The organism is Exiguobacterium sp. UBA3968, assembly GCF_002385115.1.
Classification (GTDB): Bacteria; Bacillota; Bacilli; order Exiguobacteriales; family Exiguobacteriaceae; genus Exiguobacterium_A.
This window is the reverse complement of sequence record NZ_DGCW01000005.1, coordinates 369,524-600,209: the sequence shown is the minus strand read 5'-3', so window position 1 is coordinate 600,209 and position 230,686 is coordinate 369,524. Positions and strand designations below refer to the sequence as shown.

The 230,686-nt window shown below is 47.1% G+C and carries 233 protein-coding genes, 1 other RNA gene, 1 pseudogene, 1 riboswitch and 1 other annotated feature; of the genes and pseudogenes, 70 read left to right on the top strand and 165 right to left on the bottom strand.

All coding sequences use genetic code 11. The features are described from left to right. Positions 1-326 precede the first annotated feature (326 nt). From B3S86_RS04720 to B3S86_RS04700, 5 genes are read left to right on the top strand one after another with little or no spacing between them, the layout of a single operon-like run. Positions 327-1,319: a siderophore ABC transporter substrate-binding protein gene (locus B3S86_RS04720; protein ID WP_056060816.1), complete on the top strand. Its 993-nt coding sequence runs from the start codon at positions 327-329 to the stop codon at positions 1,317-1,319. 20 nt (positions 1,320-1,339) lie between these two features. Further along, positions 1,340-2,335: an ABC transporter permease gene (locus B3S86_RS04715; RefSeq protein ID WP_290753189.1), complete on the top strand. Its 996-nt coding sequence runs from the start codon at positions 1,340-1,342 to the stop codon at positions 2,333-2,335. Next, a complete protein-coding gene (locus B3S86_RS04710; RefSeq protein WP_035408411.1) occupies positions 2,332-3,396 on the top strand; it encodes an iron chelate uptake ABC transporter family permease subunit in 1,065 nt (354 codons plus the stop codon). Before B3S86_RS04715 ends, B3S86_RS04710 begins: the two co-directional genes overlap by 4 nt. Continuing rightward, a complete protein-coding gene (locus tag B3S86_RS04705) occupies positions 3,393-4,145 on the top strand; it encodes an ABC transporter ATP-binding protein (RefSeq protein ID WP_290749668.1) in 753 nt (250 codons plus the stop codon). Before B3S86_RS04710 ends, B3S86_RS04705 begins: the two co-directional genes overlap by 4 nt. 26 nt (positions 4,146-4,171) lie before the next feature. After that, entirely contained in the window at positions 4,172-4,867 is a 696-nt protein-coding gene (locus tag B3S86_RS04700) for a dihydropteridine reductase (protein ID WP_290749665.1), read from the top strand. A 60-nt stretch (positions 4,868-4,927) separates the two neighbouring features. Here B3S86_RS04700 and B3S86_RS04695 read toward each other — a convergent pair whose 3' ends face one another. Further along, the gene (locus tag B3S86_RS04695) at positions 4,928-5,194 is read right to left on the bottom strand and encodes a hypothetical protein (protein ID WP_290749662.1); all 267 of its coding nucleotides are present in this window, start codon (positions 5,192-5,194) and stop codon (positions 4,928-4,930) included. 165 nt (positions 5,195-5,359) lie between these two features. On the opposite strand from B3S86_RS04695, the gene B3S86_RS04690 reads away from it, so the two are divergent. Next, positions 5,360-6,466, top strand: a complete 1,107-nt coding sequence (locus B3S86_RS04690) for a citrate synthase/methylcitrate synthase (RefSeq protein ID WP_290749659.1) — start codon at positions 5,360-5,362, stop codon at positions 6,464-6,466. 71 nt (positions 6,467-6,537) lie between these two features. On the opposite strand, the gene B3S86_RS04685 is transcribed toward B3S86_RS04690, so the two are convergent. The 7 genes from B3S86_RS04685 to B3S86_RS04655 form a co-directional block, all read right to left on the bottom strand. Then, positions 6,538-7,095 (bottom strand): DUF1349 domain-containing protein, encoded by a 558-nt coding sequence (locus B3S86_RS04685; protein WP_290749656.1) that lies wholly within the window; start codon positions 7,093-7,095, stop codon positions 6,538-6,540. Positions 7,096-7,198: 103 nt separating this feature from the next. Continuing rightward, positions 7,199-7,726 (bottom strand): general stress protein, encoded by a 528-nt coding sequence (locus B3S86_RS04680; RefSeq protein WP_290749653.1) that lies wholly within the window; start codon positions 7,724-7,726, stop codon positions 7,199-7,201. After that, the gene (locus B3S86_RS04675) at positions 7,723-8,769 is read right to left on the bottom strand and encodes a DUF871 domain-containing protein (RefSeq protein WP_290749650.1); all 1,047 of its coding nucleotides are present in this window, start codon (positions 8,767-8,769) and stop codon (positions 7,723-7,725) included. The genes B3S86_RS04680 and B3S86_RS04675 overlap by 4 nt, the downstream gene beginning before the upstream one ends. Positions 8,770-8,851: 82 nt before the next feature. Beyond that, positions 8,852-10,225 carry a PTS transporter subunit EIIC gene (locus B3S86_RS04670; protein ID WP_290749647.1) on the bottom strand — a complete coding sequence of 458 codons (1,374 nt, stop codon included), beginning with the start codon at positions 10,223-10,225 and terminating at the stop codon, positions 8,852-8,854. Positions 10,226-10,237: 12 nt separating this feature from the next. After that, the gene (murQ, locus tag B3S86_RS04665; protein ID WP_290749644.1) at positions 10,238-11,131 is read right to left on the bottom strand and encodes an N-acetylmuramic acid 6-phosphate etherase; all 894 of its coding nucleotides are present in this window, start codon (positions 11,129-11,131) and stop codon (positions 10,238-10,240) included. Between the two features lie 444 nt (positions 11,132-11,575). Next, on the bottom strand, positions 11,576-12,004 hold the full coding sequence (locus B3S86_RS04660) for a BsuPI-related putative proteinase inhibitor (protein ID WP_035408429.1): 429 nt from the start codon (positions 12,002-12,004) through the stop codon (positions 11,576-11,578). 36 nt (positions 12,005-12,040) lie between these two features. Further along, on the bottom strand, positions 12,041-12,994 hold the full coding sequence (locus B3S86_RS04655) for an SMI1/KNR4 family protein (RefSeq protein WP_290749640.1): 954 nt from the start codon (positions 12,992-12,994) through the stop codon (positions 12,041-12,043). Positions 12,995-13,149: 155 nt separating this feature from the next. Here B3S86_RS04655 and B3S86_RS04650 point away from each other — a divergent pair, with 155 nt between their 5' ends. Both B3S86_RS04650 and B3S86_RS04645 read left to right on the top strand, forming a co-directional pair. After that, a complete protein-coding gene (locus B3S86_RS04650) occupies positions 13,150-14,061 on the top strand; it encodes an EamA family transporter (RefSeq protein ID WP_290749636.1) in 912 nt (303 codons plus the stop codon). A 3-nt stretch (positions 14,062-14,064) separates the two neighbouring features. Then, on the top strand, positions 14,065-14,526 hold the full coding sequence (locus tag B3S86_RS04645; RefSeq protein ID WP_290749633.1) for a hypothetical protein: 462 nt from the start codon (positions 14,065-14,067) through the stop codon (positions 14,524-14,526). 79 nt (positions 14,527-14,605) lie between these two features. Here the strand turns inward: B3S86_RS04645 and B3S86_RS04640 are convergent, their stop codons facing one another. The 5 genes and pseudogenes from B3S86_RS04640 to B3S86_RS04620 all read right to left on the bottom strand — a co-directional run bounded on the left by B3S86_RS04640 (position 14,606) and on the right by B3S86_RS04620 (position 16,509). Beyond that, a complete protein-coding gene (locus B3S86_RS04640; protein WP_035408435.1) occupies positions 14,606-15,082 on the bottom strand; it encodes a glutathione peroxidase in 477 nt (158 codons plus the stop codon). A gap of 76 nt (positions 15,083-15,158) precedes the next feature. Beyond that, positions 15,159-15,374 (bottom strand): hypothetical protein, encoded by a 216-nt coding sequence (locus B3S86_RS04635; protein WP_290749629.1) that lies wholly within the window; start codon positions 15,372-15,374, stop codon positions 15,159-15,161. Between the two features lie 74 nt (positions 15,375-15,448). Further along, complete coding sequence (locus tag B3S86_RS04630; protein ID WP_290749627.1) at positions 15,449-15,673, bottom strand: hypothetical protein; 225 nt, start codon at positions 15,671-15,673, stop codon at positions 15,449-15,451. A 19-nt stretch (positions 15,674-15,692) separates the two neighbouring features. Continuing rightward, positions 15,693-16,193 (bottom strand): annotated as a pseudogene (locus B3S86_RS04625) (GNAT family N-acetyltransferase). Positions 16,194-16,218: 25 nt separating this feature from the next. Continuing rightward, complete coding sequence (locus tag B3S86_RS04620; protein WP_290749625.1) at positions 16,219-16,509, bottom strand: hypothetical protein; 291 nt, start codon at positions 16,507-16,509, stop codon at positions 16,219-16,221. 187 nt (positions 16,510-16,696) lie between these two features. Here B3S86_RS04620 and B3S86_RS04615 point away from each other — a divergent pair, with 187 nt between their 5' ends. Then, complete coding sequence (locus B3S86_RS04615) at positions 16,697-16,885, top strand: hypothetical protein (RefSeq protein ID WP_290749622.1); 189 nt, start codon at positions 16,697-16,699, stop codon at positions 16,883-16,885. Positions 16,886-16,941: 56 nt separating this feature from the next. Here B3S86_RS04615 and B3S86_RS04610 read toward each other — a convergent pair whose 3' ends face one another. Together B3S86_RS04610 and B3S86_RS04605 are read right to left on the bottom strand one after the other, a co-directional pair. Continuing rightward, positions 16,942-17,787, bottom strand: coding sequence for an SMI1/KNR4 family protein (locus B3S86_RS04610; RefSeq protein WP_290749619.1), 846 nt, complete (start codon positions 17,785-17,787; stop codon positions 16,942-16,944). Between the two features lie 29 nt (positions 17,788-17,816). After that, complete coding sequence (locus tag B3S86_RS04605; RefSeq protein WP_290749616.1) at positions 17,817-18,407, bottom strand: hypothetical protein; 591 nt, start codon at positions 18,405-18,407, stop codon at positions 17,817-17,819. 583 nt (positions 18,408-18,990) lie between these two features. Here B3S86_RS04605 and B3S86_RS04600 point away from each other — a divergent pair. Beyond that, a complete protein-coding gene (locus B3S86_RS04600; protein WP_290749613.1) occupies positions 18,991-20,229 on the top strand; it encodes a hypothetical protein in 1,239 nt (412 codons plus the stop codon). A gap of 25 nt (positions 20,230-20,254) precedes the next feature. Then, positions 20,255-20,734: a hypothetical protein gene (locus B3S86_RS04595; protein WP_290749610.1), complete on the top strand. Its 480-nt coding sequence runs from the start codon at positions 20,255-20,257 to the stop codon at positions 20,732-20,734. A 72-nt stretch (positions 20,735-20,806) separates the two neighbouring features. Here B3S86_RS04595 and B3S86_RS04590 read toward each other — a convergent pair whose 3' ends face one another. Continuing rightward, positions 20,807-21,952 (bottom strand): THUMP domain-containing class I SAM-dependent RNA methyltransferase, encoded by a 1,146-nt coding sequence (locus B3S86_RS04590; protein ID WP_029341397.1) that lies wholly within the window; start codon positions 21,950-21,952, stop codon positions 20,807-20,809. A 111-nt stretch (positions 21,953-22,063) separates the two neighbouring features. Beyond that, positions 22,064-22,437: RNase P RNA component class B (gene rnpB, locus B3S86_RS04585), an RNA gene on the bottom strand. A 134-nt stretch (positions 22,438-22,571) separates the two neighbouring features. On the opposite strand from rnpB, the gene B3S86_RS04580 reads away from it, so the two are divergent. Continuing rightward, the gene (locus tag B3S86_RS04580; RefSeq protein ID WP_029341396.1) at positions 22,572-23,015 is read left to right on the top strand and encodes a hypothetical protein; all 444 of its coding nucleotides are present in this window, start codon (positions 22,572-22,574) and stop codon (positions 23,013-23,015) included. A gap of 46 nt (positions 23,016-23,061) precedes the next feature. On the opposite strand, the gene B3S86_RS04575 is transcribed toward B3S86_RS04580, so the two are convergent. From B3S86_RS04575 to B3S86_RS04560, 4 genes are all read right to left on the bottom strand, one after another. After that, positions 23,062-24,405 carry a S8 family peptidase gene (locus B3S86_RS04575; protein ID WP_290749603.1) on the bottom strand — a complete coding sequence of 448 codons (1,344 nt, stop codon included), beginning with the start codon at positions 24,403-24,405 and terminating at the stop codon, positions 23,062-23,064. A gap of 49 nt (positions 24,406-24,454) precedes the next feature. Continuing rightward, a complete protein-coding gene (locus B3S86_RS04570; RefSeq protein WP_023467922.1) occupies positions 24,455-24,868 on the bottom strand; it encodes a hypothetical protein in 414 nt (137 codons plus the stop codon). A gap of 59 nt (positions 24,869-24,927) precedes the next feature. Continuing rightward, positions 24,928-25,620 (bottom strand): hypothetical protein, encoded by a 693-nt coding sequence (locus tag B3S86_RS04565; protein ID WP_035408451.1) that lies wholly within the window; start codon positions 25,618-25,620, stop codon positions 24,928-24,930. Positions 25,621-25,689: 69 nt separating this feature from the next. Beyond that, positions 25,690-26,685: a potassium channel family protein gene (locus B3S86_RS04560; protein ID WP_231496867.1), complete on the bottom strand. Its 996-nt coding sequence runs from the start codon at positions 26,683-26,685 to the stop codon at positions 25,690-25,692. A gap of 68 nt (positions 26,686-26,753) precedes the next feature. Between B3S86_RS04560 and B3S86_RS04555 the strand changes: the two genes are divergently transcribed. From B3S86_RS04555 to B3S86_RS04545, 3 genes are all read left to right on the top strand, one after another. Then, positions 26,754-26,981, top strand: a complete 228-nt coding sequence (locus B3S86_RS04555) for a hypothetical protein (protein WP_035408455.1) — start codon at positions 26,754-26,756, stop codon at positions 26,979-26,981. 35 nt (positions 26,982-27,016) lie between these two features. Continuing rightward, entirely contained in the window at positions 27,017-27,223 is a 207-nt protein-coding gene (locus B3S86_RS04550) for a DUF2922 family protein (RefSeq protein ID WP_035408457.1), read from the top strand. Positions 27,224-27,312: 89 nt separating this feature from the next. After that, positions 27,313-28,206 carry a hypothetical protein gene (locus tag B3S86_RS04545; RefSeq protein WP_035408459.1) on the top strand — a complete coding sequence of 298 codons (894 nt, stop codon included), beginning with the start codon at positions 27,313-27,315 and terminating at the stop codon, positions 28,204-28,206. Between the two features lie 94 nt (positions 28,207-28,300). On the opposite strand, the gene B3S86_RS04540 is transcribed toward B3S86_RS04545, so the two are convergent. From B3S86_RS04540 to B3S86_RS04520, 5 genes are all read right to left on the bottom strand, one after another. Next, the gene (locus B3S86_RS04540; RefSeq protein WP_035408460.1) at positions 28,301-29,371 is read right to left on the bottom strand and encodes a hypothetical protein; all 1,071 of its coding nucleotides are present in this window, start codon (positions 29,369-29,371) and stop codon (positions 28,301-28,303) included. 12 nt (positions 29,372-29,383) lie between these two features. Next, positions 29,384-30,202, bottom strand: coding sequence for a hypothetical protein (locus B3S86_RS04535; RefSeq protein ID WP_290749590.1), 819 nt, complete (start codon positions 30,200-30,202; stop codon positions 29,384-29,386). Then, positions 30,199-30,879, bottom strand: a complete 681-nt coding sequence (locus B3S86_RS04530) for an ABC transporter ATP-binding protein (RefSeq protein WP_056060756.1) — start codon at positions 30,877-30,879, stop codon at positions 30,199-30,201. The genes B3S86_RS04535 and B3S86_RS04530 overlap by 4 nt, the downstream gene beginning before the upstream one ends. A gap of 412 nt (positions 30,880-31,291) precedes the next feature. Continuing rightward, the gene (locus B3S86_RS04525) at positions 31,292-31,714 is read right to left on the bottom strand and encodes a hypothetical protein (RefSeq protein WP_035408466.1); all 423 of its coding nucleotides are present in this window, start codon (positions 31,712-31,714) and stop codon (positions 31,292-31,294) included. 147 nt (positions 31,715-31,861) lie between these two features. Continuing rightward, a complete protein-coding gene (locus B3S86_RS04520) occupies positions 31,862-32,536 on the bottom strand; it encodes a CPBP family intramembrane glutamic endopeptidase (RefSeq protein WP_290749585.1) in 675 nt (224 codons plus the stop codon). Between the two features lie 107 nt (positions 32,537-32,643). Between B3S86_RS04520 and B3S86_RS04515 the strand changes: the two genes are divergently transcribed. The 3 genes from B3S86_RS04515 (at position 32,644) to B3S86_RS04505 (ending at position 34,835) form a co-directional block, all read left to right on the top strand. Next, positions 32,644-33,327, top strand: a complete 684-nt coding sequence (locus tag B3S86_RS04515; protein ID WP_290749582.1) for a lytic transglycosylase domain-containing protein — start codon at positions 32,644-32,646, stop codon at positions 33,325-33,327. 15 nt (positions 33,328-33,342) lie between these two features. Continuing rightward, positions 33,343-33,924 (top strand): DUF1643 domain-containing protein, encoded by a 582-nt coding sequence (locus B3S86_RS04510; protein WP_035408471.1) that lies wholly within the window; start codon positions 33,343-33,345, stop codon positions 33,922-33,924. Between the two features lie 110 nt (positions 33,925-34,034). Continuing rightward, positions 34,035-34,835 (top strand): SMI1/KNR4 family protein, encoded by an 801-nt coding sequence (locus tag B3S86_RS04505; RefSeq protein ID WP_290749578.1) that lies wholly within the window; start codon positions 34,035-34,037, stop codon positions 34,833-34,835. Positions 34,836-34,909: 74 nt separating this feature from the next. Here B3S86_RS04505 and B3S86_RS04500 read toward each other — a convergent pair whose 3' ends face one another. From B3S86_RS04500 to B3S86_RS04445, 12 genes are all read right to left on the bottom strand, one after another. Further along, a complete protein-coding gene (locus B3S86_RS04500; RefSeq protein ID WP_290749575.1) occupies positions 34,910-37,285 on the bottom strand; it encodes a glycoside hydrolase family 31 protein in 2,376 nt (791 codons plus the stop codon). A 152-nt stretch (positions 37,286-37,437) separates the two neighbouring features. Further along, entirely contained in the window at positions 37,438-38,961 is a 1,524-nt protein-coding gene (locus B3S86_RS04495) for a cardiolipin synthase (RefSeq protein WP_035408477.1), read from the bottom strand. A gap of 155 nt (positions 38,962-39,116) precedes the next feature. After that, positions 39,117-40,490 carry a GntP family permease gene (locus B3S86_RS04490; protein ID WP_290749572.1) on the bottom strand — a complete coding sequence of 458 codons (1,374 nt, stop codon included), beginning with the start codon at positions 40,488-40,490 and terminating at the stop codon, positions 39,117-39,119. A 70-nt stretch (positions 40,491-40,560) separates the two neighbouring features. Then, positions 40,561-41,595 carry a 4-hydroxythreonine-4-phosphate dehydrogenase PdxA gene (gene pdxA, locus B3S86_RS04485; protein WP_290749570.1) on the bottom strand — a complete coding sequence of 345 codons (1,035 nt, stop codon included), beginning with the start codon at positions 41,593-41,595 and terminating at the stop codon, positions 40,561-40,563. A gap of 13 nt (positions 41,596-41,608) precedes the next feature. Further along, positions 41,609-42,928, bottom strand: a complete 1,320-nt coding sequence (locus B3S86_RS04480; protein ID WP_290749568.1) for a four-carbon acid sugar kinase family protein — start codon at positions 42,926-42,928, stop codon at positions 41,609-41,611. Then, the gene (locus B3S86_RS04475; protein WP_290749566.1) at positions 42,928-43,695 is read right to left on the bottom strand and encodes a DeoR/GlpR family DNA-binding transcription regulator; all 768 of its coding nucleotides are present in this window, start codon (positions 43,693-43,695) and stop codon (positions 42,928-42,930) included. Before B3S86_RS04475 ends, B3S86_RS04480 begins: the two co-directional genes overlap by 1 nt. 204 nt (positions 43,696-43,899) lie before the next feature. Beyond that, entirely contained in the window at positions 43,900-45,021 is a 1,122-nt protein-coding gene (locus B3S86_RS04470; RefSeq protein ID WP_290753186.1) for a GTP-binding protein, read from the bottom strand. 477 nt (positions 45,022-45,498) lie between these two features. Further along, positions 45,499-46,383, bottom strand: coding sequence for an alpha/beta fold hydrolase (locus tag B3S86_RS04465; RefSeq protein WP_290749564.1), 885 nt, complete (start codon positions 46,381-46,383; stop codon positions 45,499-45,501). A gap of 19 nt (positions 46,384-46,402) precedes the next feature. Further along, the gene (locus B3S86_RS04460; RefSeq protein WP_290749562.1) at positions 46,403-46,849 is read right to left on the bottom strand and encodes a DinB family protein; all 447 of its coding nucleotides are present in this window, start codon (positions 46,847-46,849) and stop codon (positions 46,403-46,405) included. Continuing rightward, positions 46,842-47,360 carry a GrpB family protein gene (locus B3S86_RS04455; RefSeq protein ID WP_290749560.1) on the bottom strand — a complete coding sequence of 173 codons (519 nt, stop codon included), beginning with the start codon at positions 47,358-47,360 and terminating at the stop codon, positions 46,842-46,844. The genes B3S86_RS04460 and B3S86_RS04455 overlap by 8 nt, the downstream gene beginning before the upstream one ends. 101 nt (positions 47,361-47,461) lie before the next feature. Continuing rightward, positions 47,462-48,199: an acetoacetate decarboxylase gene (locus B3S86_RS04450; protein WP_290749558.1), complete on the bottom strand. Its 738-nt coding sequence runs from the start codon at positions 48,197-48,199 to the stop codon at positions 47,462-47,464. A 13-nt stretch (positions 48,200-48,212) separates the two neighbouring features. Continuing rightward, the gene (locus tag B3S86_RS04445; RefSeq protein WP_290749554.1) at positions 48,213-49,232 is read right to left on the bottom strand and encodes a ketopantoate reductase family protein; all 1,020 of its coding nucleotides are present in this window, start codon (positions 49,230-49,232) and stop codon (positions 48,213-48,215) included. Positions 49,233-49,333: 101 nt separating this feature from the next. Here B3S86_RS04445 and B3S86_RS04440 point away from each other — a divergent pair, with 101 nt between their 5' ends. Further along, positions 49,334-50,215: a LysR family transcriptional regulator gene (locus B3S86_RS04440; RefSeq protein WP_290749551.1), complete on the top strand. Its 882-nt coding sequence runs from the start codon at positions 49,334-49,336 to the stop codon at positions 50,213-50,215. 38 nt (positions 50,216-50,253) lie between these two features. On the opposite strand, the gene B3S86_RS04435 is transcribed toward B3S86_RS04440, so the two are convergent. From B3S86_RS04435 to adhE, 3 genes are all read right to left on the bottom strand, one after another. After that, the gene (locus B3S86_RS04435) at positions 50,254-52,977 is read right to left on the bottom strand and encodes a bifunctional 2',3'-cyclic-nucleotide 2'-phosphodiesterase/3'-nucleotidase (RefSeq protein WP_290749548.1); all 2,724 of its coding nucleotides are present in this window, start codon (positions 52,975-52,977) and stop codon (positions 50,254-50,256) included. A gap of 441 nt (positions 52,978-53,418) precedes the next feature. After that, a complete protein-coding gene (locus B3S86_RS04430) occupies positions 53,419-54,819 on the bottom strand; it encodes a hypothetical protein (protein WP_290749545.1) in 1,401 nt (466 codons plus the stop codon). 191 nt (positions 54,820-55,010) lie between these two features. Continuing rightward, entirely contained in the window at positions 55,011-57,605 is a 2,595-nt protein-coding gene (adhE, locus tag B3S86_RS04425; RefSeq protein WP_290749543.1) for a bifunctional acetaldehyde-CoA/alcohol dehydrogenase, read from the bottom strand. Positions 57,606-57,941: 336 nt separating this feature from the next. Here adhE and B3S86_RS04420 point away from each other — a divergent pair, with 336 nt between their 5' ends. The 5 genes from B3S86_RS04420 (at position 57,942) to B3S86_RS04400 (ending at position 63,320) form a co-directional block, all read left to right on the top strand. Beyond that, positions 57,942-58,493 (top strand): beta-class carbonic anhydrase, encoded by a 552-nt coding sequence (locus B3S86_RS04420; protein WP_023467896.1) that lies wholly within the window; start codon positions 57,942-57,944, stop codon positions 58,491-58,493. Positions 58,494-58,805: 312 nt separating this feature from the next. Further along, positions 58,806-60,125, top strand: a complete 1,320-nt coding sequence (locus tag B3S86_RS04415) for a Na+/H+ antiporter family protein (RefSeq protein ID WP_035409669.1) — start codon at positions 58,806-58,808, stop codon at positions 60,123-60,125. A gap of 124 nt (positions 60,126-60,249) precedes the next feature. Further along, entirely contained in the window at positions 60,250-60,843 is a 594-nt protein-coding gene (locus tag B3S86_RS04410) for a DedA family protein (RefSeq protein WP_035408496.1), read from the top strand. Between the two features lie 59 nt (positions 60,844-60,902). Continuing rightward, the gene (locus B3S86_RS04405) at positions 60,903-61,787 is read left to right on the top strand and encodes a hypothetical protein (protein WP_290749538.1); all 885 of its coding nucleotides are present in this window, start codon (positions 60,903-60,905) and stop codon (positions 61,785-61,787) included. A 165-nt stretch (positions 61,788-61,952) separates the two neighbouring features. Further along, positions 61,953-63,320, top strand: a complete 1,368-nt coding sequence (locus tag B3S86_RS04400; RefSeq protein WP_290749534.1) for an amino acid permease — start codon at positions 61,953-61,955, stop codon at positions 63,318-63,320. A gap of 69 nt (positions 63,321-63,389) precedes the next feature. Here the strand turns inward: B3S86_RS04400 and B3S86_RS15425 are convergent, their stop codons facing one another. From B3S86_RS15425 to B3S86_RS04380, 4 genes are all read right to left on the bottom strand, one after another. Beyond that, positions 63,390-63,665, bottom strand: coding sequence for an ATP-binding cassette domain-containing protein (locus B3S86_RS15425; RefSeq protein WP_290749531.1), 276 nt, complete (start codon positions 63,663-63,665; stop codon positions 63,390-63,392). A 111-nt stretch (positions 63,666-63,776) separates the two neighbouring features. Then, a complete protein-coding gene (locus B3S86_RS04390; protein ID WP_290749528.1) occupies positions 63,777-64,058 on the bottom strand; it encodes a hypothetical protein in 282 nt (93 codons plus the stop codon). A 103-nt stretch (positions 64,059-64,161) separates the two neighbouring features. Continuing rightward, on the bottom strand, positions 64,162-64,959 hold the full coding sequence (locus B3S86_RS04385; protein ID WP_290749525.1) for a transporter substrate-binding domain-containing protein: 798 nt from the start codon (positions 64,957-64,959) through the stop codon (positions 64,162-64,164). Continuing rightward, positions 64,952-65,782 (bottom strand): transporter substrate-binding domain-containing protein, encoded by an 831-nt coding sequence (locus B3S86_RS04380; protein WP_290749522.1) that lies wholly within the window; start codon positions 65,780-65,782, stop codon positions 64,952-64,954. The genes B3S86_RS04385 and B3S86_RS04380 overlap by 8 nt, the downstream gene beginning before the upstream one ends. Positions 65,783-66,046: 264 nt before the next feature. Between B3S86_RS04380 and B3S86_RS04375 the strand changes: the two genes are divergently transcribed. Further along, positions 66,047-66,685 carry an SDR family oxidoreductase gene (locus B3S86_RS04375; RefSeq protein ID WP_035408505.1) on the top strand — a complete coding sequence of 213 codons (639 nt, stop codon included), beginning with the start codon at positions 66,047-66,049 and terminating at the stop codon, positions 66,683-66,685. Between the two features lie 76 nt (positions 66,686-66,761). Here the strand turns inward: B3S86_RS04375 and B3S86_RS04370 are convergent, their stop codons facing one another. From B3S86_RS04370 to B3S86_RS04345, 6 genes are all read right to left on the bottom strand, one after another. Further along, positions 66,762-67,976 carry a hypothetical protein gene (locus B3S86_RS04370; protein WP_290749516.1) on the bottom strand — a complete coding sequence of 405 codons (1,215 nt, stop codon included), beginning with the start codon at positions 67,974-67,976 and terminating at the stop codon, positions 66,762-66,764. 209 nt (positions 67,977-68,185) lie between these two features. Further along, entirely contained in the window at positions 68,186-68,713 is a 528-nt protein-coding gene (locus B3S86_RS04365) for a DUF2812 domain-containing protein (protein WP_290749513.1), read from the bottom strand. After that, a complete protein-coding gene (locus tag B3S86_RS04360) occupies positions 68,703-69,035 on the bottom strand; it encodes a PadR family transcriptional regulator (protein WP_035408510.1) in 333 nt (110 codons plus the stop codon). Before B3S86_RS04360 ends, B3S86_RS04365 begins: the two co-directional genes overlap by 11 nt. Before the next feature lie 136 nt (positions 69,036-69,171). Next, positions 69,172-70,182, bottom strand: a complete 1,011-nt coding sequence (locus B3S86_RS04355) for an ABC transporter permease (RefSeq protein WP_052019052.1) — start codon at positions 70,180-70,182, stop codon at positions 69,172-69,174. Between the two features lie 68 nt (positions 70,183-70,250). Further along, positions 70,251-70,673: a MarR family winged helix-turn-helix transcriptional regulator gene (locus tag B3S86_RS04350; RefSeq protein ID WP_035408512.1), complete on the bottom strand. Its 423-nt coding sequence runs from the start codon at positions 70,671-70,673 to the stop codon at positions 70,251-70,253. Positions 70,674-70,748: 75 nt separating this feature from the next. Then, entirely contained in the window at positions 70,749-71,483 is a 735-nt protein-coding gene (locus B3S86_RS04345) for a nuclease-related domain-containing protein (protein ID WP_290749506.1), read from the bottom strand. Positions 71,484-71,613: 130 nt separating this feature from the next. Here B3S86_RS04345 and B3S86_RS04340 point away from each other — a divergent pair, with 130 nt between their 5' ends. Then, complete coding sequence (locus tag B3S86_RS04340) at positions 71,614-71,919, top strand: hypothetical protein (RefSeq protein ID WP_290753304.1); 306 nt, start codon at positions 71,614-71,616, stop codon at positions 71,917-71,919. A gap of 43 nt (positions 71,920-71,962) precedes the next feature. Here the strand turns inward: B3S86_RS04340 and B3S86_RS04335 are convergent, their stop codons facing one another. The 4 genes from B3S86_RS04335 to B3S86_RS04320 are packed head-to-tail and all read right to left on the bottom strand — an operon-like array spanning position 71,963 to position 74,133. Then, positions 71,963-72,337 carry a cupin domain-containing protein gene (locus B3S86_RS04335; RefSeq protein WP_290749501.1) on the bottom strand — a complete coding sequence of 125 codons (375 nt, stop codon included), beginning with the start codon at positions 72,335-72,337 and terminating at the stop codon, positions 71,963-71,965. Between the two features lie 15 nt (positions 72,338-72,352). Then, complete coding sequence (locus B3S86_RS04330) at positions 72,353-73,099, bottom strand: SDR family oxidoreductase (protein WP_290749498.1); 747 nt, start codon at positions 73,097-73,099, stop codon at positions 72,353-72,355. Positions 73,100-73,124: 25 nt separating this feature from the next. Next, positions 73,125-73,517: a cyclophilin-like fold protein gene (locus B3S86_RS04325; protein WP_290749495.1), complete on the bottom strand. Its 393-nt coding sequence runs from the start codon at positions 73,515-73,517 to the stop codon at positions 73,125-73,127. 49 nt (positions 73,518-73,566) lie between these two features. Continuing rightward, entirely contained in the window at positions 73,567-74,133 is a 567-nt protein-coding gene (locus B3S86_RS04320) for a DapH/DapD/GlmU-related protein (protein ID WP_056060689.1), read from the bottom strand. 117 nt (positions 74,134-74,250) lie between these two features. Here B3S86_RS04320 and B3S86_RS04315 point away from each other — a divergent pair, with 117 nt between their 5' ends. After that, positions 74,251-75,126, top strand: a complete 876-nt coding sequence (locus B3S86_RS04315; protein ID WP_290749490.1) for a LysR family transcriptional regulator — start codon at positions 74,251-74,253, stop codon at positions 75,124-75,126. A gap of 40 nt (positions 75,127-75,166) precedes the next feature. Here the strand turns inward: B3S86_RS04315 and B3S86_RS04310 are convergent, their stop codons facing one another. The 5 genes from B3S86_RS04310 to B3S86_RS04290 form a co-directional block, all read right to left on the bottom strand. Then, positions 75,167-75,712, bottom strand: a complete 546-nt coding sequence (locus B3S86_RS04310; protein WP_290749487.1) for a class I SAM-dependent methyltransferase — start codon at positions 75,710-75,712, stop codon at positions 75,167-75,169. Between the two features lie 326 nt (positions 75,713-76,038). Next, the gene (locus B3S86_RS04305) at positions 76,039-76,776 is read right to left on the bottom strand and encodes a Bax inhibitor-1/YccA family protein (RefSeq protein ID WP_214855528.1); all 738 of its coding nucleotides are present in this window, start codon (positions 76,774-76,776) and stop codon (positions 76,039-76,041) included. A 57-nt stretch (positions 76,777-76,833) separates the two neighbouring features. Next, positions 76,834-77,625 carry an aminoglycoside N(3)-acetyltransferase gene (locus B3S86_RS04300; RefSeq protein ID WP_290749484.1) on the bottom strand — a complete coding sequence of 264 codons (792 nt, stop codon included), beginning with the start codon at positions 77,623-77,625 and terminating at the stop codon, positions 76,834-76,836. A 13-nt stretch (positions 77,626-77,638) separates the two neighbouring features. After that, positions 77,639-80,644 (bottom strand): AAA family ATPase, encoded by a 3,006-nt coding sequence (locus tag B3S86_RS04295; protein WP_290749481.1) that lies wholly within the window; start codon positions 80,642-80,644, stop codon positions 77,639-77,641. After that, positions 80,626-81,747, bottom strand: a complete 1,122-nt coding sequence (locus tag B3S86_RS04290) for an exonuclease SbcCD subunit D (RefSeq protein WP_035409684.1) — start codon at positions 81,745-81,747, stop codon at positions 80,626-80,628. Before B3S86_RS04290 ends, B3S86_RS04295 begins: the two co-directional genes overlap by 19 nt. A gap of 286 nt (positions 81,748-82,033) precedes the next feature. Between B3S86_RS04290 and B3S86_RS04285 the strand changes: the two genes are divergently transcribed. Further along, a complete protein-coding gene (locus B3S86_RS04285) occupies positions 82,034-82,402 on the top strand; it encodes a hypothetical protein (RefSeq protein WP_056060683.1) in 369 nt (122 codons plus the stop codon). Between the two features lie 131 nt (positions 82,403-82,533). Here the strand turns inward: B3S86_RS04285 and B3S86_RS04280 are convergent, their stop codons facing one another. The 8 genes from B3S86_RS04280 to B3S86_RS04245 form a co-directional block, all read right to left on the bottom strand. Next, the gene (locus B3S86_RS04280; RefSeq protein WP_290749475.1) at positions 82,534-82,890 is read right to left on the bottom strand and encodes a hypothetical protein; all 357 of its coding nucleotides are present in this window, start codon (positions 82,888-82,890) and stop codon (positions 82,534-82,536) included. Positions 82,891-83,012: 122 nt separating this feature from the next. Next, positions 83,013-84,020: a ThiF family adenylyltransferase gene (locus B3S86_RS04275; RefSeq protein ID WP_290749472.1), complete on the bottom strand. Its 1,008-nt coding sequence runs from the start codon at positions 84,018-84,020 to the stop codon at positions 83,013-83,015. Then, entirely contained in the window at positions 84,017-84,781 is a 765-nt protein-coding gene (locus tag B3S86_RS04270) for a thiazole synthase (RefSeq protein ID WP_290749469.1), read from the bottom strand. Before B3S86_RS04270 ends, B3S86_RS04275 begins: the two co-directional genes overlap by 4 nt. 2 nt (positions 84,782-84,783) lie before the next feature. Continuing rightward, complete coding sequence (gene thiS / locus B3S86_RS04265) at positions 84,784-84,984, bottom strand: sulfur carrier protein ThiS (RefSeq protein ID WP_290749465.1); 201 nt, start codon at positions 84,982-84,984, stop codon at positions 84,784-84,786. Next, the gene (locus B3S86_RS04260) at positions 84,981-85,925 is read right to left on the bottom strand and encodes an FAD-dependent oxidoreductase (protein ID WP_056060671.1); all 945 of its coding nucleotides are present in this window, start codon (positions 85,923-85,925) and stop codon (positions 84,981-84,983) included. Before B3S86_RS04260 ends, thiS begins: the two co-directional genes overlap by 4 nt. Beyond that, positions 85,922-86,512: a thiamine phosphate synthase gene (locus B3S86_RS04255; RefSeq protein WP_290749459.1), complete on the bottom strand. Its 591-nt coding sequence runs from the start codon at positions 86,510-86,512 to the stop codon at positions 85,922-85,924. Before B3S86_RS04255 ends, B3S86_RS04260 begins: the two co-directional genes overlap by 4 nt. Before the next feature lie 85 nt (positions 86,513-86,597). Then, a riboswitch (TPP riboswitch) is annotated at positions 86,598-86,700 on the bottom strand. Between the two features lie 56 nt (positions 86,701-86,756). Continuing rightward, a complete protein-coding gene (nagZ, locus tag B3S86_RS04250; RefSeq protein WP_290749456.1) occupies positions 86,757-87,977 on the bottom strand; it encodes a beta-N-acetylhexosaminidase in 1,221 nt (406 codons plus the stop codon). Continuing rightward, positions 87,974-88,399, bottom strand: a complete 426-nt coding sequence (locus B3S86_RS04245) for an OsmC family protein (protein ID WP_290749453.1) — start codon at positions 88,397-88,399, stop codon at positions 87,974-87,976. Before B3S86_RS04245 ends, nagZ begins: the two co-directional genes overlap by 4 nt. A 190-nt stretch (positions 88,400-88,589) precedes the next feature. On the opposite strand from B3S86_RS04245, the gene B3S86_RS04240 reads away from it, so the two are divergent. Together B3S86_RS04240 and B3S86_RS04235 are read left to right on the top strand one after the other, a co-directional pair. Further along, complete coding sequence (locus B3S86_RS04240; RefSeq protein WP_290749450.1) at positions 88,590-89,774, top strand: MFS transporter; 1,185 nt, start codon at positions 88,590-88,592, stop codon at positions 89,772-89,774. Positions 89,775-89,900: 126 nt separating this feature from the next. Continuing rightward, positions 89,901-90,389, top strand: coding sequence for a DoxX family protein (locus B3S86_RS04235; protein ID WP_290749447.1), 489 nt, complete (start codon positions 89,901-89,903; stop codon positions 90,387-90,389). 28 nt (positions 90,390-90,417) lie between these two features. Here the strand turns inward: B3S86_RS04235 and B3S86_RS04230 are convergent, their stop codons facing one another. The 8 genes from B3S86_RS04230 to B3S86_RS04195 all read right to left on the bottom strand — a co-directional run bounded on the left by B3S86_RS04230 (position 90,418) and on the right by B3S86_RS04195 (position 95,530). Next, a complete protein-coding gene (locus tag B3S86_RS04230) occupies positions 90,418-90,711 on the bottom strand; it encodes a hypothetical protein (protein ID WP_056060657.1) in 294 nt (97 codons plus the stop codon). A gap of 78 nt (positions 90,712-90,789) precedes the next feature. Next, positions 90,790-91,857 carry a hypothetical protein gene (locus B3S86_RS04225; RefSeq protein WP_290749442.1) on the bottom strand — a complete coding sequence of 356 codons (1,068 nt, stop codon included), beginning with the start codon at positions 91,855-91,857 and terminating at the stop codon, positions 90,790-90,792. A gap of 10 nt (positions 91,858-91,867) precedes the next feature. After that, a complete protein-coding gene (locus B3S86_RS04220; protein WP_290749439.1) occupies positions 91,868-92,683 on the bottom strand; it encodes a hypothetical protein in 816 nt (271 codons plus the stop codon). After that, positions 92,680-93,357 (bottom strand): ABC transporter ATP-binding protein, encoded by a 678-nt coding sequence (locus B3S86_RS04215; protein WP_035408568.1) that lies wholly within the window; start codon positions 93,355-93,357, stop codon positions 92,680-92,682. Before B3S86_RS04215 ends, B3S86_RS04220 begins: the two co-directional genes overlap by 4 nt. After that, complete coding sequence (locus B3S86_RS04210) at positions 93,350-93,730, bottom strand: GntR family transcriptional regulator (RefSeq protein ID WP_023467846.1); 381 nt, start codon at positions 93,728-93,730, stop codon at positions 93,350-93,352. The genes B3S86_RS04215 and B3S86_RS04210 overlap by 8 nt, the downstream gene beginning before the upstream one ends. A gap of 155 nt (positions 93,731-93,885) precedes the next feature. After that, positions 93,886-94,077, bottom strand: a complete 192-nt coding sequence (locus B3S86_RS04205; protein ID WP_231496870.1) for a hypothetical protein — start codon at positions 94,075-94,077, stop codon at positions 93,886-93,888. 10 nt (positions 94,078-94,087) lie between these two features. Continuing rightward, entirely contained in the window at positions 94,088-94,963 is an 876-nt protein-coding gene (locus tag B3S86_RS04200; RefSeq protein WP_035408573.1) for an SDR family oxidoreductase, read from the bottom strand. Positions 94,964-95,050: 87 nt separating this feature from the next. Continuing rightward, entirely contained in the window at positions 95,051-95,530 is a 480-nt protein-coding gene (locus B3S86_RS04195) for an NUDIX hydrolase (RefSeq protein WP_290749430.1), read from the bottom strand. A gap of 316 nt (positions 95,531-95,846) precedes the next feature. On the opposite strand from B3S86_RS04195, the gene B3S86_RS04190 reads away from it, so the two are divergent. Further along, positions 95,847-96,587, top strand: a complete 741-nt coding sequence (locus B3S86_RS04190; protein WP_035408577.1) for a peptidoglycan DD-metalloendopeptidase family protein — start codon at positions 95,847-95,849, stop codon at positions 96,585-96,587. Between the two features lie 256 nt (positions 96,588-96,843). Further along, a complete protein-coding gene (locus B3S86_RS04185; RefSeq protein WP_035408580.1) occupies positions 96,844-97,788 on the top strand; it encodes a peptidoglycan DD-metalloendopeptidase family protein in 945 nt (314 codons plus the stop codon). 42 nt (positions 97,789-97,830) lie between these two features. Here the strand turns inward: B3S86_RS04185 and B3S86_RS04180 are convergent, their stop codons facing one another. Then, a complete protein-coding gene (locus B3S86_RS04180) occupies positions 97,831-98,940 on the bottom strand; it encodes a glycerol dehydrogenase (protein ID WP_214855490.1) in 1,110 nt (369 codons plus the stop codon). Positions 98,941-99,094: 154 nt separating this feature from the next. Continuing rightward, a complete protein-coding gene (brnQ, locus tag B3S86_RS04175) occupies positions 99,095-100,435 on the bottom strand; it encodes a branched-chain amino acid transport system II carrier protein (RefSeq protein ID WP_290749423.1) in 1,341 nt (446 codons plus the stop codon). A 279-nt stretch (positions 100,436-100,714) separates the two neighbouring features. Here brnQ and B3S86_RS04170 point away from each other — a divergent pair, with 279 nt between their 5' ends. Beyond that, positions 100,715-101,647: a DUF2268 domain-containing protein gene (locus B3S86_RS04170; protein ID WP_290749421.1), complete on the top strand. Its 933-nt coding sequence runs from the start codon at positions 100,715-100,717 to the stop codon at positions 101,645-101,647. 58 nt (positions 101,648-101,705) lie between these two features. Here B3S86_RS04170 and B3S86_RS04165 read toward each other — a convergent pair whose 3' ends face one another. Genes B3S86_RS04165 through B3S86_RS04145 form a run of 5 tightly spaced genes read right to left on the bottom strand, consistent with a single transcriptional unit; the run spans position 101,706 to position 106,302 of the window. Further along, a complete protein-coding gene (locus B3S86_RS04165; protein WP_290749418.1) occupies positions 101,706-102,896 on the bottom strand; it encodes an acetyl-CoA C-acetyltransferase in 1,191 nt (396 codons plus the stop codon). A 13-nt stretch (positions 102,897-102,909) separates the two neighbouring features. Then, positions 102,910-103,686 (bottom strand): 3-hydroxybutyrate dehydrogenase, encoded by a 777-nt coding sequence (locus B3S86_RS04160; protein WP_290749415.1) that lies wholly within the window; start codon positions 103,684-103,686, stop codon positions 102,910-102,912. A 5-nt stretch (positions 103,687-103,691) separates the two neighbouring features. After that, positions 103,692-104,354 carry a 3-oxoacid CoA-transferase subunit B gene (locus B3S86_RS04155; RefSeq protein ID WP_056060629.1) on the bottom strand — a complete coding sequence of 221 codons (663 nt, stop codon included), beginning with the start codon at positions 104,352-104,354 and terminating at the stop codon, positions 103,692-103,694. 13 nt (positions 104,355-104,367) lie between these two features. Beyond that, positions 104,368-105,069, bottom strand: a complete 702-nt coding sequence (locus tag B3S86_RS04150; protein WP_029341303.1) for a CoA transferase subunit A — start codon at positions 105,067-105,069, stop codon at positions 104,368-104,370. A 24-nt stretch (positions 105,070-105,093) separates the two neighbouring features. Continuing rightward, complete coding sequence (locus B3S86_RS04145; RefSeq protein ID WP_369814198.1) at positions 105,094-106,302, bottom strand: GntP family permease; 1,209 nt, start codon at positions 106,300-106,302, stop codon at positions 105,094-105,096. 470 nt (positions 106,303-106,772) lie between these two features. Between B3S86_RS04145 and B3S86_RS04140 the strand changes: the two genes are divergently transcribed. The 4 genes from B3S86_RS04140 (at position 106,773) to B3S86_RS15385 (ending at position 109,689) form a co-directional block, all read left to right on the top strand. Beyond that, positions 106,773-107,888, top strand: a complete 1,116-nt coding sequence (locus B3S86_RS04140) for a GGDEF domain-containing protein (protein ID WP_290749411.1) — start codon at positions 106,773-106,775, stop codon at positions 107,886-107,888. Between the two features lie 55 nt (positions 107,889-107,943). Continuing rightward, positions 107,944-108,111 (top strand): hypothetical protein, encoded by a 168-nt coding sequence (locus B3S86_RS04135; RefSeq protein WP_197026221.1) that lies wholly within the window; start codon positions 107,944-107,946, stop codon positions 108,109-108,111. A 13-nt stretch (positions 108,112-108,124) separates the two neighbouring features. Next, positions 108,125-108,529: a DUF350 domain-containing protein gene (locus B3S86_RS04130; RefSeq protein ID WP_214729562.1), complete on the top strand. Its 405-nt coding sequence runs from the start codon at positions 108,125-108,127 to the stop codon at positions 108,527-108,529. A gap of 1,034 nt (positions 108,530-109,563) precedes the next feature. After that, positions 109,564-109,689: a helix-turn-helix domain-containing protein gene (locus tag B3S86_RS15385; RefSeq protein WP_414651162.1), complete on the top strand. Its 126-nt coding sequence runs from the start codon at positions 109,564-109,566 to the stop codon at positions 109,687-109,689. Positions 109,690-110,030: 341 nt separating this feature from the next. Here the strand turns inward: B3S86_RS15385 and B3S86_RS04125 are convergent, their stop codons facing one another. From B3S86_RS04125 to trhA, 7 genes are all read right to left on the bottom strand, one after another. Then, entirely contained in the window at positions 110,031-111,173 is a 1,143-nt protein-coding gene (locus B3S86_RS04125; RefSeq protein WP_290749406.1) for a hypothetical protein, read from the bottom strand. A 7-nt stretch (positions 111,174-111,180) separates the two neighbouring features. Further along, positions 111,181-113,382, bottom strand: a complete 2,202-nt coding sequence (locus B3S86_RS04120; RefSeq protein ID WP_290749403.1) for a sensor histidine kinase — start codon at positions 113,380-113,382, stop codon at positions 111,181-111,183. Then, positions 113,354-114,823 carry a DNA cytosine methyltransferase gene (locus tag B3S86_RS04115; RefSeq protein WP_290749401.1) on the bottom strand — a complete coding sequence of 490 codons (1,470 nt, stop codon included), beginning with the start codon at positions 114,821-114,823 and terminating at the stop codon, positions 113,354-113,356. The genes B3S86_RS04120 and B3S86_RS04115 overlap by 29 nt, the downstream gene beginning before the upstream one ends. Positions 114,824-115,214: 391 nt before the next feature. Then, positions 115,215-115,475 (bottom strand): hypothetical protein, encoded by a 261-nt coding sequence (locus B3S86_RS04110; protein ID WP_029341295.1) that lies wholly within the window; start codon positions 115,473-115,475, stop codon positions 115,215-115,217. A 21-nt stretch (positions 115,476-115,496) separates the two neighbouring features. Further along, entirely contained in the window at positions 115,497-116,195 is a 699-nt protein-coding gene (gene rpiA / locus B3S86_RS04105) for a ribose-5-phosphate isomerase RpiA (RefSeq protein WP_290749398.1), read from the bottom strand. A gap of 42 nt (positions 116,196-116,237) precedes the next feature. Then, complete coding sequence (locus tag B3S86_RS04100; RefSeq protein WP_290749395.1) at positions 116,238-117,962, bottom strand: M3 family oligoendopeptidase; 1,725 nt, start codon at positions 117,960-117,962, stop codon at positions 116,238-116,240. Positions 117,963-118,082: 120 nt separating this feature from the next. Further along, complete coding sequence (trhA, locus tag B3S86_RS04095; RefSeq protein WP_053453003.1) at positions 118,083-118,730, bottom strand: PAQR family membrane homeostasis protein TrhA; 648 nt, start codon at positions 118,728-118,730, stop codon at positions 118,083-118,085. A 112-nt stretch (positions 118,731-118,842) separates the two neighbouring features. Between trhA and B3S86_RS04090 the strand changes: the two genes are divergently transcribed. Together B3S86_RS04090 and B3S86_RS04085 are read left to right on the top strand one after the other, a co-directional pair. Continuing rightward, positions 118,843-119,358: a DUF1836 domain-containing protein gene (locus B3S86_RS04090; protein WP_035408615.1), complete on the top strand. Its 516-nt coding sequence runs from the start codon at positions 118,843-118,845 to the stop codon at positions 119,356-119,358. Between the two features lie 54 nt (positions 119,359-119,412). After that, positions 119,413-120,390 (top strand): DUF4003 family protein, encoded by a 978-nt coding sequence (locus tag B3S86_RS04085; RefSeq protein WP_290749389.1) that lies wholly within the window; start codon positions 119,413-119,415, stop codon positions 120,388-120,390. 83 nt (positions 120,391-120,473) lie between these two features. On the opposite strand, the gene B3S86_RS04080 is transcribed toward B3S86_RS04085, so the two are convergent. The 4 genes from B3S86_RS04080 to B3S86_RS04065 all read right to left on the bottom strand — a co-directional run bounded on the left by B3S86_RS04080 (position 120,474) and on the right by B3S86_RS04065 (position 124,741). After that, positions 120,474-120,743: a hypothetical protein gene (locus tag B3S86_RS04080; protein WP_035408622.1), complete on the bottom strand. Its 270-nt coding sequence runs from the start codon at positions 120,741-120,743 to the stop codon at positions 120,474-120,476. 61 nt (positions 120,744-120,804) lie between these two features. Then, positions 120,805-122,559 carry an EAL domain-containing protein gene (locus tag B3S86_RS04075; RefSeq protein ID WP_290749385.1) on the bottom strand — a complete coding sequence of 585 codons (1,755 nt, stop codon included), beginning with the start codon at positions 122,557-122,559 and terminating at the stop codon, positions 120,805-120,807. A 32-nt stretch (positions 122,560-122,591) separates the two neighbouring features. Then, entirely contained in the window at positions 122,592-124,226 is a 1,635-nt protein-coding gene (locus B3S86_RS04070) for a sensor histidine kinase (protein ID WP_231496873.1), read from the bottom strand. Between the two features lie 83 nt (positions 124,227-124,309). Beyond that, positions 124,310-124,741 (bottom strand): YaiI/YqxD family protein, encoded by a 432-nt coding sequence (locus B3S86_RS04065; protein ID WP_290749380.1) that lies wholly within the window; start codon positions 124,739-124,741, stop codon positions 124,310-124,312. A 124-nt stretch (positions 124,742-124,865) separates the two neighbouring features. Here B3S86_RS04065 and B3S86_RS04060 point away from each other — a divergent pair, with 124 nt between their 5' ends. Further along, entirely contained in the window at positions 124,866-126,611 is a 1,746-nt protein-coding gene (locus tag B3S86_RS04060; protein WP_290749377.1) for an ABC transporter ATP-binding protein, read from the top strand. Beyond that, positions 126,608-127,489 carry an NAD(P)-dependent oxidoreductase gene (locus B3S86_RS04055; RefSeq protein ID WP_214857215.1) on the top strand — a complete coding sequence of 294 codons (882 nt, stop codon included), beginning with the start codon at positions 126,608-126,610 and terminating at the stop codon, positions 127,487-127,489. The genes B3S86_RS04060 and B3S86_RS04055 overlap by 4 nt, the downstream gene beginning before the upstream one ends. Before the next feature lie 52 nt (positions 127,490-127,541). Here B3S86_RS04055 and B3S86_RS04050 read toward each other — a convergent pair whose 3' ends face one another. From B3S86_RS04050 to acnA, 10 genes are all read right to left on the bottom strand, one after another. Continuing rightward, positions 127,542-128,171, bottom strand: a complete 630-nt coding sequence (locus B3S86_RS04050) for a DUF975 family protein (protein WP_035408632.1) — start codon at positions 128,169-128,171, stop codon at positions 127,542-127,544. A gap of 185 nt (positions 128,172-128,356) precedes the next feature. Beyond that, the gene (locus B3S86_RS04045) at positions 128,357-129,019 is read right to left on the bottom strand and encodes a copper homeostasis protein CutC (protein ID WP_290749373.1); all 663 of its coding nucleotides are present in this window, start codon (positions 129,017-129,019) and stop codon (positions 128,357-128,359) included. A gap of 25 nt (positions 129,020-129,044) precedes the next feature. Next, positions 129,045-129,809, bottom strand: a complete 765-nt coding sequence (locus B3S86_RS04040; protein ID WP_056060593.1) for a DeoR/GlpR family DNA-binding transcription regulator — start codon at positions 129,807-129,809, stop codon at positions 129,045-129,047. 192 nt (positions 129,810-130,001) lie between these two features. Beyond that, entirely contained in the window at positions 130,002-130,616 is a 615-nt protein-coding gene (gene plsY / locus B3S86_RS04035) for a glycerol-3-phosphate 1-O-acyltransferase PlsY (protein WP_035408639.1), read from the bottom strand. Between the two features lie 17 nt (positions 130,617-130,633). After that, positions 130,634-131,692, bottom strand: a complete 1,059-nt coding sequence (locus tag B3S86_RS04030) for a D-alanyl-D-alanine carboxypeptidase family protein (protein ID WP_290749366.1) — start codon at positions 131,690-131,692, stop codon at positions 130,634-130,636. Between the two features lie 237 nt (positions 131,693-131,929). Continuing rightward, positions 131,930-132,367 (bottom strand): acyl-CoA thioesterase, encoded by a 438-nt coding sequence (locus B3S86_RS04025; protein WP_035408645.1) that lies wholly within the window; start codon positions 132,365-132,367, stop codon positions 131,930-131,932. 12 nt (positions 132,368-132,379) lie between these two features. Then, positions 132,380-134,623 carry an AAA family ATPase gene (locus B3S86_RS04020; protein ID WP_035408647.1) on the bottom strand — a complete coding sequence of 748 codons (2,244 nt, stop codon included), beginning with the start codon at positions 134,621-134,623 and terminating at the stop codon, positions 132,380-132,382. Between the two features lie 76 nt (positions 134,624-134,699). Then, positions 134,700-135,407 (bottom strand): hypothetical protein, encoded by a 708-nt coding sequence (locus B3S86_RS04015; protein WP_035408650.1) that lies wholly within the window; start codon positions 135,405-135,407, stop codon positions 134,700-134,702. 190 nt (positions 135,408-135,597) lie between these two features. Further along, positions 135,598-136,062: a DUF3939 domain-containing protein gene (locus B3S86_RS04010; protein WP_290749328.1), complete on the bottom strand. Its 465-nt coding sequence runs from the start codon at positions 136,060-136,062 to the stop codon at positions 135,598-135,600. Positions 136,063-136,119: 57 nt separating this feature from the next. Beyond that, entirely contained in the window at positions 136,120-138,846 is a 2,727-nt protein-coding gene (gene acnA, locus B3S86_RS04005) for an aconitate hydratase AcnA (protein WP_035408655.1), read from the bottom strand. A 257-nt stretch (positions 138,847-139,103) separates the two neighbouring features. Between acnA and B3S86_RS04000 the strand changes: the two genes are divergently transcribed. Then, the gene (locus B3S86_RS04000; protein ID WP_035408657.1) at positions 139,104-139,598 is read left to right on the top strand and encodes a hypothetical protein; all 495 of its coding nucleotides are present in this window, start codon (positions 139,104-139,106) and stop codon (positions 139,596-139,598) included. 33 nt (positions 139,599-139,631) lie between these two features. Here B3S86_RS04000 and B3S86_RS03995 read toward each other — a convergent pair whose 3' ends face one another. From B3S86_RS03995 to B3S86_RS03985, 3 genes are read right to left on the bottom strand one after another with little or no spacing between them, the layout of a single operon-like run. Then, on the bottom strand, positions 139,632-140,234 hold the full coding sequence (locus tag B3S86_RS03995; RefSeq protein ID WP_035408660.1) for a hypothetical protein: 603 nt from the start codon (positions 140,232-140,234) through the stop codon (positions 139,632-139,634). A 33-nt stretch (positions 140,235-140,267) separates the two neighbouring features. Beyond that, positions 140,268-141,452, bottom strand: a complete 1,185-nt coding sequence (locus B3S86_RS03990; protein ID WP_035408663.1) for an RtcB family protein — start codon at positions 141,450-141,452, stop codon at positions 140,268-140,270. Between the two features lie 27 nt (positions 141,453-141,479). Beyond that, positions 141,480-142,301, bottom strand: coding sequence for a LysR family transcriptional regulator (locus B3S86_RS03985; RefSeq protein WP_290749320.1), 822 nt, complete (start codon positions 142,299-142,301; stop codon positions 141,480-141,482). A gap of 107 nt (positions 142,302-142,408) precedes the next feature. Here B3S86_RS03985 and B3S86_RS03980 point away from each other — a divergent pair, with 107 nt between their 5' ends. Continuing rightward, a complete protein-coding gene (locus B3S86_RS03980; RefSeq protein WP_290749317.1) occupies positions 142,409-143,647 on the top strand; it encodes a purine/pyrimidine permease in 1,239 nt (412 codons plus the stop codon). A 246-nt stretch (positions 143,648-143,893) separates the two neighbouring features. Here the strand turns inward: B3S86_RS03980 and B3S86_RS03975 are convergent, their stop codons facing one another. The 4 genes from B3S86_RS03975 to B3S86_RS03960 form a co-directional block, all read right to left on the bottom strand. Continuing rightward, the gene (locus tag B3S86_RS03975) at positions 143,894-144,547 is read right to left on the bottom strand and encodes a hypothetical protein (protein ID WP_290749314.1); all 654 of its coding nucleotides are present in this window, start codon (positions 144,545-144,547) and stop codon (positions 143,894-143,896) included. A 93-nt stretch (positions 144,548-144,640) separates the two neighbouring features. Beyond that, the gene (locus B3S86_RS03970) at positions 144,641-145,729 is read right to left on the bottom strand and encodes an MBL fold metallo-hydrolase (protein ID WP_290749312.1); all 1,089 of its coding nucleotides are present in this window, start codon (positions 145,727-145,729) and stop codon (positions 144,641-144,643) included. 120 nt (positions 145,730-145,849) lie between these two features. Next, positions 145,850-146,317, bottom strand: coding sequence for a general stress protein (locus tag B3S86_RS03965; protein ID WP_290749309.1), 468 nt, complete (start codon positions 146,315-146,317; stop codon positions 145,850-145,852). Between the two features lie 125 nt (positions 146,318-146,442). Then, entirely contained in the window at positions 146,443-148,023 is a 1,581-nt protein-coding gene (locus tag B3S86_RS03960) for a peptide chain release factor 3 (RefSeq protein WP_035408673.1), read from the bottom strand. Between the two features lie 402 nt (positions 148,024-148,425). Here B3S86_RS03960 and B3S86_RS03955 point away from each other — a divergent pair, with 402 nt between their 5' ends. Further along, positions 148,426-149,670 (top strand): MDR family MFS transporter, encoded by a 1,245-nt coding sequence (locus B3S86_RS03955; protein ID WP_023467788.1) that lies wholly within the window; start codon positions 148,426-148,428, stop codon positions 149,668-149,670. A gap of 57 nt (positions 149,671-149,727) precedes the next feature. Here B3S86_RS03955 and B3S86_RS03950 read toward each other — a convergent pair whose 3' ends face one another. Then, complete coding sequence (locus B3S86_RS03950) at positions 149,728-150,525, bottom strand: hypothetical protein (protein ID WP_056060567.1); 798 nt, start codon at positions 150,523-150,525, stop codon at positions 149,728-149,730. Between the two features lie 140 nt (positions 150,526-150,665). Here B3S86_RS03950 and B3S86_RS03945 point away from each other — a divergent pair, with 140 nt between their 5' ends. From B3S86_RS03945 to B3S86_RS03935, 3 genes are all read left to right on the top strand, one after another. Continuing rightward, on the top strand, positions 150,666-151,106 hold the full coding sequence (locus B3S86_RS03945) for an RrF2 family transcriptional regulator (protein WP_056060564.1): 441 nt from the start codon (positions 150,666-150,668) through the stop codon (positions 151,104-151,106). 91 nt (positions 151,107-151,197) lie between these two features. Continuing rightward, on the top strand, positions 151,198-152,211 hold the full coding sequence (locus B3S86_RS03940) for a hypothetical protein (protein WP_056060561.1): 1,014 nt from the start codon (positions 151,198-151,200) through the stop codon (positions 152,209-152,211). A gap of 26 nt (positions 152,212-152,237) precedes the next feature. After that, complete coding sequence (locus B3S86_RS03935) at positions 152,238-153,542, top strand: LD-carboxypeptidase (protein WP_290749299.1); 1,305 nt, start codon at positions 152,238-152,240, stop codon at positions 153,540-153,542. A 43-nt stretch (positions 153,543-153,585) separates the two neighbouring features. Here B3S86_RS03935 and B3S86_RS03930 read toward each other — a convergent pair whose 3' ends face one another. Beyond that, positions 153,586-153,909 (bottom strand): hypothetical protein, encoded by a 324-nt coding sequence (locus B3S86_RS03930; RefSeq protein ID WP_023467783.1) that lies wholly within the window; start codon positions 153,907-153,909, stop codon positions 153,586-153,588. A 91-nt stretch (positions 153,910-154,000) separates the two neighbouring features. On the opposite strand from B3S86_RS03930, the gene B3S86_RS03925 reads away from it, so the two are divergent. Continuing rightward, positions 154,001-154,426 (top strand): DUF2621 family protein, encoded by a 426-nt coding sequence (locus B3S86_RS03925; RefSeq protein ID WP_035408684.1) that lies wholly within the window; start codon positions 154,001-154,003, stop codon positions 154,424-154,426. Positions 154,427-154,468: 42 nt separating this feature from the next. Here B3S86_RS03925 and B3S86_RS03920 read toward each other — a convergent pair whose 3' ends face one another. After that, complete coding sequence (locus B3S86_RS03920) at positions 154,469-154,948, bottom strand: CcdC family protein (RefSeq protein WP_035408686.1); 480 nt, start codon at positions 154,946-154,948, stop codon at positions 154,469-154,471. A 16-nt stretch (positions 154,949-154,964) separates the two neighbouring features. Beyond that, complete coding sequence (locus B3S86_RS03915; RefSeq protein ID WP_035408688.1) at positions 154,965-155,663, bottom strand: cytochrome c biogenesis CcdA family protein; 699 nt, start codon at positions 155,661-155,663, stop codon at positions 154,965-154,967. 220 nt (positions 155,664-155,883) lie between these two features. Here B3S86_RS03915 and B3S86_RS03910 point away from each other — a divergent pair, with 220 nt between their 5' ends. The 3 genes from B3S86_RS03910 (at position 155,884) to B3S86_RS03900 (ending at position 157,778) form a co-directional block, all read left to right on the top strand. Next, positions 155,884-156,078: an aspartyl-phosphate phosphatase Spo0E family protein gene (locus tag B3S86_RS03910; protein ID WP_023467779.1), complete on the top strand. Its 195-nt coding sequence runs from the start codon at positions 155,884-155,886 to the stop codon at positions 156,076-156,078. Positions 156,079-156,151: 73 nt separating this feature from the next. After that, complete coding sequence (locus tag B3S86_RS03905) at positions 156,152-156,571, top strand: hypothetical protein (RefSeq protein WP_035408690.1); 420 nt, start codon at positions 156,152-156,154, stop codon at positions 156,569-156,571. A gap of 304 nt (positions 156,572-156,875) precedes the next feature. Next, the gene (locus B3S86_RS03900) at positions 156,876-157,778 is read left to right on the top strand and encodes an SH3 domain-containing protein (protein ID WP_035408692.1); all 903 of its coding nucleotides are present in this window, start codon (positions 156,876-156,878) and stop codon (positions 157,776-157,778) included. A gap of 59 nt (positions 157,779-157,837) precedes the next feature. Here the strand turns inward: B3S86_RS03900 and B3S86_RS03895 are convergent, their stop codons facing one another. The 7 genes from B3S86_RS03895 to yneA form a co-directional block, all read right to left on the bottom strand. Next, positions 157,838-159,601: an ABC transporter ATP-binding protein gene (locus tag B3S86_RS03895; RefSeq protein ID WP_035408695.1), complete on the bottom strand. Its 1,764-nt coding sequence runs from the start codon at positions 159,599-159,601 to the stop codon at positions 157,838-157,840. Further along, positions 159,598-161,349: an ABC transporter transmembrane domain-containing protein gene (locus B3S86_RS03890; RefSeq protein ID WP_035408699.1), complete on the bottom strand. Its 1,752-nt coding sequence runs from the start codon at positions 161,347-161,349 to the stop codon at positions 159,598-159,600. Before B3S86_RS03890 ends, B3S86_RS03895 begins: the two co-directional genes overlap by 4 nt. Before the next feature lie 121 nt (positions 161,350-161,470). Further along, positions 161,471-161,701, bottom strand: coding sequence for a YneF family protein (locus B3S86_RS03885; protein ID WP_012370001.1), 231 nt, complete (start codon positions 161,699-161,701; stop codon positions 161,471-161,473). 123 nt (positions 161,702-161,824) lie between these two features. Further along, positions 161,825-163,813: a transketolase gene (gene tkt, locus B3S86_RS03880; RefSeq protein WP_214855376.1), complete on the bottom strand. Its 1,989-nt coding sequence runs from the start codon at positions 163,811-163,813 to the stop codon at positions 161,825-161,827. A gap of 278 nt (positions 163,814-164,091) precedes the next feature. Then, positions 164,092-164,328, bottom strand: a complete 237-nt coding sequence (locus tag B3S86_RS03875; protein ID WP_035398122.1) for a DUF896 domain-containing protein — start codon at positions 164,326-164,328, stop codon at positions 164,092-164,094. A 113-nt stretch (positions 164,329-164,441) separates the two neighbouring features. Further along, positions 164,442-165,095, bottom strand: coding sequence for a YneB family resolvase-like protein (locus tag B3S86_RS03870; protein WP_035408704.1), 654 nt, complete (start codon positions 165,093-165,095; stop codon positions 164,442-164,444). 45 nt (positions 165,096-165,140) lie between these two features. Continuing rightward, positions 165,141-165,428, bottom strand: coding sequence for a cell division suppressor protein YneA (gene yneA / locus B3S86_RS03865; RefSeq protein WP_023467771.1), 288 nt, complete (start codon positions 165,426-165,428; stop codon positions 165,141-165,143). Positions 165,429-165,639: 211 nt separating this feature from the next. Between yneA and lexA the strand changes: the two genes are divergently transcribed. From lexA to B3S86_RS03840, 5 genes are all read left to right on the top strand, one after another. Further along, positions 165,640-166,254, top strand: a complete 615-nt coding sequence (gene lexA / locus B3S86_RS03860; RefSeq protein ID WP_023467770.1) for a transcriptional repressor LexA — start codon at positions 165,640-165,642, stop codon at positions 166,252-166,254. Between the two features lie 31 nt (positions 166,255-166,285). Continuing rightward, positions 166,286-166,756 (top strand): metal-binding protein, encoded by a 471-nt coding sequence (locus tag B3S86_RS03855; protein ID WP_035408706.1) that lies wholly within the window; start codon positions 166,286-166,288, stop codon positions 166,754-166,756. A 186-nt stretch (positions 166,757-166,942) separates the two neighbouring features. Further along, complete coding sequence (locus B3S86_RS03850) at positions 166,943-167,644, top strand: MIP/aquaporin family protein (RefSeq protein WP_035408708.1); 702 nt, start codon at positions 166,943-166,945, stop codon at positions 167,642-167,644. Positions 167,645-167,687: 43 nt separating this feature from the next. Beyond that, positions 167,688-169,190, top strand: a complete 1,503-nt coding sequence (glpK, locus tag B3S86_RS03845) for a glycerol kinase GlpK (protein ID WP_035408709.1) — start codon at positions 167,688-167,690, stop codon at positions 169,188-169,190. Between the two features lie 78 nt (positions 169,191-169,268). Then, positions 169,269-169,589 carry a hypothetical protein gene (locus B3S86_RS03840; RefSeq protein WP_290749282.1) on the top strand — a complete coding sequence of 107 codons (321 nt, stop codon included), beginning with the start codon at positions 169,269-169,271 and terminating at the stop codon, positions 169,587-169,589. 87 nt (positions 169,590-169,676) lie between these two features. On the opposite strand, the gene dhaM is transcribed toward B3S86_RS03840, so the two are convergent. Genes dhaM through dhaK form a run of 3 tightly spaced genes read right to left on the bottom strand, consistent with a single transcriptional unit; the run spans position 169,677 to position 171,633 of the window. Further along, positions 169,677-170,045 (bottom strand): dihydroxyacetone kinase phosphoryl donor subunit DhaM, encoded by a 369-nt coding sequence (gene dhaM, locus B3S86_RS03835; RefSeq protein ID WP_035408716.1) that lies wholly within the window; start codon positions 170,043-170,045, stop codon positions 169,677-169,679. After that, positions 170,038-170,640 carry a dihydroxyacetone kinase subunit DhaL gene (gene dhaL, locus B3S86_RS03830; RefSeq protein ID WP_290749278.1) on the bottom strand — a complete coding sequence of 201 codons (603 nt, stop codon included), beginning with the start codon at positions 170,638-170,640 and terminating at the stop codon, positions 170,038-170,040. The genes dhaM and dhaL overlap by 8 nt, the downstream gene beginning before the upstream one ends. 24 nt (positions 170,641-170,664) lie before the next feature. Further along, positions 170,665-171,633, bottom strand: coding sequence for a dihydroxyacetone kinase subunit DhaK (gene dhaK / locus B3S86_RS03825; RefSeq protein ID WP_290749275.1), 969 nt, complete (start codon positions 171,631-171,633; stop codon positions 170,665-170,667). A 154-nt stretch (positions 171,634-171,787) separates the two neighbouring features. Here dhaK and B3S86_RS03820 point away from each other — a divergent pair, with 154 nt between their 5' ends. Continuing rightward, entirely contained in the window at positions 171,788-172,489 is a 702-nt protein-coding gene (locus B3S86_RS03820; RefSeq protein WP_035408725.1) for an AzlC family ABC transporter permease, read from the top strand. Next, on the top strand, positions 172,468-172,794 hold the full coding sequence (locus B3S86_RS03815; protein WP_035408727.1) for an AzlD domain-containing protein: 327 nt from the start codon (positions 172,468-172,470) through the stop codon (positions 172,792-172,794). Before B3S86_RS03820 ends, B3S86_RS03815 begins: the two co-directional genes overlap by 22 nt. A gap of 313 nt (positions 172,795-173,107) precedes the next feature. On the opposite strand, the gene B3S86_RS03810 is transcribed toward B3S86_RS03815, so the two are convergent. The 6 genes from B3S86_RS03810 to hflX form a co-directional block, all read right to left on the bottom strand. Beyond that, positions 173,108-173,383 carry a GNAT family N-acetyltransferase gene (locus tag B3S86_RS03810; protein WP_035398130.1) on the bottom strand — a complete coding sequence of 92 codons (276 nt, stop codon included), beginning with the start codon at positions 173,381-173,383 and terminating at the stop codon, positions 173,108-173,110. After that, complete coding sequence (locus B3S86_RS03805; protein ID WP_050678346.1) at positions 173,358-173,594, bottom strand: (4Fe-4S)-binding protein; 237 nt, start codon at positions 173,592-173,594, stop codon at positions 173,358-173,360. Before B3S86_RS03805 ends, B3S86_RS03810 begins: the two co-directional genes overlap by 26 nt. Positions 173,595-173,710: 116 nt before the next feature. Further along, positions 173,711-175,057 (bottom strand): type I glutamate--ammonia ligase, encoded by a 1,347-nt coding sequence (glnA, locus tag B3S86_RS03800; protein WP_056060529.1) that lies wholly within the window; start codon positions 175,055-175,057, stop codon positions 173,711-173,713. 45 nt (positions 175,058-175,102) lie between these two features. Next, positions 175,103-175,501 (bottom strand): MerR family transcriptional regulator, encoded by a 399-nt coding sequence (locus tag B3S86_RS03795; protein WP_023467758.1) that lies wholly within the window; start codon positions 175,499-175,501, stop codon positions 175,103-175,105. 141 nt (positions 175,502-175,642) lie between these two features. Continuing rightward, positions 175,643-176,920 (bottom strand): aminotransferase class I/II-fold pyridoxal phosphate-dependent enzyme, encoded by a 1,278-nt coding sequence (locus tag B3S86_RS03790; RefSeq protein WP_035408732.1) that lies wholly within the window; start codon positions 176,918-176,920, stop codon positions 175,643-175,645. A gap of 2 nt (positions 176,921-176,922) precedes the next feature. Further along, complete coding sequence (hflX, locus tag B3S86_RS03785) at positions 176,923-178,164, bottom strand: GTPase HflX (RefSeq protein ID WP_034785946.1); 1,242 nt, start codon at positions 178,162-178,164, stop codon at positions 176,923-176,925. Between the two features lie 139 nt (positions 178,165-178,303). Here hflX and B3S86_RS03780 point away from each other — a divergent pair, with 139 nt between their 5' ends. After that, positions 178,304-179,275: a tyrosine-type recombinase/integrase gene (locus B3S86_RS03780; RefSeq protein ID WP_290749263.1), complete on the top strand. Its 972-nt coding sequence runs from the start codon at positions 178,304-178,306 to the stop codon at positions 179,273-179,275. Between the two features lie 149 nt (positions 179,276-179,424). On the opposite strand, the gene hfq is transcribed toward B3S86_RS03780, so the two are convergent. Both hfq and miaA read right to left on the bottom strand, forming a co-directional pair. Continuing rightward, positions 179,425-179,673: an RNA chaperone Hfq gene (hfq, locus tag B3S86_RS03775; RefSeq protein ID WP_023467753.1), complete on the bottom strand. Its 249-nt coding sequence runs from the start codon at positions 179,671-179,673 to the stop codon at positions 179,425-179,427. A gap of 48 nt (positions 179,674-179,721) precedes the next feature. Continuing rightward, on the bottom strand, positions 179,722-180,648 hold the full coding sequence (miaA, locus tag B3S86_RS03770) for a tRNA (adenosine(37)-N6)-dimethylallyltransferase MiaA (RefSeq protein WP_290749260.1): 927 nt from the start codon (positions 180,646-180,648) through the stop codon (positions 179,722-179,724). 509 nt (positions 180,649-181,157) lie between these two features. Here miaA and B3S86_RS03765 point away from each other — a divergent pair. Next, positions 181,158-181,685, top strand: a complete 528-nt coding sequence (locus B3S86_RS03765) for a hypothetical protein (RefSeq protein WP_290749257.1) — start codon at positions 181,158-181,160, stop codon at positions 181,683-181,685. A 36-nt stretch (positions 181,686-181,721) separates the two neighbouring features. Here B3S86_RS03765 and B3S86_RS03760 read toward each other — a convergent pair whose 3' ends face one another. Both B3S86_RS03760 and B3S86_RS03755 read right to left on the bottom strand, forming a co-directional pair. Continuing rightward, entirely contained in the window at positions 181,722-182,720 is a 999-nt protein-coding gene (locus tag B3S86_RS03760) for an ABC transporter permease (protein WP_035408742.1), read from the bottom strand. Next, entirely contained in the window at positions 182,713-183,633 is a 921-nt protein-coding gene (locus B3S86_RS03755; RefSeq protein WP_290749254.1) for an ABC transporter ATP-binding protein, read from the bottom strand. The genes B3S86_RS03760 and B3S86_RS03755 overlap by 8 nt, the downstream gene beginning before the upstream one ends. A 126-nt stretch (positions 183,634-183,759) precedes the next feature. Between B3S86_RS03755 and B3S86_RS03750 the strand changes: the two genes are divergently transcribed. Continuing rightward, on the top strand, positions 183,760-184,524 hold the full coding sequence (locus B3S86_RS03750) for an SGNH/GDSL hydrolase family protein (protein WP_056060514.1): 765 nt from the start codon (positions 183,760-183,762) through the stop codon (positions 184,522-184,524). A gap of 38 nt (positions 184,525-184,562) precedes the next feature. On the opposite strand, the gene B3S86_RS03745 is transcribed toward B3S86_RS03750, so the two are convergent. Beyond that, the gene (locus B3S86_RS03745) at positions 184,563-184,913 is read right to left on the bottom strand and encodes a DoxX family protein (RefSeq protein ID WP_035408747.1); all 351 of its coding nucleotides are present in this window, start codon (positions 184,911-184,913) and stop codon (positions 184,563-184,565) included. Positions 184,914-185,118: 205 nt separating this feature from the next. Here B3S86_RS03745 and B3S86_RS03740 point away from each other — a divergent pair, with 205 nt between their 5' ends. Both B3S86_RS03740 and B3S86_RS03735 read left to right on the top strand, forming a co-directional pair. Then, positions 185,119-186,249, top strand: coding sequence for a S1C family serine protease (locus B3S86_RS03740; RefSeq protein ID WP_035408750.1), 1,131 nt, complete (start codon positions 185,119-185,121; stop codon positions 186,247-186,249). A 75-nt stretch (positions 186,250-186,324) separates the two neighbouring features. Continuing rightward, positions 186,325-187,572 (top strand): lysine N(6)-hydroxylase/L-ornithine N(5)-oxygenase family protein, encoded by a 1,248-nt coding sequence (locus tag B3S86_RS03735; RefSeq protein ID WP_035408754.1) that lies wholly within the window; start codon positions 186,325-186,327, stop codon positions 187,570-187,572. Between the two features lie 80 nt (positions 187,573-187,652). On the opposite strand, the gene B3S86_RS03730 is transcribed toward B3S86_RS03735, so the two are convergent. Both B3S86_RS03730 and B3S86_RS03725 read right to left on the bottom strand, forming a co-directional pair. Next, the gene (locus B3S86_RS03730) at positions 187,653-188,513 is read right to left on the bottom strand and encodes a DUF4003 family protein (RefSeq protein WP_035408756.1); all 861 of its coding nucleotides are present in this window, start codon (positions 188,511-188,513) and stop codon (positions 187,653-187,655) included. Between the two features lie 124 nt (positions 188,514-188,637). After that, positions 188,638-190,350, bottom strand: a complete 1,713-nt coding sequence (locus tag B3S86_RS03725) for an ABC transporter ATP-binding protein (protein WP_290749244.1) — start codon at positions 190,348-190,350, stop codon at positions 188,638-188,640. Between the two features lie 197 nt (positions 190,351-190,547). Here B3S86_RS03725 and B3S86_RS03720 point away from each other — a divergent pair, with 197 nt between their 5' ends. After that, the gene (locus B3S86_RS03720; RefSeq protein ID WP_056060501.1) at positions 190,548-191,981 is read left to right on the top strand and encodes a C40 family peptidase; all 1,434 of its coding nucleotides are present in this window, start codon (positions 190,548-190,550) and stop codon (positions 191,979-191,981) included. An 88-nt stretch (positions 191,982-192,069) separates the two neighbouring features. After that, positions 192,070-192,249, top strand: coding sequence for a hypothetical protein (locus B3S86_RS03715; protein WP_035408763.1), 180 nt, complete (start codon positions 192,070-192,072; stop codon positions 192,247-192,249). Between the two features lie 29 nt (positions 192,250-192,278). Here the strand turns inward: B3S86_RS03715 and B3S86_RS03710 are convergent, their stop codons facing one another. After that, positions 192,279-193,469 carry a helix-turn-helix domain-containing protein gene (locus B3S86_RS03710; protein ID WP_290749235.1) on the bottom strand — a complete coding sequence of 397 codons (1,191 nt, stop codon included), beginning with the start codon at positions 193,467-193,469 and terminating at the stop codon, positions 192,279-192,281. Positions 193,470-193,589: 120 nt separating this feature from the next. Between B3S86_RS03710 and B3S86_RS03705 the strand changes: the two genes are divergently transcribed. Beyond that, positions 193,590-194,858, top strand: coding sequence for an MFS transporter (locus tag B3S86_RS03705; protein WP_290749233.1), 1,269 nt, complete (start codon positions 193,590-193,592; stop codon positions 194,856-194,858). A gap of 19 nt (positions 194,859-194,877) precedes the next feature. Here the strand turns inward: B3S86_RS03705 and B3S86_RS03700 are convergent, their stop codons facing one another. Beyond that, on the bottom strand, positions 194,878-195,888 hold the full coding sequence (locus B3S86_RS03700) for an LLM class flavin-dependent oxidoreductase (RefSeq protein WP_023467737.1): 1,011 nt from the start codon (positions 195,886-195,888) through the stop codon (positions 194,878-194,880). A gap of 163 nt (positions 195,889-196,051) precedes the next feature. On the opposite strand from B3S86_RS03700, the gene B3S86_RS03695 reads away from it, so the two are divergent. The 3 genes from B3S86_RS03695 (at position 196,052) to B3S86_RS03685 (ending at position 197,916) form a co-directional block, all read left to right on the top strand. Beyond that, positions 196,052-196,537, top strand: coding sequence for a pyridoxamine 5'-phosphate oxidase family protein (locus tag B3S86_RS03695; RefSeq protein ID WP_214855324.1), 486 nt, complete (start codon positions 196,052-196,054; stop codon positions 196,535-196,537). 117 nt (positions 196,538-196,654) lie between these two features. Then, on the top strand, positions 196,655-197,623 hold the full coding sequence (locus B3S86_RS03690) for a cation diffusion facilitator family transporter (protein ID WP_290749228.1): 969 nt from the start codon (positions 196,655-196,657) through the stop codon (positions 197,621-197,623). Next, the gene (locus tag B3S86_RS03685; RefSeq protein ID WP_035408778.1) at positions 197,620-197,916 is read left to right on the top strand and encodes an MGMT family protein; all 297 of its coding nucleotides are present in this window, start codon (positions 197,620-197,622) and stop codon (positions 197,914-197,916) included. The genes B3S86_RS03690 and B3S86_RS03685 overlap by 4 nt, the downstream gene beginning before the upstream one ends. Before the next feature lie 60 nt (positions 197,917-197,976). On the opposite strand, the gene B3S86_RS03680 is transcribed toward B3S86_RS03685, so the two are convergent. The 9 genes from B3S86_RS03680 to B3S86_RS03640 all read right to left on the bottom strand — a co-directional run bounded on the left by B3S86_RS03680 (position 197,977) and on the right by B3S86_RS03640 (position 209,084). Then, positions 197,977-198,498 carry a hypothetical protein gene (locus B3S86_RS03680; protein ID WP_290749224.1) on the bottom strand — a complete coding sequence of 174 codons (522 nt, stop codon included), beginning with the start codon at positions 198,496-198,498 and terminating at the stop codon, positions 197,977-197,979. A gap of 61 nt (positions 198,499-198,559) precedes the next feature. Continuing rightward, positions 198,560-200,209, bottom strand: coding sequence for an aromatic amino acid hydroxylase (locus tag B3S86_RS03675; RefSeq protein WP_290749221.1), 1,650 nt, complete (start codon positions 200,207-200,209; stop codon positions 198,560-198,562). Between the two features lie 60 nt (positions 200,210-200,269). Then, positions 200,270-200,474, bottom strand: a binding site (T-box leader). A gap of 70 nt (positions 200,475-200,544) precedes the next feature. Beyond that, positions 200,545-201,690, bottom strand: a complete 1,146-nt coding sequence (locus B3S86_RS03670; protein WP_035408788.1) for an FUSC family protein — start codon at positions 201,688-201,690, stop codon at positions 200,545-200,547. A 107-nt stretch (positions 201,691-201,797) separates the two neighbouring features. Then, the gene (locus B3S86_RS03665) at positions 201,798-203,732 is read right to left on the bottom strand and encodes a PTS fructose transporter subunit IIABC (protein ID WP_035408791.1); all 1,935 of its coding nucleotides are present in this window, start codon (positions 203,730-203,732) and stop codon (positions 201,798-201,800) included. A 17-nt stretch (positions 203,733-203,749) separates the two neighbouring features. Continuing rightward, entirely contained in the window at positions 203,750-204,670 is a 921-nt protein-coding gene (gene pfkB / locus B3S86_RS03660) for a 1-phosphofructokinase (RefSeq protein WP_035408794.1), read from the bottom strand. Further along, positions 204,667-205,413 (bottom strand): DeoR/GlpR family DNA-binding transcription regulator, encoded by a 747-nt coding sequence (locus B3S86_RS03655; protein WP_290749216.1) that lies wholly within the window; start codon positions 205,411-205,413, stop codon positions 204,667-204,669. The genes pfkB and B3S86_RS03655 overlap by 4 nt, the downstream gene beginning before the upstream one ends. Before the next feature lie 287 nt (positions 205,414-205,700). Further along, positions 205,701-206,525 carry a fumarylacetoacetate hydrolase family protein gene (locus B3S86_RS03650; RefSeq protein ID WP_035408799.1) on the bottom strand — a complete coding sequence of 275 codons (825 nt, stop codon included), beginning with the start codon at positions 206,523-206,525 and terminating at the stop codon, positions 205,701-205,703. Positions 206,526-206,660: 135 nt separating this feature from the next. Beyond that, positions 206,661-208,103, bottom strand: a complete 1,443-nt coding sequence (locus tag B3S86_RS03645) for a SulP family inorganic anion transporter (protein ID WP_290749213.1) — start codon at positions 208,101-208,103, stop codon at positions 206,661-206,663. A 72-nt stretch (positions 208,104-208,175) separates the two neighbouring features. Beyond that, complete coding sequence (locus tag B3S86_RS03640; RefSeq protein ID WP_035408809.1) at positions 208,176-209,084, bottom strand: TetR/AcrR family transcriptional regulator; 909 nt, start codon at positions 209,082-209,084, stop codon at positions 208,176-208,178. Positions 209,085-209,246: 162 nt separating this feature from the next. Here B3S86_RS03640 and B3S86_RS03635 point away from each other — a divergent pair, with 162 nt between their 5' ends. After that, entirely contained in the window at positions 209,247-210,719 is a 1,473-nt protein-coding gene (locus tag B3S86_RS03635; protein ID WP_035408812.1) for a DHA2 family efflux MFS transporter permease subunit, read from the top strand. A 40-nt stretch (positions 210,720-210,759) separates the two neighbouring features. On the opposite strand, the gene B3S86_RS03630 is transcribed toward B3S86_RS03635, so the two are convergent. The 16 genes from B3S86_RS03630 to tdh all read right to left on the bottom strand — a co-directional run bounded on the left by B3S86_RS03630 (position 210,760) and on the right by tdh (position 230,625). After that, on the bottom strand, positions 210,760-211,224 hold the full coding sequence (locus B3S86_RS03630; protein ID WP_035408815.1) for a 4Fe-4S single cluster domain-containing protein: 465 nt from the start codon (positions 211,222-211,224) through the stop codon (positions 210,760-210,762). Continuing rightward, a complete protein-coding gene (locus B3S86_RS03625) occupies positions 211,196-213,025 on the bottom strand; it encodes an anaerobic ribonucleoside triphosphate reductase (protein ID WP_035408818.1) in 1,830 nt (609 codons plus the stop codon). The genes B3S86_RS03630 and B3S86_RS03625 overlap by 29 nt, the downstream gene beginning before the upstream one ends. Positions 213,026-213,265: 240 nt before the next feature. Beyond that, on the bottom strand, positions 213,266-215,305 hold the full coding sequence (locus tag B3S86_RS03620) for an ATP-binding protein (RefSeq protein ID WP_035408821.1): 2,040 nt from the start codon (positions 215,303-215,305) through the stop codon (positions 213,266-213,268). Between the two features lie 101 nt (positions 215,306-215,406). Further along, on the bottom strand, positions 215,407-215,931 hold the full coding sequence (locus tag B3S86_RS03615; RefSeq protein WP_290749204.1) for an AAA family ATPase: 525 nt from the start codon (positions 215,929-215,931) through the stop codon (positions 215,407-215,409). 99 nt (positions 215,932-216,030) lie between these two features. Beyond that, complete coding sequence (locus B3S86_RS03610; protein WP_035408827.1) at positions 216,031-216,714, bottom strand: LrgB family protein; 684 nt, start codon at positions 216,712-216,714, stop codon at positions 216,031-216,033. Continuing rightward, complete coding sequence (locus B3S86_RS03605) at positions 216,707-217,096, bottom strand: CidA/LrgA family protein (protein ID WP_290749199.1); 390 nt, start codon at positions 217,094-217,096, stop codon at positions 216,707-216,709. Before B3S86_RS03605 ends, B3S86_RS03610 begins: the two co-directional genes overlap by 8 nt. Positions 217,097-217,527: 431 nt before the next feature. Beyond that, positions 217,528-219,360 (bottom strand): DNA mismatch repair endonuclease MutL, encoded by a 1,833-nt coding sequence (gene mutL, locus B3S86_RS03600; RefSeq protein WP_056060460.1) that lies wholly within the window; start codon positions 219,358-219,360, stop codon positions 217,528-217,530. A gap of 10 nt (positions 219,361-219,370) precedes the next feature. Continuing rightward, the gene (mutS, locus tag B3S86_RS03595) at positions 219,371-221,926 is read right to left on the bottom strand and encodes a DNA mismatch repair protein MutS (protein WP_290749194.1); all 2,556 of its coding nucleotides are present in this window, start codon (positions 221,924-221,926) and stop codon (positions 219,371-219,373) included. Positions 221,927-221,988: 62 nt separating this feature from the next. After that, positions 221,989-222,426, bottom strand: a complete 438-nt coding sequence (locus tag B3S86_RS03590; protein ID WP_023467714.1) for a RicAFT regulatory complex protein RicA family protein — start codon at positions 222,424-222,426, stop codon at positions 221,989-221,991. A gap of 112 nt (positions 222,427-222,538) precedes the next feature. Further along, entirely contained in the window at positions 222,539-223,366 is an 828-nt protein-coding gene (locus B3S86_RS03585; protein ID WP_290749191.1) for a DNA-3-methyladenine glycosylase family protein, read from the bottom strand. Continuing rightward, complete coding sequence (locus tag B3S86_RS03580; RefSeq protein ID WP_035408840.1) at positions 223,363-224,631, bottom strand: DUF445 domain-containing protein; 1,269 nt, start codon at positions 224,629-224,631, stop codon at positions 223,363-223,365. The genes B3S86_RS03585 and B3S86_RS03580 overlap by 4 nt, the downstream gene beginning before the upstream one ends. Before the next feature lie 105 nt (positions 224,632-224,736). Beyond that, entirely contained in the window at positions 224,737-225,024 is a 288-nt protein-coding gene (locus B3S86_RS03575) for a hypothetical protein (RefSeq protein ID WP_029341204.1), read from the bottom strand. A gap of 124 nt (positions 225,025-225,148) precedes the next feature. Beyond that, the gene (locus B3S86_RS03570; RefSeq protein ID WP_056060451.1) at positions 225,149-226,603 is read right to left on the bottom strand and encodes a phytoene desaturase family protein; all 1,455 of its coding nucleotides are present in this window, start codon (positions 226,601-226,603) and stop codon (positions 225,149-225,151) included. Further along, on the bottom strand, positions 226,600-228,216 hold the full coding sequence (locus B3S86_RS03565) for an alpha/beta hydrolase (RefSeq protein WP_035409713.1): 1,617 nt from the start codon (positions 228,214-228,216) through the stop codon (positions 226,600-226,602). Before B3S86_RS03565 ends, B3S86_RS03570 begins: the two co-directional genes overlap by 4 nt. Positions 228,217-228,361: 145 nt before the next feature. Beyond that, a complete protein-coding gene (locus B3S86_RS03560; protein WP_290749183.1) occupies positions 228,362-229,537 on the bottom strand; it encodes a glycine C-acetyltransferase in 1,176 nt (391 codons plus the stop codon). After that, the gene (gene tdh, locus B3S86_RS03555; RefSeq protein WP_035408847.1) at positions 229,537-230,625 is read right to left on the bottom strand and encodes an L-threonine 3-dehydrogenase; all 1,089 of its coding nucleotides are present in this window, start codon (positions 230,623-230,625) and stop codon (positions 229,537-229,539) included. Before tdh ends, B3S86_RS03560 begins: the two co-directional genes overlap by 1 nt. Between the last annotated feature and the right edge of the window lie 61 nt (positions 230,626-230,686).

Here is a 230,686-nt window from a genome sequence, read left to right as displayed (position 1 = left end):
CATATATTACCACTTTCTCTTTTTGAAGTCGTCTAAACCTCTGTCGCTCAAAAGCGTCCGATGGTCCTATTTCTACATTCAAATGAGAAGGATTATCATTTTTTTATTTTTGTATAGTTTATAGAAGTAAAAAACCGTTCCAGGTAATTCCTTGGAAAATGGCGTTGCGTCTTCCAAATTCGTTTGCTATGATTCTCAGTGAACATGACAATGATAATCATTATCACTTATTGAGAACAGATTAATCACGTAGACATACATAATCCATCTGCTGCTCAATCCGTGATTTATGTGTTATCAAATCAAATATGAGGAGCTGAGTCATCATGGGGAAATGGAAAACACCACTCGTCGTGAGTTCGCTTGCTGTTTTACTCGCAGCATGCGGGAACGCAGGAGAAGCAGACACGAAGAAGGACGCAGAGGCACCAAAGACGATCAAAATCAAAGACGCACATGGAACGGTCAACGTTCCGGTTGATCCGAAGAAAGTCGTCGCACTCGATAACCGGACATTTGAGACGCTTGCCGCATGGGACGTCGAACTTGTTGCAGCACCAGTCGGACTGCTCCCGGCTGAGTCACCTTATGCAAAAGATAAGGATATCGTCGATGTCGGCATGCACTTCGAACCGAACCTCGAAGCGATCGCTGGTGTCAATCCGGACGTCGTCATCGTCGGGCAGCGTTTCGCTGATCATTATGAAGACATCAAAAAACTCGTTCCAAACGCCGCTGTCATCGATCTTGATATCGCATTGCCGGAAGACTCTGGTACGCCAGGTGAGTTACTCGTCAAAGGACTTGAAGATACGACAGAGACACTCGGACAGATCTTCGATAAAAAACAAGAAGCGGATCAGCTCGTGACGACACTCGAGCAATCGATCAAAGACGTCAAAAAATCGTATAACGGACAGGACAGCGTCATGTCGGTCATCGTCTCGGGTGGCGATATTGGATTCTCAGCGCCGATGAGTGGACGTGTTTTCGGACCGATGTATGATTTGTTCGACTGGAAACCAGCGCTCGAAGTTAAACAAAAATCAGGGAACGATCAAGGTGATGAAGTCTCGGTCGAAGCGATCGCTCAAAGTAACCCGGACTGGCTACTCGTCCTTGACCGTGACGCGCCACTCGGAAACGCAGAAGGTGCCGTACCGGCGCAAGATGTCATCGACCGTGCGCCTGCTCTGCAAAAAACGAAAGCAATCAAAGACGACAACATCGTCTATGCACCAAAAGATACGTACTTAAATGAATCGATCCAGACGTACTCGGAATTCTTCACTGACATCGCGAAAGCGCTCAAGAAGTAATGGCACATGCACAGCAACAAATGAATGGAAGAGTTGAGCCACCCGCTCGACCTTCCTTTTCTGTCGTTTGGACGAAGCCGTTCGTCTTGACCTTATGTCTCGTCTTAGCGCTCGCTACGGCGTCCCTCTTCACGGGCGTCTACGAACTACGGAGTGCCGCGAACGATTTCGATATGTTCTGGATCACGCGCGTTCCGCGGACGCTCGCCTTGATGCTGACCGGTGCTGCGATGGCGATGGCAGGACTTGTCATGCAACTGATCACCCAAAACCGGCTCGTTGAACCAACGACGACGGGAACGATCGAATGGGCAGGACTCGGACTGTTAGCCGTTTACTTACTCGTTCCGGCACCGTCGCTAATGATGCGGATGACCGGTGCTATTCTTTTTGCATTCATCGGGACGATGGTCTTCTTCTGGTTTCTCCGTTCGGTCCGACTGCGGTCATCATTAATCGTCCCAATCATCGGTCTCATGCTCGGAGCCGTCATCTCTGCGATTTCGACGTTCCTCGGCTTGTTCTTCCGTGCCAGTCAGGCAATCGAAGGCTGGTTCGTCGGTTCGTTCGCGTCCGTTCAGATCGGTCGCTACGAGTATCTCTGGATCATCATCGGAGTCACGGTCTGTATCTTCTTCCTTGCGAGTCGCTTGACGCTCGTTGGGCTTGGCGAAGACATCGCGACGAGTCTCGGAGTCAACTACAACCGGCTGATGCTGATTGCGACCGGACTAATTGCCCTATCCGTCGGTGTCGTCGCGACTGTCATTGGCAATTTGCCCTTCCTCGGCTTGATCGTTCCGAACATCGTCTCGATGTTTCGCGGTGACGATCTTCGTAGTAATTTGCCGTGGGTCTGTCTGATTGGCATGGCAACGATTCTAATTAGTGATCTGATTTCACGCACGATCATCCGCCCGTTTGAACTGCCGGTCTCCTTGATTCTCGGAACGGTCGGAGCAGCAGTCTTCATCATCATTCTGTTACGTCGGCGGAAGACTGGAGGTGTCAGATGAGTACCGCGATTAGACAACAAGAACATACAAGAAATCAACCGAGCGTTACACGTGAAACCAATCGCCGGGCGTCTGCCTTTCAGTCGAAACGACTCGAGCGCCGCTACTGGATTCTCCTCATCCTGTTCCTTAGCGGCGGAGTGTTCAGTACGATTGGTCTCTTGCTCTACAATAATCCGGTTCCGGTTGATTCTCCGTCCTTTTGGCCGGTCGTCGAACGCCGGATCACGGCAGTCATCACGATGGCGATTGCAGCAATTTGCCAAAGTCTCGCGACCGTCGCCTTTCATTCGATCACAAGCAACCGGATCATCACACCGTCCCTGCTTGGTTTTGATGCCCTTTACTCAACGATCCAAACATCGATGATCTTTTTCTTCGGTGCGGGAGCACTCGTTGGCTTTACCGGCACGAGCGCCTTTTTGACACAGGTCGCGATCATGCTCGCGATGAGCCTCTTGTTATACGGATGGTTATTGTCTGGTAAGTACGCGAACTTGCAATTGATGTTACTCGTCGGAATCATTCTCGGTACTGGTCTCAACTCGCTGTCGTCATTCATGCGAAAGATGCTCGCGCCGTCCGAGTTCGATATCTTACAAGCGCGCCTGTTCGGTTCGGTCACGAATGCCGACGCAGCTTACTTCCCGATCGTCATTCCGGTCGTCCTCGTCGTTGGTCTGTTGCTCTACTTTTCGTCCGGACGACTCAACGTCGTCGCACTCGGAAAAGAGGTCGCGACATCGTTCGGTGTCAATCATCGCGGCAGTGTCATCTACTTCTTGATTTTGATTTCACTCCTGATGTCGATGTCGACGGCTCTAATCGGACCATTGACGTTCTTTGGTTTCTTAGTGGCGACGCTCAGTTATCAAGTCGCTGCGACATACGATCATAAATATGTTTTCCCGATGGCATTCGCAATCGGCTTCTTCGTTTTAACGACTGCCTATTTCTTCATGTATCACATTTTCAACACGCCAAGCGTCGTCTCCGTCATCATCGAACTGTTTGGCGGGCTGATTTTCCTTATCGTGTTGCTTAGAAAGAGGTCCCTATGATATCACTCGAACAAGTTAAAAAATCGTATACAGACGATGTCAGAATCGGTCCAATCGACTTAACGATTCCAAAAGGCGGTTTCACGGCTTTGATTGGTCCAAACGGCGCTGGCAAGTCGACGACGTTGATGATGATCGGCCGTTTGCTTGATCTCGATGCCGGACAGATCGAAGTCGCCGGGATGGACGTGACAAGTAGCAAATCGAAAGACTTAGCAAAGATCATCACCATCCTGCGACAGGAAAATCATTTCGTGACCCGGCTGACAGTCCGGCAGCTCGTCGGCTTCGGACGGTTCCCTTACTCGAATGGTCGCTTGACGGCTGACGACGAAACGATCATCTCGAAATACATCGATTTTCTCGAGCTGACGTCGCTTGAGAACCGCTACCTCGACGAATTATCGGGCGGACAGCGACAACGGGCCTATGTCGCGATGGTACTTTGCCAGGAAACGGAATACATTCTACTCGACGAACCCCTCAATAATCTCGATATCGCCCGTTCGGTCCAGATGATGGGGTACCTGCGACACGTCGCTGATACGTTTGGACGGACGATCATCACCGTCTTGCACGATATCAATTTTGCTGCGAAATACGCTGATCACATCTGTGCGATGAAGGACGGACAAATTGCTGCATTCGGAACAGTCGCCGAAGTCATGAATGAAGCGCTATTATCCGAGATTTTCGAGACACGGCTTGAGATCATCGAAGGTCCGTATGGTCCAATTGCTGTATATTGATACTTAATAGAAATGAGGAATGAACGATGCAGATCGATTGGCTACCACTAGAACAAGTGACGCAAGAGGGCGAACATACCTATACGTTTCATTTGAAACGCCCGGATGATTTCGTTTGGGAGGAAGGCGCACACACGCATATGGCACTGGAAGGTTTTAATGCAGACGAAAAGCCGAACCGCAGTCTGATCCGGCATATGTCGATTTCGACGCTCCCTCATGAAGGAACGATCGGGATCACGACACGGATCAAACCGGAATGTTCCGTCTTTAAGCAGACACTTCAGCAACTAAAAATGGGTGAGAAGATTGCTTTGTTTAAGACGCATTCGAATATTCCACTGCGTCGGGAAGGTCGTACAGTGTACTTACTCTCAGCAGGCGTTGGTTTGGCAACGTTTCGTCCAATCATCTTGCAATATCAGACTGACAAAAATGGCATTCCGCACATGCACTCGTTGAACGTTGATTCTACGCGAACTGAACTATTCAAGACTCAGCTTCTTTCACATGAGCAGTTTAGCCCTGCTTATGTCGAAAATCGCTCTGCTTACTACGATGCTATCAAAGCGATGACAGCGGACAAGGAAGGTTTGTTCTACATCGTTGGTAGTGATGAATTTCTCCGAGATACGATTAACGTGTTACAAGGTGCTAACATTCCAAAGGCTCAGATTATGATTGATAAACGCCAAGACCAATTGGATACGTTTTTGGCATGAAGAAGACCGGGACATTCACACTGTCCCGGTTTCTTTTTGTTCTGATAGATAAAGGATCACTTATCCGAAAATAAATACAATGGGTAAGAATAATCCGCTCATCAAGAGCATCCCTACTATGACAGCGATACTCGATTTGAAAACCGACAACGTTTCGTCCTCTAAAGGCTGAAGCCGTTTTATAGGAATGAGCATGGTCAATGAAGCAACGACTAATGCAAGTGGCTCAAGAATCGTTCGGCTCATCGATAAGAACAAATCGATCATTAAAAAGACATTCAATACAAAGAAAAATCCTAATAAGCGAATAATCATGGCTTTATTCATATGTACTCCTTCATAGCTACTATCTATTTGATTTGTTTCATGAAACAGAATGCACTCTAATCATAGCGCTTCAAAGAATAATTTTGGAAACGCATTCAAATAACTGGTGATTTGATATCGTTGTAAGTCATACTGACAGTAGGTATTAGAAAAGGAGTGTTGAAGATGGAATACAAAAAAGGACTCGAAGGCGTCATTGCCGCTGAAACACAAATCGGTTTAGTCGATGGAACATTAGGTCATCTTATCTATCGTGGACACTGGGCAAAGGAACTCGCATTATCTTATTCATTCGAAGAAGTGGCGTATTTCATCTGGAACGGTGCATTCCCGACTGAATCGGAACTTTTGACATTCAAGGAACAGATGACAAGCTATCGTGAACTTCCTTCTTACGTAAAGACGATTCTCGATACATTGCCGAACGAGATGGATGTCATGAGCACGATGCGCACGGCAATCTCTGCGCTTGGTACACCCGCTTTCGCTTGGCCACCAACAATCGATCAAGCGATGCACTTAACGGCACTCTTACCAACGATCATCGCCTATAAGTATCAAAAAAATCAAGGCGCTGACTTCATTGAACCGAATCCGGAACTTGATCACGTCGCGAATTATATCTATATGATCAAGGGACACTTACCAAGTGACGTTGAGATCAAAGCACTGACAGCGTATCTGATCTTAACAATCGAACACGGCATGAATGCTTCGACGTTCGCTTCTCGTGTCGTCGTCTCGACGGAATCGGAAATGATTTCCGGTGTCTGTGCCGCGATCGGATCCATGAAAGGGCCACTTCATGGTGGTGCCCCTTCAGAAGTCATTGAGATGATTGATGAAATTGGAACGATCGACAACATCGAACCATGGATCCGGAACAAATTAGAAAAAGGCGAAAAACTGATGGGCTTTGGTCACCGCGTCTATAAAACACGTGATCCGCGTTCAGAAGCTTTAAAAGTCGTCTCAAAAGATCTCGCACAAGAAAGCGATTGGTTCAATCTGATTACACAAATGGAGCAAACAGCAATTGATTTACTCGAAGAGTACAAACCGGGCAGAAAACTCTATACGAACGTCGAGTTCTTTGCGGCAGCCGTCTTAAAAGGACTCGATATTCCGAAAGAACTGTTCACACCGACGTTCACATCTAGCCGCATCATCGGTTGGACGGCACACATCCTTGAACAAGCAGGAGACAACCGAATCTTTAGACCACAATCGTTGTATACGGGTCCGATGCCAGAAAAAGCGGCTAAGTTTTAATCCGCCTTCTTTTTAACAATTTCTTAAAAAAAGTGGAGCGATGTATAGCATCGCCCCACTTTTTTTATGTTTTATTCAACGACTTTCTCTAATGTTAAATTCAATATCTCTACTTCACATCCTGCCGCTTCTACATCCGGGCTACAGGCGTACGGTCCGATCTTCAAATCGGTCACGTCATGTAAGTGTGCGATCCGGAGCTGCTCTTTGTACGTTCCTGTTATGTGATAAAGTGTGACGTCTTGATTGAGATAATGAAGTTCAAAGACAAGCGGCGCATCAAATAGTGTATTGTCGACATCTCGACACGACCAGTCCGAGTACCCAAAACTCGTCACGACGGCACCGAGATGTGATGGACCATCCGGAATGAATTCAGCCGAGACTTTCACCCAGTGATCGTCATTCACATATAGCAAAATCCCCGCTTGATCATATGTAGCATTCGGTTTTAATTTCACTTCAATCCGGCATTTGAATTCTCCACTTGGAGCATCCTGTAACAGCGCATGCCCCGTCAGACGGTTGAACTGATAATGGGTATTGCGCCAAAAATCCGTATCCGGATCCGTCATGAAGCGTAACGGTGTCTCCTCTTTAATACGCGACGGTTGATTGAGCCAATTCATCAACATATCCTCCTTTTTCTCAACGCCCTCTTAACTTCCGTAACTTTCGATAGCCACGAATGAGCATATCGAGCATACAATCCCTCCTATTTTCTATGAACCCTCAGACTACTTTACGAAGTCGTTGCATATCCTTATATAAAGCCGATCGTTTCAAACGTCTATTCCGTATTAAGTATTGCACATCTGACCGGTTATCGTACATCAGTTGGATATGGAAATAATTGATATATTCAAGAATCGCAAAAATATATAAAAACAAGGTGATTCGTAATCCATACACCGGAAGCTCAGATTGAAAACGCATCCAATCGATTCCGAACGTGCACGTCGTCAGAACGAATAGAATAATATTGATGACACGACAGTGGCGTAATCGTCGGACGACCGGTTCTCGGGTAATTGACGTTCCTTCTTTCTTCAGACGTCTCCACTTGCTATACCAATACCAAGCTCCCTGAATCAACAACAGTTCGAACAAAAACAGTGACATCCAAAATTCACTGAGTTCAAATAATTGAAGTTGCGGAAAGACACGATTACCAAACCAGCTGAGTGGTAAAATCGTGATGACCGTGAACAATTCCCCTCGGTATAGATAGGCGAAGCGCTCGGCAACGATCTGCCTCATGGCGCCACCCAGTCAATCCGGAATTTACTTCCTGGACCAAGTAACGCAATCAAAGGACGATCTTCTGCAATCACGCGTCCGAGGACGTTGATTCGCTCATCCGCCGGCAGATCACGTTTCGTGATTTGAACCTCGCCCGCATAGCGTCCGTATCTTTCATTATCGATCGTGATCGTCCCAAGCGGACGGGCAGACGGATCTTGCGGTGTTAGATCGATTGTCGACTTATTCATCCGCGACTCGACGGACCGAATGACATCCCGCGCCGGATCAAATCGATTCGTTTCCGTATCCCGTTGTTCTTGTCGTCCGTTCGCGAATGCCCGAAGTACGATGACTCCGTCTTGCTCTGCTTCAAATTGCCGAATCGTCGCTTCCGTCAACCGTGGATCGCCGACAAGGATTCGGTCGACAGTCGCTATTAAGTCCAGATAACTTGCGAACGGTGCCACTCCCCGATGGTCTTCAAGTGTCGTTAACGTCTCGAATAACGGTCCGCGAAGTGTTCCGTCGCCCGGTATGAATGCTTGGACGCGTAATCCTTGCGCCTGCAACCAGGCATTTTTTTCGTCAAACCACGTCCGGTCGAGTCCGGTTTCCGGTCGCGGATAAAAGTTATGCCACGCTTCCGTACGTTCGAGTTGCAGACCATGTGCCTTCATCTCAGTTAATTCGTCTGCCGTTAAGGTACTGGCATTGAGTGCGACCATCATCTGGTTCGATAATGTCGCGATTTGTTGCGGGTTGATTCCGTAATCAAGACGCAGTCCCGTCACGCCCCAGTCCGTTAAAGTCGCTGCCGTCTCCCACGTCTTACCGAGCGTCGCGAGCGACGCCGGTGCGATATCCGCCACGAGCTCATATCCGAGTGTCTTTGCTAGGCGTCCGAGCGCTTGCAACCGTTCGACGTAAAGAGAGGAATCGTCCTCCGGAATATGCAGTGATGTAAAGAGCGACGTGAAGCCAACAGCGCGCATCCGCTGTAGCCACTCGCTCGTCTCGTTTGTGATCGGTTCACTTAAATAGATTGATAATCCTTTCATCGACTCACTCCTTCTCTTCTCTACTTAGAGAAAAAGCAGCTGATTCCTTCTTTTGGGAAGGATTCAACTGCTGGTCAACACCTTAAATACCGTCTGCCATCTCTTCTTTGAAACCGAACCAGTACGTGAACAGGAATCCTGCCGCGTACGAGATGACGAGACCACCGATGTACGTCAAGTACATCCCGTTGTCGATCAACGGTGTCAATGATAACCCGGATACGCCGACGCCAAGCGCCGTCGTCTTCATCGTTGCTTGGAAGGCACCACCGACTGCTGCGCCGAGACATGCCGTCACGAACGGACGACCGAGCGGCAACGTGACCCCGTATAACAATGGTTCACCAATTCCGAGGAAGCCGACCGGAATCGCACCTTTGATGATGTTACGAAGGCGCGGATTGCGCGTCTTGACGAAAATCGCCATCGCTGCCCCGACTTGACCCGCTCCTGCCATCGCAAGAATCGGTAAGAGTGGTGTGTTGCCAATCGTGTTCAAGAACTCGAGATGGATTGGTGTCAATCCATGGTGGAGACCGACCATGACGAGTGGTAGGAAGAAGCCGGCAAGCACGGCTCCGGCGAGTGGTCCACCGACCTCAAGTACGGCATTGATTGCTTTCATGATGCCGTCTGATAACAGTCCAGCAACCGGCATGATCGCATAGAGCGAGGCAAATCCGACAATCAGCACCGTAAACAGTGGCGTAAAGATGATATCGATCGATGCGAACATGAAACGACGGATATGCTTCTCAAGATATGTCATCAGCCACGCGGCAAAGATGACACCAAACAAGCCACCCCTGCCCGGAACAAGCGGTTCCCCGTAAATCGTAATGTCCGCAAGCACTGGGTTGAACAAAATTCCGCCCGCGATTGCGCCGAGTACCGGCGTCCCACCGAACTCCTTCGCCGTGTTCCAGCCGACAAGGATCGCAAGATATGCAAAGACCGTCCCACCGATCAATAATAATATTTGCATCCAGGTCTGTGTTGCATCGACACCCGCGTTCTTCGCGAAGTTGGCTCCCCCGTTGATGATACCGGAAGCAACAAGACCCGGAATGAGCGGGATGAAGATGTTCCCGATTCGGCGCAAGAAGCGCTTGAACGGTGACTGTTGTTTCGCTTTTACTTTTTGCCGTTCGACGGCAGCCCGTTCTTCTGGCGTCAAATTCGGATCAACAGACTCTTCCCCGATTGCGAGTCCCGTCTCGCGACTTAAGTGATCTGCCACCCGATTGACCGTTCCCGGACCGACGACGATTTGTAACGTTTCGTCATCGATGACCCCCATGACCCCATCAATCTGTTTTAGAGCATCGATATTTGCTTGCGTCGGGTCCTTTAACGATAAGCGAACTCGCGTCATGCAGTGCGCAAGCTGTCGAAGATTATCTTTTCCACCGACGTGCTCAAGGATCGCCTGTGCCAGCACTTCTTCCTTCTTCATCGTGTTTCCCCCTTAGAGTGCGTCTCGGACGAATCCGTTCGCTTGCTGTAATCGTTCGACGGCTTCCGTGTACGGAATGTTTGCGAGAATCATGACGATCGCCGTCTTAACGTGTCCGTGCGCTTCATGGAAGATCCGTTCCGCCGTTACGGCATCGACTCCTGTCGCCTCACTGATCATTCGCTTCGCCCGGATCTCGAGTTTTTCGTTCGTTGACTGGACGTCGACCATCAGGTTTTGATAGACCTTGCCAACACCGATCATCGCCGCCGTCGAAATCATGTTCAAGACGAGCTTTTGCGCCGTTCCAGCCTTTAGTCTTGTTGACCCCGTCAAGACTTCCGGACCTGTTTCGACTTCGATCGCATAACGCGCGTACCCACTGATGACCGCATTCGTGTTGCAAGAGATCGCTGCCGTCACCGCTCCAACTTCCTTCGCGTAATCAAGCCCACCGATGACATACGGCGTCCGTCCGCTTGCTGCGATCCCGATGACTGTATCACGTGCTTCTAACTGGAGCGCTTTCAAATCATCGACGGCAAGTGTCCGACTATCCTCAGCTCCCTCAACGGCTTTAATCAACGCGCGTTCGCCACCAGCGATCAAACCGACGACCATATCTGGTGAGACCCCGAACGTCGGTACACATTCTGCTGCATCAAGAATCCCGAGCCGCCCGCTCGTACCAGCACCGATGTAAATCAAGCGTCCTCCGGCATTAAATGACGTAATGACATGTTTGACGACTTCCCCGATGACCGGTATCTGCGTTTGAATGACCGTTGCGACCGTCTGATCCTCGGCATTCATCACGCGCAACACATCTTCGACCGACATATCGTCGAGATGCATCGTGCGCTGATTTCGACGTTCCGTTGCTAACTGATCTAACATCTGCTTCACCCTTTCTGTTATCCCTCCCTTTATTATACAATTAAGAAATTTTAATTCAATATTTTTTATTTAATTTTGAAATTAAATTTCTATATACAATAATAAAGTTCTTTTCTTCTTTTTCAGGATGGATCAGCAGATTTCCTGCGGGCTTCGCTGACCATCTCTTTTGAAAAATCGAGTAAGGAACAGACTTGGTCGCGACCGATCGTTTCAAGGAGCAATGGGATTCGTGGACCTAGGGTTGATCAATCGTCAGTTGATAGAGCAGCGTCGCATAGTATCATTAATAAACAAAAAGCTGATTTTCACCCGTTAGTTGCCTAAAGGACAAAAATCAGCTTCCTATGAAACCACTTTTTACATCTCATGTTACTAGTAGCATCATTCGTACCGGAACCTGCATGAGGCTCTAAGATATTTATTGAAGAAGTCGTTCACCAGAGGCGTAAATCATTTTAATTTCTCTTCCATATCCTCTACTGAACTAGAACTGTCGCTATTCTTTTCTTTCTCCTCAACGAGATATTCGATATCATATGTACCCGGCTCGATCGTACCGCCTTGTACCGTTTGTTTGAGAACGACGGTTTCTGATGCTTTGACGCGTTTCTTTTGTTGGCTTGTTTTACTCTGTTGCTTTCTTGAATCGAAGACGACAGTCCTTGATTTGCTCTCACGAACGATGACATTCAACAAATGCCCAGAGCGAGCTACGACATCAAATGCATGGTCTCCTGTGTTCGTCAATTTGTATTCAAAGACGAGTCCCTCTTTCGTAGTCCCTTTGAAGGATGTCTCATTCGTCTCACTCCCACTTTGCGGTTGGATCATACAACCGGTCAAATAAAGAATCATAGGGATCAACAACCATTTTTTCATCTATAAAACTCCATTCTGTATAAAGAAATTGCTGAGTTACTCCCATCCTGGAAGTGGACGCGGTGGCTCCTCGACGAAGGCACGGTATCCGTCGAAGCTCATTCCTTGCCGTTGTGGATTGTGGTTGCGAATCAAAGGATCACCCGTCTCGTCCTCGTTTTGCCAAAATCGATGTTCCGTTTGAAAGACCTTGATCGACGAATACTGGAATCGCTCTGCCATTAAATATTCTCGAACCGATTGCATCACTTTTTCAAAGCGCGCATCCGAGTCGTAGCTAGCGCCGAGACTTTCTTTATCTTGTTTCCCTTCGAAAATCTTAACCGAGAAATAAGCATTCTTCTTCGCAATCGGGTACTCGATTTCAACGCGAACCGAGTCGACGAAGCGAATCGGTCGAGGTTTGCTCATTTCCTCTACGGAATTATGGTCCTCTACATAATAATCATCCGTCGCAATCGAGAACTCCTTGAACTCCCAGAACATATCCCCTTGCGCAATGATCGCATATTCGAGGAATGTGCCGAAGTTCTGTCCGATCGGGTCAGTCTCCTCTGTCGACAACTCATGAAACATCCAGTGCATATACGGCGTCTCCTCCGTCTTCGCATCTTCCGTATGGATCAAGACGTATCCTTCGTTCATTTCGCCAATCATCAAGAAATGATCGTAGTCTTCATGGATCAGGTCGTCCTCTTTAGCCTGGATCGTCATTTCAATGACTTTTTCAAGCGGATAGAGTTCGATGCCGAGACCTTGAATCATGAACAACTCCGCTCCGTCATGTAAACGAAGGAATGTCTTATATTCACTTGGTAACGTTAGGTTGAACTGTTTTTCAAACGACTGAATCGCCTGTTCCGTCACCGAGTCATTCAAATTGAATTGAGCGACTCCAGTGTCGTATCGCCGCTGAATGAAGGTCGACCCGTGATTGATTTTTTGTGATAAGACGTCAAGTATCGCTTCGATTTGGTTCATTTGTTTCATGGGTCCCATCCTTTTCGTTTTCGCATTCGTGAATGATACGACTTCACCTTATACACCATACCATTTTTTCAATTATTTGGTGTATTCCATTTTACTCTTTCTGTGGTATTCTCGTTCTAATATCATTAAAAAAATTGCATTCGAAGAGGTGACTCATGTCTAAATCATCATCGATGTTGCTCATATTACTTGCTGCGATCTTTTGGGGTACGACGGGGACCTCACAAGCCTTTGCGCCAGAAGATGCACACCCGATTGCAATTGGTGCCGTTCGTCTGGCTGTCGGCGGACTGTTCTTACTCTGTCTCGTTCTCTTCAAAGGAACGCTGACGTTACGCGACTGGCCACTGCGGACGATTTTACTTGCTGCCGTCAGCATGGCAGCTTACCAGCCCTTGTTCTTCTCGGCTGTTTTAATGACGGGTGTCGCCGTCGGTACCGTCGTCGCGATCGGTAGCGCGCCGATTTTTTCCGGATGCATCGAGTGGCTGTTCCTAAAAAAACGTCCGGCGTTGCTGTGGTGGGCATCGACCGGATTATCGATCACCGGTTGTCTGTTGCTTCTGAACAATCAAGGAACGGTCGCAATTGATCCAATCGGAATCGTCCTCGCACTAGGTGCCGGACTATCGTTTGCCGGGTATACATTCGTCAGTCGAGACCTCGTCAAGACACACGCGCCGCTGTCGGTCGTTGCCGTCATTTTCACGACGAGCGCTGTTCTGTTGTCACCTTTACTCTTCTTATTCGATCTCTCCTGGCTGTTCACGTCACGTGGTGCCAGAATCAGCCTCCATCTCGGCGTCGTTGCGACCGGAATCGCTTACTGGTTATTCGCGAAAGGACTATCGAACGTACCATCTTCGACTGCCGTCACTCTCTCGCTCGGTGAACCATTGACGGCTGCCTTGCTCGGTGTGTTCGTCCTCGGCGAACAGTTAAGTGGCACGGCTTGGTTCGGGATCTCGTTATTGTTACTCGGTATCGTCTTATTGATCAGTTCGTCTCGCCTAGCAACGCGCCAAACCGTTTTGATAGAAGAACGACAAACTCGGACAGGAGGCTAAATCATGCAAGAAATCACGCTTGAAAAACTGCAGTTTCGCGAGGATTACAACATCGGACTCGATCAGTTCTTGATGGATGTCGCAAATGGTAACAGATTGATATTTCATTTCCGTGGGCATACGGAGGAGACGATGGTCATCGTTGGTGACTACAGTTGCAATTACTTCCGATTGACCTTCGAAGCGGATGCGATTCTGCTTCGTTCACCGGACCTCTATGAACTAAAAGAAGATGTCGAGATCAATCCGATTCCACTTCTGACGCTGACCGACTCTAAACTACTGACGTTTGCGCATGAACTGATGGGACTCGATCCTGCAAAAGACTGGGTCCATTACTGGCTCCGCGCATTCGAGCAGGATTTTCATGTCTTGTCTCCCCGTCCACCAATTCTGACGGACCTCGGACATAAACGCAGCGATGCGATCGTCACGTATTCATTTGATTCGTTCAACGCTGAATGACATAAAAAAGCCCTACCTCGCCAAAGGTAGGGTATTTCTTCGTCCCGCTGCAACGACTCGCGCTAAACGGTTCCCTTTATTATACATAAACAGGCAGCGTCTTTTCAATCGACTGGACAGAGTCGATTGGACTGAAGCGCTTGACGACCTGTCCTTTCCGGTCGACGAGGAACTTCGTGTAGTTCCATTTGATTTTCGACGACAGCAAGCCGGACTGTTCTTTCTTCAAGAACGTATAAAGCGGATGCTCGTCCGGTCCATTGACGTCGATCTTCTGAAACATCGGAAACGTCACGCCATAGTTCAGCTGACAGAACTGCATCGTCTCTTCCTGACTCCCGAACTCCTGCTGATTGAATTGATCACACGGAAATCCGAGCACTGTGACTCCTTGTTTCTCATATTTATCATAAAGCGCCTGTAGTTCGCCAAGTTGTTTGACGAGCCCACACTTACTTGCTGTGTTGACGATCACGAGGACTCGTCCAGCATAATCACTTAGCGAAACAGTTTCTCCTGCTGCATTTTGTACGATTGCATCATATACGGTTTGCATGCATTTCAACTCCTTTGTCCTGAGTATAAAATGAAACGCGCTACCTGTCGTTTTCAAGCATGTGCGTAATGCTTTACTAAATCGTCTCTTCTTTATCGCTTAGTTTGATGACGAACGGTAGAATCAAGACGAACAATAGACTGACGTATCCGAGCGATAAGTAATGTTGCGAGTCTTTTGAAATGTATTGCTTCACGCCGCAGTTCGGACACGCTTTCCCATGTTTCGCAAATCCGACAGCGAGCACTTCTTTCGTTTTGAACTTATATTGGCAATTCGTACAACGTACCATCTGACCATCTCCTTCTTCCTTATCTACTGGTGGATTCAGGAAAAAGTTTCATGAAATTGAAGGTAACCGACATTTTACTTCATCGATTCTTCCCAGTCGCTCAACCGAATCAGAAACGGCAAGAACAGGACGAACAAGAGACTGATGTTCCCGAGTGAAAGATAAAATTGTGACTTCCGGGACATGTATTGTTTCACGCCACAGTTCGGACATGGTTTGCCTTTCCCATGTATTGCAACACTGACAGCGAGTACTTCTTTTGTGTTGAACTTATACTGACAATTCGTGCAGCGTGCCATGACATCATCTCCTTTTCTGTTATCTACTTATAGATTTTGGAAAAGGTTCAGTCGAGTGGACGGGTTGTAAACGCATCTTCAAAAATTCATAGCTTCCACCGTTCGTCGCCTGTTGGAATCGTTCGACGGGAAGGAAGCCACTTTTCGTGTACAAACGAATCGCCCGCTCATTGAATGTCGCGACAGCTAATTCAATTTGTTTAGGTGCATACCGATCCATGATGAACGCAAGACCGGCTTCTAAAAATGCCGTCCCATTCCCTTGCCCCGTCTAGTCCGGTCGCATGCCAAGCCCGATGACAACGACGTCTGCGTTTGGTTCGAATACATAGTAGCCAATCAATTCATCCCTATTCAACACAGCGAAGTAATGCTCGGTCCGCTCCTCTGGATTGAGAAATTCGGCTAAGTCGTCTACGTCGTTTGGCATATCATAAAATGCAAACGGACCATCATACTACTACTCGTAGGCAATCTGTTCTGCCTGCCGTTGCGTTAGCGGTGAAAAGACATAGTTCATCGCGTTTCAGCTCCTCTTCGATTCGTCAACGCGATCGATTCTTTCGATAATCAAGCACTAGTGGCGACAAATTCAAGATGATCGAGATGAACGTCAATACCCATAGTGCCCGCTCCATGCCCGGTACGACGTCTTGTAATGCCGCCCAGTCCTCCCGTGCGACGAATTCTGCGACGAGTCGGTATTCGGCGCACAAAGTAAGTGCCGTAAAACTCAGTCCGAGCACCATCAGGAAACGATAATCCTTACCGATCAAATAAAAGATGATGTTCAGCGCGGTAAATCCAATCGCCACTAACCCAAGCATGATCCACATTGAATCGTCTCCTCCTTATTCCACCTCTTTATTTACTATATTTGGAATCTGTTAATTGGTATATCCGCCTTCAGTTGGATTTCACAACTTTTTGATAGATTTAATGACAAATGGATATCATTTGTAAACGAATCTTTCGAGCGATATACTCTTACTTTCACATCCGCTACTTAGGAGGAGATTACGAATGGAATCGCTGAAGGAGTCATATGTAAAGCTTGAAGGATACGTCGTCGTCAAAAAAGATGGTGGACATGTGCCACACGAGGAATTTCTCGTTGAATTCACTAGCTGGCTGGAGACAAAAGGTCGTGGCTGGACAGGACTTTCTACTCAAGTCGATCAAGACGGCAACGCCATCGACAACATCAAATAACTACATACCGCAAAAGACCGGACGAAGGTGCATTCCTTTGACCGGTCTTTCCATTACTACTCCATGAAATTAATCTGTACCCCGATGATTTTTTTATCTCGATTTTTCTTTACTTTCAGATCATAGATGCCGTCTCCGTATCCGGACTCGGTCATGATACCGGCTCGCAACAATTGGACGTCCTGTTGACCGAAAAAAAGTTCCTCAGCTAATTTTTCCTGACGAAACATAGTCGCATCACCAATCAGTACAAATCCCGAATCAATCGTGATTTCATGCGAGCGTGTCCATCTGCCCGTCGGCTGGTCAATCCCTTCATACACAGTAAGCAAACGGACCGTTCCATCTGAATCATATGTAACGGAAGCTGTCCATGTTCCAGACTTCACTTGTTCCAAGATAATCGATGCTGCGTCCTTTTCATTCGAATCCGTCACGAGCAGTCGACTACTAACACTAAAAGTTCCAATTGAAATCTTTTTATTTGCCCGGTCGCGTAACATCTCTGATTCCACCCATTCGTTAAGTGAGGAAGAACAATATTTTTCAAGTCCTTTTTTCGGATGCCACGTAAAGACGAGTTCTTGTAGAAAACGGCGTCGAATCCGGTAGCATAACCGTCTACCATCTAAATGTTCGCCAAAGCAAATCATATCCTCCGGTAAACCATCTGGACGATTTGCGTAATGGTGGATGATGTCTTTTACTTCAGCATGACTCGATTCGGTCGGTATCGAATAGAGTTGCCAGTCATGAAAGGCTGGACCATTTGATTCCTGCATAAGCGAAATGTAATCCGTCGGGAATTTTAAACCGAGGATTTTTTCTGCACGCTTTAGATCGATTAGTGATACACCCGGGCGTTTAGACGATGGATTGATATGTCTGATGGCTGGCTTCATATATTACCTCCGATAGTTGAAGAATGAATTTACTCTTCATCCTCAGGTTCATACAGTTCATCATTGATTTGATAAATAATTATTTCTTCCGGCATATTTTGGATGACGTTTTCTAACGAGTTCATCGATACATCGTTTGAGCATATGAAAAAACCACAACCGTCATGACCAGGCTCGATAAGTACCGATGGATGGGTTCGATCAAACGAAGCAACTGACAGATATTGTTGGAACCCCCAATGCCGCCTTTCCACAAACGTAAATTTTAAATTATCGTAATTCGAAATCACATAGAAGACATTCTCTTCTCCTAACCAGTACGTCTCGTGAACGACGCGTCTGAGTGCTTCCTTGTTCTTTAACTCGACTGTAAAATAGACAAGCGGATCCATATGATGTTTGCGATTCGGATAAACTGTTCGAATGGTGTAGTCAATATCATGTAGCTGAAATAACTGCTGACGTCTTTCTCTTAATACATATTCATCTGAAAAATACAGATACAGCGGAAAATCATTTCGATGCTCTAAAAACTCAAACAAAATTTTCTTCGTCGGTGTAATACATTCGTCTCCCTCTGACGGACTTATTAAATATGCAGTTCTAATTGAATCATCCACATCTAAAAATGACCAAATAGACGTCCTAAATCATCCGTTACTTCATACTCTTCGATCCAGATCCTAGTCATGTTTTTCTCCCTCAGTATGTATAAGTACATCATTAATGTTTATCTTTTGACTACTATTCGTATCATCCTGCTTAAAAATATACTTTGTGCTAATCAAAAACTCTTTCGAAGTTTGTACTTTTTTTAAGTATGTCATTTCAAAGGGATTTTTGATATTGCCTTAATTTAATCTAGAGTGATTCTCAAGAAATTTTTTCGAATTTTCACATCAACTATTTAATGGTTGTCCAACAACGGTCAATCGAATACCAACTGTAAATTAAGCACGTGACCTTTTTTGACGGAGACTTTTACACTTGAAAAATGATGCAATAACTACATCTCAATATTCATATACGCTAAGTATTCGATCGTTCGATTTATAACATCAGACCTTGTCGAATAATATGTACTAAATCAGCTAAATCCGCTTCGTATCATGAGTCAATTTGGGTTAGAATAAATATGGATATAAAAAACATAAATGAGACAATTAGGAATTAATGTGATGACTGATAAGGGAGGTATATATCGTGGACGAAGAAAGGAAACATACTTTCAAAAATAGTCGTTATAACAGACGAACTACTCAAATGCGATGGATCATCGGAATCCTTGCGATCGTATTAATTGGCGGTTCCTATTCGCTAGGCATGTATGCTAAATCGTCACAGGCTAAAAAAGAGGTTCCTTCAACTGAGCCGAAAGCAAAAAAATCAGAACAAGATCGTGACACACCTGAAGCATCTGATCCGAGAGATCTCGCATCTTTTGGACACGGAACGAACGTAGAGCAAACAAACAATAATTTCTCACCAGAAGATGTACAAAACGCTTTAGACACAGGAAAACCTATTGTTGAAAATGCTATTTCATCTACGACTGAATTGGTTGATCGTATTGTTGAAGAGCAAAAAGAAATGAAAAAGTCGGAGAACCTACGCATTAAGGACTTTCAAAAAACCGTTACTCAAGATGTCAGAGATCGAGTAGATACGCAGGTTGAAATACTGAACAAAGCTGCGCAAGTTGCTCACACGATGGCTTCAGGAGCATACATGGCGCAAAATAAAGGCGTTCCATTCAACAATGCGGAAAAAGTAATAGCCGAGAAACTGGAGTCTCTTTCGCAGAACTTATTGGATATGGCGTATAGCTTAGAAACATATACGGTTTCCAAAAGTTTTGAAACATGGAACGAAGCTTCGGACTATTTACCCAACCGAGAAGAAAAGTCGCTACTTGCGATTCCTCTGAACGAAGCCATCCTTAATGCTTCTACTAGCGAGACTTCTAAAAAGGCTTCTGATACCTCTGCGATAATGAGCGACGATGACGGAGCATTAATCGCGGAGTTCTTGGACGGTCAATATCAATTGACATCGATGCTAAAAGAAGCGGATGAAAAGTATTATGAAATGTCGCTCGAATATCCAATAGAAGGCGATGACTTAACGACTGGTGATTCTTTATACCTCATGGTGAATGGCATGTCGGAGAAAATCATTGGTATTCAAAAATCACCAACAGCGGACGGCAGTATAAAATCCATTGCTAATACACTATCAACTGCGATCATCGAAATGCAATCTACTGCATCTGAATTAATGAGTTCAGAAAGACTACTCAAGAGTGATGAAATGACAACGCGCCAAGACGGATACTACAGAGGACAAGAAGCAATTCAAAAATTAAACGAGTTGAACAGCAATTTAGATACATCTGGATTCTCGACTCTTGATTTACCTACGCCGGATATCAACGGCATTTAAAAAGATGTACACTAAAGGCACTCAGATGCCTTTTCTTACAGACATGAATCAAACGTATGTACGCAAGAGGAAGAAGTTACAACATGAAGATTTACAAACACCGAATGGACGTTGGAAGGTCCGCTTGAATCTCGGGTTCGATGAGACGGGCAAACGGATCCAGCGCTCGTTCTCACCTGAACGAAAGAAAGAAGTCGAATTTTGGGTCGCGGATCAGTTGCGGCAACGACGGGATGGCTACATCCGAAAGGTCATCAATACGCATCGCGTTGAGGACATACTGAAAGTTTGGCTCGAGGATCACGTACGTCTAACGAAGGCAGAAACGACCTATCACTCGTATGTGAATATCGTCAAGGTGATCCAGGAACGTCTCGGTCACGCGGATGCCACTCTGACGATGGACACGTATGCTCACGTATTGCACACCTTGCAGTCCGATACGGCGAATCAATTCGAACATTTACTGGAAAGAAAAAGAACCGCTCAACCGAGCGGCTCATGAGGAAAAAGTCTATTTTTCAGACCTACTGTGCAATGAATGTGCAATAGCGATCATATGAATATCAAGTGTCGCTTAAGCCTGCGGACGTTTCCGACGCAAACCATAATATTGATAAAACTGAACTTCGATGTTCCCGTTGTACAGCTTCCGGCGCTTCGTCGCTGGACGACCATACGCTTTTTCGAACTCAACGTACGACGTGATCATATAGACACTGTAGTATGGGAATTCTTTATATGCCGTTCCGATCTTGCGGTACAGTTGATGTACTTCACGCGCGTCTTCGAGACGTTCTCCGTACGGCGGGTTTCCGATGATGACACCAAAGTCTTCCTTCGGTTTGAAGTCTGCCGCGTCACGTTGCATGACGTTGATCGCATCGCGGACGTCTGCGAGTTCTGCGTTCGTTTTCGCAAGCTTGACCATCTCTGGATCGACATCGCTTGCGTAAATTTTCAGTGGTTTGTCCCACTCCGCTTTTTCGTTCGCTTCGTTGATCGCATCGAACCACGCTTTCTTCGGAATGCATTTCCACTCTTGTGAGACGAACTCACGGTTGATGCCTGGTGCGATATTACGCCCGATCATCGCCGCTTCGATTGCCAGGGTGCCTGAACCGGTGAAGACGTCGTAAAGCGGCATATCCGGCTTCCAGTTCGTCAGCATCAGCATCGCTGCTGCCATCGTTTCTTTCAGTGGAGCTGCTGAGTGGAATTCACGGTATCCACGTTTGTGTAATGCGTCGCCTGACGTATCGATCGTTAATGTTGCGATATCCTTTAACAAGGCGACTTCGATCGGATAGCTTGCGCCGGTCTTCGGCAACCATTCCGTTCCTTTGTTGTACTGCTCTTGCATGTGCGAGACGATCGCTTTCTCAGTGATCTTTTGACAGTCACGGATCGAGAACAGCTTCGATTTGACCGAACGACCGTTGACGATGAAGTTCGCATCCCACGGCATCAATTCGTGCCACGGTAGTGCCTTGACTTGATCGAACAATTTTTCGAATGTTGTCGCGCGGAACTCAGCAACGACAAGTTTGATCCGGTCCGCTGTCCGGAGCCACATGTTCAAACGGGGAATGTCCTCCATCTCACAATCGATGTAGACCTTTCCGTCTTCGACCGTACACTCGTATCCTAACGCACGGACTTCTTTTGCGACGAGCGCTTCGATTCCCATCGCCGCTGTCGCGATGACTAAGCGTTTTGCCATATCGCGTTCACTCCTTTATCGTTTCTTCCACAGTATCGTTTCATTGCAATAAAAAAAGAGCCCAGGGTGGACCTGGACTCTCGTTCAACTTAAAAATAACAGCCTATGTGGTCCTGTAAGCCATGTTCTGTTCCTTAGTGTTCCAAACGGTTTGACCCTCACACGCAGGCGACAATCATCTATCTCCGTATTTGCATACGCTCTCCATTGCGTTCAGTTCCGCTCCGGAAATTCCCCTACCAAATTTGGGTTTCTCGCTCGTGGGGTTTACCTCGTTCCACCTTCATGGTTTCCCATGAAGCTCCGTCACTGTGGCACCTTCAAGAAGTTTCGGCCATATCCGAAGACTTAGGCGTTCCTTCTGCCGTCAGCTTGACGCTGCCTACACTTATCTTTTAGTGTAGCACGATCACTACAGCCATCGCAGGCTGTGCGAGCATGGACTTTCCTCAAAGCATCGAAATGCCCCGCGATTGTCCGAACCAACATAGTCACTGCTTATGAGTGTAGCGTAGATGCCGCTTTCCTGCAAGAGGTAATTCTCGTTTTACAAACGAAAAAGTTGCGTCCCTGCCTCATTTCACGGTATAGTACAAGAGTTCAGAAGGAGGCATGCAGCATGAAAAAACGACGCTCTGGTACGAACCGGCGAACGGTTCGCAAGTTGACATTCCTGATCGAGATCGACGAGATCAAGGCACTTCATCTGCGAAACGGCATCTTCGCCTTCTATCGTCAAGGAGAGCTCATCCACGCGTTCGAGCCGTTCAACGTCAAGGCGCCCGATGCACTCTCAAAACGTAGCTATCATTTCGATCAACACGATATCTTGCTTATGAACGAACGGTTCCCTGAGCAAATCCCGTTGTATGATGAAGCGATGACGTTACGCTCTTGGGCCGACCAGGTCGCTTATGGTTTATACCAATTGATCGATTCCAGTCGCCTGTCGTTCGTCCATGAGGATGACACAGGATACAAGATGGAAGCGATGATCACATGGACTGGAGAGGCATTGACGCCTCCGACGCCCGTCTATAAAAAAGGAAAAGACCCGAAGTAACCTTCAGGTCTCGTACGGCGCTTCCCACTCAGTGGGAGGCGCTTTTTTATTTGACTGTCAGTAAGCGTTCGACGGTCCGCGTATGCCGTCCACCTGTCGTTGTAAAGACAAGCTTATATGACCCCTTGTCTTTCAACTTATACGTAAACTTATGCGTACCGTTCGTTAAATTCGATTGCGTGAATGTCTTAACGACCTTCCCGTCCTTATAGAGACGTGTCGTCGTCTTCGCACTCGCATACTCATCAAAATAGAATGTAAACGCCTGATTCGGCTTAACCGTTGCCGGTAACGAGATCTTCGAGATCGGTGCCGGCAGTGTCGCTAAGATTCCGGCATTCAAGCGACCTGCTCCGTAATGCAACTTCGTATCACCTGATTTTTTCGTCGCTGCAGCATATAACTTACTGCGCATCGTCGTGTTCGAGACGAATGGGTTCTTCGATTTCGCGAGCGCCAACACACCACTGACGACCGGTGTCGCCATCGATGTTCCGTCCAAGTAGCCGTACTTGTTGCCGACGATTGTCGAGTAGATCCCTTCCCCCGGTGCCATGATGTTGACTCCTTTACCGTAGTTCGAGAACGTCGAGGCACGCCCCAGCGTTCCAACGGACCCGACACCGACGACTTGACTCATCGATCCTGGGAAGAGTACTTTATTGCGCCCGTCGTTTCCGGCTGCTCCGACGACGAGTATGTTCTTCGCTTCCGCCTTTTTGACCGCTGCTTCCATGTACGGATCAAACTCATATTGTCCGAGTGAGAGATTGATGACATCTGCTCCCTGCTCGATTGCATACAAAATACCGTCGCCGATGTCGATCGATGCGGCAAAGTCTCCGTCGAAGACATCGGCCCCGATCAATTTGACACCAGATGCGACACCGACAATTCCTTGACCGTCTTCACGCGCCGCAACGATGCCGGCAACGTGTGTCCCGTGGTCGTCTGGTTTCCGGATTCCAGAAATCGTCGTCGTCTTATAGATGACGTCCTTGAACTCGCGGTGTTTCGTATCGATTGCATCATCGATGATTGCAACTCGGATGTCCGATTTTCCGCGGCTGTACTTCCAGTAAGCCGGAATGCGTGACTGATCAAGATACGTTTGTTGAAATTGAGCGGAATCCGTTGCTCTCTTGACGTCCGTGATTGGAATCAAATCGGCATCGATATCCTTTTCTTCGAGATGCGCAAGCGGCTCGACGAGCGAGAATCCTTTTTGTTTCAAGGCACGAATCTCGGTCAGCCCCTGATTCGCCAACCACTCTTGTTTTTGTTGTTCTGTAAACGTCGGATCATATTGTACGTATTGAGACTGCGCGAAAGCAGACGTTGGCATGGCGACGATTGTCGCTAGCGTGAGTAGTGCAAGTTGCTTTTTCATGGGAACCCTGCCCTTCTCTGATTACGCGCCGACCGAAGAATCGTCTGGACTAAAGCGGAACCGTGCCGTCCGGTTCTTCGCTGACTTCAAAAGGAATGATCTTTCCGATCGTCACGTAAGCATAATAGCGTGCAAGGACCGCACGCCAACGCGTTGCATCGATCCCCGTCAGATCTTCACCTAACGGGGAACCGTCGAATGTCTCGAACTGTTGGCAAAAGAAGGCTTCTTCCTCCTCGTGCCACGTCACTTCTTCGCCGATGAACCCGGTCGAAAAGCGGACAAAATCCGCAATCGAGGGTCCAATCACTTCTGCCGGCAAGCGTTCGCTCATCCGTCCGACCAGTTCATACCGGTCGCGTTGTGCTTGTTCCGCTTCTTCAATCGAATGACACAGCAGCACTTCACGATTTATTTCTACTAACACGACATAGTCACCACTCGGTAAATTGACGTGAATCATCCCTACACCCCTCGGACTGAATTCGTGCGGCTTCTAGGTGTCATTTTTTCTTCGATAATTTATAATGTCCATTTTCGATCAAATGTTAATTCAATCGGCTCGTTATCTTTCGACTTTAACATAACGACCCGCGTCGTTTCAATTTGATCGACGAGATCCGCTTGACGAAGAGACTGAATTTCCTTTGAAGAACCGGCTTCAATCCGGTCTCTGTAAGGGGCAAGCAACTCTTGTTGATTGCTTGCGAGTGCGTACCAGGCAAGACGAGCAAACGGTTCGTCCTTCGCCGTTTCAAGCGCATAACTCTCGAAGATATCTGGAAGATAACTGCTAAATTGATCAAGCGCGTCGATTCGTTCAGCGACATCTAAAATCGTCAACCAGCTCGGGAGTGAAAGCAACGATTCGCTCGACCACCAGTCGAGTAAATCGACATGCTCTTTAAGTAATTGATGAGCTTCCGGCCGGTCAATCATATGTTGTAGCGTCTGGATGAGTTCGTTCCAGGCAAGTGACCAGTACTCCTCTGATGGATTAGCTGAAAGGAAAAATTGACGATAGACCGTCAACAATTCCGAAACGTCCGTTAATGGTTCGACTTCTAACCGTTGATTGAATCGGCTAACTGCTTTTGTAAAATAATTTGGTTCAAGCGTCAGTGCCATATAGAGTAATTTTGGTGCATTTTTAATTTCGCCTTGATCGACCGTCTCAAATAATTCTTGAATCCATTCTGGTTGTGGTTGTGTCATAATCTTTTTCCTCCGTCTAGTAAATTTATTTACTATACCCGAAAAAAGATTGGTTAAATCCTTTCTTCTCTAAATCGCTCCGATTCGTTGGGCGGTTTCCTCCGAACACAAGACAATCAACGTCCCGTTTTTCGGAATCGCTTCATCGAGTCGACGGTTCAAATCGAGTCGTTTTCCATCAGATAAGATCGTGACGCCTTCTTCTAGCAAGGCATGATAGGCGTCACGGTACGTCCCCCACTCCGGTCTACTCGGAATCGAGAACATGCCCTCACCGTCCTTCGTCAACAAATCCGTCACGACCTTCGTCACACCAGGATGATGGGACGCGAGGATCGCCATCCGGGCAATCGTCTCATCACCAAGTAACACCTCATCAACCTTAACCTGTTCGAAGCTGTCGAGGTGTTCTTCAAGCATCATTTCGACGATTGTATAAATGTTCGGATTCGCCCGTTCGATGCTTGAAGCAATCAACAATGTCCGTCCGTCAGCATGGACCGGTGGAATCGAATGATCGGCGAGGACGATCGCGCGAACTGCCTTTTCGATGTGTGCCCGTTCGAGCGTCGATGTCAGTGCCGGATCACCACAGACGTAATGAAATCGTGGGTGACTGAATGGCTCGCGCTCTAAATCATCGACGAGGACGACATCCGTATGTTCGAGTAATGAATCGATGACGTGCTTCGAACGCCGACTGTAACCGAAAACGACGGTATGCCCTGTTTCTTTCACTTGTAATAACCCTCTTTCCTTTTGATTGCGAATCAACTGGACACCGTCGACCAGTTTTGAGATTAGTCCCCCGACGATCCCGATTCCAAAGATGAAGACGAAAATCGTCAGAATCCGACCGGTATCAGAATTCGGGAAGAAGTCGCCGTACCCGACCGTGACGACGGTCGTCATCGTCCAGTAGACGGCCCGGAAGTAGGATCCGAACGTCTCTGGCTCAAGAGCATACATGATGCCCGCGACACCAAAGACGAAGATCAAGGACGCATATCCGAGCGTCCGCATGCGTAAAAACGATACTTTTCGTAAAAAACGTAACCAGACCATCTTTTTTTCATTCCTTTCGAACAATCCGGTCTCTTTCCCTGTCAATAAGGGTGAAGGAGGTGATACACATGACACAAGCAGAAGAAATCAAGACGAGTCTCGTCATTGTCTTCGAGCGGAAGGACAAGGTGACAGCAAACGGTGATGCCGTCGTTGCTCGCCGCCGCTATAACGGCTTACGTTCGAATCTTCCAGCAGACGTCGTCGCTTCGATCGGTCAAGCGGTCGGCAGCTTACTCGACGGACGCTACGCGCTGACGGAAATCAGCCGTGACTACGCTCTACTCAAGGCATAACTCGTCCCTACATTTCATGAAAGGAGTGACCATTGATGGAACATACGATCGTCCTGACATTTGATACGGTGACAAAAAAACCGTATCGCTTGCGGATCGCTGGTGCGAAGGAAAATGCGACCGTGGCTGAGATCAAAGCAATCGGTGACTTGTTCGTCGCCCATGACCCGTTCATGAACGGTGTCACACGTCTCGCGTCCGCTGAATTGCAAAATAGTTCGGAATCGCCATTCGTCTTGTAAGCTTTTTCAGTCCATCGTCACGGGATTACGTGACGATGGCTTTTTTTTGGTATACTAGAAACATCAACCAGCTGAAAGGAAGTCAATTTATGGCCAAACGCCCACTCACTCCTCGCGAATGCGAACTCGTCGTCTGTAGTCTCTACGTAATGGAACTCATCCCGTTCGAAGGCATCATGGAACGTCTCGAATCCATTACGCTCCGAGACATCATCGGCCCCGTCGCACGTGGCGAATCGACGCGGGAGCAAGCTGCTGACGCGCTTGACCAGTACATCAAGGTCCGACGTCGCCGGTTCCGCAACGTCCCACCGGAACATCTGTGGTCGCTTGACGACCGGATTGAACAAGAAGCATTGCGGATGATCCGCAAGCGTTCGCCGCTCTCGGCAGGAGAAAAGCTCCAGCCGAAAGCCATTCCTCATGAAATGGGTGATACGGTCGAGTTGAAAGTGACCGAAATTCAGGATCGTAACAACAAAGTGACCTTGATCGGGAAAGTCGGAAACGTCACGGCGAAGCTCCCGGTCGCGAACCGTCAAGCCTATAAAGGCAATAAGACGATCTCTGCCTGGATCACGGGTGTCGAGAAAAAACCTGCCTTACTTCATCTGTCGACATCCGACTACGGTAAGCATCAGCCGTCAGACGACGTCAAAGCAGCGTACGCAACTGCCGTTGCCGCGTTACGTCGTTATTTCGAGACGAACGAACTCCCGACGACCGAAGAAGTCGATCTCGCGAAATCACTGTTCCAACGGATGATCCGTCGCGATCAGAATGATTGGTTCACGGTGTACGTCGCGATGGGTCGTCCGCAACTTGATCACGTCCGGCGCTGGGTCAAGGTCATTCAGATGCTCGCCCGCTCACTGCGCGGAGACGAGGAAGCGACACAACAACTCGCTTCGCAGGAAGATCGTTTCTTCAAGGATGCCTTATTGCGTGCCTGTAAAGCGGCAGAGAAAAATTTCACGTCTTGATGCTTTCGCCCTAGAACGTATCGATTCCTAGTCAAAACGAAAAAAACGCTTCGTCCCGGATAAGTTTTTCCGGGACGAAGCGTTTTTTCGTGGATCATTGAACCGCAAAATCATAGATACGCGTTCCTTTTTTACGATTCGCATCTTTGATTTCTCCTTGATACATCAGTTGCTCATTCTTCAGATCGATCACGGACACTTGGAATCCATCGTTTGTCTCGGAAGAGAGATAAAGCTGCATCTCATCCTTCGAATCCAACCAATCAATCTTTTTCAAAACGAGCGGACTGCTTACGCTATGCTCGGATAATCGTTTCGTTTCCAAGTCGAACATCGACCATTCGATTCGTTTCGTCTCCCCTTCCGGCAGGCGGAAGCCGATGAGATAACGACCGTTCGCATAGGGCGTATAACCGATTTGCTGCTGATTCAACTCCTTGATGGAACGAACGCTTTTGCCGTCATCGAGGAAATAAGATAGTTTAGTGTTCTCCTCATCGCTGTCAGACGGTTGTTCCGTGTAGACGACCTCATTTTGATGAATCGCTAAAAATTGACGAGCGTGTTTAGGCGCTACTGGCTTTTGAAGAACGATCTCTTCAACCCGGTCGCCTGTTAAATCGAGCACAAGCAGTTTCGTTTCCCTTGGCTGATCGACTCGATCGAGTTGAATGTAGACCTTCATCGCCTGTTTATCGACGACACTGGCTTGTATGTCCATCCCCGTCTCAAGTTTTGTATCATACTGAAATGTTTTCTCGAACATCTCCTCCGTCTTAAACGTAAACATCTTAAATTGCAGTTTATTATGTTTGATCTGAATCGCATACTCTGATTGTCCATCTCCACTTACATTCGTTTCCATATGCGTCGTGAATTCGTAATATTTATCTGGCAAATCCGTCATGCTATCTTCACGGAATAGTTGTCCGACGTAAGAATTTGACTGTTTTTCGATGTCTCCCTTAGCGTTGACATCATAAATCGTCGAACGCATGCCTTTCGTCTGAAGACGCAAATTAAAATTTTCGATTTGCGAAGGTTTTCCACTGACGGTCTCGAGCGAAAAGTCTGCTCCTTTGATCGACAGCGTGTAGCCGATGTAGCTTCCGATTGTTATGAGAATGATCACTCCATAGATCAGAAGTTGACGATATCGTTTCATGAGATTTCTCCTTTAGACGGATAGACGCGTCTGGACTAACCGCAGATTTTTGTACGACACATATAACGTTAAGAGAACGATGTACCCGAGATAAAATTGCATGTGCAATTGACTCAAATCGTTCGAAATAGCTGACAATGCTAAGCCCAAAATGATATAACCGCCAATCAACGCAATCCCATGTAATCCGACGAGCAAGAACGCTTTTCCCTTTCGGAACGATCGTTCAAGTAATACTGTCATGAAGACGAACGAGATGACGATGAATGTCATCAGTAAGATGAATAAAATATCACTCGGATACATCGTATAGAACAACTTCATATAGATGGAGTATTCATTGATGCTGGCTGTGACCTGTTGAGCATCTGGTAACAACCATAAGTAGAGATTACGACTAAGCAACAACAGCCCCCACTGAATTCCGATCAAACTAGTCACGACAAGTAAAAGTGCCGTCATTTTCGACCCAAAAATCGCCCGGCGTGATCCCGGTAACAATAGCAATCTGTAGATGTACTTCGTCTCACCTATCCAGTCGCGGTACCAAATCCAAAACGCAAACAGGATGATCATCCCCATTGCTAATACAATGATTGAATCGTAAAAATCCGTTGCCTGTGCGAATGTCAACGCACCACCTGCTCGCGCAATTGCGTCCATTTCTGATATCTGTTCAATCCGCATCGTTTTCTCGATCGTGCTTTGATAATCGTAAATTTGATAGAGCAGAGACGCGATTTCCGCGACGATCAAGCCTGAAATCAACAACACCAATACTTTCGTACTTCGTTTCAGTTCTTCATTCGTTAATAACAACCAGCGTTTCATCCTTGATATACCTCCCGCATCCGGTCTTGGACCGATTGATGATGATGACCTCGCAGTTCATCCGTCTCTTTGACTTCGACGATCTGACCGTCTCGTAAGAACAACACTCGGTCGATCACTTGCTCGACTTCAGCGATTTCGTGAGTCGTCATCAGGATACTCCGTCCTTCCATGAACTCACTTGAGAAAATCCAGGCAATCTGTTCCTTCATGAACAAATCGATTCCCGCGAGCGGTTCGTCGAGTAATATGTATGGACGATCGAGGGCGAATCCTAAGACGAGATTGAACTTCGCTTTGTTCCCTTTTGATAAGTTCGCCATTTTATCCGTCGTAAACAGCTGAAACGTCTGCAGTAACCGTTCCGCTGTCTCTTGATTCCAGTCCGGATAATGATCTGCCATATATGCGAGCGCTTGTCCGATTGTCATGTAGCTCGGCATCGTCTGAAGATCAGGCACGAACGCAATTTTGTCGCGCGATGTTTTACCGTCGACCGTCACCGTCCCGGCATCTACCGGAATCAGACCGAGAATTGCTTTTAGGATCGTTGACTTCCCTTCCCCGTTCAAGCCGATCAAACATGTCACTTCGTTTAGACCGACGGAAAACGTCACGTCACGTAAGACCTGTTTTTTTCGTCCATATCGCTTCTGTAACCCTTTTACCTCAAGCATCGGATTCACCCTCCTTGATTATCACCATTGTATTAAGACAATAGTACATCTGTTAACTGTATGGTACATGCCATACAGTCTAGCGTCAACCTGTTTTTTCCCTGCTATCATCCAGAAAATGAAAAAGAGCCGGACAATCCTGTCCGACTCCGCGAGTATTCGACTTCGTTTTTGCTTTTTAATTCATGAAAGAAGAGAGACGTTTTGTTCACTCGAAATCGCTTCCTAAGGAAAAACAAGCAGGAGCGACCCTGCAACGAAGTGAAGCGGCGCGATGCTTGTCCCAGGAAAACGATTCGAGATGAACAAAAAAGTGCACGCTGTTTTCACGACGTCGAATTTTCTCGATTCGTTGATTAAAAAAAGAGAGGACATCCTAACGGACGCCCCCTCTGAACACGTGACTGGTGCTTCAATAAATATCAATCGTTGACTCCAGTGCCCGGCATGTCCGACGCACGGTCGGTAAGAAGTCGGTCCGTTTTGCGACACCGCCTTCAATCTGGACATGCTGAATGCCTTTCGTCCGCTGCATCGCTGTTAAGACGGTGACCAGCTCGATGAACCAATTCGAGATCAGTTCGACGACCTGTTCGTCAAAAGCGGCAGCGCCATACACATCATACCCGTTCTCGCAGAGATGGTTCGGGAAGCGGGCTTTGAACCGATGAATCAAAGTGTCCGTCGTCGGAATCAAAAATTCGTTATAGACGACACGTTGTTCGGCATCAAGCGTTTGTTCTGTCACACCATCCATCATCAAATGTGGCTGATTGCCGATATTCAATGTCCAACTCGTCTTTTTTCGCTCGCCAGTGGAAGTGATCGTTCGCATGGTTTCATCCATCTCCTTTTGATGTGTAAGCGTTTACCTTCTCATTTTACCTGTCATTTGACCTGTTCTGCAACCGTCAACTTGACCATTTTAAACGATGACTTCGCTTGACATTCAGTCTACCAAATTCAACGCTTTTTGACGATGTCAGGAATTAACATCGTCCTTGTAAATGTAGACAGCAACGAGATCGATCAAGACATGGATGATGATCAGCGGCCAGAGCGTCTCAAGTGCTAGATACAAGTAACCGAATCCCGCCCCGATCAGTCCTGTCACGAGGATTGCGAACCACCCTTGATAACGATGCGCGACACCAAACAAGATTGCCCCGATCCAGACGAAACTGACGTTAGAAAACGGTAAAAATAATCCGAGAGCATGAAAGAGAAATCCGCGATAAATCAACTCTTCCGTCACTCCTGCCATCAGCGCGACCATCTGAAACCCGGTCCGTTCCTCTTTCGTTCGTGGCAGAATCAGTCGCTCCGCCTCACTTTGATAAAGCGGCAACAAACGTTTGCGAAACGCCGGAACGGTCGCTGTCAAAAGCAAGACGATACAGAGAATGACGATCAGTCCGATTGTCGCGTACCAGACCGGACCACTTGGGACAACAAACGTCACGCCGATTTCCGGCAACTGTGTGCCGCTGATCAGTGTTCCACCGACGAGCAACAAACATAAGATCCCGCTTGACTGGACCATCGAGGGGTAGAATTCCTTGCGAGGAACGATCGTCAAATCGACCGGACGGACCGCTGCGATGATCGAAAGGACGACGAGTAATCCGAGTAAAAACCCATTTACGAAGAGATACATGACTTCGACTCCTTTTTTGATTCCACACTCCCGTCACAGAAAGTGCTATTAGACCCTATTAAAATATGATACCATTCAGTGGAATCCTAAACAGAGGAGAGAACAATATGCGAAAAGTTTTTCGAATCAGCATCTTGTTCGTACTGTTCGCCCTCATCGTCAGTAGCTTCATCTACTGGCAAAATCGGGAACGTGTTCAAAATGAAATGTATCGTACGTATTATGGACAGCATGGCGTACCTGCCGAGAACATCGACATCTACGAACAAGCCGCGGCACGTTACGGCATCGACTGGAAGCTACTCGCCTCCATTCATCGCGTCGAGACGATCTTCTCGAACTCGTCAGCGATGCAATCGTCCGTTGGCGCCATCGGCCCGTTCCAATTCATGCCGAAAACATGGGTCGGTTGGGGATACAAAGGTGGCACGTCGCTCGGTGACATCGAGCATGACGGCATCGACGTCACGGATCCGGAAGCCATCGAGAAATATGGTGGTCTCGGAGTGGACGCGGACGGCGACGGGAAAGCCGACCCGACAAGTCTCGTCGATAGCGCCCACACGGCAGCGAAATACCTGAAGCAACACGATGTCACACAGACATCCGACCGAGACACGCTCGCGACAGCACTGTTTGAATACAATCGCAGTGAACAATATGTCTCTGACGTGCTCGCCCAATACGATCGTTACCAGCAACACGTCGAGGCGATCGATGCGAACGACCTCGACCTCAAGAAGAAGACACTCGCGTTCTTCCTTCACATCAGCTCACGTTTGACCAATTAAAAGGAGGCACCACCCATGACACCAGCCGATTCTTCCGAACTCTTGATTGAGGAATCGTCGATCCGCGTCCAGACGACGTTTGATCGAGACAAGACGAAACGCTATTTACGCAGCTATATCTTTGACGACATCGCAGAAGGAACGCACGTCGCCGCTTTAATTTACACACCACGGACGACGGATGCCTTTCTCTCTGGAACGACGACACAACGTGCGTACAATTTGATGAAGAAGTATGTCAATGACCCCGTCAAACAATATGACATCATCAGTTTGATGCCGGACCTTCTCGTCAGCGAGGATCTACCGTTCGCTCAAGCAAGCTTCGATGAGACGAACTATGAGTTCGTAGCGAAGACGCTTGCCGATGTCAAAGCGAAAAATGGCGTCGTCCTCTGTGGCTGGGGTTCTCCTGGTCGTCTGATGCACCACTTGCCGGCATATGAGGAACTGTTTGATCAATATGCTGACATCCTTTATTGCTCCGGCATCACGAACAAAGGTGAACCGAACCATCTGCGCTTGACGATGGACGATAGTCCAATGATCACGTATAACGACATGAAACAAAAAGCGAAAAAATTGCGTCGTAAATGACACAATAGACCCTTCCTTAATGGATAGGGTCTTTTTTTGAAACATTTTCCAAACATATTTCGTATAATCAAGGTCTACTTCAATCATTACATAGTAAGGAAGGTCATATGATGCCATTTTGGGATGAAGATCTACAAGAAGAAACGATCATTTCAGTCAAAGAAACAGACATCACACGAATCGAGCAAGCCGTCAGCGGTCGACTCCCCGCTCGCTACCTCAAACAGATGCGAAAGCAAAACGGTGGTGTTCCAGAAGCGAAGGTCGTGATGGTCGAGTTCGAGAATACATGGTCGGACGAAGAAACGGGCCTACATCTTCCGCTCTGCTCGATGACATCATTGACATTCGAGCGGTATCTGGACGAATTGTCGGTCCTCCGGGAATGGGACGTCGAAGGGAACGTCATGATGTTCGCTGAAGGAGAAGGTAGCTATTTTTGGTACTTCCACTTTACGGAAGATACTGAGCCGACTGTCTGGTGTCTCGACATTTCGGACGAGACGACCCATTTCGTTGCGTCAACCTACGACGAGTGGTTAACGAAGCTGAGTAGCGATGTTCCGGAAGTCGTCATGCCGGATGTCGTATTTCTGACGTTACCTGAAATCAAGGACATTCTCCGTGGAGATGATGAAAACGAAAAACTCCTCGCCTACTCCCACTGGATGATTCTCGATGAAGAACAAGAAGAACTCATCGAAGCGTTCATGACACTGATCGAACGAAACGACCAGCCTGATTTCCTTGGCTCTTATGCGTATTACCTCATAGAAGTCTTGACGAACAACCCGGATTTATTAGACCAGAAACGAGATGTCGTCACTGCCTTGATCCTCAGCAAAGGTGACGATCTCGATGCAGAGGATCTGTTGTCTTGGATGGACGAAGAGAAAGACGAAGAGTTATGACCTAAACCATAAAGCCAGTATTCCTCGTCCAAACGGATGACGAATACTGGCTTGTTGCATGCATGTAAAATCTTTTAAGACAACATCAACTCAAGCAGGCAGTCGACAAGATCCTTCTCCAGTTCAAGTGCTTGCAACTGGTGCATCATGTTGACCGGATCGAGCTTTTGTGACAATAGACGGTACAAACGGTCCTTCAGGTCATAGCTGATTTCCGCTTGATCGAGGAACGCATACAACCGGTCCATCTTGTTCTCGTTCGTCGACATCTCGACTTGGAGCGACAACGTGATCGTATCCGTCACTTCACCGAGTTCGACACGAAGTGACTGCGTCGCATGATCATAGACGCCGGTGACACTTTCCCCGTCGCGCTGGACGTAACCTTCGCGGACCCCGCGTAAAATCAATGTGATTGACCGATTTTCCGGTAGCAAGTCACGATGTCCAGTCGGTGCAGCGATCGTCAGTTCACGCGCTTCCCAGTCGAGCGCGAATGTCGTCTCAACATTGACGCCATCGCGGTGTGCAATCCCTGTGCTGTCGTCTTCAAACAACGTAAACCGGTTCGAGGCTCCTGGGAAGACGACAACTTCGAGATCGTCCGGATTATGCAATGCATTCGAATGTTCGAGATGACGACCGAGTGGGACGATCGCACCGGCTTTCGCAAGTACGCCTTGGTCTTCGAGATAGCGGAACAGACGGATCTGTTTGCCACCTCGATAACGGTGCCCATTGAAGAAATCGAACCATTCTCCTTCTGGCAACCATGCAGTCGCAGCCGTCATGTGCAGTTTCCGGTGCATCGGTGTGACCATCGGCGCGACGATCAATTCCGTTCCGAAGTAGAACTGATTCGGGACATTGTATGCTTGATCGTCTTCTGGATGCTCATAATACATTGGTGAGACGAGGGGCAAGCCGTCAAAGTGATTGCGGGCATTCATCGTGTAGATGTACGGCACGAGCTGATGCCGAAGTCGTAAATATTTCTTCATGACGTTCGCCGCATCGGTCGAATAGCGCCATGGTTCCTTCCCATTGAAGATGCTCATCGTACTATGCAGACGCATAATCGGACTGAAGACACCGTACTGGAGCCAACGTGTCGATAACTCGTCATCTTTTTCCCCGCGCTGGTGACCCCCGATATCATGACTCCACCATCCGTAACCGATGTTCGACGCCGTCGCCGTGAAATACGGCTGGAATTGGAGTGATGCCCACGAGATGATCGTATCACCCGAGAAACCGACCGGATAACGGTGACTTCCGGGTCCCGCGTAACGTGAGAAGATCAACGGTCGATTACCATCGCGGGCGATATCGAGTGCGTGGTAATGATTGAGCATCCAGAGCGGATCAAGCCCTTTCATCTTCGAGTTCGCACCCTGTTGCCAGTCGATCCACCAGAAGTCGACGCCATCCGCCTCATGCGGATGATGCAACTTCGTGAAGTAGTTCTCGATAAACGTCCGGTCCGAAAAATCAAACGGAATCCGGACATCCGATTCGGGATCAACACCCATCGCGACCGCCATCGCCTCGTATGCTTCCTCAAACCCACGCACACCGTCCGCCGGATGCAAGTTGAGCGTGACCATCCGATCGTCGTCCTTCAACCATTGCAAGAATCCGCGTGGATCCGGGAACAAATCACGGTTCCACGTATAACCCGTCCAACCGCTTCCGTATCGTTCCGGAATATCGGTAACGTGCCAGTCCATATCAATGACGCTGACCGAGAACGGAATATCTTCCGTATTGAAGCGTGTCATCAAGTCCTTATATTCTTTCTCACTATATCGCCAGTAGCGACTCCACCAGTTGCCAAGTACCTGACGCGGTAACATCGGTGTCGGTCCTGTCAGGTGGTAGAAGTCACGCAGTGCCTGTTTGTAGTCGTGACCGTATCCGAAATAATAGATGTCATGCGTACCAGAGCGACGCGGTTCGACGAAGTGGTCTTCCGTCAGTACGAAGGCGTTCGAATCGTCGATCGCCGCGTATCCTTGCCGTGAGACAATTCCTTCCTCGAGAGGAATGACACCGTCCGCGTGGTCAAGCGTCCGTGCCGTTCCTTTTAACGTCCGGAGCGGTCCGCCGAACGTATAACGGCTGTAATAGGTACTGAAGTTCCCTAAGACATCGATATAAAGTGTGTTCGCAGCGAACGGTCCCTTTGTATAATGCAGATGGACGTGCTCGGTGATGATTTGCAATTCTTCCTCGTTTTCGACGATGCGGTAAGCAGGTACCGGGAAATCACGATTGAAGACCGTTTGGGTCGGTCGATCCTCGAATTGTCCATCCGCCGCGTATTCGAGTCGGATCATCCGACTCGTCAAGACCGTGAAACGGTAGACATCTCCTTGGAGGATAGCGTCTGGTCGTGCTTGTGGTTTCATGTCGCGCGTGTAGAAATGGGATTCATCAATTGTTCGCATACGGGTTCGGGACTTCCGTCCCTTTCACTTCCTTCCAGGCTAAGTAGTGTGCAACCGATTACACATCTAGTGTATAAGAGTTCATGTTCCCACTTCAAGGAAGAATCAACCTAAAAATGTCCCGCACCTGAAAATAGATGCGGGACGTTACGTCATAATAAGGGTGAAATCAAGCGCGAAAGTGACTCGAAAATCCGGAAGCGGAGCGGGCGTTTGACGTAATCATTCGATGATAACTGAATCGAGACGTCGAAATCAGCAATGAAGTCACGCTCGAGCTGCTCGGCACTTTCCGTATCGTACAGGAACGCCATTAGTTCATAGTTGAGGACAAAACTGCGAATGTCCATGTTTGCCGTTCCGACGGCACCGATCTTGCCGTCGACGAGAAACAGTTTGGCATGGATGAAGTGACGGTTGTACGTGTAAATCTTGACCCCATCTTTCAGGAGTGGTCCAAAGTAGGAACGGGTGCCGTAGTAAGACGTAAAACTATCGCCTTTCCCCGGTGTCAGGATGCGGACGTCAAGCCCGGCACGTGCAGCAAGTCGAAGTAGCGTCATCGTCTCATTGTCCGGAATCAAATACGGTGTCGCAATCCAGATCGAGCGTTGCGCCGAGATGATGGCCGCAATCAAGGCATTGCGAATCGCGGGATCCTTCGAGGTCGGTCCGCTCGTGACGATTTGAATCGCTCCGTCGGACGCCACATCATGTTTCGGGAAGTACTGGTGGATTGTCTCTTCCCCCGCAAACGTCTCCCATGTGTCGTCCGATTCGATTTGGGCATAAATCCAGTCGTCGAGGAACGTCGCTTGTAATTCCTTAACGGCACGTCCTTCGAGCCGTAAATGCGTATCGCGCCAAAACCCGAACTTCTTACTCTTGCTGTCGTACTCATCACCGACGTTCAGTCCACCGGTGAAGCCAACCTTCCCATCAACGACGACGATTTTCCGGTGATTGCGGAAGTTCGCCGTGAAGATGAATAAGGGACTCGAGATTGGATCATAGGCTGCGATATGTGCCCCAGCGTCGCGTAACGGACGTAGGAAATTCTCACCAAGCATATAGCTTCCAAGTCCGTCATACATGAACCGCACTTCGACTCCCGCTTCGAGTCGCTCGATCAATGCTTCCCGGATTGCCTTGCCTGTCTCATCGTTTCGATAGATGTAGTACTGGATGTGGACGTGATGTTTCGCTTGACGAATTGCGTCAAGAATCGCCGGGAACGTCTCTTCCCCGTTCGTCAGAATCTCACTTGCTGTATGAACGTCCACCCCGCCACCACCGAAGTTGCGAATCGTGTTCGCAAGCTTCAAGTGATTCGGTGGCAATTCACTGACGGCAAGCGACCGGACTGGACGAATCGCTTGTTTCAGCAATTTTCGTTCGTCATGCGAACGACGATTCCGGCGGCGACGCCGTGGATTCCGACCGAACATCAACCAGATGATGACACCGAGAATCGGTAAGAAAATCAGGACGAGAAACCAAGCGATCGTTGATTCCGCTGTCCGGTTCTCGATGAAGATGATCATGATGACGGCGAGCGGCACAACCGTCGCTGAAATCGTTAAGACATAAAATAAATAGCCGAGTTGATATAGTCCCCAAATAATTCCGCCGGCGACTAAAAATACAAGCGCGAATTGTAAAATCCGGTTGCGCACAGACCTTCCTCCTTCAATTAACATACCTTCACTAGTATTCTTTCCCCATTCACTATGAAAATATAACAAAAAAGAGAAACTACATGATAGTTTCTCTTCATAAAACGGTAAATGAAATTGATAGTATATATTTTTATTTATTGTCAAAATTAATTTTATAAAAACAAATTTGCAACAAGTAAAGAAGCCAATCCTACACCCCAACAAATTGTTGTAGGTACAGACCACACCATGATTTGTTCTTTAACTTCTTTGATTCCAAGCATCCGGTTTACTACCCAAAATAAACTATCATTGAAGTAAGAAAAAATCATTGATCCCATGGCAGCAGCTTGGGCTGCTAACGCCATATTCACGTCCATCTGTGACAAAATCGGTGCAGAAATTGAGGCAGCTGTAATCATAGCAACTGTTCCACTTCCTTGAACTAAACGAACTATCGTAGCAACGAAAAATGGGATTAAAATTGCCGGGAGTGGTAAATCTGCAATTTGTTCAGCAATATAATTTCCAGCACCACTTTCGCGTAAAACATTTCCTAGCGCTCCACCCGCACCAGTTACTAACAAGATAATACCAGCTGTTTGAATCCCTTCTTCCATTCGATCTAACGATTCTGCACGACTTAGGTTTCCTGCTAAAGCATAAATTGCAGCTAACAATCCAATACTTACCGCAATGATTGGTTTTCCTAAGAATATCAAAACACTGTATATTCCAGAATCTAATTCAATCGCAGTTAACGTTGTATTTAAAAAGATTAATAATATAGGTAAAAGTATGGGTAAGAGTGAACGACCTAGAGAAGGTAATTCTTTCTCTCTTGCAGACGCTAACTCCAAAAACTCTTGATAAGCAACTTGTTGAGTCGGACGAATAAATCCATTATCTTCTTCATTCGGTACTTGATAGATTTTCTTTCCAATCCATTTAGCGTACAATACACCTGCAATCATGATTGGAACCGCAAAGGCAAGACCTAACGCAATCATTAATCCGATATCTACCCCAAAAATACCCGCTACACCTAGCGGACCGGGAGTTGGAGGAACAAGTGAATGTGTTATGACAAGACCTACTGCCAAAGCAACCCCTAGTGATACAACTGATTTTCCTGTCCGTTTAGATAACGCCTTAACTAAAGGATTTAAAATGACGAACGCTGAATCGACAAAGATAGGAATAGATACGACATATCCTGCAATCGCCATTGCCCATTCTTCTTTCTTTTTTCCGACTGCCTTTAATAGAGCGTACGCTAAAGTTTCAGCTGCTCCGGAGACTTCTAAAATCCGACCAATCATGACCCCTAATCCAATGACAATACCAATCGAGGCTAACGTACTACCAAATCCTGCTGAAATGGTATCCGCTACTAAAGTTGGTTTCATCCCGCCTACGATTCCTGCGATAGAAGCAGCGATAATTAGTGCTAAAAAAGCATGTACTTTGGTTTTTAAAACTAAAATAATTAGAATTGTAACTGCTAAAGCTAGTCCTGCTACCATTTGAACTCCGGATCCAGACATATTGACACCCCTTTTATGTAAGCGCTTTATTATTTACGAAAAAGAAGAGGGAGATATTTCTCCCACTTTTTTATAAACTGTTTGCAGTAAACTTCGGAGCATATTGTGCAGCAAGTTTAATACATTCTTCCATACTTGTACTCTCTGCAATGTTTTTTCCAGCAATATCAAATGCAGTTCCATGATCAACAGAAGTACGTAAGAAAGGAAGACCATTCGTAATTGAAATCGTGCGGTGGAAATCTGTCATTTTGGCAGCAATATGACCTTGATCATGGTACAAAGACAGAACCGCATCATACTTCCCATTCAATGCTTGGAAGAAAACAGAATCTGCCGGTACTGGTCCTACTACGTCGATCCCATCAGCTACCGCTAATTCAATACCTGGTTTAATCTCATCTACTTCTTCTAATCCAAATAGACCACCTTCACCACTATGTGGATTTAATCCAGCTACTGCCCATTTTCGATTTTCTACACCAAGTCTAGCTAACGCTCGATCACAGCGAATCAGATAATCATGAACTCGTTCTTTTGTCATTGCTGCAATAGCATCCTTTAATGATAAATGTCGTGTTAAGAAAAAGATTCTTAACCCTTTTACTTCGAACATCGTTAACGGATCCTTCGAACCAGCAAGTGCTTCTAGCATTTCTGTATGTCCAATATAGGGAACTTTTGCAGCTTTTAACGATTCTTTGTTAATTGGCGTTGTCGCAAGCGCTTTCACTTTTCCGTTTGATGTTAGCTCAACTGCTTTCTTAATGTATTCAAAAGCCCCTTGTCCACCTTGTGCTGAGACCTCACCATACTGAAGTTTTGATAAATCAATATTATTCAAGTCGATCACATCGACTGTGCCGTACTCATAAATACCTTCTTCAGGATTCTCAATGACACGAATTTGAAGATTCGCCTTCACAATTTCAATAGCTTTTTGTAATACCTTCGCATCTCCTATTACAAGAGGTCGACAAACATCGTATATCTCTTTTTTTGCTAACGATTTCATCGTGATTTCAGGACCTATCCCTGCCGGATCTCCCATTGGAATTGCGATTATCGCCCGTTCTTGTAGAGTAGTTTTAGTAGGTGTTGTCATAATAGTTTCCTCCTTAAATGGAATAAATAGTCGGCTCTTCTTTGTTCAAGCGATTTGCTTGTAGATATTTGATAATGGTATGCATTGATTTTTCATCACCCACCATCCCACCTTTTGTAGCAAGTGGAATGCCATCAAAATATCCTCCGATGAATTCCCCAAAAGCAACAAGGGGAATGATTTCACTCTTCAAATGGATACCTTCGGCTCTTCCGATAGAACACAAAGATGCTGTAACGTCTCCTCCACTTGAAAAACATCCTCCAATCGTATCTGTCGTCTGTTCGATGACTAAACGTGTAATCTTCCCTAATCCATCCGCAATACGTTTAGCTAACAAATCCTGACTAACGTTGAGTTCTGTTGCCCGTTGCTCTAAATTCATTCGTTCAGCAGAAGGATCGTGTGTTGTAATGATTAATACACTCTCATCTTGAAGCTGATTTAATGCTACATGACTTGCTCGTTGTACCTCTGCTTCCCACGATTCAGAAATACTTGCCAACTTCGTTGCATCCACATAAACGGGCTTAGATTCTGTCTTTTTCACTAAGTAAGAAAGCTGTTTAGCACTTAGTGAAGTAACGCTACCTAACGTTACAATGATTTTTTGTCCTTTTTCTTTTTTTAACTTAACTGCTTTAGCATAATAAGATGTAAGTGGTCCTGGATCTACAGGAATAAGTCGATGGGAATCGATTTTTATCATCGCAGAAGCAATATCCTCGATTTCTTCATCCGCAATTGCGTCCACCACAATAATTCGGTTACCTTCGTTAATTTTCACAACGAGCTCTTTGAAAATTGATTCCGGTCCCCTCAGTACATTCTCTAGACCGATATGACCAACTGCTAAATTACTTTCTCTCTGAATTATGCTCGGAACATGTGATTCGGTTAAAGGTAAAACTGGATCTTTAGCAACATCCGTGGATTGAACAGGTATTCCATCAACTAATAGATAACCACCTGAAGTAATTCGTTTTGATTCAGGGTAGGATGCAACGACGATTGCAATACTAGAATCACCTAGGAGATGTAACAATGACGTAATTTCACGTCCGATATGACCTCTTACAGTGCTATCAATTCTTTTACAAATTACTGTTGCTCCCCATTCGTTAAGGTGATACAAGGATCGCTTTAATCGCATCCGTGATACCTCTTCGCTAGCATATCGACTATCCGTATCAATACAGACTGCGTTAAATGATCCATTTACTAGAGGTTGATCATAATGGACCATTGTTGCTGATTGAAAACCTTGATTAATTAATTTCACCCCTGTTGCATTTGCACCAGTTAAGTCATCTGCTATCACACCAACTTTCATCAGTTACCCTCCGTTTCAGTGATTAAGACTTGAACTACCTCCGAAAGCTCCTGTCTAAGCATTGGCGCCAGTTGATGATCCGTCACAATACCTGTCAATTTATTCAATTGACATACTCTAGTAAATGCTCGTTCTTCAAATTTACTTGAATCTGCAACTAACCATGTTTCTTTCGCTGCCCTTATCATTTTTTGCTTAATTGAAGCCTTCTCGTAGGTCGGTGCCATAACACCTAAATGCGTATCCACGGCATGCGCACCTAGGAAAAAGAGATCAACGTGAATTTCTTGTAACATGTGCTCCGTTAAAGGACCAAATAGTGCGCCTACACTATTTTGTAACTCTCCACCCGTAACGATCACTCGGACATTTGTATCTAATAAAGATGCCGCAATTCGAATATCGTTTGTAATGACAGTTATATTTTTAAAGTGATTTAATGACTGTGCAATTTCAAAAGTTGTCGTACCTGAATCCAAAAGAATAGTTGTCCCATCACTGATCATTTGAATTGCTAGTTCAGCAATTTTCTTTTTTTGATTTTTAAATTTTTCATCTTTTACATAAATCGATGATTCAGAAACAAGGTTCTTTTTTAAAATTGCTCCCCCTGTCGTTCTAACGACTTTTTCTTGTTCTTCTAAAAGAGCAAGATCACGACGTATAGTCATTGCAGAAACTTGAAATTTAGAGGCTAAATCATCAATTTCAACTTTTTCATTTTTGGTTAACTCTTCTATTATTTGATTTCTCCGCAGATTTGACATAACCATCGCCCCTATTTGTTCATAAGTAACATTCATTACGTTTATTATGTTTTAAATTAACAAATAAATCAAGTAAAAACGTTAAAAACAAACAAATTGTGACTTATTAACATTTCATACTCCTAAAAATAAAAGGAAGACTCTCCATTATCTAGAAAATGAAGAGTCTTCCTTTTATTTTTCAGGTATTTTTACAATGACCTCTTATAGAAAGTTTTCTTCGTACATCTCACGACCAGGGATCGGATCGTTCAATGACGCCCAGTCTGTTTCGTCAGCTTGGACGAGACACATATCGAATAGCGCTTCGAGCTTCTCTCGCTCCAGTCCGATGCCAATCAAGACGAGCTCGGTCCGTCGGTCCTCATCTGATGCAAAACGACCAGCGTATTCCATGTTCGAAGCATATCCTGCTTGGTGGAACAATAGTGCCATCTCAGGACGTGTCGCGAGGAACAAGAATCCTTTCGCCCGGACAACTTCTTGCGGCCAATCTTCGATCAAGGCAAGCAAACGCTCAGGATGGAATGGAATGTCGCGTTTGTAGACGAATGAACTGATTCCGTATTCTTCCGTTTCCGGAATATGTGCTTCGGCATTCAACTCACGGATCCAACCGGCACTTGCTGCTGCTTGTTCGAAGTCAAATAGATCGACATCTAAGATCTCTGCCGGATCAACTTGACCATACGTCGTCTCGATCAATCGAGCCACTGGATTCAATGCCTTTAGATAGCCGATGACCGTATGCCGTTCTTCCCGTGTCAGGCGATCGACTTTATTTAAGACAATGATGTCCGCAAACTCGACTTGGTCGACGAGTAGATCGACGACTTCGCGCACGTCTGTCTCATCGACCGCTTGTTTCCGTTCAATCAACGACTCACCGGATTCGAAGTCCTTCAGAAAACGGTACCCATCGATGACCGTGACCATCGCATTGATTTTCGTGACATGTGATAAATCGATTGCGCTGTCCGAATCTTCATACGTGAAGGTCTGGGCGACCGGAATCGGTTCCGAGATCCCGCTCGATTCGATGACGATCCCGTCAATATTGCCTTGGTCGACGAGGCGTTTAACTTCAAGCAACAGATCATCACGCAATGTGCAGCAAATGCAGCCGTTCGAGAGCGTGACGAACGACTCTTCCGTCCGCGAGAATCCGCCTTGCTCAATCAATGTCGCGTCGATGTTGACCTCACTCATATCGTTGACGATGATCGCGAGGCGGCGCCCTTCGCGATTATGTAGCAAATGGTTCAATAGTGTCGTTTTACCGGATCCTAAATAACCGGATAAAACGGTGATCGATATCGGTTGCATCATCATTCATCTCCTAAAACGTAATCGTTACGTTTTATAGAGTAACCGACTTTTTAACTGACGTCAATCGTAATGATTTCGATTTATTTTGTTCCCTAAAAAAAAGCCGATAAGCATCGACTCAAGGAGTAGACCGGGCTGGCTCCAAAAAAATGACGCATCTTCTCACACCCTTTCCTCAGGCGAGACACAAGCCAGTTTTCCTGCTTCCTTCAAGCAGGAAAGCGGGTCTTGTTTGTCTCTGACAGCGCATAATGCGCTTTTTCCTGTAGGAGTGGCGTGTGACGCGTCATTCTTTGTAGATACTGGCTTTAGAGTCAGCTCCGTCAGATATTCCGAAGCACAAGAAAAAAAACTTTTTTCGCTCGTAATCGCTTCCTAGAGAAATACAGGCAGGAGCGACCCTGCAACGAAGTGAAGCGGCGCGATGCTTGTCCCAGGAAAACGATTCGAGCGAAACGAAAAAACGTAACCTTACTACTGACTTTGAATCGGTAAATCCCATGTCGTCCCGATCAAATCCGTGATCCGCTCCGCTGCCTCATGCGAAAAACCAGCAATCGTGTAATGATTCGTATCTGCAATCACATGATACATCCCGTTCGGTAAACTGTCGGCGAACGCAGCGTGAGCCGCATTGATTTGTTCGGTCAATACCGGGTTCAACCAACTTTCTGGCATACCACCCGCCCAGTTCGAAGCGGACAGGACGAGGACCGGCTGCGTCACGTCTTCGATCAACGAAAGAATCATCTGATTGTTCTCCTCTACCGTTTGCCATTCGTCGAGCGTCCCTCGCCAATGTCCAGGTGCCGCAAAATGTCGCCACATCGGTAATTGATCAGCCTCCGGTAAGACACTGAACATCTTTTTTCCCAAACGGTCAGGGATCATCCAAGCAATCGGTCGAATGTGACTAAGAAAATAGAGGAATCGATTCCACTCTTCTTGTGTTCGTTCGTACCAGTTCGGCAATGCCGCATCGACATCTGGGTGCGACGGATCAAGCAAGACGATGCCGCGTGTCTCGTCTGCAAATAATCGTCCACTCGCGAGCGAAATATAGGCTCCGAGCGAGTGACCGATGAAGACATACGGTCCTTCAACTCGAAGCATCCGTAAAACATCTGCCAACTCATCCGCTTGATGTGTAAAGAGTCGTTTGTTTTTGCCACGACTCGAACGCCCATAACCGAGACGCGAATATTCAAAGACCCGTCCCCTTTTCAATAATTCAGTTCGGAGCCAACCCCACTGATGCCGATTCGACATCATCCCGTGATCGAGGACGAATGTGACGTCCCCGCTTCCCGTCAACCGGGTATCAAATCGACCGGCTGATGTTTCGACGATATATTCCATACGCTATCCCTACTTCCATTCATTCAAATAACGAGATCTCTAATTCGTACCCAAGGATGTTCAAGTAATCAAATAACTGGGATCGATGATGATAGAGATGCACGACTGCTTCAATCGCCCAACCATGCATCGAATCGGTAACTCCCCAGTACGTCGGACGCGTCGAAAATCCGGCCGTGACTTTTTCTTGATAGACCCGAAACGCTTGATCGATTCGCTCTGATAACTGATTGCACATGACCGGTTCCGCATAAAATGCCTGCATCGCTTCTGCCGTCGCTCCTTCTGCGAGCATCAAATCGGCTTCAAGTAATACAGCGAGATGGACGGCGACTTCACCGACGGTCCGCTTCCCAGGGATCGGTTGCGTGTTCCAGTCCTTTGCTTCGATCTTCTCAAACAAGACTTTCGACGTCTTTACACCAACACTGACATGGCGAATGAGAGCACGTTCCCAGTCAGTCATGCGCGTTCCCCCAAGCAATTGCGCGGAGTTCGAGTTCCTTGACGAACGCATCCTTACCGGCGATATAGGCTTTGATATCAAGCGGATATGTTGTCGCTAACTGTTCCTTTAATGCCCCGTAAGCAGCGGCTTCTTCTGGATGTTTGCGTAAGTAATCCCGGAAGACGAGATGGCGCTTGATATCAGGATCTCCCGTCGCATAGAGATGGATGTGATGCGTCCGTTCGTCTCCACCTTTTCGGTAATAGCGACGTCCCGGCATCCCGAATTCACCCTTCGCTTCGTAACCGAGTGCTTCCATCGGTTCATCAAACTGCTCGATTCCCTCGAGCGCATCGACGACAGGCAGGATATCGATGATCGGTTTTGCTGCGAGTCCCGGAACTGATGTACTTCCCATATGATGGATTTGCTTAAGACGTACTCCGAACACCTCCCGTAATCGGTCCGCTTCTCGCTCGTATTCACTCGCCCATTCTGATTGATAAGGTAACACAATGACTTGTCGCATGATCGTCTCCCCCTCTCATCTCAGTATGCCAGTTTTTAGGGTAAAACAAAACGACCATCCGTTTTGGAGGTCGTTTTGCAACATATGATGTTAGAGAAGTGTTAGTCCTTTAGATAATCAAACAGTTTCGCAGGTCCACCGAGTCGGAGATCAGCGATGATATGCTGAGCATCGACGACCTTTCGAACAGGGAAGTCAGCGAGTGGTGCCATGACATGTTCAAACAATTGAAGCCGAGCCGGTCCACGGTATGCTTCTTTAATCTCAAGATCCGTGATTTGACTGCGTGTCAGTTCAGAGATGATCAACTCGCCTTGATAGCCACGATGTTGTTTGAGCATGAACTGCGGCGCACCGACAATTGACTGTGCCTCTTCGACTGCCATCGGAACGTATTTATATCCCATTGTCGCTTGTGCAACGCGGAGCGAATGATAGTCAAGCGTTCCAACGAGTACATCATTGTCGAGATACAATCGGGGTGAACCATACTTCTTCGGAAAAGCAGCTACTTCTCGACCAGAGGCGATCGCCGGCTGATTGTTGACATACATCGATAGGTAGAACTCACCGATTTCCCCTTGATACCGAACCGGAATCACTTGCCCGCACTCGAGATAACTCCCAAGACCGGTGCTATCTGGCATATTGATGACCTCAAACTTGATCTGATTGCTCAGCACCTCAAGCGGTTCCGGAACGACTGCTTGTAACGCTTCGATGTCCGTCTCATAGATGATGTTCAAGTATTCCCGATTCCGAAAGAAGATATCGACTGCCGGAAAAACCGGCGCATTGATCGGCGTCGCGACGACGTTCTTTACATCGCTCTGTTTCATTTGAATTCCTCCTTTATGCATTCAATAATGTTTCAAAGCGTGCGACACTTGTTTCAAAATCAGGAACTGTCTTCGCTGCTTGCGCTTCTTCGACGATTTCTTGAATGAGCGAGTTGAACGGCGTTTTGATATCGTACGTGTTGCCGTACATCGTGACGATCCCATTAATGAAACGAATTTCGGTCGGTTGACCTTTTTGTAAGTCCTGCAACATGCTTGCTTCTAAGTCACGCGACCCGTGCATCAATTGTGGTACGGTGATCAGTTTTTCATCGATATCGTCTAGTGTTGCGTAAGCTGCCGGCTCAAACGTACTCATCATTGCAAATGTGATGCCGTGGGCGTGACCGACCTCAACAACTTCCTTCATTGTATGGATTGCTGCCCGTAACAAGACAGGATGATCGAGAACGTCGCCGTACGTACCGTTACACGCAGCGGATAACCCGCTGAACGTACTATTGATGACGAGTTTTGACCATTTCGTTCCCGGTAGATTATCAGAGATTTCTGTCCCACCGATGTGATCAAGGATTTCCTTTAGTTGGACGATCCGATCCGTCTTCTTCCCGTCCAGTTCACCGATTTGCATCGCATACGTCTTGAAATGTTCGTAATCTGATGTCAGGCGTGACTCACCTGGTCCGACGTATGTCGCTCCGAACTCGACAGATCCCGCAATGATACGTTCGCTTGGAATCTGTTGTTGAATGAACTCTTCCGGTACACCGTTTTGCAAGGAGACGAGAATGCCGTCTTCCTTCAAGATCGTCCGCACTTTCGCGAGGACCGGTTCATTGTAGACCTGCTTCGTCAGCAATAATATGATATCGTACGTCTCTGTGATGTCATCCGGATGAATTGCATGAACAGCTTGCGTTAAATCCGGACCAATGACGTGTGCCCCTGTTGTGTTCAGTGCCTCGATATGGGCACGGTTCGTATCAATCAAATCGACACCCGCATACTGTTGACTTAGATAAGCTCCCATGATGGTTCCAAGGGATCCTGCTCCGTAAATTCCGATTTTCATTTCTATCACCTCTGGTATATACGGTATACTAGTTTCATCATAAACAGAAATATATATAATTATATATTTTAATAACCTATAGGTTATGTCAGGAGGATATCATGGAACTCTTACACTTAAATTATTTTCGTCACGTTGCAGAGGAATTGAACGTAACGCGTGCTGCCGAACGATTATTCATCAGCCAACCTGCCCTTAGTGCGACGATCAAGAAACTCGAGCGTGAATTGAACACGATATTATTTCATCGAAAAGGCAGAACGATCAGTTTGACTGAAAATGGTCGACTGTTACTTCAGTCTGTCGAAAAAATCGAACAAGAGTTGACACGTGTTCAGGAACGAATGGTACGAAACGATGCATCAACGGAAACACCACTCAGTCTTGCCAGTTCACATGGTCGCTTCATCCAATTGATTCTACGGGAGTTTCTTCTTCCACAAACTGCTCCCTTGTTCAACTCGGACATCCTCTCGAACCGTGAAATCCTGAGCGGTCTCCTTCATCAAGAATTCCATTTCTCAATCAGCTTCATGGAACTCAAACATCCGCTCATTACGAGTGAACCAATCGTGGAAGAGGAGATCGTCATCACCTACCCTGCTTCCTATTCAGAGAAAGAAGCGATTACAGCACTCTATACGGATGCAACGGAGACTGCCTTTTTGTTTCCCTCCCACAATAAGGACTACAACCGCTTCATCCAATTGAAGATGGCGGAACTGAACATCTATGCCGATACCACGCACTACATCGATGATGTCTCACTTCAGCTCGCCTTACGCCAGCAACGGTATTTCAGCTTCGTTCCTGTTTCCGTTTGTCGGGAGATGGGACTTCCCTTCATTACGGACGATGTATTTACAGTAAAGTCACAACTCTACATGTCGCACGCGACGGATCAATTGACGGTCGAGCAAGCAATCATCTATGAACGCATTAAACGGTTTCTGCTCTCACGACGCACTTATCTTTCCAAATAAAAACGGATGCCTGCATATGCAGACATCCGTGTGAGATATTACTTCGTGATGAAGTAGCGTGACTGATCGAGATGATCCTTAGCTGTATAGATGTTGAGTTTGTACGAGCCGTTCGTCAATGCCTTACGCATCTTCAAGACATAGTTCCCGTGCTGATCCGCCACGTCTTGAGCAATCAATTGATAACCAGACTCTGTTTTTTGGTAGAGACGGACGATTTGACGTTTTTCGACTTTACCTGTCAACGTCTTTTTACCTGACCATTTTTTGACCGGGTATGTGTTCTTAATCGTGAACGACGCTTTTTTCGTGATTTTGTTCGAGATATCTGTCGACTTGACCGTATATGTTCCAGTCGTTAGACCGTTCTTGACCGCAATCTTGAAACCACTTGCCGTCGTTTTTGCTTTCGCAATTTTCGTTGATCCTTTATAGAGCGTCACGTCGAGACCTTCCGTTGCTTTACCGCGGAGGACCGTTGAACCGTAGACTGCTGACTTTTTATCGATCGCCGGTGTCGCAACGACACCTGTTCCGACCGTGACGTTCGTTTCTGTTTTCATGAAGCTGAGTTCTGAGACGATCGTCAACTTGTCACGCAATTTGAGCGGACGTGTCACGACTTCATATTGACCCGCTTCGTTTGCTGTAGCTGTACCAAGGACTTTATCACCGAGTTTGACCGTGACTGTTGCGCCCGGAACGGCTTGACCAGTAACGACTTTCGCACCTGGTTTAACTGCTTTTGCCGAGACCGTGAAGTCTTTCATCGGCACGTTCATGTTGAATTTAAGGAACGTACCTGTCTCGCCCGGACGTGTTACACCTGTATTCGTGATGCCTTCGTACCGCTTAACGTACGGTGCAGCTGCAGCCGCTGAATCAAAGCTGACCGTCATCGGTCTGCTTGCAACGAGTGACCAGTTGTCGTCCGCTTTGTAATCAACCGGTTGTTTCGCCTTGATATAGTCCGAGATGACGTTACGTGTTTCGTAAGCCGATTTGTAGACGATATTTTGACCTTTCCCAAGACCCGGGAACGTCGCACTGCCTGCGCGGTAGTTGTTCGTCGCGACGAGGAATTCTTGGTCGTCTGTGATCGCTTTGCCTTGATACTTGATGTTTTGGACGCGGTGCTCTAAATCTTTATTTTTATCGATTAATACACCCTCTGCATCAAACTTCGCTGGTTTCGTGATGTCGATTTCGTACGTCAATCCGTCGAGGATATCGAAGTTGTAGCTTCGGAATTCTTTATTCAACAACTCTGTCTGCTCACCGTCGACTTGATTGAATTGCCCTGCGGACATCTCGAGCCAATCCTTGACGTCAGCCCCTGTTACTTTGACGACTTCAAGTGTATTCGGGTAAACATAGAGATCGGCGACGTTCTTGAGCGCGATCGGTCCTTTTTTAATCAGTGTGTAATCTGACGCGTTGACCTGGTTACGACCACCTGTCTTAAATGGTGCACCGGCTGACAACAACGGGAGATCTTTATACTTCGCAAGATCGGCATTTTCTTTCAGTTGTTTCTCGACATACCATTTTTGAGCGTTCGTCACGAACTGAACTGAATCATCGTCTTGCACGAGAGCGAAGAAGCTCTGGATATCGTCATTGATCGTCCCGACTTCTTGACGGATGTAAGCGAGTGTTCCTTCATGTGCTTTTTCGATCAATTTGACAGCGCCGGCATCTGCTGTCGTATCTTTCGTCACGTCCGCTAGTTTTGCGCCAGACGTATCCACGACCCATTTCCCGTCGACTTGCTTCAATTGAAGATCGATAACACCAACATTTTTTCCTTGTGTGTTTGCCATGACGACTGGTTTACCGTTAATCAGACCGTTCGTTGCATCAACATTTGGTAATCCGTTAAATGCAGATTTCGCATCTGGGAACTTTCCGTGCTGATGACCTGTCATCAAGACATCGATGTCTGCGACTTTCGTTAACGCGTAGCCGACATTCTCATCGCCATCTTTTTGATCCACTGTATCCCCGATACCTGTGTGTGCGAGTGCAACGACGACATCCGCTCCTGCGTCTTTTAATTTCTTCGCTGTTGCTTTCGCAGTCGGGACGATATCTTCAGCCGTGACTTTCCCCGTCAGATTCCCCGCATCCCATGCCATGATTTGTGGCGTGACGACTCCGAACACACCAACCTTGACTGTTTTCATGTCACCGTTCTGATCCTTGACTTGACGTTCGATGATTTGATAGTCTTTTCCATCTTTGTTGTAGTCTGAGACGATCGGCTTTTTCGTGACCGCATCCAATACGTTCGAGTTGACGAACTTGATTGAACCGCTCGAAGCGCTCATCGCTGACTTCAAGAAATCGAGTCCGAAGTTGAATTCATGGTTCCCGAGCGTGACCGCGTCATAACCAAGGTACTCCATCAATTCGTACATCGGATGTTTGCCTTTGTTTCCTTTGTCGTACTGGTTCTTCACGTAATCCCCGAATGGCGTTCCTTGAAGTGTATCTCCGTTATCGAACAAGAAGCTATTCGTAACGCCCACTTCAGCTTGTTGCTTTTTGATGACTGTAGCGGCTTTGACGAGACCAATCGTTTCGTCCTGCGCATCCTTGAAATAATCGTAGTTCATTGAGTTCGTATGTAAATCCGTTGTTTCTAAGAAGCGTAACTTGACGACACTGTTGTCGGCAGCAAGTGTCTTGACTTGAACGACTGGTACGAGCATCGGTGCGATCAATGTCGATGCGATGACAAGTTTTGTAGCTTTTTTCATATGGATTTCCCCCCAGGAAGTTTTGACTGCTTCATTAATTTAGCATGGTTCGATTATAGCTAATAGTCCTTTCAAATAGGTCGGACATCCGTCTTATTTAACCTACTTAACTAATTCCAAATACTGGCTTAACATTGTTGATTTTACCTTTACAAATCGAGCTCACATGGTAAAAAAAGGAGATACACCACAAAAAAAACGATACATTTCAGGACATGAACCTGAAAACGTATCGTTTATAATTGATGTAGAACGTAATTGTTCATTCTCAACTCCTACAGGAAAAGAAAGCACGTTTTTCGCTTTCGTCAGGGTCAGGTGAGACCCGGTAGACGAAACATAGTTTAGGATACCGCGGCTTACCCGACTGTGGAAAACGAAAATGACAGAAACGTTCTTCGATCAGATTCATGGCATAAGATTTTCACCACTCCACGTCCCTTACACCGTTTTCTCTGGTTTCCGCCGGACGACATAACCAAGAATTCCACCAAGTAACGCAAGTCCTGTTGCGAAAAGAACCGTCCAACCTGCCGTCTGTTGAGCGAACTCGAATAAGACGTCACTCCGCCACTTCATCGCGAACTGAACATATGAAGCTTGACTGACGATGAAGCTGATGACACCGATCGCGATCGCAAAAATGAATGGGTCGATAATCGACTTGAAACTCCGGATACTACAGACGAAGTAAATCACAAATGTCACGAGTAACAACACCCAATACGCACTCTCACTTGAGATGTTTGGTGCCGTCGTTCCGGCCGATTCAGCATCAATTGCTTGGATCGTCTGTCGTGCGACACCGTAATCAACAGGATCAAGCTTCAATTGTGTCGCTGATAAATCAGGACGTTCTCCACCGACTAACGTCAGCAATTGTTCCGTCACCCGATTCGTATCGATCCCATCGACAACTTTCTGAATCGAGTCATTGAGCTGTTCCGTTGAGGTCTCCCCGTTTAGCATCGAGACCGGGATTTCCGCATTCGCTCCAAGGACGTCTGCTTGATACACGACTTGTCCACCATGAATCCAGTCATACATCCCTCCACTTCCGGCGTTCAGACTCGCAACGGTCAATGCCGTTCGTAGTGAGGAATCACCGTCATACTCCGCTTCGTCCTGCACCGTAAAGACAAGTTGGAGCGTACTCGCGAACATCAAAATCAGCAAGCTGGCACGTCCGGCAGCTGTCAGACCGGATAACTTTTGCGGGAAAAACGCCATCCAACCAAGCAGACTGACGACGAGAAGTGGTAAGATCCCGCTCATCGCATAGCCGTCTTGTAACGCAAGGAATGGGACACTGTTTCCGCGTCCGGCAAGGACGAACCAGATGATCCCGACCGTTAAAAAGAAACTGACCGATCGAATCGTCCACCCAAGCCGACTTGCCTTAATCCGTAACACTAAAAATAACAGGACGATCAATCCGATACCAAAAACAGAATAAAGCAACGTGCCGTAAGAGACATCGAACGTCAATGGCGCGAGGACTTGTTTTAAGTCAATCCCAAACAACGATAAGACGTCGCCGGCAGAACTTGCATCAAGCACCTGATTGATGATCCCTTCTCGGACTGCGCTCGGCATCGTGATCGACAGCCCACCGACGAACAAAAGCATCAACGAAACAGTGATGTCTGTTTCTTTCCATGTGATATCCGCCTGTTGCATCTGCTTCACGAGATCCTGATAGTCTGAGGATGAGGTGATTTGTGAAGTCAAAAATGCCATCACACCGTAGATGACACCGAAAAAGATGAGACCGATGAGGACGCCATACAGGACGTCCCAGACGGAAAACCGTCGTTGTTTCCTTTCTTGCCTTGACTCCATCCCATTTCCTCCTTTTTATGTCTGATGTTTGAATATTCCTGCTACAACGAAACCAAAAACATCAAATTCATTCAACAGCCATTATATCCCACCTTTTCTCTGACTGTCTCCATCGATTTCCAAAACAAAAACCGACTTCTCAGAGTGAGAAGCCGGTTGAACGATCTTTTGCCATAGTATTTTTTTCTCTATTAGATGCCTTCGTATGCTTGTTCCATGATCGTCCGTAATTCAGCGACAAGCGGCATCTTTGGATTCGCTGTCGTACATTGATCTTCGAAAGCATCGACTGCCATCTTATCGAGTTTTGCCTCAAAGTCTGCTTTTTGAATACCTTGCGCCTTGAATGACATCTTGATGTTGAGACGTTGTCCAAGATCGGCAACTGCTTGAATAAGTGATTCGACCCCTTGTTCTGTCGTTGCTGCCGGAAGACCGAGGTAACGTGCGATGTCAGCATACCGTTCATCGGCGACGAATGATTCGTATTTTGGGAATGCTGCCAGTTTCGTTGGGCGTGACGCATTATAACGAATGACGTGTGGCATCAGGATCGCGTTCGTCCGTCCGTGTGGTGTGTGGAATTCCCCACCGATTTTGTGCGCGATCGAGTGGTTGATTCCGAGGAAGGCGTTCGCGAAAGCCATCCCTGCCATCGTTGACGCATTGTGCACTTTTTCCCGAGCTTCTGCGTCAGATCCGTTCTCGTACGCTCGTGGCAAGTAGTCAAAGATCATCTTGATTGCTTTGAGTGCCAGTCCATCCGTGTAGTCGTTCGCAAGAACCGATACGTATGCTTCTGTTGCATGAGTCAAGACGTCCATTCCGGTATCAGCAGTAATCGAAGCCGGTACAGTCATGACGAATTCCGGATCAACGATCGCGACGTCGGGTGTCAAGGCATAGTCAGCAATCGGGTATTTGACGTTTTTCTCTTTATCCGTGATGACGGTGAACGGTGTCACTTCTGAACCCGTACCCGATGTCGTCGGGATCGCGACGAACTTCGCTTGACGACCGAGTGCTGGGAATTGATACGCCCGTTTGCGGATATCGAGAAATTTTTGACGTAAGTTCGAAAACGTTTCGTTTGGCTGTTCATAGAAGAGCCACATTCCTTTTGCAGCATCCATCGCTGACCCACCACCAAGAGCGATGATCAAGTCGGGTTTGAAGTCACGCATGGCTTGGGCACCTGTCTGAACAGTCGTCACCGATGGATCTGGTTCGACTTGGTCGAAGATTCGGTAACTGACGGACTGTGGCAAGTTTTGAATCACTTTATCGGCATAACCGAACTGTACCATCGTTGGATCGGTGACAATCATGACGCGTGAGACGTCTGTCATCGACCGCAAGTACTGGACGGAGTTCTTTTCGAAGTAGATTTTTTCTGGTACCTTGAACCATTGCATGTTCACGCGTCGTCTCGCCACCTTCTTGACGTTGAGTAAATGTTTCGCTGTCACGTTTTCAGAAACAGAGTTTTTCCCGTATGATCCGCAACCGAGTGTCAGTGATGGTGTCAACTCGTTATAAAGATCACCGATTCCGCCATGAGCAGATGGGCTGTTGACGAGAATCCGGCAGGCTTTCATGCGGAGTCCGAACGCTGTCATCAAATCATCGTTCGTCGTATGAATGACGGCGGTATGACCGAGACCCCCGATTTCAAGCATCTGTTCAGCAATCGTAAACGCTTCTTCGGTAGATGCAACGCGGTACGCACCGAGGACGGGACTGAGTTTTTCATGAGACAGTGGTTCTGCTGCTCCAACGTGCTCGAGTTCCGCGACGAGCATGACCGTCGTTTCCGGAACATCGATCCCAGCTTTTTCTGCAATCCATGTCGCAGGTTTCCCGACGATGTCCGCGTTGACGGCACATGTATCGGTTTTAATGACGAGTGATTCGAGACGTTGTTTTTCTTCCGATGTACAGAAGTAACAATCGAGTGCTTCCATTTCTGCACGGACCGTTGCATATATTTCTTGGTCAACGATGACGGCTTGTTCAGATGCACAAATCATCCCATTATCAAACGTTTTTGAGAGAACGAGATCGCTGACAGCCCGTTTGACTTTTGCTGACTGTTCAATGTAGCAAGGAACGTTCCCTGGTCCAACACCGAGTGCCGGTTTACCTGTTGAATATGCTGATTTGACCATTCCTGCTCCACCTGTCGCAAGGACCATGGCGATGTTTTCATGGTTCATCAAGACTTTCGTTGCTTCAAGTGATGGTTCTTCGACCCATTGAATGCAGTCTTTCGGCGCCCCAGCTTTGATGGCTGCATCGCGAAGTGTTTTCGCCGCTTCGACGGAACACCGTTGTGCCGACGGGTGGAACGCGAAGATGATCGGATTACGTGTCTTGATCGCAATCAATGCTTTGAACATCGTCGTTGACGTTGGGTTGGTGACTGGTGTGACACCACAGACGACACCGACCGGTTCAGCGATATAGGTGATGCCGTTTTGGACATCTTCTTCCAGAATCCCGACCGTTTTTTCATGACGTAGACTGTTGTAGATGTATTCTGTCGCAAATATATTTTTAATCATCTTATCTTCAAAGACACCGCGCCCTGTCTCTTCTGTTGCGAGACGAGCGAGTTCGACGTGCCGTTCAAGTCCGGCAAGTGCCATATCACGGACGATCGTATCAATTTTTTCTTGATCGAATGTCAATAACTCCTGTAATGCACGTTGTCCTTTTTCAACAATTTGTCCAATTGCTTGTTCGACCGGCGTTACCGTCGATTTTGTTTTTTCTTTCACAGCCATGAGTGGTTTCCTCCCTGTCGTGGAACGAATCTGAGTTTGATTTGCCAACCATTATGTCAGGAATGCCAAGCTGTTTTTCAATAGTTTGTGCTTTCCTTCACAAATCAATCATAACCCCTTTTTCCTGTTTTGTGCATGACCATCCTGTGAATTCCCTCACACCCTTGGTAACGTTTACATCTATTGCGGATTCTCCTTTTTCATCGTTTTGCTCTATGTACGAAGACGTGTGCGATTTATCACACTCGCATTTTCGTGACTTGATAGCCATTTCATCATCTTGTATTCTGATTATGGGGTACATATTAAGAGCTACCACTAAAGGAGGACACTTAAATGTCAGTTGTACAGGAAATGTTAGCTTTCAACGAGCGATTCGTCGCCGAAAAACAGTATGAGCAGTTCGTCTCGGATAAGTTCCCGGACAAAAAGGTCGTCATCCTGACGTGTATGGATGCTCGCCTAACGGAACTTCTTCCACACGCACTCGGCCTTAAGAACGGGGATGCGAAGATCATCAAAAATGCCGGTGCTATCCTATCGCACCCATTCGGTTCTGTCATGCGTTCGATTCTCGTCGCATTGTATGCACTGGGTGCCGAAGAAGTCGTCGTCATCGGTCACCACGACTGCGGCATGAGCACGATTGATCCTAAACATATGATCAGCGAAATGAAGGATCGAGGTATCGACCAACAGATTCTTCACACGCTTGAAGTATCAGGTGTTGATTTAAATCAATGGTTGCGTGGCTTTACGTCAGTTCAGGAGAGTGTCGCCCACTCCGTCAGTCTCGTGAAGAACCACCCCTTACTGCCACCTGGTACGAATGTCCACGGACTCGTCATCGATCCAGGGACCGGTAAACTCGACGTCGTCGATTGCTGATTGCTTTTATAGAAGAAACTCAATTAGATTCGGGATATTCTACTCCGTCTTAAATTAAAGATGATGTGCCATTTTCTCGTAATGGAGAAGGATGGCACATTTTTTTGTCTAAGCCGTTTTCAGTGATCTATACGCCTTTCCCCTCATGCTTTTAGGTATTAAAAAACGTGACTTTTATGCAAATCTAGAAAGTCTATCGTGAAGTCATTTAATACGAGGTCAGACTTTTATCCTTGACAGTGTTCCACCATGGCTGTAAGATACTTTAGTATAGTGCAGTGATAACAAAAGAAAGTGTGGTTTTACCGAATGATTAACGCCGTATTGTTTGCCGTCTTTTTACTATTCATCTTAGCGATCTTCCGCGTCCACATCGTGCTCGCGATGGTCATCAGTGCGTTCGCCGGCGGTCTCGTCGGCGGTCTCGATTTAACGAAAACAACCGAAGCATTTGCTGGTGGTCTTGGCGATGGGGCAGAAATCGCTCTTAGCTACGCGATGCTTGGTGCGTTTGCTGTTGCCCTCTCGAAAACGGGTTTACCGGATGCTCTCGCTCACGCATTGATTGCACGTTCACGTGGTAACGCAAGTGCCGCATCGGTCAAGAAATTAAAAGGATTCGTCTTGTTTGCGATTTTGTTACTCGCAATCAGTTCACAAAATGCTTTACCGATTCACATCGCCTTCATTCCGATCATCATTCCGCCGCTTCTTGGTCTCTTTTCTCAGTTGAAGATGGACCGACGTCGAATTGCGATCATCATGACATTCGGTCTCGTCACACCGTACATGTTCTTACCGATCGGATTCGGAGACATCTATCTGAATCAGATTTTACTGAAAAACCTTAAAGCTAATGGTCTTGATACGACGGGAGTTTCTGTCATCGAAGCGATGGCGATTCCAGCACTCGGAATGGTCGTCGGTCTCTTGATTGGTCTGTATACGTACCGGAAAGAGCGGACGTATGAAATTCGTGATATCGCCCCGGACGACTATGAAATCCCGGTCATCACGAAAACGAAACTGATCTTAAGTGGTGTCGTCGTCATTGCGACATTGATCGTTCAACTGCAGACGGAATCAATGATTCTTGCTGCAACGACGGGACTCATCCTCTTCTTGTTGCTTCGTCTCGTTCGATTCAGTGAAGCGGATGACGTCATCACGCGTGGTATGCGGATGATGTCATTCATCGGTTTTGTCATGATCTCAGCGAACGGATTCTCGAACGTCTTGCGTAAGACGGGTGATATCGAACCGCTCGTTGAGAACTCAAAAGCATTGATGGGCGACTCCCAACTTGTTGCCGCGTTCGTCATGCTCTTGATCGGTCTTCTCGTCACGATGGGCATTGGATCAAGTTTCTCAACTGTTCCAATCATCGCTGCGATCTTCGTTCCACTTTGTATCCAGTACGGCTTCAGCTTAGAAGCGACGGTTGCGATCATCGGGACAGCTGGTGCTCTTGGTGACGCTGGTAGCCCCGCGTCAGACTCGACGCTTGGACCTACGAGTGGTTTGAATGCCGATGGTCAGCACGATCACATGCGAGAAACCGTCATTCCGACGTTCTTGCACTACAATATTCCGTTGCTCATCTTCGGTACGATTGCTGCGGTCGTATTATAAAAACAAGACGGATTCGCTATCATGGTGGATCCGTCTTTTTAATTGTCTCCGTTTTTTTCCTTTTCATTTGATCTTCGGTTCTCTAAAATAAAGGAATGTACTGATTACAAAGGAGTTGTCTTACGTGTTATCTCAAATCGTCAACCAGATTTTGCTTTCACTTGCCGATCTCGGATATTTCGGTATCGCCCTCGGGTTGATGATTGAAATCATACCGAGCGAAATTGTTCTCTCATACGGCGGATTCATGATTTCTCAAGGAACGATTAGCTGGCCGCTCGCTGTCGTCGCCGCCGTGATTGGCGGATTGTTGTCGCAATTGTTCTTATATTGGTTTGCTCGCTATGGCGGTCGTCCATTGATCTTGAAGTACGGAAAGTATGTCCTGATCTCTGAACATCATCTGGATTTAGCTGAACGCTGGTTCTTGAAGTACGGTCAAGGTGTCATCTTCGGAGCTCGCTTCATTCCTGTCGTCCGCCATGCCATCTCGATTCCAGCTGGTCTTGCGAAAATGGATCAAACGAAGTTTTCGCTCTACACGGTTCTTGCCATCATTCCATGGTCAATCTTGTTCCTCTATCTTGGAGAAACACTCGGAACGAACTGGCGCTCGATCAAGGAAGTCGCTGCACCATATACGAATGGTGTTTTGATTGCTGCCGTCGCCTTAATTATCGTCTATTTCTTCTATAAACGCCGTCAACGGTCGGTTTAACTCATCAAGCAGTCTGTCTGTCGACGGACTGCTTTTTACAACACACAGGAGGTCCTGCCATGCTCACATACCCGCTCGCCCATTTCCCGCTACGTCGTTTGACCGCATCCTATCGTTCTGGAAGCCCGGTCGCGACTGGCATCACTGTCGACGGACATATTTTAATCGTTGAAGAATCGATCGATGAATTTCGTGAAACACAGATCCTCTCCATTCATCAACTGAAGGATGACTGGCGAAAGACGACGATCGTCGAAAGAAACGACATCGACTTTTCCCTCGTTGATCGTTTTCCAGACGGACGGCTGTTACTCGTCGCTTCTCGTTGTGATGATGATATCGACGGCACATGGTTGCCGAACGCCTTTATCTACGATCCTCAAGGTCAGTTACTGAATAGCTTTTGTTTAGACGACGGGATTCAAAATATGCAAATCGACGAACAAGGTTGGATTTGGGTCAGTTATTTTGATGAAGGTGTCTATGCCGATGCCGTCACGAGTTCAAATGGTGCTTTCGGTCTGGTCGCTTTTGACGATACAGGTGAAGTGCAGTATAAGAATCGGCAATATCCGATTGATGATTGTTATGCTCTGAATGTCTGTTCATCAACAGAAGTCTGGTTCTTCTACTACTCCGATTATCGTTTCGTCCGTATTAATCAAGAGGACGATCTCGTTTGTGAGGCTCCTACGATCGCCTTTTCTCAGTTCGCTCGGTACGATGATCATCTACTTGCTGCATACTCTGATGACGTACACTTACTTGAACGAAATGGAACACGTTTTAAGAGCATTCGTTCGATTCGTTTCATGACCGAACAAGGAAATTCTCTGTCAGGTGACCTTACAATGCGTGATGATTTGATCGTCTTAGCAACTGCTGAGCATCTGTATTTTGGTAGACTAGGTCAACAACTTGACACTCTACTAATGAGCGAATGAAAGCTGTTACATATTTGTTTCATGAATATCTGATTATTGAAAACTCTATTTCAAATTTTCAAAAAGACTAGCCGAGCCCTATCCGAGGATAGTATACTCAGCTTTATAGTTCTTACGACAAGTTGTCTGAACATTATGACGTCACAGATTTTTTTGGGGGAAACGATGAGTTCGAATTTGAAACGAGATTTAACAGCACGACAGGTACAAATGATTGCGCTCGGAGGAACGATTGGTGTTGGTCTCTTCCTCGGGGCATCAAGTACGATTGCTTGGACAGGACCATCAGTCTTACTTGCGTACATGCTAGCCGGAGTTTTTATCTTTTTCATCATGCGGGCACTCGGCGAGATGGTCTACACCCATCCGCACAGTGGATCGTACGCAAAGTTCGCAAACGATTATATCCATCCAGCTGCTGGTTTTTTAACAGCAAGTAGCAACATCTTCAACTGGGTCGTCGTCGGAATGAGTGAAGTCATCGCCGTTGGAACGTACTTACGCTTCTGGTGGCCTGAACTACCAACATGGATTCCAGGGATCGTCGTCATCATTCTCTTGACGCTCGCAAACCTTGCTTCCGTCAAGATGTTCGGTGAACTCGAGTTTTGGTTTGCTTCGATCAAGATACTGACGATTCTTCTGATGATCGTCGCTGGATTCGGCATTATTTTCTTTGGACTAGGGAATGGAGGAAATCCAGTCGGTCTTTCGAATCTTTGGACAAACGGTGGATTCTTCACAAACGGTTTCACCGGGTTCTTCTTTGCCCTCTCGATTGTTTTCGCCTCTTACATCGGTGTCGAGTTGATCGGAGTCACGGCTGGGGAAACAAAAGATCCAGAGAAAAACATCACGAAGGCGATCAATGGTGTCGTCTGGCGGATTCTGATTTTCTACGTTGGAGCGATTTTCATCATTGTCACGGTGTATCCGTGGAACGAATTATCCGATCTTGGAAGTCCGTTCGTTGCGACATTCGCCAAGGTCGGTGTGACGATTGCTGCCGGCATCATTAACTTCGTCGTCATCACGGCCGCTTTATCCGGTTGTAACTCAGGAATCTTCAGCGCCAGTCGGATGATCTATGCATTAGCGGAAAAAGGGCAAATGCCGTCTTTCTTCTTAAAGGTCAATAAACGTGGGATTCCGCTCTATACAGTTCTAGCCATTTCAATCGGGATTTTCTTTGGTGTCATTCTCGATATCATTCTCCCGCACGTTCTCGGAAAGGATACGAACATCTTCGTTTATGTCTACAGCGCTTCGGTACTACCAGGGATGGTGCCGTGGTTCGCGATATTAATCAGTCATATCCGTTACCGAAAACTCGAAAGTGAACGGACAGCCTCGCATCCGTTCAAGATGCCAGGTGCGCCGGTGACGAACTATTTATCAATCGTCGCGCTGATCACAGTACTCGTCGGCATGCTGTTCAATGACGAGACACGCGTCTCAATCTTAATCGGAATCGCCTTTTTGATTTTAAGTACGATCTACTACATCGTAAAAGTACCGAAAATCGAAAAATAAAACTGTTGCTACTCCTCTCATGACACAATGAGAGGAGTTTTTTTCATTCACTGTATTTTTATTTTGAAGTCACATATTATTCATGATAATCGTGATTTCCCGAACGTCTAAACAATTTAACGACAGAAAGGAGAGATGAAATATGAACGGATTCAATCGTTTCCTGCTCGTCCTAATCGGTATTCTCAGTTTAATCAGTGTCGTCAGCATCTGAACAGTCGTCGATTTCCCGGCACCGTTCGGTCCAAGAAAGGCGAAGATTTCCCCTGCTTGCACGTCAAACGAAATCCCTTTGACGACATCCTTTCCATCGTACGTCTTCGTCAAGTTCACGACATGAATCATCTTCATTCCTTCTTTCCATGAATTCAAAGTCATGTCCAAGATTTCCCTATTTTTTCTGTTCGCAAATCAAAAAAGACACCTGAATCGGTGCCTTGATTCAATCTCTAACGATTACTCTACAATCTGGTATACACCATATACGGCACCTGCAGACAAGGCGAGCGTTACGACTACCGACACCAGCATCATCTTAAACTCAACTCCTTTTAAGCGAACGGCTCGCGCTAACGCGAGACTAAACGATAGTACCGCGCCACTCGTAAATACAAGCTCTCCTGCGAACAATAACGTAGGATTAATCCAAACATCTCCGATGACGAGCCATGTGTAAGTGACACAGGCAAAAAGAGCGGTCATGATGAGCCATTGTTTCGATGTTCTCTTTTTCAACATATCGGTTCCCTCCTGGTTTGCTTCTACATACTTGTTCGACTTTTCCCATCAGATTCCTGTCATTAAAAAATCATGCCTCCTGCTATCAGGAGACACGATCCACTTATGACGCCACTTGCCATTTCTCTTTTAATTGCTCCATCTCTTCCTGTCCTTCATACGACTGCATCCAGAGGTTAAAGACATCGACGACGTCCCCTTCTGACTCCCGGACGAGGTAGCTTTTCTCCGCCGGAATCCACTTTTCTTGAATTCTTGGTGCCGCGAGTCGTTGATCGAGTGCTTCATAATGAATCGCCTCGACCGTATCAGTGATCATGACATCAACTTCGCCTGAGGCAACAGCATGCGGGATGTCGAGGTTTTGCTCATACATGACGATGTTCGCCTTCGTAAACGTCTTGCGGACGAATTGTTCATTCGTTCCGCCTGGATTTAGACCAATCGTCACGTCCGGTCGATTGATCTGTTCAATCGAAGCGAGGCGTCCGACATCTTCTTTACGGACGAGCGGTGTCTTTTGGAATGACAGGTAACTTGACGTGAAGTCGCCAATGATCTCGCGCTCGATGTTTTTCGTCACTCCCCCGACGACCATATCGAATTTCCCGCTAGCGAGATCAGCAGACAGCGTCGGCCATGTCGTCGGGACGAACTCCACATCGATGCCGGTCGTCTTCGCGAAAGAACGGATCACTTCGATATCGAATCCTTCGTACTCGTTCGTCTTCCGGTTTAAATAGGTGAATGGTTTATAATCGCCGGTCGTTCCGACGACGATTTTTTTCGTCGCAAAGACGTTCTTTGCTTGTACACGTCGTGGTTGCTCCGTTTGCCAAAGTGTTAGTAAGCTGGCAAACAAGACGCCACCTCCGACGACGATCCATCCCCATTTACTCATGTGCTCCCGCTCCTTTCGCTCCGACCGTCTCACGCGTCGAGACGATGTTCCATTTTTCCTTCAGTTGTTGTACCTGCTCTTGTCCTTCCGCACTTTCAATCCAGACCCGGAAGACGTCTCCGAGCTGCTTTTGTCCTGGTTTCATCAAATACGCCATCTCGGCTGCTTCCCATGCTTCAGTGAGTTTGGGAACCGCAAGATTCAGTTCTGTTGCGTAATGCAACGCTTCGATGTCGTCCGTTACCATGACGTCGACTTGACCGCTTTGGACGGCTTTTGGAATGTCTAAATTCTTCTCAAAGACGGTCACATTCGCTTTCGGAAAATGCTTCTTCACGAACGCCTCGTTCGTCCCACCCGGATTGACACCGATTTTGACGGATGGATCATTGATTGCATCAAGCGAATTCAAGCGTTTGACATCTTCCTTCTTTACGAGCGGTGCTTTTTGAAAGGAGAAATACGACGACGTAAAGTCTCCGACGACCTCGCGTTCGACTTTCTTTGTAATCCCACCGACAGCGATATCAAACTTACCTGACTTCGTATCTTCCGATAACGTCGGCCATGTTGTCTTGACGAACGTCACGTCAAGATCCGCTGCTTTAGCAAACGCTTGGATGACTTCAATATCAAAGCCTTGATAGCGATTCCGTTCCTCGTTCCAGTATGTAAAGGGTTTATAATCCCCCGTCGTTCCTACAACCAGTTTTTGGTCTTTGAAGATGTCATGTGCTTCGACATTCGTCTGTTGATTCCAGATCATCCAAGCGGCAACGCCTGTCAGGACAAGTCCAGCTAATAGCCATGGTTTCTTTCTCATCGTATCTCTCCTTTCTGTTTCGTCGTTGCCCATTCACCGAATATTTCCACAATTTAGCCTAAACGATTTTCGGTGTGGGTAATAGTCATTATCCTACCACACTTACACGTGATTTCAAGATAATTTGACGATTTTATGCATAAAAGCGTTAAAAGGATGTTTTGATGACGGTTACAGTTCCATAAGTCGTCTCTCTTTACAGAATCCCCTCGTCTTTTCCATACTGAAACAGAATCATCAAATCGTGAAATGGAGGAATGGAACATGAGTCAGATTTTTATCATTGGTGCAAATGGTAAAGTAGGTCGTCACGCTGCTCGTTTACTGCAGGATTCGGAGCATGATGTCAAAGTAGGATTACGTTCCAAGGACCAATTCAGTGATTTTGAGAAACTCGGTCATACCCCGGTCCATCTTGATCTTGAAGCCGACGTCGCAACAATCACGGAAGCATTACAAGGATCAGATGTTATCGTCTTTACCGCAGGATCCGGTGGTCATACAGGAGCGGACAAAACGATGCTGATCGACTTCGATGGTGCCGTCAAATCGATTGAAGCAGCAGAAGCAATCAAGGCGAAACAGTTCATCATGGTCAGTGCCTTGAACGCCGATTCGCCGGAAACATGGTCTGACAGCATGAAGCCGTATTACATCGCGAAACGCTACGCGGATCGTGTCCTGAAGGAATCATCACTCAACTATACGATTCTTCGTCCGGGTGGACTGTCGGATGAAGCGGGAACAGGAAACGTCACGACGGATCCGTCCGAGCAAGCGACTAAAAAAATTCCACGCGAGGATGTCGCCCGTGTTATTTTAGCTGCGATCGGTCATGATAAAGCATCGAAACAAGTCGTCACACTACTCGAAGGTGACACACCAATCAACGAGTTGTTCTAATAAAAAAGCTCACGTCTCGGAAATTGAGACGTGAGCTTTTTTGGATGCCCGCGATTTTACATGACGCTTTTACTTTTCATTCAATTACAAAATCAATTCCCATCGGTCCTTCCACCGGAATCTCGTGAAGCAACTCATACTTTTGATTCGTTATGAGCAGTTTTCCTTTATCCGAGTGATTAGGGTCAAATTCGATGAAGTATGATTTTTTCGTCTTGGGATGAATATATAAGTACTTGTACCATTTGTCTGCTTTCCAAAATTGCGGTTTGATTTTCTGGACCGAGAACGATTGACCGAACGACCATTTGACTAGGATGTGGCGATCCCGATTTTGATTATCACGAGAAAATTGCTGAGCGACTTGAATCCCTTGTGTTGCATCAATCATTCGAATCGGATCGGTACTATCAAAATTCGTATTCTGAAGAAACGGATAGTATCGCTCGGTTTGTTCCCCTGCCTCATTGATCCGAATCATCCAACCATCCGTACTAGCGAAGTATGCCGTATCGTCCTTACCATAAAGGGCTGAATATGCATAAGGTTCTTCCTTCTTACGGTATACGATCGGTTTTTCAGTCCGTTTATCCAAAAAAATCATCGCTGCTTTTTCTCCTTGTTCATCTTCGCTACCTATACTGGCATAAGCTAAATGCTGCTTTAATTCAATCATCATCGAGTTGCCTGGTTCGAATCGTGCAGGCGTCTCATAGGTTTCTTTTGTATCAAAATTAGAAAAAGTGTGCGAAAATCCTGTTCCTTGAGACGAGCGCTGCGTACCGGTTTTATATGAATTCAACGTCTTGAACCATGTATTCGGACCAAAGTGTTTGATCGATTCCATCATGGGATCGTGCTTGAAATACGTCACATTATGTTGAACAAACCGTCGTTTCGTAAAATCGAACGTATGGAAGTGATTCGGATATCCTGCGCCAGAGGCATACAACACATTCGGCGTACTCGGTTTTTGGACAAGCGTCAAGTTCGTAAAATGAAGATCATGAACCTGTCGTTCGTTTACTACCTTTCCTTTCATGTTGATCGTGACAATCGAACTGTAAGCAAGTTCAGGATCGTTCGTTTTCCCTTGCACCTGTCCTGGGTAAATTAACATCACGGTATCTTGTTGAGGACTGAAATCGATCGCTGTAATCGAAGAACGCGGTAGAATATTTGCGGTTGCGCGATCCTTTTGCACTTTCATCCAGGTCGCTAAAAGAATACTTCCACATACAAGACATACTAGACTAAAATATATCCACTTATTTCGGATAAGCTTATCCATTCTATTCATTACTCCCGACTCTTTGATTGGTATAATGCTTTCTCTCTAGTTATACACTGTTAAATCAGCACATAATGTCATTCTTACAAGACTGTTAGAAGGATTGACCCACTTTAAAAACTTTCATTTTGAATTCTGAATACGTCAAAAAAAAATCCCTTACGTTCATTTTAGCAACGTGAGGGATTGAGAGATCGACTTGTATGAATTTAATCTTGTTCTACAATAGTACGCAATCCACGTAACGTTTGAATTTTACGTTCATGGCGTTGCATCACGAATGATAGACCCGTCACGATTGCAAGATTGAACCAAATCATCGTATCTGTAATCGGATTAAACAAGTTAATAAGTACTGCGATGATATTAACAAAAAGAACGACTTTATAGAGCTGTAAAATCCGATGCTCGTGATGGATCTGTGACTCAAAGTCAGAGTACAAATGAAATGGTTCATCCGAGGTCCGTTTTCTTAAGAAGACCCAGCGGAATGATGTATCGACGACTTCAATGTCCATTTCTTCTAAAAACTCAAAGTAATTCTGCGACTTCGGATGGTTTGGCATGTTTTCTAATAATTCGATTCGATAAGTATACATGCTAGGTTCGCCTTCAACGAATACATAACGTCCGAATCGAAATTGCTGTAAGTACCAGCCTTTGTTTGCCATCTCATTTAACCACACTTCTTCTTTTGCATAATCAGCATAAAAGCGATAAACGGTTTTACTGCTCACTTTGCTCCACTCCCATCATTTCTTGGCCATGTCGTACGAGTTCTTTTAATCGATTCAGCTCTAGCATTAATCGATCTCGTCCCTGATTCGTCATGATGTACTCTTTCTTTCGACCTGCTTCTTGATCAGTGGCTTCAATCCATCCTTTATCCACTAAGCTACTGAGTGCTCCATATAAGGTACCGGCTGCTAATTTCACACGGTCGTTACTCAACTCTTGTACGAATTGCATGATTCCATAACCATGGCGCGGTTGTTGGAGCGAAAGCAAAATATAATAGACAGCTTCTGTTAATGCTGTCGCTTGATCCGCACGTGACATTTTCACACCCCTTATTACACCATCCGTTATATCGGCTACCGATATACTAAAAATATCCTATTTTGTATCATTTGACAACAAAAACATGTCTGAGCTAGGCTCAAACATGTCCGATTCTTACTTATCTTTTTATTTTTCAAGCCATGGCTTGCTGCCTAACGCCCTCTCTTTTCCAGACTGTAATGAGACATGTCACCAAGAAACTACCAACAAAAAGTAATGATAGATGAAGGACTTGCGTCCCGACTGATCCATCCATGAATAATAATCGACCAAAACCAGAGACGGCATTCGGAACAGGTAAGAACGTTCCGAGCGATTGATAAAACGGTGCCAGCATCTTCGCCGGGACAATATTTCCGGCAGTCATCAACTGGAACGGAATCAAGGCGACATTAATGAGTGGCGCCACCGGTCCGAATATCGCAAAGTTCATCTGCGTGACGGCGATACAGGTCGCAACAACGAGGAGCTCGAATGCCCATAACTTCACGAACGGTGTCGTGATATCTGTCAATAGATGCGCCATCGAGACGAGGAGTAACGGTACGACGAGTAAGACGATGCCGTGCAAGAGTTGGCGACTCCAAAAGAGATCCCATTTTGTGTGACGACTCTTTAAAATCGTACTGACGAGATTAAATTGTATCCCCATCGTCATCATCGCGATGTAAATGACAAAACCGAGAACGAGCGGAAGCATTGATAAAGCAAAATCCGAGACGGCATGTTCCGTAACGATTGACGTCGTGAACGTCGGCTCACCATTCAACTGTTTGCTGATCGTTTCCGTTGCTCTCTCGAGGATTGCATTTGCGAATTCCGCATTCGTCTGACTGACGTGTGCCGTTAGTTGATGCGTTGCATCATCTTTTTGTAAGACGAGATCGACTTCATTCGCATCAAGTGCTTGCAACCCTTTTGTTTCTGTTGCAACCGTCTGAACCGTGAACGGTGCTTGTTGCAACGACTGGATGAACGGATCATTCGCTTCTGCGACAACCCCAACATTTAATTGATCAAGACGTTCTGTCGTTCCTTGGTAACCCGTCATCCAGACAACGAGGAACAAGAGCGGTACGACGATTGCGAAGACGAGCCCCACTTTCGTTTGTGTCATTGACCAGACATCTTTCCATGCTTTCATATTACAATCTCCTTTTACATGCACTACTTATAATATCACGTGCAACTATATGTCCGAAGGAAAACCATTCACGTCACATTCCGGTGAATGGTCTCAAGTGTTACTTTTAATTGCTCGATTTGCTCTCGCGATAGTCCACGGAACGCTTCGAGTTGTAGCTGATCGAGCTCTGGCCCGAGGCGATCGACGATGTCGCGTCCTTCTCGTGTCATCAAGAGCAGAACCGCTCGTCGGTCCCGGGGGTCCGGCGTCCGAACGATTAGTTCTTTTTTACCGAGCTTATCGAGAATCTTACCGATCGTCGTTTGATCACGTTCTGTCACGAGTGCCAGCTGCTTTTGCGAAACACCATCTTGTTTAGCGAGTTCGCTCAGGACAGAAAACTGCTCTGGTGTCAGACCGAACGCTTCCATCCGTTTAGCAGCAGCACGTTTGAACGCATAATAACTACGGGATAATTGCATTCCAAGCGACCATTCCGATTCTTTCATCCCATCATCTCCATATAGTTGCACTACTTATTATTTATTCACTATACCTGAAGGAGAATGAGCTCGTCAACGGTCTCATTTTGCCTGTCGTTGACGAATCCCATCGATATGCGCTTGTTGGGTGGCACGATCGACTTGTGAATGAACACCGAGTTTTCCTGCAATCGTATCGACTTGACTCGGTGTCAACGGCTTTTCTGTCGCGAGTTGCTCGATCGTCTTACGTAAGACGTTTCGTTTCAAGACACGGACATGCGCTGAATCGACCGTGATTTTTTTGAGTTCACAGCGTTCGCTGAAAACGATCAAGGAGTGAAAGAGTCCAGGATCCGTTCCTTCTAAGAAGCGTTGCATGCTTTTGAGATGCCCTTCATTTTGTTTGATCGGATTATAAAACCGTTGTTTGAAGCGATTCTGGAACTGCTGCGTCCACTGACGGTCCTGCTCGCGTCCGAAAATCCACCCGCTGTAGTTTTTCGATTCGAGTACATAGATGCCACTTTCATGAATGAACGTCACATCGATTTCCGTCGTTCCTTCTCCACGCGCACGTGGTAAGTATGTATTAAAGACATACGTGCCGTATCCGGACACTTGATCGAGTTGACGTGTCGTCAAGTACTCGCCCCATTTTCCTTTATCACGAACAATCCGTAAAAACGGCTCGCGTGTCAGTCGGTAATATCGGCTATTGTGATATGAACTTCGTTTGACGAAGAAGAACAAACCGAACGTTCCGAAGAAGAACAGCACCATGAGCAGTCCAACTTGAATCAAGAATGGCAAAAATGTCACTAACACATTGTCCACTAGATTTATCTCCTTTCCATATTAACCCTTTCTTTTCCACTATATCAGCATAATCAATTTCCACCTCATTTTCCACTATTTGTTATGATTCATCTCCTATGGTACGGTAAAACAAAGGAAGGTGTTCTCCATGGATTCTGTCGTCACGTTCGCACCACTAATCGTCTTATTCTTCATCTGGATGTCCTTATCTCAAAAAGCAGACGAAGCGAAACGCCGCCAACAAACGATTCTGAAGAAGCTACAACGGATCGAAGAGCACCTCGGTCTGAATGAGGTGTCACTAGAAGAAGCAGCGTTACAAGTCGAACTGGTTCAGTTGCTTCATGAAGGAAAGACGGTTGAAGCTGTCAAACGCGTTCGAGAGACGCTCGGATTGTCTTTGCTCGAAGCAAAACAATACGTCGATCAACTAAAAAGCGAGCACGGAATATGATCAAAAAGACCATCTGACAGCAAAGTTCAGATGGTCTTTCTATTCATTCCGTTACTTCATATTGTTCGTCCGAAACTGCCTCGAGCCAGAGTGGTGTCCCAGCAGTGATCGCAATGTGCGAAAACCAGGAAGACCGTGTTGCCCCGTGCCAATGCTTCACACCATCATGCGTGACGACGACATCTCCTGCTTGCAAATGTCGAGCTGGTCTCCCTTCTTCTTGATACCAGCCTTCCCCTTCCGTGACGAGTAGAATTTGATATCCCCCATCATGGATGTGCCAATGATTCCGCGTCTCCGGCTCGAACGTCACATGTGATACGGAAACGGGTAACGATTCGTCGACAAGTGGTGCTAAATAACTGATACCTGTGAATACCTCTTGATACGCTTCGTTCTTTTCGCCTCGTGGAAACATTAATACTCCTCCTTTTTACCACGGTTGAGTCGTTGGACCGACCGTAAATTCGCTCACGTTCGTATCCTCTGATTGATCGATCGCAAAGGCGACGATCCGCGCGATACTCTCTGGTGAGATACCGTATTGGTCATATAGTGCCGTCATTCCTTCAAGCGACTCCCCGTGTGAGATCGTCTCGAGCAATTCGGTATGAATCGCTGCCGGATAAATCGTTGCCGTTCGAATGTTCGTTCCTTCTTGCGCCGACTCCATCCGTAAGACTTCCATTAAGTTACGTACTGCCCATTTCGTTGCGCCATATACGGCTCCACCCGGATACGCCTTAAGACCTGCTACGGATGAGGTCGTCAGAATATGCCCCGCACGTTGGGAAGTGAATGTCGGCATGACAGCTGCAATCCCGTTCAAGACACCTTTGAGATTGACGTCAATCATTTGATTCCACTCGTCTACTTGTAAAGCAGATAGTGGAGAACTCGGCATCAGCCCCGCGTTAAGGAAAATCGCATCAATTCGACCATACGCCGTCAATGCTGCTTCGATAAGTCGTTGATTATCCTCTAGTTTCACGACGTCTGTCTCTTGGTATATTGCTTTCCCACCGTCCGCTTGAATCGAATCGACGAGTTTCGCCAGTCGATCATTGCGACGTGATCCTAACACTAGCTTTGCTCCCTGCCTTGCAAGTAAGCGTGCTGTTGCTTCTCCAATACCTGAACTTGCTCCTGTGATGATAATGACTTTTCCTTGAATGGCCATGATGATGACGTCCTCTCTTGTTTTCTTATTGTTCAGTGCTCATTTGAACACGTACTGTATCAGCTGATAATAGTTCAGATAATCGATTCGGTTCGACCCAACCAATTCGCGTGTATTGAATATCTGTTTGAAACGACTCGTAAAATAGGACGAGACAATCTGATCCATACAGCATGAGATCTCCCGCTTGCACCGTTCCGATATACTTTGGATTCGTCGGTAACGAGAATGGAACGTAATGATACTTTTCATTCCCATTCAACTCTTTCATCTGCATCGTCAGCGGCAATCTTTTTTGCAATGCCATCGCTGTCTCATTGTCCGCAAAACGAATCGGGACGGTTGTTTCATCGATTTGGAGCAAGACGCTTTTCAACTTCTTTTGTTCTAATTCACTCGGTCGTGACGATTCTTTCATGTCGGTGCATCCACTCAATAGAAAAAATGCAAGTAGACAACCGTACCATCTACTCATCCGACATCTCAACCATTCGAATGATTCTCGCCGGAGTACCTGCGACGATCGTACGGGGCGGAACATCACGTGTAACCGTGGCGTTCGCTGCGACGATCGCATCCTCACCAATTGTCACGCCAGGCAAAATCGTCGCCCCAGCGCCAATCCAAGCATTACGCCCGACATGAATCGGTGCTGTCTCAACGCCACCTCTTTTCGTTGGTGCTTCCGGATGGTTGACCGTCAGCAACCGTGCGAATGGACCGATTAAGACATGATCGTCTAACCGAATCGACCCAAGATCCGTGAACATGACACCTCGATTGAGGAAAACATGCTTACCGATGGATAGATGCCGTCCGAAATCCGTAAATAGAGGCGTTAAGACTCTAACAGACGAATCAATGTCTTGCCCTGTGATCACGGCAAGTGCCCGTCTTCTCTCTTCTTGTGAGACCGCTTGATTCAATCGCTGTAATTCCGGTTCGATTTCATCTTGAATGGCATGAATGCGCTCAAGGACCGGATCCGCTGGAAGAATCGTACGTTCTCTTACATAGGTTTGCAGTTCAGTCATCGTACATCCTCCTTTCTCTCGATCGCTTGGTCTCATCTTACGGCTGACAACCATTCATGTCTAATGCTAATATTAAGTAATAAATCATACGATTTTTGCATGGATAGAGGTGAAATGATGGAATTACAACAACTACGCTATTTTTTAGCTTTAGTCGAAGAAAAAAACATTACAAAGGCGGCACGGATCCTTCGTTTGTCGCAACCGGCATTATCGCGTCAGCTGCAACAACTAGAAGATACGATTGGGGTCGAATTGTTCGAACGCTCGAAGCAAGGGCTACGTTTGACTGAAAAGGGACGATTCTTTGAAGAGCGCGCACGCGAGATGGTTACACTAGCAGATAAGGTATTGGTCGACTTGAACACAAAAGAAGTATTGACGGGTGAAATTCATATCGGTGGTGGCGAAACTCAACAATTGACGACGGTGTTGCAAGCGTTTAGAGACTTACACACCATTCATCCTGATGTAACGATTCGTATGTATAGCGGTAATGGGAATGATGTACTCGACCGGCTCGAAAAGGGATTGCTCGATTTCGGATTGGTCATTGCTCCGTTCGATCTATCCGCGTTTCATTCCTTACGGTTGCCCGGTCAGGACTGTTGGGGAATCTTAACACGTCGTGATGCCTCGATCGCACAGTCTAAGTCGATTTCACGAGAACAACTTGTCACCCTCCCGTTACTCGTATCCGAGCAGACACAACTCGATACGTATTTCCGTGAACAGAGTGGTCTAACGCTTGAGGATTGTCAGATCATCGGAACATATAATCTGTTGTTCAATGCGTCTTTACTCGTACGCCAAAGAGTGGGTCACGCTCTAGCAATCGATGGCATCATCGATACGACCGCTTCCGATCTAACCTTTCTTCCCCTTGATCCTCCCGTCGTCTCGGACGTCCATTTGATTTGGAAAAAGGAGGCGACTTTATCGCCCAGTGCGCGTGTGTTACTGCGAACGATCAAGGAAGGATTTCATTCATAAGAAAACGGTGAGCACCTATTTGGGCGCTCACCGTTATTTGTCATTTCGATTTGATTGCATCAAGAATCAACGAAGGAAATCTCATCTGTTCTGCATTCCGGGGATCATATTGCTTCGAACGGAAAATGACACCGTCTGCGCCATCCCAGTCCGCTTGATGGAAGATTCCATCCTGATCGAAATATTCGAGAAGACGCACCTGAAATCCAGCCTCTTTAAATACCTGCTGTAATGTTTCGTGCGTATAAACGATTTTGTGACTCGCCGCTGGATGGTCATTCGGACCGGGTCCACCGACTTGAACAATCGATTGGTATGCGTCATCCCGAAAATAACCGTCCGGCACAGCACAACGGACGTATCCCCCTGGTGCAAGGTATGTATAACAATGACGTGCCGCGTCAATTCCTTCTTCGAACGTCAAGTGCTCCCAGACATGTTCCGCAAGAATCGCTTGCAACGTGTCGTTCGAACACAATCGTTCCCAATCGGACCGATTGATTAGATTCAGCTCATCTTCCTGTGTATGATACCAACCGGGATTGTTGTGGTACGGTCCTGCTCCAATGACGATACGTTCTTTCATATGGGATCCTCCTTCTCGTTTCACCACTCTTTTATTTCTCATTTCACATAATCATCCCTGCTTGCGACAAAAAACGAGGCTGACTCAACAAAAAGAATGACACGTCTTTTCACGCCCTTTCCTCAGGCGAGACACAAGCCAGTTTTCCTGCTTTATTCAAGCAGGAAAGCGGGTCTTGATTGTCTCTGACAGCGCATAAATGCGCTTTTTCCTGTAGGTGTTGCGTGTGACGAGTCATTCTTTTTATTACGAGATAGGGGTGGCAGATCATCATTCTGCCACCCCTATCTTTGTAGAGACTGACTTTTGAGTCAGCTCCGTTGCTGTTAATCCCGCGCCGCGAGGCGATATAAGAGATCGAGTAATTCGATATAGAGCCAGATGATCGTCACGATCAATCCGAATGCTGCGACCCACTCCATCGACTTCGGCGCACCGGCACGGACTTGTTGTGAGATGAAATCGAAGTCCATCACGAGTGACAAGGACGCGACGATGACGATGACGAACTGTACACCGATCGCAAGCGGCGAGCTACCTGTCATGAATGGCAGATCGATACTAAACAACGACAGAATCAAGTTGACCGCGTACAAGACGAAGATTGAGAGAATTGCTGCCGTGACCGCAGAACGGAAACGTTGCGTCACTTTAATCATGCCAGTCGAGTAGACGAACCACATCGCAAATGCAACGACGAATGTCGCAACGACTGCCTTCCCGACGATTCCTGGATACATGCTTTCGAACATGAGCGATAACGCTCCGACTGCCACCCCTTCAACGATCGCATAGACCGGTGAAAGAACCGGTGCCGTCGCCGGTTTGAATGTGATGACCAAGGCAAGAATTAGACCGATGACCAGTCCACCAATCAAGGCTGGGAACAACAACCCTTGGTTTTCTGCGAGGAAGAACCAACTTCCTCCAGCTGCTGCCGTGACGAGAGCGAGCAGTAAGAAAATCTTACTCATCGTCCCGCTTTTCGTCATCGGTCGTTCTCCGACACGTGCCGTATCGAAGCCACGACGCAATGCCGGGTTAACTTTAAAACGTGAAGCCATTGCATTCACTCCTTTTTATGATTCTGCTTTGTATTACGAAAGCTTCCCGAAAAAGTTTCAAAATAACCACTGATCGAGTGCTTTTAATTGCAACATGACGACTGGGATCGAGGCTTTGGCATCGATGCGGTGTGATTTCGCTTGCCCAATTAAACCGGACGTCACGAAGTCCGACCCTTCGAGCGCTTCCCCGATCGGGCCAAATGCATCACTATCGACTTGACGGTGTCGGTAATGGATGAACCGTTCCGTCGTTCCTTCTTTGACTTTACAACCATCCTCGACGTCCGGACGATTTAACCCGTATTCCGCATAATGCCAGACGGTCGTCGTATCCCATGGTGAACCGATATGGAGAATTTGACCGTCCGCCTCGATAAAGCGTTCAATCGGTGAGCCAGGACCGAAACCGTTTTCCAGTGTATGATCGGCAACGAATGTCGCCGCATCCTTCCCCCATGCGGTCACCGACCACATCGGATGCTCGCTTCGGACTACACCTGGATACGTTCGAAAGACTTCCGGTACACGACCGATACCACGTGTGACCGTTTTTGCCGGGTCATATGCTGGCATCTCACGACGGATCGTTTCCCACCATTCTTCCGGTACAGCCGGTTGGCTCCAGTTCTTCGGATCTGAATTATCGGTACTTTGCGCCGGCATCATAATTAACCCTTCCGTCGTTACGACCTCCTGCAAGGCTTCGATCAATGCTTGTACCCCACCAGGAATCCAGCCGATTTGTTTGAGTGACGTATGGACGAACAGTTTCATACCGGGCGTCACACCTAATTCGCGTAACGCCTCTTTGATTTGTGATTTCGTGACCATGTTTCGTGTTTCCATCGTTCTGATCTCCTTACTCGACGACTAGTGCTATCGTCGACCCCGTTTTTCCTTGCTTGACCTCGATTTTCGCATCAACACGTGACTTCAGCTCCTGCACATGACTGATGATTCCGACCATACGGCCGCTCGCTTGAATCGAGAGCAACGTCTCGATCGCTTGTTCGAGTGATTCCGGATCAAGTGTTCCAAATCCTTCATCGATAAACATCGTTTCAAGTGACACGCCACCACTTGCTTCTTGAACGACTTCTGACAATCCGAGCGCAAGCGCAAGTGATGCTTTGAAGCTTTCTCCACCAGATAGCGTCTTGACGTGACGTGTTTGCGACGTGTATGCGTCAAAGACATTTAAATCAAGCCCATATTTCTTGAGTCCTTTTCCCGCCTCCGTTTTCCGTTCAAGCTGGAAACGACCAGAGGTCATCTCGTGCAGATGCCGGTTTGCGGCGAACAATATTTCATCGAAGTATGCCGTCTGAACGTACGTTTCGAACGTCATCCGTTGTGCGTTCTCGCCGACACCAACGCGAGCGAGTTCACCGATGACTCCGTATCTCGCATCCTCATCTTCGATTTGGCGTTGCAAGTTTTCCCACGCCGTTATCAACTGATCAATTTGTGCCCTTTCCTTCTCGAGCCCGACACGTCGATCGGTCCGCTCCGTCAGTTCGAGCGACGCCGCCTTCAAGTCCATCCGCAACAGTTCAAGATCCGGACGCACTTGACCTTCCGTCTTCAAGCGAGCTTGTTCCTGTTTCAGCTTCAATTCCTGCCGCTCTAGACGGTCTTGTTCCAGCCGTTCATGGAGTAGACGAATGTCTTCTCGTGACCGTCTCGCATCGCGGAAGGCTTCAATCGTCGGAAACGCTTCTTCTGACAAGACTGCTTGTAATTCGTTTTCGCGCTTCGTCAGACGGTCGCGCTGTTCCGAAAGAGCTTCGATCAATTGACGCAATCGTCCTTGGTGTTCCGCCAAGTCACGATCGAGCTGTTCCTTTTCGCGTAAATGGCGCTGTTTATCTTGCTCGAACTGCTCGATGCGTGTTTCTGCCTGTTGTTGTTCTTCACGAAGTGCTGATAACGATTTTACGAATTCTCCAGATTGACTCAGGCGACCAGTCAAGTGTGCCAATTCCGATTCGATGACAGTTTGGTCTTTTACCACCCTATCAATCTTCAACTGTAGTTGCTCTAGCGATTGTTCGAGTTGTTGAAGACATGTTTCAAGACGTTCTTTTTCCGTCTGTGCTGACGCTAATCGGACTTCCGTCTGTTCGACTTCCCGAAGCTGTGCTAAAACTTCCGCATGAGTTGACTCGTTTTCACTAGTTTTTTGAATCTCGATCGTCAGTTGTTGCAGACGCTCTGCAACCGTCCGGTAAGAGGCTTGTAACTCTTGATGCGCTTGTTGTGCTTCTAAGAACCGCTGTTGTGCTACATCGACCGATAGTTCCTGTGCGACGGCGACAGCATGTTGCGGATGCGACGTACTGCCACAGACAGGACAAGCCAGCCCGTCCGTCAATCCCTTGGCAAGTTCAGCAGCCAGTTGTTCCCGTTCACTTTTACGAGCTACTTCATACGCACGCGCTGCCGCCTCTTTTTGATCCCGGACGCTTGTACCGCGGACGATCAACTGTTGTCGCTCTGCTTCCAACTTGTCATACTCTGCGAACTTCGTCGCCAACTGTTGCAGGGTGAAGCGTCGTTCTTGCGCCTGTAAGCGTTCTGCTCCGACGTTCTGCAATGGTCGTAGCTGTTCCTGAACGGTCTTTCGCTCCGTCCGCGTTTGTTCAAGTTGTTTCCTGAACGGTTCCGGATCAAGTTGCTTTAAGCGTTCTGTCAGTTGTTGCTGTTGTTGCCGTAAGAGGGTCTCCGCTTCCAACCGTTCGCATTCTTCTTGAATTTTCTCAAGACGACGACTCAGTTGTTCAATCTGCGGTTCTTCCGCCAGTAATCGATTTACTTTGTCTTGAACGGTGCCTTGCCGCTCTGTCAAGCGCGTGACGTGCTGTTCGGTTTCTTGCTGTTGCCGTTTAAGTCGTGTTAGCTGTTCTTGATCTTGTTGCCATTGATCAAAAAATGGTGCGACGATTTGAGCACGTTCAGCAGCCGTTGCTTCTTCTTGCATCCGCTTAATGTCGGATGATCGTTCAAGCAACAACTGCTCCGTCCGTTGAAGTTGCTCTTGCTCTTGGAAAGCTGCTTCGAGTTGTTCGCCCTGTTGCAACCGTGTCGTTTTGCTCTCGACGATCGTACGTGTTTGTTGCTCCGCTTCATGAGCCGCTGTCAACCACTCATCCCGTTCCGTCGTCAACGCTTCCATTCGTAACCGGATGTCCGCTTCAGTTAATTCACTCCAGTTTGCTTGCAGGGGTAACTCCTCAAGCTTGGCCCATTGTTTCGTCTTCGTTTCCTTGATGCGTGCCGCAAGATCGAGCGCTTGTCGGTGCAAGCGTTGTTGGAACTCACCATAATGTTCCGTCTTGAACAGTTGTTTGAGAATCTGCAATTTATCTTTTGACTCTGCCATCAACAGTTCCCGGAACTTATTTTGCGGCAACAGGAGAATTTGTGAAAACTGTTTATGGTCGAGCTGGATCAATTCTTGAACGCGCTGCTTGATTTCCGGAATCTTGATGGCAAGTGGTTTCCACGCCACGCCGTCGAACCGAGCGAACTCTGCTTCATGCGAATAGCCGGTTTTATTGACCGGATGCGGTTGACTCGGTTGCCGGATGATGCGATACCGTTCCCCTTTGAGCGTAAACTCCAGTTCGACTTCCGTCTTTTGTTCAGGTACGGCAAAATGACTTCGCAACTCACTCATTTCCCGCTCACCACCGGACGTCTCACCATACAGGGCGAACGTCAATGCATCAAAAATCGTCGTTTTCCCAGCCCCTGTATTCCCGGAAATGACGAACATCGTCCGTCCAGCAAGTGCCGTGAAATCAATCGTCTCTTCACCAGCAAACGGACCAAAGGCGCGTAATGTCAGTCGTTCTGGGCGCATGTCGCTTCCTCCTTCAAGACGGCTCGCATCGCTTCCGTCGGCTTCTTCTCACGAACTGCTTCATAAAATTCACTGAACAGATCCGCAACAGAAGCATCCTTGACCTGCTCACGCGATGCTTTGACCGCCCGCGTACTCTCGCGGACGAATCCGATTCGCTCGAGGTGCAGGATGTTCGGATAGATTTTTTTCAGCTTGCCCATCGGATCCATCAAGGCTTCGCCGTCCGTCAGGTTGATTTTTAAATAATCATCCGTGACTTGCGTCGCAACGAACGCAGGATCCGTCAATTCATCGAGACTACCAGTCAGTTCTCGCAAATCACGTTTTGGTGCAAGCGGTTCGAATCGACGATCGAACGTACCAGTATCGTTCAACGTCAACACATCGACGCCTTTGACGTGATGTGCTTCTGAAAACGAATATTTCAAGAGCGATCCGCTGTATCGGACCGTCTCGGATTGAATTGCAAGCGGGTTGTGCAAATGACCGAGTGCTGTATAGGTAAACGGTGCAAACTGGCTCGCACTAACTTGCCCTGCCGTTCCGACGGATAATTGCCGCTCCGAATCTGTCTCGAGTCCACCGATGACAAAGGCATGACCGACGAGAACACTCGGTCCGTCTGGGACACATCCGGCAAGGATCGTCCGCATTGCGTCATCATGTGTCTTGATCGTTTCATCATTGTGCACATACCGGACGGTCGCAGGATCAGCGAACGGCACCGGGTAAAATGATACTCCCTTGATCGCGACCGGCTTGATGACCGGCGTCAATTTTCCAACAAGGTGTAGACCCGCCCGTTGAAGTAACGTCGTTCCGAAACTTAACCGTTCGGCTGAATCATGATTTCCGCTGATCGCAATGACCGGTATGTCCCGGTCAAGAATCAGAGCAGCGAGCGTCTCATCGAGTAGTTCAACGGCTTCTGTCGGCGGGACGGCACGGTCGTATAAGTCACCCGCAATGACGATTGCATCCGGTTGTTCGCGATCGACGAGTGTCAAAAACTCGCTCAGGACCGCCCGTTGGTTCCCGAGCATCGACTCGCCATGAACGATTTTACCGAGATGCCAATCGGCAGTATGTATCCATTTCATCTTCATCACACTCACTTTTTAAATATAGTAGCTTAAGTGTAGCATGCGAGCGTTCGTTCTGCGACGAACATCTGTTTGGAACACAAAAAGGAGGAGTTATCCTAACACACAGCGACACTACCATACATTTAAACAAAAAAAATTAGAATTTTTTTGATCAAAAAACTACTTTATCTTTAACATCAAGTCAATTTCCGTTGACCTTATACCTTTTGATGACTTGGAACTTCAAAAAACTGCTAAGATATAAGGTATACATTTCCACTCGAATCGAAGGAGCAAAAATATGAAGAAATTATTAATGTTGACTGTATTATGTACTACTTTATCAGCCTGTAACGCAAACGATTCTAAACTCAGTTTTAGTGAGCTAAAAATAGTACCTAACGCTCTCCAATCGAAAATAAATCCTGCCACTACTTTGCAAATGATCAACACGAAAGACGATATCGCCTATATTATCTATCGCACAAAGAAAGCAGTCGCTTCTGATCTTGAAGCACAAGGAGATACGCTGAAGATTAAATTGAATGAATCTAAAACTCATAAGAAGACAAAGCAGCATGTCTATAAATTAACTTTAGATCCTGAACATGAAATCATCGATGTTTACGTAAACGGTAAATCTACCGCGTTTGATAACATAACTAACTGATAAATCTAGAAATATCAAAATAGAAACAATATACATACGAAAATCCCTTCTTTTCTTTGTGAAATGAAGAGGTTGCAAAAAAAAGCAGGAGGCGAATGCCTCCTGCTTTTTGTGCTTTCACAACGAGCGTATTACTTCGTCCGTTGCTTTCTAAAACGTTGGACGGAACGAATCACAGAAACTGATCCGCCAATGATCGCACCGACACCGACGACGATGCCTGTCTTAAATTTTTTGCCCGTTGGTTCGGATGTATGCGTTGCTTGATTGTGTTCAAAAAGTTGTTGGAGGGGCGACGACGTCTCGACTTCGAGAATCTTCGATGCATCCTGATGCAAATCTTCTCTACGTTCGACACTACAAGGTGACAGATAGAATGGGTTCAAGTTCGTCCGGTACCGGTCCGGATTCCAGTTAGCTTGCTGGACAACCGCCTGTGTTTCTTCCGTCTGTGCTTGATCCTTCATCGGATCGAATTCTTGTTTCATCTGAATCACTCCTCTTCACGTTCAAAACCTGTAGACCGATTTATGTCTGAAGTCTTATTTACCTGTTTTTTAAACATTTAAAACATATATTTTTAAAATTAGTTTTACTGTTTTATGAACGTTTATCCGAAATAGGCGTGATACAGTCGTTTTGCTTTAACGAGATCCGCCTCGCCATGAATCAAGACACGACCATCTCGAAAGGCGACCATTCGATGCTCATCCGTCGTAAACGCCAGCAAGTATGGGTTATGGGCGGAAATCGACGCAACCGGCTGGAGGCGTTGTTTTAATTGTTCGAGATCTCGCTGTCCGTCTCCACGGATTTGAACGGCATCGCGACCGCACAGTGCCGTGAAACGCACCGTTTGATTCGATAAATAAGGATAAGACGGCTCGATGCCGCACGAGGGGCACTCTGTTTGCTTCAGTGACTGGACGTTGATTTGTTGGAATGTATTCGACCACACGTCAAAGGCAAGCAGACGTGTCCGCAGCGCGTCCGTCTTCCCGCTCAACCACTTCAACGCTTCCGTCACTTGTAGAGAGGCGACCATCTGAACAGCTGGACCGATGATTCCCGCCGTATCACACGTCTCCTGATCACGTGGTAATTGATCGAGCAGGCACTGCAGACACGGCGTCTCTCCCGGACGAACAGTGAAAGTAATCCCGTAACTGCCGACGCAGCCGCCGTAAATCCACGGAATCGAGCGCAACAATGCCATATCGTTCATCAGTAAACGAATATCGAAATGATCCGTCGCATCGATGATGAGATCGATATCATCGAGAAGCCATGTCAGCGCTGCCCGGTCGACATCTAATACATGTGCTTCGATCGTCACCGTCGAATTAATCGCTTCAAGCCGCGCTTTTGCAGCAATCGCCTTCGGTACGATGTGCCGTGCATCGTCCTCCGTATAGAGTTGTTGCCGTTGTAGATTACTCCACTCGACATAATCGCGGTCGACGATTCGGACGACGCCGACACCGGCGCGAACGAGTTGTTCTGCCGATGCTGTTCCGAGTGCCCCCATCCCGATGATCAGTACCTTTGCTGCTGCGAAGCGTGCTTGTCCTGCTTCTCCGATCGGTTGAAATCGAGTTTGGCGTGAATAACGTGTCATCGAATCAATCCACTCGTTGGACTACTCGCGACTGCATACTGTTTCTTCTCGATTCGTCCCGCTTCGTATCCGAAGCGCCCTGCTTCGACGGCTAGTCGCATCGCGCGCGCCATCTTGACCGGATCCTGGGCATGAGCTACAGCGGAGTTCAATAAGACACCATCCGCTCCCAGTTCCATTGCATAGGCAACGTCAGTTGGAGAACCGATTCCAGCATCGACGATGACAGGCACCGTCGTCTGCTCGATGATGAACTTTAGGTGGAGCGGATTGAGGATGCCTTGCCCGGAACCGATCGGTGACGCAGCCGGCATGATGGCATGACAGCCGAGTTCCTCGAGTCGTCGTGCAAGGACGACGTCGTCCGATGTATACGGTAAAACGATGAATCCTTCTTTAAGTAACTCTTCAGAAGCCCGTAACGTCTCGATTGGGTCAGGTAGTAATGTCTTATCGCACCCAATCACTTCGACCTTGACCATGTCGCACATACCGGATGCCCGCGCAAGCTTTGCTAGCCGAACCGCTTCTTCCGCTGTCTTCACACCAGCCGTGTTCGGTAGTAAATCGTACTTCGTTAAATCAAGCGACTCCAAGAAATTCGATTGTTGTTTGTCGAAGAGATCGAGCCGCCGGACAGCGAACGTCAAGATTTGTGAAGCGGACGCATCGATGGCCTCCTGCTGTACCGTAGCATCCGTATATTTCCCCGTTCCGAGTAATAACCGTGATTCGAATGTCTTTTCTCCAATTTGTAGCATGTTTATCCTCCTCCTACGAAATGAACGATTTCGAATATGTCATTGTTCCGAACGACCGTTTGATCGTAAGCTCCGCGGTCGATGATCTGTCGGTTCTGTTCGACGATGACGAGTTTTTCCCCTAAGCCAAGTTGCGTGAGCATGTCCTCAATCGTCTCAATCTGTTCAATGGTGTGGTCGTTGCCGTTAATCGTAATGTTCATCGAACTTCCTCCTTTAGAGTCAACCGTAATGTGTTTGCCAAGACTTCCGCTGTCGCCGGTGCGAGTAATATGCCATGCCGATGATGCCCCGTCCCTATAAAGATCCGCCGGGATGAATCAGCGACTCCGATATATGGCAAGCCGGACTCTGTTTGTGGTCGTACGCCTGACCAGACTTCTTCGATGACAGCATCACGGATCGGTGGATAGAGACGCTCTGCTGCTTGAAGCAGTGACGTGACTCCTGCGACACTAACACCGATAGTCTCGTCGTGCGGTAGTTCGGTCGCACCGATCAATATCCGTCCGTCCGCTTTCGGTACGAGGTAGACGGCGTCATCAAACAGGATCGAGCGTAACGGCTGACCCGCGAGACGGACTGCGAGACACTCCCCTTTGACCCCATATGTCGCAATCGAAATGCCAGCTGTATCGAGCAAGGCTTGGGACCCGCGTCCGGCAGCAACCGTCACCGTTCGTCCCGTCCACGTTCCCGTGTTCGACTCAACCCTAATGAAATCATTACTCTCCTCGATTCGCGTGACGTCCACCTGTTCTTCGATTGGTACCCCACGATTTCGTAAGACATGCATCAATGCAGTCGTTAATCGTCGCGGATCGATTTGACCGACCGATGGAAATAAGTATTCTTGCCCATTTTGTTTCAATAAAAATGGTTGTTCCCGGTAGCCACAATCGATCCCGGTCTCGCGCGTGAGGCGTCGCGCAAGTAACGGATACAGACGGCGACTTCGCGCGGCAAGCGTATGCAATTCTTCTCTCAGCTCGATGTCCGTCGCAAGCATCCCGGCAGCCGCCCGACTCGTCCCTTGTCCGCATGTTCCGCGATCAAGGACAAGAACGGATTCGTTCTGACAAGCGAGACTGTAAGCAAGCGTCAAACCGATGACTCCACCACCAATGATGATGTGATCCGTCATACCCGTACCCCCTGATAACGCTGAATGGCAGCATGCGGGTCCGCTTGACCGAGAATACCGGATAAGACGGCGACTCCGCTTGCACCGGTCGCTGCAATCTCAGGAATGCGATCAGGAGTGATCCCGCCGATTGCGATGACTGGTTTCGTCGTGAAAGTGACAACTTGCTTCAAGGCATCGATCCCTCGCGGTGGCACGTTTGGTTTCGACGCTGTCGGATAAATATGACCGTACAGCAGTCGGTCGGCTCCTTCCGCTTCCGCTGCAAGTGCTTCTGCCAGAGAGTGGACGGATTTCCCGATGATGAGATTCGGAAAGTGTCGCCGAACATCGCGGACACGTAAGGAACGTCGCGTCAATTGCACACCGATGCCAGCGACATGGGCGACGTCGACCCGGTCGTGAACGGTTAATTGATCAGACGAATACCCTTTTGCAAGGAGCGCGTCAATCAGATCTAACAATTCTGTTGCCGACAAATTTGGTTCTCGAAGATGAAGCTGATCCGTATATGGTTGAAGCGATTGAAAGGTTTCCACTCCATCGCGTGGATTGATGGATCCCGTCGAAATCAGATGTAGACGCATCATGTTCTTCCTTTCGATACGAAAAAGGACCACTCCCGATGTTGAAGGGAGTGGTCCGAAAATGCGCTGAAGCGCTAAGGATATCTAAGGTTTCGAGCCACTTCCCTCCGCTAGTACGAACTAGATCAGGTTCAAAGGGTCCGGATACTTCCGTCTCAGTCTGCTGCGAGACTCCCCTAGTGTCTTTTCGTGTTTAATTGGCTTGCCCCATTAGTCTAGCATGAGTCGCTTTGCTTCGCTAGTCCTAGTTGAGCGCTTCCACTTGCTGAATAAGCTCCGATTTCGTCGGTCGCTGTTGCTTCTGGCTGTCGGCATAGGTCTGCTTCAGCGTTAAGATCCGCATCACTTTAGCATCGAGCATCTCTGACGACAACGTTTTTTCTTTAACGGCTTGCATCACTTCGGTGTGGACCTTCGGATAGGCACCTGCTTCCGAAAACATCGCCATATCTGCTCCATTGACAAGTGCCTGGCGTGCCGCTTCCGCGAGACCATATCGTTTCGTGATCGCCCCCATGACAAGGTCATCCGTGATGATGACACCCTTGAATCCGAGTTGTTGACGCAAGAGGTCAGTCAAGATCGGCTTCGAGAGCGAAGATGGATTTTGATCGTCATACGCGGGATAGAGAATATGGGCGACCATCACCATCTCGGCGCCCTCTTGAATCGCTTCTTGGAACGGTAACAGTTCCGTTCGCTTCAGTTCTTCCTTTGATGCTGTCACTTTCGGCAAACCGACATGGGAATCGACACTCGTATTGCCGTGACCGGGAAAATGTTTGACGACCGGAATCGTTCCCGTCTCTTGCATCCCATGCATCAGGGCCGTACCGAGAGTCGCGACGGTCTTCGGATCAGCACTTAACGCACGGTCGCCGATGATTGGATTGTTCGGATTGCTATTGACGTCAAGGACCGGTGCGAAGTCCATGTTGAACCCATAAAATCGTGACAGGTGACCGAGCGTACGTCCGACATCTTCCATTTTTGCAGCATCTGCACCTTGCGCCATCCGTTGACTCGTCGGGAGACGTAATCGTTGATCCGGTACCCGGCTGACCCGTCCGCCCTCTTCATCAACCCCGACGAAGGCATACGGTTTTTGGTTCGTTTCTTGAATGGCACGCGTGAACGTCAAGAGTTGATCTTCTGACGTAATATTCCCACCAAGCAGTAAGACCCCACCGATCGCATGCGTCTGCAACAATTTCCGGTCAGCTGCTGAAAGTTCCGTTCCGGCAACTCCGATATAGAGCAGTTGATCGATCTTTTCTGACGTCGACATCGCTTCAAGTTGCTGCTTTAATCGTGCTTGTTGTTGTTCTTCCTTTGTCGGCTCAGGCTTTGATTTCTTCGCCTCCGTCGGTTGCTTCGTTGCTGGTTGTGATGGTTTCGTTGGTTCCGTCGTCTCCTGCGCACACCCTGCAAGCAACAGGCAACCGATCAGTGCTACTTTCTTCACAAAGAATCCTCGCTCCGGACACCATTGATGGAATAATAGACGGAAATCTCAGCGTTCAAGGATTGCGAAACCGAACAATATTTATCTTTTGATAACGAGATGGCGCGACGGACCTTATCTTCCGGGAGATCACCTTCAAGCCGGTAATGAATCGAGATCGACGTAAAGCGCCGCGGATGATCCTCTGCCCGTTCCCCTTCGATATCCATTTCGAAATGAGTAATCGTCAAGCGCATCTTCTCTAAAATCGAGACGATGTCGATTCCAGTACAGCCGGCAACGGCATGTAGCAGCAGTTCAGTCGGTCGTGGTGCTTGATTTTCGCCACCGTTCTCCGGTGCTGCATCCATCGCAAGATGATGCCCTGATTCCGTCTGTCCACTAAACCCCATCTGTTTGTTCCATGTCACTGTCGCTTGCATCGTTTCCACTCCTTTGTCAGTAGTCCTCTTCTGTAGTATACGCAAAAAACAGCAAGCCTGGAAATTCACACGCTATTTCGAATAATGGTTCTTTTCCCGAAATCTCGCTTTGCGATACCCGACGAAATCGTTTCATGCTATCCTGTTACTCATAGTTTCGCGCGCAAGCGCTAGAATTGAGGAATCATCCATGTCACCTACTACTCGTTTAAGTCGACGCGATTGGCTGTTGATCGCCACGTTGTCGCTCCTGACGTTCGTTCTCGGAACAAGCGAATTCGTCATCGTCGGGATCCTCGCTGAAATCTCCTCAGCTCTTAATATCACGATCGCAACAGCCGGTACGCTCGTCTCGGCATTTGCCATCTCCTTTGCGATTGGTACACCGATTGTAATGTCGCTGACCGGTCACCTGGAACGGCGTCGCCTGATCCTACGTCTGTTACTCGCTTGGGTCTTACTGAACCTTGCCAGTAGTTTTGCTCCAAGTTACGAAGTATTGCTCGCAACCCGCATCCTGACTGCCATCCTGACCGGTGTCTTGATCTCGCTCGCAATGGTCGTCGCAAGCGATGGCGTACCTGTCGCGAAGCGCGGTGTCGCCGTTTCGTTCATTTTTGGTGGTTTTACACTCGCGAACGTCCTCGGTGTTCCGATCGGTACGTTCATCGGTCAACACGCTGGCTTCGCAGCCACGTTTTGGCTGACGACAGTCATGGGAATGATTGCGTTCCTCGCTGTGTGGAAGATCGTTCCCGTCCAGCAATCGACGGGCTCCGGTTCAATCAAGGAGCAGCTTGGATTGCTCGCTAATCCACGGATCCTGATTGCCTTCTTCATTCCGTCGTTCGGCTTCGGAGCAACTTACGTCGTCTACACGTACCTCGTGCCGATCCTGCAAACGGAACTCGGCATCGCGAAGACATGGATTAGTCCGATCCTGCTCGCTTACGGTGTCGTCTCGATCTTCAGTAACATCCTTGCCGGCAAGATTGCAAGTAAAAATCCGATGGGTCGCTTACGGTTCGTCTTCGTCGTGCAAGCAATCGTCCTTGCTGCATTATATTTCACGACAGTATCCCTTTCACTTGGTCTGTTTAACATCGCCTTGATGTCATTGATGTCGATTTTATTGACGACTTCGACACAAATCTACTTGATTGACCTCGCCGAAAAGTTCAATCCGGAAGCAAAAGGACTCGCCGCTTCCTTGATGCCGGTTGCGAGTAATGTCGGGATTGCCTTCGGTTCGGCACTCGGTGGCATCGTTTATGCGAACGGCCCGATGATGAACACGGCACTGGTCGGTGGGCTTGTTGCGCTTGTCGCTGCTTTATTAACTGCAATCAGTCATCGTCTCGATCAGCGGTCATGAACGGCTACCTTATCCTTTTTTGTAACAGGTCGATGACGGTTCGATGACGTTATGATGATAGTCCCCATCTTACTGATGATTTTTCAGTATGATGGGGACTATGTTGTAGTAGAGGAGTGTTTGAAAGTGAAAGCATTACACATCATCGGCATCAGTTTATTGACGATCATCCGGCTCTGGCTCGGAATTCAGTGGTTCATCGCCGGGATCGGCAAGTACATCAATGGCTTTGATGCAAAACCGTTTCTTGAAGGGGCGCTAACGAAAGCAATAGGCGAAGACGCACTCGTCAGTTCGTGGTACACGACGTGGATCGAGCAACTCGCCTTACCAAACGTCGGGCTGATCAACGTCTTGATTCCGTTCGCGGAACTCGTCGTCGGGATCTTGTTGATTCTCAGTCTGTTGACTGTTCCTGCACTGGTCGTCGGGAGCATCATGAATCTCAATTACTTACTTGCTGGAACGATTGCGTTAAACCCGTTGTTCTTAGCAGCCTCAATCGTCTTACTTGCTGCAGGACGCTTTGCGTATCAAATCGGTATTGATCACTGGATGATGCGCTGGTATCGTTCGTCGCAACAACCACATCCCCTCGACCGGATTCCGGTCTAACGAAAAAACTCTCCCAAACGCGGGAGAGTTATTTTTTTTGTTGCTCGAGAATCGTCTGCTGTGTCGGAACCCCGCCGACTGGGACTGTCCGCTCGAGGAACAGATAAGGTTTGCCATCGACTTCAAAGCGACGGTCACCGAGATAACGCGCTGAACGTCCATCCATTGCAAGCTTTTGTTCGATTGCTGCGACATGTTCGTCGAGTGAATAAAACCGATCGTCGAACGTCAGCGTGATGTTTTTCTTACGATACCCCAGTAAGAAGCTGTAGTAGAACCAATACAGAGCACCTGCGAAGATGACAAAAATCAAGAATTGCATGTGAGTTCCCCCCTTGTATAGTCTTTATACGTTGGAAGAAAACTAAAAGTTTCAAAAATTTTACTATTTTTTCGTGATTCAGTTGATAGTCATCTCGTTGAGCTGAAGGTCACTCTTAGGTGTATTGTATTTAATCGTTCCTTCATATCGTACCTCTTCTGTCTGAGGATCTAGCACGATTACCGATACGCCATTTTTCTTTGTTTCGATAAAGGAATAAACTAGGTTGTTCTCAAGGATTGTCGACGTATACCGTTGCACTTCATTGGCATCTCGTTTAGGTAAATCATAACGATGCTGCGTGAATTGCTTCGTTCGTAAGTCGTATGTCGACCATTTCACTTTCGTTTCAGTCATGTTCTCTGTCATCCCTACGACCGCACCTTCGTCTATCACGCGTGTCTCCCACATGTCTTCAACTTCAAGGAACTTTAATCGTGTCGATGTTGTGTTGTCTCTCAGATAAACTCTAGTCTTAGCAGCATTAGTCATCTTTCGGTATAGGACACGATTCTGATAGATGGCGAGTACCTCATCATCTTCTGTTAGTTGAAGCGGTAAATCCATTAATCGGACTGTTTTTTTCTTTAAATCAATAGCATAGATATGATTTGTACCTGGTTTTTGTACAACATCGCCAATACGTTGAACATATAACTTTTGTTTCGTTCGTTGAAACGGACTATAGTGGATGCCTTTAGTCTTTGCCGGTTTCGGTAAAGAATAGGTCTGCACCTTTTCCGTTCCACGTTTCCATGACTGTAGCTCCCATGATCCGTTTTTATTGACGTGTAATCCAAATACTTCTTTGTCTTGCTCATAACGTGATAATTCGATTTGGTTCATGAAATGCCGGAAACTACGCGGGGCATCCGTCACGTCGGAGTAATCTCTAGCGAACTCAGACAAATAATTCGTTCGCTTTTTTTCAACTTCTCCTCTTAACGTAACTTCGTAATCTGTTTTATAACTTTCAGGATCATTGAATTCGAATTGAAGTTGTTTTACCAACGGATCATTTGAAGTTCCCTGTAACGTTTGGACCGTAAATGTAGGCTCATCTGTTGAAGAAGAGTACACGACATACACTCCAAGTGTCAAAATACAAATGACTCCAAGACATAACACGTATTTATAGGTTCGCATAGTATACTCCTTACACCGTAATTTTTCGTTGCAGTAACCGAAGACTTTTCCAGATCATGTACACGAAGTAACACAGACTTAATCCGATCAGAAGAAACATCGTCTCTTTCTCTAGTAAGTAACGTGTTTCATCTAAAAATGCTAATATACCAATGGTTAAAGCAACAGGAACAAAAATTTCAAGTCCAATTCTGATAATGGCTTTTCCTTTACGAAATGAACGTTCGATTAAAACCAACAAAAAAATAAAACTGACAATGAATAGTGAAATGGCGAGAATGATCCCTAAGTCGATCAGATTCATCGTATAAAAATCGTTCATCACGTTTCGGACTGGACTTAAGCCACTTTGGTTTTGGTATTCCGGTTGAATCAACCAATCAAACAAATAAAATCCTAATTGCATTACACACCATTGGATACCAATAAAACTCACGATGATTAAAAAGACTGTCGTCAATTTCGAGAAGAAAATGCTTGCGCGATTTCCTGGAAGCATTAGTAATCGATAAATATACTTTGTTTCTCCTAACCAATCTCGATACCAAATTTGAATCGCATAGATGACAACAATCGCCATTCCGATCAGAGTCACATAACTAAAGAAAGAGGACGCCTCAGAGTATCCAAGTGTATCAATTTGTTTCAGTGCTTCTGTGACAGATACTCGATTAAGTTCCATGAAATTCTCGACTTTCCGTGCGTGATACATGACTTGGGCAACGATTGATACTAACTCAATTGCTACCATTGCAAGCACGACGATCATATAAAGCTTAAAACTCCGCTTAATCTCTTCGTTCGTCAATTGTATGTATTGTTTCATCGCTGATAGACCTCCCGCATCCGGTCCTGAACCGATTTCCCGTACAGTTCTCGCATCTCTTCCGTCTCATGTTCATCGATGATTCGACCGTCCTGTAAGAAGACGACCCGGTCGATCAAATGCTCGATTTCCTGAATTTCGTGTGTCGTCATCAGGATACCGCGCCCTTCCATGAAGTGGCTTGAGAATAATCCTGCAATCTGTTCTTTCGTAAACAAATCAATTCCTGCGAACGGTTCGTCGAGTAATAAGTACGGACGATCGAGAGCAAATCCAAGAATTAAGCTGACCTTCGCCTGGTTTCCTTTTGATAAGTCGGTAATCTTATCTGTTGAAAGTAGCTGGAAAATTCGCATCAATTCATTCGCAGTCTCCTGGTTCCAATCGGAATAATAATCCGCCATATATGTCAGCGCATCACCGACCGTCATGTAGCCGGGCATCGTCTGAATATCTGGAACGAAGGCGATCTTATTTCGGTTGATCTCGCCATCGACGAGAACCGTTCCTGCGTTGACTGGAACAAGACCTGCGATTGCCTTCAGGATCGTCGATTTCCCCTCACCGTTCAAACCGATCAGACATGTCAATTGATCCATCGGAACCGAGAACGAGACGCCTTGAAGGACTGGTTTTTTTCCGTACTTCTTTTGTAAGCCATGAACTTCAAGCATCGATCTTCCTCCGTTCCGTTTCCTGATAGACGGTCTCAACTTTCGAGACGACCTCATCAAGTGGAATTTGAATCGCCTTGACGGCATCGATGAATTCAGAGACTGCTTCTTCAAGCATCTCAGCACGTACTTTTTGGACGACTTGTGGATCGCGTGTAATCTTACTCGGGACATTCCGTTCTGTCGTAATCAATTGCTGCTCCTCCATCTCTTTATATGCTTTTTGTGCGGTATTCGGATTGATTCCGAGCTGTGCGGCGATTTCGCGGCGGGACGGGATTTCTTGCCCGCTTTGCAATTCCTCGGTCGCGATTCGTTGTTTGAACCAACGGACGACCTGCAGGTACACCGGGCTTCTTTGGTCGAACTGCATCGGTAGACCTCCCTTTCCTGTGTAATGTATTAAAACATTAATACACTTCTCTTCTGTATCATACTCACCATACAGTTTGTCTGTCAAGCTGGTTTGTCTTCTTAATCATGAAAAAGTCACCATCCGATTCTTGGACGGTGACTACGGTCAACTCATTAATAGGGATTTGGATCTTCCTGAGGTGTATCGGGAATCTCGGTTGGTTCTGGGAACGTATCCGGTTCCGGTTGACGGACAGGATCTTCCTGTGGTGTGTCTGGCACCTCGCTCGGTGGTGCTTGCGGAACTTCGTCCGGTTGATGATCCGGTTCACGTTCAGGCACTTCATTCGGATTTTTCTTCATCATGTTTTCCCCCTTAAGACGTGATGTAATCGCCGCCGTTGATATGAATCGTCTGACCCGTGATGTAACTCGAATCACGAGAAGCCAAATAGACATAAGCCGGTGCATTTTCTGACGGTTGTCCCCGACGCTTCATTAATGTGTCTTCCCCATGCGACTCGACTTTCTCCTTCGAGAACGTCGCTGGAATGAGAGGCGTCCAAATCGGTCCCGGTGCGACAGCATTAACGCGGATTCCTTTCTCGATCAAGCTTGAAGCAAGCGAGCGTGTCAATGTCGTAATAGCGCCTTTCGTCGCTGAGTAGTCGATCAGCGACGGTGCTCCACGATACGCTGTCACCGATGAGGTATTGATGATTGCATCTTCTTTATGCAAATGTGGAAGCGCAGCCTGAATCAAATAGAACATCGAAAAAACATTCGTCTCGAACGTTTCCTTCAATTGATCTGGTGTGATCGCAAGGAAATCATCTTGCGGGAATTGTTTTCCGGCATTGTTAACGAGAATGTTCAATTGACCGAATTCTGCAATGACGGTATCGATGATCGCTTGCGCATTTTCTGGCTGACTGACATCTTTCGCGATTTTTAAGGCTTTGACCCCGTAGCCTTCAATCAACGATTTCGTCTTTTCTGCGTCTTTTCCCTCATTTAAGTATACGATTGCGACATTTGCCCCTTCTTTCGCATAAGCGACAGCAACGGCTCGACCGATTCCACTGTCTCCACCTGTGATCAGTGCAACCTTACCCGTCAGTTTTCCTGAACCGACATAATCCGGATCATCGTAGATCGGTTCCGGTTTCATGGCGTACTCGACACCGGGTTGTTGTTCCTGCGTCTGCCCTCGTGCTTCTTGATGCATCGCTTCGAACTGCTCTTCTCTCATGAACGATCAACTCCCTTATCATTGCGGAATAAACTACATGATTAACCATTCCCTTGCGATACATCTATAAACGTTTTTCCGAAAAAGTCAGATGTCATTCGTCAATAGCGTTGGAAATACATTGGTTTGAAGCATTTTTGATAATTCGCTTGGATACAATGTATATTGATCCAGTTTATCGAACGGAACGAACCGGTACGTCAATTCTTCACCTTCGGGACCATAGAAGTCTTCCGTTGAAAGTGGTAGTGGTTCTCGACATGTCACTTCATAAAACATCCCCAGTTCATGAAACTGATGGTCTGCGTAATTAAAGAAATTTTCATGCAGGAAACGGAAGACCGGTGGCTCGATTGACTGTCCTAATTCTTCTAATAATTCACGTTCAATCGCTTTGGCACCACTTTCACCAAATTGTACCCGTCCTCCCGGTAATGACCAAAAATCATCTTCTCCTTGCCGATGGATCAAAAGATGTCCATCTTGAATCAACAGCGCCACTGCGCGAATGTTAAGCTTTTTTTGATTTACTGCAAACGTCAAATCCATCTCATTACCTACTCTCATTTTATTAGACTCCCATACTTTCTCATCATTTCCCACGATTGCATTTTGTCATCAAATTCATCTCGTTGTAACACGGATTCATCTTGGTTTTAAGGGATTCTGAGATTGAATATGTATTCAATATTACAACATTTGTTATTAGAATATATCTAAGCAATCGAATTGAAATACAAACGTCTGACTTTTCAATGCTATACTCTCGTTAGTCAAATGACGACAGCATCATCTACTTCAATTCACCACACTTTACACCACACACATTCTATATACATGTCATTTCCGACAAGATCTCGATTTACATCAAGGAGGAACATTCATGAAAAGAACAATCACGACACTTGCAATGAGCGCGCTCGTTGTTTCAGGTTTTGCAGCTACGGGTACAGGTAAGGTTGACGCAGCTACGAAATCTACGTACAAAGTAAAAATCAAAGCAGACGGACTTCGCGTTCGTACTGGCCCATCTCTTAAATACCGGATCGTCGACGGCGTCAATTCGGGGCAGACTTTCAAATACTTGGGTCATCGCGGAAACTGGACAAAAATTCTTCATAAAGGACATAAGCGTTACGTCTACTCAGGTTATGTGAAAAAATATCGCGTTTCTGGTCATACAGCGAAGAAAGCCTCATTCTCGACTTCATCAAATGGCTTCTCGCGTCCGACAAGCGGTCCAGTAACACAAGGTTATGGAAAAACGAGCGGCATCTTCGGCTACACGTTCCATAACGGCGTCGACTTTGGTGCACCAATCGGAACGCCCGTTCATGCAGCAGCGGCAGGTAAAGTTGTCACATCGTCTTACCAAGGAGCATATGGAAACCATGTCATGGTCAAACATAAAGTGCACGGTATTTCGTACACAACGGTATACGCTCACTTAAGCAAACGCTCTGTCTTCGTCGGTCAAACGATCCCGAAAGGCGCAACGATCGGTGCAGTCGGCAGTACAGGAAACTCGACAGGTGCTCATCTTCACTTCGAAATCCATCGCGGTAACTATGTCTATAGCGGTACTTCTGCAGCAAACAGCGTCAATCCACTCGCCTTTTTATAAGCATTTAAGGTACCTCAACCGGGGTACCTTTCTTATTTTTAATGGGCATTTCATCATATCCAATTCCATCCAATCTTGTCAAAGGAATTTAAGGATAAATGGAAAACAAACAAAATTAATGTCTTTAAATATAATTTATTGAAATAATATCGAAATGTGAATGTAACATTTAAACATTTTCGTAAATGTTATACTCATCTATGAAATTTACATAACGGTTTAGTCACACAGATTACATATTCAGGAGGAATGAATCATGCATGGTTTTTGGAAAGGTGTTTCAGCGACAGCCATCGCTGTGGCAAGTTTTGCTTCGTTTGCCATCCCACGTGCGGATGCAGCAACGACGTTCTATAAGGTGAAAGTCATGGAGGACGGTTTGCGTGCTCGAACGGGTCCTTCGACATCATACGGTACGATCACGAGCTTTGAAAAAGGTGATACATATAAGTATCTCGGACGGACAGGCAACTGGACGAAAATTCTGTACGGTTCAAAAAAAGTCTATGTTTCTTCTACATATGTTAAAAAATATTCTGTAACACGTATCTATAAGATTAAAGTCAATGTCGACAACCTTCGTGTTCGTAGCAGCAGTTCGACGAGCAGTACAGTCGTCGGAAGTGTCGATAAGGGCGAAACGTTCCGCTACCTCGGTCGTACAGGCGATTGGATCAAGTTCTTATACGGTGGAGATAAACGATTCGTCCATGCGGACTATGTCTCGAAATACGCTGTTTTGACACTGACGAATAGCAGTGGCGCATCAAAAGCGTCAACGTCGACATCAAAGAACTTCGCGACGCCAACGAGCGGTCCGATCACGCAAGGTTATGGACCTTCTAGTGGTGCTTATGGTTACACATTCCATAACGGGATCGATTATGGTGCAGCAAAAGGTACACCAGTCTATGCGACAGCAAGCGGTAAAGTCATTACGTCTCAGCTCAAAGGCGCGTACGGCAACTATGTCATGGTTTCACATACGATCAACGGATCGCCGTTCATCAGTCTGTATGCACATATGAATAGCCGCTCGGTCTCGGTCGGTCAAACCGTCACGCAAGGTCAAAAGATCGGAACAGTTGGCGAGACAGGTAACGCTTTCGGAACACATTTACATTTTGAACTCCATAAAGGATCGTACGTCTACAGCGCAACTTCTGCTGGTAGCAGTGTCAATCCACTCGATTATCTGTAAAATGACAATAACCCTCGCCGTCTCGGCAAGGGTTATTTTTTCTTATTGTTTTCGTTTTGCTTGATACGCTTTTGAATAGCGATCGGCTGCGATGATCGCATCCGCGACTTCGTCCGCCGTAACGTTGAATCCGCTGTGGATCGTCTCACCTTCAGCAGTTGCTGCCTCTCCGACTTTGACGATGTCTTCACGTGACGCATCCTTTAGCTTGACGTCCTCGAGTGTCACCGGTAAACCAAGATCCGTGTAAAGCGCGATATAGCGCTCGATTTCTTCTTGTGGATGTTCTTCGAGCGCCAACTGGACAAGTGTACCAAAGGCGACCTTTTCTCCATGCGTCAGGTGGTGAATCTCACCGTCAAGTGCCGTAAAGCCATTATGAATCGCATGCGCCGCTGCTAGTCCCCCACTTTCAAAGCCGAGCCCACTTAACAGGGTATTCGCTTCGACGACGGCTTCGAGTGCTGGTGTGACGACTTGTGCCTGAACGGATTCGTACGCCAGACGCCCGTGCTCGAACAAGACTTCCTCACAACGTTTGGCAATCGCTTGTGCTGCAATTGTCGGTCGTCCTCCCGCCATCGTCTGTCCACCAAAGGCGACGACACTTCGAACTTCGACCCACGTCGCGAGTGCATCGGCAATTCCGGACGCGAAGAAACGCGCTGGCGCTTGGGCAATCAGTTTCGTATCGACGAGAACAAGATCGGGATTCTTCTTATAGAAACGATAACTTTCGAAAATCCCTTCGTCGGAATAGATGACGGACAGAGCACTCGTCGGTGCATCGGTCGAAGCAAGGGTCGGTACGATGACGACGGACACGTTCAGCTCATCCGAGACGGCTTTTGCTGTGTCGAGCGTCTTTCCACCCCCAACTCCCATGACGAAACGAACATCCGCTGCTTTTGCTTGCTCAGCGATTCGTTTTACTTCATGCCGTGAGGCTTCACCACTAAAGTCTGCCTTCTCGATGCTGACGTTTTCGCCGGACAGCGACTGCTCGACACGTTCCTTTACGATTTTCCAGACGACATCGTCCGCGATGACGAGCGCTTTTTCACCGAACGGGCTCACATATGTACCGAGCCGGTCAATGACATCCTTTCCTTGGACATACTTCGAGGGACTAATGAAGACACGTTCTGACATGTTTCAACATCCTTTCTGTAAGGGACACGATGGTCAATGATATACAGTAGAGGAATTGCCGTTTCCGCTTATGCTTAAACCCACAATCGAGTGAACAAAAAAAGCGGACTTTGATCATACGATCAAAAATCCGCTTCCCTTTATACATGACAACTTAAGCCACACGTGACGACGATCGTGTCTCCGCTTTTTTCTTACCGACGATCGCTCCGATCACCCCACCGATGATAGCAGGAACGACCCAACCGAGACTGACGGAAGCAAACGGTAATACCGCATCAAACACTTTCGTGACGGCTGAGACATTGATTTTTGCTGTCTTCAATCCATCAAACAAGCTGACGAGGAACGTCATCCATAGCGCCCCTTGATACACGGCTGGCTTCCCTTTAAAGAGTGGATGCAAGAACGTTAAGAAAATCAGACAGATCGCGAGTGGATAAAGCGTCATCAAGACTGGTTTAGAGACAGCGAGTAATTGATTCAGACCGATGTTCGCAACGAGTGCGCTGAAGACCGATAGACCAATCGTCCATTTGACGTATGAGATTTTTGGGACGAGTGCCGAGAAAAACGCGGCACACGCCGTGATCAAACCAACACTCGTCGTCATACAAGCGACTGTGATCATCAGACCAAGCAAAATCGCCCCATACTCACCGAAGTAATGATCCGACACAGCAGACAAAATCTCTGCGCCGTTCGCGAGCTGTCCGATCTCAGAGACACTTGACGCGCCCATGAAGGCAAGCGCCGTGTATGTGATTGCAAGCAAGGCTGCGGCAATCAACGAGGCTTTCGTACAAATCAGTAGCAACTGCCGCTTCGAAGTGACACCTTTTTCCTTGATCGCTGCGATGATGATGATACCGAAGACAAAGGCACCGAGCGCATCGAGTGTCATATATCCTTCTTGGAAACCATTAAAGAAAGCATTTGTTCGATATGTCTTCAAAGGATTCTGAAAACTTCCGATTGGATGCAGGACGGCAACGATGATCAAGAGACCGATGAACGTGATTTTAATCGGTGTCAGTACTTTCCCGACGACATCGACGATCTTTGTTGGGTTTAAGGACAATAGACAAGCAATCGTGTAAAACAAAATCGTGAAGATCAGTAACGGCAAATGGCTCGTCGATTCACTGAAGAACGGCTTGATTCCGATCGCATACGAGACCGTTCCGGCACGTGGAATTGCGAAGAATGGTCCAATCGCAAGATACAAGATGACCGAGAACCCGATTCCGAAAGCAGGATGAACACGTGACGCCATCGCTTGTAGATCGCGTTCCCCTGAAAACGCGAATGCGAGAATCGCAAGCAATGGTAGACCGACACCAGTGACAAGGAATCCGGCATTGGCAACCCAGACATGCTCCCCTGCGAGCTGTCCGAGCATCGGCGGAAAGATGAGATTTCCTGCCCCAAAGAACAAGGCGAAGAGCATCATGCCGATGACGATGATAAATGATGTTGGAACAGTTTTAGACATAATAAACCCCCACTGATGATTTCCGACTTCATCCGCTCCCTAAGCAGATGAAGTACTTCGTTCGAAAGGATAACATACGTTTAGGAGCTCGTGCTAGGAGTTTATCTGGAGAATATTCTGAAAATTTGGCAGAAAGTTTGATTCCACTTTAGTTTAAAGAATCTGGTACGTCTTCGCGTCAAAGTATGAAACCGGATTCATAAGTTCATCTGACGTAGTAGGAGAATGACATTTTTTATGGAAAGTAAATATATGGATAATTAAACAGGAGGTATTCTCATGAAATCCATCTATTTTCTTAGCGTCACCCTTTTACTTGCCAGTTGTTCCCCGGCTGCCGAGAAACCAAAGACGTATGACATTTCGTTTACGCACGAGAAACAAGAGATCCACATCGTTCCTTTGTATAAGGCGTATGACGACTACATTCAAGCGGTTTCGAAACAGCCAAAGGACAATGAGGCACTATATAAAAAATACGTATTGGGCGCTAAAAATGACGTCATCAAAAAAGAACAGCTCCAAGCCATGCCTGTTCCTAGCATCTATGAACAGCCTTCGGAAAACATCAAGGACTTAAAACAGATGAATACATATTTGAAAAAACACCATCAGCACATCATGAAACAGATCAAGTCCAGTCTCCTGACTTCGATGAAACAACTTCCACGGGATGAGAAGCTCGTTGTCTTCGTCTCCCCAACGACACCACTCGAACATGATGATGCCAAACGTTATGGTGGTGTCAGCGGTGTCGCTCAAGGAAACAATTCGATGAGTCTGTTCTTCTTGAAGGATTTTTCGAAAGAGTCATTACTCAATACGACGGCGCATGAATACCATCATACCGTAGCCCTCGATGAGCCGAATCGTGCGACAATACTCGATTACATCATTCTCGAAGGAAAAGCGGAATTCTTTGCCCATAAGCTTTATCCAATGGAATCATCGGAAGCGATTGCCCCTTTACTTGACCACTCCTTGGAGCATGTGATTTCGGAGCTGAATGCGGAACGATTGACGACGGATGATCTGTTCTTTGGAAATTACGAAAAACAAATTCCATCGTTCACGAAATACAGACTCGGCTACATGATCGTCTCCGACTTCGTGAAACAACATCCCGAGATCTCCTTGAAGGAATGGTCACGGATGTCCTCTGTGCAAATTCTTGAAAAAAGCAGTTACAAGAAAAAATTAACGATTCGCTAAAATCAATAAAGCACGAGACAACGGGAGCATCAATCTCCTTCGTCTCGTGCTTTATTAGTTAACCTTCGTATTTTTTAACGATCGTCGCCACCCCTTGACCGCCACCGACGCATAACGTCGCAAGACCATGCGTCTCACCCGTCCGCTCGAGTTCATGGATCAGCGTGACGAGAATCCGCGCACCGCTCGCACCAATCGGATGACCGAGCGCGATCGCTCCGCCGTTGCGGTTGAGCTTCTCATGCGGGAACTGTAGCTCCGCATCGACCGCGAGAGATTGTGCCGCGAATGCTTCGTTCGCTTCGATGACATCGATCTCGTCAAGTGTTAGTCCCGCTTTATCGAGTGCCTTTTGGACCGCTTGGACGGGACCGATTCCCATGATGCTCGGGTCGACACCGGACGTTCCGTTCGCGACGATCTCAACGAGTGGTGTCACGCCGAGTTCTTGTGCCTTCGCCTCTGACATGATGACGAGCGCCGCAGCCCCGTCATTGATGCCAGATGCATTGCCTGCCGTGACCGTTCCGTTCTTCTTAAACGCCGGGCGCAAACGACTGAGCGTTTCGACGGACGTTCCGGCGCGCGGAAACTCATCTTGATCAAAACGGATCGGATCGCCTTTTCGTTGTGGAATCAACACTGGCGTGATTTCTGAGACGAACCGTTCTTCCGCTAATGCCGTCTGCGCTTTTTGCTGACTCGTCGCGGCGAACTGATCCTGCGCTTCGCGGGAAAGTTCGTAGACGTCTGCTAAATTCTCTGCCGTGATCCCCATATGATAGTCATTAAAGGCACATTCGAGCCCGTCCTGGATGATCGTATCGACGAGTGGTTGGTCACCCATCTTTAGTCCAGACCGTGCGCCCGCGAGGACGTAAGGTGCTTGACTCATGTTCTCCATCCCACCAGCAACGATGACATCGGCTTCGCCTGACTTGATCGCCTGATACGCAAGATGGACAGCAGAGAGACCGGATCCACAGACCTTATTGACGGTCATCGCGGGGCATGTCTCCGGTAACCCGGCAGCGAGGGCTGCCTGCCGTGCTGGATTTTGACCAAGTCCTGCTGAGAGGACGTTGCCGAAAAAGACTTCATCGACACGATCTCCTGCGACACCTACTTTTTCGAGTGCTGCGCGAATGACTGTCGCACCGAGTTCCGTTGCTTTGACGTCCTTCAAACTTCCATTGAAATTCCCGATCGCCGTGCGCGTCGCACTGACGATGACGACTGCTTCACTCATCTGCTCCATCTCCTTATTGAATCGTGTATCCACCATCAAGGACGTTCGCTTGTCCAGTGATGCCTTTTGCTTTGCGGCTCGCAAGGAACAATGCATAATCTGCAATCTCCTCGACAGCAAGCAGACGTTTTTGCGGAACGAGCGGGTAGATGACTTCTTCCAGTACCTTTTCGAGTTCAACGTGACGCGTCTTCGCCAAGTCTTCCATCTGATTGCGGACGAGTGGTGTATCGACGTACCCCGGGCAAATCGCGTTGACGGTGATTCCGTATTCCGCTCCTTCAAGGGCTGCGACCTTCGTTAGACCAAGCAATCCATGCTTCGCCGAGTTATACGCTGCTTTCCCAGCAAAACCAATCAAACCATTGATCGATGCCATGTTGAGAATACGTCCGTAACCTTGTTCCTTCATGATCGGAAAAGCATGTTTGATGGCCATGAACGGTGCCGTCAACATGATCTTAATCATCAATTCGAACTTCTCTGTCGGAAACTCTTCAATTGGTGAGACGTGTTGAAGACCCGCGTTATTGATCAAGACGTCAAGTCGACCAAACTGTTCGACCGTCTGCTTCAAGACGGCTTCGACCTGTGCTTCATCAGTGACGTTGAGTGTCATGCCGACCGCTTCATGACCAGCTGCGCGAATCGATGCCGCCGCCTCATCTGCTGCTTCCGCGCGGACGTCCGTTACGACGACTTTCGCTCCTGCTGTTGCGAACGCCTTTGAGATTTCTAGACCAATTCCGCTTCCTGCACCTGTGACGAGTACGATATCTCCTTTGACCATCTGCTTCACTCCCCTACCGTCACGCGCTCGAGTTCCGGACTGACCGTGAATCGTGCTTCCGTGACTTGTTTGACGTCTTCAACCGTTTGACCATTCAGCGTCTCGATCAAGACCATCCCGTCCGGCGTGAAATCAAAGACGGCCCGGTCCGTAATCAGACGGTTGACGACGGCGCGTCCTGTCAACGGCAAGGTACACGACTGTTTGACTTTCGATTCGCCGTGTTTGTTGACATGCTCCATGATGATGACGACGCGTTTCGCTCCGTTGACGAGGTCCATCGCTCCGCCCATGCCCTTGACCATCTTGCCCGGAATCATCCAGTTCGCGAGATCACCGTTCTGATCGACTTCCATCCCACCGAGGATCGCGAGGTCGATGTGCCCACCGCGAATCATCGCGAACGATTCAGCACTGTCGAAGTAAGAAGCTCCGGATTGTGCCGTGACTGTCTCTTTGCCGGCATTGATCTCGTCCGCATCGACTTCATGATCAAGTGGATACGGTCCGATGCCAAGAAGTCCGTTTTCGGATTGCAGCATGACATGCATATCATCCGGAATCGCATTGGCGATCAATGTCGGAATCCCGATCCCGAGGTTGACGTACATCCCGTCTTCAACTTCCTGAAGCGCGCGTTCAATGATGATCTCTCGTGTCGTTTTCATATCAATCTCCTCCTCAAGCTTCCCGGACAGTCCGGCGTTCGATGCGTTTTTCATAATCCGTTCCAACAACGATGCGCTGGACGTAGACAGCAGGCGTGTGGATCTCGTTCGGATCGAGTTCGCCGACCTCGACGAGTTCTTCGACTTCGACGATCGTTACTTTTCCCGCTGTCGCGACGATCGGGTTAAAGTTGCGTGATGTCTTCCGAAAGACAAGATTCCCGAGACGATCTGCTTTCCATGCTTTGACAATCGCAAAATCGCCGACGATTCCTTCTTCGAGCAGATAGGTCTTCCCGTCGAACTCCTTTTGTTCCTTTCCTTCAGCAATCGGTGTCCCGACGCCTGTTGGTGTATAGAAACCAGGAATACCAGCACCACCGGCACGGATACGTTCCGCTAGCGTACCTTGGGGAACGAGATCGACTTCGATCTCGCCACTGAGATACTGTTGTTCAAACGTCTTATTTTCCCCGACATACGACGAAATCATCTTCTTGATTTGTCGCGTCTGCAAGAGAAGACCAAGTCCAAAATCATCGACGCCACAATTGTTACTGACGACCGTCAAATCCTTGACGCCTTTCTCTTGTAACGCCGTAATGGATTTTTCCGGGATTCCGCAGAGTCCGAAGCCCCCTACGACTAGCGTCGCCCCGTCAAAAATGTCTGCTGTCGCTTCCGCGAATGATGCGTATACTTTCCCCTGTTTCATCTGATGATGCCCCCTTCTAAACTCTTAGTACAAACCAGTCAAGCTATACAATCCGATCATCAAGAAGACCGTCACTGTTTTAAGGATCGTAATCATGAAGATGTCTTTATACGACTGACGGTGCGTTAGGCCCGTGACGGCAAGTAATGTGATGACGGCACCGTTATGCGGTAACGTATCCATTCCGCCGGACGCCATCGAGATGACGCGGTGCATGACTTCCGGTGGTACGCCACCCGATGTGATTGCCTGCGTATATTTATCCGACATCGCACTTAACGCAATCCCCATTCCACCCGATGCGGAACCGGTGACACCGGCAAGCGTCGTCGTCGTGACGGCTCCGTTGACGAGCGGATTCGTAAACGTCTCCGAGATTCCGCTTGAGACGGACTTAAATCCTGGTAACGCCGCGATGACGCCACCGAAGCCATACTCAGCACCTGTATTCATGACCGCTAAGAGCGCACCACCGATACTGACGTTCAGACCAGCTTGGAAGTTCGTCTTGATCTTTCGGAAGTCATAGAGCATCGCTGCGAGAATTCCGATCAATAACGCCATTTGGACAGACCAGATCGCAAGAACGGCCGGCGTCTCGATCTTTCCGAATGCTTCTAGACCGATTGCTGAAAAATCGAATCCTTCTGGATACCATTTCGGAATCGAGAGTGTAAAGACTTTGTTCATTACGGCAACAAGGACGAGTGGGACAAAGGCAAGGACTTGGCGATAGACTGGTTGACGATCCGTCTCGAGCGTCATTTCTGGTTCGTTCTTCAACTCCATTTGCGGTGCAGTACTTGCCGCTGTCGCTTCGAATCCAGCGTACCCTTCACCCGCTTGATGGGCTTTTTTCTTGCGTGACTCGAGATACCACATGCCGACGACTAAGATGAACAAGCCACCGACTGAACCCATGATCGGCGCAGCATAGATATCTGTTTTGAAGAACGTCGTCGGAATGACGTTCTGAATCTGAGGTGTTCCTGGTAAGGCATCCATCGTGAACGTGAACGCACCAAGGGCGATCGTTCCCGGAATGAGTCGTTTCGGGATGTTTGCTTCGCGGAACAAGTTCGCAGCGAACGGATAGACAGCAAATACGACAACGAATAAGCTGACGCCGCTATATGTAAGAATGGCGCCGAGTAAGACGATGGCAAGGATAGCGCGCTTCGCACCAATCATACGAATGATTGTCTTTGCGATCGATTCCGCGATACCGGACATCTCAACGACTTTTCCGAAAATCGCTCCGAGGAGGAAGACCGGGAAGTATGCTTTGATGAAGCCGACCATCTTTTCCATGAAGATATTCGAGAAGAATGGTAACACCCAGTCAGGGTTCGTCAGTAAGACGGCGAACAAGGCACAGATTGGTGCAAATAGGATGACCGAAAAACCACGATAGGCAACGAACATCAATAAAGATAAGGCAAGAAGAATGATGACGAGTTCCATGAGTAAGATCTCCTTCAAATTTAGTAAGCGCTTTCATACCGCTTCTTCATCATTTAACAATGCAGTGTCGAGGAGGTCAATCAAATTCCCTAAAACCATAAGTACAGCTTATAGAAATCATAAGTTCACATTATAGACACAATTGATGGGACGAGTTTATTTTTCGATAAACAGGAGTTAGTCGGTTTATGGCGTATATTTCTTAAATAACGTACTTTTTTCGAAAGGATGGACGATTCATGAAAAGCATCCTTTTTGACGTCTTACATAACGTGACGCTATTAATGGCTGGTTTTTATCTACTTGGAAAATTATCACCGCTTCCGATCACGCGAGAATCTCCACGTCTCACCCGCGTACTGTATGGTCTTGCCCTGAGCATGATCTCCTTACTACTCATGCAGATGACAATCGAAGCAGCCCCCGGCGTCATGATTGATTTGCGCCATGTTCCGGTCATTGTCGCCGCCTACTTTGGAGGCGTTATTCCAACAACGATCGTGACGGTCGCGATCATTGTTTATCGCTTTAGTCTGGGAACGAACTTGGCTGCATTCACTGCATTTGGCTTCATCGTCGCTGTCGCCCTCGGAACGAGTCTGATTGTTCGTGAAATGCCGCCTTACGCAAAACGGACCTTTACACTCGTGACGCTCTATGCGACGGCTTTGCACGCCCTTGTCTTATGGATCGTCTTACCGAAACAAATCCTCTTACTCGAGGTCATGTCGGTCGTCATTCCTGCTTCTTTCGTTAGCAGTTGGCTCGCCCTTTTGATCATTCGTGATATCCGCCTGACGAAACAGTCGTTACGGGTGCTTCGGCAGAAAGCACAACTCGACTTTTTGACGGGATTGAATAATTCACGTGCTTTTAACGAATACTTCACGGATCTCAAACAACGATTGATCTTGAACAAACAGTCCATCGTGTTGTTGACGATCGATATTGATCATTTTAAACAGATCAACGATACGTATGGACATGAAGCGGGTGACGAAGTGCTACGTCAGTTTTCCAGCCGACTGCGTGATGGCGTCGCAGAGAGCGGGTATTTATCTCGTAACGGCGGTGAAGAGTTCTCCGTCTTGTTTGAAGGCGTTCCGCTCTCTGAAGTGATTCCTTTAGCAGAGCAATTACGTGAACGTATTGCCTGCAGCCCGTTCCGACTAGCGACGACCGATCTGCCACTTACAGCATCATTTGGTTTAGCCGCGTATGATGAGACGACATCTCAAATCGACCATCTCTTACCGGATGCGGATGCCGCGCTTTATCAAGCAAAACAACAAGGACGAAACCAAGTCGTCCTGTTTTCTCCTAATGCAGAATCTGCCGTCAGCTTCCAAGAATAACGATGGACGTCACCTCTGAAATCCGCTACCTTTAAAGTAGAGGCAGGTGATTGATATGAAGTTAACAAAAGGTCCTTATATCCTGATCGGTCTTCTCTTAGGACTCGTGTTCGGATTCATTGGTGACAACTTCTATTTGTATGTATCAGCAGGCATTCTCGTCGGAGCACTGCTTGAATTGTATGTCGCATACGAACAACGCAAAAAAAATAAAAAATCATGATGGAGGTACCAACATGACATTCAGTGACTTATTCCTCTCGACCCTTACGTATATCGGTGTCGCGACCGTACTCCTTGCAATTGGTGTCGTCCTGTTCGAGGTAACGACGAAATCAAAGGAACTGGAATTAATCCGTAATGGTAAGAAAGCAGCCGTTTATGCATTCGGTGGACGTATTCTCGGTCTTGCCATCGTCCTCTATTCGAGTATCTCGAACTCCGTCAGCATTCTCGATATGGTCTTATGGGGTGCACTCGCAATCGTCTTACAAATCGTCTTGTTCTATCTCGCGGATTTACTAATCCCACGCTTAAGCATGACGAAAGAGATTGATGCGAATAACGAAGCAGTCGGCTTGTTGCTTCTCTTCTTATCGATTTCGATCGGTTTGATCATTGCAGGATCGCTTACATATTAAGACACACGAAAACAGCCTTGGATCATTAGGATCTAGGGCTGTTTAGATTGTTGACCATGATTCGGTTATAGAAATGAGAATTACAATTATTGTCTACTAATATGAAGTGAAAGCATTGAATCCCCTCAAAAAAAACTTCTAGGACAAATTAAATTGAACCGAGAAAGTTAGTCAAAAAATGATTCATTAGGCGACCTCGAGGACCTGAGTCCGGTACTTTACCTAAATCAAGTTTTTTTTAGTTGTCTCTTGATATGACGATAGTTATAGTACTCGATATAACGTTTGGGCTCACATTTAAAGTGGTCCATGTCATCGAACTTCTAAAAATAGAGCTAAGATGACTAAGATGAGAATAAAGATGAGCGGACATGATATTATCCCTATTTCAAATGACTAATCCCTCAATCGAATGTAAAAACTTCTTGATCAGCTATGTGTATAGTCGTTTCAGAAGTGAAAGCGCTAATCCAGTACATGCCGAAAAATGCTACATTGACCCTCGAACATTTCAATTGCCCCAATCAAGCTCATTAAGCAAAAGAAAAAGTTCTCAAGCCGTCTGTACTCATCCGTATCTATACAATGATAAATTGAATCGTATAATCTGATTCCGAGGCTACGTGAAGATTCGCTTCAAGTTGTCTGATTTGATCTGGATTGAAGGTGCGTCTGTTCATAAATAGTTCTCACGTCTAAATTAAATAGGTACATATCTTTAAACATAAAAACCTCCGAATGGGGTCTTTTATCAAGTGTCCATCATTCAGGGTTCAGTTCATGATGGATAATTGGTTCATCTGTAATACATTAGAATGAGGTGTCAACATTAGCTATCAGTATAATGATTTCATTATATTGAATAAAATATCAAAAAATAGAGTTTAATAAATAAAAATCCATAAATTAATCGTTATATTTTCTATTATATGACAAATGTTAATATTAACTGTAACGCATAGCAGAAAATACAAAACCCATAACGACCTCGTTTAAAATAGTATTACCAAATAAACTTCAACATAGGATTCGTTATGAGCTATATTCATCTTACTAAATCAGAAAGAGTCAAAATAAAAACTTATCTAAAGCTTGGATTTTTAATACGAAAAATCGCTCAGCACCTTTGTCAACAGTCATCTACGATCTCGCGTTACTGAAAACGAGATCCTTCCTACAATTCAATCAACGCGAAAAGACGTTATAAGATACTTTAGGGCACGCATGCTATTCAACGCTTTGCTTGGGTCACGCATCCTTGAAAAACTGCGAAGTACATAATCGCTCAAACAGATCGCAGATGACTCTTTCACGAACAGAGATCATCGCACAGTAATATTTATCGATGAATATACAACGCATTCATCAAAAGCGATTTAAGCTTTTTTCGACAAAAGGAAAGCACCAAAAGCCACATGAGATACAAGGTCGTTTCGGAAGAATATTTTGCTTAAATTGACAAACTGCCATATAAAATTAACTAAAAGCGGTTTAAAGCTTATCAGCTAGACAAAATGTTTATAATTGTATCTGGATTTAAGTTCGGTTGTCCTTGTCTAGCATAATATAGAGAGAAACGTGATGATACATCTTTAGAGAATTGACTAGATACAGTGAGAATCTTTTGGTATGGAAAATCATCTGGACTAATAGATACTAATTGTTGAAAATCAATAAAACCACCTGGGAAATCTGAATATGGAGGTATAAAATGATACCCTAAACTATTGGAGTGTCCATTTCTGAACCATCGTGCTAATTCATCTCTACTCTTGGTAACTTTTTTTGGTACATCCATTTCAGAATCGGTATATTGTTTCATCGCATCGAAAAATTGTTGCTTTGTGCTTGAGAATCCGCTGACATCTTCAAAATTTGTAATTTTAGCCAAAAGTACTTTAGAGTACTTTTCCTGAGCCATTTCGCAAGCTGGAGTAAGTATAAAATAATACTCATCATTATGACTTAAAATATCTCCGAAGAACAAATTATTTCTGACAGGAGGATATATATAAAATTCCGCAGAATGAAATGGTTCGAAGCTTCCGTCTTCACCATTAATCCCTAAATATTCTTGCAAAAGATAAAAAGTATACCTTAACAAAGATTTTTGCTGAGTACTTTTATCCTCTATAGAGTTCCATTGATTAAAATTTTCAGAAAAATGAACCCAAAAAATATTTTGCAAATATTCTTCTATAGGACCGCTTGCTTTTAAAGCTTGGGACAAACCACTTTCTATCCAAGTTTTTATTTGATTTAATATTTCACTAGCGTCTTCTGATTTAGAGTATACTTTGTAAAATTCATTATCGTCATTTAAATCATCAGGTTTTGCATCTTCAGGATGACCACTTCTAACTATTATTGGTATTCTTAATTTTTTAGTAATGATGTTTATTAATTTATTACCTTCTAACGTTTCCCCGCTCAAACGAGTATTACTTAAACTTAAGTCAATTATAGCAACATCAAAATCGTCTTCCAAAAGTATAGAAAGACTGTCTTCATATGTAGAAGAAGTTTTATATTTAATTAAATAATTTTCATTACTTTCGTTGAACTCTTCAATAGTGTCTTCAAGAACTTGTATATGATCTTTCTTATCTTCTACAATCAAAACTTTTATTTCGTATCTATTCATTTTTAAATCATTCTCCTTCTACAAAAGGTATCTCTATACTAAAGTAAGCTCCATTTTCAGAATATATTGCTTTTAATCGACCATTGTTTCTAGAAATAGCTTCTCCAGAAATCGCTAATCCAAGACCTGTCCCCTCATTTTCTTCACTTTTACCACTAAATCCCGGTTCAAATATAGATCCACTAGTAATATACGTTTCACTAATTCCAGGACCATTATCTATGATATCAATACATAATTTATTTTTTACTTTTTCACATGAAATGGTTATTTTTCTATCTAACATTGGAGTTCTTTTTAACCAGTAGATACTATTTTCAATTAAATTAGTAAATGACATTCGATAGTCTTCTAATGTACCGTATATTATCGTGTTTTTAGGTATCGTATTATAAATTTTTATCTCATTTTCTGTTAAGATTTTTTCAAATAAAATTTCGATTTCTTTGACTATATCATGTAAATTTAATGTTTTTGCTGTGCTTCTTCTAGTGCGAGTTAAAGGTTCGATTTTCTTGAAAAGATTTTCTAAAGATATAGTTTGATTTACTGCGGATGTCAATCTGCTATCGATTTTTTCAGTTAAGCGATTATCTTCCTCTTTTCTTAAAAGTGGTTCAATCCATTTTTTTATTCTAGGGAGTTGATTAAATAAATACCCCACTGAATTACGACCTTCATGGAGAACAACTGTGACAATTTTACCTACAGTTGCCTGTCCCTGATACATTGCTATTATTTCTGTGATTTTTTTTAAATTTTGTTCCTTCTCATTTGTGAGTTTTTCGACTTGAGAGGCAATACTCTCTTTAATTTCTTTGACTACAGTTTCGATTTCCTCTGGATTATTTTTTATTTTTCCCAATCCATCTTCCAACTGTAAATTCACATATTTGTTTATCGATGAAAAATCTGTCAATGAATTAATATATTCTACTGATGTTTTCAGTTTTTTCTTTTTTTGATACATTTGTCTATATACTGTTCTTCTATTTTCTAACTCAGTAATTACATTTTTCATTAATGATTTTAATCTTTCATAATGTTCAGAGTCTTTTAACCCATCTCTAGCACTTTTTTCTTCTAAATGTGAATATTCTTCAGCTTCAATAGTAATAAATCCTATAGTTTGATCTGATCCAATTCGTTTAGAAGGACTTTGAACTCTTCTGTTATCTAATCTTAGCCAGTCAAATCCGCTATCTCCATGAGGGCGGATTCTAAAACCATTTCTATATATCCCTACACCAGAATGAAGATTTAACAACTTTTTTAATTCTGCCCTTTCTAAAACCTCAATACCTTGTTTACGCGATAATAAAGAATCAATTCCTGAGCGATCTTTATCATATACTCTAAAATCAAACTCGACTTCACCACAATTTTTTTCATTTTTTTGTAAGGGTATAAAAACATCAAAATTTTCGGTTTGCGTAGGATTAGAATAATGATTTTCATACTTAATGGTCGCATGTCCTTCATTTGAAATTGATCCATACAATCTATAATGAAATAAATCTAAAATTGAAAATTGTTCTATCTTATTAACTCGATTTTTATAATCATTTTCTCCTGAATATACATTTATAAAATGTATATAAACATCAAAATCATCTTGATTTTTATTTTTAATGGGTGAAATTAATTTTTGTAATTCGAAATCAATTTCATCTAATACTTTTTCTGTTAGTAATTCTGAATATTCTTTTCCCCCACTAATTTTTAAACACGTTCCCGAAGTCAAATTTGATGCTTCAGTAGTAAGCTCTATGTTTACATCTTTTAAAAATTCTTTTCTTTCAAATTCTTTCCAATCAATTTTTGCAATTGTTTTAGTGTTATTTTGTACAGATTCTAATTCTAAAAGATTTCCTAAAATCGCAGTTGCATATCTACCAATACCTTTTCTACCTTGATACGGTCTATTAAGATTCGGACTGAAATTTTTCTCAAGTTTAAAAGAGGTTCCAGGGACCATCCAAGAATTTTTAATAGTTTCTATAGACATGCCGTGCCCATTATCATTAATGCTTATATGCAAGTTATCATGAGTTCTTTGAAATGTTATATCTACTCTAGTTGCTTCTGCATCATAAGAATTTTTCACTAGTTCAACAATAGAAGCAGGAATGTCTTTAATCAAATCTTTTCCAATTGCTGAAATAAGTCTAGCAGCAGGTTCAAAATGGTAATGGCTCGTTTTTCTCAATTTTTTTCACTCCTTTGTGCTTATCATTTTTATCATAATCCACTAAAACTTTTAGTATAGCTTTTGCTATAGATTTAGCCATTAGTGGAGGCACTGCATTCCCTATCTGTCTATACTGTGCGTTTTGAGAACCAGAAAAATCATAATTTTTTGGAAAAGATTGAATAAGCGAAGCTTCATAAGGTGTAAAAGTTCTTGGTTGAGTCGGATGTATAAATTTCAACCCATCTTTTTGCATATGAGCTAAAATAGTATTCGATGGTTTGACCCAAGAATGTTTAACATAAGTATCTTTATGATTTTTTTTATCGTAAGGATATAAATTATTTAATAAACTAAAGTTATATTTTAGGTTTTTATTTACAAAATTAGAAGAACTACTTCCTTGTGGCATTAAAGAAAACATAATAAGATCTCTTATATTGTGTTTTCTAGTTTTATGAAGAGTAATTTCGCTTTTTATATTTGTGCTTAGATTAAAACTTTTTGCCAAACTATTGTATTCAACACAAAATAATTTTAGATAATCCATCTTATTTTTTTTAATATTTTTAACTATATGAATGTTATTTAGAAGAAATTCTTTTAATTTTTGGAATTCTTCTTTCTTTTCTTCAATTTGCTTTTTATAGTTATATTCAACTTCTAAAATGTTTTTGATAAATGCACTAAGGCAAATTTCTAAATTATCGATTAAATAATCTATATTTTTTAATTTATCCATTCCTAAAGTGTTAATTTCGGGTAATAAAAAAGGTAAATCGCCAATAACCTCTAATAAATTTTTTTGAGGAGAAGTACTAGCATATGAAGATATTAACGGGTTAGAAATATTATGTCTGTTAGCAACTATAATAACTCGCTTTCTTTTTTGAGCTACACCATAGTCGACACTATTTAGAACCTCAAATTTGCTATTTTCTTGATTGTCTAACCTTGTAGAATAACCTATATCTTCTAGTTGTTCACTAATGACTTCGATTGCTAATTTGTCCCTTTGTGATACATCATCTTCAAATTTTTTCGAAAGAAGTCCTTCAACATTTTCAAACACTACAAATCTCGGTTTGATTCTTCTAACTAAATCAAAAAAATGCCTAAATAATGTATTTCTCGGATCATTTTTTAAAGCTGCTTGAATCTCTTTTTTTCCTGACCTAGCAGGACCAATTAAAGAAAAGGTTTGACATGGCGGACCACCGATTATTACATCGACATCTTTACACTCTTCAATCAATAGCTCCTTATTACTTTCAAGAGTAATATCTCCTTCAAAAACTTTATCAATTCCTAAGTGATTCCTTAGTGTATTACATGCATCCTTATCAATTTCGACGGCTTTTACAATCTCAAAACATGCGTTATTGTAGCGAGCATTTAAGAACCCAGTTGAAAATCCACCTCCACCAGCAAATAAATCTAACACAGAATACTTTTTCATTATATCTAATCCTTTTTCTAAAATTATTTACGATTATTCTCGCCTTATATTTCTATTTTACTACATTTCAAAAATTACTGCGTACTAACGATGAGACTATAAATATGTTATCTACATTCTTATATTATCTTATTCTATCTTTTAGGTCTTATAATTTGGAAATATTTAAATGAAGTTAAAAATACTAATTCAAATTTATAAAAATAACATTTTTAATATGTTATTGTCTATGACATTAAGGGAGTAAATTTTTTATTCTAGTTCATCATTCTTTATCCACATTTTGCAATTGAGTCTACCTCGCTTTTTATTTATATGTTTCACTCTCTTCTAAATTACCTAAAAGCAAAACAGCCCTACATCTCTCGATTCAGGACTGTTTTCATTCTCGCTATTTTTCAAGCTCTTCTAGCTCCGTCCGCGAACGCGGAAAACCGTTCGCTTGCCACTCCGACCGATAGATCGAATCCAGTTTCGTCAATCCGACCTCATCCGGGTCCTTCGCAGCATCTGGACTTGGATCCTGATCGAGATGCGCTAAATAGTCTCGTAACGCATCGGTCTGTGTGCTCTGTTCCCGCTTCCTGAACAACAGTAGACTCGCACCGGCAATGACACCTGCTCCGAATAAATACCGTTTTTTCAAGCCCATATGGTTTCCTTCTTTCTTCCCTTAAACCAATCCACCGCCGTCACGCAGTCGTGGATGCGCGATGCGTTTGACCTTTCCTTCTTCGACCGTCAGGACATGATCGGGCTGTCGCTCGAAGTAACCCGTCTCAAGCACACCCGACCAGCTCTTCACTTCTTTTGCAAATACTCGGACGTCCGAGATGGCTGATACATCAACGTCAAGAATCACGTGACCTCCATCTGTAACGAAGGGACGATCGTCTTTCACGCGTAGTGTTGCTGAGACATGCTTATCACGTAACCGTTGTTGCACATACGGTAAGGCAAACGGATCCAGTTCGACAGGTAACGGTCCGCTTAAATGATGGACGAACTTCGAGGAATCGGTCAGATAGAGCAATTCCCGACTCATCAGCGCGACGATTTTCTCGCGAAATAGTGCACCGCCACCACCTTTGATCGTTTGAAATCGTCCGTCAATCTGATCAATCCCATCGATCGTCACATCGATTTCCATTCCCTCTTCCAAGTCGATCAACGGAATGTGTAACTGTTCCGCGAGTCGGACCGTCGCAAGTGACGTCGCCACGCCTTGAATCTCTAGTCCCGCCTGCACAAGTGGACCAAGCGCCTCGATGAACCGTTCCGTCGTCGAACCCGTCCCAAGACCCACTATCATCCCATCTTTCACGTAAGTTAGTGCTGCCTCAGCGACTAATTGTTTCTCCTGTTCATACATCCGCATCCCTCCCTACATTTCTGTTCCCGTTTCGATTCGTCTTCAATCGACGGAGAGAGATGATTCCGTTAACGTCAGGTACCGCTCAATTGCCTGGACGAGCGGTTGTTGAGCTTCCATCCAAAACGCGACAGATGTCGGATCAGCGTCGAGGTGACGTTTAACGATTTCATCGATCGTCGCTTGACCGGAATCGTGCATGACGGCATCAAAAACTGTCGAAAATTGACTCGGATCCGCTTGAACCGTCTGATAAAGACTATTGCTAAGCAGATAACCGATCGTATACGGAATATTGTAGAACGCAAGGTTCGGATTAAACAGATGACTGATGTACATCCATTTGTAGCGCGCTGGTTCAGGCAGCACTGGACCATAAGCTAAGCGCTCTTCCTCTTGTAAGAGTTCACTCAACCTTTCAGCATTGATCGTACCATGCTGACGTTCCGCATAAAAACGTTGCTCGAAACGGAACATTCCGGGAACGATACTGGCATATTTCAGCCCCTCTCGAATCTTGACCTCTAGGAGAGCAAGTACTTCCTCGCGCTCCGTCGTCTCTTTGATCGCAGCATCGAGGACGAGATTCTCCATGAATGTTGAAGCCGTCTCCGCGATACTCGTTCCTTTGACTTGGTTTAAATACGGTTCATCTTGCAGAACATAATTATGATAGGCATGACCGAATTCATGAGCAAGTGTCGCGACGTCTGGATAACTGTCACGGTACGTCATGAAAATCCGGCTCTCTTTTGCAATCGGAAAGGCAGCGCAGAATCCGCCTTCCGCTTTTCCGGGACGATTCTCCGCATCGACCCATCCCTTGTTAAACACGTTTTCAGCAAAAGCACCGAGCTTTGGATTCAACTGTTTGAATTGTTTGCTTACGATTGCCTGTGCCGTCTCAAACGGAACATGCCGCGCGGAACGATACGTATTCGTCTCAAAATCATGCCATTCTCCCGTCACCTGCTCTGCCTGGGCAATCTTGCGGGCATAATAGGCGTGAAAGAGGTCTCGGTGCTGATCGAGTGCTTCAATCATCGCTTTTAAGCTCGCTTCTGAGATCCGGTTCTGCTCAAGCAACTCGGTCAACGGTTGCTCCCAGTTCCGCATCTTGTAGGATTGCAATCTGAAGCCAGCAATCCGGTTCAGAATCGTCGCAAACAAGTCAGCTTCTTGTGCACAAGCGGTGTCAACTGCTGTCGCTGCCGCTAAACGAGCCGAACGGTCAGGTGCGAACATCGCTTCGTGTAGCCCTTGACCAATCGTGACCTGCTTTCCGTTCAAGTCGACCCGTAACGCCATGAAGCGCTGATCGTAGAGTTGTCCCCAGCCCTGAAATCCATCCACACCGAGATCCTGTAACAATTGTTCTTGAATCAGTGGTGCACGACGGGACTGGATGTCACGGCGTTCGTTTAAGAAAAAGGCGTACGGTGAATCCGTAACGAGCGCTTCCCACTCTTCTTGTGACAGAGCTGCGATCTTTGTATCGAGTGCTGCCACTTCACTGCGCACCATCGCTTGGACGACTTCGATCTCTTCAAGCAATGGATGGACTTCTACGCGCGTGACATCTTCAGCATACAGACAATAAATGAAGTCGCTCCATTCCTCGACGTCGCGCGCGACTTGCTGATAACGCTCGACCTGTTCTGCCACATCAATCGGCCGATTCGACAATGCTGTTTGTATGGAAGCGATGCCTGCTTTGACGTCATCAATCGTATAGAGTGTTTCTAATTGCCATCGTGTGTGTTGCATGTGATTTCCCCCTCTTCGTGATCTTTCCGTTCTTTCATTCGTGAGGACACTCGACTTCTCCTGTATTTTCCATATAGATACAAAAAAACTCCTTCAGTCATTGACTAAAGGAGGACATCATCACAACACGAAGAAGTAGACACATAGGAAATGCGCTAGACTACCGAGTAGTACGAAGATGTGGAAGATTTCATGGAATCCGAGATGTTTAAACGATAAGACACGCGGCTTGAGTCCATAGATGATGCCACCGATCGTATAGAAGATACCACCAAGGAACAATAGACCGATGCCGAGCGGTGATAAGACTTGCGCGAGTGGTGTGATCGCAAACACCATGATCCAGCCCATTCCGATGTAGAGCGTCGTCGATAACCAGCGTGGACTGTTGAACCAGACTAATTTGAAGGTAATTCCGGAAACAGCAATCAACATGACGATGCTAAACAAGACCCAACCCGTCGGGCCATTCAGACTGACAAGACAAAACGGTGCGTAGGAACCGGCAATCAACAAATAAATCATCGAGTGATCCAATCGTCGCCAGATCGCAATCGCCCGGTCGCTCGCAAGGACCATATGATACGTTGCCGAAACAGCATAGAGTGCCATCATACTGACCCCAAAAATAATCGCTGCGACGATGGCGAGTGATGCTCCGCGTTCTAACGATGCTTTAATGACGAGTGCGAGTAATCCGACAAAAGCAAAGACAGCCCCTCCCAAATGTGTTAATCCATTAATCGGTTCTCTCATATAAGCTTTCACTTTTGTTCCTCCCCTGATATGTAGTTTTGAATACTACATGGCGTTATATACATATTCTATCATATGATGAAGAAGTAGAAAGTCCTATTTTAACGATTTTGGAGGTTTTTTTATGACACGTTCTGACGACACGAGACATGATCGTCAATTACAGCTCGCAGATATCCCGAACATTGATCTTTATATGGATCAAGTCATCCAACTGTTTGAGCGAACATTCGAGGAAACGACGCGGAATGCGGATGAGACAATCCTGACGAAGACGATGATCAACAATTATGCCAAAAAAAAATTATTTTTTCCGGTTACGAATAAAAAGTATACGAAGGAGCACTTGATTTTAATTAGCTTGATTTATCAGTTGAAAAGTTCGTTTTCGATTAACGATATCAAGACGATCCTAACGCCCTTGAACGAAGGCATCGAACAGAATCAACTCGATCTGGAAGACTTTTATCGCACTTACCTTGAACTGACAGAACGAAATACAGCCCGTTTCATCACCGAACAAGATGCTCTTACCGCCTCGACGACCGATCCACTGGAACAGATTTTAGCACTGGCTCATATGAGTAATCTGTACCGGCGTGCAGCGGAACAATTGATCGATACCCAACTAAAAAAATAAGATAACGCTTTCACTGCGTGATACACTATAAGAAAAAACAGAGGAGGAACAGTCATGGAGATGGCGACGACTTTCTTGCGACAACTGGATCATATCGCACCAGAATTCAGAACGTATCAGGACGGTATTCTCATCGAATTGGCATTTGACCGGACGATCGGAACGGAGCAGGTATCCGCAAGCACGTTACTTGAGACAGCAGACGATTTAACGACACGATTGCGCACGCAAACTACGCAGGCTTTGCTGCTCGCTTCAAAAATCCATGCTTTTGACGCTCATGCACCGAGCCGCATCGCCGAGATGATGTCGCTTCACGGCTATTTTAAATCCCATCGTTTGTCGCATCCCCTGAATGCCTACTCCACTGCGCTGTTCATTAGTCGTATTTCTCCACAAGACATGGTACTCGAGCGGACCGTTCAGTTATACACTCTTCTTAAAAAACAGCATCGTTTCATCGTATCACCGCTGTTGACCTCCTTCGTCTATTTTCACGCTACGACACGCGGTGATTTAGACGAACTCGCTTCGCGTATTGAAGCAGTCTATCAACGACTGAAACGACGTTTCGGTCGCGCTCAACAGACGTATATCGTCGCCTTGTTATTCTCTTTATTACCAGAGGACGATTGGGATCGTTATATCGCGCAATTGGAGTCGTCCTGTAAATTACATCGTAAGCATCATGTCCCGCTGTCATTCCACGGAATGCTTGCACTACTCGGCGACCCCAACATTCATGCTTCGGCACTCCAACAGATGGCAGAGACGTTACGCTCCGATTTACGTTTTAAGTACCGGAGGGACTTGGTCTATTTGACGGCGATCCGATTATACTTGAGTCAACAAACGATCCTGCAACAACTCTTCCCATCTTCGATTCTTCCGCCGGATAGCGCCGATGCGACTCCGTTCTTGCTCTTCCCTGTTGATTTGACCGATACGTCACATGCGACAGATGGCGGAATTGACGGTGGATTCGATGGTGGAAGTGATGGTGGAAGTGATGGCGGTGGGAGTGGCGAGTAACCGTTTAAAAATAATACATTAAAAAGGGCAATCGACGTGTGGCATTTCTGCCGGACATCGATTGCCCTTTATTTTAGTCATTCTTAACCTTGTTGGTTCTCTTCATCGGATGGCTCGACATCGCCATCTTCATCAGAAGCATGCGACAAATCGGGTGCCTCTTCACTTGAAGCTTCGTCATCTGGTCGTTCTGTTTTCTCAGCTTCTTGATCTTGATGCTTCGTTTCTTTTTCATCCTTCGATTTTTCCGGAACCTCCGTATTGTCTTGCGGGTCCCGTCCGGCAATCTCATCCTTAGTCATCCGGTTTCCTGAAGTAATCGGGTCCGTCTCTTTATCATGTTGATCAGCCATTTGGCATCCCCCTTAAAATGTACTTGTTCCACATTTTAATGTATTCCCGACTGAAGAACGGTTAAACCTCAGCACGCCCTCGAACGATGTCCTCGATGAGTAATTGTTCAATCGGCTGAGGGTGATGGACCTCGTAGCCTTGCATATAAAGTTGCTCATCCAACACTTGAATCTGTTGCAATTGCGACGCGGTCTCGACTTCCTGAATCACGAGCGCGATGTTTAACGTCGACGTCAAGGAATGAACAGAGCGAATCATCGAACGCTCTAACTGATTTTGCACGAGTCGACGTGTAAAGATTGGATCGAGCTTGACTGCTTGGACTGGTAAACGCAATAACGAATTAAGTGACGCGTAGTGACTACCGAAATGATCGACCGTCAGACGGTAGCCTGCTTGGCGCAGCTGCTCCAAACGTTTGATTGCAAAACGACGACGCGTCTGCAATACTTCCTCCCGGATTTCAAGAATGAGTCGTTCGCCCGGGAAATACGATTCTTCTGTCAGTCTCAGTAATTCTGAAAAGAGTTGATCCGACTCGAACTGGCTTGCCGATAGATTGACGGCGACGGAAATCTTACGTCCAAATGTCTCCTCCAAGCGCCGTTGATCCAGGATCGCCTGACAGATCGTAAATCGACCGATGTCTGGGAAAATCTCCATCTTCTCGGCAATCGGAATAAAATCCGTCGGACTGACGAACCCAAGCACAGGATGATTCCAGCGTAGAAGCGCTTCGACCGCGACGTAGCGTTCTTGTTTCGCATCAACGATCCATTGATAGTAGAGCTCGAATTGTCCCCGTTCTAGTGCATGCGAAAGCTCTGATTCAAGAACTGATGCAAATGGATGCTGTTCCGCATTCCGATTTGGATTAACAAATGAGGTTCGCTGTTTCCCCTCGTGTTTGACTTGTTGCATCAAGGCTTCTGCTGCGTAGATTTGTGTCTGGCGACTTGCCATATCACCGGTCAGAAGACTGACGCCAGATGATGCCGTCACCTGAATCGGTTCGGCTGCAACACCAACGATCGGTTGCTCAATCGCTTCCGTGACGATGCGAGCGTAATCTTCCGCATATTGTTCGAATTCCTGTTCCTGTTCAAGTGCTGCTAAGACGACGAATTCATTCCCATCCATTCGACCGACGACATGATTCGGTAAAGGAACATATTTCAGCCGATTCGCGATTTCGCGTAGCACTTCGTTCCCTGCCCGGTACCCATGCGTCGCATTAATCGCATGGAAACGGTCGAGGTTCAACACCATTAAGAAAGCAGGATGAATCGTCACACTCGAGATCAGTCGATTCATGTATCGTTCGTTATAGACATCTGTTAGCGCATCCTTGATGACATACGTTTCGACGTTGATCGATTTACTAATGATATCCGCATACCGCTCGACGAGTGCGATATCCTGCTCCTTGAAGTCGAATGGTTGATCATCAAAGGCACATAATGTCCCGATTTTTTCATTTTCCGCATTTTTGATCGCTACTCCTAAAAAGCTACCGTTCCCAAGAGCTTTCGTGACCGGATGATTGACGGTCAATGGATCGTTGAGCAATTCATTGATCGAGACCTTCCCGTCCGTCTCATCGACGACCAGCTTACAGAGGACATGTTGGAAGACATGGGTCGAGCCTTCTTCGATCAACTGACGTTCTTGATTGATTGCCTTGACGACAAAGTTGCTGTATGAGTCGTTCAATGCAAAAAATAACGTATTGACGCCAATTCGTTCACTCAGCTTTTCAAGAATTTCCTCAACGAGTGGATGTAATGCTTCATAACGAATATGTGAGTTATTCACCGTGTCTTCCTCCTTTCTGAGTCTGTCGTCGGTCATACGCCGATCGGAAGTTGAATGATGAAGGTACTGCCTTCCCCTTCCGTCGATTGGACGGAGATTGCTCCGCCATGATCGAGGACGATCATCCGACAAATCGCGAGTCCTAAGCCCGTTCCGCCAATTTTGCGCGTATCCGAGTTATCTGCTCGGTAAAACTTATCAAAGATGTAAGGGAGCGCTTTTTCTGGAATACCAAGCCCTTCATCTGAAATCTCAATTCGTAATTGATCTGACTGATTTGATCCTTTGATCCGAATCGCGCCGCCTTCGGGCGAATATTTAATCGCGTTCATGATCAAGTTCGTAAACAGTTGTTTCATCTTCTCACTGCTGGCTGAAATCGTATAGGATCCCGGACTAAATTGGACACTGATGCGATGTGCGCGACTCGCAAGATCGAACATCGGCTTCATCTCGAACATCAATTGTTTTAAATCAAGTAATTCTTTTTGTGTTCCGTGTGTCGAGTCTTCCCCTTTTTGAATTTCCAAGATGTCATTGATCAATTCCGCCAATCGAACGGTTTCCGAATGAATCGTCTGCAAATAGCGTTTCTGCCGCTTCGGATCGACTTCTCGTTTCATCAATAACTCCGTGAAGCCCATGATCGAAGAAAGCGGTGTCCGCAACTCGTGCGAAACGATCGAGACGAACTCTGCCTGCTTAAGGTCGAGCTCCTTGTCTTTCGTCACGTCACGTAAGACAAGCATCATCCCCCATTCAACGTTCGCAATCGCAATCCGTTCAGCGTAGGCACTGAGCAACAAGTTCCCCCTGAATGCCGATAACTCGATCGTTTCTCCCGGAATATCCCCGTTCATCAGTTGACCGATGTAATCATGAAGTGCTTCCGGCTGATCGACATGTTCAAACAGCGACGTCGCCCGTTCATACGCGTGACGGAACCCTTGCGCCTGATTGACGAGCTTTGGTGGAAACATATTCAATAAGGCCTGGTTCGCATAAATCTGCTCCCCGCTACTCTCGATATATAGGACAGCTTCCCGAATCGAATCGAGTAGCTGATACGTCTTGATTTTTTCATGCTCCATTTGATGGAACAGGAGATGGCGTTCAAGCGTCATCCCAAGTTTTCGTGATAGATCAAGTAAATCCCCGACTTGTTCTAAATTGAACTGGGCGAAGGCATGGCGGATGTATAGCAGTCCGACGACTTGTCCGTTGCTTGGAGACTGCACGGGAATTGCTGACTCGAATTGGTCGCCGAGTGGCAATTGTACCGATTTACGCATGACGAATGCGCGACGCAAGACCGAATATTGATCGAGATCTTTTTCGATCAGCTCCATATCGTCGATCCCTTGTGCGACGAAATGATTTAACTGCTCCCGCCGGTACAAGAGGATAGCTCCTTCTTCTACCTCAAGCAGTTGCAACAAGATCATCAAGACAGTCTCACAGGCTGCTTCAACATTTTGTGTCGCCAACGCTTCCATGATTTCATTGCGTTGCTTCAATTTCACTTCGACGTTTCGTAAATTCTGTTGTAATCGATTGATTTCACGTTGATCGAGTGATGTGAATCGTGCCTCAGTTGATGCCGGAACCGTTCCTTGGCGCAATCGGTAAGGGCGATCCTTCGAGTGGTCGCGTAAAATTCGTTTCAACGTGTATCCTCCTTTCTGATTTCATTCATGCTTCAAATTATATCACGGTCCGTACCGTATCAACAGTTCCAGCACTGTCTTCCTTACATGCTGGTTTGCACTAATGTACGAAATGATTCTTCAAAGGAACGGTCCGCATCACGCGTCCGTTTTTTCGGTCCCTTCGTACGCCCGCCTGCTCGTCGGATTTGTTGTCCGACATGGCGAGTGTGGAGCAATAAATCGATATTATCATTCGTGAACTGGCGACCATTTTGATCAATTGCGAGTCCCCCTCGCGCTAAGACGAGTGCTGCCAGACCAAAATCCTGGGTCACAACGAGATCGCCACGTTTCATCCGATTGACGATCGCATAGTCGACGGCATCTGGTCCTTGTCCGACGGTAATCGTCGTCGCTCCTTCTCGGATCATCTGGTGTGCCGTATCACAAACTAAAAAGACGTCACGTCCCTGTCGGTGTCGAATGACAAGATCGACAACGGGACATCCGTCCGCATCTACGAAAATAGACATTTGAATCCTCCCTTATTGTTTCCACTATCAGTGTCACAAATCGAAAGATTTTTTGTCAAGTCGCGCTTCCCATTTGACCGTCTCTTCGTTCTTCCGGACAATAGAAAAGAGAGGATGTGTTGAAATGAACGCTGCGACGTTCCAATCTTTTTACCTGTTATTAAAAAAAACGAAACCACCGGTCGGTTTATTATCTGCCGCCGTTTCCGTCTCCGTCATCCAAGCGCTGGCTGCGCTCGCCATTCCTTGGTTCTTAAAGACGTTGATTGATGGTTTTACTGTCGATCGACTGACACCACAATTGATCAGTCTATTTGTGATCGTTTTCCTCGTCCAAGTCGTCGCGAACGCTTTATCGATCTATTGGTTACAGATCGTCGGTCAACGGATCGTCGCCAATTTACGAACGCTTCTATGGAAGCATCTATTAACGCTATCGATTCCGTTCTATGATGAGACAAAATCCGGTGAGCTCGTCTCACGACTCAATAGTGACGCAACGACACTTCAGCAATTGCTATCGGAACAACTCGTCCGTTTGCTGACGTCACTCGTCTCAATCATCGGAGCAATCACGATCCTATTCTTCCTCGATTGGCAAATGACGCTCGTCATGGTCATCGCTGTCCCCGTGACCTTGTTGATCATCATTCCGCTCGTCCGCAAATTACACAAGATTTCTCGTGAGACTCAGAAGGAACTTGCAGGATTATCCGGTTTTTTTGCCGAGATGCTCGGTGAGGTCCGACTCGTCAAATCACAAGCAACAGAAGACTATGAGCTGGGACGAGGAAAAACGCGGATTGAGAACTTATACGGATATGGTGTGAAGGAAGGACGAATTCAAGCCCTCTTGTTGCCGATCTTTAACGTCACTCTAACGACGATGCTGATCTTGATCATCGGTTTTGGTGCCTACCGCGTTGCGACGAACCAGATCACGGCGGGTGAACTCGTCGCCTTTTCGCTCTATTTGTTCCAAATCATGACACCGCTCGTGACGATGACTGAATTCATCACGAAGTTACAGAAAGCACGCGGTGCGACAGAGCGAATCATCGAGCTTCTCGATGAATCACCGGAAGCACCTGGAACGCTTGTAGCATCTCGTCCGTTTACGGAAGTGACGGTCGAACACCTGTCATTTGGATACAATGAGACGTCGATCTTACAGAATGTCAGCTTTACGTTACCACGCGGCAAGACGACAGCAATCGTCGGTCCGAGTGGCTCCGGTAAAACGACATTATTTGCGTTACTTGAGCGATTTTATCAACCGACGTCAGGACAAATCCGTCTCGGAGATCAACCCATTTCTGATTTGACGTTATCGTCTTGGCGACAGGCAATCGGATATGTCGCGCAGGATTCCCCCGTCTTATCAGGAACGATTCGTGACAATCTCGTCTACGGTCTGACAGATGACATCAGTGAAGACAAAATCCGTGCGGCTGCACGGATGGCGAATGCCGATACGTTCATCGAACGATTCCCGGAAGGTTATGCGACTGAGATTGGAGAACGGGGTGTCAAACTGTCTGGTGGTCAACGCCAACGAATTGCGATTGCACGTGCACTCCTCCGTGATCCGGAAATTCTGTTGCTTGACGAAGCGACATCCAGTCTCGATTCCGAGTCGGAACGTGTCGTTCAAGAAGCACTCGAGCGATTAATGGTCGGACGGACAACGTTTGTCATCGCCCATCGTCTCGCGACGGTCCGTCATGCCGATCAAATCATCGTTCTTGAAGATGGTCAGATTTCAGGTATCGGGACACATGATCGACTTGTCGTCGACAATCCATTGTATAATAAGCTCGTAACGCAACAATTCATCGGCACGGAACGTGCAAGGGGGAATCACGTATGAAGACAGTCGGTTTCATCGGATTAGGTGTCATGGGACAAGGCATGGTCCGCAATCTGCGTAAGGCAGGTTTTACAGTCAAAGGATACAATCGCACGAAAGAGAAAGGACTCGTCCTTGAAGCAGATGGTGTCGAAATCGTCGATACGATTCAAGATGTCGTCACGGATGTCGACGTCGTCATCTCGATCGTCGGTTATCCGCAAGACGTCGAGCAGATCTACTTCGAAGACGGCATACTCGATCATGCGACACCAGGAACGATTCTGATTGATATGACGACGTCTAGTCCGGCTCTTGCTGAACGAATCGCGCAGGAAGCGACAGCACGCGGTCTTCAGGCACTTGACGCACCTGTCACGGGCGGTGATCTCGGTGCGAAGAACGGAACACTCGCGATTCTCGTCGGTGGTGAAGAAGCGGCTTTCGCACAAGCGAAGCCATTATTCGAGGCGATGGGGAAATCGATTTCACTCTTCGGTGGTCCTGGTAAAGGACAATCGGCGAAGCTCGCGAACCAAATCGCAATCGCCGGATCGATGATTGGAACAGCGGAGATGTTGTTGTTCGTCACACGATCCGGAATCGATCCGACACAGTTCATCGAGACGATCAAATCTGGTTCTGCCGGTAGCTGGAGTCTTGAGAACTTGATTCCGCGCGTCATCGCCGAAAACTACTCACCTGGTTTCTTCGTCAAACACTTCATCAAGGATATGCGCCTTGCCCTCGAACGCGGCGCTGAGATGGGTATCGCGACACCTGGTCTCGCACTCACGAAAGACTTATACGAACAACTTGCTGAGCTGGGTCACGCCGATTCCGGTACACAAGCGCTTTATCTATTGCTCGCTGAGCGTTCACGCGCTTCCGTAGAATAAGCAAAAGCCTGTACGCTACGTCTACTGACGTAATGTACAGGCTTTTTTACGTTCATCCCTTAACGGAACGTGTTGGTTTCAAGCGTTCATAGAAGTGTGCCATCGTCGTATCGAAGTATGGCGTCAAGAAGATGACACCCACTGTACTGAGTAGTGCGAGGATCCCCCAGCCGATGAAACTCAAGTAAAGCATGATCAGTTCACGCTTATGCCCTTTCATCATCCGGCGGCTTTCACCAAGTACTTGCCAAAACGATAATTCCGGTCGATCGACTAAAATATACGGAACGAGACGATATGCTAGGTAAAAGTATAGTGCCGGTAAGATCAAAAATGATCCAACATAGACCAATACCGTTACGATCGCATATGCGGCAATCGTCCGGAAGGCACGTCGAAACGAAGAAAATCCTTCGAATAACGTTCCGATTCCCGCGGACTCTCCGCGCGTGAAACGTAAGTACGCAATTGTTCGTCCCACCGTCACCGGAGCCAGGACGATCGTGACGACCATGTTCAGTGCGATGAATCGAACCATACTATCAATGTCATCTTGGTCAAATGACATCCGGCTTGCAGCGAGCGCAAAAATAAGGAAGTAGATGATCGAGATGCTTAATCCGACCAACCATTGTCCTTTTAACGTACCAAGAGCAGCTTGTTTCAATTGTTTAGGGTTCATGTCGTACTCCTTTATATCCACTATTTCCACTTTTGATTTTAGCCCAGTTCCTTTGAAAAACCTAGTTCTCCCACTCTGCTTTTCATCTGCTTGAAGCGAATCGTCGAAAAGTCGTCACGAGCGCATGAAAAAATCCATTTCCCTCATCTCAACAGATCAGAAAAATGGATTGATTCACTCGATGATCATCCTAGGAGTCGTGTCAACGCCTCAACGCGTTCCTTTTGAATGGCACCGTCTTGTAAGACCGCCGATCCTACATGCAGTTCGGACGCCTTCGTTGCTTCAAGAAGTGCCTCTGCATTTTCAAGTGTGATGCCGGATCCTGGTAAGATGATCAAGTCCGGATAGTCTGCAATCAAGCGTGCGATCGTCTCTTTACCTTCTAGTGCCGTCGCTTGACCACCTGACGTCAAGATCCGGTCGACTTCCGGAAAATCAGCGAGTACTTCTGCCGCTTCAAGAATATCACGACTACTGTCGATTGCTCGGTGGAACGTCAATGACAGTTCCCCTTTATGTTTGATGATGCGACCGAGGAAACCTTCGTCGACACGACCGTCTGCTGTCAATGAGCCGACGACGATCCCGGCTGCACCGAGTTCACGGATCAAGTCAATATCCGTGATGATTGTCTCCTCATCTGATTTCGAGTAGACGAACGATTTGCTATGTGGTCGCACGAGGACGTGAACCGGAATCTCAACCGTCGAGACGACCTGACGGATCAGTCCGTAGCTCGGCGTCAATCCCCCTTCGGATAATGCGGAAACGAGCTCGATCCGGTCCGCTCCGGCTTGTTCTGCTGCGACCGCTTCTTCTACGGTCGATGCAATGATTTCTAACATGATACATCCCTCCCGCATCAGTGTATCATGAGACGACCATCCAGTTCACGCGTTCGTTGAACAGTTTCATCTCCCATGATGGCGGATAGGAAGCTGGGCTGAGGACGATTTTCGCGCGCCGGAACTCTGCCACTTTATATTTTCGGTTTCCTTGGAACTCGTCATTGGCTAAGAAGGCGTAGACATCTTTTGTGCAACTAATGACCGCTTTTTGGATAAGTGACGATTCGATATCATCACTGACAAAGCCTCGCTCAATCTCAGCACCATCAAACGATAGGAAACAGGCATCAAAAGCATAGGCATCCAGCGCTTGCAATACCTCGACCCCGACCGTCTGTCCGTATGCATCGACTGTTCCGCCTAACAATCGAATTTCCCCAGTGAACGGTCCCGTCTTACGGCACTGCTCCAAGTGACTGGCGACGATCAGTGAATTCGTGACAATCGTCGCGTTTCCCGTTAAATAAGGTAACAAATGCTCGACCGGTTCTCCCCGTCCGAGAAAGATACAGGAATAGTCACTGAGCCACCCTTTCGCATAGCGCGCTAAACGGCGGGACAGCTGATCCGTTCGCCGTGAGATCGGCGTCTCCCGTTTTCCTCCTTGATAGATAGCACCGCCATAGACACGCTTCAATTGACGTTCGCGTTCCAACTCCTCTAAGTAGCGTCGTACCGTTTCTCCCGAGACATCGAGACGTTCGATCAAATCCTTCGTCATGACTTTCCCTTCCTCTTCCAGCCATTCCATGATGCGTGATTTCCGCTCTTCTCCTAATAACGACACGTGCGCTTCCCCCTTTACAGACCAGTTCTAGTTCTAGTGTAGCGAACGTCTGTAAAGGTCTTGTAAATCCGATGTAAATAAACGTGTAGTTCCTATGAAATGTCGTTGAATTCGTCCGTTATCCGACTCTTTCATCAAACGAAAGACGCGCCTGCCTCTCAATGAGTGAGATGCAGACGCGTCATTAGTCGTTCATTCAGATGATTTCTTTGCAAAGAGTGGAATCTTAGACTCTGTTCCTTGGCGAATCCGTTGGATGTTATCACGGTGCTTGAAGATGACGAACAACGCAAGAACCGTAAAGAAGGTCGGAACGATCCAATCGTTCGTCAAGACGCCGATCGTGATCGACACGACAATCCCGACACTTGCTGCGACGATCGAACTGAGCGAGACCATCCGGCTCAGGCGAAGTGTCGTCAAAAAGGATACGAGCAGAAAGATGAAGAGAATCGGACTCGTCACGAGCAACATCCCACCAGACGTCGCGACTGCCTTTCCGCCCTTGAACTTTGCGAAAATCGGATAGATATGACCGACGACAGCCGCTAATCCAGCAAACAGCGGATGCACATCCGCGCCCATCAAGATCGGAACAAGGCTCGCGACGGCTCCTTTTCCAAGATCACCGATCAAGACGATGATTCCTGCCTTTTTCCCCAAGACACGGAACGTATTCGTCGTTCCGAGATTCCCGCTACCTTGTTGACGAATATCGATTCCGTGTCCCCATTTCCCGACAAGTAATGCGAACGGAATCGAACCAAGCAGATAGCCAAGAACCAAAATCCCTATGATTTCAATCATAGTCAACCTCCAACCTCTTAGTGACCGACTTTCATATATTCCTCAAGAGTCTGTCCGTTATTTTTAATTTGTGTCGCGACATCGACTCCGACATAACGAATGTGCCATGGCTCATACGTATAACCCGTCCGCGACTGGAAACCACGGTCGTAACGAACGATGAAGCCGAACTTCGCTGCGTTATTCGCGATCCATTTTCCTTCTTTCGTATCACCAAGAGCGGCTGTTAATCCATTACCTACACTTGGTGCCGAAATATCAAAAGTGAGACCTGTCTGGTGTTCACTGTGACCAGGGCGTGCTGAATATTGATCAGCAGCTGCCTTGCCGTCACGTGCGACATAATTATTATACAATACTTTTTGACGTGCGCCGGAACGGAATCCGCTGACAGCGTTCAATGTCACGCCTTCTTTTTTAGCAGCAGCGAACATCTTTTCCATCTGTTTCGCAGCTGGTGCTCGCATGTAGCTTTGTTCAAGTACACCCGAATAGGAGAAGCTGACGTTTGGAACGACGAGATCCGACGGCTTGTAGTCGATTGGCAAGCTATACTTCTTGTTGACGACGACGAGCATTCCAAGCGAAAGATCGGCTTTGGCATCTGCTGATTTATCGACGTCTGGCGTCTCATCTTCTGGTTTCGATGGTTTTTCCTGCTCTGGATCCTGAGACGAACTATCCGGTTTATCCGTCGATTCGTCCTTTTTGTCTTCTGTTTTGTTCTCTGCTGCAGGTGTATCCTCTTTCTTTTCTGTTTCATCCTTCGTTGCCTCATCCGAAGATCCTTGGTCCTCTTGTGTCGTCTCATCGGATGATTTGTCTTCAGATGACTTGTCTTCTTGTTTTGCATCTTCTGACGTATCGTCTTTCGTTGTTTCATCTGTTTTGTCTGTTTTGTTTGTTTCTTCTTTGTTCGTGTCTTTTGCTGTGTCTTCTTTTTTCGTTTCGTCTTTTGATTGTGTTGTCTCATCTGATTTCTGTTCAGTTTTCGTCGTATCGTCCGCTTGTTGATCTCCAGGATTACATCCTGCAAGGAGAAGCGCTAACGTACTAACGGTTACGATTTTTTTCATGAGTAAGACCCCTCTTCTTTATATGCTTCTCTATGTTACCGCTAATTGTTCCATCCGTCGAGCCTACTTCCAACAGATGGACTAAGACCCTACCTTACTTCAGCTTCTTTATTTTCGCAAATGATTCTGACTTTGTCATCGGTCGTTAGTACCAAGTGCTAAATTTTACTGTTCAGGGTGCAAATAAAAAAAGCGGAACCGATTCAATAAAATCGATCCCGCTATTGTTGTACATCTTCACGCTTCCGTTAAGAGTGCTGCGTCCGTCTCACTCATCTTCTCGTAGATGTCGTGCCAGTTTGGGAACACCTTCGGCAAACGAATCGGTCGGAAGTTTTCCTTCTTGACGACGACATGTGTCGTCTTTGCCGATACCGCAAGTTTTCCGTCTGGATGCTTGACGGTATAACCATAAATCGTCCGTAAGCCATCGTAATGATCAATCCAGACCGTGACGACCGCCGTATCACCGTACGTCAACGAGCGCTTATAATCGAGATTGACATTCGTAACCGGGGAGACATAACCCGCATCTTCCATCTCCTTGTAATTAAGACCCAAGGACTGGATTAATTCTGTCCGTGCCAGTTCCAGATAGACGAGATAGTTCGAATGATAGACGATGCCCATCATGTCCGTCTCGGCGTACCGAACAGGTATTTCAATCGTATGCATGTAGCTTCCCCCTTAAAAATCCTCTTTTTCAAGATAGGACCATTCTGAACCGGATAAGCTAACTTTGTCAATTAATCGCATCGATTGTTTCGCGATCGCCTGTTCGACAATCGTGATCGCCGCCCGTGCGTTTCCGTTCGGAACGACATCGATTTTCTCGGTAAGCGTCTGTCGCGCGTCCTCCGTCAGCTCATATCCGAATCGTGCCGCATATCCTTCAATGATTTGAATCAACTCGTCTGGCGAATAATTGGGGAAGTGGAACGACCGCTTGAAGCGCGACTTCAATCCCGGATTACTCGCGAGCAAGGCGTTCATTTGTTGCTCGTAACCAGCAAGAACAACAACGAGATTGTCTTGATGTTTCGTCATCTCATCCACAAGCGTATCGATTGCTTCCTTCCCAAAGTCATTTGCTCCACCGTTTAACGCATAGGCTTCATCAATGAATAAGACACCACCCAGCGCGTCTCGAATCGCGTCGCGTGTCTTTTGCGCGGTCTGTCCGACATATCCGGAGACGAGGTCAGCTCGGCTGACGACTTTCAAGTGTCCGCGTTTTAAATAGCCGCATTGTCGTAAGACATCGGCATAAAGCTGAGCGACAGTCGTCTTACCGGTTCCACTATTGCCGCTAAAGACCGCATGCAGTTCGACCGGTAATACCTTATAACCGGCTTCACGACGGCGTTTTTGCATTGATAATAAGGCTTCGATCTGTTTCAATTCATCCTTTAGATCAGACAATCCGACGAGCGAAGCGATCCGTTCTTCCACCGTCGCGTCCGGTTCTTGCACCATCTCGAAATCTTCTTGTTCGAGTAAGGCAAAGTCTTCGTGACTGGCACTCTCTCCAAGGCTTGCTCCCTTCTTGAAGATCGCATCAAGCACGATATTGCGAACCGCCCGTCCGTTTCCGAAACTCGCGTCGACGCGCTCCCGCTCGAGCCGACCGAGCAACGCCCGCTCTGCTTGTTCCGTCAAGACGTAATCATTTGCCGTCGCAATCGAGCGTCCGATCGCGAGCAGCTCTTGATCCGTATAGTCTGCAAGCAGATAATGATTCGATTCCGGGAAACGGCTTCGTAGTCCGGGATTTGCCTTCAGGAAATCACGCATCTCTTCCGGATAACCAGCGAGGACGACTGCAAACCGTCCCGCATATTCCCCACTCGTCATCGCAGCGACGAGCGTATCGATCGCTGCCTGCCCATAGTCGTTCCCACTTTGTCCGGCACGCTTTAAGGCGTAGGCTTCATCGATGAAGAGTACACCTCCGACAGCTTCCCGGACTTTGCTCATGACTTGTTCTTCCGTTTGTCCGACGAAGGCACCGACGAGCGACGAACGATCCGTCTCGACGACTTCTGGTCGTTCGAGTAGTCCGAGTTCATGGTAGATCTTCGCCATCAAACGGGCAAGCGTCGTTTTCCCGGTCCCCGGGTTCCCCATGAAGATCATGTGTAGCGATGGTTGATCACTTGAACGATAGCCGTCTTCCGACCGTTTTTGTTGGTACTTCAAAAAACGATACATGTGGTGGACCCGTTGTTTAATGTCTTCGAGACCAATCATCGCGTCGAGTTCCTCGAGTGCTGATCGTTCAACTTGTTTGCTTTCGACGGGAAGTAAGGCAACGACACGCTTAAGATCCTGAATCGTCGTCGCCTTCAATTCCGTCATCTCACGGAACGCTTCTCGGGAATAGAAGCGTTCTTGTAAGCTATCGACGAATGTCTGCGCCGTCTGCTCGAGCGTTGCACTCGAACGTAGCAATGCCGTTCCAGCATCGAACAGTTCCGTCCAGCGTTCGGCATCTAGCCGACGAAGTCGTTCTGTCAGTTCGACGATTTGATCCGTCTCCTCGACGATTTGGCTCGCTTGGAGAATCAGTTCCTTTGTCGCAGATCGTTTTGCGTTTGCATTGTCCGTCTCACGAATCGTCGGGAACGTATGCGCGACGAGACGCTGATACGTACTTTGTAGTTGTTGCTCCGTTAATAACTGCTCAAGACGTGCTGGCAAGCGACCATGCTGACGGATTTCTTGCATCCAGCTCTCAGCTAAGGCGTCCAGTCGTCCTGTCATGATATAGCGATGCTCGACAAGTAACGCTAAGATACGGACGAGTGCTTCCGTTTCTCCAAGTAGCCGACTACTTTGGGCATAACGTAGCGCAAGCACCTCCTCAACTTTCGCGCCCTCTTCCCACGCCTTGATTTGATTGAACATCTCCTCTTTCGAGAATGCTTCCATGTTGAACCTCCTGCGTCTCGAAAAAACCGACTTTGTCCGCTACCGTTTCGTAGCGTCATCGCCGGTCGTTTCTTGTTTATTTTGCTTTTAGCCATTCCTTATCGAACGTATCAATTGTCTCAAAACTCTTCATCTTGACAGAGTAGAACAATTTACCATTATTGCGTGATTCGGCACCGAGGACTTTCGAACGGTCAGATGCGATATAATACGTCGCTTGTTCCTGGTTGTTTTCTTTATCGAAGATCGATGGATACTGTTTGATCCATTCTTCAGGAACCGTGCTCGATGGTTCTTTTTTCACGTAAACGTCCGCAGCCATCCCTGCAATGTCTGCTTCTCCCTCGACTTGTCCAAAGTCCCCTTTTTTAATGAAGGCGAGAATCTGTTCATTGAATCCACGAGAGAGGAATGGACGCGGCGCACTGACGCTTTTGCCTGCTTTCGTCTCATTGACTAACTTCCCTGTCGCATCATACTCACGGAACATTGTGCCGTTCCAGATCGCAAGCGATCCTTTTGACGGTCCGTCTACGACTTCTGTCCGAAAATGCCCTTTGTCGTCAAACACGACTTCATATGTCCGGGCTTCGAGCTCATCTTTTTTCGTTGCGAGTTTCTTCTCGACATATTGAATGCGTGTCATCGTATAAAACGGTTTGACCGTTGCGGCTTTTTCATCGCTTGCGGTCTGCGTCTTGTTCAAGAGATAAAAATTGTAGGCAAGGAGGATCGCCATTGCCACGATTGCTACTGCAATCCACGTGCTCGTTCGTTTCGTCATGCCATGTACACCTTCCTAGCTCAAGTCTCTATTCCCTATCATCGTATCGGTTTTAAAGGGGAAATACAAAGGGTTTGTCCAAGATTTCACGATTTCTGAGTAAATTCGTCAGACTTTTGAACAAATCAGAAAACGTTCAGGACGACAGAAAAAGGCGAACCGAATGAATTCGGTCCACCCTTAATTACGTTTACGCTTCCTTCGGCGTCAGCGAGACGATCATCGACTCATCGACCAAGTAATAACTATGATGTGGCATTTCACGTAAATAACCATCCTGAAACAACATCGCACAGTCGACTTGAAACGTTTTGCTATACGGTTTTAAAGGAAGTTTTTTCACCCGGTCAAAATAGCGATCGACAGCAACCTGGACATGATCCATCTCATAGACGAGTTCCCGGTCTTTTGCTTCCATGATGGTGAATGTCTCACGCGACATGTAAAACACTTGTGTCGAGCGTGCTTTCAAATACGGCTCCAGCTGTTTCAGGTCGATCCGCTGCTCATTATCCAGAAGCACTGTCCGATTCGTCCCTTTCGGTAGTTCAGATTCAAACGCATGCGTCGCTTGTTTGACTTCATCAAGCGTCACGTCACGCATCGGCAACGGTCGGTCTTCCTTCGGTTTAAACCACTTCTTGAATCGATTCATCGAATTCCTCCTCTCGTCAAAAAAAGGTGGGGTTTCCCCCACCTTTGATTAGACAACTTATGCTTGTTGGAGACGCTCACGAAGGACCATTGGTAAGATCCCGCCGTGACGATAGTAATCGATGTCGACTTCTGAGTCGAAACGAGCAATCGCTTCGAATTCAGTGACTTTTCCATCTGCCGCTGTCGCTGTGACTTTAACGATGTCACGTGGACGAACAGACTCATCGATTGCGATACTGATCGCTTCTTCACCTGTTAGACCAAGTGTTTCAGCTGTTGTGCCTGCCACGTATTGAAGTGGAAGAACACCCATCATGACGAGGTTTGAACGGTGAATCCGCTCGAAGCTCTCCGCGATGACGGCTTTGACGCCGAGTAAGTTCGTTCCTTTTGCTGCCCAGTCGCGTGAAGAACCCATACCGTAGTCTTTACCAGCGAGGATGACGAGACCTGTACCATCTTCTTTGTACTTCATCGCAGCATCGTACATCGCCATCGTTTCGCCTGTTGGCCAGTACGTCGTGAAGCCACCTTCTGTACCTGGTGCTACTTGGTTACGGATCCGGATGTTCGCGAACGTTCCGCGCATCATGATTTCGTGGTTACCACGACGTGAACCGTACGAGTTGAAGTCTTTTGGTGCAACCCCTTTGTTGACGAGGTATTGACCGGCTGGTGTCGTTTTCGAGAATGAACCAGCTGGTGAGATGTGGTCCGTCGTGACCGAGTCAGCGAACTTACCGAAGACACGGAGTCCGTTGAGGGCTTCGACTTGACCCGCTTCCTTCGCGAGGTTCTCGAAGAACGGTGGGTTTTGGATGTACGTCGACTCACCGTCAAAGTCATACTGATCGCCTGTTGGCACGTCAAGGTTGTTCCAGCGTTCGTTTCCTGTGAAGACTGAATCGTATTCTGCACGGAAGCTTTCTGGTGTGACGACCGTGTTGATGATCGTTTGGATCTCATCACGTGAAGGCCAGATGTCAGCGAAGAAGACTTCTTGTCCGTCTTTGCCTGTTCCGAGTGACGCGTTCATGATATCGACGTCGACTGTTCCTGCAAGTGCATATGCGACGACGAGTGGCGGTGAAGCCAAGTAGTTCGCTTTGACGAGCGGGTGGACACGACCTTCGAAGTTACGGTTTCCTGAGAGGACAGACGAAACGAGCAAGTCTGAACCGAGGATCGCATCTTCAACAGCGCGGTCAAGTGGACCCGAGTTACCGATACATGTCGTACAGCCGTAACCGACTGTGTTGAAGCCGAGTTCGTCGAGATACGTTTGGAGTCCTGATTTCTCGAGGTAATCCGTAACGACCTTCGATCCTGGCGCAAGCGATGTTTTGACGTATTTCGGAACTGAAAGACCGAGTTCGATCGCTTTTTTCGCGACGAGTCCCGCACCAATCATGACGTATGGGTTTGATGTGTTCGTACAGCTTGTGATTGCAGCAATCGCCACATCACCAGTACGCATCTCAACCGCTTCGTCTTCGAACTGAACGACTGCGACTTTGTTTGCTTCTTCTTCTGCAAGTCCAAATCCAGCGTTTCCTTGTGGAGCCGTCAACGCTTTTTTGAATGATGTATGGACATCCGTCAAATCAATCCGGTCTTGTGGACGTTTTGGTCCAGCAAGCGCAGGAACAATCGTTGAAAGATCGAGTTCGACCGTTTTCGTGAACGTTGGATCTTCGTTTTGTGGCGTGTAGAACAAACCGTTTGCTTTCGAGTAGTTCTCGACTTTTTCGATCAATGCTTCATCGCGACCTGTCAAACGAAGGTACGTCAATGTCTCTGTATCAACTGGGAAGAATCCACATGTTGCACCGTATTCTGGCGCCATGTTTGCGATTGTTGCCCGGTCAGAAAGTGACATTAAGTGGAGTGATGGACCGAAGAACTCGACGAATTTACCAACGACGTTCTCTTGACGGAGCATTTCCGTTACACGAAGGGCAACGTCTGTTGCTGTCGTTCCTGGGTGCATCTCACCTGTAATACGAACACCGATGACTTCAGGTACTGGGAAGAATGACGGCTGTCCGAGCATGCCCGCTTCCGCTTCAATCCCACCGACTCCCCAACCGAGGACGCCGAGACCGTTGATCATCGTCGTGTGTGAGTCTGTTCCGACGAGTGTGTCCGGATAGACATCAACTGTACCGTCTGCTGTTTCCTTTTCAAGGACGACAGATGCCAAGTACTCGAGGTTGACTTGGTGAACGATTCCTGTTGCTGGTGGTACGGCACGGTAGTTGTCAAATGCTGACGTTGCCCAGCGAAGCAATTTGTAACGCTCTTCGTTACGCTCGAATTCGAGATCCATGTTTTCTGCAAGTGCACCAGCAAAACCGTAGGCATCGACTTGAACCGAGTGGTCAACGACGAGGTCTACTGGTACTTCTGGGTTGATGACCGATGGGTCTCCACCGAGATCTTGCATCGCTTTACGAAGTGATGCGAGGTCAACGACCGTTGGAACACCTGTGAAGTCTTGAAGGATGACGCGTGACGGTTTGAACGGAACGTCGACATCATTCGAAACTTGAGCTGTTCCCCATTTCGCCAAGTTCTCGACGTGTTCACGTGTGATCGAACGACCATCTTGTTGACGAAGTACTGACTCGAGTAGGACACGAATCGAATATGGAAGGCGTTTGACTTCCGTCAATCCGAGTTCTTCCAATTTTTCAAGACTGTAGTACTGATAATTCTTACCGTTTGCTTCAAACGAACGGCGTGCGCCAAAGACATCTTGCGACACATCTGTTTGCTTCATGGTGATTCCCCCTTTAAGTGTTCACGACATCAAGCCCCTGATACCGCTTACTTGTACAGTTCTATCATAGTATAATATGGATTCCGTTACAATTTGAAAGAACAAAAGACTTTCGATAAGTTTTACTTATTGCCGATATTAGAAAATTATTCTGTTGTCCTGTTCTTGCCATATTTCCAGTCATGCGTTTCCATTTAGAATGTTCAGGGTACTTAAAAAGTGTAGTATGATATCCGATTCTTGTGGAGGCGTTTATTATGGCGAAATATAAAAGCGATGCAACGCACGTCATTACGACGATTATTTTCAATGATTTAGAAAAAGCGCAAACAGGCTTCGCGATGATCAAAGACCTCGAAGCGATCAAGGAAATCGACATGGACCAGATGGTTCTCGCAAAACGCGACGAAGCAGAGGGGTTCTCTTTCATCGATGCGATCGACTTCACGCAACAGGATCAATCGTTCAAGGGTTCATTGATCGGCATGGCAATCGGCGTCATCGGTGGTCCGTTCGGGATGCTCGTCGGTTCCGTCGCTGGCTACTTGATTGGTGCGAATCGGGATGAGAAAAACGAACGAGATTCGTTTGATTTGTTTAACCGGACACTGAATCAGATCAATCCCAATCATTACGGTGTCATCTTGATCAGTGAAGTCAACGAAGATTCAGAAGCCGTCAATGCGATTGCCGCTGAACTCGGAGCGACGATTCGCCGGACAGGTGAGACATTGCCGGATGGTGCCGTCTAATCAAATCAAAGTTGTCATCTTTACGTTCTCGTTTTAAACGGGAGCGTTTTTTAATTCGTGAATCACCTGTTTTGCTGCCTCCTGCGTCGTGTCAGGATCGACTTTATATAAAGCATTTTGTTGCACGGATATGAGGATGTTTTTGTAGCTGATGATGATAAGATCAGACTGATTCGATAGCTTTTGATTAAGCCCTTTGTAGCCATCACTTGATTGATACTGCATCACGTCATTGCCTATGTATCGATCTGTATAAGTAAAATGGATCGCTAACCGCGTATCTTGTTTTTGATTTTCAAAATAAAGTGTCTCTTGTGTCGACGGTGTGTCTATCGTTCCGTCAACGGTTAACCAACGTCTCTTCCCAAAACTCAATGATCGATCTACAGCCGTGAAATCTGAACCTATCGTACTTGCCTGCAACTGAAATTGATCCATCTTCAAGTGTTCATCCATATACTTGAACAGCTTTTCATACTGAACAGGATGTAAGATGGGATGTTTTGTCTTCTGATTCGTATGAGTAGTAGTTTTGACTTCTACTTTTTTCTGTTCCGTCGTGACCGCCTCATCCGTACATCCTACACTTAAAAATACACTCGAAAATAGGATCGCCATGTTTCGCTTATAGCGCATACACTATCCTCCCCTTTTGAAAACACCCTGATATCACTTTGCCTTAAAGTTGTATAGCGGTTTAATGATCTCGACGACATCGACCGTTTCTTTCGTATTGCGAATGATTTCGTCCATCGGTTTATAGACGAAAGGCGACTCGTCACGCGTCGACGCGACGACAGAACTTGACCAGACATCGGTCATCGTCTTTTCGAATGCATCGAGTTCAACTGTTTTGAACGCTTTAGATCGTGACATGATGCGTCCTGCTCCGTGTGGCGCGGAATAATTCCAATCAGGGTTTCCTTTTCCGACGACGATCAAGGAGCCATCGCGCATGTTCATCGGAATGATTGCCCGCTCGCCGGCTTTCGCAGAGATGGCACCTTTTCTTAAAATCATCGCATCAAGATCAATGTAGTTGTGGATCGTATCGAACTGATCCACTACCGTCCATCCCATCGCCTCGAAAATGACTTCGGTCATCGCTTGACGGTTTAATGCTGCGTATCGTTGGGCGATCTTAAGATCATGGAGGTAACGCTCCATCGTTTCTCCGGAAACAGATGCTAAATCTTTGTTAAACGTAGATCGTTTTTCCTTCAATTGCTGCAAGGTCGCCTGAATATCCGATTCGCGCCCCTGCTGCTTTAATTCCTCAATGATTTGACCCGCATCAAATTGGAAGCGTGCCGTCTCGGCTTCTGCCTGATAATGTTCAGCGATCGTCTTCCCAAGGTTGCGACTGCCGGAATGAATCACGAGATAGCGCTGTCCTGCTGCATCCTGGTTCAGTTCGATGAAATGATTCCCTCCACCGAGCGTCCCGATCGACAACCGTGCCCGTGTCTCGTTGAACGGTGCAAGTACTTGATCAAACGGTACCTGTTCTGACAATGGATGGGCTTGCTGACGCACCGACATGCCACTTGGAATGAGATGCTGGATCGTTGCGTCAAGCTCTGCAAAGTCGATTGGTCCCTGTCCAGCAAGTCGTGTACATAACATGCCGCAACCGATATCGACACCGACGAGATTCGGTACGACCTCGTCCGTCACATGCATCGTCGTTCCGATGACGGACCCTTTTCCAGCGTGACAATCCGGCATGATCCGAACGCGACTATCTGTCGCAAATTGTTCCTCCAACATGGCTGTTACTTGCTTAATCGTCAGTTCGTCGACGTTGTCCGTGAAAATCTTTGCTTCCCCATATGTGCCTTGAATCGTTTTCATTCGATTATTCCTTTCTTATCCATTTAATTATTTTGCTGTTTCTTGCATGATTTCAATGAATTGTTTCGTCAGTGTCGTCGGTCCCGTCTCCGTCAACCAGACAAAGGCTGTCGTACTCGCGGCACCTGACAGGTATGTCTGATGCAGTCCTGCCGTGTCCAGTTCCCGCAACGTACTCTCCGGCAATACGGTCACAGCCTTCCCCTTCCGAACGAGTCCGATTAGCGTCAAGACGTCAGAACACGTCTCTTGCGATACGACACCGAGCCGTTGACTTAATGTCTGAAAAACACCAAGTCCTTCCTGACTTGGAATGATGAGATCCGCTGTCGGATGATCAGGGTGCCAGACTTGATGAAACGGTTCTTCCTCCATCCATTCAATCGAGACGCCTTTCGCATCAATCGGCAGACGGACCAACGCTGCATCAAGCGACCGCTCTTTTAACCGTTCGATGAGCGCACTCGATTCTCCTTGGTGGACTTGTAAGATAATACCAGGATGTCGTCGTTTCATCTGTTCGATCCAGTCAACAAGCCGACTGGCTGATAACGTGTTGACACCAATCCGCAAAATCCCTGTTCGTCCGGCTTCGATGTCGCTTAATTCCATTCGTGTCTCCTGCTCAAACTGTAGCAATGAAACCGCCCTTTCATATAAGCGGTTGCCGCTTGGTGTGATCCGGATTCCGCGCCCTGCCCGCTCGATTAGACGAACGCTTAACTCTTCTTCCATTCGTCGGATTTGTTGCGTCAAGGCAGGTTGTGCCATTCTTAAGCGCTCCGCTGCTCGTGTGACAGATTGTTCCTCGACGACCGCACAAAAATAGCGGTACTGACGTAAATCCATACTCATCATCTCTTTCATATGTTTTCATGTATAAAGATATATGAATCATAACATCAATCATATGCTATGATGCAGGAATATCTTCAGTTTAAGAAAGGAGCTTTTTCATGAAACAAACGACTTCTACTTTCCAGTGGATCGTCTTCTTACTTGCGAACACGATTGCCTTACCGATCGTCGTCGCTAGTCTGTTCGACCTCTCCTCAGTCGAAACAGCTGCCCTTGTCCAACGGTCGTTCTTTGTAGGCGGGATTGCCTGTTTCCTACACGGCGCTTTCGGCCACCGGCTTCCAATCGTATCGGGACCTGCCGGATCATGGGTCAGTATCTTCGTTGTCATCGCCGCACTACCGGTCGATTCAAAAACAGCCTTTACGATTGCGATGGCAGCCGTCGTAATTGCCGGTATCGTCCTTATCATTCTCGGTTTGACAGGATGGACAAAATACTTATTACCCGTCTTCACACCGCTCGTCAGTGGAACATTTTTGCTCTTATTATGTATTCAATTGACAGGCGTCATGCTCGGTGCCGTTCTCGCCGTCGAGGCAACACGCCTCGCCGGAATCGTCACGTTCTTGCTCGTGCTCGGACTCAGTCAATTCGGACCGAGTCGCTTACGTCCGTTCGCCTTGATGATCGGAATTCTCGTCGGTTGGCTCGTCAGCCGTCCGTCACTTCCTACGTCGTCTAGTTTGTTTGCACCACCGCAAGCGTTACCGTTCGGATGGCCACAGTTTGACGGCAGTGCATTCCTTGTCGCGATTCCGTTCGCGATCTTGCTCGTCGTCAATTTGATCGCTGCTTTAAGCGCCGTCGAAGCAACACTTCAAAAACAAGGACGTCTGCACCAAGGCTTGTCGATCGAAGGTGTCATTCATTTACTCGCTGCTACGTTCTCGACGCTCGTTCCCGTGCCATTACCCATCACGAGTGGATTCATCGCACAAACGGGAAGCCGGAAACGTCGCCCGTTCTTGATTGCCTCACTCGTCATCGCACTGATTGGTTTCTTCCCAAGCTTGATCGGGATCATAGCAACATTGCCGCGGAGCGTCGCGAGTGCAGCGTTGCTTGCGACATTGCCGCATATGTTTTTAATTGCCTGGCAGTCAGCGGAAAGTAACATGGAGAACAGCCGTCGTCGCCATGCGTTTGCAATCAGTGCCGTCATCGGCATCAGTATTTTGTTGCAATCGACCGTCATCGCTGAAGTCCTGCCTTTGACGCTTCGTCCGTTTCTCAGTAATGGATTGCTCGTCGGAACGATGCTTGTGCTCGGTTTCGAAATTGTCGAAAAGGTTCGTTCACGTCGTGCAAAACAAGCGGATCGATTGGCGAGCTGATTTAAATGGTAGTCAATCTTGATGACGGACGATTTCGTTATCCTCGCTTTCCTCAGGCGGGAAGTAAGCCGCGGCATCTCGCATTCCATGCAATACTGCCGGGTCTTCCCTTTCCCTGACGGAAGCGTTAATCGCGCTCCCTTTTCCTGTAAGAGTCGAGGATGAACGTCTCATCCAAAATCATTCAAACAGCAAGGGAGTTCGATTCCGAATGTGTTTCGGTTATCGAGCTCCCTTGCTGTTTACTTATTTAATTCGAATGACACGATCATCTATCAATTCCGTCCTTCCACCGTCATCGATTATTAAAAATACTTCCTTAGCGTTAAAGGTTGTCGCTTGAATATATTCTCTCACTTTATCTTGAAGACGATAGTCATGATGTTCTGGAATTTGTTCTAGTTCCATGATGTGAATACTAAAAACTAAACTTACATCACTGTAATTTTTTGTAGCTTTTTTATCAATGTTTTTTTTGGTTTCTTCTAAAAAGTGTTTCCGTCTCTCTTCTAATGTATCCAAACTGCTTAAACGAGTTCTCCATATACCCTTTTTATTTAAGGATTTTGCAATTTCAACTTCTCTCGGACCATCTATATAAGATGTAAATTCGAGTTTTTCGATTAAACCGTCTTCTAATTTCATCAATGCATCATATCCTTGGTTCCCAATGATAATCTTAATTTGAGCATTTTCAGGAAAATAAACTGATTTCGAAAAAATATAAGCTGGAATGTATTCCTCGATGAACTCTTTAAACCTTCCTTTTTTCAATCTGATTAACTCAGTGATCTGACGATTTTTACTAACTTCTTCTTTTATGTAGTTATAGTATTCATCCATCTGTTTTTTATTTCGAAAACTTGATAAGTCATCTAGCACTTTGAAGTATTCTTGCAATCTTCTCACTCCTTTATTAGATATAATAAAGAACGCGATTGTTAAACCGCGCTCTTTCATAAAAACTTGTGAATTAGATTGGAAATCAACTATTCAACGCACTTCCCGCCACCATTTCCGTGTCGTGCTCTCGGGTGTCACACTTTCCCCAATCATTGGTGTCAAAACTGGAATCTCATCGCGTTTCGCTTCCTTGAGCAACCGTTCGACCGGTTCGAACCACGCATGAAACGCGAGGATGAAGGCAGACCAATGAATCGGCATCAGGACACGACCTTTGACATCACGATGTGCTTGAACCGTTTGTTCCGGTAACATATGCGAGTTGGACCAACGGACATCATACTGCCCACATTCCATCATCGTCAGATCAAACGGACCATATTGTTCACCAATTGCTTTGAAATGCGGACCATACCCACTATCGCCACTAAAGAAAACTTTTTGCGAGCCTTCGATGACCCATGATGCCCATAGCGTCGAAAATTGATCAAAACCATTTCGTCCTGAATAATGACGAGATGGGGCTGCCGTCAGTTTAACAACACCAACTTGCGTCGACTCATGCCAGTCGAGTTCCGTGATCCGGTCCGCTGAGACGCCCCATCCACGCAGACGACTCCCGACACCGAGCGGCACGATGAAGCGACCGACTCGATTTTTCAAAGCGAGGACGGATGGATAGTCCAGATGATCATAATGGTCGTGTGAATAGACGACGACATCAATCAACGGAAGGCGTTCAAGATCAACTTTCTGTGTCGTTTGAAACCGTCCCCCTCCCAGTTTCGGGAATGGCGACGGTGCGCGACCGAGCATCGGATCAAAGAAAATCGTTTGTCCATCGAGTTCAAGTAAAAACGCCGAATGTCCAAACCATGTCACACGTGGTGCCTCACTATCGTCTTGCCGTCGCTGATATGGAAGCGTCGGCAGCGCTTTGACAGGACGCAGATTCGGAATGTTTCGTCCGTAATCCTTTAAGATGCTTTTCATCGAGTCCCATTCCATCTTCAACTGGAAATCCATCTCATTTTTGAATTTCCCGTCAACAAAACGATCTGATCGTTCGAAACTCCGCCGCTCTGCACGGCTTGGTCGTTTCCCGAACACCGGGTATCGGTTGATGAACCAAGCACTGGCAAGACCGATTCCTGCTAAAGCTGTCACTATTTTTTTCATGTCTTATCACCTCTTCGATGCTCTCAGTATAGCACCTCGATTCCCCACACATCTCGCTTTGCGACTCCGGACACGAGAAAAAAGTGAAGATCACCGATATGGCGCCTTCACTTCTAGGTATTAGTCGAGATCGTCCGCTTTCCACTTCGCCCGGTCGCTCTTCTCACCTTCCTCACGGTGATTGGATTCATAGGCGTTGTTGCCTGGATTTTCGACTTTATTATCATCGTACCGATGATCTTGGTCATGGTTATGATGATGCTCATGGTCATGATGGTGATCGTGGTCATGGTCGTGATCTCGATCCTTGACGAACAGTGCAAGACCACCTCGCTCGACTTCCGCGTAATGCCGTTCTGCCTCATCATCCGAATGTCCGACACGTTTTAACGTCTCACGGAGCGGTGGTTCTTTAGAGAACGTTGATTTGACTTGATCAATCCAACTCGCACCTGATGCTTCTTCTGCCGCGTCATCTCGACCGACGACAGAAAAGTCCGAATCATGATGTCCTTGCTGTTTCAATTCTTCAATTTTTCGTTCCAGACTCGATTGATCCTGATAAATCCCAACAAACCGTTTCGCCATCACATGACACCGTCCTTTTTCATATGAATTCAAACACGCTCTATTTTTACCCTTGTTCGATTGTCATCAAACGAGATTTCCAGAACGAAAAAACGGACCACTTCGAAAAGTAGTCCGTGAAAACATTAAAGTTGTTGCGGTGAATCGACCAATGTGATCGTTCCTTCGTTTTTCTGAACGAATCGCTCGTAGACGAAATCATTCGCAAATAACAGAACGGCATTCTCCCAGCGGTCATAGACGAGAACCGTCCGTGAATCCGTCAATTGTTTGACAGCAGCGACTTCTGCTGGCTTGATCCACTTGGCGACTTGGAAGTTCGCGGCATCCTTCAAGATGTCAACGCCATACTCACCTTTGAGCCGGTGCTCGAAGACTTCGAATTGGAGTTGTCCGATCGCTCCGAGGATGATTTCGTTGTATTCCGTTTTGTAGACCTGGATCGCACCTTCTTGTGCAAGCTGTTCGACACCTTTTTGGAACTGTTTCGACTTCAAGGCGTTTTTCGTGTAGACCTTCAGGAAGAGTTCTGGTGCGAACGTCGGGAGTGCTTCATATTGTAACGATGGATCGCCATTCGTGATCGTATCACCGATTTGATAGTTGCCTGAGTCATATAACCCGATGACATCTCCTGCGAACGCTTCGTTGACCGTTTCACGCTCATCCGCCATGAATTGTGTCGATTGCGACAGCTTCATCTTCTTGCCTGTCCGTGTCAGGACGACGTCCATCCCACGATCGAACTTACCTGTACAGATCCGGACGAACGCAATCCGGTCGCGGTGGTTTGGGTTCATGTTCGCTTGAATCTTGAAGACGAAACCACTGAAGAAGTCTTGCGCCGGCTCGACTTTTCCTTTGTTTGACTCACGTGGTGTCGGTGAAGGAGACAAGTTCAAGTAATGTTCAAGAAGTGGTGTGACACCGAAATCGACGAGTGCTGATCCGAAGAAGACCGGAGTCAGTTCACCTTTTGCGATCAATTCTTCATCGTATTCGTTACCTGCGCCGTCGAGTAAGTCGACTTCATCCATCAACGTCTCGTACATTTCTGAGTTAATCGTCGTCGCGAGTTCTTCGTTCGCGAGACCTTCCTCGCCGAGTTCGATCGTCTTACGATCATTTTTGAAGCAGTGGAATTGTCCTTTGACACGGTCATACACTCCTTCGAACTGTTGACCTGAACCAGCTGGCCATGTCACAGCAACCGACGGGATACCGAGGACTTCTTCGAGTTCTTCCATCAATTCGAGCGGATCACGTGCTTGACGATCCATCTTGTTGATGAACGTAAAAATCGGAATACCGCGCATTCGACAGACTTGGAAGAGTTTCTTCGTTTGCGACTCGATCCCTTTCGCCGCATCGATGACCATGATTGCTGAGTCAACAGCTGTCAGGATCCGGTACGTATCTTCACCGAAGTCCGAGTGACCTGGTGTATCCATGATGGAAACGATTTTTTTGTCATATTCGAATTGCATGACCGAAGACGTAACAGAGATTCCCCGTTGCTTTTCAATTTCCATCCAGTCCGATTTCGCGAATTTCGAGTTTTTCCGTGCCTTGACAGAACCTGCCTCACGGATTGCGCCTCCGTGTAGGAGGAATTTTTCAGTTAGTGTCGTCTTACCCGCATCCGGGTGGGAAATGATGCCGAAAATCCGACGCTTTTCGACTTCCGTTTGTAGAATGTTTGTCATGTATGGTAGTTCCTTTCACCGATATATTCAAAAGTCCGATCAATCTTTTTCGCAACTAGTCTATCATACCGAATTTTCAAGGTCTCGTCCATTTCACTTCATTGACTTAATTTTCAGATTTAAAGTTGACAATTCATCACTATCTTCTTTACGATGACTAGGAAGTTCACTATTACAGAAGGAGGAGACGTACAATGGTATTCCATCAAGCCCGGACATCTGTCCACACTGTCTTTGTATCGGCTACAACTGTACGTCACCCAATCGTTTAATTTTTAATTAAGCAGGGTGTGCGTATGCGTATACGTACATGCTGCCCTCTTATATTTGGACGGGTATGCCCATATTTGTGCGTATCCGTCTTTTCTATTGTCTAAAAACGGAATATAAGGGGTTTTCACTATGTTTAATGCACTCAAACAGCTTGATCGCAACATCTGGATCCGGTTCGTCGGGGAAACGATCACCGGAATCATGATGTTCATGATTGCACCATTTTTAGTTCTCTATTACGCGGATCGACTCGATTCCTACTTCCTAGTCGGCGTCATCATGGCGACTGGACCGATCATGTCACTCGTCGGCGCCGTTCTCGGTGGCCACTTCGCTGATAAATTCGGTCGAAAACCACTGATGGTTCTCTCGATCATCGGTGACGTCATCGCGCTAATCGGTTTCTCGTTCGCCGATTCATTCGGACCGCTGCTCGCTTTGAACGCGTTGCTCGGTTTATCGAGTTCACTGTTCCATCCGGCAGCAAGCGCGATGGTCGCTGACGTCACACCACCAGAACGCCTGAATGAATCGTTCGGACTGCTTCGGATGGGACATAATGTCGGCGCAGCGTTCGGACCACTTCTCGGAAGTGCTGTCCTGTTCGTCGATCGTTCGCTCATCTTCTACTCCGCTGCCTTCGTCTTTTTCCTATATGGACTCGTTCTTTACTTCTTCATCGAAGAAACGAAACCGGAGTATATCGAAAAGACAGACGAAGTCAAAGTATCACCGCTCACTGTATTGCGGAAGGATCACGTCTTTTTAATCTTCATCGGTGCGGGTGTCTTCATTTCGATGGGGTTTGCCCTCGTCGAAAGTATGTTACCGGTCTTCTTGAAAGAAGCACTGCCAGGATTACCGACGAAACAAAATCCGTTTCCTTACTTGATGGCACTCAACGGAATCATGGTCGTCTTATTCCAGTTCCCGATTGCTGCTCGCTTGTCAGGGAAGGCATTCGGAAAAGTCATGTTGCTTGGTGCCTCGATCTTCGGAATCGGTATGATTTTCCTCGCATTCGTGCCGTCTTACCTGTTCTCACTCGGAACGAGTTATGTCGTGCTCGTGACAGTATTGCTTGCGATTTATGCATTCTATACACTCGGTGAGATGATCATGTCCCCTGTGCAGATGACATTCATTGCCTTAATTGCCCCGGAACATCTCCGCGGAACGTACAACGGTGCTGCGAGTCTTCAGTGGTTGATCGGTGGCGTCACCGCCCCACTTCTCGGATCCTTATTCCTTGATACCGGAAAAGGTGATTTTGCGCTTGGATTCGTCGGACTGCTCTGCTGTGTATCAGGTGGGGTCTATCTCGCACTCGATCGTTCGATTCAACGAGCGAAACGTTTAACGAAATCAGCCTAAAAAAAGCGATGTGTCATGCTCCGACTTCTGTCAGAACATGTCACATCGCTTTTCTCGTTAAGATGGTAATTGATTTGCCGCTACGAACGGACCGAACAGGACCGGTAGCGGATCGAGTCGTTGCTGGATGTCTGCAATGAAGTTCGTCGATCCACTGACGAAGACGATCGGATCATTCGCTGTGATCATCGTCAGGAATTCCTGCATCTGCTGTTCCCATCCTTCTTGACGAATGTGGTGGACGATCATGCCTTTCGTCGTCAAGGATACGACATTTGCTAACATTCGTTCTGCTAGTTCTTCAGCTGAGACATGTAATAAGGTCGTTTTCCGACCGCTTAAGAGAGCATGCCTTGCTTCATCAATGACGGCTCCTAGATGATGTTCTTCTGCGATCAATAAGATATCTTGTTGCCGCCAATTTTCAGCACGGCGGTATTTACAAAAATGCCGACATGTATCGACGAGTTGATGGTGAACAATTGCCCATGCTTGAAGTAAAGGTGCATTTTCTTTAAGGTCATATTCGATTTGAATAGCTTGAAGAATTTCACGACTGATGATGTCAGGGTACGTCAACAGAAACGATTTCGTCTGATCGATTTCATTCAGTAAAATCAATTTAAACAGTTCACTCGATTCATGCTGGTTTGTAATCTGATTCAATAATTGACTCAGGCGTAAAATCCGCAGTGCCCGAGTTCCGTCCTGAGCTCCCGCTTCTCGAAGCGCGCGCAATTCTTCTTCGTACGTCGCCTCGAGCGAGTCATAGAAGCGCGTCGCGATCCGCAATCCCTTTTGCTCCATCGATGGACCGAGCTGTTGCAAAAGGTGTAATGCCTGATCGAAATGCATAATTTAACCTACCTTTCACCATCCATTATGCGTGAATCCACTCTCAAAAACAATCTCTAAAATGCATCTTATTTTTTGCACATTGAAAGTTGTAAATGCTTGCGTCCCCCCCTAGTATGTGTGTTAAGTAGGTGATGAAAATGCGCATGACACGTTATACGGATTACGCGATTCGGTCCCTGCTGTTCGCAGCAGCTCATCCCGATCGTTTAGTCCGAATCCAGGAAGTAGCGGATTGTTACGACATTTCTAAGAATCATTTGATGAAAGTAGTCTATCGTTTAGGACAGAGTGGTCTGATTGAATCTGTCCGTGGTCGTGGAGGTGGTTTTCGATTAGCGAGCCCTCCGGATGCAATTCATATCGGTGACGTCGTACAACTGTTTGAACCAACCGTTCATTTTCTCGATCCGCAAGAAGGCATTCACGAGATTCCTTCGCTCAATCCAGCACGTGATGCTTTCGATGATGCCATTGCGGCGTTCCATCAAGTACTCAATGGTTACACAGTACATGATTTGCTACATCCGACAGCTAATACTCATTCCCAAATACTTGAAATGATTCCGAACCGCGATTGAGCCGGTTCGGAATCTTTTTTATTCCGTCCTCGCTCAATTGCGATTTCTCAAAACGCTCGTGGTATACTTATATAAGAAAGGAGGGGTACAGATGAACCCTCAAGAAGAACTCCATCTTTTATATCTTCGCTTAAAGGAAGAAGAACCCTCCGTTGCACGCGGTGAGGCCTTATGGGCCATCTTTGAGGAAACAGCTGATGATTCACTCCGCTTCCTCTCCTTATGGACATTTTCACAAAATCAATTTGATTTAGGACACTTCCGATCGTTTCTTGTGTCCTTCACGCTCTTGATGGAATGGATCCGAAAAGATGAGATGACACTAACTCCAAAACAAGAACTTGATTTGTACTGGAACTACAAGTCCTACTTGATCTATATGGCAGAACAAGAAGACGTGACGGTATCGCTTCTCGAAGAAGATCTTGACCGATTCATCGATTTTTGTGACGCGCATGGATTCGCGCGCACACGCGACTATATTAGCTTCATGGTTTACAGCAAGCTCGGTGACGAGGAGCAAGCCGATCACTATTTATCGGAATGGGTCGACGCACCAAGCGACGAACTCAGTGATTGCCCATCCTGTGAAGCCTTCAGCCGGATGACGTATGCAATCGAACGTGGATTCGAAGATCGCGCCTTACTTCTTTATGCGGCACTGCGACATGAACGCGGTTGTTCACGGATGCCAGATCAGGCTCATCCATACATCCTGCCATTATTCCTTAGTCGCAAAAAAGAGCGTTTTGATTGGAGCGAACGCTTGATTGAAGAAGTCAAACGTGGCGAAACACTCTTTACCGGTGGCGATGAGCCCTATCATTTATATGCGAAGATGTATTACGACACAAACTATACCTGGTTGATGGAAGAGAAAAAACAATTGATTCCATTCTTAACCGATCGTGGATATCTCCAGTTCCTACTCGCTCACTATGCATTTGCCCATCGACAATCCCTTGGTGAGGAAGCGTCGTATCTCGCAGCGCTCCGGACGAACTTATATGAAATCGCTCAATCTCTTGATCGTCGGATCGAAGGTGTCTTCTACTTGAACCTTGTCGAGCGTGAACTGAAACGGATCACCCAGTTCGTTGCTTAAATCTTATTCGTAAAGGAAGTGTCTTCATGTTAGATCATGTCCAACTCGCTATGCCGAAAAACGAAGAAGATCGCGCCCGTGCATTTTATGCCGGGCTTTTACATATGAAGGAAGTCGATAAACCTGCTGGTGTTCAAAAAAGTGGTGGTGTTTGGTTTAAAGAACACGGTACAGCGCTTCACCTCGGCATCGAGGATCCATTCTCTCCTGCTAAAAAAGCGCATCCTGGATTGACTGTCGCTACATTTGAAGAAATGAGTGATCGCTTGCAAGCCGCAGGTTATCCCGTTGAGCATGATACACGACTTGCTCCGCGCCGTCGTTTCTTTACAGCGGACCCATTCGGTAACCGATTGGAAATCATTTCCGCTCATCTTCCGACCTTAACGCCGAAGAAGCTGACAGATGGTTCACATATCCGCCTAGTCGCCCCCGCTTCGAGCCTCTCGACAGTCGAGCTGAAGATCATTGACGATGCAATCGAGACACTCGAATCATTCGGATTACGCGTCTCAATCAGTCAACATGCGCGTGCTGTCAATCCGTTCGGCTCCAGTGATCCCGAGTTACGCGTTGCAGATCTCCACGCCGCGTTTGCTGATCCGAACGTCGATGCGATCCTTTGCGTTCGTGGTGGGTTCAGTACGAATGAACTCGTCGATTTACTCGATTATGAACTGATTCGGACGCATCCGAAGATTCTTTGTGGCTTCTCTGATATCACCGCGCTCAGTCACGCCATTTTGACGAATACAGGTTTAGTGACATACTCTGGACCAATGTTACGGGCTTTCCGTGATCGTGACGCCTATACGATTGATTATTTCAAACAAGTCTTATTCGCAACGGACCCGGTTACAATCAAGCCGTCGATTCATTGGCGGGATTCGGATCGCGGACATGTCATCACGTTACCGAACAAAGGACCGATACTCTTATCTCCGGGACAAGCGAGCGGTCGTCTAATCGGTGGAAATCTTTGCACCTTGAACCTCCTTCAAGGCACGTCGCACTTCCCTGATTTGCGGAATACAATCTTGTTCCTTGAAGACGATTACGAAGTCCACCCAGCGACGTTCGCCCGTGATTTCGCCTCTTTGATGGCGCAACCAGGCGCCGAGACAATTCGTGGGCTCGTCTTTGGGCGGTTCCAACTCGCGACGAAGATGACGGAAGAACATCTGCGCTACTTGATTTCACTTTACCCATCACTAAAACAGATCCCGGTCCTTGCGAATGTCGATTTTGGACATACGAGTCCTTTGTTTACGTTCCCGATCGGTGGACAGGTTGACCTTCATGACGAGGTCATCCGACTTCATATTTCTTAAATATCAAAAGAAGGAGACGCGGCAATCCGCATCTCCTTCTTTTTTAATAGTCGAGCAATCTCGAAGCGTCGATTTGACGTTTCGACCCATCCGCGAACATCTCGAGTGTCGCAAAAATCTGGTCATTTGCCCATTCATAGTGAAGTAATGTGAAGTCTTCGAGTGTCGAGACCGTCTTGAACGTTTTCCCGACCGTAAACGCACGCTTCCGGCTCGCATCTTCTGCCGGAACGGTGACGAAGATGACTGTGATCTCCTCACCCTTTGTATCATAATAGAATTCAACGATCCGACCGTCCGCTGTTTCAGGTAAGACACCTTTACGGGGCTGTCCGGTCTCGTCCAATTGTACATATGGTTGCAGCATTTTTTCGCCTCACTTTCTCCGTCATTCATCATAGCACGTCCACCTGATTTATGCTAATCTATATTTGATGTGAAAGGGGGATGAGTCGCGCATGGAATGGTTCATGAACGGGATTCTGCTCTGGGGCTTTATCATGATTACACTCATGGCAATCGGCGGGTTTTTCATGTTCCGGAAGTTCCTCAAGAAGTTGCCGAAAGAAGACGGTAAATCGATGATGGACTGGGAAGATGAGTACATCGACAAGACACGACACCTTTGGACGGATGAGACGATGGAGTTATTGAACGCTCTCGTCATGCCGGTCCCATCGGCATTTCGTGATGTCGCACGCCGCAAGATTGCCGGGCGGATCGGACAATTCGCACTCGAGGAACGGGCGACAGAGATGACATCTGAACTGGTCGTCAAAGGGTATATTTCTGCGACGCCGAAACGCGATCATAAATTCTTGAAAAAAGCTTTGACGGAGCACGCCATCGACTGGCGAGACTACGCATTATATTTCCAAAATTGAAGGATGCACGAAAAAACCGCCGAAGTCACCTTCAGCGGTTTTTTATTGGGGTAAATGTGCTACAGACACGGTGCCCGATTTCACCTTTTTGTATTTGAGATACATCGCGAAGCGCCACGGGGCAATCATACCGAAGGCGACGAGATAAAAGATCCCACCTGTCTCGAAGATGTCGATTTGCCCTCCGATAAAGAATTTCGCAATCGTCCGAATGAATAAGATGCCGAATAAGACGATGAAAAACGCTTTCGAACGTTGCAGATAAATCTGCCCTTCCGCTTCATAAAAATTGGATGTCTTGATCAAAAAGATACTGAAGATGGCTCCAATGAGCAATGCTTCTGCTACCTCCGTCCATGTCAGACGGGAAGCTGGGTATAAAAACTGTAGCATTCCCGTTGACATCGCAAACGGTGGGATCAAGATTTTTTTAGCGTTCGTCGGTTTTGCTGATGCCTTCACGCGAATAAAGCTGATCAGCAAACCCATGACGAGCGCTACCCCAGTTGATATCCAAATCATCCGATCACTTCCTTGATTAAAATCCTGTGAATCCGACGATGTCACTCATCCATGCCGCGAATTTACTGAGACCGTCAAAATACAGCATGACACCGAAGACCATCATCAAAGCTCCACCGAATTTCGTTAATTTCAGACTATACTGCACGAACAGACGCGAACGACCTACGAAAAATGCCATTAATAAGAAAGGAATCGAGAACCCAAGGACGTACGCGAGCATGTAGAACATACCTTGGCTCGGATTGGTCGCAGCTAATCCGATGACTCCTGCGAGAATCGGACCTGTACATGGTGTCCAACCAGCCGCAAAACCGATTCCGACGAGTACCGTTCCGACGTATCCCCCTTTTCGTTCCCCAAGATTCAGTTTCTTTTCACGCATCAAGAATGTCGGTTGCCATAACCCGACGAGAACGACACCGAACACGAAGATGACGAGTGCCCCGACCATCCGTAACGTATCCCGATATGTGATAAAGACATCTGCGAACAAGGATGTCGAGAGTCCGAGCACAGCGAAGACCATCGCGAATCCAACGAGGAAAGCTAACGTGTGAAACAGGGATCGCCTTTCCCGTACCCCTCGTTCCTTCAAATCCGTGACCGACACTCCTGTAATATAGGAGAGAAATACAGGATACAGCGGCAACGTACACGGAGAGACGAATGATAACAAACCGGCTCCGAACGCTAACCACAATGAGAGCTCCATATGAGCATCCCCTTTCTTTACTACTATAGAAGAAGTTCCTTCTCTATTTTGCCAAACTCCTCTGCATTTAGCACCTATTATCTCACAGAAAGTTGCAAAAGATTCGTGTCCGCCAAAATTACAAAAAAATTACATTTCGTCAATTTTACTGAAATCTCGTTGCACCTAGTAAATGGACTTGCTAGAATATGGATACGACACCAATGTAAGGGAGACCGCTATGACGACACAACAACTATTGACGTTAGCCATTGAAGCCAAACGTAGCGAATTATATCATCAAGCTGACCAGTCCAGCTTCACCTCCCCGCGTGTTTTGCAACTTAGCCATGAACTCGACGTCCTACTTTTAGAATATTCACGGACGGTCCAAAACTATACCATTCACGGTTCAAACGAACCGCTCTTATCCTAATGCACGATCCAGTCAGCATTCGAGTGTGAATGCTGACTTTTTTATGACTTCTTATTTCTGATGGAGGTGCTTTATGTCTGCTCTTACGTTCTTAGCTAGTTCCCGTCCCTTTTATGTACCTGACGATCTTCCTCGATTATACGTAGATGAAGTCGAACCGCTTGAATATGTCTCCTTGAAGCAAGGACGATTCACGATGTCTTACCTTTATACGATTGATGGTGCTGATCAATGGGAGTTCATGATTTACTTAGAGCGTTATATGGAAGAAGGAGATGTCCTCGAATTACTCTACATTGAAAATCAAAATGACAGCATGCATGACCATCTACCGTCCGCTCCACTAGTAGAGCCGATTGACATCAATATTCAACAACGAACATACCAAACGATTCACGGCACGTTTCAGCTTTCCGCTAACGATTGGATGCAGGAATTGTACCATCGTTCCTATCTGACAGCGTTTGGTGTGACGACGATCGTCAAGTATTGATCTGCATATCACCTATTTCACTTTTTCATCACTAGACGATAAAAGGATGACATAGTTTCTATATTTAAGTCTTTTTCCTTTTAAATTGTTCGAATATTTCATCGAAAGTAAGTCAAAAGACCTATAAATGTCTATTTTTCATAATTAGTATGTCCTACCGATGACAAAAACCGTTCTTTTGCAATCTTCTTGTCATACAAGCTCAGTTTGTAACTCGAATGACATTGACCTGTAAACGCACAAGTCAGATTTGCCGTGTAAAGTAGGAACAGTAAACACAGCATATGTCAGGAGGACATCAATAATGAAAAAAGCAGTTTTCGCTGCCGGTCTTGCAGCAACAGCTCTATCAGTAGGATTTGCCCAAGAGACAGAGGCTGCCTCAGAAACGGTAACAGTAAATACACCAGTACTCAACGTACGCACAGCACCTACAACTGCATCAGCAGACGTAGGCAATGTATATAAAGGTCAAACATTAAATGTCGAAGGACGTTCTGGCGCATGGATCCAAACACACATTAACGGTCAAAAACGTTATGTCCATGGCGCGTATACGTCTGCAGCAGGCTCATTCGACTTTAAAAAAGCTACAGTTACTACGGCAGTATTAAATGTCCGCACACAACCAACGACAAGCTCGAAAGATGTCGGTAACCTCTACAAAGGTGAAAAAGTCAACGTAGAAGGTAAAGTCGGTGCATGGATCAAAACAACAATCGACGGTAAAACACGCTATGTACACAGTGCATATACAACACTCGGTAGCGTAGCGAAAGCACCAGCAGCTCAACCAGCTGCGAAGCCAGCGGCTCAACCGGCTGCGAAGCCAGCACCAAAAGCAGCAGCTCAACCAGCAACTGCAACAAAACAATCAACACCTGCAAAATCAGGTACAAAAGTGACGATGAACGTCAGTGCTTACACGAACGACCCATCTAACAATGGTAGCCAACTCTACAATGGTCGTGCGTTGACAGCAAGCGGTTATGACGTTACAAATACGATCACGTACAATGGTATGCGTATCGTAGCAGCTTCTTCGCAATATCCAATCGGTACACGTATGCACATCGAAGGCATTGGTGAAGCAATCGTACTCGACCGTGGTGGCGCAATCCAAGGTAACCGTCTTGATCTTCTCGTTGGTTCACAACAAGAAGCACTCAACTGGGGTCGCCAAAACGTCACAGTTACAGTCTACTAATCAAAATAAACAACCTGCCGGGCGAGATCGCCTGGCAGGCTTTTTTTATAGCTATTTTTTTAAGAGACCGTGACATGACCAGATTGCAGTTGATACATCTTCTTATACAGTCCATCTTGCGCGATCAATTCTTGATGGTTACCTTGCTCGATCACTTCCCCTTGATGCAATACAAGAATCAAATCAGCATCTTGAATCGTTGATAATCGGTGGGCAATGGCAATCGTCGTCCGACCCTCGCGCATCCGTTCGAGCGCCACTTGGACTTTTTCTTCCGTTTCCGTATCAATCGAACTTGTCGCTTCATCGAGAATCAGGATTTTCGGATCCCGTGCCATTGTGCGTGCGAAGGAAATCAACTGACGTTCTCCAGCGGAGAATGTCGCACCCCGCTCGGCGACGGGACTGTCATATTGCTGATCGAGTTGATTGATGAATCCGTCGGCTTGAACGAACTGCGCGGCCGCTTCAACACGATCAAAGGAAATCGAACTGTCGAACAATCGAATGTTATCCGCGACCGTACCCGTAAACAAAAATGAATCCTGCAGGACGAGTCCGACATGCTTCCGAAGTTCTTCCTCCGATAACTGCTCGAGCGGTTGACCATCGATCAAAATCCGACCCGATTGGTAAGCGTAAAATCGCATCAGGATGTTGATGATCGAACTTTTTCCGCTTCCCGTATGACCAACGAGGGCAATCGTCTGTCCTTTTTTCGCCTCGAATGAAATTCCTTTCAAAACATCTTTCTCTCCATCATAACTAAAGCGAACATCTTCAAAGACGATATGCCCTTCCGACACACGTGCATCCCCTTCGAGCTGTTTCGTTGGTTCCGGTTCATCCGTATCGAGCACCTTGAATACACGGTCTGCCGAGACGACAGCTTGTTGGAACTCAGACAATTGTTGCATGATTTGCTGAACCGGTTGGAAAATTCGCTCCATGTAACTGATGAAAGCGTAAACGACACCGACTTGGACTGTTTGCGAGAATGATAAGACACCAAAGTACGTCACAAGTGTCGCAATCGAAATCGCCAGTAACAATTCGATGATGGGTCGTAGTAACCAGCTATCAAGCTTTAAGTTCTTGTAACGACCGTTTTGATGAGCGACGTTCGTCTCTTCGAATTCTGCCATTAGACGCTTTTCTTGGCGGAACTGCTGGATGATCGCCATCCCGTTGATCGATTCATTCAGTTGGGCATTGATTTTCGACAGTAAATCGCGGACTTCAGCGTAATACTTCGTCGAATACTTCCGGTAAATCCAAATGATGAAATAAAACAGTGGTAACAACAATAACGCAATCGTCGCGAGTCGCGGTTCTAACAGATAGAGGAAGATATATGTCCCAATCAACTGGACACCGCTTTGCACGAATGTCGATAAGACACCGATGTAAAGTTCTTTAATCGCTTCCGTATCGTTCGTGATCCGGGATACGAGTACCCCAGCAGGCGTTCGATCAAAATAAGCGAGTCGTAAGTGCATGACGTGTCGGAAGACATCGATACGCAAGCGTTGAATGACTTGTAAGGCAATCTTTTGGAACTCAAATGCTTGCAAGTAATCGACGATGATCCCTGTTGTATGCAATAACAAGTACGCCGTAAACAAAAGTGCAACTTCCTTTACCGGATACGTACCCGGTGCGACATATTCATCGATAAAAATCTTGACGAGATACGGTCCCCCGAGTTTTGCCGCTGTCGTAATGAACAGCAGGATGAAAGCGATGCTGACTTGCTTTTTGAACGGTTTGACGAAATCAAGCAATCGTTTCAGGACGGCTTTTTCATTGATATCATGATTCATTCAGAACGCCCTCCTTGTTCAACAAGTGATTCTAGTTGCTGGCGATCGTACGTCTCTTTATACCAACCGTCATGAGCGAGTAATTGCTCATGTGTTCCTCGCTCGATGATCCGACCGTCTTCAAGGACGATGATCTCATCGGTATGCGACACAGCCGATAATCGGTGGGCAACGATGATTTGCGCTTGATCGTGATCCGCCGTACGGAAGTGGTGGATGATCGCTTCTTCGGTTTTCGCATCGACCGCAGACAAGGCATCATCTAGTACTAAAATCGGACAGTCTGCTAGTAACGCCCGGGCAATCGAGATCCGTTGTTTTTGACCACCAGATAACGTGACACCTCGTTCCCCAACCATCGTCGCGTATCCTTCCTTAAAGCCGAGAATGTCCTCATGGACTGCTGCGATACGCGCCACTTCCATGATGTCTTCCATTGATGCATCTGGTTTTGCAAAGGCGATATTATCAGCAATCGAAGCAGAGAACAGGAAATGATCCTGCGGAACGATCGCTACTTGACGACGGACGGTGTCTCGTGTCAATTGTTTGATATCTCGTCCGCCAATCGTGATGGCGCCTTGTTTAACGTCATATTCACGCGATAACAAACGAACGAATGTCGATTTCCCAGCACCCGTCTTTCCGACGATCCCAAGCGATTTCCCAGGCTTCAACGTCACATCGATCTCTTGAAGGACCGGTTGCGTGTCATAGATGAATCGTTTAATCCCGACATGAAGTTCTGGTGACGAGACACTCGTTGCTGCTTCCTTCGCATCTTTAATTTCTGGTTCGATCGCAAGCATCCGTTCGATCCGGTCATAGGAAGCACGACCCCGTTCAACGATGTTGAACAACCAACCGAAGGCGAGCATTGGCCACGTCAATAAACCAAGATATGTAGTGAAGGAAACGATATCCCCAATCCGGATTTCGCCTTGTCGTAACAAGTAGGCGCCATAGCCGACCGCGATGATATACGATAGACCGACTAATCCAAAAATCGTCGGATCAAACAGTGCATCAATTTTCGCCACACGACGATTCTTTTGAACAACGTCATCAGACAGATCGGTAAACGTCTGCACGTCGGATTCGACTTCCCCTGTTGCTTTTAAGACACGGACACCACTGATGCTCTCCGCGACCTTATCGTTCAAATCAGAGAACGCTTCTTGCGCGTCATGAAAACGGGAATGTAACATCTTACCGTAGCGTGACGTCAAATAGACCATCAGTGGCATTGGCAAAAGTGACACGAGCGTTAATTTCCAACTGATCGTCGTGACCATTGTGATGATGACAAAGCTCCCCATTGTCACCGAGTCGACGAGCGTTAGAATGCCGGCCCCCGCTGTCATCGAAACAGCTTGTACGTCGTTTGTCGCATGTGCCATCAAATCTCCGCTGCGATATTTCTTATAGAACGATTGATCCAAATCTGAAAAATGACCATACAGTTGACTGCGTAACAATCGCCCGAGGCGAATCGATGCACCGAAAATGTGAAAACGCCAAAAATAACGAATGAAATACGTCGCGACCCCGATGAGTAACAATGTACCAGCTAGACGAATCAAATCATTCTTCGTCAAGCTTCCTTCACTCAGACCATTGACTGTCGTTCCGATGACCTTCGGTGGAATAAGTTCTAACCCTGCCACAAAAATCAAACAGATGACCCCAAGACTATACGCTTTCCATTCTCGTCGGAAAAACCAACCGAGTTTCCTGAAGACTCCCATTCAAGTCTCCCCCCCTTTTTTAAATCCTATGATTATTTGAAATAGTCTCACATTTTAGATTAGTTCTCTTTCTAAAAAATAGCAAATAAAAAGGAGACCATTTGGTCCCCTTTCGTACAGCTTATTTTTTAGGTGATTTCATTGAACCACTCATTGAACGCATCACTTGGTTGACTTTCTTTTGTGATGGCTTTTGACCCATTTGCATCATCAATGTCTTAATCATATCTTCGTTGATTGGTGGGTTTTGCTCCAAGTAGTTCATCATGTATCGACGAGCGATATAGAAACCAAGGGCGACACCTGCTACCAAGCAAAGAAGGGCAATTAAAATCCAAATCCATGTAGCCAAGTTGCTTCCTCCTCTAACTTAAAACGTCGCTTTTTACTATACTATAATTCCAATTGTTTGCATAGATGATAATAGATGAAAAACGAGTCCGACGTAAGATCGGACCCGTTTTTCCGGAAATGATTATCCGAGTTGCTTGACAGTCGCTAAAACGTTCTCAACAGACATGCCGTATTCTTTCAAGAGGAAGTCTCCAGGAGCAGATGCGCCGAAACGATCGATTCCGATGACTTGTCCTTCTGTTCCTACATATTTGTACCAACCGAGTGAAGCCCCTGCTTCGATTGCTACACGTTTCGTGATGTGTTTTGGAAGAACCGATTCTTTATACTCTGCTGATTGTGCTTCGAATACTTCCCATGATGGAAGTGAAACGACAGCTGCTGATTCACCAAGTTCTTTTTGTGCTTCGACAAGAAGGTGAACTTCTGAACCAGTACCGAGCAAGAGTGTATCAGCTTTCGTAACGTCACCAGCGATGACATAACCACCTTTTTCAGCACCCTCTGTCGTCGTACCTTCAAGTTCAGGAAGACCTTGACGTGTCAAGACGAGGAGTGTCGGTTTATCTTTTGCTTGAACTGCTGTTTTCCATGCTGCGATCGTCTCTTTTCCGTCTGCCGGACGGTAGATCGTGACGTTCGGCATTGCACGGAAGCTCATCAAGTGTTCGACTGGCTCGTGTGTTGGACCATCTTCACCGACAGCGATCGAGTCGTGCGTCAAGACGAAGATTGATGGAAGTCCCATTAATGCAGCAAGACGAACCGCCGGACGGAGGTAATCCGAGAAGACAAAGAATGTCGCGCCGTAAGGAATGACGCCGCCGTGAAGTGCCATACCGTTGACAGCTGCTGCCATTGCGAATTCACGTACCCCGAACCAAATGTTGCGACCGCTTGGATCGATATCGAAGTCTGCTTCGCCTTTAAGCATCGTGTTGTTTGATCCTGCAAGGTCAGCTGAACCACCGAACAATGTCGGAACGTTCTTCGCGAGACCATTCAAGACTTCACCGCTTGTTTGACGCGTTGCTTTTTTCGACGACAAGTCGTATGTCGGAAGGTCTGCTTCCCAGTTGCTTGGCAATTCGTTTGCGATTGCGCGAACGAGTTCAGCATGCAATTCTGGGTGTGCTGCTTCGTATTGTTTCATTGTCTCGTTCCATGCGTCTTCTGCAGAAGCACCACGTTGGACGACCCGCTCGTCAAACAATGATTTGACTTCTTCAGGAACGTAGAACTCTTCGTGATCCCAAATGTAGCTTGCTTTCGTCAATTTGATTTCTGCTTCACCAAGTGGTGCACCGTGAGAAGCCGACTTCCCTGATTTGTTCGGTGAACCGAAACCGATGACTGTTTTGACTTCAATCAATGTCGGTTTTGTCGTCTCTGCTTGTGCCGCCGCGATTGCTTTCGAAATCGAATCGATATCCGTTCCGTCTTCTACGCGAATGACTTGCCAGTTGTACGCTTCGAAGCGTTTCTGGACGTTTTCAGAGAATGATTTATCGAGATCGCCATCAAGTGAAATATCGTTTGAATCGTACAATACGACCAATTTACCAAGACCAAGGTGACCTGCGAGTGAAGCCGCTTCAGCTGAGACACCTTCCATCAAGTCTCCATCTCCACAAATTCCGTATGTGAAGTGATCGACGACGTTGAGATCGTCACGGTTGTATTTTGCTTCAAGATGACGTTCTGCCATCGCCATACCAACTGCCATCGCGATCCCTTGACCAAGTGGACCCGTTGTTGCATCTACACCAGCCGTGTGACGGTATTCCGGATGACCCGGTGTTTTTGATCCCCATTGACGGAATGATTTAAGATCATCCATCGATAGATCGTATCCCGATAGGTGGAGGAGTGAGTAGAGAAGCATCGAACCGTGTCCGGCTGAAAGTACAAAACGGTCGCGGTTGAACCATTCTGGATTTTTAGGGTTGTGGTTCATATGATCCGCCCAAAGCGAGAATGCCATCGGCGCTGCTCCCATTGGCATACCTGGGTGACCCGAGTTCGCCTTTTGTACGGCATCAATCGATAAGGTACGAATCGTATTAATTGCTAATTGTTCTACTGTCGTCATGTTCGTCAAAACAATCATCCTCTCTCTTTTTCACAAATTCCTACTCATTTTAGCATACTCTTAAATGTGATACAACTTTTCTAAATAGTATGTCACATTAAAATGAATGCGCTATCTATAGCCGTTCTATCGACTCATACAGGATGCATGAATCCATGAAAGATCGCTATTAAGATGTATTGCTATCGTACAATGTTTCCTCATCTACTCACTCTAAACAAAAAAGATACTCGCTTTAAACAAAAAAGAGGTCCGCTTGACGCGAGACCTCTTTTTTCTATAAAAGAAACGAACGATTATTGTTTATTCCGTTCTTCTTCTTGTGCTTGTTTCAATTTCTCAGGTGTTACGTCCGTTCCCTCTTCATCGACGATTTTCATACCCATGAGTTGGTTTTTGAACGATCCACGGAATGCTGCGAGATACGCTGCACGTAATTCTTTTTGCTCTGCCGTTTCCGCTTCCGATAACGGCTCAACTTTTGATTTATTCGCTAATGCATTAATTCGATCTAATTGTTCTTGTGATAACATGGAATCCCTCTTTCTTTATGACTCAAACTTGAGTAGTTCAATTGTATTCTTACTGTAAAAGAGCTTATAAAAAAAAGCAAGTTAACCGCGTCAGTCGACGGGTTACTTGCTTCTCATTCCGGGCTAGGTGTCAGTTCGCGGTATTCAAGATATCGACGATTGACCGTTGCTTTTGAAATATCATGCCCCATCCCCCGCAAGGTGATGGCGATATCAGAAAACGTCAATCCGAGTTCTCGAAGACGTACAATTTCTTCGATCGGTACGTCTTTTCGACTACGTCCTGCGTTCTCTCCTTGGCGATTGAGATTTCGTTCCGGGCGAAAACCTTGTTCGACTGCTCGTCGCATGCCACGGGCGATTTTTGCATTATGCAGTTTCCGTTGGTATTCTTCCACGAGTGAGACGATCTCAAGGACCATCGCTTCTGCATCCGCAAGTTGATATTCTCCATCTGAATCAAGCGTCATCAAGCGGACCCCATGTTTTTTGAATGTATGCAAAATAGCGATTTTTGCATTCCCTCGACCAATCCGTGTATCATCCGTCACGAGGACCGCATCTACCGTATCGCGTGTCACATAATCAAGAACTGTTAGCATCCCTTCCCGATCAACATCATATCCACTCTCTTTTTCAGAGACGATATCTACGACATCAAACCCCTTTTGAGACGCAACCTTCGAAAGCTCCATCCGTTGGCGTTCAATCGAACTATCTTGTGCTTCTTTTTCGGTCGATACTCGACAATAAATCACGACCTTCATCGTACCTCACATCCCTGTTCGTTCTTTCACAACTTTTCCATTTTGTCATTGTTGTGCGATTGGTACAACGATTTTGCTTTTTGAGATGACATGTTTTGTCTCAACATCATTATTTTTGATCAACCAGTTGACGTATTCCTCATCTGACATCGAACCGTCATTGTAGACTTCAGCAATTTGTTCGACTGTAGCGTTCTCATCGACCGTAACGGAAGCCGTCATCAATTGTGCTACCTTTTCATCTGGGCGTGGTGTGAGTAAAAAGATCACGAAGGCAATACTTAATGCATAGAAGAGAATAGAAAAAGCATGAGTACGAATCGTATGAATCATCATGAATCCCTCCAAATATGAAATGAATGAGTTAGAATAAACGTTCGCGGAACAATTGTTCGCATAATTCATAATAAACACAGAACCCGTGTTCGGTCAACACAAAATGTCGAACAATTGTTTGTACGCTCATTTGTTCTATGTTATAGTGAATTTAGAAACATATATTCTTACATTTCAAACTTCAATCCAGAAAGAGGTGGCAATTCGTATGCGGAAAATGTCTAAGCGCCAACAAGAGATTCTCGACTACATCGTCTCTGAAGTGAAACTGAAGGGGTATCCACCATCAGTTCGTGAAATCGGAGAAGCAGTCGGACTCGCGTCTAGCTCGACGGTACACGGTCATTTGGATCGACTCGAGAAACGGGGAATGATTCGCCGTGACCCGACGAAACCACGTGCGATTGAGATATTGCTTGATAAGCCTGAAGAAATCACGGAAGCCATCGTTCATGTTCCCGTCATCGGGAAAGTCACAGCTGGTCTTCCGATTACAGCGATTGAAAACATCGAAGAACAGTTCCCGCTCCCTGCACATTATGTAGGAAACGAAACGGTCTTCATGTTGACGATCGATGGTGAATCAATGATTAACGCAGGTATTCTTGACGGCGATCGTGTCATCGTACGCCAACAAAACACAGCAGAAAACGGAGAAATCGTCGTAGCTATGACCGAAGATAGCGAAGCGACGGTGAAACGGTTCTTCTTAGAAGATCAACAGGTACGTCTACAACCAGAAAATGACTCGATGGATCCGATGTATTTCGATAATGTCTCCATTCTTGGTAAGGTAATCGGCGTGTATCGGACGATTCATTGACGGAGGGACCAGTTACGACTGGTCTTTTTTCATGCCTTCAGGAAATGTACATGATACCGTCAATACCGTCGCACTGACGGGTTACGTTGCGTATTCGGTCGCAACGCAACAAACGGATTGGTTACCGACTGCCATCGGTATCGCTGTCGGTACGCTTTGGTTGTCACCTGACCTCGATTTAAAGTCAGAACCGTATTATCGCTTTGGACCATTTCGAGTCCTGTGGATGCCTTATGTGAAGATCATGCCCCACCGCTCGATCTGGTCACATGGATTGATCATTGGGGATGTCATCCGACTCCTTTATAGTGCTGCACTTGTGATTCCCTTATTATTTCTCAGCTTGTATTTTCAAGTCATCGCGTCAGAGACCATTGATTCCTGGTTCGCTTCCCTACCCGCTTTTGTCATTGGTATCATGGTGGCGAGTACAATTCATATCCTACTAGATTATTCCAGTAGTTGGTTTCGACCTAAAAAAAGAAAAAAGCGTCGTCGTTAACACCTCTTTTGCTTGCTTGCAGGCAAGACGAGGTGTTTTCTTATCCAATTTTTCGTATCTTTAAACATTAAAATAAAAAATTTCCATTCCTATATTTCAATTATATGTATTGAAAACGTTATCAAATCGGAGTAATTTAAAGTAGAAAGACCATTATTTGCTTTAATCCAAAGGGAGGGTTTTTGCATGAATAACTTTGTATTGGAAATGATCGGTACGATGATCCTCATTCTGCTCGGGGATGGTGTCGTCGCCGGTGTCGTCTTGAGAAAGACGAAGTCCGAAAACAGCGGATGGATTGTCATCACGTTCGCTTGGGGTCTTGCCGTCATGACAGGAGCATTCGTCGCTGCTGAGAGTGGAGCGCACTTGAACCCCGCTTTAACAATTGCACTTGCTTTAAACTCTGATTTACCGTGGGCAGACGTTCCTGTCTATATTGCCGGACAACTTGTCGGAGCTTTCATCGGCGCCATTCTCGTTTGGCTTCATTACATGAAACATTTTGAAGCGACTGATGATCAAGCTGCAAAACTCGGTGTGTTCGCAACAGGTCCAGCGATTCGCCATACGCCGTCGAACTTGATTTCTGAAATCATCGGGACATTCGTTCTCGTCTTCGGTATCTTGGCGCTCGGTTTAACGACATTCGGTGACGGCTTAAAACCACTTATCGTTGGTTTACTCGTCGTCGTCATCGGTCTATCACTTGGTGGTACAACAGGATATGCCATCAACCCGGCCCGTGACCTTGGACCGCGTATCGCACATGCTATCTTACCGATTCCGAATAAAGGGTCATCTGACTGGGGCTACTCATGGATTCCAGTTGTTGGTCCAATCATCGGCGGAGCGCTTGCCGTGTTCATCTATCAATTGATCTACTAAGATCACGTTTCACAAACACATACCGCTCAAGGGGGATTTCGAAATGGAAAACAAGTATATCCTAGCACTCGACCAAGGTACGACAAGCTCACGTGCGATCATCTTCGATCACGACGGGAAAATCGTCAACTCGGCACAACGGGAATTCAAGCAATACTTCCCGCAACCAGGCTGGGTCGAGCACGATGCAAACGAAATCTGGGGTTCGATTCTTGCTGTTATGGCTGAAGCACTCGGAACAGCAGATATCAAACCTGAGCAAATCGCCGGAATCGGAATCACGAACCAACGTGAAACGACAGTGGTCTGGAACAAAGAAACAGGTAAACCGGTTTATCACGCGCTCGTTTGGCAATCACGTCAAACGTCTGGTATCTGTGACGATTTAAAAGAACAGGGCTTGAATCAGAAGTTCCGCGATAAAACAGGACTTTTGATTGATGCCTACTTCTCTGGTACGAAAGTCAAATGGATCCTCGACAATGTCGAAGGTGCACGTGAGCAAGCAGAGAACGGTGAATTACTCTTCGGTACGATCGATACGTGGCTCGTTTGGAAATTGTCTGGTGGAAAAACGCATATCACGGATTACACGAACGCTTCACGGACATTGATGTACAACATCTATGAGCAAAAATGGGATGAAGAGTTGCTCGATATCCTCGGTGTTCCTGCATCGATGTTGCCAGAAGTACGTCAATCGAGTGAAGTCTACGACAAGACGGTACCGTATCACTTCTTCGGTTACGAAGTGCCAATCGCCGGGATCGCTGGTGACCAACAAGCTGCACTCTTTGGTCAAACGTGTTTTGAAGAAGGTGAAGGAAAGAACACATACGGAACAGGTTGTTTCATGCTCATGAACACAGGTGAGAAAGCCGTTTCTTCTGACCACGGACTCTTGACGACAATTGCTTGGGGCGTTGATGGAAAAGTCGAATATGCGCTCGAAGGCTCTATCTTCGTCGCCGGTTCTGCAATCCAGTGGCTCCGCGATGGACTCCGTATGTTGAAACACGCGAAAGATTCAGAAGGCTATGCAACGAAAGTCGATTCAACAGACGGTGTTTACGTCGTTCCTGCTTTTGTCGGTCTTGGTGCACCGTATTGGGATTCAGATGTTCGTGGGGCGATCTTCGGATTAACACGCGGAACAGATAAAGAGCACTTCGTTCGGGCAACGCTTGAATCACTCGCTTATCAAACACGCGACGTGTTGACAGCGATGGAACAAGATTCTGGAATCGAACTGAAAACACTTCGTGTCGACGGTGGTGCTGTAGCCAATAACTTCTTGATGCAGTTCCAATCGGACATCCTCGGCGTTCCTGTCGATCGTCCAGAAATCAACGAAACGACAGCACTCGGTGCAGCATATCTTGCTGGATTAGCCGTCGGTTACTGGAAAGATAAAGCGGAAATCAAACAACAATGGAAGCTCGATCATCAGTTTAAACCAGAGATGAAAGAAGACGATCGTGAACAACGCTATGCTGGATGGCAAAAAGCAGTGGAAGCGACAATGGTCTTTAAACCATCGAAATAAGTTAATTAATAACCCGATCCCTTTTACAGAGGGACCGGGTTTTTGATATCTTATAGAAAATATAGCGTGAGGTGCCTCATGAATACCATTTATTCTGATCAACAGCTAAAAGAATACATTCAGTTCGCGCTTGATGGCAACATCACGCATGAAGAACTGGCAGATTGGTGTTACCGGTATATGATCAATGTCTACCATAATGATTATTATCATCTTGCAACTGACGGACGTGGAACTTATCCATTAAGTGAACAAGCGACTGAAGTAGCAAACGATATCGATGCACAATGGGATCTCTATCTTTATAACACGTATTCTTTGGATGCATTACAAACACTTGATTTAGCTACAGTTTGCTTACCTAGAGAGTGGTTAGAAGAGTGGCTCCGGTCGTTTTGATTCATGAGAGTCTCTACTAAGTTTTAATATGAATAGAAGTAATTGAAATAAATCCCCCTCGCCTATTCGCAATGGGGGATTTATTACTTATTTGCCAAACTCATTTTTTAATCCGTCTTCAATCTCATCGACGGATTTCGACTGTCCACTTAAAACAGCTGCTAGAAAAGCACCTTCGACGAGTGGTGCGTCGATAAAACGTACCGTCCGTTCGCCACTGTATAATTCAAGTGCTAGTTCCGTGTTCATCGTCGCAGAACCAATATCCGTTAAGACGACTCCATCGTCGTCCAGTGTATTCAGTGTTTCTTCGATTCGTGTTGCGTCCGTTCCAATGCTACCATCTTCAAGACCGGCTGCTACTAAGACTGGCGTATCCGGTGCCATCTCTGCCAACAGTTCTTTCAGTCCAGCCGCGAGTTTTTCACTATGAGAAACAAGTACAAGATTAACCATGAAGCACCTCCGCAATTTCGCTGAGTAGCAAAGCACTCGATAAACTACCTGGGTCCTGTACGCCTTCTGTCGCTTCACCGAAGTAGGACGCGCGACCTTTCGTTGCGATACGCGCTTTCGTATCAGCAAGTGCTTGATCGATTGCCGCTTTCAAGTCCCCTTCTTGCGAGAGCGCTTCTTGGAACGGTGTCCAGATATCGACCATCGTCTTTTGACCGAATTCCGATTTCCCACGCGATTTGATCCCTTCCGTCGCTTCGCGGAAAGCGTCTGCAAGATCCGCACCTTCGACTTCTGTTTTCCCTTTGAATGCACCGGCGAACTTAACGAATGCTGTCCCGTATAAAGGACCGGATGCCCCACCAATCGTTTTGATCAGCGTCATTCCGACTTCTTTGGATAAAGCTCCTAAATCCTCATATTCGCCGTGTTCTTCTAGCGTCTTCTGGACTGCTTGGAAGCCACGCGACATGTTAATTCCATGATCTCCATCACCAATTTCCCGGTCAAGGTCCGTCAATTCATCCTTATGCTGTTCGATCTGTTCCGCTGCTTTGAGGAGCGCGCTTTGCAACTGTTCCGTCGTCAACTTCATGTTTTTACACCCCGTTTATTTGAATTAGAATCCAATCGCTTTCGTTTCTGCATCGAGATATCCGAGCAGTTCATCATCCACTGGTAAGAGCGTGATTGAGAACCCGTGCATCTCAAGCGATGTCATATAGTTTCCAACGAATGAGCGGGCAATCTTGTAACCATGCGCCTCAAGTTCTTCCGCGACATATTTATACGTGATGTACAGTTCGGATTCTGGTGTTCCACCCATCCCATTCACCATGACGGCGACTTTTTTGTCTGGTACTTCTTTCGTCAAACGATCGAGCAACTCTTTGACGATCGCATCAACGGAAGCGACTGCTTTTCGTTCAAGTCCTTTTTCACCGTGGATCCCGATTCCGATCTCCATCTCGTCATCATGCAACTCAAAGCCTGGCTTGCCGCTCTCCGGCATGTAACATGGTGAGAGTGCCATTCCAATCGAACGAACGCCCTTGATGACTTTTTCCGCAACTGCTTTGACTTCACTTAGTGATTTTCCTTCTGCCGCTGCAGCACCGGCAATCTTATGGACGAAGACAGTTCCTGCGACCCCACGACGATCCTCTTCCTTTTTGATCGCGATGTCATCATTAACGACGACCGTATCAACTTCAATATCCTCGAGTTCAGCAAGTTCCTTCGCCATATCGAAGTTCATGACGTCACCTGAATAGTTCTTGACGACGAGTAGGACACCTTTTCCCCCATGAGCTGCCTTGATGCCTTCAAGCACCATGTCGGGTGTCGGTGAAGTGAACACTTCCCCACAAACAGCCGCAGCAAGCATACCGTCCCCGACGAATCCAGCGTGTGCCGGTTCGTGACCGCTTCCCCCACCAGAGACAAGACCGACTTTTCCGTCCAGTGGTACTTTCCGCGCAACGACGTTAACACCTTCGACTTTTTTATACAAATCAGGGTGAGCAAGTACGAGTCCGTCGACCATGTCTGAAACGAATCGGTTTGAATCTTTCATTAATTTGTGCATGAAAAACGCTCCTTTACCTAACTGATTTTGCCGTACCACTTACTCTTTACCACCAAATCAAGTCGAGTATGTCGAAAAAAATGATGAAAATATTGACCAGTTGGTGACGATATACCGCACGAATGCTATGCTCTTAAAAAAGAGGAGGAATTGAATGTCATCAGCCTTTCAAGCAGGTGTCCGCGCCTGTCTACCCACCGTCCTTGGCTATATCGGCATCGGCTTTTCCGCAGGGATCGTCGGTCGTGCCTCCGGCTTATCCCCTCTTGAAGTCGGATTCATGTCCGTCTTCATCTATGCCGGCGCCGCTCAATTCATCATCACGAGTCTCTTGCTGTTGAATAGTCCCGCCTCTGCCATCATTCTGACGACATTCATCGTCAATCTCAGGCACTTGTTAATGAGTCTGACGCTCGCTCCGCACGTCGAGACACGCCACCTTCGTGATCGACTCGGTACCGGGACGTTACTGACAGATGAATCGTTCGCTGTCGCAATGAATACTGCGCAAAAAGGGAAGATCTCACCGTCCTTCATGCATGGCTTAAATCTGACCGCGTATCTTAGCTGGATTATCGCAACCGTTCTCGGTGCACTTGTCGGTAGCTGGTTTCCTGATCCCGAGCGCTTCGGTCTCGACTTTGCTCTGACGGCGATGTTCATCGGTTTATTGTACTTACAATTTGAAGGAGAACGTACCCGCATTGCCGTGAATAGTTGCCTCTTATTGATCGTCTTACTTTTGCTTTACATCACCATGCGCTACTTTTCTGCGGAAGTCGCCGTTCTTTGCGCGACACTCGGTGGCGCTAGTATAGGAGTCGTGATCACACGATGGAAATCCGCCCAGAATTAATCGGTCTCTTTTTAGCTTGTGGACTCGTCACTTGGATTCCACGTATCTTACCGTTTCTCGTCCTTCATGGACTGACGTTACCGCGCCTTGTAACGGAATGGCTCTCGTTCATTCCCGTCTGTCTGCTTGGCGCCCTCTTCTTTCAAAATTTACTTATCGCGCAAGACAACGCGTTCCCGACGATTTCGACGCTTCATGTCTTCGCCGCCCTACCGACGATGGCAGTCGCGATTTTCAGTAAAAGTCTTTCTTGGACGGTCATCACCGGTGTCGTCACGATGGCGTTTCTACGGATTTATCTGTAAGCAAGTTATTCATCTTTAACATATTCCGGTAAATATTTTGTGTTATCCTTAAAATGGAAATACATAGATAGTGAAGGTGGTGCTGATGTGCCGAACAAGTGGCTAATACCCTTTTTAATTTTATCGTGCGCTAGTTTTCTACTTGTGAATCAAATGGATTTACCTTACATGCTAAAACAAGGACTGGTCGTGTTGTACGTCATCGCCTATTTCGGTGCGATGGTTGTTTCTCGCAAAATGAAAGTCAGAGATCACAAACAATGACTCGAAAAAATCTCCTCTAGTCTTGAGAGACCGGAGGAGATTTTTGTGATCACGTATTTGCTTGTACGTCCTGATAATCCGATTGATGTTCGAACTCTTTTTTCGCAAACGGACATAACGGCAGTAGCTTGACGTTTGCTTCCCGTGCCCAGTTGACGATCTCGGCAACGAGTTGTTCCCCAATCTGTTGGTTCCGGTGCGCGGGATCAACATACGTGTGATCGATGATCCACATGCCGTTGTTCGTATCGCTGTAAGTGATTTCTCCAATCACTTCACCTTCCTGATGGGCTTCGATTTTACGTTCCGCTCGTTTCAGCTCCATTTGCTTCCCTCCGTTCGTAAGATAAGGCGCCGCTTGGACAACCATCGACGACGCGCATGACGTCTTCCACCGGCGCCCCGTCCGCTTCAATCCACGGACGCCGTTTGACATCAAAGACGGTCGGTAGACTTCGTACACAATGACCGGAATGAATGCAGACTTCCGAATCAAAATAGACCGTGATCTCTTTGCCTTCATATCCTTTTTTCATAATGTATCGTCTCCCTTTCTTTGTACTCTTGTATCTTTCCATATCCTTGACTCAATTCCTGTCGACGACATGGAAAAAGCACTTCCAGACAAAAGTCCAGAAGTGCTTGAGTTGGATTAGAACAAGACCATGTACTGATCGCGTTCCCATTCCGTGACTTGCGTCCGGAACATATCCCATTCGATTTCTTTCAATTCAACGAAGTGCTCTGCGATGTGATCGCCGAGAGCGTGCATGACGACGTCATCCGCTTTCAAGACTTCGAGTGCGTGGCTGAGTGTTGATGGAAGATCATCGATTCCGTTCGCAACGCGTTCCGGTTTGTCCATGACGTAGATGTTACGGTCGATTGGAGCCGGTGCTTTCAAGTTGTTCTTGATTCCGTCGAGACCTGAAGCGAGCAATGTCGCAAGCGCGAGGTACGGATTCGCTGCTGGATCGACTGAACGAACTTCGATACGAGTCGAGAGTCCACGTGCTGCAGGAACACGGACGAGTGGTGAACGGTTACGGGCTGACCATGCGACGTAGCAAGGCGCTTCGTAGCCAGGAACAAGACGTTTGTATGAGTTGACTGTCGGGTTACAAACCGCTGTGAAGGCACGTGCGTGTTTGAGGATACCTGCTGTGAAGGCACGTGCATCATCCGACAATTGCATTTCTTCGTTGCCTTCATCGAAGAAGACGTTCTCGTTGCCTTTGAAAAGCGACATGTTCGCGTGCATTCCTGATCCGTTGACTCCGAAGAGTGGTTTTGGCATGAATGTCGCGTGCAAGTTGTGCTTCGCCGCGATCGTCTTGACAACAAGTTTGAACGTTTGGATGTTATCCGCTGTCGTGATCGCATCCGCATATTTGAAGTCGATTTCGTGCTGACCTGGAGCGACTTCGTGGTGTGATGCTTCGATTTCAAAGCCCATGTTCTCGAGCTCGATGACGATTTCTTTACGGCAATTTTCACCAAGATCGACTGGTGCGAGGTCGAAGTATCCACCTTGGTCGTTCAATTCAAGTGTCGGACGACCTTTTTCATCTTTCTTGAAGAGGAAGAATTCTGGCTCTGGTCCAACGTTGAATGATGTGAAACCGAGTTCTTCCATCTCTTTAAGTACCCGTTTGAGCTGACCACGTGGGTCTCCTGCGAACGGCGAGCCATCCGGATTATGGATGTCACAGATTAAACGTGCAACTTTCCCTGTTCCATCTTCTGTCCATGGGAAGACGACCCATGTGTTTAAGTCTGGGAAGAGATACATATCTGATTCTTCGATCCGGACGAATCCTTCGATCGATGAACCATCGAACATCATTTTGTTATCAAGTGCTTTTTCCAATTGGCTTACTGGAATTTCAACGTTCTTGATCGTTCCGAGGATATCTGTGAACTGTAAGCGAATGAAGCGTACATCCTCAGCTTTAGCGATTTTCAAAATATCTTCTCGTGTAATGTTGCGACGTGTCATGTGACAAATCCCCTCTCCGATTCGTTTTTATATGGTTACAGGTCCTTACTTGAAGAAACGCCCGAGCTCACCTTGGATGAGCGACGTCTTTCCATGTCGTCCTGCTTCCTTCAATTCATTTTTCAGGAGTTTATACAATTCGCCGTCAGATAGTTCCGGGCGCGTCTCGACGACGCTCTCCGCAACGCGTTCGCGTTTGACGAGATCGTTTTCAAAAATCAATTTGATCCCTGCGATATTCAGTCCCTGATCCAGGTATTCCTTAATCGACAACAGGCGATCGACATCGTTGAACGAATAGAGGCGACGCTTCGTCTCTGTCCGCTCCGGCTTAATCAGTCCCTGTTCTTCGTAATATCGGATCTGGCGGGCAGATAACGCGGTCAACTCTTGAACGACTCCGATGGGAAATAGTGGCTTGGACTGGCGTGATGAGTCTGCCATGTGGTTCCTCCTTTTTCCTTACTCCATGAGAATAAACCTCTGTCAGGCAACTTGTCAAGCGATGTAAGAAAAGTTAACACAACTTTTTTAATCACTTTACTCGAAGTCGTTCAGAGGTCGTTTTCACGAGATATGCTAGTATTAAACGTTTTTTTCTGGAATTAATTGTTTTTCCATCAAGTGATTGACGGCTGAGATAATCGCGATCTTGACGTGGCTATACGTTAAACCACCTTGGACGTATGCAGTATAGGGTGCACGGATCGGACCATCCGCTGACAACTCGATCGATGAGCCTTGTACGAACGTTCCTGCTGCCATGATGACATCGTCCGCATATCCCGGCATATAATCCGGAATTGGTAACGCATGTGCATTGACGGGTGAAGCAGCTTGGATCGCCTGACAGAAAGCAATCATCGGCTCCGGCGCATGGAACGAGACCGATTGAATCAAATCCGTCCGTTCTGCCGTATGGTGCGGTGCCGTGTCAAAGCCGAACTGACCGAGCATGCTTGACGTGAACATCGCACCCATCAACGCTTGGCTAACCGTATGTGGTGCCATATAGAAACCTTGATACATATCCGGAAGTGCGGATAACGATGGACCGGCTTCGGCGCCAATCCCTGGCGTCGTCATCCGGAACGATGCCCGTTCGATCAAGTCCGTTCGACCGACGAGATAACCGCCAGTCTTCGCAAGACCACCACCCGGATTCTTAATCAACGACCCTGCCATCAAGTCTGCCCCGACGTGCGTCGGTTCGATCGTCTCGACGAATTCACCATAGCAGTTATCGACGAAAATCAAGACATGGGGATGAGCGTCTTTGATGGCGGCGATCGCTTCACCGATTTCATTAACCGGTAGACTGCGGCGCGTCGCATACCCTTTTGAACGCTGAATCCCGACGACCTTCGTCTGCGGTGTGATCCGTTCGAGAACGGCCGGTACGTCGATCGTCTCGGCGTTTTTCATCTCGACGACATCATAGTGGACGCCCAGTTCCTTTAATGAACCGCGTCCATCACCACGAATTCCGACGATCTCTTCGAGCGTGTCGTATGGTTTTCCTGTGATATAGAGCAGTTCATCGCCCGGCAACAATAAACCGAACAATGCGATACCGATTGCGTGGGTGCCGCTGATGATTTGTGGACGACAAAGACCGGCTTCCGCACCGAAGACGTCGGCATAGATGCGTTCGAGCGTATCGCGTCCTTCATCGTTGTAGCCGTAACCTGTTGACGGCATGAAATGAAAATCACTGACCTTGTGACGCCGAAACGCATCGAGGACACGGAATTGATTGTATTCCGCGACCTCTTGCGCCTTCTTGACGTACGGAGCGATCTGTTCCTCCGCCCGGTCAATGAGCGGACGAAGCGTTTCGTAATGGGTTAATTCTGAAAACATGTTTACACCTCGTATTGTTTCAATGTCGCATATAGACGCGTATCTTTACGCAAGTAACCTTTAAGAATGACAGAACCATCTTCTTCGAACGATTCCTTCAAGTTCATCATGACTTCCTTTGCCGGATTGTAATGAGCAAAACCATCAACCGGGATGCGGATCTCGAGATACTCGAGGATCTCACTGATTGACCGTTCGATTTCTTCAATCAAACGCTCGATGTCCTGTGGATCAAGTGCAGAGATCAACAGTTTCCCGCCTGTAAACAAACGGTTCAGCTGGTCCTTCTTGTTGTAGACTTCTAGCTGCGGGATGTCACCGGCACCGAGTTCATCGAGAACATCGTTCGTCGTCTGCATCTGGTTCAAGTAATGCTCACTCGACGCATCGACGACGTGGAGGATCAAGTCCGCTTCTAGCACTTCCTCGAGTGTCGAACGGAACGCTGCGATCAACTTTGTCGGCAGATCTTGAATGAAACCGACCGTATCCGTCAGGAGGATTTGCCCACCTTCTGGCAAATCGACTTGACGTGTCAACGGATCGAGCGTCGCGAACAACTCATCCTTTTCGTATGTGTCGGCTTGAGTCAATCGGTTGAAGATCGTTGATTTGCCGGCATTCGTATAACCAACGAGTGCGATTTGGAACGTCTGATTCTCTTTGCGACGTTCCCGGTAACGGGCACGATGCGCGACGGATGTCTCGAGTTGTTTCGAAATCTCATCGACGCGGCGCCGGATATGACGACGATCCGTCTCGAGTTTCGACTCACCTGGTCCACGTGTTCCAATTCCGCCACCAAGACGTGACAGTTGTGTTCCCTGCCCAGCAAGACGTGGCAACAGATAACTCATCTGTGCCAGTTCGACCTGCAATTTCCCTTCGCGTGATTGGGCACGTCCAGCGAAGATATCGAGAATCAACTGCGTCCGGTCGATCAACTTGATCGCTTCCGGGTCTGATAAGGCAATCCGGATATTTTTCATTTGACCGGGCGTGACTTCAGCATTGAATATGATTAAATCAGGTTCAAGTTCGTCTGCTAACGCAACGAGTTCCTCAACCTTTCCTTTTCCGATGAACGTACGGCGGTCAATTGCTTGTCGTTTTTGATCCAAACGACCGACGACGACACCATGCGCAGTCGTTACGAGTGCTTCGAGCTCCGCGACCGATTCTTCATAGACATGATCCGGGACACCGGGGAGCTGGCAACCAACGACGATGACGCGTTCTGACATAATATCATTCCTTTCACGAGTAAAGACGTACTGCGCCCCTTATCATACCACAGCCACCGGTTCGTCTGAACTTTTTTGGACAGGAAACATCCGTTCGGTTTATGATGGAAGAAACACCATTACGAAAGGGAGGAAAACGATGGCACGCGAACAGTCGTATACGCTTCCAGAGTTCATTGAACGCTACCTGTTTTATCTAACGACAAGTGGACGGCAACTTTCGACCGTCCGGCGCTATCGCTATGATTTAATCGAAGTCCATCGCTATATGACGGATGTCGACCAACCACTCGAGACGATCGATGATTTCAAGGCGATTTCGATCGAGACGTGGAAGACATTCATCAACGAGTACTTGATTGAAGAAAAACTCTACCAGCAAGCGACGGTCGCCCGAATTGTCACTGTTATCAATCAAGTCAATTACCAGATCCGACAAACGAAGGCGAAGCTGATTGAATACGCACAACCGACGCACGAACTAACGGCAAAACATGTCGCTTCTTTTAAGGAATACGAGCAATTGGTGCGGACGAATCAATCTGATCGTGGATTGACGGAACATCAATTGAAGGCACGTCCGTTTTTAATCGATCGAAACGAACTGATCCTTCGATTGTTTTATCGCTACGGTCTACGTGTTCATCACATCATTGGTTTGAAGATGCATGACCTCAATTTCGCCCAGCAAGAGATGACCGTCCACGACCGACTCGGTAATCGTTACCTGCTTCACCTCGAGCGGGAGGATCAAGACATCATGTTGCGTTACTTGAAGACGATCCCGGAACCGGTCCGTCCCCGTTACCACAGCACCGACCCCTTTTTCGTCGCCTTCGACTTCGCCCGGATGACGTTCCGCTGGGTTTACAGTAAGAATGCACCGAAGCAACTATCGATCGTCATGATCACGAAGATGATGCGTCAGTTGAATGAACGGTCGGATAATAAACGGGTCTTGACACCGTCGATGTTACGCAACAGCTTCATCCTGAAAACATATCAGAACGAGATGACGAAGGAAGAACGCCTGCAGAAGACGTGTCTTTATAAGGATGTCTCACTCCGACGTTATGAAGAGGCGGTTGATGAACTGACACCGTTACTGTAATGACACATTTACGCTGAAAGTGAAGTAGTTGTCATTTTTCGCTTCACTTGCGAAGCGTCATTCTTCTTTCGTTATTCGTCTCGAATTTTTAATACGACCCACACCTGAATGAAACCTAAAAAAAGACGACCCCCCGGTCGTCTTTTTCATTAGCGAGAAACTTCTTGTGTCTCTTCTTGTTCATATAACGTCACGTTGCGCGCTGGTGCGAACGTCGAGATTGCGTGTTTGTAGATCAATTGCTGTTTGCCTTCCGACTCCAAAATGACCGTGAAGTTATCAAATGACTTGATCAGCCCCCGTAATTGATACCCGCTGATTAAGAAAACCGTCGTTGGGACTGCATCTTTCCGTAATTGATTTAAAAAGACGTCCTGAATGTTGTATGTCGCTTTCATGATTCCCCGTGCCCCCTCTTTTTATCTGTTTCTGTCTTCGGGCAACTCTTATTTAACCGCTTTCAGAAACTCTACAGTTCTATCATAGATAATTTTGAACGTTTCTTCAAATGAAAACTTTCCCATATCTACCCAAACGCCATCAAATTGATGACGGAACCATGTCAATTGACGTTTGGCGAAGCGTCGTGTGTTCCGTTTTAGCATGTCAACAGCAGGATCGAGTGGTGCTCCGTCAAGAACAGGTAACATCTCTTTATAACCAATCGCTTGCAACGCCTTCGTCTGTCGATACCCGGCAGCGTCAAGACGCGACACTTCTTCAAGAAGCCCACTTTCGACCATCATATCTACTCGTTGATCGATTCGGTCATACAAGCGATCCCGGTCTTCCATGTGTAAGACGAACAACAGACTCTCGTAAAGTGCTGGCTTACTACCGGTCGTTTGTGTCTGACCAGTGCGCGCGACCTCGATCGCCCGAACGACCCGCTGGATGTTATTCGGATGAATCGCTTCTGCGCGCACCGGATCGAGTTCCTTTAACTGATCATGTAGTGCAGTTGCTCCATGTGTCGCCGCATACGCTTCGAGTTCAGCCCGTAAGGCTGGATCTTCTGCCTGCTCAGTAAACTGGTAGTCATATAAAATTGAACGGATGTAAAGCCCTGTTCCGCCGACGATGATCGGCAACTTACCACGGCTCGCGATCTCATCGATCGTTGCTCGGGCAACCGTTTGGAAACGGGCTACACTCATCTCGTCGTCCGGTGTGACGAGATCAAGCAGATGATGCGGCACTCCTTCCATCTCTTCGGTCGTCACTTTTGCCGATCCGATGTCCATCCCTTGATAGACTTGAACCGAATCTCCGGATAAGACCTCTCCGTTTAGTCGTTTTGCGAGTTCAATGCCTGTCTTCGTTTTTCCGACTGCCGTCGGTCCGACGATGACGATAACTGGTTGTTTCTTCATTCTGCTTCACCCATTCTTTATCTTTTTCATTTTTGATTCGAGTGTACCACAGCCATTTACTCGGATTAAAAAAATCCACAAAAAAACCGCCCTTCTTGGACGGTTCCACACTTACTTGTCTTATACGCGACGGATGAAATCGTCATAGATGGCACTAAAGATGCACCATCCACAAATGACGACGCCTGTCAGCATGATGCCCCAATCTGCCATGGTCGTTCCTCCTCTAGTCATCGTTATTCTCTCTTTTGACGGTTTGAATGGTTTGTAAACCCTTTCGAGCAGGTTTGACACCAATTCTTGGAATCAGTATGATAAAAGTACGATTGGTACGTAGCGCGGAGGCTGACCTGCATCGGCTTCCTATTAGAGGCACTGCCTCTCGATTCCATGTCTTGTGCTGGCACGAGGCGACATAGGAAGATTTCCTTCTTCCACAGAACAGGTCCGGCATCATGCCCGGGCCTGTTCTGCGTGCTAGTAGATTATTTCGAAAGGAGCTGGTTCTCGTGCGCATTCAAATCATTGGTGGGTCTGGTACTGGAAAAAGTACACTAGGTGCATTCATCGGACAATCGGAACGGATTGCGTGGATCGATACCGACCATTATCTCTGGAAAGATACGAAGTTCACTGAAAAACGTGACGTCTCCGAGCGATTTTCCATGTATGAATCAGATATACTGTCTTACCGTGATTACGTCGTCTCCGGTTCCGTCTTCGCCTGGCACCCGGATGGTTTCACCAATCGGGACTTGCTCGTCTTCCTGTCGCTCGACGAATCGCTCCGGATGGAACGGCTCATCGCACGCGAAGCAGCACGTTATCCTGACTTTTCAGGATCAAATGAGTTCCTCGACTGGTGCCGGACGTATCATACGGCGACGGACCCGAAGATGATCGGCACGTTCGCGGAACACCAACTGCAAATGGAACGGTCGGTTTCCCCCGTTCTAAGTTTAGACGCTTCAATACCAACACAGCTTCAGTATCAAAAAATAATGGAAACATACGACAAATTGCCTTACAAATCATGAAAAACGGGTCCACCTCTTCAGGTGGACCCGTTTTTCTTAATACATATCTTTTTGCGTGAAGTTCCAGAAGGCAACGATTAGTGCCGCGACCGTCCAACAACCGAGGACAGCAAGCGAGAACGGAAGTGTCATCCCTTCGATCGGTGGCGCTTGACCATCGAGGTAGTTAATCAGTCCAAAGTTGACGTTGACGAGATACTTCGAACTCGTCCAGCTTGAACCGAGCGTCGTCAGTAACGTACCGGAAATCAAAACTGCCATCATGATCCCGATGCCTGTCGCCGTATTCTTGACGAGAACGGAAACCATCAAGGCAATCGTCCCGACGACCGCCGTGACGATCCAGGCTAGACCGACCGCCATCAACAGATACTCCCACATCGGTAACGTATGCACGAATTCAGTCGAGAACGTTCCGCTCGGTGAAGCTTGGAATCCGGTCAAGATCGGTGCGGTCCAGCCGTCATAACCGAGGACGATTCCGGATATCGCATAACAGACGACGACGGTCAATGCCATCAGCATCGATGTATAAAGTAACACCGTCAACCATTTCGCCATGAGGATCTTCCAACGCCGGACCGGTCGCGACAGCAATGTCTTGATCGTTCCGTCATTTTGTTCCCCGCTGACGATGTCCGCCATGATGACGATGATGAACAGCGGTAAAATCAGCGTCAATCCTTGCGAAAAGAATATCCGGATGAACGTCGGGGCTCCCGGATAATTCGGATTGATGTCGTTATCGAGATAGTATTGGTTTTGTTTTAGGTCGAATTCAAGGAACTGACGGAACTCATCTTGAATACTGCTAGAAGCAAGACGGTTCTGTGTATCGACGATATCTTGTTGAAGTTCAACCCGCCAATCGAGTGTTCCTTGCTTTTTGATCTGTTCTTGAATGTCTCGATACTGTGCGTACGTAAACATTGAGACGAGGACGATGAGGATGATCGCAACGACAGCAAACCGACGTTTCGAAGCGATTTTCGTAACTTCATTTCGGACGAGACCGATCATGTTCGGATTACGCAATGTGATCGCCTCCCGTTAACGTGATGAACAGATCTTCAAGCGTCTGGACTTTCCGTTCGATCGTCCAAACTTCAACACCTGCTTCAAGCAACTGCTTGTTGAGTGCCGGCGTCTTACTAGCATCCATCAAGGTATGGACCGTATTCGCATCGACGACTTCGGATACTTGGACTAAATCAGAAGCCGATAAAATCTCGTTCGCCTTGAAGGCATCGTCGACACGCCAATCAACACCAGGAGCAAGCGACTCGACCAGCTCCTTGACCGTTCCGACTTGGACGATTTTACCGTAACTCATGATCGCGACACGATCGGCGAGCATCTCGATTTCAGCGAGAATATGACTTGAGACGAGGACCGACAGTTCCGTTTCCTCGACGAGCCGGCGGATGAATTGACGCAAATCCCGAATCCCCATCGGATCGAGACCATTCGTCGGTTCGTCGAGAATCAAGACGCTTGGTCGTCCGAGTAGTGCTTGGGCGATACCGAGACGCTGACGCATCCCGAGTGAGTATGTCCGGACTTGATCGTCGACCCGCGCCGTCAAATCGACGAGATCGATGACTTCCTGAATCCTTGCCTCGTCGACATTCGGTAACATCCGGGCGAAGACTTGTAAATTTTCACGACCTGTCAAATATTTATACAACTCCGGGTTCTCAACGATCGAACCAATCCGCTCCATCGCTTGGACGAACTGTTTGCGGACATCGAAGTCACAGACTGTGATTTTACCGGACGTCGGTTTGATCAGTCCGACGAGCATCCGGATCGTCGTCGTTTTCCCTGCCCCGTTCGGTCCAAGGAATCCGAAGACCTCACCCGGTTGAATTTCAAACGAGATATTATCGATGATCGTTTTTTTTCCGATCACCTTTGTTACACCTTCTAATTTCACTGTTGGTTTCACGTCTCTCACCTCTTATTGTCTATTCTAGCGGAATAATGAATCATTTGACTTGTCAGAACACTTCATTTCCGCACATTCTTTCTACATTTGCTACAATCAGGATAGAACCTAGAAGGAGGAACGTTCATGAAGCGATTACGCTGGCCCCTGTTTTTAACCGTTTCACTCTTACTGACCGCACTGTTTGGTTACGGTTTCGTCAACGCCTATAGTGACGTCGTCAATCCACCGAAGCGTGCCGTCCTCACACCAACAAAGGAAGAACCTGTCAAAAAAGGCGGAACGTACGTCGCGCTTGGTGATTCCTTGACGCGTGGTGTTGGAGCATCTAACGGAAATAGTTATGCTGCTCTTGTCGGACGCGACCTTGTCAAAGCGAACACGGTCGAGCGTTTTCAGAATCTTGCCGTCAGTGGTGCCCGGACGGAAAATTTATTAAAACAACTCAAACAAAAAGAAGTCCTACGCTCAGTCAGTCAAGCGAAAGTCATCTCGGTGACGATCGGCGGAAATGACTTGTTCAATCGTGGCGAAGGTGTCACGAATTTCGATGCAAAGAAAACGGCCGCGACGATTACGACGGCTCAAGACAACTTAAAAAAGACGTTCCGGATTCTGCGCGAACAAAATCCGGATGCTGTCATCTTCTACGTCGGACTTTATAATCCTTTCCGTGCAACGGAAAACGGTGAGGCGTTCGATGCGATCGTGCAAGACTGGAATGCTAAATCCCGGACGCTCGGGATTGAATATGACGTCGAAATCATCGACACATTCAATCTCGTTCGCGACGTCAAACGTGATTTATCAAGCGATCAGTTCCATCCGAACGACTCTACCTATGAAGAGATCGCAAAAGCCGCATTACTTGCTGTCAATAAACGTTTCTAAAACAAAAAGCCGCCTAAATGGCGGCTTTTTGTTCCGATTCATTTCAGGCGTTTGGCCAAGGCGATGAGTCCCCATTGAAGCGGCAAACGTGTCCAGAGCAACCATGATGGAAGGCGCTTCCCATTGACCGGTTTCGGATTGACGGCCATATTGACGTTTGCCGGTAAGACCGCGTACAAAAAGGCCGGAAGCGTCTTACGAACGAGATGTACTCCTTTTCCTGTCAATAGCATGAGACCATAAGCGATCTCGATCACACCCGTTACTTGGACGAAAAAGCGCTTGAACGGAATGAACGACGGCATGATGCTGACAAACCCTTTCTCGTTGCGGAAATGACCAACTCCCGCAAACAATAATCCTGCTCCATAGACTAAACGTAATAGCATGATCTTTCACTCTCTCTTTCCACTTTACGGATTCATTCGAAACAGCTTCAGTGTATCGAACTGATCCGATTATCTCAACTTTTAGAAATTGTCGTCGAATTATGGGGAATGATGAGTCATTTCGGAATGTCTCCCGTAATCAGGTGACAAGTCGCTTCATTTGCTATGATGAAGTCAGAAATCATACAGGAAGGGATGACGACTTATGGCTGGAAAAACAAAAGGACTTTTACCTGGATTGACTGGAGGAATCATCGGTGCCGTTCTGACGGCAACGATCGCGTTTCCGATTTTACTCGATCAAGAACAACAGGTCGCGGACACACCACTCTCAAACGGAATGCCAAAACAAGTCTCGACGACGTCGAATGATCCAGTGACGAATGCAGTCGCCACTGCTCAAAAATCCGTTGTAACGGTGACGAATTATCAAACCGGTAATGCGATGTCGCAAAAAGAAGCAGCTGCCGGCTCGGGATCTGGTGTCATTTATAAAAAAGAGAATGGAAAAGCATACATCATTACGAACCACCACGTCGTCGATGGCGCATCAAAACTCGATGTCACACTTAACAACGGTAAAACACTGCAAGCCAAATTACTCGGTAGTGACGAAACGTATGATTTAGCCGTGTTAGAAGTCGACGCAAACGACGTTCCAGGCGTCATCACACTCGGGAAATCGGCTGACTTAAAAGCCGGACAGACTGTCCTTGCGATTGGTAATCCGCTTGGTGAATTCCAAAACTCCGTTACCCGTGGAATCGTCAGTTCGAAAGACCGGACTGTACCGGTCGATACGAATAACGATGGACAAGACGACTTTAATACAACGGTCATCCAGACGGATGCCGCGATCAATCCTGGTAACTCAGGCGGTGCCTTGATCAATGAACAAGGACAACTCGTCGGTATCAACTCGATGAAAATTGCCGAGTCGGGTGTTGAAGGTGTCGGTTTCAGTATTCCAATCGATGATGCATTACCAATCCTCAAACAACTTGAGACGAACGGTAAAGTCGAACATCCGACACTCGGTGTTTCCTTACAAGATGTGGCGGCGTTCCCTGCTGGTTATTTAAAAGATCAAGTTAACTTACCAGACAGTCAAAAAACAGGTGTCGTCGTCATGTCAGTCGAACCGAACAGTCCAGCCGCTGCGGCTAAACTGAAAACAGGTGACGTGATCACGAAAATCAACGACTCCGAGATTAAAGGATTCGTCGATATCAAAACGGCACTCATCAAATCAGACGGTCCACTCTCACTGACAATCATCCGTGACGGAAAAACGATGACGGTCGAGACGAAAACAACGACGACCGACCAGCTGTAAACTTCAGCCTGACGTTTCGTCCGCCTTCCTTTTCGGGTATTGTTTTAGAACAATATCGAATTGGGAGGCTTTTCTATGTATGACTTAATCGGCATCGGCATTGGTCCGATGAATTTAGGGTTGAGCGCACTGGCTCATCCGACAGATTTAAAAACGTTATTTTTTGACGAAAGCGAACAATTCTCATGGCATCCCGGCATGATGATTCAGGACTCGATGATGCAGACAAGCTTCATCTCCGATCTCGTCACACTTGCTGATCCGACGAGCGCATTTTCTTACCTTAATTACTTACGATCGATCCAACGTCTCCACACGTTTTACTTCTATGAAAAACTTCTGATTTCAAGACAAGGTTACAATGATTACTTACGCTGGGTGGCGACACAGCTTGATGATTTACGATTTTCAACCCGCGTCGTCGATGTGCAAGATACCGGTGATAGTTTCGAGGTCCTCGTCGAAGATGTCACAACTGGTAAACGGGAAACGTTCGAAGCACGGAACGTCGTCATCGGTACTGGCTCAAAGCCCGCGATTCCAGACACGTTTGACGAGCGTGTCATTCACAATACACAGTATGTCATGAACAAGGCAGAACTGTTGCAGCGCAAAAAAATCAGTATCGTCGGCTCCGGTCAAAGTGCTGCCGAGATCTTCCTTGATCTTTTGACGACACCTGCTCCAGAGCGTCCTGAACTCGAATGGATTGCGCGTTCGACACTGTTTGAGACACTCGAGACCGGTAAACTCGGAGAAGAAATTTTTTCACCGAGCTATGTGACGTATTTCAACCAACTCCCACTCGAAGTAAGACAAGAGTCGGTCAAGAAATTCGCCCGGTCTCAGAACGGCATCAGTCCAGAGACCCTGCAATCGATCTATGCCCACCTCTATGATTTGACGGAAGAAGAACAGCAACAAGTCGCGATTCGCGCGAATCTTGAAGTGAAAAAGATTACCTATGACGAACGGTTCACGATTGCGATGCAACATCAAGAGCTCGAAGATGAACGCTCGTCCAAAACAGATGCTGTCATCGCGGCAACCGGCTTTTCGCCATCTCTTCCAAGCTTCATTGATCGACTCGATATCGTGTTCGAAGCACCCAACGCTTGGAAAGTCGACGCGGACTATCAAATCGTGCGTTCCGTCGAGACGGCGCATCATCTTTACGCAACCGCTAATTTAGAGTTATCACATGGTCCAGCAGCTGATAATCTCGGCATGTCTGTTTCGCGGAATCAGTTGATTTTGAACGCTGTCGCCGGTACGGAACTTTATCCGGTCGAACAACATGCGACGTTTACGACGTTTGATTAAGTCAGATGAGCATACAGTAAAACGGACGAGGTATGGTGCGCGCCATACCTCGTCCGTTTTGTCTATTTCAATGCTTCACGTCACGGTTTTTTCGTTAGTTCTAGTGCAGCCAGTAACAATAACGTAGCTTGCACCCGTGTCACTCCTGATTTAGCCAGTAACAGATGAAAGGCAATCAACCAGTTGACTTCGTCTGAAAAACGATTCCGTGCTCGCTCCCGATCGACGATCCGGGTCACGTAAATCCAATCAACACGTTCCATCGATGGTAATAACGCAAGAAGCGGCATTAAACGATCCCAAATAATGATTTCTCGCCGTTCAAGTAGTTCCCGCCAAGCAACGATTCGTTCTTGTTGCGCTGACGCATCCGGATGCGCTGCTAAGATCTGCGCCGTAATGACACGTTCACTCGTCCGTTCCATATATTGCGCAAGCCACTCTTCAAACGTATCAACGCGTTCTAAAAACGTATCTGGTAGTGGGTGCTGTTCAAGCAAAGTCGATGTCACGACATACTGCTTCGCAGCATTCAGATGTGGTCGTGTCGCATGCAAGCGTTCCATGTAGGGAAACGCATCAATCCCTTGTCGACGGTTCAGTACTTCATTGAGTGCAAAAAATGGTCGGACTCCTTTATCACGAATCAATCGATGTTTAATCTTCTTTTCAGCGACGATGATTTCTTCGATGAGGACATCAGGATCCGTGCTATTCAGTTGAACATGGGCAACGAGCAATGGTGTATAGCGGCTCCGTAACGCTGAAAAGCGAGATGTCTTGTGTTTGATCGTTCGCATCAGACGTTCGTAGACATTCTGCTCAAAGACAGTATCGTGAATCGTGTAGGACAGCGCAAAAAAACGATGGAAATCATGTGACGATTCCTCCCGCAAGACGGGATAGCTCTCATCATAATTCTCACAGAATTGACCGTACATCCTTCCACCTCTCCTTCTTTTCTATGCATCGTTTTCCCTAAAAATGGCTTGCACAATCATATTTTTAAACGCACAAAAAAAGCAACGGAACATGTCCATTGCTTTTACATTCTTTCAAATCGATTCAAACTCGTTGTCTCTCTAACAAACGGGAGAAATAACCACCTTGATCCATCAACTCGTCATGCGAGCCCTCTTCGACGATCCCGTCTTTCGTGACGACGAAAATCTTATCCGCATTCCGGATCGTCGCTAAACGGTGCGCAATGACGAGGGTCGTCCGGTTCTCAGACAGTTCGGCCAGCGACTCTTGGATGAGTGCTTCCGTTTCCGTATCAAGAGCTGACGTCGCTTCGTCCAGAATCAGAATCGGTGGATTCTTTAGGAACATCCGTGCGATGGCAAGTCGTTGCTTTTGTCCACCCGATAACTTGAGTCCGCGTTCGCCGATTTGTGTCGCATACCCATCCGGAAGGTCCGCGATCATCGGTCCGAGGTGGGCACGTTCTGCTGCCCGCACGATGTCTTCGTGCGTCGCATTCAGATCACCGTAGGCGATGTTCTCAGCGATCGTCCCTGAGAACAAGAAGACATCCTGCTGGACGATACCGATTTGTTGACGTAGTGACTCCTTCGTCATTTGCCGGATATCAATTCCGTCAATTGTGATTGCGCCATCTAGAACATCATAAAAACGTGGAATCAACGAACAGATCGTCGTCTTCCCTGCCCCGGATGTTCCGACGAATGCGACCGTCTGACCAGGTTCGACCGTCAGATTGATGTGTTCTAAGATTAGACGATCCGCTTCATATCCGAATGCGACATCCTTGAACGTGATGCCACCGTTCAAGCGATCAACGACGAGCGCATCTGGTGCATCAGGTAAGGACGCATCTTCATCAATCATCGAAAGGAATCGCTTAAAGCCCGCCATCCCTTTCGGATACATCTCAAGCAATGCCGTAATCTTATCGATTGGCTTCAATAAGATATTCATGTAGAGAATGAAGCCGACGAGTTCTCCTGCCGTTAAGGCTTCGCGATATGTCAGGTACGCACCGACGACTAAGACGGCAAGTGTCATCAAACGAGTCGTCAAGTAGATGCCGGACAGGCTCTTACTCATGACCTTATAGGCATTGATCTTCGACTGACGGAACGTTGCGTTGTCTTTTTCAAAACGCTCGATTTCGTAAGCTTCGTTCGTGAACGACTGGACGACACGGACACCGGAAACACTGTCCTCGACGCGTGAATTGACTTCCGCGATGTTACCGTACATCCGGTCCCATGATTTATTCATCCGAACGTTCGCATAACTGATCAACCAGATCAGGAATGGCACAGCAATGATCGTCACGAGGGCAAGCGGCACATTGATCGTCAGCATGATCGAGAATGCACCAAGCAAGGTCATGACGGCAATGAACGCATCTTCCGGACCATGATGGGCTAGTTCCCCGATATCGAACAAGTCATTTGTGATCCGGCTCATGATATGACCCGTCTTTGTATTGTCAAAGAAACGGAACGACTGTTTCTGGACATGACTAAACAACTGACGACGCATATCGGTCTCGATATTAATCCCGAGCTTATGTCCGAAATAGTTGACGACGAATTGCATCAGCGTACTGATGACGTATAACGCTAATAATCCGACGCTGACAAGGATGATCCAGTTCATCTCTCCGTTTGGTAACAAGGAGTCGATGAACCATTTAACTGCGAGTGGAAACGCAAGTTCTAAAACCCCGACGAATAAGGCAGACGTGAAATCGAGCCAGAATAAACGTTTATGTGGGATATAATACTGATAAAAACGGTGTAACATGTGTAGCCTCCTTCCGAGTACTTCTAGTGTACTTGAACTTTTTTGAAAATACTCCTTCTACCTATTCGTTTTTTTTTGAAAAACGGTATTACAGTTTTCCAGACAAAAATTATATTTTTAATTCAGGGGAATCAGCACTTTTTATGACAAAATGGTAACAACGATTTTTACCTATCTCTTGGAAGGAGCTATGTCACGTGAAAAAGACCGTTCTCGCCCTCACGACGCTCGCTTTGGTCGGTACCACAATTCCGGTTTCAGCCGCGTCAACGACACTGACTTTGACGGATAACGTCAACATTCGCACGGCTGCCTCGACTTCCGCGAAGGTCATCACGACTCTAAAAAAAGGTACGAAGCTGACAGCTGTCAAGAAAGTCAACAGCTGGTATGAAATCCGCTATCAGTCGAAACCAGCTTTCATTACTTCAGCATACGTCAAAGCAACGACGGAAAAGGCTCCGACAACTACGACCTACATAACGAACACCGATGCCGTCAACGTCCGGCAAAAAGCAACGACGAGTTCGAAATCACTCGGAAAACTAGCAAAGAATACTGTCTTGACTGTTCAGAAACAATCAGGTGATTGGTACCAAATCACATATAAGAAACAAACGGCCTATGTCCATGCGACGTTAGTCAGTAAAAAGACATCAAACGTCATGACGGATTCCAAACCACCAGTGACGACTCCCGTCAAACAAGTCGTTAAAGCGGTCGATCGATCGAAAGTCTACACGGTTAATGCGAAGGAAGGCTTGAATGCTCGGACTGCTGCAGCGACGAATGCAAAAATCTACAAGACATTACCGCATCAAACGGTTCTTGATGTCACAGGTGCCGTTGATTCATGGTACCAAGTCAAGCTCGACGGAAAAGAAGCATATGTCGCTTCGACCTATGTCAAAGCTTCAACAAAAGCATCACCACCAACAACGCCGACGACGCCTGGAGTCTCTTTGACGCCGGTTGATGCTTCGAAGACGTATCGCGTCAACGCACCAACTGGATTGAATGTCCGTACGTTACCTTCGACGTCGTCTAAAGTCTTCACACAAGTCGGACACGGTTCGACAGTCAATGTCACGGGTGAAACGACAGGAAAAGATAGCGGCTGGTACCAGATCAAGATTGGAACTGGTCTTTACTATGTCGCGAAGAGTTACATCACGACGGGATCCGTCACGACGACGCCTCCGGTCACTCCAACGACACCCCCGGTAACGACTGTTCCAGGTTCAACATTGATGGAACGTGCGATTTCGATTGGGCAACAATATCTTGGAACGCCATATCGATGGGGGTCAAGTAGTCCAGTCAACGGTGGCTTCGACTGCTCTGGTTTCATTAATTACACGTTGAATGCTGCTGGCTATTCTGTCGGACGGACGAACGTCAACGGTTACTGGAACGATGACCGTTATCTTGGGGTAAAGCTTTCGAAACTTCGTCAGCCAACACGCGGCGATATCATCTTCTTCGAAAACACGTATGCCGCTGGTCCAACACATATCGGCATCATGCTGAACAACGACCAGTTCATCCATGCGAATGAACCAGCTCTTGGCATCAGCCGTCTTTCAGAACGTTACTGGACACAAAAACTATTAGGCTTTAAATCACTTTAAGACATTTTTCATCCATCCCTCGGGGTGGATGTTTTTTGTCTTACCGCTTCTCTTTTGGATATACTGGATATGGAAAGGATGTGTCTGCATGTCTTATAAAACACTTTATATCCGGCTGCTCTTTCTTACCTTATTGATTTTTGGTGGTTCGATGCTCTTGCATTATATCCAGACGGGAGACGTCTATATCGGTCACTTGATCGTTTCCGTCGCCGCATGCGTCTTATTGATTTTCAGAAGAACGACATCCTCACACGAACAGGCATGAAGCGAGTGCGCTTCATGCCTGTTTTTTCGTCATTGAACATTAACCAATGCTTGTATCTCTCGCTCAAGATCGCCTTTGAGCCGTTCACTTTGAAGGTCATCCTTCAATCGTAAAACATCCTCCAGTCGTTCCTGACCAATCCCTCGTTGCATCGCCAGTACGAGCGTCTGTAACATCATCGCTTGGTCGAATCCACTCGCAGCAAGCCAGGCATCTTGCATCTCCCATATCTTATCGACGCTCTGCTGCAGCGTCTGATTCGGTAATTCGATGCCATTGACAAGGAGATGGACTTCGAGTTGTCCGATGTAATGTTTCGCGTCATCGATCGCTACAGTAACGAGTCTTTCCCACGCCATCTGCATGCCGTTCGTATCATTTTCGAAAATCGCGATGAGTCCTTTCGTCAAATCAACTTCGATCCGTCCAACGGCAGTCGTTTCACTAAATGCAAAAAACTGCTCCAATCGATCAAACTCTTGCCGTGATTGTTCGATTTCCCCTTCTAGATATAAAAACAATCCGAGGAAACGTTGAAACGAAATGACATGATAATAGACATCTTGCTCCCGCATATACTGAACCCCTTCACGCAATAAGGCGATCGCTTCTGTATAGTGATCATCGAACAAACTTGCTCGGAGCGCACGCAAGATTTGGAAATTTAAATAGGTTTTTGGCGCCAGTGGAATCTCGCGTGGTACATCCATTGCTTCGATCAGCTCATACGCTTCCTTTGTCCGTTTGAGATTGAATAAAAAATAGACTTTCGAGATCTGAACGAGCAACTGCTCATCTTGACGACCGAGCTGTTGAAAAATCCGCTCTGCTTTCTCATAATATATCAAACCAAGCCCCGGGTCAGACGCTCGGAGGGCATCGCCGTATTTATGATAGACCTGCCCTTGCCAATAGGAAGTCGTTTCCGGAACCAAGTAAGGTTCTAGAAGTTCCTGAATTTTTTCGTCTGAAAAATATGGGGTATGCCGCGAACGGATTGTTTCGATGAGTTCCCGCATCTGAACATCTCGCGGATCGAGCATTAATTCTTCGACTGTCACCTGTAATCGCCTAGCAATCGCCTGTAATGCGGGCACAGACGGTGTCGCTTTGCCGTTCTCGACCATACTGAGCATTGACTTCGTGATGATGCCGGTCGCAACATCCGTTTGCGTCATTTTTTTCTGTTTTCGGATCTGTTTGATACGTTCCCCTAACACACTGGTCACTCCTTTTATCATAAAAGTTAAATTATATTGAACTTTATCTTTACATTTTTCTTCCACTCCTTTATTCTACACTAAAGTTCAATAAAATTTAACTCTGAAGGAGTGAACAGGATGTCATTTAATTTAAAGCGTGTCTTATTCGGAAAGTTTTGTTCATTATTCGCAGCTAGTCTCTTTACGTTCGTCGCCGGACTGACCGTCTTACGGGAAACGTCGTCTGGTTTTCAGTTTGCGCTCGTCCTGCTTGCAGGATCAGTGCCACGGATTTTGTTCTCACCGGTTGCTGGTGTCCTCGCTGATCGTTGGAACCGGAAACGAATCATCGTCATGACCGAAAGCTTAAGTGCACTCGTCTTGTTTGGACTTTTGCTCTATTCGTTACAAGCCCCTCTACATACCGTTCATTACATCATCGCTAGTGTCCTTTTGACGAGCCTGTCGACGTTCCTGTCCGTTACCTTATCAAGCTCGTTACCGCGACTCGTACAAGAAGAGGAGTTACAACGCGGGAACGCACTCTTCTCGACGATTCAATCGATCTCAACGATTACTGCTCCACTCGTTGCGGGACTGCTTATCGCCACTGTCTCCATCACGCAATTCTTGATCTTACCGTTTCTCCTGTTTGCTTCTGCAGCTTGGTGGAATAGCCGCCTCCGCTTTCTTGCAGTCGATACCTCTTCTTCAGCTATTACCGATACTCCATCCTTTGTCTCGGAGTTTAAAGAAGGCTATCGCTATCTGTTCCGTCAACCGGTATTGACGACACTCGTCCTGATGGCGATCGTCCTGAACTTCTTTTTTGTCGCTTTCGAAATCTTGTTACCGATCGTTTTGCTCGATCGACTGCAATTCACGCCATTTCGGTTTGGATTAGTCGAGTCCGCACTGGGTGCTGGTCTTCTTGTCGCTTCGTTGCTTCTTGCCTTACCTCGCTTTACCGTGAAACGTCCGTTACGGACGATATTCGAGTCGCTCTTTTTGATCGCCTCTTGTTATGCGCTTCCTGCACTTGCTTTACTCGGCTACGTTCCCTCTGCTCTACTACTACCCTTTTTCATGATTCTATTGTTCATCGACGGCATGCTCGTCTTACGGATGAACATTCCACTTCAGCTCATCGTTCAAAAACAGACCGATCCAGCTTACCTCGGGCGTGTCATCGGTGTCCTTGAATCGGTCGCCATGGCGATGATGCCGATTGGTACCCTATTATTTGGTTTACTCAGTGATCATGTGTCTATCATCGTGCTACTTGCAGTCGGTACAGTCGGCTTGTTCGGTGCAGCGTTATTCGGATTCTTCCGATTGCGTAAAGACATCGTATCCGAACGCATTCCAGTAGTAGACGCAAAAAACACGTCCTCCCTCACTTCGTGAGAAAGGACGTGCGTATAAATCAGACTGTCGCTTTGACAGCGTCCATGATTAATTTTAATGATTGTTGTTTTGCTTCCTTGTCAGCAATCATCGAAGCGATCATTACTTCGTCTGTGCCATAAGAATCGGCAAGCTCTTGTAATTGTTTTGCAACGGATTCCGGGTTACCGACGATCATCCGTTTCCGATTTTCAGCAATCCGGAACTGATCTTGGAACGTATACGGATACGCTGCTGCTTCTTCCGGTGTCGGCGTTCCTGTTGACGAGACCCCTTTTTCGAGTAAGAGCAGAGATAAATCAAGGCTTGACGCCAAACGTTCTGCTTCTTCCGTCGTTTCGGCACATGTCACGAAGATCGAAACGAGTGTTTGTGGTGTCTCATTAAACGACGTCGCCATGAAATTATGACGATAGTAATCCATTACTTCCTGACCACCCTGTCCATTGATGAAGTGGGCAAATGCAAATCCGAATCCGCGTTGTGCGGCGTTCAAGGCACTACCACCACTTGATCCGAGCAACCAGCCTTCTGGTGTCGTATCGACTTCTGGTGTGGCGACGAGTCCCGCGAACCGGTGTCCGGCAGGTGCCCCGTCTTTCAGGTAGTCGACGAGATCATCAAGTTGCTCACCATAATCAGCTCCACCAAACCGTGGCGACGAACCTTCTTGTAACGCACGCGTCGCAAGCGGCATACCACCTGGTGCCCGACCGAGACCGAGATCAATCCGGTTCGGAGCAAGTCCTTCGAGGACACGGAAGTTCTCCGCAACTTTGTAGGCACTGTAATGTGGCAACATGACACCGCCTGAACCAAGGCGAATCTGTTTCGTCACGGCTGCCATATACGCGATCAAGACTTCCGGACTTGAACCGGCTAGTGTTTTGGCAAAGTGGTGCTCGGATACCCACAGGCGATGATAACCGAGTTCGTCCGCGATTTTCGCGAGCTCGACCGTTTCGTGTAAGGCATCAGATGGGGATTGTCCTTTAGAGACCGGGGATTGGTCTAAAATACTAAGTTTCATGTATGTCTCTCCTTTTTCTTTCGAATGCGTACCTACACTGTACGCCTCCTCGTTGTACCGTGCAACGAAACTGCTTCTTTCCGTCATGGGGACGTTTTCATTTTGAAATTCAGGGAACAATCCTTACGTGAGCATAAAAATCTAACGAATGAGGTGGAGTCACATGTCAACCCATACTACGAATCAAGAAGCAGTCGAAACGATCAAGAAACTGATCGATAAAATTGAAACAGCGATGCTGACGACGATTGCAGCAGAAGGACTCGTATCGCGTCCGATGCAGACACAGGATATCGAATTTGATGGCGACCTCTGGTTCCTCACTTCAAAAGAAACGGACAAGTATCAAGAATTACTTAAGAATCCGAGTGTTAACGTCGCGTACGTCGACAAATCATACGTCTCGATTCGTGGAACAGCAGAACTCGTCGAAGACATCGAACGAAAAAAAGAGCTCTGGAGCCCACGTTACGAAGCATATCTTGGAACGACATACGAAGATCCGAAAGTCGTCTTGATCAAGGTCAACACGGAAGCTGCTGAGTACTGGGAAACAGGAAACACGACAAAGTCCGTCAAACAAGTCTTGAAGAAAGTCGTCGGCAAAGACGATGAGAACGAAATCAATAAAACAGTCGACTTATCTTGACGAGTTAAACCCGCGCAGCTTGCGTGGGTTTTTTCATGTGAAGATAGTCGTTTTTCTCAAAATGATGTAACATAATAAAATGAACTAATACGTAACTTAACTAAAAGGAGTACAATCATGGGAGAATTTTTTACGTTATTACGCCGGGGTAACCGGTCTGCGTTGACGGCAGGCATCGTCAACTCTATCATCGCCATCATCAAGGCAATTGCCTACGTCCTGACGGGAAATGTCGCGATGTTCGCCGAAATGATGCATACGCTCGGGGATGCTGCCAATCAATTTTTCGTCTTCATCGGTTCTGCCCTCAGTAAAAAAGCACCAACGAAACGGTTCCCGAATGGCTTTGGTCGTCTCGTCAATCTCGTCTTGTTAGGCGCAATCCTCTTTGTCGGCATCATGGCCTACGAAACGATTCATGAAGGGATTGCCCACATCATCGAACCGACAAAATCGACAGGCTTCTGGATCACGTTATCCGTTTTATTCGCAGGGGTCGTCTTAGAAAGTGGTGTGTTCTTTAAAGCAATGCAGGAAATCGCGCATGATGCGAAATTGGACTCAAAAGGACCACGCCTCATCCTCGACAGCTTCCGGTCACTGAAGCAAGCAAAACCAGCGACACGCCTTGTGTTCCTTGAAGACTTAGTCGCAACGGCTGGCGGAATCGTCGCGATGATCGCCGTCATCATCTCACATGTGACACCGTTTCATCAGGCAGAAGGAATTGCTTCGATCCTGATCGGGCTGATGATGTTTTACGTCGTCGGAAACGTCTTCCTGCAAAACGCAGCTGGTGCACTTGGTGAAGCCGATGAGACGATGGCAGCACGTCTCGGCGGACTGATCATGAAAGACCCAGACGTCAAAGACATTAGTAAACTGGAAGTTATTAAAGAAGGCGATCATTTCCACGTCGAAGTTGAAATCGAAGTTGATCCGACGTTGACGATCGCTCAAGCAGACGACATCAAGGACCGCCTTGAACTGCAGATCCGTTTGCAACAAGGCATCATCGATGTGACGATCGGCTTTGACGAAGACGATAAGATTCAACAGTATGTCGTTGCTTCTGACGAGTCATGACACCGTTCACGCAAGATGTCCTGACCATCATCCGTTCAATCCCTGCTGGTCGGGTCATGACGTACGGGCAAGTCGCTCGACTCGCCGGTCATCCGCGTAGCGCACGACAAGTGGCGCGGATTCTTCACAGCATGAGTACGACGGAACGTCTACCGTGGCACCGCGTCCTTGCTGCTGGCGGAAAACTATCGCTCGAAGGCGATGAACAACGGCTGGCACTTGAAGCAGAAGGTGTCGAGTTCCTTACAATCCGTCAACTCGATTTATCGCGTTATCAAGTAAGAAGTGAATAGATGAAAAATAAAGGGATGACCGGTGTATGTACCAGTCATCCCTCTTTTTGTTATTTTGAATCAAGCTTTTGACGTACTCGAAGCCGCAGCAATTTGTCGACGTACTTCTGCTTCAAGCTGTGGTTCCGGTGGTTGCCAGCCTTCTGGTTTCATGACCTTTTGGTCAGATTCTCGGAAGATTGGTTTTCCGTCCGGTCCAAGCTTCGCCATATTGGCACGTTGAACGATCTCGAACAATGGAGCCGGATCAAGCCCGATCTCAACAAAGCTTCCCATGATGAAGTAGAGCGCGTCCGTCAAGGCATCCCCTTGTCCAACGAGTCGTTCGACATCTGTTTCGGGTTGTTTCATCTGGAGCGATTTTTCGACCGCTGTATCAAGCCCTGACTTGAAATGTTCGATCGCCTCGAGGAACTCTGCTTCACTTGTCGCCGTTTGATGCAAGAACTCAACGACCGCTTCTTCCGCCGTCCAGGTCGAGCGTTTAATCCCACGATCGACCGTCATAGGTGTTGGCGTCGTTGCGCCAGGGTGTGAAAACACACGGTGGAATTCCTTTACGTCTTGATAATAATTTGTCATAACCGATCATCCCCTTTTACCGAATGTCTCCATTCTAACAGGTTCAGAACCGGAGTTCGACTCATTGATGAACGACGTCGAGTAATGCCATCCCGCGCGTGATTAATTCATCTCGCTGTGCGGACGTTGCTTTTAAACGCTCGAGATCAGCGACCAGACGTGGTTGGTCGACTTCATCCGCTAACTCAAGTAATTCGAGGCGGAGTAACCAAGCGTCCGGTAACTGGACGAGTGTCTGGTCGATTAGTTGCGGCAACCGTTCCCGACCGGCTCGTCCTTCGCGAATCTCACGAACAACTTCAAAGATTGGATCAGCCGCTGTCAACGGACGCTCGATTCGTTCGAACTCGATCGTTTCTGGAATTGGCTTCAGTGCTTCAACTTCCGTTCCCGGGAATGCTGACGTGATGTCACCGACGATCAATTCCATCCGGTCCATCGTCATCGTTTTCCCATCGTTCGAGAGCGTTGCTGCTTCTAAGACGACGAGTGCCCGGTGACCATTGACGTTTTGAATTGCTGTGATGTCACCTGTGACGTGAACATTTCCTTCCGCCCAGTCGAGACGTTCACCGACTTTGACTTGCATCAATACTTCGTTCAATTCCTTGCCGTGAAGGAGTGTAAAGCCTTCCGGATGATCTGCAAGCCCTTGACCTGTCAACACTTCATCGTTCGCAGCCAACGCTGTCGGTCCAGTCAGTTTGACGATATGCAGCGAATCGTGAATTTCTTGCGTTTCAGGAACACCGACGAGTGAGAGACCGCTGTCGAAAACGAGCGTCGACAGGTTGCCTGATTCAACGGCTTTCGTCAGTCCGTGGATGCCACCGCGAATGTAGGACATCGATTGAGCGAATTCTTCAAGTGCGTCGCGGAGTTGTTCAAACGATTCACAGACGAAGAGTTCTTTTTGCATGCTCGTCACGTCATGTTTCGTCGCAAGTGCTTTTTCAAGCGAGAATGGATGTTTAACGACCGCGTCCGTCAAACAATGGCGACTTTCACCGACTGATGATAGAAGACCTGCCCCGTAGATTTGTGGGTTGTCGATATCACCGATCAAACCGAATTCAACCGTCCACCAGAACAGACGTGAGATTTCGTTCGCTTCCGAAATCCCTTTGACGTGTGTCCGTGTCTCTGCAAGCTCAATTTCAGCTTGTTCGATATCGGCTGACGTCGAGAATGGACTCTCTTTGACGATCGTCAATTTCTTTAGTGCCTTGAATACGTCATGCTCGGCTTTATGATTAAAGGCATGTGCCCCGATCTCACCGAAGCGACGAACGAATTCCGCGTAGACCGGATTCATCAAGATCGGTGCATGCCCCGCTGCTTCGTGCAGAATATCCGGTGCTGGTGTATAGAGAATGTTATCGACCTTCCGGATGTCGGTTGCAATCGGTAATAAACCATGTCCTTGGAAATCGAAGAAAGCGACGCCAGGAATGAGACCATCGACAGCGACTGTTCCCCAGCCTCCACGGCTTAGGTTCGCTGTCATCTCACGTACATCTGGAATCCGTTCCGGGCTGATGCCCGATGCAGCAAGCCCTTCGAGGTATGCTGGATGTGCTGTATCTTGTAACGTATTTAAATTCAGTCGCATGACGTATCTCCAAACGGCATGATCTGTTGGCGTGTAGTCTTCGTAGTGCTGTGGTGCGACATGTGGACGTAAGTGACTTGGAATGATTGGTGTAGACATATGAGTTCCCCCTTGAATGAATGTAAGATAACAAAAAAGCCCCTGCCGAACGTATCGTTCGACAGGGGCGACGAAAGCCGCGGTACCACCCTGATTACCCAGTCATCAACTGAGTCACTCATGATTGGGATAACGGTTTGCTCCGCTCGCTTACGCAAGAAGCTCAGAAACTGTAATTCAACACCATCTGTGTACACGTTCGCAGCGCCACGTGCTCTCTGAAACAGGGAGATGGTCTTTACTTCGGTTTCATCATCGCTTAATCTTTCGTTCTGTTATGCTGTTATACTGTTATGCTTTTAGCAAGTAAAGTATCGTTAAGGAGGACTATACGCTTACTTTTTACTTTCGTCAATGGCTTTTTTACGTTTAAATCGATTAAATGTTTTATCACGGACTGATTTTTGTTCGATCGTCAATGATGTGATATGGCGACGAAGCCCACCATTGAGCCGTTTTTCAAAGGATTCGAGTTCTTGTATCCACTCGTTCATCGAGACGACGATCGGTAAAATTTCCATGATGACTTCTTCCTCGAGTTCATCACGGTCGAGAAAAGAGTGCTTGACGAAGGCAATGTTCTCTTTGACGAGATCCTCCATCGCGAGCGGTTCTTCCGTCAACAGGAGATCGTATGTCAGCAAGACTTTCTCTTGTCGCTGGGCGATGTGCATCAAGTGATAGAACAGTTCACTTCGAAGATCGTCTGCAATCGAATCAAGTGCCTTCTCTCGTTCTCTGAAGCGCTCTGCCGTCGCGACGCCACGTTCGAGGCACGATTGCATATGTTTGAGGATCAGCAGGTTCCGTAGAAGCGAGGCATGCTTCTGACGCGTTCCTCGAATTTCTTCCTTGTGTAGGTTGAACAGGTTTTGTGTCTCAAGGAGCGAACGTCCCATCTTATCGATTGCTGCCCGATATGGGGTGACCTTGCCTTCAAAGGCAATTGCTCGCGTGACGACGAGTAGTTTCTCAAAGAGTTTCGTCGCTTTCTGGTAATAGACATTGCCGTAACGTGGCGGGAAAATCAACGCATTGATGCCGAGTGCACAACCGATCCCGAGCATGACGAGCAAGTAGCGGATCAAAACGACTTGCCAAAGTGGTTCGGTCGCAGTCGCGACACTTTCGAGAATGACGATGATCATCAATACGACGTGTGGAATCGTCCGCCCGAAACCAAAAGCTAGCAAAATCGAAATTGCTGCCATGATGACGATCCCGATCGCAAGCGGATTCGCCGGATTATCGCCTAAAATCCAAAGTGCGAGTAACGTCAAAAAGGCACCAATCAAGTTGGCCTCTGCTTCTTCGAGAAATTGTTTCCATGTCTGATAGACCGAAGGCAGGAGTGTCGTCGCTGCCGAGATCGCAGGCAGGATTGGGCTGAGGTTGAACAGGTTACTGATCAACAGCGCCAAGATGACCGCAAGACCTGTCTTAATGGTCCGTGGTCCGATTTGTAAGGATTGTCCACCCATGTCCATCCCTCCTTCTTATTCAGTATGCCCTCTATTCTTCACCGTTAGCCGTCAAAATTCAACAAAAAATCCCCTCCGCTTAAAAACGGAGAGGAGATTTAGGTGAATTATGATGCTTTCGTACCTGTTCCTTCTGTCATTTCCGCTTTCGCGACCGATTGGTCAACAAGCGGTTTTTTGAGGAAGGATAGGATTGCCGCACCGACGAGTGAACCGATGAGGATCGCACCCGCGTAACCGACGATTGCCATGACCGTACCTGATGGACCATCAAGTAACGGGAAGACGAAGATACCGCCGTGTGGTGCAGGGAGCAAGACGCCGAAGACGATCGTCAACGCACCAGCGATCGCTGAACCGATGACGCTTGACGGAATGACGCGCAGTGGATCGGCTGCAGCGAATGGAATCGCACCTTCAGTGACGAACGATGCGCCCATTGCGTAAGCAGCGATACCTGCTTCACGTTCTTGCGGCGTGAATTTCTTACGTGCGAACAATGTGGATGAGAAGGCAACGATGAGTGGTGGAACCATACCACCTGCCATGACAGCTGCCATGACTTCCGTGTTACCTGCTGTAAGAGCAGCTGTACCGAAAACGTATGCTGTTTTGTTGATTGGACCACCCATGTCGATTGCCATCATCGCTGCGACGAGCATACCGAGGAGGATTGCGTTTCCACCACTGAGTCCGTTCAATGAATCTGTGAGCCATGTCATGAACTTCGCAATCGGCTCATTGATGACGAGCAACATGATCATTCCTGTGATGAATGAACCAAACAGAGGATAGAGCAAGACTGGTTTGATTCCTTCAAGTGCTGCTGGAAGACCTTTGAATACTTTAACAAGCAAGAGTACGACGTACCCGGCAAGGAAACCGGCAATCAATCCGCCGAGGAAACCAGCGTTACCGTTGCTTGCAAGGAAACCAGCGATTAGACCAGGAGCAAGACCTGGTTTATCAGCGATCGACATCGCGATAAATCCAGCGAGGATCGGAATCAAGAGACCGAACGCGGCTTTCCCGATCGTCATCAATTGTGCAGCGAATTCATTGTACGATGGATCTTTTGGGTTCGCAGAGTTGATACCCCAGAAGAAGCTGATTGCGATCAAGAGACCACCTGCAACGACGAGTGGTAACATCGCGGATACCCCACTCATCAAATGTTTGTAGAATCCGCCACGAGCTGGTTTTGAGCTTTCGCTTGAACCGCTCGCTTTGTAGACAGGTGCATCCTGTTTGACGGCACGGTTGATCAATTCTTGTGGTTTCCGAATTCCTTGTGCAACTGGTACTTCAACGACGTGTTTACCGTTAAAACGATCCATCTCAACTGCTTTATCCGCTGCGACGATGATGGCTGTCGCATCGTTGATATCTTGTTGTGTCAAACCGTTCTTGACGCCTGTCGATCCGTTCGTCTCGACTTTGATACGGACACCCATCTCTTCCGCTTTTTGACGAAGGGCATCAGCTGCCATATACGTGTGTGCGATTCCTGTCGGACAAGCTGTGACGGCAAGGATATATGGTGCGTCTTGATCGACGTTGTCGCTTGAGACGTCAACTGGACCTTCTTCTTCGCGTTCCTTCGCTTCGATTGCTGCGATGACTTCGTCTTTCGTTTTAGCCGCAAGGATCGTATCGCGGAAGTTCATATCCATTAAATAAACGGATAGTTTCGAGAGTGTTTCAAGGTGTGCATTATCTGCGTTCTCACCCGCCGCAATCATGAAGAACAACCGACTTGGTTGACCGTCGAGTGCTTCGTAGTCAACGCCTGCCGAACGCCCGAAAGCGATTGCTGGTGTTTTGACCGCTGCTGTTTTTGCGTGTGGGATGGCGATTCCTTCTCCTAAACCTGTCGTACTTTGCGCTTCCCGTGCGAGAATTGCTTCTTTATATGCCGAGCGATCGTTTAGTTTTCCTGCCCGATCGAGGACGTTGACGAGTTCATCGATGACAGCGGCTTTAGATGACGCCTGTAAATCAAGTTGAATCGTATCACGTGTCAAGAGATCAGTAATTTTCATGAGTAGTCACACTCCTTTTAGGATTGAATGAGTTCAACGACGTTGACGTCTACGAGGAGACGATCGATATCTTCTTTCGTACAAAGACCGAAGGAATAAGCAGACGCGCTGCCAGTCGTTACCGCATAGCGGAACGCTTCTTCTGGTGATTTGCCGAGCGCGTGGCTGGCGACGAATCCAGCGACGAGTGAATCTCCGGCACCGACGGAATTGACGAGCTTTCCTGCCGGTGTGTTTGCCGTGTAGGCACCTTGACGATTGACGAGCAGTGCTCCGTCTCCTGCAAATGAGATGACGACATTCTCGGCACCACGCTCGACGAGCTGTTGCGCGTATGGAACGGCCATCTCCTTCGAAGTAATCTCGACGTCGAAAATTTCACCGAGTTCATGGTGATTCGGCTTGATTAAAAATGGACCGAGCGGTAAGACTTCAAGCATTGCTTCCTTCGTCGTATCGACGGCGAAGCGGACGTTCCGTTCATTCAAGATCGTCGCGATATGACGATAGAGATCATGCGGTAGACTGCTTGGGATACTGCCTGCGAAGACGACGATGTCACCGGCTTGCATCGTCTTGAATCGGGATAATAAATGCTCCAGCTCTTCCGGTTGAATCTTCGGTCCCGCTGCATTCAGCTCAGATTCTTGATCGGCACGAATCTTTACGTTGATCCGCGTCTCATCTTGAATCGGTGTGAAGTCCGTTAACACGCCTCGTTTCTCGAGTTCCGTCCGGATGAATTGTCCAGTACTTCCTCCAAGGAATCCGAGTGCTTGTGTTTCTACCTCATAGTTTTTTAGGACGAGAGAGACGTTGATTCCTTTCCCTCCGGCCACTTTTTCCGCCTGTTCGACACGATTGACTTGTCCTGCCTCAAATACCGGTAACGTGACATAATAGTCGATTGATGGGTTGAGTGTCAGTGTATAAATCATTTCGCGTTCACCACCTCTGTGTATTGACTGTATTTCGCTGCTTGCTCACTGGATGTCGTCGTGATGATCGTCGCCGCTTGCAAGGACGCCACCCGACTGAAGCTGATCGCATCCAGCTTCGTCTCATCGACGAGTACATACGATTGTTTTGCTAATTCGATCGCTGTCTTCTTTACGAGTGCCTCTTCCGGATCTGGTGTCGTGAAGCCTTGTGCCGGATGAACACCGTTCATCCCAAGGAACGCGACATCAAAATGGTAAATCAACATTCCTTCACGTGCGTTGTAACCGACGAGTGCCTGCGTTGAATGCTTGAGTTGCCCTCCGACGACGAACGTCGGGATACGGTGATAGAGTAACGTGTTCGCTAGAGGAAGACTGTTCGTTACGACCGTAATCGCCTTCTCTTCGAGATACGGAACGATGGCAAGCGTCGTCGTTCCGGCATCGAGATAGACATACATACCGTCTTCAATCAGGTCGGCAGCCGCTCGCGCGATCCGTTCCTTCTCTTCGACATGCTGATCACTCTTCTCGAAGTAACTCAGTTCTTCAATTTGCAAATGGTTTGCTGTTGCTCCCCCGTGCACTCGACTCAGGTGACCTGCTGTCTCGAGTTGTGATAAATCCCGACGAATCGTGGATTCACTCGCACCGGTTTGTTCGACGATCTTTTGCATCTTGACGACTTCTTCTCGGGCTAAAAGCTCAAGGATGAGTTGATGGCGTTTTTTGGTTAACATAAGGTTTCCCTCCGCATCTTTAATATAAAGCGTTTACATATAAAAATCAATCAAAAACGTTCAAAATTTATATAAATTCTTTATAAAACGTTCAAAATACGACTTTTTTCGACATGAAACCGTTCTTATAGTTTCATTATACATCAAAAACGGTCATTTTATGACTGTTTTATTTTTTGAAATCAATCATTTTTTAAATTTTTGACGATTTTCACAAAATAAAAAACCACTTTCCAAAGTAATTTGGAAAGCGGTGAATGCAATTCAATCAATTCGGTCATCTTCGTTCACTGGACTTCATTTTGTAAACGACCGATTCCTTCAATCGATACTTCGACGACATCCCCTGTCTGAAGGTAGACCGGTGGTTTCATACCATGTCCGACACCAGCTGGAGTTCCTGTCGCGATGACATCTCCGGCTTCAAGTGTCATCCCACGTGACACTTCCACTAAAATCGTTACGACGTCACGCAACATTAAGGCGGTTGATCCTGACTGTCGGAGTTGCCCGTTCACACGTGTCTCGACGAGGACGTCACTTGGATCAAAGCTATCCGCTGAGACGATGACCGGTCCAAACGGACAGAACCCATCGAGTGATTTACCACGGAAGAACTGGACGTGTTCTTTTTGTAAATCCCGTGCCGTCACGTCATTGACAATACTGTAGCCAAACACATGATCAAGCGCATTTTCTGGTGTCAGATCACGCCCCGTCTTGCCGATGATGATGGCGAGTTCTCCTTCATAATCCAGTTGCTTCGTCAAATCCGCATGCCGTTCGATTGGTTCGAACGGACCGACGATCGACGTCGGTGCTTTCGTGAACAAGACGAATTTCCCTGCTCCCGCCGTATCCATCTCTTTGATATGATCAGCATAGTTCTTGCCGACGCAAATGACATTTCGTGCTGGTACATACGGTGCGAGTTGTCGCACATCCCCTTTAAGTAGTGGTGCGATATCTAAATCAAGATCAACATCAAACTCACGTGAAATCACTTCAAGCAATGAATCGGTGTAGACTTGCCCTGTTACATCATATGTAGTGCCCTGTTGTTCAACCCCGATGCCTACTTTTCCGTCTTGCTCAAATCGAAACCATTTCATCTTAACTGCCCCCTTTATTTTTAGTATAGCGAAACGGATCAATGGACGCACTTCTCATCGTTAAGTCAGAACTTAAAAAAAGCAGCCGGCATGCCACCGGCTACTTTTCTCCATCTCTACCTTATTATTTAACCTTTAGGCAATCCGTTGAGCAAGCCGATCAATCAAAGCTTGGGATTCTTCATTTAATCCTACCAATTCAACTTTTTTGCCGAGTCGTTCATATTTCAAGACGACGTTCTCGATCGCTTCGATGGCTGAATCATCAAATAAGTGACACGCTGAGAAATCGAGCGTGATGATCGATGATAGATCAGCATCGAGCTGGAACTGTTCCGCAAATGCAGTCGTCGACGCAAAGAATAACGGTCCACGGATCGTATAACGGACTCGTTCTGTTTGCTCCTCACGCTCGACTTGGATGCGAGAAATTTTTGACGCGAATAATAACGCTGCAAGCAAAATCCCGACAAGGACACCCATCGATAAGTCATGCGTCAATACCGTCACGAACACGGTCGCGAGCATGACCGCGGAATCACTTTTCGGTGACGTCTTGAGCATCTTGAATGAGCCCCAATCAAACGTCGCATACGAGACGAAGAACATGACACCGACAAGTGCTCCCATTGGAATCGTCATCAATAGATCGTTCATCGTAAACATCAATAGCATCAAAAACACACCTGCTGTCAACGTCGACAAGCGACCGCGTCCACCGGATGTGACATTGATGACTGATTGCCCGATCATCGCACAACCTGGCATTCCACCGAACATACCGGCGATAATGTTCGCAATTCCTTGTCCGCGCGATTCCATCGCTTTGTTCGACGTCGTATCCGTCATTTCATCAACGATTCGTGCTGTCAGTAACGATTCGATCAAACCAACGAATGCGAGTGACAAGGCATATGGGAAGATGATTTGAAGCGTCTCGAGTGAGAACGGGACATCTGGCAAGAAGAAGCTTGGTAACGCCGCTTCGATTTGTCCCATATCCCCGATGACACGGGTATCAAGCGAAAAGACGACTGTTAATACCGTCATGATCGTGATCGCAACAAGTGGCGCCGGAATCGCTTTCGTGACCCGTGGAAATAACAAGATGATGGCGAGTGACGCGGCGACCATCGCATACATGATCCAGTTTTGCCCTTCGAACTGTGGCAATTGCGCCGAGAAAATCAGAATGGCGAGCGCATTGACGAATCCGACCATGACAGCTCGAGGAATGAATCGTAATAACTTGGCAATTCCTAAAAAGCCGAACGCGATTTGTAGAATTCCGGCAAGTATACCGGCAGCTAGTAAATAATCAACACCGTGATCTTTGACGAGCTGAACGACGACGAGTGCCATCGCGCCAGTCGCAGCCGAAATCATTCCAGGGCGACCACCAGCAATCGAGATGACAATTGCAATGATAACGGAAGCGTATAGCCCAACCATCGGGTTGACACCAGCGATCAGCGAAAACGCGATTGCTTCTGGGACGAGTGCTAAGGCAACGACGATTCCGGACAACAAATCCGCTTTTGGTTGCAAGAACCACTCTTTTTTCCATTGAGTAAACATATGATGATTGAGACCCCTTTTCTAACATGAATGATCTCAGTGTAATGGGATTAGTTCCAAAAAGCAACCTTTTTAGGAAGTTTTGGTCCGAATGCGGGCAATCTCATCGACCATCGTTTTATAAGTCGCCATGATTTCCTGGCCCGCAAAGACCGGATCTTCATCCATCGTCTCGAGTGCCCGGCGCAGGAGATGGATTTTCGGTTTCTTACGTTCGAGCAATTCCTCATAGATGAAATCGAGAACTTCTTCATGTGCTTCCTTCGATTCTTCGGAAATCGAAGACAAGGTGATCAAACGCTTCATATGTGCGCTCGTCTTTTCGAATAAATCCTTCCGGATGACCACTTCATCTTGTGGACGATCGAGCCAGACCGATAGGAATCGTGGCGGAATCAATTGTTCCTCCGTCCGACTGACGTCTTCTACGAGATGCGTCAACCGATTGAACACATAGCGGACGACCCGTTCCGGTTGAGTGTTCGGCTCAGATTGACGGAAGAAGTACATTGCATATTGCAACATCCCCGTGTAAATGACTGCTAAATCTAGAAGGTACGGTTCCTTCGTCTGACCGAATAAATCACGTAATCGTTCGAACGTCCACTCGATCTCAAGAAGACGATTGTTTTCCATGAACGTCTTGAGTTCTTTTTCGTTCGAAGCAATGGCCTCTTCGAACAATGTATATAGTTTATATTTTTGCATCAATTCCAAATAACAGTTTCCTTGTTGAATGAACGTCTCGTAATCCGAGACATCCCGTCCGACGAGAATTTCCTTACGCGCGATCCGCATTTTTTCAAAGACGGTATTAAAGACATCAATGAATAATTCGTTTTTAGAGGAGAAGTAATTATAGAACGTCCCTTTAGAAACGTTACTGTGTTCGAGAATATCCTGAATGGATGTCGATTGATAACCCTTTTCGACGAATAGTTGATAGGCAGCATCTAATAATTGTTTCTTTTTTGGATTCATGGTCTTGTCCTTTTCTGTTCATAATTGGTTCGACAACCACTTATTTTAGTGTATGAAGCAAATAATTTGAACTCATTCGACTTCTGCTGGTAAGATAGCCAAGTCAGTCATAGAATTCAAGTCTAACATTTTAGACTCGTAGTACAAAAGGAGCATAACGAAATGCAATCAAGCAAGCAATCATCACGACTTTATTTAATTTTAGCTGTCCTCATGGCAGGTGCGTTCGTTGCGGTCCTAAACTCGACGTTACTCAACATCGCCTTACCGTCGATCATGAAATCGTTCGGTATTCAGGCAAGCACCGCCCAGTGGTTGACGACGGGATATATGCTCGTCAATGGAATCATGATTCCGACGTCAGCATTCCTCGTCCAAAAGTTCTCAACGCGCCAACTGTTCTTGACGGCGATGACATTGTTCTCACTCGGAACGATTATCGCCGGACAAGCACACATCTTCCCGCTTTTACTCGGTGCGCGCATGATGCAGGCGTCGGGTTCCGCGATCATGATGCCACTGTTAATGAACGTTCTCTTGACCGGTTTCCCAATCGAAAAGCGTGGGCAAGCGATGGGAATCTTCGGACTCGTCATCACCTTTGCTCCAGCAATCGGACCGACATTGTCCGGGTGGATTCTTGAACATTATGAGTGGCGGATGTTGTTCCATCTCGTCACACCGATCGCATTGCTCGTACTCTTCACGGGTGCCTTCTTATTGAAGAAAGAGACGGTTCAAAGTTCACTTAAGCTCGATTTGTTCTCACTCGTCCTTTCAAGCTTCGGCTTCGGTGGTTTGTTGTATGGATTTAGTTCCGCCGGTTCTGCCGGATGGGGATCTTGGACGGTCATCGGATCATTGATCATCGGTGTAATCAGTTTGACTTCCTTCATTATACGTCAATTCATGCTCGAAGAACCGATGCTTGAGTTCGGTATTTTCCGGTATCCGATGTTCGCTTTATCGCAAGGGATTTCAATGGTCTTGAACATGTCGATGTTCTCCGCGATGATCTTGATGCCGATCTACATCCAGACGATTCGTGGCATCTCACCATTTCACTCTGGTCTCTTGATGTTACCGGGTGCGATCGTCATGGCGATCATGTCACCAATAACAGGTCGTCTCTTCGACCGATTTGGTGCTCGCATCCTTGCCATCATCGGCTTATCACTGACGGTCTTGACGACGTTCTCATTCAGTCAGCTAGCTGCGGATACGTCATACGCGTTCCTCGTCATCATGTATACGTTACGTTTCCTTGGAATCTCGATGGTCATGATGCCGGTCATGACGAACGGATTGAATCATATTCCACAACATTTGACACCTCACGGTACGGCATTAAACAACACGTTGTCACAAGTATCGGGTGCGATTGGTTCAGGTCTGCTCGTGACGATCATGACATCGCGGACGAAACACCACGTTCCGGAACTCGCTTCACAACCTGAAGCTGCAAATCCGGAATGGTTGCAGATGCAGGCGATGATTGAAGGAATCAATGATACGTTCTTTATCGCGACATTACTCGCACTTGCTGCTTTGATCTTATCGTTTTTCATCAAAAAACGACGGACAACGACACTCGCAGTCGTCGAATCCGTCGATCAAGAACAAAAATATGCATGATTTGATTCTCCCCTGTCTAAAAAGATGGGGGAGTTTTTGTCTAATCCAAACGTTTGTTTAAATGCTGTCGATCATACATTCGTTGATTCGTACTCCCCCGAAAGCTTGTCGTTCGGTCAAGTTTCGATAGGATGAACGGACCATCAATCAATCCATCTAGTCGGCGTAACAAGGGGTGCCATTCTCGATGCTTGATGATTTCTTCCAACACATAGCCCGTATACAAGATCACTTCATAGTCTGGTCCGAGTCGTTCTAGTAGCCGATAGAGCGCTATTGCTTGTAACAACGGTTCCCCACCGGATAGCGTCAGGCGCCGGTGACCGGTTGCTTGAATCCGCGCGACCGTCTCGTCAATTGTCCAAGCTACGCCACCTGCAGGATCCCAGGAGGACGGATTATGACAGCCGGCACAGTGATGCGGACAACCGGCAAGAAATAACACCGTTCGTAAACCGGGACCATCGACGACGGAGTCAGGAAGAAGCGAGAGGACCCGTAACATCGTGTTTCACCCGATTCTGCTCTTCTGCCCGTTTCGCTTCATTCCAGCGGTCCAGCGTACCGACGAGATATCCGGTGATGCGCCGAATGCGTTCGATCGATCCACTCCCGCAAACTGGACATTGATCCTCGATCGTCTGCTCCGTTCGGCAATCAAGACAGCGATCGACGGGATGATTGATTGATCCATAACCGATTCCAGCCTCCGCCATTAAACGAACGATGTCTTCGATTGCTTCCGGATTTCCAGCAAGCGCACCATCCGTCTCGACATAGGTGATATGACCGCCATTACATAATGCATGGAACGGGGCTTCGAGTTGAATCTTCTCACGGATCGTCACGGGCGCATCGACAGGAATGTGAAAGGAATTTGTATAATACGGTCGATCTGTCACTCCTTCGATCTCACCAAAGTCACTGACATCGCGACGTGTGAACTTACCGGATAATCCTTCGGCCGGAGTTGCGAGTAAACTAAAGTTCAACCCTGTCTGTTCGCCAAAATTGTCGACTACCGTCCGCATCGCTTGAATCAATGCAAGACCAATCCGGTGTGCTAGTTCGGAATAACCATGATGACTCCCCGTCAGAACGGACAAACATTCAGCAAGTCCGATGAAGCCGACCGCTAACGTCCCGTGTTTGAGGACCGGACCTACCTGGTCCGTATTTCTTAGCGTCTCACCGTCTTTCCAGACGTGTTGATATAAAAATGGAAACTCGTCAGCCGTTCGACTTGCCTGGAACTCATACCGTGCGATGAGTTGCCGGCATGCAAGTCTTGTCGTATCTTGGACGACTTCGAACATTTGATCGACGGTTTGACTCTGGAGTGCCAAACGGACGAGATTGATGCTCGTGAAGGATAAATTACCACGACCTGTGACGGACGGTATGTCTCCACGATCCTCGAATACACGGGTCCGGCATCCCATATACGCGACTTCCGCTTTTCCCGGTTGCTCCTGGTGATTAAATGGTGCATCGAGAAATGCAAAGTTGGGAAACAATCGCTTTCCTGTTACCCGTGTAGCGAGTTGAAACAAATCATAGTTTGGGTCCATTGGTGACAGATTGATTCCTTGTTTCACTTTATAGATCTGAATTGGAAAAATCGGTGTCTCACCCTTGCCCAGCCCACGCTCCGTCGCTGTTAGCAAGGCACGTTGGAAGAGCCGCCCTGCATACGTCGTATTCGTTCCGTAATTGACGGATAAAAACGGAACCTGTCCACCACCGCGCGAATGCATCGAATTCGTATTATGAATGAATGCTTCACATGCTTGAAACGTTTTTTCATACGTCTCCTGCCATGCATGTCGCTCCCGCTTACGCCGCTTCCAATGCGGAACGAGGTCATTTAGTTTCGTCCATTCCCGTTGATAGGTCTTTTCGACGAACGGCGCTAAATCATCATCAAAGGTTGCGAAGGCTTGTCCGCCATGCTGCATGTTTTGATTCGCCTGGACGATGATTGCCGCAAGGGCGAGGGCAGAACGAATGTCTTGCGCCGGACGGATCGAACCGTGCGTTGTCTGAAATCCGTTTGAGAGTAACTGACCGAGCGGAATTTGGGCACAAGTCGTCGTCCCAGTCACATAATAATCGGCGTCATGAATATACAAAATGTTGTCGTCAAGCGCCTGCAAGACATCCGCTTCGAGATGTCGTCGCATCATCTGCCGTGCTGCTTCCCCAGCAATCCGTTGTAACTTCGCAAGTGGTGTTTTGCCATCAATGTTTGCATTCTCTTGTTCGATCTCTTGCGGTGGTGTGAGTAACGCTTCTAAGCTCTCCATGATTCTTCTTCCTCTCACGCTTTTTTGTAATCACTATAGCGAGAGTAAAGAAACGTTAGCAATCCCTGCACAATTTACGATTTTTTCAACTGTTTCAGCCGTTCTGTCATCAATCTGTTCGATTTATCGTTCAAATGTCTGCATCTTACTCGTTTTAGCCAAGCGCATGAATTTGGACGAATCTCACACGTGAAACGACAAAAAAGAAGAGGCGTATGATATCGCCTCTTCTTCGTCTCTTCATTCTGCTTCGAGTAACGCGTCCGTCGCACTTGGTAACTTGACCCGAAAAACCGTCCCTTCTCCCAAGATCGATTCGACTTCGATGTTGCCATCATGCGCTCGAACGATTTCCTTACAAATCGATAATCCAAGACCTGTTCCGCCGATTTTTCGGCTGTCTGAGTTATCGACACGATAGAACTTGCTGAATAGATGCGGCATCGAATGACTCGGAATCCCGATTCCGAAATCACGGACGCTTAGTTCAATCTGATTGTGCTGATGGGTCAGCGTCACAACGACATCCCCACCGTCCGGTGAGTATTTGACTGCATTATTCAATAGATTTCCAAGTAGCTGTTTCATACTGTTCGCATCTGCTTCGACCATAAAGTCCTGTTCGTCATTCAAATCAAGCTGCAGACTATGTTGTTCCGTCGCTGCTTGATAAAACTGAATTTGTTCCTTGACGATTTCTTTCAGATCAAAGATTTGTTTGTCATACTCTTGCTTTCCTGACTCCATCCGCTGGACGTTCAAGAAGTCGCTGACAAGATTGGTCAATCGTTTCGATTCATCATGAATCGTTTGCAAGTATCGCTTGTTCCGCTCGGGATCCAGATCCCGTTTCAACATCAGCTCCGTAAAGCCATAAATCGAAGAGAGCGGTGTTCGAAGTTCATGCGAAACCGTCGAGACGAGTTCTGATTTGACCCGATCAACCTCTGTCTCAGCCGTGACGTCACGAAAGACGAGGATCGTTCCCTTCGACTGTTCTCCATGCGCGATGGCTTCGGCATAAACTTGAATGAAATATTCACCCTGGTCGATCGACAAAGAGAACATGCCCTCAGGGATCTCTCCCGATAAAACTTCTTCAAAGTACGCTTCAAAAGCTTCTTTCTGGTCCATCTGCTCGAACATCGTCTCTGGTTGGACCTCAAGAAACGTCATTGAGTCATTATCTTCCTCGACCTGTAACGACTGGAAGATATCAAATAATGCCTGATTCCCTAAGATCGTCTTTTCCTCATGTTTGATATAAAGAATCGCTTCCCGAACGGAATTCAACAGTTGCGCCGTCTCTTTTCGTTCGTATTCCATCTGTTCATAGAGTGACATCCGCATCAATGAGATCGCGATTTGTTTCGAGAACGATTCCAGTTCCGCTAGATCCTGTTGGTTGAATGGTGCGTCAAACCTTGCTAGATAGAGACAGGCAATCAATTCTTCTTTTGCCGGATCCATGATCGGAATAACACCTTCATAGACGTGATACGGATACTTGATGAGATCGTCGTTCGCGACCTTTTTTGAGGAATGTGCGGTTTCCTTTGAAATCATGACTCGTTTCAGCAGCAATGATTCTGTTTTTAAGCTCTCCTGCTGATCCTCCGTCATCTCCTTAGGAACGACTTGGGCGATCTCATTATTTTTGATCAGCAACAGGGCACCAAATTCCGTCTTCGTCAATCGGACGATCGTACTGATGACAGAAGAATAATCAAATAAACTCTCTTTTGAGGCAAGTGTTTCGATTAATTCGTTCCGATCTTGTAGATGCAACTCGTTCGTCCGGGTCACTTCCAAAGCGTGCTCAAGTTCGTCTTGCTTTTGCGTCAGTACTTCCTGATTGCGTTTCATTTCTTGATTCTTTGCTGACAGTTCCGCATGTTGTGATGAGATCGACCGTGCCATCTGGTAAAACGATGCCGTCAATTGACCGACTTCATTATGGCTGTCGACATCATGCTCGAGCGAAATAGACTTTCCTTCCGCAAGACGACGACTTTTGACATTCAATTCGCGGAGCTGTGATGTCACACGATGAATCAACGGACGGACGATGAACAATAGACAAAATAAAAAAACCATCAAGTTCAAAAACCAGAACCATTGTGTCTTTTGTAACTGGTCGAGTACCTGTTCTTTCGTCCGACCGTCTGCATTATCCACGTATAAATAACTGGCAACCGATGTGATGACACTTAGTGCAAAGACACTATAAAAAATCGCCATCAACTGCCTGCCCAATTTCTCAGTCATCCAGTGTTTCATATTCATAAATCCTCCTAGCAATAAGTTGCCCTTCGTTCAAGATTGTTTCCTCCTCATCTATTATCATCTAATGATTCCCGGAAACATCTTTCTTGAATCCTTTATGGTCGGGCAGGCGAGAGTCCGATCCCAGTCACGAGAGCAATCGCATCGACAACTTGTCCTTTTGTCAGATCGTCCGTCTGAATCTGTTGACTGAACAATGGATCGGTCAGTTGACGTAAGCGTTGTTCTGCCTGTTGACCACCCCATGAATTCGGATGCTCGAAGCGGCTAATCAACCGACGTTTGACAGTCGTCTCCTTCGCCATCAAGGCGATATGACGGACGTCATGACCGTTCGCTCGTAACGTCCCGATGATTTCCTGAAAGTACGCTGGATTCGTCAATGTCATCGGTACGATGATCCGCGCCTTTTCCGTATCGAGCTGTTCGAGGAGCTGACGGTTGAACGTGCGCCATAACGGCTCATCTTGAAAGTCATCTTTGTTTATCGGCAGCTGTGCTCGTAAAAAATAACCCGTCTCTTCCGGGTCAAAAATGTGTGAGCCGCTCCAACGTTGTTGTAATCCGTTTGCTGCCGTCGTCTTACCAACGCCAAACGTACCGTTAATCCAAATGATCATCTTGTTCTCCTCCACCCTGTTTTTGTTGTACTATACTGCTAAAACAGTCGACAAGTTTCAATCGACGATAAAAAAACACTCTGCTAAAGAACAGAGTGTTCACCCATATAACCATGTGATTAAAACCGGTGCGATGACACTGGCACAGACGGCCGTCAAGACCATCGTCAACAGACCGACCGCTCCTTCCCGTTGATCGAGACTCATCGACTTCGTCGCGCCCATGACATGAGCGATTGATGCTAAACCGACCCCACGGCTGACGAAGTGGCGAATCTTCAATCCCGTCATGAGCTTCGGACCGACGATCGATCCGGTTAACCCCGTCAATAAAACGAAGGCAGCCGTCAGCGTCGTCGTCCCACCAGCTTTTTGTGAAATTGCCAAGGCGACGGGTAACGTGACCGACTTCGGTAACAGAGCAAGATTCGTTGTCCGCTCAAGATGAAGCAATAGACCAAGTAACAAATCAGAGCTCATGGCAATACATGTTCCAAGCAAAACACCAAGTCCGATTTCTGGTAGAAAACGCCGAACGTGATGCCGGACGCGGTAGAGCGGAATCGCAAATGCCGTGATTGCCGGACCAAGCATCTTCGATAGATATTGTCCACCTTGCATGTATTCTGCGTGTGAGACTCCAGAATAGACGAGAATTAAGATCAAAACTACCGTTACCGTCAGGATTGGCAACGTCCAGACACGAGGATAACGTTGATAGATGAACATTGCGATACTAAACAATGCAATTGACAGGATGATCCAAAACAGTGCCTCATTCATGTCGTGTCACCGCCTCTTTTCGGTGTGCTAAACGATCGACGATATATGCTGATCCGACTAATGTCAGAAGGCTACTGACGACGACGATCAACACGATCTGTAAACCGGATGTCCGGAGAAATGCGGTATAATCCATGATTCCGGACAGTGCTGGAACAAAGAACAATGGCATGACGAACAGAAGAAATGTTCCGCCCCGTTCAACAGCAACGAGTGGGAGCAGACGGCTTTTTAACGCCAGGTACAGTAGAATCAAGCCGATGATGTTACCGGGTAATGGTAATTGAAAGGTTTCGCTCACCCAGTCCCCACTGAGTGAAAAGCAAAAAATGAGTGCGATTTGAGCAATGATTTGAATAATACGCATAACGCGTGACAGCATGATAAAGGTCCCCTTGTTAACAGTTTCGGGTCCTATTATCCGCCTCTTTCCTTCAACAATCAATGAAATCTAGTGAATCAACCGAAGTAACCGTTCTCATGAAAAACCACACTTTTTTTGTATTAGAACAAACAAAAACTACTCAATCGTGTATCAGTACAATAAATGATTCGAGACGAACGAAAAAGAGGCTGACTCCAAAAAAGAATGACGCGTCTTTTCACGCACTTTCCTCAGGCGAGACACAAGCCAGTTTTCCTGCTTTATACAAGCAGGAAAGCGGGTCTTGTTTGTCTCTGAAGCGCATAAATGCGCTTTTTACTGTAGAAGTTGCGTATGACGCGTCATTCTTTGTAGAAACTAACTTTTGAGTCAGCTCCCTTTTCTATAATCTGAGACGACACCTGAATGGGATCGACTCCTCTTCTTGATCACATGACCCTTTTGAATAACTTCTCGAGTTCATATGTCGTCCATTCAATGATGACTGGACGTCCGTGTGGACACGTGAACGGCATCTCTGTCTTCGCTAAATCATCAATCAACCGACGCATCATCTCATCGTTCAACGGATGATTCGCCTTGATCGATTTCTTACATGCCATCATGATGGCGGCATCTTCCCGATACGTCTCAAGATCGATTTTCCGTTTCATCAATGCCTCATCGAGTAATTCTTGAATCGTCTCTTCCTGGCGATGGGACGGGAACCACGTCGGGACTTCTCGGACGATGAAGCTCTGTGGACCGAACGCTTCGAATTCAATGCCGACGTCTTTCAGCAACGGAAGGATTTCCTCCATTCGTTTCATGTCATCTGACGAGATTTCAAACGTATATGGTAAGAGTAATTGCTGCCGTTGCTCCGGTGGTCGACCGAACATGACTTTATACGTCTCGTATTTGATCCGTTCCTGCGCCGCGTGTTGATCAATCATATACATCCCGTCTTCTCCGGCACAGACGATATAGGACGAATGAAGTTGTCCGATGACGTCGAGGTGTGGAAAGCGCGGACGCGCGTGGGATTCCTCCATCGGTTCGACAACGTCCTGCTTGACCGGTTCGATGGGCTCGAATAGATCATCCTCGTTACTAAATGGCAATGGTTTCTCTACAGAGGGTCGATCGTCCTCTTGCGGTTTTTTCGGAATCGGATAATTCCAGACTGCTCGCGATGACGTCTCCTCGACCGGTTCCGCGACGTAAGAAAAATCGAGTTTCTCTTGACTACTCGGATCCTTTTTCGGTTTCGGTGGCGTCACCTTCGGAATCAACGTCTCTCGGCTGAGCGTCATCTTGATTGTCTCTTGAATCAACTGGCAGAGCTCCATCTCTTTTGAGAGACGAACTTCCCGTTTCGCCGGGTGGACGTTGACGTCAATCAGGAGTGGATCCATCGTCACCTCAATGACGGCAATCGGATACCGTCCAATCGGTAAGAGCGTATGGTAACCGTTCAAGACCGCTTGCGTCAGGGCGAAGTTTTTGACCGAACGCCCATTAAGAATCAACGTGATGTAATTCTTCGAGGCACGGGTCACTTCCGGTTTGACGAGATGACATGTCAGTTGATAATCGGCATTCGCTCCCTTAGCGACCAACGTCCCTTGGATCGTTTGATGACCGTAGACACTCGCCAGTGCTTGCCGGACGTCTCCCGATCCATTCGTCTGAATCAGCGTCTTCCCTTCATGGGTAGCCCGAAGCTTGACGTCCGGATGGGCAAACGCCATTCGGTTCAACACGTCCGTGATTGCGGCAAGCTCCGTATGCGTCGTCTTTAAATATTTGAGCCGAGCCGGTGTATTGAAGAAGAGATGCTCGACTGTCAATTCCGTTCCTCGGTTCATCGCAGCTGGTGTCCGCTGAACGACCGTCCCGTACTCAAGCGTCACTTGAATCCCTTCTGCGTCCTCGCGTTTCGTCTTCAACGTCACTTTACTAACGGATGCGATCGAGGCAAGGGCCTCTCCGCGAAAACCAAGTGTCTTAATTCGGAACAAGTCATGCTCGTCCTTAATCTTACTCGTCGCGTGACGAACGAAAGCCAGTTCAGCGTCATCCGGGTAAAACCCATGTCCGTTGTCGCGAATCGTCATCCGTTTCATTCCGGCTTCTTCGAGTTCGACATCAATTTGGGTCGCACCGGCATCAAGTGCGTTCTCGACCAGTTCCTTGACGACCGATGCTGGTCGTTCGACGACTTCTCCCGCCGCGATCCGGTTCGCTAAACTATCGGATAATTCACGAATGATTCCCACTGCATTCTCCTCACTTTCTCGCTTCGGCTTGTAGGCGGTACAGCGTATTCAATGCTTCGAGTGGCGTCATGTTGATTAAATCAAGACTCGCCATCGTCTCACGCAGCGGATCCGCTTCTGAGAACAGACTGAGTTGATCAACCGGCTCCTCCTGAACAGGAGCTTTGACAGGAGCTTTGACAGGAGCTTTGACAGGTGCTGCGACTGGAACAGGCTCAGACTGCTCGAACTCGGACAAGAGGACTTGCGCCCGTTCGATCAGACTATCTGGTAAATCAGCTAACCGTGCGACATGGATTCCGTACGATTGGTCGGCTTTTCCGTCGCGTACTTCATGTAAGAAGACGACACGCCCATCTTGTTCAACGGCACGGACATGAACGTTCGCTAATCGATCAATCGATTCTTCGAGCACCGTCAGTTCATGATAATGGGTCGAAAATAGCGTCTTCGCCCCGACGTGCCGGGCGATGTGTTCAACGATTGCTTGTGCGAGTGCCATCCCGTCGTACGTCGAGGTCCCGCGACCAATTTCATCAAGCAGGATCAACGACCGGTCCGTTGCACGCGTCAAGGCTTCTTGTGTCTCGACCATCTCGACCATGAATGTCGACTGTCCACTGACGAGGTCGTCTGCTGCCCCGATCCGGGTGAAGATTTGATCGAAGATCGGCAGTTCCGCTTGAGCAGCTGGTACGAACGAGCCAATTTGATGCAATAAAGCAATCAAGGCGAACTGTCGCATATAGGTCGATTTACCGGACATGTTCGGTCCAGTGATCAACAGCATCTCGCGTCCTTCGTTTAAGGTAATCCCGTTCGCGACGTATTCACCGCGCGGTAAGACTGTCTCGATGACCGGGTGACGTCCTTGCTGAATATCAACCGTTCGTCCGGTCGTCGTGATTGGTCGGACATAGTCATGCGTCTCAGCAATCTCAGCCAGTGCGACGAGGACGTCGAGTTCCGCGATCCGGCGACTGACGCGTTGCAAGCTTTCGATATGTCCTTTGACTTCGTCACGCACTCCACAGAAGAGATCGTACTCGAGCGTGACACTCTTCTCTTCCGCACCAAGGATCAGCGCTTCTTTTTCTTTTAATTCCGGTGTGATATAACGCTCAGCATTAGCGAGTGTCTGCTTCCGTTCATACCGTCCTTCTGGCAACAGCTTGGCATTTGCACGCGAGACCTCGATGTAATAGCCGAAGACACGGTTGTAACCGATCTTCAACGTCTTGATGCCGGTTGCTGCTCGTTCATTTGCTTCGAGTGTCGCAAGCCACGTCTTGCCGTCTTTTGAAGCGACAAGTAACTCGTCGAGGTCTGGGGAATAACCGGACTTGATCATCCCGCCCTCTTTCGTTGAGATCGGTGGGGCTTCAACGAACGCACGATCGAGTAGATCGCTCAATTCGTCGTGTGGATCGAGTCCGAGACTAAGTTGACCGAGACGTTCGCTCATCATCTCTTCAAGTGCTGATTGGATACGGGGAATCAATCGCAACGTTGACTTCAATTGAACGAGATCACGCGCTGACGCTGTTCCATACCCGACTTTTGCGACGAGTCGCTCAAGATCATAGACTTCCCGTAACGTATCTTTTAATTGCTGACGCTCGAAATAGTGTTGCAACAGTTCCTCGACAGCGTCGAGCCGTTCCGTGATGACTCGCTCCGATAACAACGGTTTTTCCAGCCAGCGTTTCAGCATCCGTCCACCCATCGCTGTACCTGTCACGTCAAGTAGACCAAGCAACGAACCCTTTTTGTCTCCTGTCCGTGCCGAGCGGACGAGCTCAAGATTCTTGACCGTATTCGGTTCGAGTTGCATGAAATCGCTCGCTTCGTAGACAATGGCTGGTTGCAGATGTGTCAACGCTCGTTTTTGTGTATCGTGCATGTAGGCATAGAGGACAGCAAAGGCTTCCGCTTGGGCTGTATCAATCGCGCGATCTCCATGTGGATGTGTCTCGCGTCGTGAACTGCGCGTTAGCGGGATCCGTAAGGACGCAAGTGCCGTCTCATGTTCCTCTGTCGTGACGATGATTTCCCGTGGCAAGATAATGCTTAATTCTTTGATTACACCATCGAGTGTTGCAACGCTTGTCAAGGCACTCTCACCTGTTGAGACATCACCGCGGGCAATCCCAAAACGACCGTCCTGTTCGACGACCGCTACTAGGTACCGATTCTCTTTTTCCGTCAACGCAGACATCAACGTTCCCGGTGTGATGACTTGGATGACTTCGCGTTTGACGAGTCCTTTCGTCAACTTCGGATCCTCGACTTGATCACAAAGCGCCACTTTATAACCACGCTCGATCAACTGTTCGATGTAGCCGTTCGCCGCGTGATGGGGTACGCCACACATCGGAATCGGATGCTCCGCGTTTTTACCGTTTTTCGCCGTCAACGTCAACTCCAGTTCATGGGCGACTTTCTTGGCATCCTCAAAAAATAATTCATAAAAATCACCGAGCCGATAAAACAAGAAAGCGTCCGGATAATCTGCCTTAATCGAGAAGTATTGTTTCATCATCGGTGTGTTGTGTACTGCTTCCATTCTTCCACCTCATTCGTCGAAAAAGCCGACGGATGTCCGTCGGCTTTTCGTTCATTTCGTGATTAGTAGCCGCAACCGCCGCTTTTGTTTTCTGCTTCCATGCCGCTACCTGTCTTACCTGCAAGAACGTCTCCGTCCGTTGCTTCGATGATTTGATCCGTAATCCCGTTCGAGATCGTCACCGTGATGTATTGGAGAAGTCCGTTGACTTCTTCTTGCGTTTCTTGGAACTGTTGGACGACAGGCATCTCATCAAGCTCAGCGAACAATTTATCGAGCTTCGCTTCGACACGTGCGAGTGCTTCTGTTTTGCCGTAATGTTGGCAGTTGACTGCCTCTTTTTGAAGGAACTTGATTTGTTTCATCATCTTTTGGACTTTTTCATTCCCATTGATGTTGGCTTCTGCCGCTTTGAATCGTTCTACTTCCGGTGTCTCTGAAATCATTTTGGCGATTTCATTGGCTTTTTCGATGATTTGTTCATCTGTATACATCCACATTCGTCCCCTCTATCGTTAGCGAACACGTCGCTTCCCTTAGCATTTCTGAACGATTCCTCGTTCTATCGCATTCATTATACCGTTCTGACGATAGAGTGACAAGAATAGTTCCTTATTCAATCGAACGCCATAATAGATAGGCAGCGTGACTGCGAACAGGAGCGAATTCCTCTGCCAGTCGCGTCGCTTCTTCTACTGTCGGTCGATATCCAAGTAATCGTTCAAAAGCCCGTAATATCCCAATGTCCGATGCTGGGAAAAGATCCGGACGACCGTACCCGAACATCAGGACGTTTTGAACCGTCCATGGTCCGACACCTTTCAGTGCAATCAATGTCTCAGCGATTTCTGAGTCAGTCGCTGACGTCAATTCCTCATAATTAATCTCTGCTGTTGCTACCCCGAGTAGATAATCGACTTTACGTCCTGATAGTTGCAGAGCGAGCAAGTCCTCGCGACGCGCTGCCGCTAGTTGGCGCGGTGTCGGCGGTAGGATGATTCCATCTTTGACCGTTCCGAATGTCCGAAAGACACGTTCCGTCAACGTATGCGCAAACGACAGATTGATTTGTTGATGGATGATCGAACGAATCAAGGCCGTGAACGGTGAATGATCAAGAACGAGCCGTTCGTCGCCGAACTGTTCGACAATCGCATGTAATGACGTCGTCTTAAGACGCTGCGCAGGATTCGGCTCACTGAGTCGAAAGCGTCGCTTGAGTTGTGCCAACACCGCTGCTTGCGGTCCTGAACCGTCAATCCGTAACGTGAAGCCGTCGATATCTTCAACCGTCGTAATATACGCCTGTTCTTCAACGAAGATTGGAACAACGAGTCGCCCATTCTGTTCGATTTGTAACGGGTCTTCCGTCAAACGAGACACGATTCCTTTAAAATCAAATGCTTCCGACAACGTCAGATCATACGTCCACCGACTCATCCGACGAACACCTTGATGGCACCGAGGATCAAACCGATGATGAATCCACACAATGCTCCGTTGACCCGGATCCATTGCAAGTCACTGCCAACCTTATCCTCGATCATGTGAATGAGTGTCTCGGTATCGAACCGATTCAAGTTCTCGCGCACGAGTCCGCCGATTTTTTGGTGATTTTGTTCGACGAAACGCACGAGTTGCTCCTTCATCCACTGATCACTGCTATCCTTGAACGTCGGATGCTGTTCCCAGTCGTCTAAAGCGCGCGAAAGCATCGGCATCGCCCGTTCCGTCCAGAAAGCGTCTGACGTCAAATAGCGTTCGAGCTCGATCAGACCAGCGTCATATGCACGTTCAATGACCGGAACGAAGTCAAACCGGTCGACCTCACTTGCCTTCCAAGCATCGATTTTCGCGAGACGCTCTTCATCAATCGACAACTGTGCCAAGTTACGACGCAGATGATCGAGAATCGCGAGTCGATTCGGATGATGGACGTGTCGCATATCTTGAATGACCGTCAACAAGACGCCTTGAATGACCAGACTGAGTTTTTCTTCCGAATAGACTTTTTGGACGGTTCGCGCCGTCACTCGCAAAAACGTATTCTTTTCTTGGTCAATCATTGCCGTATAAGCAAGGCGGCCAATCTGATCGCGAATGATCGGATCTTCGAGAAGACGTTGGCCGTAATCGAGTAACTGATCCATCAGCCACTCGTCGAGTCGACGTTCCTCATTCAATTCCATCGCCCGGACCGCCAGCCGTTTGGACGGATACGCTTTGATCGTCTCCGTCACCCGTGTATTCGCAAACTCAAGAATTGCCTCTTTCGGTAGTTTCCGAATCAAACCCATCAACAGCTCGGTGACGGTTGCTCGAAAGGCAGGTAAGACCAGAATCGAACGTAAGATTTTGATGACACGATCTGCAAGCGTCATATGTTGCAGCTTCGCAACGATACTTTCTTTGTTCAGTAAGTCCGTCTCGAGCATATGAACAATCGATTCGATGACCCGTTCCCGATTTTTCGGCAATAGGTTCGTATGGGGAATCTTTAAGCCAAGCGGGTGACGAAACAGCGCCGTGATCGCGAACCAGTCGGCAATCCCACCGACGAGTCCGGCTTCAAAACCACTCTGGAGCCAAAAGACCCACGCATTTTCTTTAAATGGCAATGAGACGACGAATCCGACCGCCATGAAAATCAACGAAACGGTTGCAAGCCGCCGTGTCGATGTTTTAGGTTGTTCAAATGATGACACATCGTTTCCTCCTTCAACTGAGTCACTTATTTACCTTACGAACGGGACAAGGATTAGGTTTCGACACGAAAGAGCCCCAGTCATCGACTGGGACTCCCTATGTACTTAAAACGTGTATTCACCAAAACGGTCGCCATCCCATGTCGCGGTTGCCGTTGAGACAAAATAGACCAGTCCGTTGCCGAATGTATTTTCCATTAATGAAACGAGTTGTTGACCATTTGTCTGTTCAACGAACGCTAATCGGACTTCTTCTTTCCCTTGATAAATCCGTTCGTAGACACTTAAACCGCGTGCATTGAGAAACGTACGCGCCGACTCGAATTGAATCGGACCGACTTCAGGTCGTCGTTCCTGAATGAACGACTGACATTTTTGCTCGAATGTCTCCATGGTTCTTCACTCCTTCTCTCTTTTTGTTCATGGATATCATGTTCCCGACTCTTCCTCATCATAATCCTCAAATGTGAAAAAAGCGACAGATGCGTCGCTTCTTTCATCATTTTACGACGATTTCTCACAATCTGACTCCAAACTGTCGGGCAGCATGGATCGCAGACGTCGTCGCACCGATCGTCCCAGCACCCGGAAAGATGGTATCGCCGATTGCAAAGAAGTGATTGACACCTGTTCGAAACGGTGCCGCGAATAGGAGACTCGTACTCGGACGTTGCGGATATCCACCGACTCCACCATCCGGACGGAACGTATAGCGGACCCATGCACCTGGTCCACCCGGATGGCGTTCGATTGCCTGTTGCGCGAAGCCAGGAAACTGCTGTTCGAGAATGGCTTCGAAGATCGCCGACATCGTCTCGACTTGTCCGTCATAGCGTTTCCGGTTCGTCTTATCAAACGTACCAATCGGAACATGGCATGACATCGTCAGCGTCCGCTGACCAACTGGTGCACGTAATCGATCATCCGGACGGGACAGCGAGATGAAGGCATGACCTGAAGGTAAGGACGGATCATGAACTTGCCGGAATGCTTCGTCAGACAAAATGAGTGCCTCTGGAATCGCCGCATAATACGTAAAGGTCGCCCATTGCTGTAATTTTTCCTGTCGTCGGTACGTTCGTCGTAACGTTCGTCGCATATCCATGCTGACGACTTCCCGGATGCCTTCAAGAGGAACCGCACAGATGACAGCATCAGCAAGCATCAAGCGTCCTCGGCGATCCTCAATCAAAAATCCATCTGATGTCTTTCGAATCGACGTGACTTTTCGCCCAAGGAGACAGGTTGCCCCGCTCTCCTCTGCTGTCTCTTTCAATTGCTCAGCTAGTCGGTACAAGCCTCCCGGAACATAATAGGCACCTTCATGATAAATCGATAAGGCGACGGCTCCTAGTAAAGCTGAGGCCTCCTGCCCTGTCTGCATGCTGTCGAGCAAAATCCCATCGATCACTTGTGCGAATAACGTATCCGCTAGTCGATGTTTTCGTAACAAATGACCAATCGTCAGCGGAAAATACGGCAAGAGAACAACACTTTTCGCGTGACGGACTAACCGCCGGACGTCTGCTGGATCTTGAAGTGGTAATGCTGGAAGTTCTGCCATTAGCGGACGAATCATCTCGTGAATCTGCTCGATTTCAGCAAAGAAAGCCTGAATCGACGATGCCTGCTCCGGAAAATGTGACGTCAATTCGGTTAGAAACGCAGCACGATCCTGATAATAATGAATCGTCCGTCCTGCGATGCGAATCGTCATGACGACGTCGAGCGACTCGACCTGATGCGTTACTCCAAGATGATCAAGAACACGGGCGTGAATACCACCGGGCTCAAACCCCATTCCGAGTGTCGCCCCTACCGGATACGTCAGGTCCCGGCGCGTGAACTTCCCGGCTGATCCCCCCCATTCACGACTTCCTTCAAGGACGGTAACAGTATGGCCTTCTTGTGCGATCAGAGCCGCAGCCGTTAAACCTGCAATTCCTCCGCCGACGATGACGACGTGTTTCATGATGATTCCTCCTCCGTGACCCGATTTTCTTTAAATAGGAAATTGCGGATTTCGCGGAAGACCGGCTCCCGGCGATGAATCGTGAAGTGATCATATTTATACGATTTTGTCTGGATATTATCCGTGTAGTTCTCGAGTGCAAAGGAACTCTTTAACGAAATCAGATTGAAATCGCCTCCTTTGGCACCAAACGAATAGACGAGTACATCGCGCGGCCACGTCTCGAGCCGCTTAGTTAAATTGTTCATCGCTGGTGAGCCCTTCGCGAGATCACGAATGGCGGGACTGTTCGTATTCGTGCCAAGCGGTGCGAGCGTCAACCCGAGTTTTGCATAATCGGAGCCGGCGATTGGTGAGTCGAGCGTCACAACTTTTCGGACGTGATACGGCATCTCTTCTTGGACCGTATAGGCGACGACATCCACACCACCCATGCTGTGCCCGACGAGCTGGATATCGGCAAAGGTCGCTTTTTGTTTCGCATCATACGCAGCAATCGCTGCATTCAACCACTTTTGTTGATCGGCAAGGCTCGCCTCGTCGTCTGCAAAGACGATTCGGACAAGCGGGTAGCCGGTTGGCGAGGGTGTGACGCTACAAGTCGCTTTCCCAGAACGAGTCACGTCACATCGACCGCCATCATCGGCAACTTTTTTTTTCGTGAAGTTCTGAATCATTGGGACGAACGTCCGCTCTGTACCGAACAATCCATGGACGAGGAACGTCGGTACGATTTCACTCTTTCCTTGCGTAACGATCTGACGCGTTGGCGGTGGAGCACTCGATGTATCTTCCGCGAATAGCCACCATGCCCCTCCTCCGACAATCAAACAGACAAGGAGCGAAATACTGATTGTCTTCAACTGTTGCCGACGCAAACGACGGACACGGTGAAAGATCCAGTAAAGCAATAAGCCAACACCGATCAATAATACAACACCGGTGATGATCCAGCCTGTCGGATTTGGTACATAGGCAATCAACTGTAGTTGGTTTGCTTTCGTTCCGTATAATTTCCATGACACATCATGGTAATTCGACCAGTCGATCTTTTCTCCGTTTTGGAGACCAATCACTTTCGGACCGTGGAGCTTGATCTCGATATCGGCTTGGCGAATATAACGATCAGCAAGTTTCTTGACTTGACCCGTCGGTTGATACCCTTTGATGTTCAGGCGATCGATACTTAGATCGATGTTCGTATCAAGTCGATACGTATCAAACCAAAATCCGTCTGATTTTTTCATGTCGAACTTCGTATCAGGTGGAATGAGAATCCCACCGATGCCCGTCTTCCATTCGTCTTTGATCGACGTCATGTCCTTGAAGTTCGCAAATGTCTTCTGCATCCGGATGCCTTCGTAGTCATCCTTCGTCTTGAACGTCTTTGCCGCATAGCCATTCTTTTCTGCCTGTTTGACATAACCTTTCCAATTCGGATTTAGATTCAGTAAACGCGCCACTGGATGTTCCTTTGCGGCATATGTCGTTTTTAAGGTGACGCTCTGATCGGTATGGATCGTTGCATCGTACTGGATGCGAATACACCCCCCAAGGAGTAGTGTCAGCATCAAAAATGAGAGCAGTATCCCTTTCTTCTTCATACTCATCAGGTCACATCCTTTCCTCATCTATTATTCCCTATCTCGCAAAAGTAAAAACGGTCGACTTTGATTCTTTCGTCATGACGCACTTCAGGCAGCGGATCGCTGATCCGCTGCCTGAAAGTATGCGGACCTGGTTCGTCCGTGATCGATATCAACCGATCAAGTTTAATTCACGACCGACTTTTTCGAACGCTGCAAGCGCTGTCGTCAAGTCTTCGCGTGTATGTTCCGCCGTTACGATCGTCCGAACACGTGCTTTTCCTTTTGCAACGGTCGGGAAGGCGATTCCTTGAGCAAAGACACCTTCTTGACGGAGGCGATCGGATAATTCGTGACAACGCGCCTCATCACCGACGATGACCGGTGTGATCGGTGTCGTAGACGTCCCGATATCGAATCCAAGATCCCGTAATCCTTGTTTGAAGAATTCCGTGTTTTCCCACAGACGATCAAAGAGGACCGTTTCTTCTTCCATGACACGAAGTGCTTCCCGGTTTGCTTCAACGACTGCTGGTGGATGTGATGTCGAGAATAAGAACGGACGCCCTTTATGGATCAAGTAATCTTTGACGTGTTGTTCACACGCAACGTATCCACCGAGGACTCCGATTGCTTTTGAGAGTGTACCGACTTGCAAGGCAACACGACCGTCAAGACCGAAGTGATTGACCGTACCGCGTCCTGCTTTCCCAAGAACACCTGAAGCGTGCGCATCATCGACCATGACGAGCGCGTCATAACGCTCGGCTAATTCAACGATTTCTGGAAGTGGTGCAATGTTCCCATCCATCGAGAAGACACCGTCCGTGACGACGAGGCGCGTCCGTGCGTCTTGTGTTTCTTGTAATGCCGCCTCAAGATCCGTTAAGTCAACGTGTTTATAGATCCGGCGTTTCGCTTTCGTCAGACGAATTCCGTCGATGATCGAAGCGTGGTTCAACTCATCCGAGATAACAACGTCTTCAGGACCGAGTAACGCTGATAAGACACCGAGATTCGTTGCGAATCCCGACTGGAAAACAAGTGCCGCTTCCGTATGCTTGAATGTCGCGAGTTCCCGCTCAAACGCTTGGTGCATCTCGAGCGTTCCAGCAATCGTTCGAACCGATCCTGTTCCGGCACCAAACGTCCGCGCTGCTTCAGCTGCTTGTTCAGCAAGACGCGGATGTGCTGCGAGTCCGAGGTAGTTGTTCGACGACAGTTGGATCAGTTCCTTCCCGTCAATCGTCACGCGATTGTGTTGCGCGCTCTCGAGTGCTACAAGGTTGCGGAACGTGCCCGCCTGTTTCATCTCTTCTAATTCTGTCCGTAAGTGTTCAAATCCCATTAATTCGTCCCCCTTGGTTGTAATACGACTTTCCCGCATTTCCCTTGACGCATCAATTCAAATCCTTCTTCGAACCGCTCAAGCGGCAACGTGTGTGTAATTAACGGTCGGACATCAACTTTTCCACTTGATAAGAAAGCAGAAACCTGACTCCATGTCTCATACATCTTCCGACCGGTGATGCCTTGAACCCGGACGCCTTTGAAGACAACGTGGTTCGTCAAATCGATTTCGACCGGTTTGACCGGCAGACTGAGGATGTTGACGTCTCCACCTGCTGTCACCATTTCGAATGCTTGACGAATCGCAGCCGGATGTCCACTCATCTCACAGACAACGTCGATTCCGTCGCCGTCGGTCATACGCTCGATCCGCTCTAAGACATCGTCATGACGTGAATCAATGACGACATCCGCCCCCATCGTCCGTGCTAGCTCGAGACGATATGGATTGACGTCGATCGCGACGACTTCCGCAGCACCGGCTGCTTTAGCGACTGAGACTGCCATCAAACCAATTGGACCACAACCGACGATTGCGACCGTTTTAGCGCTGACATCACTCGCAAGAACGGTATGGACAGCATTTCCCATCGGCTCTTGAATCGAAGCGATTCCCGCTGGCATATCTTCCGGGTTGACCCAGAGGTTTTCTTCCGGCATGACGACGTATTCCGCAAAACAGCCTTGTGTATCGACACCGATGATCTTCGTGTTCTTACAGATATGATATTGCCCACGAAGACACTGTTTACATTGATGACAGACGATATGCGTCTCAGCCGAGACACGGTCACCAAGTTTCAAGCGTTTTGTACCCTCCCCGAGCTCGACGACTTCGCCCGAGAACTCGTGACCGAAGACATACGGCGGATTGACACGTGACGCTGCCCACGCATCCCACTCATAGATATGCACGTCCGTCCCACAAATTGATGTTGCCTCGACTCGAATCAAGACTTCTCCACGATCCGGTACGGGTACGGGTACTTCTTTCAGTGCCGCACCGAATCCGCGCTCTTCTTTGACAAGTGCACGCATCGTTTTCGTCGTTGTCGTCTCTTCTACCGCTGTTACTAATTTCGTCATCTTTCCCCGACTCCTTCGCGGAAGCTCACGTTTATTTATATGTGGCGAACTTCCAAATGTT

Bases quoted from the DNA above. Each gene is read 5' to 3' on its own strand.
- thiS (WP_290749465.1), bottom strand. From the start codon at position 84,984: ATGAACATTACGATTAACGGCAACGACCACACCATTGAACAGATTGAG.
- B3S86_RS03810 (WP_035398130.1), bottom strand. From the start codon at position 173,383: ATGGAGCTGAAACGAGCGGAACGTAAAATCGAAGCCCATCAGGAAGGT.
- B3S86_RS03915 (WP_035408688.1), bottom strand. From the start codon at position 155,663: ATGGAGCTCTCATTGTGGTTAGCGTTCGGAGCCGGTTTGTTATCATTC.
- B3S86_RS04230 (WP_056060657.1), bottom strand. From the start codon at position 90,711: ATGCAATTCTTGATTTTTGTCATCTTCGCAGGTGCTCTGTATTGGTTC.
- B3S86_RS04705 (WP_290749668.1), top strand. From the start codon at position 3,393: ATGATATCACTCGAACAAGTTAAAAAATCGTATACAGACGATGTCAGA.
- B3S86_RS04555 (WP_035408455.1), top strand. From the start codon at position 26,754: ATGACACAAGCAGAAGAAATCAAGACGAGTCTCGTCATTGTCTTCGAG.
- B3S86_RS04470 (WP_290753186.1), bottom strand. From the start codon at position 45,021: ATGCAACCGATATCGATCACCGTTTTATCCGGTTATTTAGGATCCGGT.
- B3S86_RS04350 (WP_035408512.1), bottom strand. From the start codon at position 70,673: ATGAAAGAATCGGAATGGTCGCTTGGAATGCAATTATCCCGTAGTTAT.
- B3S86_RS04375 (WP_035408505.1), top strand. From the start codon at position 66,047: ATGAGTCAGATTTTTATCATTGGTGCAAATGGTAAAGTAGGTCGTCAC.
- pdxA (WP_290749570.1), bottom strand. From the start codon at position 41,595: ATGACAACACCTACTAAAACTACTCTACAAGAACGGGCGATAATCGCA.
- B3S86_RS04195 (WP_290749430.1), bottom strand. From the start codon at position 95,530: ATGAGAGTAGGTAATGAGATGGATTTGACGTTTGCAGTAAATCAAAAA.
- B3S86_RS04535 (WP_290749590.1), bottom strand. From the start codon at position 30,202: ATGAAACGCTGGTTGTTATTAACGAATGAAGAACTGAAACGAAGTACG.
- B3S86_RS04560 (WP_231496867.1), bottom strand. From the start codon at position 26,685: ATGGTCTGGTTACGTTTTTTACGAAAAGTATCGTTTTTACGCATGCGG.
- B3S86_RS04295 (WP_290749481.1), bottom strand. From the start codon at position 80,644: ATGCGCCCAGAACGACTGACATTACGCGCCTTTGGTCCGTTTGCTGGT.
- B3S86_RS03650 (WP_035408799.1), bottom strand. From the start codon at position 206,525: ATGAAATGGTTTCGATTTGAGCAAGACGGAAAAGTAGGCATCGGGGTT.
- B3S86_RS04200 (WP_035408573.1), bottom strand. From the start codon at position 94,963: ATGAGAGAAGAGCAGTTCGAAGCGATGCATCAAGAAGCACGAGGGCAG.
- B3S86_RS04475 (WP_290749566.1), bottom strand. From the start codon at position 43,695: ATGTCAAATCTGCGGAGAAATCAAATAATAGAAGAGTTAACCAAAAAT.
- B3S86_RS04515 (WP_290749582.1), top strand. From the start codon at position 32,644: ATGCGAAAAGTTTTTCGAATCAGCATCTTGTTCGTACTGTTCGCCCTC.
- B3S86_RS03945 (WP_056060564.1), top strand. From the start codon at position 150,666: ATGCGCATGACACGTTATACGGATTACGCGATTCGGTCCCTGCTGTTC.
- glnA (WP_056060529.1), bottom strand. From the start codon at position 175,057: ATGACACGTCGCAACATTACACGAGAAGATATTTTGAAAATCGCTAAA.
- B3S86_RS04190 (WP_035408577.1), top strand. From the start codon at position 95,847: ATGAAAAGAACAATCACGACACTTGCAATGAGCGCGCTCGTTGTTTCA.
- B3S86_RS03695 (WP_214855324.1), top strand. From the start codon at position 196,052: ATGTCAACCCATACTACGAATCAAGAAGCAGTCGAAACGATCAAGAAA.
- B3S86_RS04080 (WP_035408622.1), bottom strand. From the start codon at position 120,743: ATGGCTGATCAACATGATAAAGAGACGGACCCGATTACTTCAGGAAAC.
- B3S86_RS04490 (WP_290749572.1), bottom strand. From the start codon at position 40,490: ATGTCTGGATCCGGAGTTCAAATGGTAGCAGGACTAGCTTTAGCAGTT.
- B3S86_RS04330 (WP_290749498.1), bottom strand. From the start codon at position 73,099: ATGGCCATTCAAGGAAAAGTCATTATCATCACAGGAGCAAGTTCAGGT.
- B3S86_RS03630 (WP_035408815.1), bottom strand. From the start codon at position 211,224: ATGTTACGGGTCCTCTCGCTTCTTCCTGACTCCGTCGTCGATGGTCCC.
- hflX (WP_034785946.1), bottom strand. From the start codon at position 178,164: ATGTCAGAACGCGTCATCGTCGTTGGTTGCCAGCTCCCCGGTGTCCCG.
- B3S86_RS03680 (WP_290749224.1), bottom strand. From the start codon at position 198,498: ATGACAAATTATTATCAAGACGTAAAGGAATTCCACCGTGTGTTTTCA.
- B3S86_RS03980 (WP_290749317.1), top strand. From the start codon at position 142,409: ATGAAACAAACGACTTCTACTTTCCAGTGGATCGTCTTCTTACTTGCG.
- B3S86_RS04670 (WP_290749647.1), bottom strand. From the start codon at position 10,225: ATGAAGAAGGAAGAAGTGCTGGCACAGGCGATCCTTGAGCACGTCGGT.
- B3S86_RS03920 (WP_035408686.1), bottom strand. From the start codon at position 154,948: ATGATTTGGATATCAACTGGGGTAGCGCTCGTCATGGGTTTGCTGATC.
- B3S86_RS03940 (WP_056060561.1), top strand. From the start codon at position 151,198: ATGAACCCTCAAGAAGAACTCCATCTTTTATATCTTCGCTTAAAGGAA.
- B3S86_RS04285 (WP_056060683.1), top strand. From the start codon at position 82,034: ATGAAGAAATTATTAATGTTGACTGTATTATGTACTACTTTATCAGCC.
- B3S86_RS04340 (WP_290753304.1), top strand. From the start codon at position 71,614: ATGGATTCTGTCGTCACGTTCGCACCACTAATCGTCTTATTCTTCATC.
- B3S86_RS03855 (WP_035408706.1), top strand. From the start codon at position 166,286: ATGCCTTCAGGAAATGTACATGATACCGTCAATACCGTCGCACTGACG.
- B3S86_RS04385 (WP_290749525.1), bottom strand. From the start codon at position 64,959: ATGAGTAAATGGGGATGGATCGTCGTCGGAGGTGGCGTCTTGTTTGCC.
- B3S86_RS03925 (WP_035408684.1), top strand. From the start codon at position 154,001: ATGGAATGGTTCATGAACGGGATTCTGCTCTGGGGCTTTATCATGATT.
- B3S86_RS04450 (WP_290749558.1), bottom strand. From the start codon at position 48,199: ATGAAACAGAGCGATGTAAAGAACGTCGTCGCGACGCCGATCAATGCG.
- B3S86_RS04130 (WP_214729562.1), top strand. From the start codon at position 108,125: ATGACATTCAGTGACTTATTCCTCTCGACCCTTACGTATATCGGTGTC.
- glpK (WP_035408709.1), top strand. From the start codon at position 167,688: ATGGAAAACAAGTATATCCTAGCACTCGACCAAGGTACGACAAGCTCA.
- B3S86_RS04630 (WP_290749627.1), bottom strand. From the start codon at position 15,673: ATGGCACGCTGCACGAATTGTCAGTATAAGTTCAACACAAAAGAAGTA.
- pfkB (WP_035408794.1), bottom strand. From the start codon at position 204,670: ATGATTTATACACTGACACTCAACCCATCAATCGACTATTATGTCACG.
- B3S86_RS03605 (WP_290749199.1), bottom strand. From the start codon at position 217,096: ATGCTGTCACGCGTTATGCGTATTATTCAAATCATTGCTCAAATCGCA.
- B3S86_RS04380 (WP_290749522.1), bottom strand. From the start codon at position 65,782: ATGAGAAAGAAACCATGGCTATTAGCTGGACTTGTCCTGACAGGCGTT.
- B3S86_RS03910 (WP_023467779.1), top strand. From the start codon at position 155,884: ATGACGACACAACAACTATTGACGTTAGCCATTGAAGCCAAACGTAGC.
- B3S86_RS04480 (WP_290749568.1), bottom strand. From the start codon at position 42,928: ATGAAAGTTGGTGTGATAGCAGATGACTTAACTGGTGCAAATGCAACA.
- mutS (WP_290749194.1), bottom strand. From the start codon at position 221,926: ATGGAAGCAGTACACAACACACCGATGATGAAACAATACTTCTCGATT.
- B3S86_RS04370 (WP_290749516.1), bottom strand. From the start codon at position 67,976: ATGGATAAGCTTATCCGAAATAAGTGGATATATTTTAGTCTAGTATGT.
- B3S86_RS04720 (WP_056060816.1), top strand. From the start codon at position 327: ATGGGGAAATGGAAAACACCACTCGTCGTGAGTTCGCTTGCTGTTTTA.
- B3S86_RS04335 (WP_290749501.1), bottom strand. From the start codon at position 72,337: ATGTTTCCACGAGGCGAAAAGAACGAAGCGTATCAAGAGGTATTCACA.
- B3S86_RS04160 (WP_290749415.1), bottom strand. From the start codon at position 103,686: ATGGTCAAAGGAGATATCGTACTCGTCACAGGTGCAGGAAGCGGAATT.
- B3S86_RS04260 (WP_056060671.1), bottom strand. From the start codon at position 85,925: ATGACGGATCACATCATCATTGGTGGTGGAGTCATCGGTTTGACGCTT.
- B3S86_RS04255 (WP_290749459.1), bottom strand. From the start codon at position 86,512: ATGCGTCTACATCTGATTTCGACGGGATCCATCAATCCACGCGATGGA.
- B3S86_RS04165 (WP_290749418.1), bottom strand. From the start codon at position 102,896: ATGAGTGAAGCAGTCGTCATCGTCAGTGCGACGCGCACGGCGATCGGG.
- B3S86_RS04530 (WP_056060756.1), bottom strand. From the start codon at position 30,879: ATGCTTGAGGTAAAAGGGTTACAGAAGCGATATGGACGAAAAAAACAG.
- B3S86_RS04125 (WP_290749406.1), bottom strand. From the start codon at position 111,173: ATGAATAGATACGAAATAAAAGTTTTGATTGTAGAAGATAAGAAAGAT.
- B3S86_RS03815 (WP_035408727.1), top strand. From the start codon at position 172,468: ATGGAAATCCGCCCAGAATTAATCGGTCTCTTTTTAGCTTGTGGACTC.
- B3S86_RS03670 (WP_035408788.1), bottom strand. From the start codon at position 201,690: ATGGGTGGACAATCCTTACAAATCGGACCACGGACCATTAAGACAGGT.
- B3S86_RS04240 (WP_290749450.1), top strand. From the start codon at position 88,590: ATGTCACCTACTACTCGTTTAAGTCGACGCGATTGGCTGTTGATCGCC.
- B3S86_RS03690 (WP_290749228.1), top strand. From the start codon at position 196,655: ATGGGAGAATTTTTTACGTTATTACGCCGGGGTAACCGGTCTGCGTTG.
- B3S86_RS04690 (WP_290749659.1), top strand. From the start codon at position 5,360: ATGGAATACAAAAAAGGACTCGAAGGCGTCATTGCCGCTGAAACACAA.
- B3S86_RS03840 (WP_290749282.1), top strand. From the start codon at position 169,269: ATGAATACCATTTATTCTGATCAACAGCTAAAAGAATACATTCAGTTC.
- B3S86_RS03960 (WP_035408673.1), bottom strand. From the start codon at position 148,023: ATGACAAACATTCTACAAACGGAAGTCGAAAAGCGTCGGATTTTCGGC.
- B3S86_RS03790 (WP_035408732.1), bottom strand. From the start codon at position 176,920: ATGTTTTCAGAATTAACCCATTACGAAACGCTTCGTCCGCTCATTGAC.
- B3S86_RS03640 (WP_035408809.1), bottom strand. From the start codon at position 209,084: ATGAATCCAAAAAAGAAACAATTATTAGATGCTGCCTATCAACTATTC.
- B3S86_RS04510 (WP_035408471.1), top strand. From the start codon at position 33,343: ATGACACCAGCCGATTCTTCCGAACTCTTGATTGAGGAATCGTCGATC.
- B3S86_RS04310 (WP_290749487.1), bottom strand. From the start codon at position 75,712: ATGAAAGAACGTATCGTCATTGGAGCAGGACCGTACCACAACAATCCC.
- B3S86_RS04210 (WP_023467846.1), bottom strand. From the start codon at position 93,730: ATGCAGTTCGACCAAAGAAGCCCGGTGTACCTGCAGGTCGTCCGTTGG.
- B3S86_RS04685 (WP_290749656.1), bottom strand. From the start codon at position 7,095: ATGAATTGGCTCAATCAACCGTCGCGTATTAAAGAGGAGACACCGTTA.
- B3S86_RS03850 (WP_035408708.1), top strand. From the start codon at position 166,943: ATGAATAACTTTGTATTGGAAATGATCGGTACGATGATCCTCATTCTG.
- B3S86_RS04205 (WP_231496870.1), bottom strand. From the start codon at position 94,077: ATGATGAAGAAAAATCCGAATGAAGTGCCTGAACGTGAACCGGATCAT.
- B3S86_RS04580 (WP_029341396.1), top strand. From the start codon at position 22,572: ATGAAAAAACGACGCTCTGGTACGAACCGGCGAACGGTTCGCAAGTTG.
- B3S86_RS03615 (WP_290749204.1), bottom strand. From the start codon at position 215,931: ATGATCATTTGGATTAACGGTACGTTTGGCGTTGGTAAGACGACGGCA.
- B3S86_RS03875 (WP_035398122.1), bottom strand. From the start codon at position 164,328: ATGTTATCACAAGAACAATTAGATCGAATTAATGCATTAGCGAATAAA.
- B3S86_RS04550 (WP_035408457.1), top strand. From the start codon at position 27,017: ATGGAACATACGATCGTCCTGACATTTGATACGGTGACAAAAAAACCG.
- B3S86_RS03890 (WP_035408699.1), bottom strand. From the start codon at position 161,349: ATGGGAGTCTTCAGGAAACTCGGTTGGTTTTTCCGACGAGAATGGAAA.
- B3S86_RS03625 (WP_035408818.1), bottom strand. From the start codon at position 213,025: ATGGAGAGCTTAGAAGCGTTACTCACACCACCGCAAGAGATCGAACAA.
- B3S86_RS04055 (WP_214857215.1), top strand. From the start codon at position 126,608: ATGAAGACAGTCGGTTTCATCGGATTAGGTGTCATGGGACAAGGCATG.
- B3S86_RS03635 (WP_035408812.1), top strand. From the start codon at position 209,247: ATGCAATCAAGCAAGCAATCATCACGACTTTATTTAATTTTAGCTGTC.
- B3S86_RS04360 (WP_035408510.1), bottom strand. From the start codon at position 69,035: ATGTCACGTGCGGATCAAGCGACAGCATTAACAGAAGCTGTCTATTAT.
- B3S86_RS03655 (WP_290749216.1), bottom strand. From the start codon at position 205,413: ATGTTAACCAAAAAACGCCATCAACTCATCCTTGAGCTTTTAGCCCGA.
- B3S86_RS03750 (WP_056060514.1), top strand. From the start codon at position 183,760: ATGAAGCGATTACGCTGGCCCCTGTTTTTAACCGTTTCACTCTTACTG.
- B3S86_RS04715 (WP_290753189.1), top strand. From the start codon at position 1,340: ATGAATGGAAGAGTTGAGCCACCCGCTCGACCTTCCTTTTCTGTCGTT.
- B3S86_RS03685 (WP_035408778.1), top strand. From the start codon at position 197,620: ATGACACCGTTCACGCAAGATGTCCTGACCATCATCCGTTCAATCCCT.
- B3S86_RS04680 (WP_290749653.1), bottom strand. From the start codon at position 7,726: ATGAGGCAGATCGTTGCCGAGCGCTTCGCCTATCTATACCGAGGGGAA.
- B3S86_RS04090 (WP_035408615.1), top strand. From the start codon at position 118,843: ATGACACGTTCTGACGACACGAGACATGATCGTCAATTACAGCTCGCA.
- B3S86_RS03730 (WP_035408756.1), bottom strand. From the start codon at position 188,513: ATGTACGGTCAATTCTGTGAGAATTATGATGAGAGCTATCCCGTCTTG.
- B3S86_RS04440 (WP_290749551.1), top strand. From the start codon at position 49,334: ATGGAACTCTTACACTTAAATTATTTTCGTCACGTTGCAGAGGAATTG.
- B3S86_RS04540 (WP_035408460.1), bottom strand. From the start codon at position 29,371: ATGAAACGATATCGTCAACTTCTGATCTATGGAGTGATCATTCTCATA.
- B3S86_RS04245 (WP_290749453.1), bottom strand. From the start codon at position 88,399: ATGCAAGCGACAGTGACATGGAACAAACAGATGGGGTTTAGTGGACAG.
- miaA (WP_290749260.1), bottom strand. From the start codon at position 180,648: ATGAAGAAACAACCAGTTATCGTCATCGTCGGACCGACGGCAGTCGGA.
- B3S86_RS04520 (WP_290749585.1), bottom strand. From the start codon at position 32,536: ATGTATCTCTTCGTAAATGGGTTTTTACTCGGATTACTCGTCGTCCTT.
- B3S86_RS04620 (WP_290749625.1), bottom strand. From the start codon at position 16,509: ATGTGGATCATGCTTGGGTTAGTGGCGATTGGATTTACCGCGCTGAAC.
- B3S86_RS03675 (WP_290749221.1), bottom strand. From the start codon at position 200,209: ATGTCTACACCAATCATTCCAAGTCACTTACGTCCACATGTCGCACCA.
- B3S86_RS04435 (WP_290749548.1), bottom strand. From the start codon at position 52,977: ATGAAAAAAGCTACAAAACTTGTCATCGCATCGACATTGATCGCACCG.
- plsY (WP_035408639.1), bottom strand. From the start codon at position 130,616: ATGATTGAAATCATAGGGATTTTGGTTCTTGGCTATCTGCTTGGTTCG.
- dhaL (WP_290749278.1), bottom strand. From the start codon at position 170,640: ATGAAGTTGACGACGGAACAGTTGCAAAGCGCGCTCCTCAAAGCAGCG.
- B3S86_RS04010 (WP_290749328.1), bottom strand. From the start codon at position 136,062: ATGAATCGATTCAAGAAGTGGTTTAAACCGAAGGAAGACCGACCGTTG.
- B3S86_RS04610 (WP_290749619.1), bottom strand. From the start codon at position 17,787: ATGAAGCCAGCCATCAGACATATCAATCCATCGTCTAAACGCCCGGGT.
- B3S86_RS04100 (WP_290749395.1), bottom strand. From the start codon at position 117,962: ATGCAACACACACGATGGCAATTAGAAACACTCTATACGATTGATGAC.
- B3S86_RS04575 (WP_290749603.1), bottom strand. From the start codon at position 24,405: ATGAAAAAGCAACTTGCACTACTCACGCTAGCGACAATCGTCGCCATG.
- B3S86_RS04225 (WP_290749442.1), bottom strand. From the start codon at position 91,857: ATGCGAACCTATAAATACGTGTTATGTCTTGGAGTCATTTGTATTTTG.
- B3S86_RS04455 (WP_290749560.1), bottom strand. From the start codon at position 47,360: ATGCGACAAGTCATTGTGTTACCTTATCAATCAGAATGGGCGAGTGAA.
- B3S86_RS04045 (WP_290749373.1), bottom strand. From the start codon at position 129,019: ATGTTAGAAATCATTGCATCGACCGTAGAAGAAGCGGTCGCAGCAGAA.
- B3S86_RS04060 (WP_290749377.1), top strand. From the start codon at position 124,866: ATGAACGCTGCGACGTTCCAATCTTTTTACCTGTTATTAAAAAAAACG.
- B3S86_RS04565 (WP_035408451.1), bottom strand. From the start codon at position 25,620: ATGACACAACCACAACCAGAATGGATTCAAGAATTATTTGAGACGGTC.
- B3S86_RS04015 (WP_035408650.1), bottom strand. From the start codon at position 135,407: ATGACGAAACGAACGAGCACGTGGATTGCAGTAGCAATCGTGGCAATG.
- B3S86_RS03575 (WP_029341204.1), bottom strand. From the start codon at position 225,024: ATGGAGACATTCGAGCAAAAATGTCAGTCGTTCATTCAGGAACGACGA.
- B3S86_RS03995 (WP_035408660.1), bottom strand. From the start codon at position 140,234: ATGCGCTATAAGCGAAACATGGCGATCCTATTTTCGAGTGTATTTTTA.
- B3S86_RS04290 (WP_035409684.1), bottom strand. From the start codon at position 81,747: ATGAAATGGATACATACTGCCGATTGGCATCTCGGTAAAATCGTTCAT.
- brnQ (WP_290749423.1), bottom strand. From the start codon at position 100,435: ATGTCTAAAACTGTTCCAACATCATTTATCATCGTCATCGGCATGATG.
- B3S86_RS04020 (WP_035408647.1), bottom strand. From the start codon at position 134,623: ATGGAAGCATTCTCGAAAGAGGAGATGTTCAATCAAATCAAGGCGTGG.
- B3S86_RS04695 (WP_290749662.1), bottom strand. From the start codon at position 5,194: ATGAATAAAGCCATGATTATTCGCTTATTAGGATTTTTCTTTGTATTG.
- B3S86_RS04660 (WP_035408429.1), bottom strand. From the start codon at position 12,004: ATGAAAAAATGGTTGTTGATCCCTATGATTCTTTATTTGACCGGTTGT.
- dhaM (WP_035408716.1), bottom strand. From the start codon at position 170,045: ATGGTTAATCTTGTACTTGTTTCTCATAGTGAAAAACTCGCGGCTGGA.
- dhaK (WP_290749275.1), bottom strand. From the start codon at position 171,633: ATGCACAAATTAATGAAAGATTCAAACCGATTCGTTTCAGACATGGTC.
- B3S86_RS03590 (WP_023467714.1), bottom strand. From the start codon at position 222,426: ATGTGGATGTATACAGATGAACAAATCATCGAAAAAGCCAATGAAATC.
- B3S86_RS04150 (WP_029341303.1), bottom strand. From the start codon at position 105,069: ATGAAACAGGGGAAAGTATACGCATCATTCGCGGAAGCGACAGCAGAC.
- B3S86_RS04280 (WP_290749475.1), bottom strand. From the start codon at position 82,890: ATGAAACAAGAATTCGATCCGATGAAGGATCAAGCACAGACGGAAGAA.
- B3S86_RS04110 (WP_029341295.1), bottom strand. From the start codon at position 115,475: ATGGGCTTGAAAAAACGGTATTTATTCGGAGCAGGTGTCATTGCCGGT.
- B3S86_RS04525 (WP_035408466.1), bottom strand. From the start codon at position 31,714: ATGCGAACGATCACTTCCACTGGCGAGCGAAAAAAGACGAGTTGGACA.
- B3S86_RS04675 (WP_290749650.1), bottom strand. From the start codon at position 8,769: ATGAAAGGATTATCAATCTATTTAAGTGAACCGATCACAAACGAGACG.
- B3S86_RS03705 (WP_290749233.1), top strand. From the start codon at position 193,590: ATGTCATTTAATTTAAAGCGTGTCTTATTCGGAAAGTTTTGTTCATTA.
- B3S86_RS04445 (WP_290749554.1), bottom strand. From the start codon at position 49,232: ATGAAAATCGGAATTTACGGAGCAGGATCCCTTGGAACCATCATGGGA.
- B3S86_RS04305 (WP_214855528.1), bottom strand. From the start codon at position 76,776: ATGGCTTCACGTTTTAAAGTTAACCCGGCATTGCGTCGTGGCTTCGAT.
- B3S86_RS03820 (WP_035408725.1), top strand. From the start codon at position 171,788: ATGTCATCAGCCTTTCAAGCAGGTGTCCGCGCCTGTCTACCCACCGTC.
- B3S86_RS04570 (WP_023467922.1), bottom strand. From the start codon at position 24,868: ATGATTCACGTCAATTTACCGAGTGGTGACTATGTCGTGTTAGTAGAA.
- B3S86_RS04640 (WP_035408435.1), bottom strand. From the start codon at position 15,082: ATGCAAACCGTATATGATGCAATCGTACAAAATGCAGCAGGAGAAACT.
- B3S86_RS03900 (WP_035408692.1), top strand. From the start codon at position 156,876: ATGAAAAAAGCAGTTTTCGCTGCCGGTCTTGCAGCAACAGCTCTATCA.
- B3S86_RS04590 (WP_029341397.1), bottom strand. From the start codon at position 21,952: ATGGCAAAACGCTTAGTCATCGCGACAGCGGCGATGGGAATCGAAGCG.
- B3S86_RS04275 (WP_290749472.1), bottom strand. From the start codon at position 84,020: ATGACACGTTATTCACGCCAAACTCGATTTCAACCGATCGGAGAAGCA.
- B3S86_RS04050 (WP_035408632.1), bottom strand. From the start codon at position 128,171: ATGAACCCTAAACAATTGAAACAAGCTGCTCTTGGTACGTTAAAAGGA.
- lexA (WP_023467770.1), top strand. From the start codon at position 165,640: ATGCGGAAAATGTCTAAGCGCCAACAAGAGATTCTCGACTACATCGTC.
- B3S86_RS04650 (WP_290749636.1), top strand. From the start codon at position 13,150: ATGTCTAAATCATCATCGATGTTGCTCATATTACTTGCTGCGATCTTT.
- B3S86_RS03645 (WP_290749213.1), bottom strand. From the start codon at position 208,103: ATGTTTACTCAATGGAAAAAAGAGTGGTTCTTGCAACCAAAAGCGGAT.
- B3S86_RS03585 (WP_290749191.1), bottom strand. From the start codon at position 223,366: ATGAGTCGGTGGACGTATGATCTGACGTTGTCGGAAGCATTTGATTTT.
- B3S86_RS04300 (WP_290749484.1), bottom strand. From the start codon at position 77,625: ATGGAAACACGAAACATGGTCACGAAATCACAAATCAAAGAGGCGTTA.
- B3S86_RS04000 (WP_035408657.1), top strand. From the start codon at position 139,104: ATGGCGAAATATAAAAGCGATGCAACGCACGTCATTACGACGATTATT.
- B3S86_RS04700 (WP_290749665.1), top strand. From the start codon at position 4,172: ATGCAGATCGATTGGCTACCACTAGAACAAGTGACGCAAGAGGGCGAA.
- B3S86_RS03930 (WP_023467783.1), bottom strand. From the start codon at position 153,909: ATGCTGCAACCATATGTACAATTGGACGAGACCGGACAGCCCCGTAAA.
- B3S86_RS04595 (WP_290749610.1), top strand. From the start codon at position 20,255: ATGCCTTTTCTTACAGACATGAATCAAACGTATGTACGCAAGAGGAAG.
- B3S86_RS04030 (WP_290749366.1), bottom strand. From the start codon at position 131,692: ATGAAAAAAATCGTAACCGTTAGTACGTTAGCGCTTCTCCTTGCAGGA.
- B3S86_RS03620 (WP_035408821.1), bottom strand. From the start codon at position 215,305: ATGAAACACTGGATGACTGAGAAATTGGGCAGGCAGTTGATGGCGATT.
- B3S86_RS04135 (WP_197026221.1), top strand. From the start codon at position 107,944: ATGAAGTTAACAAAAGGTCCTTATATCCTGATCGGTCTTCTCTTAGGA.
- B3S86_RS03745 (WP_035408747.1), bottom strand. From the start codon at position 184,913: ATGCTATTACGTTTAGTCTATGGAGCAGGATTATTGTTTGCGGGAGTT.
- B3S86_RS04430 (WP_290749545.1), bottom strand. From the start codon at position 54,819: ATGGAGTCAAGGCAAGAAAGGAAACAACGACGGTTTTCCGTCTGGGAC.
- B3S86_RS03990 (WP_035408663.1), bottom strand. From the start codon at position 141,452: ATGAAAACGATTCAAGGCACATATGGGGAAGCAAAGATTTTCACGGAC.
- B3S86_RS04500 (WP_290749575.1), bottom strand. From the start codon at position 37,285: ATGCGAACAATTGATGAATCCCATTTCTACACGCGCGACATGAAACCA.
- B3S86_RS04315 (WP_290749490.1), top strand. From the start codon at position 74,251: ATGGAATTACAACAACTACGCTATTTTTTAGCTTTAGTCGAAGAAAAA.
- B3S86_RS04185 (WP_035408580.1), top strand. From the start codon at position 96,844: ATGCATGGTTTTTGGAAAGGTGTTTCAGCGACAGCCATCGCTGTGGCA.
- B3S86_RS03905 (WP_035408690.1), top strand. From the start codon at position 156,152: ATGTCTGCTCTTACGTTCTTAGCTAGTTCCCGTCCCTTTTATGTACCT.
- B3S86_RS04465 (WP_290749564.1), bottom strand. From the start codon at position 46,383: ATGGAATATATCGTCGAAACATCAGCCGGTCGATTTGATACCCGGTTG.
- acnA (WP_035408655.1), bottom strand. From the start codon at position 138,846: ATGAAGCAAACAGATGTGTCGCAAGATGTCTTTGGCGCACGCCGTTCG.
- B3S86_RS04390 (WP_290749528.1), bottom strand. From the start codon at position 64,058: ATGTTGAAAAAGAGAACATCGAAACAATGGCTCATCATGACCGCTCTT.
- B3S86_RS04085 (WP_290749389.1), top strand. From the start codon at position 119,413: ATGGAGATGGCGACGACTTTCTTGCGACAACTGGATCATATCGCACCA.
- B3S86_RS04325 (WP_290749495.1), bottom strand. From the start codon at position 73,517: ATGAAAGAATCGTCACGACCGAGTGAATTAGAACAAAAGAAGTTGAAA.
- rpiA (WP_290749398.1), bottom strand. From the start codon at position 116,195: ATGTATGAACAGGAGAAACAATTAGTCGCTGAGGCAGCACTAACTTAC.
- B3S86_RS04025 (WP_035408645.1), bottom strand. From the start codon at position 132,367: ATGCATACGATTGAAATACCTGTTCGGTACGCCGAGACGGACATGATG.
- B3S86_RS03985 (WP_290749320.1), bottom strand. From the start codon at position 142,301: ATGGATTTACGTCAGTACCGCTATTTTTGTGCGGTCGTCGAGGAACAA.
- B3S86_RS04140 (WP_290749411.1), top strand. From the start codon at position 106,773: ATGAAAAGCATCCTTTTTGACGTCTTACATAACGTGACGCTATTAATG.
- B3S86_RS04645 (WP_290749633.1), top strand. From the start codon at position 14,065: ATGCAAGAAATCACGCTTGAAAAACTGCAGTTTCGCGAGGATTACAAC.
- B3S86_RS03735 (WP_035408754.1), top strand. From the start codon at position 186,325: ATGTATGACTTAATCGGCATCGGCATTGGTCCGATGAATTTAGGGTTG.
- B3S86_RS04635 (WP_290749629.1), bottom strand. From the start codon at position 15,374: ATGGTACGTTGTACGAATTGCCAATATAAGTTCAAAACGAAAGAAGTG.
- B3S86_RS03725 (WP_290749244.1), bottom strand. From the start codon at position 190,350: ATGTTACACCGTTTTTATCAGTATTATATCCCACATAAACGTTTATTC.
- B3S86_RS04655 (WP_290749640.1), bottom strand. From the start codon at position 12,994: ATGAAACAAATGAACCAAATCGAAGCGATACTTGACGTCTTATCACAA.
- tkt (WP_214855376.1), bottom strand. From the start codon at position 163,813: ATGATTGTTTTGACGAACATGACGACAGTAGAACAATTAGCAATTAAT.
- B3S86_RS04545 (WP_035408459.1), top strand. From the start codon at position 27,313: ATGGCCAAACGCCCACTCACTCCTCGCGAATGCGAACTCGTCGTCTGT.
- B3S86_RS04505 (WP_290749578.1), top strand. From the start codon at position 34,035: ATGCCATTTTGGGATGAAGATCTACAAGAAGAAACGATCATTTCAGTC.
- B3S86_RS04145 (WP_369814198.1), bottom strand. From the start codon at position 106,302: ATGTCCGGTATCGCGGAATCGATCGCAAAGACAATCATTCGTATGATT.
- tdh (WP_035408847.1), bottom strand. From the start codon at position 230,625: ATGACGAAATTAGTAACAGCGGTAGAAGAGACGACAACGACGAAAACG.
- B3S86_RS04405 (WP_290749538.1), top strand. From the start codon at position 60,903: ATGCTCACATACCCGCTCGCCCATTTCCCGCTACGTCGTTTGACCGCA.
- B3S86_RS03955 (WP_023467788.1), top strand. From the start codon at position 148,426: ATGTTTAATGCACTCAAACAGCTTGATCGCAACATCTGGATCCGGTTC.
- B3S86_RS03780 (WP_290749263.1), top strand. From the start codon at position 178,304: ATGGCACGCGAACAGTCGTATACGCTTCCAGAGTTCATTGAACGCTAC.
- B3S86_RS03715 (WP_035408763.1), top strand. From the start codon at position 192,070: ATGTCTTATAAAACACTTTATATCCGGCTGCTCTTTCTTACCTTATTG.
- B3S86_RS03805 (WP_050678346.1), bottom strand. From the start codon at position 173,594: ATGAAAAAAGGATATGAAGGCAAAGAGATCACGGTCTATTTTGATTCG.
- B3S86_RS03560 (WP_290749183.1), bottom strand. From the start codon at position 229,537: ATGGGATTTGAACACTTACGGACAGAATTAGAAGAGATGAAACAGGCG.
- B3S86_RS04420 (WP_023467896.1), top strand. From the start codon at position 57,942: ATGTCAGTTGTACAGGAAATGTTAGCTTTCAACGAGCGATTCGTCGCC.
- B3S86_RS03965 (WP_290749309.1), bottom strand. From the start codon at position 146,317: ATGGCGAAACGGTTTGTTGGGATTTATCAGGATCAATCGAGTCTGGAA.
- B3S86_RS03795 (WP_023467758.1), bottom strand. From the start codon at position 175,501: ATGGCAGACTCATCACGCCAGTCCAAGCCACTATTTCCCATCGGAGTC.
- adhE (WP_290749543.1), bottom strand. From the start codon at position 57,605: ATGGCTGTGAAAGAAAAAACAAAATCGACGGTAACGCCGGTCGAACAA.
- B3S86_RS03740 (WP_035408750.1), top strand. From the start codon at position 185,119: ATGGCTGGAAAAACAAAAGGACTTTTACCTGGATTGACTGGAGGAATC.
- B3S86_RS04400 (WP_290749534.1), top strand. From the start codon at position 61,953: ATGAGTTCGAATTTGAAACGAGATTTAACAGCACGACAGGTACAAATG.
- hfq (WP_023467753.1), bottom strand. From the start codon at position 179,673: ATGAAAGCGACATACAACATTCAGGACGTCTTTTTAAATCAATTACGG.
- B3S86_RS04170 (WP_290749421.1), top strand. From the start codon at position 100,715: ATGAAATCCATCTATTTTCTTAGCGTCACCCTTTTACTTGCCAGTTGT.
- B3S86_RS04710 (WP_035408411.1), top strand. From the start codon at position 2,332: ATGAGTACCGCGATTAGACAACAAGAACATACAAGAAATCAACCGAGC.
- B3S86_RS03570 (WP_056060451.1), bottom strand. From the start codon at position 226,603: ATGAAACACGTCGTCATCGTCGGCGGAGGAATTGCAGGTTTAACGGCT.
- B3S86_RS03870 (WP_035408704.1), bottom strand. From the start codon at position 165,095: ATGAAGGTCGTGATTTATTGTCGAGTATCGACCGAAAAAGAAGCACAA.
- B3S86_RS04460 (WP_290749562.1), bottom strand. From the start codon at position 46,849: ATGACTGACTGGGAACGTGCTCTCATTCGCCATGTCAGTGTTGGTGTA.
- B3S86_RS04220 (WP_290749439.1), bottom strand. From the start codon at position 92,683: ATGAAACAATACATACAATTGACGAACGAAGAGATTAAGCGGAGTTTT.
- B3S86_RS04065 (WP_290749380.1), bottom strand. From the start codon at position 124,741: ATGTCTATTTTCGTAGATGCGGACGGATGTCCCGTTGTCGATCTTGTC.
- B3S86_RS15425 (WP_290749531.1), bottom strand. From the start codon at position 63,665: ATGATTCATGTCGTGAACTTGACGAAGACGTACGATGGAAAGGATGTC.
- B3S86_RS04180 (WP_214855490.1), bottom strand. From the start codon at position 98,940: ATGTCAGAACGTGTCTTCATTAGTCCCTCGAAGTATGTCCAAGGAAAG.
- B3S86_RS04215 (WP_035408568.1), bottom strand. From the start codon at position 93,357: ATGCTTGAAGTTCATGGCTTACAAAAGAAGTACGGAAAAAAACCAGTC.
- B3S86_RS03970 (WP_290749312.1), bottom strand. From the start codon at position 145,729: ATGAAAAAAATAGTGACAGCTTTAGCAGGAATCGGTCTTGCCAGTGCT.
- B3S86_RS03700 (WP_023467737.1), bottom strand. From the start codon at position 195,888: ATGAAACTTAGTATTTTAGACCAATCCCCGGTCTCTAAAGGACAATCC.
- B3S86_RS04155 (WP_056060629.1), bottom strand. From the start codon at position 104,354: ATGAAAACGACACGAGAGATCATCATTGAACGCGCGCTTCAGGAAGTT.
- B3S86_RS03935 (WP_290749299.1), top strand. From the start codon at position 152,238: ATGTTAGATCATGTCCAACTCGCTATGCCGAAAAACGAAGAAGATCGC.
- B3S86_RS04615 (WP_290749622.1), top strand. From the start codon at position 16,697: ATGGAATCGCTGAAGGAGTCATATGTAAAGCTTGAAGGATACGTCGTC.
- B3S86_RS03950 (WP_056060567.1), bottom strand. From the start codon at position 150,525: ATGCATTTCGATCAGGCATTACACCTTTTGCAACAGCTCGGTCCATCG.
- B3S86_RS03665 (WP_035408791.1), bottom strand. From the start codon at position 203,732: ATGAAAATTACTGATCTCTTGACACGTGATACGATTCAACTTGATTTA.
- B3S86_RS03895 (WP_035408695.1), bottom strand. From the start codon at position 159,601: ATGAATCATGATATCAATGAAAAAGCCGTCCTGAAACGATTGCTTGAT.
- yneA (WP_023467771.1), bottom strand. From the start codon at position 165,428: ATGATTCATACGATTCGTACTCATGCTTTTTCTATTCTCTTCTATGCA.
- B3S86_RS04355 (WP_052019052.1), bottom strand. From the start codon at position 70,182: ATGAAAGCATGGAAAGATGTCTGGTCAATGACACAAACGAAAGTGGGG.
- B3S86_RS15385 (WP_414651162.1), top strand. From the start codon at position 109,564: ATGAGCTATATTCATCTTACTAAATCAGAAAGAGTCAAAATAAAAACT.
- B3S86_RS04115 (WP_290749401.1), bottom strand. From the start codon at position 114,823: ATGAAAAAGTATTCTGTGTTAGATTTATTTGCTGGTGGAGGTGGATTT.
- B3S86_RS03610 (WP_035408827.1), bottom strand. From the start codon at position 216,714: ATGAATGAGGCACTGTTTTGGATCATCCTGTCAATTGCATTGTTTAGT.
- B3S86_RS04320 (WP_056060689.1), bottom strand. From the start codon at position 74,133: ATGACTGAACTGCAAACCTATGTAAGAGAACGTACGATTCTTCCAGCG.
- B3S86_RS04270 (WP_290749469.1), bottom strand. From the start codon at position 84,781: ATGCTACAAATTGGAGAAAAGACATTCGAATCACGGTTATTACTCGGA.